Here is a 227160-nt window from a genome sequence, read left to right on the forward strand (position 1 = left end):
TGTCCTGGGTATACTCGAGTTTATTGGACTTGCTGGAATCATCGGTCTAATTGCTTACATTAATTGGACCAAGATTGCCCTTGGGGCTGTGATGGCCGCCATTGGCGCTTTTTTCCCTGATTTTCGACGACTTGAAGTGGGCGAAGAACAAGAACATGGTGCCGCGAAGCTAATTATGCTTGGAGCAAAGTTTACAATTAATGGAACAGCACGGTTTGGGGTTGTACTCGTTGGAATAATTCTTGTAATTGGTGGCGCAACAGAAGGGGTAAATCCACGTGAAATTGAACAGGACATACGAATCAAGGTCCATAAACAGTTGGGAGGTTCTAGCCACATTAATCCGTTCGAACTTATGAGCGCTGAAGGCATACCAAACATGGAAGCATTTGACACTGACGTTAAATCTGTCATGCAGGCTTGTCGAAAAAATATTCAGTTAAAACGATATTTCGGTGCATCATTTTTTTTAGATGATGTATACAGGCTTTACTCGTTTGGCTGTGGTCTTGATGATGTTGAACCAAGCTTTAGAAGGAAACTAATAAGAGAAGATGCTAAATTAAGTTTCGGCTCAAATGAAAGAGAGAGTCAGTAATTGACCTGCACCCAGCTTTCTGTTCCAACCCATCGCAATTCGATAGTGCTTTTGCCCAGAGTCCGGCCCGCTTTTCACCTCTAGACAACTCTTGGAGGACTTGCTCATACAATTGCTCCTCTTGCAGTCTAGCCGCGGCAGATTTCCTTCTGAACTTTTCAAACAAATCAAACTCTCCTTTGCGACCTAACGAGACTGTAGAAAAACCCGATTCCGAGTCATTCCCAACGCCTGATTCCTGTCATTTTTATCGCGGCCATCAACTGGCAGATTCCCGTGATTTCGATGTTCAGCCATCCACTTCGGCCTTTTGGGGCCCCTGAAGCCGGCATTGCTGGTTTCCCTCAGGTACTTTTCCGGGACTTCCACTCTCGGCATTACGCCGCCATCCGCCCGTAATTCGCCAGCTTCTCAATATTGTGCACCAGGCAGTATAGCTGTCACTGGCCCTGCACCTTCTTCTTGCCCCGCAAGCTGAAGCGATTCAGGCCCTTATTCGTGCCAATGTTGCCGAACACCGGTTCCACCACCGACATGCGGTGACTGTAGATCTCTTTACCCTGCGGGCTGTCCACCCGGTGCTTCATCCAGTCGGTGTAGTTGGGTAGGCGCTTGTGCTCAAGGGTGAACGACACTTGTCGGCCTTTGCCTTTGCGATGGTCGGCGGCCTCTGGATTGTGCATGCACTGGTGCTTCTTTGGGCCGTGACGGCATTGCAGCAAACGACCCTGGAAGTAGGCTCGGCTCTGGCCATTCTGGTCTGCCCGGGTACCCTGGTACTTGAGGCGCTCGCCCGCCGGGCAAATACACGTCAGGTTCACCGGATCGAACTGGAATTCACGGGCCGGGATGATCTCTTTCCAGCCGGTGGTTGGCTGGTTCTGATGGCGTTTGCCGTATTTGTCTTTCTGGTTCTGGAACTTCGGGTCACGGCTGCGGAATTTGTTGTCCGGCACGTAGCCATTGATCTGCCGTTCGTGCAGGTAGTTCATGTTCGCTTCGTTGGCGAAGCCGGTGTCGGCGGTAACGATGGTGCCTTGCCGGTAGATGTTGTCGGCAATGCCCAATTTCCTGAAGCGGACTTCAACACTCTCCAGAACCGGTTGCAGGGTGTGGTGTTCCTGGCCTTCGCCAAAGGCCTGAGCATCGATGATGATCTGGTGTTTCCTGTCCACCGTGGCCACGCCGTTATAGCCCTGGATCGTGCCTTTGCTGGTGGTCATCTTGGCGCTTTCGTTATCGGTGAGGTTGCTCTTCACTTCCTTGTTCCGTTTCCCCCGGCCCATCCTTGGGCGGTTCGTCTTTAGGAAGCGGTCCACTTTCTTCGCGGCCTCATCCAGGGACAGGATGGTCTTGGCTCGTCGGATGTCCCGGTCCAGTTCAGCTTCAGTCTCTGCCTCGTCCCGCTCGTAATGGACCTTGAGGTGATGGCGAACCAGGCGTCTCAACTTGGTGCGCTTCTCGTCCAGTTCCTTGAAGGTACCGGACCATTCTTTGGCCGCATTCGATGACATCTTGCAGCCGTCGATGGCGAAGAGTTCGTTGCCCAGAAGACCCTGTTCATGGCACACCAGCAGCACTTGCTCGAACAACTCTTCAATCTCATCCGCGTGGCTGCTGACAAACTTGGCCAATGTGGTGAAGTGCGGAACTGTATCGCAGGACAGCGCCTTGAAGATGATGTTGGTCTCGCAGCACCACTGCATCTCGCGGCTGGAGGTGATTCCCTTGGAGTAGGCGAACAGAATGATCTTCAGGAGGATGGCCGGATCATAGGCTAGACGGCCGGTGTCTTCGTTGCGGTATTTGGGGTGGAATACCGACAGGTCCAGCTTGTGCTCAATCAGGTAGTGCACTGCGTGTTCGAAGGTGCCGGGCTGAAGCTGTTCCTGGTAATTGATCACGACCATAGCATCCTGGTCGTAGTTGTAATGCTTGAAGCGGGGCATCTGACCACTCCTTGTCCGTTTGCCTGATGCTATCAAAACCGAGGGGGATTTCGGGTTTTTTCTACAGCCTCAACGCGGAGCGAAGCGGCGCTGAGCGCCGTCCACTGAGTGCTGCTGTTGGGCGAGCAGGTCCATTAGTTATGTCGCTGCTGATACTGACAAAATACGCGTAAGGGTTCTGCGCTGCTCTTCCAATAGGAAAGAAAAGGTAATTTCTTTATCTAGATCCCTTAATGCAGCCTCGATCTGCGGCGTGCGCGCTGCCTCCTTTGCTGCTTCAATATTCCGTTTAACCTCCATAAATACGACATCCGCATCATTCGGCAATATAAGGTTAAGGATGCCCGTCTTAACGGCGAGTGAGCGGGCTATGTCGTAGTAAATATCAAAGCAATATGAGGTACGGAGCTCGGAATGCTCTAAAAGCGCGGCGGCTTCGCGCAGCTGGGCAAGTGAATCGATATCAAGCTCTGCCCGCAGCTGTCGCCCGATCGACTGCCGCTCGCTTTTCGGCGAGTCATTCCACTCTCTTGCCACAGTCTCGAGTGTGATGACCCCCAACACATGCAAAGGCGAGAGTCTATCGGCTACAGTTCGCAAATCGTCGCTGTTTGCGTCCCAGGCCTGCTTGAACGCATTCTTTGCGTCACGAAGGCGCTTAGTCCATTCTGGCTCTCGATCCTGTGGTGGGTTCTTGGACGCTTTTATTACTACCCGCGCTAGCTGATTCGCATTTCTGAGGCTAGCAGAATCGAATTCTTTGGCCTGTACTGCCTTCTCATAAGCAAGCAATAGGTAGTTGTTGTCCCAAGCATCCGATAGACGGAAACTTTGCGGCCGGGCTAAATTATAATAGAAGCGAGAGGCCATCCGAAGAACTTCTGATTTTTGAGCCAGCGTCGCTGTTTGGTAGGCACGCGTCACCAGAGAGTCTCCGACCTTCGCGATTTGCTCGAACTTTGTCTTGTCGGTATGCCCAAGCTGCGCCAAGTCGAGGTAGATTGCTGCCTTGTCGACGAGTGCATCCGTCAATAGCTCAGGATTTTGGATCTCTTCCGCAAAAACAATTGCCTCATTAGACCACGACTGTGCGTTTGTCTGCGTGGGGCTATCACTCTCTTCCAGTCGGTAGAGCCGCGTGAGATAGGCCAGGCCTGTGGCAGCGCGAACGGGGTCTAGTTGCTTTTTTGCGTGGAGTGAGGCTTCGCGCCACTTGGAACCGAAGGCAGTTCGAGCTACGGTCAGCTCAGTAGGAAGAGGGCTTCCCCAAGATACCGTCTTTGCAGCGCGCGCTGTCTCTGCTTCTTCGAGCCATCGCTCAAGCGCATCCCTCAGCGAAACATCGATGTTCGAGTTTTGGTTATCCGGGTTTGGTACCGTGCTCCTAGCTTCACGATACGCGGCGAATCCGAAACCAAGACACCCAACGAAGAATAGGGCTAATGAGCCGAACCTCCATACTTCGGGCGAGTGCCGAAAGAAGAGATACGCTACCGTCGCAAAAACAATGACCATGAGCGAGATCACGCCGCGGGAACTTCTGGCTGCCGCATTGATTATATCCGGGAGCCTATCTATGAGATGTTTCATCTGTCAATCCTTGAAGACTGGTAAAATTCCGCCAGCATACGACTCTAGCAGAGGCGCTGTTCCGCGCGTCGCTCTGACTTAACTTGATACATGATTTGAACACTCCATTGGTCGAAAAGCGAACGCTCACATATAAGCCAAGCTTGGGGAAATGTAATTGCCCATGCGCCGAGTTCCAGGGATGGTTATATTAGTTGCAGCCTGCCCAGTACCCTTACGGGGTATCAGACACCCCTGGAGTTTGCCTCCGCTCTCCGACTTGGGAAAACTGATTCAAAAGTAACGGACATTACTAGGGAGCAGTTGGATTAAAGACTGGGGCCAGGTCAAGGAGTGTCTAGTGGACCGGGGTAAGTCCGAAATTCCGGATATAATTTTACGCAGCCTTGCCACCAAGCAGCCCCAGAATTCCACCGATCCCCGCCTTCCAGCCGAAGTCACAAATAGCTTGAAAATTGGCTTGGTTTACCGGAACTTGACCTGGCTCGTTCGCGACGCTGCCAGCAAATGCCAATGTTGCTTGTCCTAAAAAGCTTAAAACAGTTAAACCTACCACCACCCAGAACACAATTTTAAAGTGCGCACTAATCTCCATTGGCCCCACCCTCTGCGACAGAGTCAACTATCGCTCCCTTCAGCCAGTTTTCACCATCATCATGAAGCGCATTTGTCAGGTCGGCTCCCGAAAGGTCGGCTCCTGAAAGGTCAGCTTTAAATAATTGAACCCCCCTCAAATTCGCTCCTTTTAAGCGTACGTTTTCCAAGTTAGCACTAGTAAGATTTGCTCCCTCAAAATCAGCATTCTCTAAATTTGCCCCCCTCAGGTCGGCCCCGCTCAAATTGAGACCGCGATAACTTCCCCCTTCGCGAAGCGTGACACGCCTCCCATTTACCATGGTTACAAACGAATCTTTGGTCGGAGAGGAAATGGTTTCGGCAAGTACAATTTTAGCTTTATCAAAGAGTTTCATGACACCTCCCGAATAAAAACACTGAATTTCACCGATGACGTCAAAAGCCGCGGAAAAAGAACTTTTACCAAAAACAAAAGCCAGAATCGGTTGAGCCATACTGGCATTTTGGTTTTGCTTTATACTCGAGCAAATACCTGCTAATGACAAAATAAAATATAGTTCAGCCTTAGGAAATGAACAAGAGGGCCAGTACTCGACCTCGGAATTGGCAAACCCCGGACTTTCTAGAGGACTGATAGCTAAATTAAATCCTGCTTTTGACGTCCTCCAGGGACATTCTACTATTGCGAACCGATTAAAAAACATCTTTAAAGATAAGTTACCAAGCCCAGGCCTATTGGAAGTAGGATGTTTCGAATCCAAGAAAAAATACGCCATCCACGATTTGACCGTAAACTAGAATGATGATTGTTTTCGGCGGATATCCCATCCGCCGCCGCAGTATGTTTCTATGCCTTTTTTTAGATACTAAAGAATTGAAATGCTTTTTGGACTTCAAGATAACCGATTTTTTTACACCTGGAAAAACCATCTCCAACTATCCCGCTTTTCCCATCTAGAGGGGATAGAATCATCTGATAAGTAATTAGCTTCCTTGTGAAATAGTACCCAACGATTTTCCACCACGTCATTTCATGCTTCTTATACCGCTCACCAAATATTAGTTTCAATTCTTATTAAATTGCAACGCCACTACCCGTCCAAATCTTGAACACAGCGCCATTCTCGAGAAGACCCGATTAGCTTTCCTTAAGTGATGAGCGCAATCCGATCGATCAAGGTCAATCCTTCAAACGATGAACGATGAGTCGTATGATTCCGTCGTTGTTTTCATACCTTGCCCAGATATCATTTGCAAAGGTATACAGGTATCCCGGGTGTTTCACTTCTAGAGGTTTTTTGCCCCGCGTATGCTCAGTCAAGTCAATGTATTGGTGCTTCTCTGGTGAGCCGTCATGGGCCACGACCTTATCTTTGTCAGTACCATTATCATTAGCAATACAGCCCACCATTCGGAACCAGTCTACATTTTCGCATCGTTTGGTAAACGCGAAATCGGCCTTTTCGTCATTAGTAACTGTCTTCCAGACCGATTCCAACTTTCCGAATAAGCCTGCGGCCCATCGAATACCATCTCCGAAAGTGTGCTGGTCATTTTCTGTTCCTTTCCAATCACAAACGTCTTTACCGTCCATCCATAATCCAGAGCCTTCGAAGTAATATTTCCCTTTTCGGAGATAGATTCCGGTGTCGTTCCAACGTTGCTCGGCGAAAACGTCCACCGGTTCCGACGATTCTCCGGGTGCCAGTTCGACCGCGTGACGATAAGACGGAAATTTCGGGCAAACCATCTCTTGTCGAAGGAAAACGGCGTCCGAGACGCTGACAGTCGATTTAGTTGGGGTAGAAGGTTTCGCCAGAAACGGAACATTACGCGGGCGAGAAGGAAGCAAGGCAAATAGGCCTTTAAAGGAGTTATGGATCTCGCCAAGGGGGTCGTAGCATTCCTTTACTGAGTCCAGAGCGCCCTCTTTGAACACCAGTCCCTTTTTCTGAGCTTGTTCCATCATCCACAACAGGGTTCCTGATGACAGCGAGTCATCAGAATACCCGCCTCCGATGTCGCTGTGGACCCCAGGGAACCAGGACTCCAGTATATCCGGATGTTTGGGATAAGCTCTGGTGCTCCGTGTATTCGACCAGTGGGTAACGGTAAAGCAGGCGCGCATTTCATCAAGACCCATTGCGTGCCGACCGGTTTCGACATGGTAGCCAAGATTCCTGTCATGAAACTCCCAGCGTTCCTTTTTTTCAAGAAGCATATCGACCAGTTCAAGGTCATCTGGGATTCCCAGCGACCCGACGGTGTCCCAAACCCCGACAAATTTGACCTTGATCGCTCGTTCTGGGAGGCGGATGGGCACTTGGCTATCGCCCCAGTCGCTGGGGTCAAAAAGCTTGACCCCTTTTATCCCATTCCACGGATCATCCGACCGATCTTTATAAACCTTTTCGTAGCACATCTTTAACGTCTTTCTCACCTTATCGACGGACATTGTTCGGAAATCGATAAGGCCCTTTCCCAAGTAACCGGCCAGACAGCGCGCAACAAAGGCCCCCCGACTGAAACCTACAATGTAGATTTCATCACCTGGTTCATAATTGAGACCAAGCCAGAGAAAGGCGTCATTGACCTTTTCATCCAAGCCAATGCCTAATGCACCGCCTAGTTTTCGGTCCACCAATCCATCTGTTCCGACACCCGGCTGGTAGTATCGTCTCTGCTCAATACCATCACCGTCGCGCCTGGTCAGCAGGTTATAGAACTTAAAAACGTTCGTGGGAGAGGTAACCCCGTTGTCTTCCATGTCTGGGGTATTCCAGGTGCCATCGCAGCACAGGATGAGTCGTTTCATGATTCCCTCACGCAGTTAGTTAATGGCGGGGGTCACCGAAACCTATACAGCGTGATTAGGTAAATCTCAGCTCTATTCCCTGACCTGAAATCTGCATCTTGAAAAATTACCAGTAAAACCAGCTAAGCAAAGCATGCAGGAATGCGCAAGAATTTATTGAGTGAGGTAAGCAACGATGACCTGTTCCTCCTCAGCTAAACCGCTTTCTGCTTAGGTAGGGCCATCTTGGTCGCAAAGCGAACATTTCGGTCTGTCGACAAATGTCTGTTCAACGACCCCAGTTTGACGCCCCAGGTGTCTTAATAAGTAGGGACCGTCCAGTTCTCCTCGGTTACCGCGTAATGCAGTTTCACCAGTTGTTCCTTGGATGTCAGATGAGAACATGGTGAGTTCATTGCCAACTCATTTGTTCATGTTTTAACCGAATTAGGGGCCAACGACATCGAAGGCGAGTCTCTGCAACCTCTTGACCGCGTATTGCCTCACGGACGTGGGATGATAATGGCACATCAGCCCCTGAACTCCGGCGCGTAAAAATGCGAGTACGAACGCTGCATCATCGATTTGACCTGTGGCTGTTCTGGCGAGGTAGGCCATTAATTTGTCCCTTAAAAAATGTCGGTATCGCTTGCCGTCGCTAAAGTTAGGCGGATAAATAACAGTGGGTTGTGAGTTTGTCACGACCGATTCCGTTGGCGGCTGCAAAACATCAGTCACTGCAACAACAGTTTTTACGTAATGGATCTGCCCGGTCTCGACGAGTAAATCAACGGATACATCGACCAATGATTTGAATGCCAGAACCAGCGAATTTGTATCACTGAGGGTGTCCGGCAGCCTGGCACTTGCTGCCTCTTTCGATACGAACTCGCGCAGCTGATCTGATAGGTTTTCGATTAACACGCCGTCGACCGGCTCATTCGTGCTCAACGTAATTTCTCGCTATATATCTCGATTGCGTCAGCCATTTATTTTTTGATGCTCTTCGCTTCGTTAACTCGTGTTGCCCACTTTGCTAGGAGTTTGGGGTGCGCCTCCAGTTCTTTCCGCATAAAAGCATCTAGGTGGTTTATGAAATCGTCCTTCTCACCTCGATAAAGGATTGCCCCTTCAAATGGGAATTCCTTCTTAACTTTTTCTGAGAAAGACGATTGCGACAAAAGATCGTCAAATTTGGGCGATTTCAGGTTTTCCTCAGACTTTTGATCTTTGCTCGCAGCTTGAACCTGAGTACCTTCAAGGCTGCACTTGATGTTCGACAGTGAGTTGCTGAGGGCCGAGTAGTGTTTCAGTTCCTTTTTGAGCGCATTTCTCTCGGGCCGGTTTTTTTGAACCCAGATCTCGTATGCATCACGTGTCAGCTCCAGGCGCACGTCAGCTGCGGTCCTCTTGCTTTCAGCTATCCATCGATCATGTCGACGCTTTTTGTTCCCGCTGACTTCATCAAAAACTGTTTCGGTTAACGCTGCCGCGAAGTCAAATAAACGCATGAGCATTTCCTTGTGTCAGGTCCTTTACAGTGATCGCCATCGATCGGCGATCACTGCATCCTGTAGCCTATTGAGCCTTGAGTTTCGTTTTGACGTTGCTGAGCGTGTCATCCACTTGAGCGAGTTCAGTAGCATCAAAGCCAGTTTTCGCGTCAGCGTACAAGCGTTCTATGTGCTTCTCTGCTTCTGTAGTCAGACCTTCAACCGCTTTTGAAAAAGCAATTTCGGTATTGTCCCAGTAAGCCCCAATATCACGGGCGACCTTGGAGGCTATACCTTCATCCTTTAGCTCTTTTACGACCGTCCTCGCCATGGATTTCGACCAGCTGGAGAAAAGACGATACACCACAAGGCCCAGAAGCGCTGAAATTGCTACACCCCATACCAGAGGCCCACCGGTAGCTCCTACAAGCCAGGGTAATGTAGTTGGGGTGGCAATAATGCCCAGCGAGGTAAGCACGCCCCCAGCTTTACCAACCAAGATATAGGCACCTAAGTTAGAAGTAATGGTAGACACGTAAGCTCCCATTGCTCCGAACGCTGCCAGCCCTGACATGCCTCCGATGAAGGCAGACTGCCCGTCGAAAGAACTCAACAAGGCTGATCGGTTTGTATCAAACTCAAACTCGTTGTCTGCCACGTTTGCATAAGTTCCGGGTACGAGGGCGGTGAACTCATTCACCAGAGCCTCGGTTTCTTTGGCGAAGAGTTTGCTTGAGGTGTTCATGATGCGGTTTGTTTTAGCCTGAAAATACTGACCAATCGCTACAGAAACGCCAGCTTTTGCTGCGTCTTTGTCGTCAAAACGCTCTTCGATAAAACGAGTGACAAACGACTCAGAAGTGATTTCCTTCACAACGTCCGAAACCTGATCGATCGTGTCGTTCTTGTAGGCCTTAATGGATGCCTTCTGATCCTCAAACTTATCTAAAACGCGAGCATTGTCTCTACGAAATCGCGCTTCCATTTGCTGGACCTCCGAGAGTCGTTCGTCGGCGCTGCGCTTCCGGTCATTATTCTCGTATTGAGCCAAGTCCACTTGAGCCAGCAGTTGTTTTTTGATGGCGTGAGTCTTGTTCTGGCGAATAGCATCAAGATTCTCTGTAACATTCGTTACTAACTCCTGAAAGCGATCCTTGAACCTCTGTACGTGCTCTTTATTACCATCCCAGAACGGAATGATGCGTTGCTCCCAATCTTCAGCCGTTGGCCGTTTATACCCTTCCACGGCTGCTTCCAGATCCTCGTAAAGAGAATGACTTAGCGCTCTGTCGAGATGGATTGATGCACGTTTTCTTCCGTCCAAGAAGCTCTCAAGAGAATCAACTCCCGCCGCCTGAGTAGCCAAGATCGTCAAATTTTGAATCGGGTTTGACGGATCAAGTGGGGCATTTCCTGGGGCGCGAAGAATGTTGGCAAAGAATTCGGTTTCACCGGCATCCCGCAGAAATTTAGTGACGCTCGAGGTATAGAGAAACCCGTCTGCCAGATGCATCGCTTCATAGGCTTTCTGAACATCGAGACTGTCAACCTCCTCACCACTTTCTTTCCGAATATAGTCGGGGTCAAACAATTGGCCAGGCGTGTCCAGTAGCGAGACATTCTCCAGTGCAGGAGCATCCACATAGACAATGGCTAGATAGGCTTCGGGGAAAGGAATGCTATCGTTCTCATCTCGCGCAGCGAATTTTTTGAGTATAGAGTAATCCCCCGTATCAAGCACAAAGCTCTCATGATCACCTTCTAATTTGTTCAGATTGAAAGTGGTTGACCCATCAAAGTATCTGACTACAGATACGTTCTCGTCCTCTCCCAGCGAGGGGTGCTTCAATTTTGAGTGCCGAAAAAGGGTGCAGGCCGCGGTCATTGGCTGAAAGCCTTCTGGGGCGATCTGCTGCGCCAACACCATATTTGTTATATGGGACTTACCGGAGTCGCTCGGTCCAACGATGCCAATGATCGGTTCATTGGAGCCAGCCTGTAAGTCTTTTTTCGCCTGCTCAAATTTCTCGATCAACGCTGTTTGCTGTACATGCTCGGGAAGCGCCTTAAGTTCATCTACACTCTTATCAATTGACTCGAGTAGTTCTGAGACCTCTTTTTCTACTTCGGAATTCGACATCTCATTCTCTCCTTGAAATAGGGATTCTGGTTTTGAGGCGATCTTCATGTACTCTTCTAGGTTTGCACCAATAGCGCGGATGTAATCCTGCACAACGTTCAGTGGGTATTCAGTTGGATTCGCTTCAACGCGTGAAGCCATCTTCTGACTCGTGACCAATGAGCAGCGCTCAATGGCCGCTTGTTGAGAGAGTCCCGCTCTCTTCCGAGTTGCGACCAAGTACTCACTCAGTTCCTGATTTTTCGATTCTGAGGACATTTTTTACTCGCTATGCGACTGATTTCTAGCCAACAATAACTCGGGCTTTCTGGCACTGCAAGAAAGAATCGATTTTTTACTCGTCAAGCGAGTAAAAACCGCACTCCTTGAGCAATTGGCTTCGCCAGCAAAGATGCTCACAAGGCACAATGCGTTGCTACACTAAACGCCTATTCGCCAAATCTGCCTGCATAGACCGGAGATCACTTATCTAACGCGGTGCTTGAGAGAAAGTCATGGTCTGTCGAGGTTTTTCGGAGCCGCACCAGATTTGTTTTGCGCCACAGGCTGAGCGATAGCGAATGACACTTATGTTGAAGGGTAGCTTTTGTTGCCTGGGATGCGGGACGGTCGCAAAGCGAACATTCAGATGGTTCGATAACGCTTGGCGTTGCGGCGTGCCGGAGCGCAGCGTAGGCGCGTCCGCCAATAGCTACTGGTTATACGGACTTTGCCACCAACATCTCAGTAGCACCTTTTTGAAACCGGTAACTAACAGGCTGCAATGAGACATCAATCCCATCGGCAGATAATGCGGTCATTACCTGATCCAAATGCTTCGAGACCTCTCCGTCTAAGGATACAACAGGAAAGACACGGACTTCGGTCGCCACTCTGCATAGCTCCCGCATTGATTTAAGGTGAGTTGCCCCATCCACATGGTCACTGTAGAGAAAAAGATAGTGGGAGCAGAGTGCCAAATCGAACTCGGAATCGGAAAACGGCAGCGACGGCAAAGACACTGATAGATACCGCCCTTGCTGAAATCCCGCCTCAAAGTCGGCCAGGAATCTCGACATGGCATTCATACGGATCTCGCCAAGATGCTCGACGCTACTCAATGACCCCCAAATATACTTGTCTGCGTCCTGCCGCATCTTAGTCATGATGTCCGGGTACACTTCATCAATCCGGCGACGTATTTCGTTGACCTGAAACTCGTAAACCGGATCACAGGAAGTGACTTGGCAGCCACGGTCTGTTGCCTCTACATTGAAGCTTGCGGGGCCATCACCGCAACCAAGGATACGCTTGTTCAGGTCATTCTCGGATAATCCGAACATCGCCTGATACTCTTCAAAAGATCGGCCCCACGGGACTACATTGGCTAACTTCAAATCTGACTCTCCTTAGTCTGTATAACGCCAGCGCACAACGGCGCCCTTGAAATGGAGGCGCCGCCGCAATGTAAAGGGCGGCCGCAGGCCGTGAATTGCTGCGCCTTGTTAAATTTGGTTGCGACCGACGCCATGAATTACCCCCGCAGCAATGAGCGCGATGATGGCGACAATGTCTGCGATGACGACCTTGCGAACGGACTCATTGTACCCGCCAACTGACCACGCAATCGCGATGAAGGACACAACGCTGACGAGGCCAGCGATAATTGCCAATGTTTGCAACGATGGCTGGAAAGCTGCATACACCAAGAACAGACCGAGAAGTCCAAACAGGATAGCCCGGTGGCGCATCAGGATTTCGATATTGGGCTCCCCCAAGGAAATGCCATATAAAGCGGCCAGCCGCTCCACGCCCAGCACCCCGGAAACGGGCAGAAGATGAATGATGCCTACGAGCACCAACAGGCCTGTGACAACTTTCTCCATGTTCGCGTTTCCTCCCTGAATTTAACGCCGAAGGCAGCGGCGCGTTTTAGCGCGTCCGCTGGCCTGACTTGTTACAAGTTTTTATCGAAGACTAGCTGGGTCTTCACAGTCGAAAAACCCTGCTTCCTATAGAACTCGTGAGTGTCCTCACGCACCGAGCTACAACGGACACGGAGCTTCAAGCCCTTTTCGGCGGCCCAGTTCGACGCATGAGACGTAAGTGCCGCTCCGATCCCCTGTCGCTGGTGCTCTGGATGCACTGCCATACCGCAGATTTCGACAAAGGCGGTCGATGCTGCCCGTATTGAGAGGTAAGCGTGCAGCCAGCCCACAACGGCGGCGTCAACTGTGAACACCCACAGACGGTCACGTTCCGAACGAATGAGCTCAGCCAGGTCGCTCTCTACATCAGTGATTCCGCGCCCGGGATAACCAAGACTCCTCGAGGTTTCCACTATGCTATTTAGATCGGATTTTACCGCCTCCCGGATAGGACTCACGAAGTCTCCCTGTACTTGTAACGCCCGCAATAAGCAGCGCGAGGAACGAGCGTCCGGCGACCGCAGGGAGTGGACTTGATTGCTTGGTTATGTGTTGACCCCACGCACCACCACTTTAGTTTGACAGATTGAGCTGCCAAGATACCCCATACCTATCATTCAGCCACCCAAACTTTTGGCTAAACCCATAGTTATCCAAGGGCATTAACTCAGCTCCCCCTTTCGCTAGAGCTCGAAACGCTTCCTCAATTTCGTCTAATGAGTCACATTCAACATACAGTGACATGGAAGGGGTAAAAGAGAATTTGTGGTCTAGATGGCTATCCAGAGCCATAAACTCGATACCATTGATCGAAAATCTAGCCATCTTGGCGGAACCTTCTGGTTCATGCTCACCGGCTTCGTAGTGCTGGATTTCGATCACCTCTGAATTTGGAAACAGCGAGGTATAAAACCTGATGGCTTCTTCGGCTTTTCCAGCTTGCTCTCCAACAAACATGAGCGAGGTCGTAATAGACTTCATCTGTGCCTCCGTTCTGATTAATACACATAACGCTGAAAGTAACCGGCGCCGGAGCGCAGCGGAGGGCACCAAAAGCGACACGCTTTTGGCGTCCGGTTGACTGCCTTGTTAAGGCTCAGGGTCAATTCCAAATTCCTTGGCAAACTCTGGATCGATCCAAGCCGAGAGAACTTTGCCACGATCTAATTCCACTTCCGATGGCGCAACGCAGCGATCGACAAATTCCTCCATCGATTCGGCAATGATTGAAGCCTGCCCTGTTTCATGATCCCAAAAGGAGACTCCTGCTGCCGACTTGAGGAAATAATTGCCGCACCCATCTTCTGCAATCACATCTGCTTTGGGAACATCATCAGGGTATGGCCCGCTGGCTTTTCGAAGCACACCATATTCAGTGCCATCCGTTGCTTGATATACCTTCCCGTAGATCTTATTCACGATGCTTTTGCCTTAACGCCCGGCTCACGCGCCGGTTTGGAGCCGCGAAGCGGCGAAAAATCGGTCGCTGTGCAGCCGATTGTTAAACCAAGACTTCGATGAACCACTTTGGTTTGATTCGACCGAAATCTGTTCGAATGTTTGTTTTTAGGCCGTTTTTGGAATCAAAAACGGCCTCTTTGCCACCTTGCCGACAGAAAACAACCCAATGCCAGAAAGGGATTCCATCGACCTTTCTCCATTTAATAGCCAACAGCGCTTTATCTGGCAGAGACTGCCAACCAGTAAATGGCTTTTCTTCTGGGTCACATTCAATGCCGTATTCCGCGAGAAGCTTCCTTACATAGCTAGTATCTGACCAAAGGCTCTCGTCGTCGGCGTAGATTCCCTTTGAATTAGCAACCTGCTTGACCTCTTGATATTCAGCGCCGGCCAAAACAGCTGTGGCCGCTATGCCGCAGCCCGTTACCTCTCCCTGAATTACCGATTTTAGCATTTGACTCAATTGTTAACCCCGCTCATCGATTCCACGAAACTGTGCTCAATAACCTCATAGTGTTGAACCGTAAGATCCGGCTCTAAATCATATTTGTCATCTTCAGGATAGAGCCTTGCCACGCCTATATTGTCCCCGGCAAACGCCTTGATAGATTCCAAGTCTCGCCAATAGGTAATCAACGTAAACTCGACCAATCCATCGGCTTCTCTTTTGTAGATCTGTGCGCCCAGAAATCCGTCAGTCTGAGAGGTGTCTTTTACACCCGTGGCATACAAATATTCGAGAAAGCCTTCACTCTTATCTTGCGGGACTCGGCATTTCCATTCCCTTGCCTGCATCATGCTCTCCATGGTTTAACGCTGAGCACAGCGGCGACCTTGGAATGGCAACGAAGGAGCCATGGAAAGGGCGTCCGGCGGCCATCGGCCGCGTACTGCTGCGCCTTGTTAAACGGAGTCTGGCACATCCACCCGCTCCATAAGAAGAAATGTAGGAACGGGAGGTAAGCCAAGTCCTTTTTCTACGATAGACACAATTTCCTCAAGATCAGAAATTACGCGACTCAAGTTCAATGATGAAACGACCCGTTGCCATTTGGGTTTCGGCCAGTCTTTGGGATCAGCATGGGTCACGGGGTCATATGGAACATACTCTGTTTCGGCATGAGCGAGTTGATTGCGTAGCTCCATGACTTTTTTGAACGACTGAAATGGGCTGCGGGAATAGTCGATATCGATTTTGCCTACCTCGCAGAGAAACTCCATTTTCCCCTGCGGGGATAGTTTTGGCTTCAAGTGTTCATCCCAGGATTTCAGAATGTGATGCCCTGCATGATTAAGGAACGACTCGTAAGTAAATGCAGCAAAGGTTAGCAAAGCCAGTCTCTCGGACAGCTTGATATCCTCAAAATCAACGTCCTTTTTCAATGACTCAAGCGAGGTAAACATATACCTGAAGCCATAGTAGGCTAGCTTCTCAGCCAAAAGTTTCTCCTATCGTTTAACGCTTGCAGCATGCGCGCCCATGAAATGGAGCCAAAGGCGCAATGTAATGGGCGTCGCCGTGCCTGCACTGGTTAGGACTTTGTCCCATTTAAGTCCTCAATCTTATCGTGTAGCTCTTCGATTCTTGCTGGCAGCACGAAAAAGTATTCGATCAATTCCTCTGCCAAATCCAGCATCAATTGAGAGACCTCCTGTGTGGGCTCGGCTTCCAAATCGAAATGTGCACCCAGGTTCCCTCCCTTGCGGATAGCATCTGCAATCTTCAGTATCGGTTCCGAAAGATCCTTTGTTTCGGGAAGCTTTGCTACTTGCTTGGCTAGCGGAAGCGACTGGTATTCCGGTGGGAGTAAGGATTTGGTTACACCCTCCAGAAGCCTGCGTGTTAGTACAGCTGTCGCTCCCCACTCTTGGGTATTGAATACATTTACCGCTGAGACATAAGCTCGCTTGAGTGGGTCATCCAAGCCCTCACCATCAACAATTTCGGGGAGAGCTTCTCTTCCTGGTGGTTTAGCATGTATGTAAAGCTGCTCGCCACTGCCAAGGGTTCCCGCTTCCCCTTTATGATTTAGCAAGAAGAACATGGCAGGTGTTTGGCAGGCCGGGCATCGAACTACCGCTATTCTTGTGTTCTGAGGCGCAGGACTCCATTTGGCTGTCGCGAATGAGACTAGACGCCCGCACTCTGGACACTGAGAGTCGATTGACGACGGCAGAAAAACGGAAGCTTCCTTTTTCCACCTCGGGATTTGATCATTCGACAGCCGATACATAGATAGTCCTAACAGCTTATTAGCGTGAATTCTCATTAAACCGCAACGAAACCACCCCGTCAAAAACCACTTCACACACCGAATACTCATTTTTTTCAGAGTCTTATTGGCCTGCTTCGGGCCGTTGTCGGGCCTTTAGATTTGTGAAAAGCGTGCACGCGGTTTATCCGTGCGCGGTTTTGCACGTTAAAACCAAAGCATTAAAAAACTACCGTTTTAAATCAGACATCTACAGAGGCGCCCTGTGAAAAACGTGCACAGCCACGCACGTTAAACCGCAGAAAATTTGGCGTTTTTGCGGCCTTTTCATTATAACTGTACATCCATACAGCTTTAGCCAAGGAGGGCGACTGTGGCTAAATCACCGTTTCTGGAATCGGTTCGCACAGAGATCAGAACCAAGCAGTACAGCTACCGCACCGAGCAGTCTTATCTCTACTGGATCCGCCAATTCATCCTCTTTAACGACAAGAAACACCCAGAGGTGATGGGTAATCACGAGATTGAGCGCTTTCTGAATCACCTCGCCGTCAATCGTGGAGTCAGCCCATGTAGTAGCCCCCATTTAAACCGGACACCTTGGTAGAAGCAAAGGCCTAGGCATAGACCTAGTGCAAAGGAGTGTCCAAGGTGGAGAGAATCGAAGTCATAACCGGAGTGCAGCGCCGTCGCCGGTATTCCGCGCAGGAGAAAGCATTCATGGTTGCAGAGTGTGAGCAGCCAGGCATGTCGGTATCGCTTGTAGCCCGGCGTCATGGTATATCAGCAAGTCTGTTGTTCCGTTGGAAGAAGCTGATGAAAGACGGTGGCATGTCCGCGATTGAATCCGGTGATGAGGTTGTAAGCGCATCCGAGGTGAAAGCCCTGAACAAGAAGGTTCGGGAGCTGGAGCGGATGTTGGGCCGCAAGACGATGGAAGCTGAAATACTCCGGGAAGCCCTGGAGGTGGTTCAGTCAAAAAAGTTGATCTCGCGCATGCCGTTGCTGCCACCGGACGATACCCTCTGAAGCGGGTTGCGGAAGTGCTGAAGGTGTCGCGCTCCAATCTTTTGGATCGCCTTCATGGTCGCCAGAAAGGCCGAAGCCCGAGATACAGCAAACAGGACGATGACCGGCATTTACCGTTTATCCGTGAGCTGTGCGAGGCCCGTGCTGCCAATGGCTATCGAAGGATCACGGCTCGACTGAATCGGTTGCTCGCAGCCAACGATGAGCGAGTAAACCACAAGCGCGTGTACCGACTGATGAAGCAGAATGGGCTGCTGTTACCCCGGTATACAGGGCGACCTCAAGAGCGCTGCCACAATGGCCAGGTTATTACGTTGAAGCCGGACCTTCGCTGGTGCTCAGATGGCTTGGAGATCCGCTGCTGGAACAAGGAGGTTGTCCGTGTAGCCTTCAGCCTGGACTGCTGTGATCGTGAGCTGATGCGCTATGTAGCGACCACTGGTGGCATCACCGGTGAGATGGTTCAGGACCTGCTGCTGGAAAGCTTGGAATACCGGTTCGGCCAGTCAGAGCGAGTGCCTCATCCACTGGAGTGGCTGACTGACAATGGCAGTTGCTACATTGCCAAAGAAACGCGAGCCTTCGCGTCCTCTCTGGGCTTTGTCGTGTGTACCACACCGGTGAGAAGCCCTCAGAGCAATGGCATGGCTGAGGCCTTCGTGAAGACGTTCAAGCGGGACTATGTGTACCTGAACGATCTTCCTGATGCCGCCACAGTGATGGCCAGGTTGCCGGAATGGATCGAGGACTATAACCGCAGCCACCCGCACAAGGGGCTGAAAATGAAATCGCCCTGGGAGTACCGGGCGGAACTGGCATCAAACGAATGAGGTGGTGTCCGGTTTAGCGGGGGCAACTACAGCCCAGGTACTCAGAATCAGGCTCTGTGCGCGATTATTTTTGTCTACAAGCATGTGCTTAGACGGGAGATTGAGAATCTCCAGTACAAGATGACGAAGACCCCTCGTCGCATGCCGACCGTTCTTAATCCCGATGAAGTAGCTTCGATTCTCCACCGCATGGAAGGCGAGTATTGCTCATTACCGCTCTGCTCTATGGATGCGGTTTGAGAATCAACGAAGCGCTATCACTTCGCATCAAAGACATTGATTTGAAGAGCCGCAATCTGCTCGTATTCAACGGCAAAGGGCGGAAAGACCGATACACACTGATTCCAGGAAATCTCAGAGATAACCTTGAACGACAAATCGCCCACGCAAGGTCCGTGCACGAGTCTGATCTAGCCGATGGATTTGGCCTTACTTCGGTGCCCGCCTCACTGCATAAGAAGTACGGGCCGGTTATGAAGGACTTGGGATGGCAATACCTATTCCCATCTTCGACAAGATGCGTTCACCCCATCGCTGGCTATGTGTGCCGGCACCATCTTCATCGTTCTTCTTATTCGCGGCAACTGAGGCAGGCGGTTCTGGATAGCGGCACCACCAAACGAGTGTCAGCACACACCTTTAGGCATGCTTTCGCGACGGAGTTATTGAGATCAGGGAGTGATATTCGAACAGTTCAGGAAATCCTCGGCCACAGCGATATTCGGACGACTGAAATCTACACCCACATTATTGGCGATCGACGAGCTGGAACAGTTAGTCCATTTGATCGCTTGCCAGGTTCTTGAGAAGCGACCAAGCGCTTAACTGGGGCAGATAACGCCAAGGATATGAGGTACTCCGAATGTTCGCTTTTGTTTAGGTGCTGGTCGCAAAGCGAACATTCTGGGGTCAGTTCACGAAACGGAAAAAATTGTACGCTAAGCCTTTGGCATCAATGATATCGACACCATTTTTTCCACAATTCATAAAGTTGCGCAGTAATTAGTCGACGACTGGCCCTTGCTAAATAATTTTCATTTCAGCATGAGTTGTGCTTTAAAAATTCAATTCTGCAACTACACTCATTGGGCGAACAGAGCGAGAAATCCGCCGTTAATTCCAATAGCGGGTACGCGAATGAATATCAGCTCTTAGGGGAATATTATGTTAAATTGTCTATTCACCGCTGAAGAACTAACCCCCCAATAACCCCTGCGCAAAATGCCCAGTAGCAAACGCCAGCCCCGCTGCGGCCGTACCCATGATCAAAGTCCGGAGTCCTGATCGCATTGCTGGTAAGCCATAGACGATACTTTTAAGCATTCCGATACCCAAGAAGACGACGCCTGCCAAACCAAGACTCGTCAGGAACTGAATCTGACTCTCCATACCCGGGATGGCATAAGGCAGTAAAGGTAAAGCACCAACCGACAAAAATGCGGCGAAGGTAGTCAACGCGGCTCGGCGTGGGCTGAGTCCGGCACCCGAGAGTCCGTACTCTTCTCGCAACATGGTTGCTACCCACACATCGGGATTACGACTGATAGCCTCCACTACTTGCTCCAGCAATTCGCCGTCGAATCCCTTCGCCTGAAACAGCTGGCGAATTTCCTCACGTTCACCTTCTGGCACAGCACGGATATGTTCACGTTCTGTGCGTTCAGCAAATTTGATCTGATTCAACTGCGCCTGGCCCGCTTCGTAATTACTTACCGCCATGCTGAAGCCGTCTGCAATCAGGTTTGCAAAGCCGAGTACCAACGCAACCTGTGGCGAGAAACCTGCGCCGAACGCACCCGATACAACCGCAAACGTTGTAACGCAGCCATCGATGCCGCCAAGCACAGCATCTGGTAGCGTCGAGGCCTTAACGGGACCAGCAAGCCGTGCACGAACGGCATTAGGCTGGTGCTCGCTGAGCAGTCTTTCATTTTCTGTGGATGGCATCTTTCAGCTTCCTGTTCAGGACGCGATTTGGTGCTTTGGGATTATAGGCTCAGTTCGACCTTGTCACTTTATCTGTCAATATACATCTTCAAGATAACGTCCCTGGCCTCTCAGAGTTTCAATATCGATGTGCAAGGGTTTGATAATGTCTTCTATAACCTGCCGCACAGCCGCCGCCATATCCCGGCCACCACAGACCAGTATCTGCGCACCGGTGTTAACCATCTGTCGCACGGCTAATTCATCCTGTTTGAGCTTATCCTGCACGTAGGCGCGCTCGTCTGTTCTTGAGAAGGCTGTGTTCAGCCCGCTCAGTCGATGATCCTCAAGATAGCGCCCAAGCTCAGGTTGGTAGAGAAAATCTGACCTGGCATCGCGACCGCCCCAGTACAGATACATAGGGTTGCAACTGGTATTGTTTCTGATGAAACCGGTTAACGGACCAATCCCGGCACCTGCACCGACAAGAATCACTGGTCGGTTACCGGTAGCTGGCCGAAAGCCTGGATTGGGGCGGATGAAGCCATCGATACAATCACCCGGCTTGAGGTCATGCAAATAACCGGAGCAAAGACCGCCGGCCTGCTTACGGACGCATATCTCAACAATTTCGTCATTTGCCGAGGACGCGAGCGAGTAGAACCGCGGGGGTTGACCGTGTGGGGGAATAACCCCCAAAAGGTCTCCCGCCTCGAACGGTGGCAGCGCTTTAAATCTTCTTGGAGAAGCCGTTAGCCATCCGCCCTGCTCCGCCGGTTTGAACCGGAAGATACTGGTGGGCGCCTGAACCGCAATCCCGTAATCCGCCCTTTCTACCAGTTCCAGTTTGACCGTTGCTGGCTGCAATGCACAGTAGTTCAAGAAAAGCGGAGTACCGATAACCTCACCAACCCGGTTTCCCCACTCACTGAATTGCGAGGCAGAACACCGATCAATCAGTTCAATGGCGTGCAAACGGCTGACGCCTTTACCGGCGAGCGCAGCATCCACCGACAAGGCAAACTGACAGAAGTTCGGAAACTGCCGGTCACCAAAACCCAGTACCGTGTATCGCAGGTTCTTCTCAGCCCGGAATTCTTTGAGCCTGGCCATAAACTGCCGGGCCGATGCGGGTGCATCACCATCACCGTATGTCGAAGTCAGCACGAACAGCCTGGAAGCCTGCGGATACTGCTTAGCCAGGGCATTCATCTCGCTGCAATGCACGCGGAAACCGGCCTTATTCAGGCTGCTATGGAGTTCCTGGGCAAATCCCCAGGTGGCATTACCTTCGGAGCCGACCAGAATAATTGTATCCGCCTGAGCGGCATCGGCGTTGTCAGGAAGCTGCCCTGAAGACCGGCGACGCTGCCACCAGATGGTTGCACCTGTTATCGAGAGAGCTGGCACAGTCAGTGCCGCAGCGCCAAGAATCAGGCCAAGCCACCATAGGCCTTCACCGGTGTGCAAACGTACAATCCAGTCCTGCAATACGCCGCTGTCAGAGCGCGGCTGGAACTGCAGCAACTCGCCCGTAGCCTGGTCCACGAATCCGGAGCCGCCGGCGGTTGACAGCGAATAGACGTCCTGCGGATCACCGGGATAGGGAAACACCAGTTCCCGGAGTTCGCCAAGATCGAAATTGCCTAGCGCTTTTAAGGTGCCCACAGGCGATGGTTGCCCGCCCGAGACCTCAGCCGGAAACCCTGGCCCTGTGTCAGGCGCTTCCGGCAGCAAACCAAAGCGCTGTGCCGACATATAGCTACCGGTCAGTGCGGATAACAGTAGGCCGAGCACGGCAAACCGGGCCAGCTCGGCATGGATTCGTTTCCCGCCTGAGCCGGAAAGCGGTCTTAGTATATTCTTCCAACCCCCGGTACGCCGGGCTATCAACAATATTCCCGAAAGACACAGAAGTACCATCAAAGCAGCTAATACGCCGGCCAGCGCTCTACCGGCATCATCCAGCATAAACGCACGGTGCAGGTCCTTGACCCAGCCAAAAAATGCGGAAGGTTCGTAGGGTGCGGTGCCCTCACCTGTTACCGGATTCACCAGATCCGCACCGGCCTGGCCGTCACGGCTGTAATAGACAATGACCTTGCCAGAAGGCTCTCGCACGATCTGCTCAGTCCCGGGATAGTGAGCAACGACCCGGTCTGCCAGCTCGGCAATACTGACTTCACCGGAAGCCGGAATGACCGCTGACACTCTATCCAGCGTCGGAGCCAAAGCCAACACAGCTCCCGTGACCGAGAGAACGATCAGGAACACGCCTGCAAGCAAACCCGGTAAACTGTGGAACTTGCGCAACATAATAGTCGATGCTCCTGGTGAATTATTGAAGCTCGTAGGTCAGAGCGCGCACGTAACCACGTCCTGAAACCGGCTTTCCGGACCCTTCGGTGGTCAGGGGGGCTATCACATCGGCTCTGATATCGCGCATATCTTCAACAGCAGAGTCGACTCGAACCTCATAGCCGTTGTCGATCAGCGAATCATCGAGGTTCAGAGTCACTTTCAGCGTGCGGCCACTGGTAACACTGGCGCCAGTCAAGCCGTCATACTCTGCAGGATCAAGCCCACTGCCCCGGGCCCAGCCTCCCAGGTGTTTGTAGTATTTAGATTTCTTCCCGGAAACCCAAAGGGTACCCTGATACTCTCCGGCGGCATCGGTAAGATACAGCGCCAGATAGGCTCCATCGCCGCCGTAATTCTGTAGTTCCGTAGTGAAGGTCACGTCACGGGCCTGGGCGAATACCGGTAAAGCCAAGGCGGCGAAAAGGCTGCAAGTGAGAACAAACGTTTTCATAAATGGTCTCCAAAAACCTGATGAACGTTAAAGGAACAGGGCAAATTCGCTGAGTTACTCAACGGTAACCGTGGGACGCCCCTTGACGATGCCGTTGCGTGGCGCCTGACTTTTGGGATTGTCCTGTCCATTTTTCCTGTTGCCGCGGTCCCTCTCCTCATCGTCACTGTCTTCACGCTCCCATTTCATCATGGTCAATGAAGCGGGCGCGAAAGAGGCTTCTGCCCTGACCCCATCGGCATCGAGGCCCCGGACTTCATAACAACCGTCGTCAACCTTTATTCGGTGAACTGTCCAGCCTTCGGCTTCCAGCTTTTCACGCAGATTTTCACGGGGCTGCCAACTCGCCACCGGATCATCGCAGTCGTCATCGGCCACTGCGGTACCGCTCAGAAGTAACAAAGACAGGCTCAGAATAATGGGTTTGGTCTTCATGGTGTCTCTCCTGCTGGTTGTGTTAAATCCACTCTAAGGCGCTAACCTGACAACGACCTGAACAAACGAGGCCATTTCAGCGGAACTGAAAAGCTTCTTTATGGAAGCGAGTCAGGCGGAAGGGTGCTGCCCGCAAGCCGTTTCTAATGGCTTCCCCCAGCCCTGCCGGGCCGCAGAACCAGACCTCTGCGCCTGCTGCCGAGCGTCCGTTGGTAGACAACGTCTCGGCAGACAACCTCTGCCCCTTGCTGCTGTCATGAATCTCGAGGTGTATCCCGGGAAAGCCATCGCAAAGCGCCCGAAGTCGATCCACCATGGGATCCTGGCCGGCGTTGCGCGTGCAGTAATGCAGATCGGCTTCAGGCACGGTGGCGTCGGTGGCGCTGCTTAGAGCTTCGAGCCAGGCCAGAAACGGCGTGATCCCGATGCCACCGGCTATCCAGATCTGGTGGGATTTGCGGTTGCGGCGATCGAAGTTAAAACAGCCGTAAGGGCCTTCTATATTTACGGTTTGCCCCACGCTGATTTTTTGGCTCAGATTGCGGGTGAAGTCGCCGAGCGATTTAATGATGAACGTAACCGTGCCATTTTCCCTATCGGCACTGGCAATCGTGAACGGGTGCGCGCCCTCTAGTCGGTCGAAGGTCACAAAGGCGAATTGCCCCGCACGGTGACCGGGCCATGCCGGCCCCATGTGGCAGGTAACTTCGGTGACGTCCCGGTCTGGTGTTTTGATCGCGGTGACCATGCCGCGAACCTGGCGACGACGACCAACTCTGCCGGTCAGGGATAGCCCGCTGGCGATGCTGCCGCCAAAGAGCAAAATGGCCATCAGCACACCGATTGGCTGCTGCCACCATTGCAGCGGAGTAAGCCACGCCGCGTGGAAAGCGAGCAACAGATAAAGCACCGGCATGCCGCGATGCAAATAGCGCCAGTATTTGTAGGGGAACTTGCGCAACAAGGTGATCAGCAGCATGGCGAACAGCAGATAGATGGCGAACTCCCCTACCTCTTCCGCCGCATCGCGCATGGTGTCGATGAACCCGGAATAATCCTGATCGTGCAGCTTGCCGGCTTTTCCGAACACCGACTCTATTACATCGTCACCCATTTCAATCAGCCAATGGGCGGCGGCGAATACCACTGCCAGAATGCCCGCCCATTTGTGGGTGCGATAGATCTGATCCAACCCGCCCAGCGGTCTCTCCAACCAGGCTGGGCGCAGTGCCAACATCATGGCTAGTGACATCAGAGCAATGGATAACAGCCCACTGAGCAGCAGGCTCTGGTCATAGACTGCCCAGGGAGAACCGGCCCCAGGACCTGCAAAGAGGTTCCAGGCCCATAGGCCCAAAACCAACACAACGAAAGGAAAAATCATCCGCATCATCACATCTCCTGCGATCGGTACCTGGAATATTCCCCCGAAGGCTAGCGCCCAAACCTGACAGCCAGCTGAAGGTCGGTGAAGAGAGATCGAAGCGTTATTGACCATTCAGGCTGTTGTCAGGTTCGAGCTGTAGTATCTTGATTTCAGGGCTGGGTCAGAGGTGAACAATGCGGGTTCTTTTGGTGGAGGATACGGCGGGATTGGGCGAGGCGGTCCGGGATCAGATTGCGGACGACGGCCACGCCGTGGACTGGGTGCAAACTCTGCGCTTTGCTGAGGCGAGTATCAGGACCACAGCCTACGACCTGATTCTGCTGGACCTGATGCTGCCCGACGGCCATGGCTTCGGCTTTTTGCGAACGATCCGGGCTACCGGAATAACAACACCGGTGATCATTCTGACCGCCAGGGATCAGGTGTCTGACCGGATTGAAGGATTGAATGCCGGTGCTGACGACTACCTGGTCAAACCCTTTGATCTTTCGGAGTTGTCGGCCCGCGTGGCCGCGGTGGCTCGCCGATATCGCGGCAATCCAAGCCCGATCATACAAGTGGGCGAGCTGATGATTGATCTTGGCGATCACCGCATCAGTCGCAACGGCCTGCCGGTAGAACTTACGGCACGGGAGTGGGCATTGTTTGAGGGCTTTATCCAGCGACCCGGAATGCTGTTATCGCGATCGCAACTGGAGGATCGTCTATACGCTTTCGGGGCCGAAATCGAAAGTAACACCATCGAAGTTTATGTCAGCCGTCTGCGTAAAAAGCTGGGGCGGGACGCTATCGTAACCGTCAGGGGAATGGGCTATCGCCTGGAAACACATGACCACTAGAACCAGCCTGCAAAAAACACTCGGTATCGGCCTGACACTCGGTGTCACCCTACTCTGGCTGTTGGGCGTGACCGCTTCGGGACTGGTGGCACAGCATGAAATGAACGAGGTCTTCGACAGTGCCCTGGAAGAAACCGCCCAGCGCATACTGCCACTGGCGGTCACCGACATCCTGAACCGTGAGAACGGCGCGGGCAATCAAAAGGCCCCAGCCCTGAAAGACCATGACGAATACCTGACCTATCTGGTACGGGACGAAGCTGGAAATATTCTGCTCCAGTCCCACGATGCCGACCCTGGCGTGTTTAGCAGGACCCCCGCGGAAGGGTTTTCAGATACTCTGACCCACCGGCTATATGGCGTATCTGCAGTCAGCTATACCATCTATCTTGAAGTGGCCGAACCCTTGGCGCACCGGCGTGAATCCGCTCTGGAGGCGGGATTAGCCTTACTGTTGCCTTTACTGGTGCTGATTCCGGTCAGCCTGTTGGGTGTCTGGTGGATTGTCCGGCTTTCCCTTCGTAATGTGGTCGATTTTCAGCAAGACATTGAATCCCGCGGCGCGGGAGATCTGTCCCCTGTTGTAGAAGAGCAGTTACCCCGTGAATTTGAACCAATCGCCGGTGCCATCAACCGGCTGCTTGAGCGTTTGCATCGTGCTCTCGAATCAGAACGCAGCTTTACCGCCAACAGTGCCCATGAACTGCGAACTCCCCTGGCAACAGCGCTTGCCAAAGTGCAGCGACTGAAAACCAGAATGCCCGATGATTATCTCAAGAATGATGTTGCAGAAATTGAAGAAGCGTTACGCAGTCTCTCGGTGCTGTCCGGAAAACTGCTCGAGTTGGCAAAAGCAGAAGGTGGCGGTGCACTCTCACAAAGTCAGCAGGATCTTGTGCCCATCCTCGCGATGATTGCCCGGGATTTTGAGGCCCAGGCACCCGGGCGAGTTGTTTTATCCCTGCCGGAGCGCGAAGTGAACTCCTTTCTTGATCCCGATGCCTTCGCCATCCTGGTGCGTAACCTGATCGAGAATGCCCTTAAGCATGGTTCCCGTAGCGAGCCGGTGAAGATCAACCTGAACGATAATGGGGTTTTAAGGGTCTGCAATGGCGGTGCAAGAGTGCCACCGGAACAGCTCGCTCTTTTAAGAAACCGGTTTGCACGCGCCAAAACGGACGCTGCAGGTTCTGGCCTGGGCCTCGCGATTGCCGATGCGATTGCTAAAGGTGCCGGCATGACCCTGCATCTCAGATCGCCGGCAACAGGACGGCAGGATGGTTTTGAAGCGGAGCTGAATCTGGCATGTATCTGACACTCACCGACATTGTGCTGCTGACGAGCATCATTCAATCGCTGGCTCTTGCCGTTTTTCTCCTACTTCCATCCAACAGTGGGCTCATATCTAACCGACTCCTGGTTGCCACTCTGGTGTTCTTCGCCGCCGGGCTGGGAGAGATCTTCCTCTATGGCAGCGGGCTTGCGCTCCAGTACCCAAACTTCGCCTACCTCGGAACACTCATCGGACTTCTACAAGCCGGCTCGCTCTATCTATATGCGCAATCGCTGATGTATCAGAATTTCCAGTTACGCGGGAAGCATCTCGTGCACACGTTGCTCTTCTGGGTGGTCGGCGCAATTTTTCTGATTGAATATTATTTACAGCCAAGCGAGACCAAAGTTCAGATTCTGCTTGAACGGGACCACCCGGGCGTACTTACCTCTCCCCTTCTTGCAGTCGCTATTCACGCGGTCTTTCTGGGCTACCTGTACGCGACGATTCGTGCGATTAACCGTTTCGGCCTTGGTATTCGACAGATTTTCTCGAGTATTGAAAACAAACAACTTGCGTGGTTACGGACGCTTCTGATCGGCTATGCAGTGGCTTGGACCGTGAGCATGATGTACTGCCTTACAGCGCATGTGTTTAGAAGCGTGCCTGGAACCGAGTGGGTGGCCGGCGCTGGCGCTGTAACGGGCTTCATTTTCATCAATTTTCTGATGATAAACTCTCTTCGCCAACCCGTTGTTTTCTCTGGATTGGCAGCAGACCAGGCCGCCTTGCTGGAAGAAGAGCCCACGCCGCAGTTTGATCAAACTTTAAAGGTCAGGCTCCAACAGTTAATGCACCAGGAAAAGCCCCACTTGCACCCCAACCTGACCCTGGAACAACTTTCACGGAAATTGGGCGCCCCTTCAAGAGAGGTTTCACGGGCCATTAACCAAGGCTTTGGCTGCAATTTCTTTGAGTTCGTCAGTCGCTATCGCATCGACGAGGCGAAATCGCGCCTGGCCGATGCAGCCAATCAGGCAAATATTCTGCAAACTATGTATGACTCTGGCTTCAACTCGAAGTCCGTATTCAACACTGCTTTCAAGAAAGAGACAGGATTTACCCCCAGTGAATATCGCCGACGAGCCCTGCAGGGCGATATCCGACCCTAGCCACGATCCTGAACCTGGCTACCCGGCGTTCGAGTACGCTCTCACCCGATACTGAAACCTCTATCCTTTTGAATTATATATTTTATTTCCAAACCATGGAATCGGTTCGGTTTCGTACCTGAGAACGCTTCTTTGACCTCCCTTCCGTACTCTGATTGCCAAGCGACACCAAACCCGGTGCTCGTGAAGCTCAACGCAATATGAAGAGGTCATGTATGAAAACCAAATTACGCAAAACCGCTGTTCCCGCAGTGGCCGCAGCAATCTTCAGCCTGATGTTTGCCGGTAGCGCCCAAGCTCATTGTGATGCTCTGGACGGTCCCGTGATTACCGAAGCCCGTGCGGCACTGGAGTCAGGCAATGTTAAGCCCTTGCTCAAATGGGTGCCGGCAAAGGATGAGGCCGAAATCAAAAGGGTATTCGCCGATGTGCGCCAAGTCCGCGGGCAAAGCGAAACTGCGAAAAACATTGCCGATCAGCATCTGTTCTCGACGCTCGTTGAGGTTCATCGTGCCTCCGAAGGCGCACCCTTTACCGGCATCAAGCCTTCCGGACAGATTGATCCGGGTTTAATGGCGGCGGATGCGGCGTTGGAAAACGGGCAAATTGATCGCCTCGTGGCAAATATAACCCGCAAGATCGAGAACGGTATTCGTGAGCGTTATCATGAGGCTCAGCGTGCAAGGGCCATGGCTGATCAAAGCAGCGATAAGGGGCGTGCCTTTGTCGCTGACTACGTCAATTACATTCACTATATAGAGGGCGTGCATGGCGCTGCTGGAGGGCAGGGGCACTAATTCCTATCTTCACGCAGACGCAAAGCAGGCTGACGGCCTGCTTTGCCGTTGTATTCATTTCCAGTTTCGCCTTCGGCTGAATTGGTACCATCATTCTATTAAGGCGCATCAAAAAACATAAATGAAGCCAACACCAATCTCCGCTTCATAATCATTCCGGGATATCGGGCAGCCATATTACTAACTGAGGGGCGTGCTGTGTTTTATCTAATTTCGGTATTTCCGCAATTAGAGAAAAAAATTCCAAGCGCCAGGTATGGAAGGCGTATCAGCGCGTTAAATCAAATCGAGGTGCGGCCGGTGTAGATGGCCAGACGATTCAGGACTTTGATCGAGACTTGAGTAAGAACCTCTATCTAATTTGGAATCGGATGTCCTCCGGCAGCTATTTCCCACCGTCCGTCAAAGCAGTTCCAATTCCGAAGAAAAGTGGAGGAGAAAGATTGCTCGGGGTACCCACGGTTAGCGATCGTATAGCGTAAACTGTGGTTACTATGACGCTGGAACCTATCCTGGAACCTGTCTTTCATGTGGACTCGTACGGGTATCGGTGCGGGAAATCCGCGCATGATGCGCTTGTGATCACGCGAAAGCGGTGCTGGGAAAGGGACTGGGTGCTGGAGTATGACATCCGTGGCTTGTTTGATCATATTGATCATGAGCTATTGCTCAAGGCTCTTGACCACCATTGCTCTGAATCCTGGGTGCTGCTGTATGTGAGGCGCTGGCTAACGGCACCGATGCAGACGAAAGATGGTAAGCAGGAACGACGGAACGTTGGCACACCACAAGGTGGCCCGTTATCGCCAGTTCTGGCAAACCTGTTTCTGCATTATGCATTGGATCGTTGGCTGACCGTTCGTCATCCGGATATCCCATTCTGCCGATATGCAGATGACGGAATACTGCGTTGTCGAAGTGAGCGTGAGGCTCAGTATCTGCATTCCCAGCTAGATATGCGTGAGGTGGACCCAATAGCTATTCACAGAGATGCCCAACAAACGAGTATACTGGCCTGTGTTTGTCCAGGCTGCTCGGATAAATCACCATCAGCTCCTTGCTAAGGCCAGGCTCACTCACGGGAATAGCCACCAGACTTCCATTTTGGACCTCCTCCCGTACAGAACTTTCAAGCACCAACGATGCGCCAAGTCCGACCTTAACCGCTTGCTTGACGGCTTCGGTGCTACCCAGCTGCATAGATACCGTCGGAAATGGCCCATGCTCACCGAAGTAGGTCGCCAAAAGCCGGCCAGTGCCGGTGCCGGGTTCGCCGCCGATCAGAGCCATGTTAGACAGCGTATCGCGGTCGATATCGGTTCGACGGGCTAACGGGTGACCAGGCGGAACGATTAGAACAACGGGCTCGTTACGCCACGCCTGAGCATGGAATCCGGGTAGATCATGCCACCACTCCATAATCGCCACGTCCAGCTCACCGTCCGATAAATGCCGTGCAATAGTCGGATTGGAATCTATTACCACATCCACCTCGGGCCCTACGCCCAGCTCCTTGTAACGACGGATGTAGGGCTGGAGCATATAAATCCCAATATTGGAGCTCGCCCCAACGCGAAGTCGAGCCTCCATAATGGAAGATCTCGCCTGCTCCTCCAGCCGGAGCAGACTTCGGGCAAAAGGCAACAAGGTTAAGGCAGCCCGGGTTGGCTCACAGCCAGAGCGCCCCCTGTGGACCAATAAAACGCCAAGTTGGTTTTCGAGTTTTTGAAGGTGCTGGGACAGTGTGGGTTGTGCGATGTCCAACTGGCGGGCTGCGGCCTGAAACCCGTTGTGGTCCAGCACCGCCACGAAACTCTTCAGCCAGACAAGATTCAGCATGGGCCGCTCTCGCGGCCACTGGGATCATTGATCGCATCACCCGGCCGCTCACCCCGAAGCACTTGCAGAATGTTCCGAGCAGCGCGTTGCTCGATAGCCAGACGCACCTGGCTGACTGCCGATCCGATGTGAGCAGTAAACAGCGTGTTGGGGTGGGCCCTGAGCCCCTGGGCGATCTCCCTCGGACGATCTTCTCTCGCCCAATCTTCCATCTCAAACACATCAGCGGCGTACCCCCCCAACTGACCGGATTGAAGCGCTTGCAGAACACTACCCTCATCCACCACAGATCCACGGCAGGGATTGATAAGGAATGCGCCCGGTTTCATTCCTGTTAGCGTTTCGCGATTAATGGTGTGGAGGGTTTGCTCATTGAGCGCCAGTGCCAGGATCACAATATCTGACTGGGCCAGCAGCATCTTGAGGGGAGTATGGGACAAACCCAGTGCCTGCTCATGCTGCACGGGTAAACGTTCCGGCTGGGAATAGATTAAATCCGCTCCCCATCCGTTCAGGCGCTGCGCCACCGCTTGGCCGATGGCCCCCATACCCACAATACCAATCCGTGAGCCTTCGATCCCCTGCCCATAGAAGCGTGGTGTCCAGCCAGTAAATTCACCGGATCGAACGAAGTGGTCCGCCGCCTTGACTTGTCGGGTGAGACTGATCGTCAGCCCGACCGTTAGCTCTGCAGTAGGCACGGTTAGCAAATCCGGTACAAATGTCAGCCAAACCCCATGACGCGTGCAGGCATCCACATCAAAGTTGTCATAGCCTTTCAGGGCTGCACCAATCACCTTCAAGCGCGGACACCCCTGTAGGAACTCCACTCCAACTCGGTCTGGCATGAACGCCATCATCGCATCAGCGTCTGCAACGCGCGCAGCCACTTCCTCCTGGGGCAACGTGGCGCCGGATTGGTTGGTGACCAGCTCGCAATCTTGGGCAAGTTCATCCAGAACACTGTCATGGATCTTATGGGTTATCACAACCTTGGGTTTCATCGACGTTCCTTATTTGAATTTCTTACGAAGGCGGCCACTGAGACTGTCCACGACGGTGACCATCAACAAGATGACAATGAGAATGGCGCTGACTTCCTGATACTGCATGATTCTCAGCGAGCCCATCAATTCGAAGCCAATACCACCGGCACCCACCATGCCCATTACGGTCGAGGCACGGAAATTGTATTCCCAGCGATAAATGGACACGTCCGCGAATTGAGGAAGTGCTTGTGGCAGCACGGCGTGATAGAGCACCTGCAAGCGAGTAGCGCCGGCAGCATCGGCCGCTTCCACTGGCGCCTCATCTACATGCTCAATCGCTTCGGCAAAAAACTTTCCAACCATGCCAATGGAGTGAAGACCGAGCGCCAGTACGCCAGGCAACGCCCCAAAACCAACAGCAGCCACGAAGATGATGCCCATGATCAGTTCCGGGACTGAACGCAAACCGTTTAAAAGGGTTCGAGTTACTTGGAACACCACCGGATGTGGAGAGGTGTTGCGCGCAGCCAGGAATGCCAGTGGCACAGACAAGGTTACTGCAATGGCAGTACCGGCAATGCTCATCGCAAGCGTGTCGATTAACGGCGACACCCAGCTGGCCACATTGGTGAAGTCAGGTGGAAGAGATTCGCCAATGAGTGTGCCTATGGCTGGCACGCCATTGGCAAGTGTATTGAAATTGAGCAGCCCTACGTACCAACTTGCGACAAAAATGATGAGCAGCACTAACAGCGACTGTCCGAGTTTTTTCCGCCAGCCTTTCGCGTGCTCATCCAGCACGGAGGCCGACGGGGCCGGCGACAGAGTCGCCGGTTCCGTCGTTGTATAGTTCATGGGGCACTCCTCACATTTTTGCGAAATCAAGATTGAGCAGGCCACCCATAGCGCGGATGACATCGTAATCTTCGTCGGTAATTGCCGCGAATCCCTCAGCCTTCAGGTTGTCGAGAATCTCCGGGTCATCGATCTGCAGAAAGGCTTTCTGAATGTTGCTCTTCAGCTCAGGGGCCAGGTTCGAACGCATGGCCCAGGGGTATTGAGGAAAGTCACCGCTGTAGCCCAGCACTTTGACCTTGCTCCGATCAATCAAACCGCGGTCCATCACATGCTCGAAGATAACTTCGGACAACCCTCCGGCGTCGGCATTGCCATTGGCGACGTTAACCGCAACAGCGTCATGGCTACCGACGAAATGAGCCTCATAGTCCTTTCCGGCTTCGAGCTCTGCCTTCTCAAGGAGTACGGTCTTGGGGATCAGGTGGCTGGAAGTGGATGCGCGGTCACCGTAGGCCATTTTCTTGCCTTTGATATCCGCGAAGGAGCCAACGCCAGAGTCCGCATTGGCAATAATGATGGAGCGATAAGTCGGCTTCCCGTCTACCACCATGGCGGCAAAGGGTTCAATGTCACTCTTACTCTTGGCCATCACATAGGACAACGGACCAAAGTAAGCCAGGTCAATTCGGCCAAAACGCATGGCTTCGATCATGGAGGAGTAATCGGTGGTAACAATCAGTTCTACTTCCTTACCAAGAGTGGTTTCCAGGTAATCCTTCAAAGGTTGGTTTCGCTTGATCAGTTCTGACGCGTTCTCATCCGGCAGCAAGGCAACTTTCAAAAGATCAGGGTCTGTATCTGCGGCATGGGCTGACCAATGGATGCCGAGCATCATTATCAGAGCCAGCAAAGAGTGAATCATTGTCTTCATTGTGCTATCTCCAGTACGTCTGTCGTTATCGGGGTGGTCTTAGGTTTATGGATGGCTGGTTTGCCTTCCGCAGCTACCACGCTGGGTGAACGGTGGTAAATCTCGTCCAGGTGTTTCGATTTCAGGTTTTCAGGAGCATCGTCAAAAACGATATGAGCGTTCGAAAGGCCGATGATCCGGTCTGCAAAACGCTGGGCGTATTCCAATTGGTGCAAGGAAATAACCGCGGTGATTCCATCTTCCTGACAAATATCGCGCAGTAGGCCGAGTACCTTTTCAGAAGTGGCCGGATCCAGGCTGGCAACGGGCTCATCGGCAAGAATCATGGATGGTTGCTGCACCAATGCTCTGGCGATTCCAACCCGCTGCTGCTGGCCGCCGGACAACTGATCTACTCGGGAAAGCGCTTTGTCAGCCAGACCTACGCGGTCGAGGCATTGCAGAGCCAACTCCAGGTCCTGCCGGGGCAGGGGAAGCAGGCTTCGCCAAGTACCGTGATACGCAAGTCTGCCTGTCAGCACATTCTGTAACGCGGTGTATCGTTCGATCAGCTGGTGATGCTGGAACACCATGGCGGTGCGGCTGCGGTGCTGTCGCAGGATTCTACGGTTGGTCAGTTCACCAAACTCGCCAGACACAACCTTCCCGGTTGTGGGCTTAACCAGGTGATTCAGTGAACGAAGCAGAGTGGATTTACCCGCGCCTGAAAGTCCCAGTAGCACGGTGAATTCGCCCTTGTGAAAGTGAACGTTGGTGGGTTTGAGCGCGAGGACGTTTCCCGGGTAGGTTACGCCCATACTCTCGACTCGAAGCATCACATTGGTTGATTGAGTTGGCGCCACAGGATCACCTTTTGCAATAAATAAGCTCGCCGTATTGCGAGTTACAATTGAACGGTAAAGCTGAGAGATGACACTGTCGTGTCACTGACGTGACAGGTTGATGAAGTGCTTTTGGTTCGCAAGGATTTTCCGAAGGGCTCTGTGAAATACATGGAGCTCAGCCAAAGTGGAACGAGCCACCCAGGAGCTTAAGCAACAAAAATTGCGTTCCACCGTCAGTCGGCGAATCTCACGGTACAGTTCGTCCGTGCTGAGTTCATCGAATTGCTTACCGACTATACTCTTGCCTTCGAGGAGGTCGGACGCGCTCTCCAATAGGTCGCGCTTCCAGGTGCTGACTATGGTGGGGTGGATCTGGAAACGGGCAGCAATTCAAGGTGTGGCCTTAAGGGTGGGCAAGGACAGCCTTGCACTTACTAATTCGAAATAAAGTAAGCGAACATTACCCGGAGATATAAGCCAAATCCGGATGGCCAAAAAACGATTTCAATAGTCGTGGCAATTTTTGCAAACGTCGAACTGCGTCGCCGCGTGCAGGTTGGTTTGAATAAGGGCGAGGCTAAGAACGCGCTGGCTCGTGCCGTCTTCCTGAACCGGCTCGGTGAACTCCGCGATCGCAGTTACGAGAATCAACGCTACCGTGCAAGCGGACTCAATCTCGTCGTCAGCGCTATTATCCTTTGGAATACGGTTTATATGGAGCGGGCGGTTCAAGCACTGCGCGAAGACGGCCGGGATATCGACGAGACGCTTCTGCGGCATCTTTCTCCCTTGGGCTGGGAGCACATCAACCTGACCGGCGACTATATCTGGCAGCAGGACAAACAGGTCGAACAAGGAAAGTACCGATCGTTACGAACACTGCAGAGGTCTTAGCGTACGATTTTTTCCGTTTCGTGAGCTGACCCCATTCTGTCCCCCATCCCTTCAACCACGCGTAATCCTTCGTCGAGCCTTTGAATGTCTGCGAGATGACACTCCGTCGTATTCGCCCGATTAGCCAAACGCCACTGTTGCCAGTCCTCCTCCGCGCCAAAATAAGACGTTCAGCTAGTCATCGGAAAGTCCACTCCCTTTCCGACCGGGCGAGTGTGTTTTGGGAATAGAAAAGTGCTAAGATCTTCGGAACTGACAGAGTAATTGCATGTCAGAGCTCATGTCCTCAAAGCTTGGTGCTAAAGATCAGGATGTCCGCAAAGAACCGCCCAATCATCTCCCTATTGCTATCACTGCTTCTTGTGATCAGCGCGCCGGCGTTTGCTTTGTCAAAAGTAGCAGGCGGCCAGGCGGAGCCAGCGATGGCGGATTGCGGCACCATGATGATGGACCAGACTGAAGACACCGCTTACTCCTCAGACACAGAACCGGATTGTGTTTCCGCCCCGGAAATGGCCTGTCCAAGCGCCACTGGGCCGGTCAAATGCGGCGTCAACGTAAGCTTTGCCCTACTACCGGGGCATTCTATCGGTTTTACCGACACCGGTTCCCAAACGGTGTTGATCGGCCGAGCGGCCCTTTACCAGAATCCGTTCCTGGCCTCTATTACACCCCCTCCAGAACATCACTCCTGAGTTTTAACCCGGGTTTTTGCCCATCGCGGCAAGCTCTTTGAAGTTAATTCTTGCAACAAAGTCTCGTACTTCCGTTCATCCGTAACGAGGCTTTAACTGGAGTGAATCAAATGCGTAATTCAAATCTCAAGCTCACCGTAACCGCCGCCGTTCTGGCCGGCAGCGTCGCCCTTTTCTCTGCCCTTGCCCATGGCGAAGGCGCCGGCATGATGGCTGGTCATTCCGAACACAGCCGCATGATGTCCTCGCACGGTATGGAGGGTATGGGCGGCATGATGGGGATGATGAACATGATGTCAGATATGTCCCCGGAAGACCGTAAAGCCATGACCGAGGCTTGCATGAAGATGATGCAGGCTCATAGCGACGATGGCATGCCTGGTGGCATGAAAGACAAAGACACCGGCGCCAAATAACCATTTGGGCACCCTCATGAACTGAAGCTCTGGGCCGGGGATGCATGTGCACCCCCGAGCCCTGCACTGCCCATAAGCGATTACAAACGAGGATTTCCCATGAAGACCAAGAAACTCGCCCTGTATACGGGTATAGCCGCTATCGTTATCGGCGCTGGCGCCACCACATTGGCCCTCCAGGCCGACGAATCCGCCCAGCCGTCGGCTTCTCTAACCGAGAGTGAAGAGGCAGGCCAAACCATCACCATCTACAAGAGCCCCAATTGCGGTTGCTGCCAGTCCTGGGCCGAGCACCTCGCGACCAATGGCTTTGACACCCGAATCGTTGAAACCGACAACCTTAATGAAATTAAACAGCAGCATGGCGTGCCACGCGATATGGCGTCCTGCCACACCGCACTGGTTGATGATCTGGTGATTGAGGGGCATGTGCCGGCCAATGACATCCTGGCCTACCTTGAGGATCCGCAATTCAACACGGCCGGCTTGTCTGTACCCGGAATGCCCCATGGCACCCCTGGCATGGAAACCGGCCGGAAGGACGATTACCAGGTCATTGCCTTTAACGCCAATGGCCAGCAACAGGTTTTCCGTGAGCACAAGGATTACTGAGGTCAGCCCTATGAGAGCAATGGTTTCCCGCCTGAATTCAGCAGTCTCCAGACTTTTTCTGTTCGCGTTCGTGGCTGTCATGCCGACCCTGGTTCAAGCCCAGTCTGTGAATGAGGGCCAAGCAGTGAGAGCGCTGACGACGGACTCATCTGGCGCTTTGCTGGTGCTTCGGCAGAGCGGTCTGTTTGCCCTGGATAGCCAGAACACTACCGAGATCCCCCTGCCACCGTCCGATTCCGGCGCCCAGCCCCGGTCCATGGCAAAGGGCGGAGACGAAAGCCTGTACCTGGCAGGGCCTGGCCTTGGCATCTGGCGCTATGACGAGGCCAGCAAGCGTTGGCAATCCCTCAATGACACCCTGCCGGACCTGGGTGTCACGGCGATTGCCGCCCACGCCACCCAACCGGATACGCTCTACGCCTATCTCGGTGACGGCGGCATGTTCCGATCCAGGGACGACGGTGCCGAATGGGTGAAGGTAGACAATGGCCCTCGGGAGCCGGTGCAGGCCTTCCTGCACTCCGATATGCCAGGCAGCATGGAAAGTGGCTGGCTGTTCGCCGGCACCACCCGCGGTGTGGCCCGATCCATGGACTGTTTCTGCTTCTGGGGCGATGCCGGCGAATTGCGAGGAACTGTTTCCGCCATTGATTACGATCCTTGGGCCCCGGAAAACGTCTACGCCGTGATCGAGGGGGAACTTCACCGCAGTTCTGACGGTGGCGAAACCTGGGCTGGCCTTGAGATACCCCAAGCGGTGACCGCTCTGACGTTCTCGCCCACGGAAAGACTCGTGGTCGGCACTGAAAACGGAGAGTTGCTTTCGCAGAACGCCTCTGGCGAATGGGTTCCTGTTTATGAATAAGTGGTCTTTCCCGCTGGTCTTGCTCGTTGCCCCGGCCCTTGTGATGGCGGGGGGCGCGCCAACAGACAGTGGCAGCGTGCCGGCCGGAGTAACCGAGGGCCGCCAGATTTATGAGCAATACTGCGCCGCTTGCCACGGATGGCAGGGTGAAGGTGCGGCCGACTGGAACAAACCGGATGAGAAAGGCGAAATGCCGCCACCGCCTCACGATGAGACAGGCCACACCTGGCGCCACAGTGATGCCATGCTGTTCAGGATGATTGCCGAGGGATGGCGGCATCCCTTCAACAAAACAGACCGCCTGACCATGCCAGCATTTGAGGACACCCTCACCGACCAGGAAATTCAGTCGGTGATCAACTACCTGAAAACACTCTGGACCGAGGACCAGCGCCGCTATCAACCTAACGAAAGTCAGGAATAACGAACAACCCTCCCTCAAGTCTTTGGTAACTGGAAAATGGCATTGAAACAGCTTTTTAAGAAGTGGTCATGGTTATTCGGCCTCATCGGTTTCAGCATTGTGGTCACAGCAATCTTCGTGCTGCCACAGTACCTGAAGCCTGATCTGGATGCCGGTGTTACCTTTTACGCCACCGAGGGATGCGCACCTTTCAAAGGTCAGTGTATCGGGCGAAAGGGCGATCAAACCATCACAGTCGGCTTAGGTAATGAAGCCATCGAATCGATGACAGAGATTCCCATCCGTGTGTATCTCGGCAACGTGACAGCCGACTCCCTGATCGTGGATTTCGAAGGGCTTGAAATGTACATGGGCGTGGTCCGCACCCAGCTGTTACCGCATACCCAGGGTGTTTACCAGGGAACCATTACCCTGCCGGAATGCGGTACCGGCAAAATGCTATGGCGCGCACGGGCCATCATCGACAACGGCACGTCCAAGGAAGGCATCAAATTTGATTTCTGGGCGGTTTAACGAACTAACAAAACTTAGGGGGCTGAATGCCTGATCTTGCAACCTGGGGAATTGCCGCCGCGTTTGCCGGAGGTCTCGTGTCGTTTTTCTCACCCTGTACTTTACCCTTGGTTCCCGGCTACCTGTCGGTTGTTACCGGAGGCGCTCTGACTGAGGCTTCAAATCGGTTGAAGGCGTTCTGGCTGAGTCTTTGTTTCGTGATGGGGTTCAGTCTCGTATTCGTTGCCCTGGGAGCAAGCGCCAGTGTTCTTGGGCAATGGCTGATGGCTTATCGTGAAGAGGCCAACCTGGTGGCTGGCGTGCTCATCGTGTTAATGGGCCTGTTTATGTTGGGTTGGTGGAGCATGCCGGCGTTACAGCGGGACTGGCGCATTGGGCAGTCTCTTGAAGGCGGGCGCCCCACTGCCGCCTTCCTCCTGGGCATCGCGTTTGCCATCGGCTGGACACCCTGTATAGGCCCCATACTCGGGGCCATATTGGCGCTCAGCTCCACCCATGCCAATGCTGAGGCTGGCATGCTGTATCTGGCGGCGTATTCGTTCGGGTTAGCTCTCCCTTTTCTCGGAACTGCCCTGTTTATTGAACACTTTCGGCAACGAGTACGCTGGCTCAGTCGCTGGAGTAGACTACTGAGAGCGCTTGCTGGCTTGGTGCTCGTTGTAATGGGAGTAATGGTGCTCACCGGTCGGATGACACTCTTTGCGTCGTGGATGTTGTCGACGTTTCCGGTTCTCGGAAGGCTTGGTTGAGCTTCCTACAGCCAAACTACAGGGAGCGGTCCATGGCTTCATACTCAAATACTGCGTATAAACAGGTTTCATGAACAAATGGGGCTGCCATTTCGTTAACTAATGGTTTTGCATTGCCGAACGATTGAAGCGGCTCATTGTTCTTCAGGACTAGATTAAAAACCGCTTCGCAGTGGAGGATGGTGAACGTTCGCTTTTGTTCAGAGCCCGGAATGTGACCAGGGGTCGCAAAGCGAACGTTCAAATTTTGGACAGTGCTCGCGTTGACCAGAGCCGGAGCGATTAACCGGCACAGCAGGACAACTGCTTTACATCCTTGGTGAACGTTTGCGCACAGAGTTTGAGTCCTTCAACCATGGTCAGATAAGGGAACAAGTCATCGCCGATTTCCTGAACGGTCAAACCTGCTCGTAACGCCATCACTGCCGTTTGGATAATTTCACCGCCTTCCGCTGCGACAACCTGCACCCCGAGCAAACGGCCTGTGCTGCGCTCTGCTACCATTTTAATAAATCCATGGGTGTCAAAGTTTACTAGCGCACGCGGCACGTTTTCCAAGTCGAGCAGCCTGGTGTCCACGCTATAACCCCGAGCAACTGCTTCGGCTTCAGTGAGGCCAACGGTGGCGACTTGAGGATCGGTGAACATGACCCCGGGCATGGCACTGAGGTCGAGTTTGGCCTCGCCTCCCGTCATGTTGACGGCGGCTCGGCTGCCTGCGGCAGCTGCGACATAGACAAACTGCGGTTGATTGGTGCAGTCACCAGCAGCGTATATTCCGGTGACCGTGGTTTGCAGATGCTCATCCACCTGAATTGCGCCGCGTGAAGTTTCCACGCCAATGCTCGCCAGGTTCAGGGCCTCGGTATTGGGCGTTCGACCGGTCGCCACCAGTAGTTGGTCGGCTCGCAAGGTGCCGGCAGGCGTCTCGACGATAAACTCGTTGTCGCTATAGTCCACGTTGCTGGGCGTGGTCTGGCGAAGCACCTCAATCCCTTCCCGTTTAAAAGCCGCCTCTATGGCCTCTCCGATCGTAGGATCTTCGCTGGACAACACACGGCTCCGGGCTAAAACGGTAACCTTGCTGCCGAGTCTGTCGAATGCCTGAGCCAATTCCAAGGAAACGAAACCGGCACCAATCACGATCAGCCGTTTGGGAACGGTATCCAGCGCCAAGGCACTGGTTGATGTCAGGTAAGGAGTGTCTGCCAGCCCCGTTATTGGCGGCTCTGCCGGTCTGGCTCCGGTTCCAATAAAGGCGCGATCAAAATGAACCGGTTTTTCACCACCCTCAGCCAGCGTGACTACCAGGCTATTGGTATCGACAAACCGGGCCTCACCGTTCAGGACTGTGATGTCCTTGTGTTCTCGAAGTATCTTTTCGTACTTGGTGTCACGCAGCTCCTCCACTCGTGCCTGCTGTTGCTGAAGCAGTTTTGCTCGGTCTACCTGAGGAGCCTCAGCACTGATGCCCGCGTCAAACGGGCTTTCTTTTCGCAGGTGCGCGATATGTGCTGCACGAATCATAATCTTCGAGGGCACGCAGCCAACATTTACGCAGGTGCCGCCGACAGTCCCACGTTCAATCAGGGTGACGCGGGCACCGCGCTCTGTTGCCTTCAGGGCAGCCGCCATGGCGGCACCACCACTGCCGATTACCGCAATATGCAGTTTGTTGTCATTTTTCACTCGGGAAACTCCTTGGAGCTTTGAAGTTGCTCTCGTAGCTGGCGTCATAGTGCTTTTTCCGCCAGAACGCATAAACCGTCAGGCCGATGAATACCGCCAGTGCCGGAAGAAGCACATAGTCGAGATAGCCCGTCAGGGCGGCCAGTCCCACGGTGGCCATCAAAATGACCAGAATCGGTGTGAAGCAGCATAGTGCAACCAGAATAGTCCCTACTATGCCGACCCTGAGCAGGTTCTTCGGATTCTTCATTGCCCCTCCGGAGTCGCCTCTGAGGCCGTGGGAGTGGAGGGGTAACCAGCGTCGCTCGTGGCCTCGGTGAGCGCCTCTATGGAAGTGAGCGCATCGTTAAAGGTGACGACGGCTTCTCGATCAGGGTAGCTCACGGAAACTTGCGACACCCCTTCCACCTTACTTAAGGCCAACTTGACGGTGATCGGACACGCGGCACAGGTCATGTCAGGCACCGAGAGAGTTACTGTTTGAGACGCAGCCCAGGAGGACATGCTGAGCAAAGTGAGGAACATGGCAAGTACAAACTGTTTACGCATGAGAAAAATCTCCGTTTAGTAGAATAGAGGCAAAATGTAAGGGAACACTAATGCGACCAGTACCAGAGCCGTAACTACCCAAAAGATCACCTTATAGGTCTTTCGGACTTGAGGGATCGCACACGTTTCACCGGGTGAGCATTGCTCTACAGGGCGATAGATTCGTCGCCAGGCAAAGAACATGGCGAAGGTGGCCGCGCCAATGAACAGCGGTCGATAGGGCTCCAAAGCTGTCAGGTTGCCGATCCAGGCACCGGAAACGCCCAGAGTGATAAGTACCAATGGCCCGAGACAGCACGCCGAGGCGAGAAGTCCAGCCATGCCCCCGACAGCGAGAGAAGCACCTCCGGATTTAGATTTGAATTTCGACATGACGTTGACACCTGTTGCCCATGGACTCGATGCGATAAGGTTACTTCCGTAGTCAAGTACGGAGTCAAGCAGTATGTCGGTTAAAGCCAGTTCACTGACTATTGGCGGCTTGGCCAAGGCGGCCAATGTAAATGTCGAGACGATCCGCTATTACCAGCGGCGAGGTCTGTTGTCGGAACCCAAACGACCTCTAGGTGGTATTCGACGCTACGGTTCCGCCGATATTGATCGGCTGACATTTGTTAAAACGGCGCAGCAGCTGGGTTTCAGTCTCGACGAGGTCGGCGACCTTTTAAGGTTGGAAGATGGCACTCACTGTCAGGAAGCCAGTGCGCTCGCCGAGCACAAGCTGAAGGATGTGCGTGAAAAGATCGAAAGGCTGGTCAAAATTGAGAAGGCTCTGAGCGACATGGTCAGTCAATGCCACGCACAGCCGGACAGCATCGCGTGCCCGCTCATTGCATCTCTACATGAGGGAGACATTGGAACAAAAAGCCAAAGGGATTAGCTTCTGAACCAATCGACCTCTTGAGGCTCTACCCCGTCACTGCGGACACTACGAAAAGATAGGCAGATTTATCGAACCGAGGTGCGCGAACGTTCGCTTTTGTTTAAGATTGCGCCCCCTGCTAAAAGGGTTTGTGGCTGGCCCACAACCTTTCCGTTCCAGTGTGACTATTCCGAACTCTGAGCCGGACGCCAAATTTAGCACTTTGCGTGGAAACTGGAATGAGCGCCCTATTCTCGAATCTGCTTGAAGTCTGTTTAGCACTTTGTGTGGATTCTGGAGGGTAAGTCACTGAATTACGGTGGCGGAGGTTTAGTACTTTCTGTGGTCGTCCAACCATTAAGTTGAAATCTTCCGCCTCATCAGGCGGCTCAAAGTAGCCAGTCACGAGCCTGAAAACCTCCTCCGTATCGAACTGTGCTCGTTCAGGTTGTTCTTTTTGTCGCTGTTTCAGCCGCTTTAAACAAACCTCATCGTCTACCGACAAATAATGCAGTTCATGAGGTATCCCGCGCTGCGAGTATATATCTTTGAACCAGGCTCTCTGCTTCCGGGTATTGCCGGGAAAATCCAGTACCACAGAAACCCCAGTCATGAGCAGTTGCTCGACATGTGACCTCAGGACCGGCTTTAGACGAGATGAATAACTGATGTAGTCATTGAATTCGTTGATCTCACCCGGATATAAAGCGGCAAGCCACTCATCCTCTGAAATAAGCACGGCTCCCCGGCGTCGAGCGATCTTGCGAGACAAAGTACTTTTACCGGCGCCCATCTTTCCACAGAAAAAGATTAACGTGCCTAATGGATTCATTGCCTAACCCTGAAATCAAACGTGGAATTCGATGGCTCGAGACTTTACTTACATCGGGTTTCAAAGCCACAGCAGAACAAACATCAATAAAACACTAACCACGGAGGCGAACACAGTCCTGATCAGGTTCCATCGTACCCAGCGATATTCGAAAGATCAGCCGCGCTGAGTCGAGCATGAGTTCATCCATGTCGTCTACATTCAACGTTTGTAAGGCGTTATTTAGCGGAACATTGATTCGAAATGTTGGGAGTTGTACGCCGATAATATAGGCGATAGCACTGGCAACAACCAAGGTTGGCACTATGCCGTCGTGTTGCAGGACCGCCAGAATGGCCGCCGCCACTAGAGCAAAGACTGATCCTACCCACACAAGACCAAAAACAGGATTACCGGCCTGGATCACACCGTCGATAGCCTGAAATGCGCGGATGAATTCCTTGTCCGTCAAGTTTCCAATTCCTGGCATAACAACCGATGCAAAGGAGAAGACAAACCCAGCCATCACGGCACACAGCAATGTCGCCACGATCAGTGCGAGTTCAAGCAAATTCATAATATGGCTCCTGTAAGACTGGCAATGAACTTTAGTTGGTTTAGGGACAAGCCAATTTTCGTAGAACCATGTCGGATGTTATTGCCGCAACATGCCAAAGTTTGTGCAGAGGGTGCCAACTTCAAGCACAGCCTCAACCCTTCTCCGCCTATTGCGGCCTCACAGCTAATGGCAGCCGCTCTCGAATGAACTCGGCTAAAGCTTTTGTATGCGGCGGTACACCCACCCGTGATGGCATCAACAGACTGAGGCTTGCGTACTGGGATACCCAGTCTGGCAATACCCGAACGAGCTGGCCGGCTTCAACGGGTGCTCTGCAGACATAATCAGGCAATGCAGTAACGCCCAGGCCCTCGATTGCGGCTTGCCTAATTGTCGACATATCCTCTGAACAAAGAACGATATGGGTATTCTGGTGGGTTCGAAGACCATCTTTGTGCTGCAAGGGAATCGCCTCTTTCGCGCCGGCTCTCCCCACCTTTAAGAAACTACAACTGGCTAAATCATAGGGTGTCTGCAGTTGTTCTAGTTGCTCCAGATAACCAGGCGAGCAATAAAACTGCCATTCCACATTGGCGATTAACCGCTGTATCAAGCTCGAATCAGGCAATTCGCCACTGTGGCCACGAATAGCGATGTCTACTCCTTCGGTAATCAAGTCGACCATGGAGTTAGTGACGCGTTGTTCGATAAGCACTTTCGGGTGCAGCCTGGCGAAATCAGTCACGATATCGAACAGAACAAATTGCGCCACACCCAGCGAACAACTGATCACAACCTTTCCTGAAAGGCTTCCACCTCTATTGTCCATTGCTGCTTCAGCCATTTCGAATTGGTCAACAAGCTTTCGAGCATGCTGGTAGAAGCTCTTCCCTTCTTCGGTAACGACGACATTGCGGGAACTTCTCTGAAGCAGCCTCACACCAAGGCGTTCTTCCAACTGAGCAACATGTCGGCTCAATCGCGACTTGGGCATGTCCAATGCTTTTGCCGCCGCGGTGTACCCCTTCTTTTCAACGACATGCACGAAATAGAAGTAGTCGTTCAGGTCAATGCTCATATTTTCGTCCTAAATATGGAACGAATAGTTCAGATTTTAGCCGTTTTTAATCAAATACCAAGCTGCTAGATTATTTTTAGATCATATATGGAACGGAGAAAGACAATGACCTATCAGGTTGCTCAACAACATGACTCGATGACAGCTTTTGCTCCGGTAAAGGGAAGTCCACTAAGCGTAGGCTCAGGGTTCACGGGTATGGGTTTTCGTCACGGGCAGTTCTTTGGTGCGATGGACCCAATCATCATGGTGGATCACTACACCATGACGGTCCCGACCTTTGGCGCCCACCCTCACGCAGGCCTCTCGGCGGTCACCGTTTTGTTTGAAGATACGGAAGGCAAATTCAACAACCGCGATTCGCTGGGGAATGACTTCGACATTAACCCTGGCGACCTCTACTGGCTGAATGCGGGCAGCGGTGCCATTCACGACGAGGCACCGCGAAAAGGCGCCACGATTCATGGACTGCAGATTTTCGTGAATTTGCCCGCCCGCCTGAAGCACCAATCACCGAGCTCTCTGCATGTGAAGCGAGAGGACATGCCGACCTTGAAGGGCCAGGGCTACCGTGTGCGGCTGGTTCTTGGGCAAAGCAATGGCATCGAGACGGCTGCGGCGTCGGTGTGGCCCGTCACCATTCTTGATGGGTTTGCAGACAAAACATCGGTATTCGAACACCGCATTCAAACGGGCTTTAATGCCTGGATCTATTCGGTTGAAGGCGACATCGAATATAAGGTGCGTGGCAACTGGTTCACTCTCCACCAGGGAGAGTCCAGCGCGATTGATGATGCAGAGAACGAAGCAATCACCATACGCGGAAAGTCTTCATCAAGCAGCCATTTTGCGGTGCTTTCCGGTGAGACGATCCATGAACATTTTGTTCAACACGGTCCGTTTGCAATGAGCACTCAACAGGAAATCGACGAGGTGGTTGCTCGTTATAACGCGGGAGAATTGGGGAGCCTTGATTCACAACCCTGAATCCAATCCCGCGGGAGTTACTGAGCCCTTCAGGTACGCATGGCAATTCTGAACAAAACTGAGCTGCTTCTTACCCATCACTTGGGAGATCATCTGCTCATCAACGTCCAGCAGCGCCACAATGCTCAACGCGTTCTTATTTCGGAGGTCGCCGGCGGTTGCCATCAATTCAACGGTGCTCTTTTTCTGAACGAACTTCAGATAAAACCACCGGCGCAAAAGCACCTTCATACTCTCTGAAAGCAAGTTGTCTTGTTGCGATGCCCGCATCAAACGTGCCATGGCGTCCCCCCGGCCCCTGATCAACGATAGTCATTCCTTAGACGATCAGAGCAGCCATAACGTTACAGGACTGCATTTACAGCGCATTTGACGCCAAGCCAAGAACTCTCCGTTCAGATTATAGGTTTAAGATATCTTCGATCCATTCCAGAAACCTGACTGCACCGCGAGTCTCGAAGCTGTTCTTGTTTGGTACGTAATAGCAAAGGTTTGATGCGACCGGCTGAGTTTCAAACTGCTGTAAAAGTTTGGTCTTTGACAACCTTGCAGCCAGCGTTGTCGAGCAAAAAACCAGTCCGTTCTCCGCCAATGCCTGCTGGATCCCGAAAAGCTCTTGATCAAATTTCTTAAGTCTTATGTCGGCCCCATCCAGTTCATTTTTTTTCAACCAGGCGCCGAATGGAGGATCCGGTAGCGATCTGTTTTTCCACTCGGTTGTAAACACGGTAATGGTCTCATTTGCCCACGCGGGAGGTGCCTTGCCATAAGCGCCAAACACGTTGAACGACTCGTATTTGACGACATCACCTGCCTGAACTGTTGAGGCATCGCCGAGCCGGATTGGAATAGTGTAGGGCTGGTTTTCGACAGACTCCCCTGTCGAAATTTCGACAGAAATATCCGGGTTGGCTTGCTCAAATTCGTGCTGGGACGGAATCAGCGCCATAGCCGCCAGAGAGGATGTTGTCGTTACCCGGACCCCACTACCCGCCTTCATCACCTCCTCCAGAGCACTGTCAATTCTCCGGAACCCTTCCGAGGTGGCTCTTGCCAATCTTGAACCTGTTCCCGTAAGGCATATCCGTCTCCCCTGCCGGTGAAACAAGCTCACGTTTAACCGATTCTCCAGGTTGCCGATGTGGTGCGAAATAGCGGTTGGCGTCAGCGAGAGTTCCTCTGCAGCCAACTTGAAGCTTCCTAGGCGGGCAGCCGACTCAAAGGCTTTCAGTGCCTGTAACGATACCTGCACGCGTAATCTCCGAAGTTACCACCAGGTCACAGCTATTCTAGATGACTTTAACTCATCTGTAAGTGTGTTCTTTTCGTTTGTCCCGGGCTCCAGAGGCCCAGAAAATGGTCCCTGTTATTCACCAACCGAGGTAAACAGAATGAGCACACTATTACACATCGATTCCAGCGTTAGAGCCGCAACTAACCAGAACCCGAATCACGATTCAATATCGAAGAACATCGCTCGTCGATTTATTGAGACCTGGCAAGAGAATCGGCCCGAAGATGACTATATCTATCGTGACGTTGGGATGAATCCACCTGATTTCATTTCACAGGAATGGATTGGCGCGGTATTCACCCCTGAGGAAAATAGGACCCCGGCGCAGAGGGAGAGACTCTCGCTTTCCGATACGCTAATTGCGGAGGTGGCCAAAGCCGACGTTATCCTGATTTCCTCACCAATGTATAACTATGGCATGCCCGCTCATCTGAAGGCCTGGTTCGATCAGATCGTGCGCATCGACAAGACGTTTGATTTTGATCTCTCACGAGGAGACTTCCCCTTACAGCCCCTGCTCTCAGGTAAAACGCTGATCATAGTCACTTCCAGCGGAGAGTTCGGCTTTGAAAAGGGCGGAATACGCGAGGACTCCGGTCACCTGGCACCACACCTGCGTACGCTGAGTAAGTACCTGGGGGTAGACACAGTCTACGAAATCGCCGCTGAGTACCAGGAATTCGGAGACGAGAGGCATCGGATGTCAGTCGCCAATGCCAGGCAGCGAGCCGAAAGCCTTGCCATCGAACTAAGCAATTCAAATCTGGCTCAATCGTCGAATCATGAGAGTGCCGATGTGTGAGTTCATTGCGAAAGAACGCCTCACGGAGTCTGCCGATATCGCCATTGATTTGGCTGTCAGCAGTGTCAAAGCCAATGACTTACCGTTTTCGGCAATTATTCTCGATCGAAATGGAGACCTGATTGGCCAAGGGATCAATCAGGTCGCCGAGCACCTCGACTGCACCGCACACGCTGAAATCCAGGCGATCAGAGAAGCTTCAAGGACTGCAAAGGAGGTTTCTCTCCGCGGGACAACACTGATCGCTTCAGGAGAGCCTTGCGCCCTCTGCTACATGGCAATTCGTATGGCGGGGATTGAGAAAGTTGTTGTGTTGTCGAATCGATATGAGGCGCAACAACACGGGTTTAATTATCTGTGGACATATCAGTACCTCAACGAGAGCCTCTTTCAGGATATTGAGGTTCTTCCGCTTGATCACGAGAGGAAGTTGCTCCCATTTCAGTTGGCCCAAATGAATTAGAGCGATTCAGAGCCTACTTCGCCAGTAATCCACGATACAAATGCGCGAACTTTGTCCGTGCGAAATTTCGCTTCTGGCGCAACCAGGTAATACTGGTATTGCGCCGGGACCGAAATTTCAATCGGGCTCTGAAGCAAGCCGGCTTTCAGAAGATCGGCCACGAGGCTGTACCGCATCAATGCTATCCCCCTGCCAGCCAGCACAGCCTCTACGAGCGTTGTTCCCTCTGTTACCCGAAGCGTTATTGAGCTGTCGGGTATTTCGATGCCGAGTTCTTGCTGAAACGCTCGCCACGAGCTCTCGAGGTCGCCTGACTCATCGATGAGCCACGGAAGCTTTGCCAGACTCCCAGGCGTCACGGTGTCGTTACCAATGAGCATGCTGTGACACACTGGCAGCAGTTTTTCTTCGAGCAATAGCCTGGACTCCAGCCCGGGGTAATCACCGCTGCCAAAACGGATCGCGAGATCCACGCCATCACCCTGGAAACCGACCAACTGCAGATTGGGTTGAAGACTCAGCTGGAGCTCAGGGTGAGCTTTCTGAAACGAGTTGATTCTTGGTACAAGCCACCGACTGGCGAAGGATGGCACCGTTGCCACGGTCAGGCGTCCGGGATCGGAGTTTGGTGCAAACAGGGCTATCCCCCGCTCCAGTTCCTGGAAGCCCGTTTCCACATAGCCGGAGAGTGCCCGGCCCTCATGAGTTAATTGCACTTCGCGGGTCAGGCGCACAAAAAGCTTTAAACCAAGAAATTCCTCAAGACCGCGGATATGGGTGCTCACTGCCGCCTGAGAAATGTTCAGAGCCTCTGCGGCCGATTTGAAGCTCAGCTCTCTGGCAGCGTACCGAAATGCCTGCAATGCCCTTAGCGGAGGTAGTTTCTGCATTGGCTCCACTCTACCTACGGTTAATTTTTAATTAAGCATATACCAGTTTTACCCGTTTGTTATCCGAACCGTTCATTGAAAACATTCAGTGACTAAACCCACTGAAGGAACACGCATCATGAAAATTGAAGTCCCAATCATCAGTGCCTTTGTCGACGGCGATTCAGGCGGCAACCCTGCCGGTGTTGTGCTGCACGCCGAACGTTTTAGCTCTGCGGAAAAACAGAAGATCGCCGCTGCTGTCGGGCTCTCGGAAACGGCTTTTGTCTCCCCATCTGACTCAGCAGACATAAAGCTGGAATTCTTCACACCAACCCAGCAAATCGCACATTGCGGCCACGCGACCATCGCAACCTTCAGCTTTCTGAGGCAAAAAGGTCTGCTAGCGAATGATCGTTCGTCGAAAGAGACCATAGATGGCCTGCGAACAGTCAACATGGAGGGCGAAGCCGCTTATATGGAACAGAAAGGTCCTCGCTTCGAGCCGCTGGACGAGAATGATCTACAGACCGCCCTGCTCTCACTTGGAATAACTGCTGAGGATCTGATCGAGGGTGCCGAGCCGATGCTGGTTAATACCGGGAACAGCTTTGTGATGCTGGGCATTCGCGACAGCGAAACGATTAAAAGTCTTGAGCCGGATTTCAGCCTCATCGAGAAACTCAGCGAAGCTCTGGATCTAATCGGGCTCTACGTGTTCTCCCTCGATGGCGTTGGCGCCGGCAGAGACGCAGGCGCCCGCATGTTTGCACCCCGCTACGGCATCCTGGAGGAGTCTGCGACGGGAATGGCTGCAGGGCCGCTGGCGTGCTATCTGCGTGAGCAACTGGGTATGCAAAGGCAGGAATTTACCATCGAACAGGGTCGCTTGATGGCCACACCTTCACCAAGTGTGATCAACGTAAGGCTGACCATTGGTTCCGACGACAGAATCGAAAACCTGTTCGCGGGTGGCCGGGGCACGATTCGAGACGTTGTCGAAGTAGAGATAACCCATCACCTGACCTGATGTGCTGTATACCGCAAAGCAATTTTTTCTGAAGACGGGAAAGCAAGAGAATAACCATCAAGCTAATACGGCGATGCTGTTTAACTTAACTTTCTTAAAAGGTGGAATATCACATGAACGCAATTAACAAGTTCTTTCTCGTTTTCTCCGTAATCGCTTTCTCTGCATTCGCACAGGCCGAAGGTGTTAGCCAGGAAGATATCGAGCGTGGCAACAACCCGGCGATTGAAACAGTCGATCTTGGTATCAGCAACTAAGCTGAGCACATCGAAAAGGGGCGGTCACCATGACCGCCCCTTTTTTTGTCTGCGCAAAAGCATGAGCGGCTAAATACCGCTCTTCAACTGAAAGACACCAGCACCAGGAGCCCGAAGAACACACTGATCACAGTCGCAAGTCCGGACATATCTCCCGAGCCAGCGTCGCCTGTCACCCAATGCCTTAACGCCTTCAGAAAACGCTTGGACGTGTAGATGTTTTTGCGGTAATTGCTCTGGTAATAGTGTTGAAGAAACAGCGGCATGGATTCACTATCGAACCGATGCCAGAGCTTAAGGACGCCCAGGATATCCTTGCGACAGGCCCAACTCTGAACAGACGATGGCAGCCAACTCAAGGGGATGGCGGAGCCAAAATCGATGATTGCGGGGGCGCCGCCGCGACCCGAAACCAGAATGTTGCCTGAATTGCCAAGGTCCATGTGGGCAACGCCGTGCTGGTGCAAGGTTTTCACATCACTGAAAAGCTGTGAGAAGAAGTTGTCCGGTAGCGCGTTGCCGGCGGCAATGTCTTTTACCGGCCTACCCTCAATCAAGCGATAATGAATGGTAGGCGACCTGTCCGATGGCCGAGAGGCTTGATCCGGCGTGAAATCCAGGTGCTCTACTTTCTTCAACATCCTGAATTCGTGAGACGCGAGAAACCTGAAGTAATTTCCGAGCAGGCCCCGGGAGAATCTGAAAGCCTTGTATACATGCCTGTTGCCGCTGCTGTCGGCGTTTAAAGTAATGATGGGCTTGTACCATTTCTGGTCCGAAGCATCCGTGATTGCAGCAGGCTGCCAGCTGGCCCCTATCGACGGGCAGTTCGTTTGGCCGTTCATTTCCCCTCCCAACTCCAGAATATGTAGATTTTTGGGCAAGCTGTCCGGATCCGTGGTTTGACCAAGCCATTGCCGATGCCGCAACCCGCGGCATCTGGGAGGGATTATTGGAAGTTTTCGGAAGGCTGAATAATTCTGTTGCATTATCTTTGTCATCACGGAAAATGATGACTGGAATTTCAAGCACTTCAGGCGATGGCTTTCACGGCCGAATGGCCACACGGCGAATTGGTCATGATGTCATGCCAGCGCTCACGAAGGAGCCGTTCAACATGGTTTCGCAACCAGACGATACCGGGGTCGCGGTCGTGGCGCGTGTGCCAGATTAGGTAGAGGCTGGTCGGATCTACTTCGAAAGGCAGCTGACCCATCCAGAGCCCGTCTACGAACCCGCAGTCCTGGCTTATCAACTCCGGAACCGAAGCGATGAGGTTCGACTCCCTGAGAACCTGGGGAACAATCGAAAAATGGTTAACAGTGGCCGCAATGCGCCTGCTATGTCCCTTCTGATCCAGGTAACTATCCACGAAACCATGGGCATCACCCGACATGGTCACGAGCAGGTGGCGGGCTTCAAGGAATTCCTCCATGGTGATCTGCCGGCCAGCCAGCGGATGGTCGGCGCGCATTGCCAGAACATACCCGCCCTCGAATAACCAGGTGCTCCGCAAGCTGTGATCGTGCTGGGTAAGCATACCGACCGCCAGATCCACATGGGCCTCGCGCAGGTCGTCGTAGGTACCCTCGGGCGTGTAGGGTACAGCGTGAACGTCCACTCCTGGCGCCTCACGCTCCAGCAGCTCAATCAGCTGACGCCAGATCATTTCGACCGTCACATCCGTTACTGCGATGCGAAACTTTCGCTTTGACGTGGCCGGATCGAACTGAGTTGCACTGACCGCATTGGTCAGCGCATACATATGATCGCCAACCTGGTCCCAGAGACTGAGCGCATAGGATGTCGGTTCAATGTTTCGGCCCTTACGAACGAACAGCGGGTCGTTCCAGATCTGGCGCATCCTTGAAATCGCATTGGACACGGCGGGCTGAGTCATGGCGAGCCGGTCTGCTGCACGGGTCACTGAGCGCTCAGTCATAATGGCATCGAAGATGTACAGCAGCTGGAGTTCTTGAGTTTTCATTCAACGATCCTGATCGTGACAACCGGATAAGTCTGGCTGGCAAATGGTTCCACCGCAATCGCGGGAAAGGCGGGGTTGACGACCTTTATACGAAGAAGCCCCCCTTTCGGGAGGCTTTGAACAGGCGTTAAAGGTGTCCTTTCACAAATGCCCTCAACTCGCCCAGGCTGCCAGCCCCGGTTTTCTGGGCAACAACGCCGCCGTCCTGGAACAGGGACAGTGTCGGAATGCCCCGGATGCGCATTTTTGCAGTAATGTCCGGGCTGTCATCCACGTTTACTTTGACAATCGTCAGTTGCTCACCAAACTCATCTGCAATTTCCTCAAGCATAGGAGCAACCGTCTTGCAGGGGCCGCACCAAGGCGCCCAAAAATCCACCAGCACGGGGCGATCGCTCTTCACAACCTGCTGTTCAAAATTTACATCTGTTACTTCTATTATGTTGCTCATCGGCAAACCTCCTCTACGTATAAATCTGTTTCGAACATTGAAGCCTTCTGGCAGTGAAAACCAATTGCAGGACTGTATAAGTTCCATTTCCTGCAATGATGATTCGGTACCTGACCCTCACAGTCGCTTGCTAAATACCAGCCCACCCCACGCAAGCGTACGGTTCCCTGTGCCGGATTTGATTTCGGAACTCTGAACGCGCAGCACATAACTCAGTTCGGTGCCCGCCAGGAAGCTGTGGGTGTAACCAGCCCACACCTCGGCCAGGAGAATGTTCAGCTCATTGGCATCCAGCTCATGGTCCGAATCCCGGAATTGACCCTGCAAGAAAGCATTGTAGGCACGAGCTTTGACTGACATTCCGCCCCAGAAGTAGTTTTCCCGTCCACCCGGGGCTGACACACCGGGGGCGCGTTCACCGTAAGCCATCAATTCGGGGTTAAAGCGGTTATCCGGTGATGAGATCAAACCATCCCTGAAAACCAGGGCCGCACCGAATTCAGTCAAGTAGCCGGCTGAACCGAAATACGTCACTTTGAACTGCTGATTTGGCTGACTGGCATCCAGGTATTGATGGTATGCAGCGGAATACCGGAAGGTCAGCTCTCCGCCATTGGAAATCTGGTGGCCCCAGCCATTTGCCCGGTCGCTACCGACTACCTTGTGAACCGCATTCTGGCCGGATTTGAAAACATCCAGCCCCAGCACGCCCACGGTCATTGATGTCGTCCAGCCCGATTTCGCGCCCAGGGCCTGATAGCTCTGGCTCGACGACAGGTAAACCAGACTGCTGTATGGACGATCGTCCCGGTCAATGGCTGACTCTTTGATCTCCTCGGGCGTGAAGCCATACACCCCAAACTCGAGCGCCGCGCTCTCTGGCTCCGCCACCTTTCCTCCGAGGAATGGCAGCACATACCCATCCAGTCTCTGACTGATGCTCGAAACCGGGTTCTTAATGAATTCCTCGGAATTCGATGAATACGTAATGGCCACCCCGGCGGTGTAATCCCGATCTGTCTGCGTTGGGGCAAAGAGATCGTTGTCCGTAGACAGGGCCATCACCGAGTCTGAGGACTCGGCATGGGCGGTAAAGGCCAACAGGGAAACCGCAAACATCGGTACCAGAAAACGAGAATTCATAGCCAACTCCGAAAAGTGTGTCGGTAAAGTTGGCGCTATTCTTCGATTGACTGGCGCTCAGGACTAATAAAGCGTTGGCATTCAAAACATCACCCATGCTTATGGGTAAGTAGTTCTACGTGCATTATTTGAGCTCTTCTGCCAAGTTCCCATCACCCAAAATGATGTATTGCATACCGTTTGGGAATTATTCGTTACGACTCTTCAACTCCATACTTCGCTCCATCTGATATCGAGTCCATTGGCGACTCCGGTATGAGCATCAACCCATCGAACTTTGGAGAACATGTTATGCGTAAATTTGTACTGATCACCCTGGCTTCACTTTTTGCCGCCGCCGCCCTGCCCGCTAACGCTACCCTGGCTGACCGTAAATCCGATGAGCCGCGCTCCGAGCAGGCTCAGCCCGCTCCCTACAGCGGCCATATTGTGATTCGCGGTGAAATTCAGGATCGCGACGCTAAGAACCATTCGGCCAAACCGGCTCCATACAGCGGTCAGATTGTTATCCGCGGCCAGGTTCAGCCCGAAAGCCACGGTTGAGATTTAGCTGTTTCCTTTGCGTCTTGGCACCACGGACGGTGCGTTTTTAATCTCGAATTAAGGCCGGAATGGCGAATTGGTAAACTCGACAATTTCGCGAGCCACTTCTGGATTCTGCAACAGCCGGCTATGGCCATATCCCGTTGTATGGATCATACGACTTCTCGGAAAAGCCTCTTGGAGGGCCCGGGATTCGGCAACCGGGACTTCTGAATCCAGATCATCGTGGATGAGCAACACAGGTGTCTTGATCGCAGGCGCAAGCGCAAGCATATCCAGGCGATCAACACTCAGCCCCACCGTTTCTTCCATATCGCGCACGAAAACACGTTCACTCCGCTGGCCAAGGTTCACAAACCGGGCGAACCGGCTGAGAACCCCCTTAATCGTTGCCGGGCCTGAGACCAATACCAGGCGATCAAAGCACCCCTTGTTGGCTTGGGCATAAACAAGCGCCGCGGCACCCAGTGAGTGACCGACCCCAACATCAAACGAACCACCCACATATTCATGGGCTTCCAGAACCGACTCAATAAAGCGACCCGGATGTGATTCGGTGGCTTGCGATTCGCCATGCCCGGCCGGATGGACGGCATAAACGGTGTATTCATCAGCATCTATCACACTCAATAGATGCTTGAATTGTCCTATCCAGCCCGACCACCCATGCAGGAGCAGAATTTTCTTCGGGCCACTTCCATAAATCGACAGAAAGCCTTTGTTACGAAGGGGCACGACCGTGTGGAATAGCTCTCGGGATGAAGCACGCCGTTCAGCCTTGATTCGTGGGCTGGTCATAAGCTCCACGGCTTTAGACGCAGCCCGCGATGGCAGCAATCGGCTGTAAACACCAAACGCAGCCTGGAATAGATTCAAAGAAAGATTCATTTCCGTTTTCCTCAACCTGAAAAAAGCCTCTGATTCCGAGCAACCTCTTCCCATATCGAATCAGCCTATTTAAAGTGTATCTACACCTTTTAATGCAATGCAAGTGAAATTGTTCATTTCTTGAACATTTGGTTCACCAGCAGCGGCCGCTCAAACAGATGGACAACTATTCCAACCTTCCTGCCGCCTCCATTTCGGCCAAAGAGCAGAGAATGGCAGGCACATTCACGAAGAAGGAGACAACCAATGTCCGTCAGTTCGCAAACCACATCTTTCTCTCTGTACCACTATCGCTCATGCCCTTTTTGCGCATACACGCGCTCCGCGATGAAGCACATCGACATCAAAGTGGAAGAACGAGATATCGCCCGAAACCCGGCCTATCGGGCTGAGTTGATCAAAGGTGGCGGCAGAGCGCAGGTTCCCTGCCTCAGAATCGAATCGAACGAAGAGGTGCGTTGGCTTTACGAATCCCAGGACATCGTCCGCTTCCTTCAGCGCCATGCTGCCCAGGCAGCTGATCACGAACAAACCGTGTGAAAGATCCCAGAGATATAGAGGACAGCAAGCATGCTCAAACGAAAAGTTGATGTTGCCATCATTGGCACGGGCACAGCGGGTATGGGTGCCTACCGGGAAGCTCGCAAACATACCGACAGCATCGCGCTGATAGAGGGTGGCCACTATGGCACCACGTGCGCCCGTGTAGGCTGTATGCCCAGTAAACTTTTGATTGCCGCTGCAGAGGCCGCCCACGGCGCAAAGCATGCGGGGGTATTCGGACTCAATGTGCCGACCGTCGAGACCGACGGTTCAGCGGTACTTGACCGGGTAAAGAGAGAACGCGACCGCTTCGTCGGGTTTGTTGTCGAAGACGTCGACGACTTTGATGATAGCCATAAGGTCCGTGGTTACGCACGCTTCCTGGACGCCCATCGTTTGCAGATCGATAACGGTCTCGAAATCACTGCCGACCGGATTGTTATTGCAACAGGGTCCAGACCATTTATCCCCGAAGTACTAAAGGGCGCGGGTAACCGACTGCTCGTTAATGACGATGTATTCGAACTGGAGCAACTTCCGGCATCCGTACTGGTTGTCGGGACAGGTGTTATCGGTCTGGAACTGGGGCAGGCTCTAAGCCGGCTCAACGTCAAGGTTACGATGCTGTCGCGCAAAGAATCGATCGGTGGCATTGCCGACTCGGAAATCCGGAAAATTGCGGCGGATACTTTCCAGTCCGAATTTGATCTCGTCCTTCATGCCGAGGTCCTTGCAGCAAAAGAAACCCTGAACGGTGTTCAGGTCACCTACCGCACGCAAGGAGGCATCGTTCATACGGTTGTGGTTGACTATGTTCTGTCGGCAACCGGCCGCATACCAAACACTGACAAGCTCGGCCTGGAAAGTACCGGCATTACTCTGGACGCCCGCGGCGTTCCCGTATCCGATCGATTCACCATGCAAACCAGTGCACCGCATATCTTTATTGCCGGTGACGCTAACAACGAGCTGCCCCTGTTGCATGAGGCCTCCGATGAGGGGCGTATCGCGGGAAGCAACGCGGGAACCTTTCCAACTGTGGAACCCGGCCATCGACGTGCCGGGCTCGGCGTTGTCTTCTCCGACCCCCAAATTGCCAGTGTGGGCAAGCGAGCCCACGAACTGGTGCCACACACCTTCATTACCGGGAAGGTTAGCTTCCACAATCAGGGAAGAAGCCGGGTAATGGCCAAAAACCAGGGAATGCTGAAGGTCTACGCAGACCAGCACAACGGCACTCTAATGGGCGCAGAAATGTTTGGACCGGCTGCGGAGCATATTGGCCACCTGCTGGCCTGGGCCGTGCAGCAGTCTCTTACGGTACACGAGATACTCGGGATGCCTTTCTATCACCCGGTTATTGAAGAGGGTGTCCGCACCGCCTTCCGGGATGCCGCAGAACAGCTGAAAAAGATAGAACGTGAGGAGGTATCCCATGCAGTTGCTTGAACTGTTCAGGCGTTACCACAAACAGGCGGCCAAGGTTGCCCTCGTAGTAGGTTCGATTCTGTTGCTGATCAACCAGCATGATGCGTTGTTCGGATACGAGAAGATTCAGTGGCTGCCGGCAGCCTTGACCTACTGCGTTCCATTCTGCGTTTTCATGCTCGGCAAGCTGTCCAGCGAGCGGGATTGCCAGAAATCCTCCGGGCTGAATGTGCCCGTTCCCAGGTATCGTTAACTACCCTGATTTCGCCGCGCTACTCTCAGTGCGGCGAAATCATCCTTGAGGCAATCGCTTTTGCCTTCAGCGCAGCATCCAGATCACCTTCAACGTGGGCCTTAACAATAGCGCCCTCTTTCAGTAAAAACAGAGCGTTAGCCAACTCTTCTGCATCAGTTTCTGAACTGTAGATTTCCAGAGCATGCTGCTTCAGGAGTTCAAAAATCCTGCTTTTGTGAGCCGCACATCGTTTGTGTACCGGATGCTCGGGATCACTGTACTCACCACAGGTGTTGATAAAAAAGCACCCGTAGAAACGATGCAGTGTCGGTACGCGGTTATTGAACCAATCGTGAACGGCATCGAACATTTCCATGAGAGCCTCCCTTCCTGCCGATCGACTGTTCATTCGCGACTCCAGCCATTGGAAAAACAGCTTGTCTCGATGTTCGACAGCCGCCTCTACCAGGCTGTCCTTGCTCTCGAAGTGGTTGTAGAGCGTTTGCTTTGCGACACCCGACTCCTGAAGCACCTGGTTGATACCGATAGCATGAATCCCGTGCTCGTAGAACAGTCGCAATGCCGTATCAATCAAATCCTGTCTTCGTCCCATCTCCAGACCTCTATTTTTTTCACTGAATATATCTTGACCAAATTAGACAGATCTGTCTAGAATTAAAAATAGACCGACCTGTCTACTTCAGGAAATGCCACGGGCGTTATGAACAAGGTGTTTTTTGACTGGTGTTGTTGTCGGCTCCATTTACGAACCACCAGCGAATACGACACGGAGAAGAGCACGATGGACATACAAATCAAAACCACGCGGAAAGCGCCCGTGTTTGGGCTTGAAGCTGATTTGATAGATGGCCTACAGGCCGAGCAACCAAAAGCCTTTACGGAAGCTTACCGGAGATATCATCCAGTAATGCTGAGAGTTGCGGCCAGATACACCTCTGCAGCGGTTGCCGAGGATATCGCTCAGGAGGCCTGGATGGCAGCCATTGGAGCCATTGCTTCTTTCGAGGGCCGTTCGTCGCTGAAAACCTGGCTGTGCCGGATCGTGACCAATAAAGCGTTTAATACCTACCGGGAAAAACGTAAAGAATTCCCTGCGACGCCCAGCCTTGCCCTGTTGTCCGATAACTCACCGGATAACCAATTTAATGGCGCCGCCGGGCATCTCAGCGAACCTGAGTTAGCTACCCAGACTGCAAAGGTTCAGGAACGCATTCGCGTTGAAATGAAGAATATGAACCGGGATCACGCCAACGCAATTCTGCTAAAGGGGATGAGCCCGCTCACCGGTTCGCAGGTATCTGACGTGCTGCAGATTTCCCACGGAAACCTGCGGGTCATCCTGCACCGTGCACGAAACGAGCTGGCCGCTCTGCTCTGAGCCAGGCGGCTTTTTATCTGTGATTTGCTAAAACTGGAGAAACTATATGGGCACCCAACGTCCACCACTACCTCCCTTTACCCGTGAAAGCGCCATTGAAAAAGTCCGCCTTGCAGAAGATGGCTGGAACAGCCGTGACCCTGCGAAGGTCGCCCTCGCCTACACGGAAGACACCCGTTGGCGTAACCGGGCCGAGTTCGCCAATGGCCGTGAGGAGGTTGAAGAATTCCTTACCCGCAAATGGAATCGTGAACTGGATTACCGTCTGATCAAAGAGCTCTGGGCTTATACCGACAACCGCATCGCCGTGCGCTATGCCTACGAATGGCATGACGACAGCGGGAACTGGTTCCGTTCCTATGGCAATGAAAACTGGGAATTCGATGCGGACGGTCTCATGCAGCGCCGTTTTGCATGCATCAACGACAGTCCCATCAAAGAGTCAGATCGTCTTTTCCGTTGGCCCCTGGGGCGCAGACCGGATGATCACCCCGGCTTGAGCGATCTGGGGCTCTGATACCTTATCGAGCTGGCGGACTATTAACTTTAAGAGCGCGGTCGCTACCCTTATGCCTGGAGGACGGCCGCTAGCTCGTTTCTCGCTCGATGCAGAATGACCCGGAGGTTTCCATGGGAAATCTGCAGAACGTCAGATACCTGCGAGCCCGTCAGTTGGGTCATACCTTTCAACAGAATCGCGTGGGCGTGCTCCCGGTTCATATTCTTCATTTCAATCTGAATGCGCTCCCGGTCTCTGGACGTCTGCACAGCGAGTTCCGGTTCGCTGAGATGACAGGAAGCACTGGCACCCTGGTTCTCGGCTGATTGGTCTGACAGCATTGCAAGGCTGGGCGTCGCAGGGAATTCCGGCCGCTTTTCCCGATAGGTATTAAACGCTTTATTGGTCACGATCCGGCACAGCCAGGTTTTCAGCGACGAACGGCCCTCGAAAGACGCGATAGCCCCAATTGCAGCCAACCAGGCCTCCTGGGCAATATCTTCGGCAACCGCTGTAGAGGCGTATTTAGCTGCCACCCTCAGCATCACTGGGTGGTATTTCCGATACGCTTCATCGAAAGCGATCCGATGCCCGGTTTGCAAGCCTTCTATTAAATCAGCCTCCCGCTCAAAGGCGGTTAATTTCCGAATGTTTTTTGGTTGGATATTCATGCTGCACTCCTCCAGCTCCGCCTTGGGGACACATCTCGATAGATCAGTTATGCATCCACATTAGGGGGATTCAGAGATGGCAGCATGCTTCTGGGTGAATCTTCTTTGAACTGTCCGTGCAGGCTTGTTCACTCGGTCTTGGCAAAGTCAATCGGCATTCGAGGCATGCCGAAATTCGTAGGGGGTCAAGCCAAACTCGGACTTAAAACGTCTGCTGAAGTGAGTGGGATGCTGGAAACCCCAGCCAAGCGCTATTTCCGTGATCGTTCGGCCCGTCATCGCAGGATTCGAAAGATCCCGCCGACAGCGCAGCAGGCGCTGGCTTATCAGATATTGCAATGCAGTTTGCCCTTCCGATTGGAAAAGAGAATGCAGGTGCCTCAAGGAAATTTGGTGCGCAGAAGCAATACCCTGGAGGGATAAGTCCGGATTATTCAAATGTGTATCGATGAAACGCTTGATCCGAATTAGTTGATGACGTTCAAAAAACTCGCCGCGACTAGTCGGCGATCCGAGAGTACTGACCAGTGTACCCATCAGCGCATCCGTTAAAGCGTCGCTGTTCTCCAGCCTGCCGGCTAGAAATTGCGGCGCCATTGACTGTATCAACGCGCATAACAAAGATGCTGTGGTGGAGTCTCTGGCGAATTTATTATCAATCAGATGCCAAGAGCCTGGCAGCCAGTTCCTTAAACGCGCCAGTGGCATCAGCACCGAGATCTTGTGCAGCTTTTCCGTAACATCGAATGTCATTGGGCGCGTTGTATTCCATAAAATAATATCCCCGGCCATAAGTTCGAAGCGTTTCGAATCAATCGTGAACCTCTCTTGCCCCGAAAGAACCAGTTGCAAGATGACTGTCTCCAGGTCATCGCCGGATATCTCTTTAGCCTGGCGAGCACCACCACAGGGGTCGCAAACGCAGTTGACGATCCCGAAGTTACCAACGGAACGATGAACGACTCCTGCCGTAAAGTCATCAGACGGGGCTTTCCTCGGCTTCCAAAGCCCATAAGCAGTGCCCAGTTTTTCAGTCCACTCATCATACGGAATGGCACTGCCCTCGGAGATGGGCCCTGTTACATCCTGCGTCTGTAACATCTCAGATGTCCTTTAGTTGTTATTTGCAACTACCTTTAGATTAAAACGTAGCCAGAGTGAAAGGCAATAGTTAAATTCAGACTCGCCGGGGTTCGAGTACTTAAAACCTTCTGCAGATTTTTCGGCATAATCTGCCGCCTTTCCAACCATGATTCGAAATACATTACCCCATCAACCAATTGATCCAATTGTGAAAATGGGTAGCAATCATGGAAAAATAAATCTCCGGGCTGTCTGTTTTAATCAGCGCAGCCTTTCTTTTCTCGGCAACAGCCCACGCTTCCGGCGGCCACTCAGAAATCATTAGACAGGTGACAGATCGAGGCCTGAAAGTTGTGTCGTCTTTCAAAGCTGTCGACGGAATGACCGGATATGTACTGGATTCAAAAGGCTCCCCGGTCACGATCTATGTTACGCGCGATGGCGAACACGCATTCGTTGGAACATTGATTGATAAGAATGGCGCCAACCTCTCAGCGCCAAAGGTGCAGGAGTTGTTCATCGATGCCCAGAATAAGCAAGCGTGGAGCAAGCTCGAGAATAGCCATTGGATTCAGGACGGCAACCCAAACGCCGAAACCGTCATTTACGCCTTCGTCGATCCCAATTGCCCTTATTGCCACAGGTTTCGCACAGCCGCTTTGCCCTGGCTTAATGCCGGTACCGTTCAAATCCGACATATCGTGGTAGGCGTGTTGGCCCACGACAGCATTGCAAAAGCTGCAACAATCCTTGGTTCGAAGAAGCCCCTCGGAGCCTACATCAAGAACTTTGAGACCTTCCGAAGCGGCGGCATTGTGCCGGTAGACGATGCGTCCGAGCGTGGCCAGGCCAAAGTAGAAGCTAATAACCGGCTGATGTCGGAGCTTGGTGTCAGTGCCACTCCCGGAATTTATTACAAAGACGGCACCGGGACTGTTGGAATGCGGCTTGGGCTGCCGCCAGAAAATGAATTCAAGCGCATTATGAATCCGTAGGCTTCATTCGGGGCGGCCTTTCGATCAAAAGCCGGCCCCGATTTGCGATGCCAATCGGGTTAGGTCCCAACACTGGTCGGACGAATCCATGCATGCCGCACATCCGATGCACCTAATCTGCGAATCGTCGCTAATATTAATCCCCGTTGGGCACACCTGCGCACACATCTAGGTACAGGCTGGGGAGCCCCAAGACTGGCATTTCGGTATGTTGCCTGTCATCGTCTGATCTATTTCTTAAACACGTGCATGGGTTTCGTCGGGATGGAGGATGAGTGGACATCTTACCCGGTTTGCAAAAAAAAGCCGGGCTTAAGCCCAGCAAACTGAGTGTACTCTTAAAACCGGCAACAACTCACGCCAACTGCGATACCTTATGTTTCAGGCCGTCGATCCACTTGTTCAGATCCTTCAGGGATTTCGACCCGGTTTCCTGGCCCATGAACTGGTCTCGTCTCAACAGAACCAGTGTCGGAATGGCCCTGACGCCAAATTTGGCAGCGATTTCATGCTTCTGATCCACATCCACCTTGATGATGGCATTATCAGGATTCAGTTCACTGAACTGTTCAAGCACGGGATTCATGACCTTGCATGGCGCACACCAGGGTGCCCAGAAATCCAGGAGCAACCATTCGTGTTTATTGGCGAGATCGCCCAATTCGTCAAACGTATTCAGATTTACAATCGGCACAACGAGGTTCCTCCGGGAACTTTCTGAAGAATAAAAAGGGCGTACTCGGTGAACAATATCGATGCGAGGGTAAATGCCGAATACGCCAAGGGGTGAACGATTATGGATCAGGGTTTTCTCAACCGGTCGCCAATCAACTTGTCCAGGGAGAACACACCCGGACCACACATAGCCAGAGCCATCAGGATCAAGCCCCAGACCACGTGATACAGTTCCGCTGCTGGCGCAATCGCTTCAAGACTGATTACCGCAACAATGTTGATGACGAACAGACCCAGCGAAGACACCAGGGAAAACAGGCCAATGACCAGCAACACCGGAAAAACCAGTTCACCAAAGGTCGCCAGGAAGGCCGCAAACTCGGGGCTCAACAGCGGAACACTGTATTCTTCCTCAAACAGAAACAGCGTTGTTCCCCAGTCATCAATCTTTGTGAGACCAGCTTTGAAAAAGACCCAGGCCACATAAAGCCGCCCGAGAAGCAGTGCAATGGGTAGCAGGCTGCCAACCAATCGCTGAACCGAATCGTTCAAACCGTAGAAACTGTATGCCAATGTTTTCATGTCAATCTCCTCTTAATGAATAGCTTTGGCGCCAACGATGACGCCTTTTGCGATCATGTCTTGCAGCCAATGGGTAAAGTTGGTGTCGTTCAGAACATCCTCGCCAAAGACTTCGGCAATACTCCGCTGGTTTCTGACTGCCTCCAGCAACATCACATCTTTCTCAGGAATGACTTCAGCCATCCCTTTCCAGCCCGCGCGATAGATCAGCGCATTCTGGCCTCTGCCTTTGGCGATCATTCTCTTTGCCTGGGCGAAACTGAGTGTGTCCCTGGGCGTTTCGCTTTTGTGCGCCTCCCAGATACTGACCACCGGGTACATGGAGCGGAAAAACTGGAGCCCCTTGTTGAGAATCAGAGAGCAAGACGCCAGGTCCTCTCCAATTGCGGTAAAGCTCTCGACCTTTACCTCTTCGTACTGGCTCCTCTCGACGCGTGCTACGTGATTGTCGAGTCGCGCTACATCGGAGAGATAAGGAACGCGGTCTGAGATCCGATGCGAGATAATCCAGCTCGGGAAGCCCCAGCCGAAATCGCCCCAGTCTCCGCTCTGTTTGCGGATCATCCTGAAATAATCGAGGGCCAGCCCTTCAAAGTCGGCAGGGCCTACCAGCGCCCTCACGGTTGGATAACCTTGCTCGAGGGCTCGAACTGCCTTTGCCTCAACCCCAAATCGATACACCTCTGAATTGGGCCGCACCGGATTGCTCGTGCCGCCGAACAGGAATTCGAGGAAATGAGCCTGGTAATCAGAGAGATTCATGGCTGTGCTCCCTCCCCAGTACCCGGCGCTGAGCCTTTCTGGCCTTGGTAGCCTCCCCAAGAAGCTCGCGCCAGGATGGGAGGTTGTTATCCCACTCAATCAAGGTGGGCTTTGGGCCGATCGCATTGAGTGCGCGTTCGTAGGTTTGCCAGCCAGCCTCAGATACCGGGCAGGCGTGGTCGTCGATCAGCAGCTCTTCTTCACCCACGGGCGTCGAGCCCGCAAGATGAATCTCGGTGATCGCAGAGTGGTCGAGTGATCCGACGTAGCGATCAACAAAGTTCTCCAGATTTGAGACGTGCCCATTTCGGGCGTTCACCATCAGATTGTTGATATCGAGGATCAAGCCACACTGCGTGCGAGCTACGATTTCACTGAGAAAACTCGCCTCGTCGAAATCACTCTGGTCAAACTCGATGTAGGCACAGACATTCTCGATAGCGATCTGACGGCCAAGGTACTGTTGCATGCGGTCAATATTGTTCACTGCATGCTGCAAACTGTCTTTGGTGTAGGGAATGGGTAGCAGATCACCACCGTGAAAGAGCCTTCCACCGATCCTCGCCCAGGTAAAACACAGGTGGTCCGACACGAGCACCGGATCCACCCGTTCCACGAGGCGTTTCAGTTTTTTGAGGTAATCGTCAGGAACAGACTCAAGAGACCCTAGACCTGCCGAGGTGCCATGCAGACTGATCGGCGTGCTGGCCGAGATCTCTTGTAGCAGATCGACAGCGATGCCGGCGTCTCCGAAGAAGTTCTCCGAATGAACCTCAAGAAAATCGAGCGCGGGTGCCTGTTCCAGTACGTCCTGATAGTGCTCGGATCGCAGCCCTACCCCAACGGCGGTCTTCTTGAGTTCCGGCTTGCTCTGGACTGTGGCCTGACGATTACTCATGGCGCTTAACCCTTGCTTTTCTCAGCAATGATTTTCAGGGCCGTTTCCTTGTCAAAACCACCCAGATCCTCGCAGGTGCCTTTCTCGACAATCTTGTACTCACCCGGGTCGTTGGCGACTTTGGACTGCCCTGCACAGGAGTGGGTTCCGGCAAGGTTCGCACAATCGTTACCACCTACAGGCGAAATGCCGTAACACTTTTCTTTGCCACCTGCGTGAGCCAGGGGCGCGGACATGGCGCCGGCCAATGCCGCCGCCAGTGCCGCGCTGAAAAGAAGTTTCTGGTTCATATCTATCACCTTCACAGTTTGTTTCAGGGTCCCCGAGCAATAACGCCAAGGACCCCGGGACGTGCTCATATCATTGGCAGGGAATTACAGCTCGGCTGCTTCCACAGTTTTGATCTCCGGCCAGATGTCGTTGGCATTGGCGATGAAACCGGGCACATCGGTGAGCCAACGCTTCTGCACGTCTTTGTTCAGGTTCAGGTAGAGCTTGTTATCGACAATCCGCCAGGCTTCGGGATCAACGTCGAACTTCTTCTCCATGGTTACGCCAAACGCGCAGTAACCACCGTACTGAGGCGCATAGGCACTGGGGTCGGCACGGAACAGATCACGATTCTCGGCGCTGGAGAAATGGTAGATCGCGTTCTTGTAGGTGGCGGTGTATTCCGCAGAACCCTTGGTAGCTTCTGAATCGGAAAAGTAAGCCACAGGATCGTAGCCGCTGATGGCAACATCATTGGCGTCGGCATTCATGTCGATATCAGCAGCAAAAGCAACAGAGGCAGCGCTCATGGCAGCAACAGCAACGAAGGCACGAAGTTTGTTGAAACGAGTCATTGGGTATCTCCTTTGAATGAATGATGACTACGTTTGAAACATTAAGACCTCGGGCGGTACTGAATGAGTACGATCGTTCAAACTTCTATGCCAATTATCTGGAGTGGCTTATGGACAGGCTTTCTTACATTCTCGACCAGCTCAACGTAAACGCCGGCGTGTTCTTTCGGGGTCAGCTTTGTGGTCTCGCTTCCTTTGAAGAAGAAGGAACCGGTTACATCCATGTACTCCGTTCGGGGGTGCTCGACATCATGGAAGGCAACCGGGAGAAGGTTACGCTCACAGAACCAACCATGATTTTCTCAGTGCGGCCCCAGCCCCATCAGCTTTTCGGTGCCAACAAGGAAGGCGCCGAGATGATTTGCGCGTCAATCAAGTTTCAGACTGGGTCGCGCAACCCGGTCCTTGGTGCGCTACCTCCAACAGTCGTACTTCCACTCTCTTCGGTTCAGGGCCTCGGATCATTCGTGGATGTGCTGTTCGCTGAAGCCGAAGCTGCCCAGGAGGGGCGGGACGCGGTTATGAACCGACTGGTCGAGGTGATTTTCGTGAATGTGCTCCGGCACATTGTCTCCGAAGGGGAAACACCCAAGGGAATGCTATCCGCGCTTGCGGATCGACAGCTCAGCAAGGTCTTGAATCGCATTGACAGCAACCTGAACGGGGACCTTTCCGTGGAGAAGCTTGCTGAAGTTGCGATGATGTCCCGCTCGACCTTTATTCAGCACTTCAAGAACGTGCTCGGTCTGGCACCTGGCGAATATGTTCAGAACGCACGGATATCCGCGGCGAAAAAACTCATCCTGAAGGACAAGCCTATGTCGATTATCTGCTTTGAGGTGGGCTATGAGGACGCCTCTGGATTCTCCAGGGCCTTCAAAAAGAATACAGGCATGACGCCGAGGGAGTGGAAAAAACTGAACGCGACAGCCGCCGAAGCTGAGAAAAACGTAGTTGAGGAAAACGCAAACGTGGCCTGATAGAGCTGCAACAGTCAAGGGGCAAGGATTCTGAATCCTTGCCCCTTTATAGTTGGTATTGCGCTTTACTTCAGAATAACCTGGCCGCGGATTACTTTTTGACCGCTGTACGGGCTAATCACGGAGTGACTGTAATCTTCGATGTCTGATTTTCGGTCCGCCAGGGTTGCGCTGGCGGAAGCGGAGATCAGGGCGATGGAAACAAGAAGCAAGGCTTTGGCAGTGATGTTTTTCATGTTGGTTTCTCCAGTGGTTGATGTCTACGAGAGAAATAGTAACCACCGGAGCACCGCCACAAAGGGACAAGCGTTCTAGTTAATGGGCCGATTGTCCAAGCCGGGTTTAATCACGGTTAGCGGACCGCAATCGAGCGCTCTGGCCGCCATCGCGTTTGCCCAACGCTCTTTTGCGACCCGTTCGATCACGCTCCGAATCCAGATAATGCCCGGATCCCGGTCGTGGCGAGTGTGCCATGCGAGGTACAGGCTGGTGGGCTCCACCTCAATTGGCAGACTCGTGATGGAAATACCTGCGCAGAATTCGCAGTCTCCGGTAATAACTTCCGGGATGGTGGCAACCAGGTCGGAATTCCTGAGCAGATTCGGAACCGCGGAAAAGTGGTTTACCGTCACCGCCACGCGTCTCTCCAGACCACGCCGGTTGAGTGTATCGTCGACAACGCCATGAGCCTCGCCAGACATGGTTGCCAGCAGATGTTGAGCGCTGAGAAAGGAATCAAGATCAACTGCCCGGCCGCTCAGTTCATGGCCACTTCTCATGGCCAATACATAACCCGTATCGAACAGCCAGAGGCTTCTCAGACTGTGATCGTGCTGCTCGAAAAACCCGATCACGAAATCGACACTTGCTTCGCGCAGATGGTTCACTGCGGTGGCAGGCGAGAAAGGAACCGCGTGGAGATCAATCCCCGGCGCACTTCTCTGCAGCTCGGAGACCAGCGGTTGCCAGACCATCTCGAGAATCAGATCGGTAACAGCTACCCTGAACGTCCTGCGGGATTCACTGGGCGTGAAGCGTGTGGAGTTTACCGCATTGGACAGTTCGTACAGCGGATTGCGGATCTGTTCCCAAAGGCTTTGCGCATACGAGGTCGGTTCTACCTGCCGCCCCCGCTTCACAAACAAAGGATCTTTCCAGGCCGTCCGCATTCGGGACACCACGTTCGAAACCGCTGGCTGGGTCATACCTAGGCGGTCCGCCGCTCGTGTGATTGAACCTTCCGTCATGATGGCGCTGAACACGTGTAACAGGTTAAGTTCCTGGTTTTTCATGGTGCCTCCCTCGTGTTTGATGAGGACGTTATAGAGTGATCCTTACTGCACAGACGTCCAGCGGGCCTATCTGTTACTGGAACTACGCTAGATTCGCAGCAAATCCATTTATCCGATTGTCTGGACAATGCATGTACTACGACCTAGGATCATGCATATACACTTCAAGGGCAGGAGCCCAACATGTCTGAGCAGTCTGTCGATCAGGAAACAACGCCGCTTGATGTTGCCAGAACCTGCGCTGCGCTCTACTCCCGCGTTTTTTCCCGGCTGGTAACCCGGCACTACAACCATCACCTTTCCGATACCGGTCTCAGGATTACCCAGTTCTCAATTCTGAACGCCATCAAACTGTCACCCCCAAACTCTATCAACGAGCTGGCGGAGCTACTCGGCATGGAGCGGACATCACTCCAGCGCACGGTTGAAAAACTGATTGCCAAGGGTTTGCTGCAGTCCCAGCCAACTGGCCATAAGCGTTCACTAGGCCTGGCTCTGACGGCGGAGGGCGAGAAAATATATCAGCAAGCACTGGTACGATGGGAAGAAGCTCACGGAGAGTTTACCGATATGGTAGGGGCAGATGACTGGTCGGTAACCGTAGGCAAACTCCGGCACTACAGCGGTAAGCTTCAGTCTTCCCTGTGATATTGGTTCAGACCTCGTCGCGCATGAACTCGAGCAGGGCTTCGACCTCTGCTTGAGTGTAGCGAGGGGTTATGTGTTGCGGACAATTCCAGTCGAAGGCTTCGACGTGAATGAGCATGCCCTTCTCTACCTTCGCGTCATAACTGTCGTCCTGCAGATCGTCGAGAGTCGACGGCTGGTCGGGACCCACAAGCGCCATCCGGCCGAGCAGTTTTAGCCTCCTACGGTTCGGATAGTCCATCAGGAACAACGCCACGCGATCATTGTTCAGGACGTTTCCCGTTGTGACGTACTGACGGTTGCCCGAGTAATCGGCGAAACCGATGGTCGACTGGTCTATTACCTTCAAGAACCCGGCCGGCCCACCCCGATGCTGGATGTAAGGCCAGCCTGTCTCACTGACGCTGGCAATATAAAAGCTGTCACGAGCTTCAATGAAGGTGCGCTCCCGCTCTTTGAGCAGGTTGTTTCGGTCGGGGCCGGTCTCAATGGATGCGTACCCCGACCGGCTGCCCATGTCCTCCTGAACCTGCTTAACGGTCCGGGTAAAAGCGATTTCCGCAAACTTGTGGGCCATGCTGGGCTCCTGAAGGTCTTTAGGGTCTGTGCTCCTGTTACCTATCAGTAACCCAGCCGGCTCAAGTGTTACATCGCGTCGCCACTATTTTTAAACAGCTTCAATTTTTCTCTGTCGCTTCCTGGCGCCCTGCTCTAAAGAGCGTAAAAATGGAGCTCAGAAATACCCAGCCGAACCCAATCACGCCGACATTGACGCCAAACAAGGTCTTTTCAGTGCCATCCGGATGCACCATTTATCCGCCGTAGGCCCCCTGTAAGGCATAGGCTGCGAGGAAACCGCCGGTGATCAAGAGCGCAATTACACTGGCTTTCCCCCGGCCATCCGCAGACATCCAGGTAAGCCACAGGGCAATCGCACCCAGGGAAGAGGTGGTGATCAACTGCCACACTTCGTGCAATCTTGCGTGGGCTACCCAGTCTGGGTTAAAGACGTGGGTGTCGTTGATTTCCAAATACGGAACAGCAATTGCGTAGAGAGCGATTGATATAGTTAACAGTATCTTATCAAGCATTTTTTATGTTCTCTGTAAGGTAATATTGGGAGAGCATAAGGTTTGACTACTGCTGAAAACTGCTACCAAACCTGTATGTTTGCCCTGGCGCAGCCCGTTACCGCCCTTGCCAAACACCGGTCTCTGCCACTTCCTCGGCATACACAGCGAAGTCTTTCGGTGGTCGGCCAAGTGCCTGTTGAACGCCATCCGTCAAATGGGCATTACGGCCATCAAGGACCGTTGCGAACAGATAGTCCAGCATCCAGACCACATCCTCTGGCGCTCCAGAGTTCTCCATCTCAGCGATAAAGCCGTCGTGAGGTACGTCGATGAACGAAATCTCGCGGCCCGTCGCGCGGGAAAGATCGTTGGCCACGTCCGCGAACGTCATCAGCCTTGGTCCCGTCACCTCGTAGATATGGCCGTTGTGGTGGTCCTGAGTGAGTGCAGCAACAGCCACATCCGCGATGTCATCGACATCCACGAAAGGCTCGACCTGATCGCCTGCTGGCAGTGTGATAGCACCATTCAACACCATGTCGATGAATGCACCTTCAGAAAAGTTCTGGTTGAACCAGCTTGCGCGCACGATGGTCCACTCAAGTCCGGACTCCTGAACAATGTCTTCGCAGGCTTGTGCCTCGGCTTCGCCGCGGCCGGATAACAAGACGAGCCGCTTCACTCCGCGTCGTTTGGCCAGGCTGGCAAACGCCTGGATAGCGTCGGTTGCGCCCGGCATGGCCAGGTCTGGTGAGTAGGTGATATAGGCTGAAGTGACGCCATTGAGGCAAGGATCCCAGCTTTTCTCGTTGTCCCAATCGAAAGATGGGATGGCTGAGCGGGATCCAACTCGAACCTCATAACCGGTGGCTTTCAGCTGCTCAACAACGCGTTTGCCGGTTTTTCCGGTACCGCCCAAGACGAGAATTGTTTGATGTGCCTGGTTGGATGGTTTCATTTACTTGCTCCTTTTGATTTAAGTGCAAGTCGATTTTCATGAAACCGCGTTGCTTGTTATTGCCTCGGCATGCCAGAGTTTGTGCAGACGGCGCCAACTTCAAACTTAACGGGTCGAAAGCCGATAGGATCGTGGAGTCTGCCCTGCCCAACACTTGAAAGCCCGCGTGAACCCGCTCTGCTCGGCAAACCCCGTCAGGAAGGCGACTTCGGCTAGGCTGTAGTCTGTCTCACGAAGAAGTCTCTGTGCGAGCTCCTTTTGCGCCATGTCGACGACGTTTTGAAAAGAATACCCCTGCTCCGACAACCTTCTTTGCAATGTCCGTGCGCCCATATTCAGTTCGGACGCAATCCGTGACAGCTTCGGTACTCCCTCGCTAAGCACGTTACCGACGGCACGCCGAACCTGTTGTTGCAAGTCAATATCGCCCTTCAGCGAATTCAGTTGCTGTTCGAGATGTCGGTCAAAAAACCGGGCGATGGATTCGTCCCTCAGTTTATTGGGCGTATCAATGCTTTCGTTACTCACAAGCACCGCATCTCGTCCCGACTCGAAATGAACCGGGCAACCAAAATGCGACTCGTACACTCCGATATCGCCTCTTGATGAATGCTTGAAATAAATGCCGGTTGGAACGAAGTCTGAGGAGCTGACTTCTTTGCTGATGGTATGCACCGCCGACATGCTGGCCTCGTTGGAGAGCACCATGCCAGGAGAACCATCCCCGGAGAACCATCCCCGGCTTTTTCAAGGTTGAAGAGTGTCCCCTGCGCCGTTTCCTCAAGCGAATAGGTTTCTGCACTGCCCAGAACATGCCCGTACCGCTCTGCCCTTGTGAATGAACCGCGCAAGTTCGGCGCGGATTTCCAGGCCAGACCGAAGGCGCCGTACTCGTCGCTTCGCATGGCAGCACCGATTTTCAGCGGTAATAAGAGGCCGTTGGGATCTCGATCGACCAAAGCAGCAAAGAAATCATAATACTCGGATGAAGATACCATCTGAGTTGGATCGATGGGGCCGTCTACGGGAAGGCCAAGTCTGGGGTTCTACCCCGTTTCCACGGACGGTTTTAAAACGGCGAACAACTTCCTGTCCTGAGCAGCAACTCTACGTCGCATCCTGGGATTATGGAACCGCTCAATGTAATCGAAGACATCAGCTCGTGCTTCATTCTGAGTTCGGTAGCGCCGGTGGTGAATTCGCTCCCGCTTGAGCATTCCGAAGAATCCCTCGCAGGCAGCGTTATCGCCACAGTGGCCGACCGCACTCATGCTGCTCACCAGACGGTTGCCGCCGAGATATCGCTGGTAGTCACCACTGGTAAATTGACGGCCTCGATCTGAATGCAATATCACCGGGACTTTTCCCTGGCGCTGCCAAACGGCCATCTCAACCGCTCTGATCACCATATGCCGATCCTGCCGGTGATGCATGGACCAACCAACGATCAGCTTGCTTTAAAGGTCGAGAACCACGCATAGAAAGAGCTTTCCTTCCTGCGTGGGTATCTCCGTAATATCCGTCACCCACTTGGTGTCTGGCTCCAGAGCGGAGAAATTTCGCTCCAGATGATTCCGGATTCCCGGTGGCCGATGAGATCGACGTCCCAAGCGTCCGCGCTTCTTGCGTGGTCAACCCTGAATGCCCTGTTTGGCCATCAACCGAGCAACACGGTTCAGACTGGTTGACGTGCCTTCGGCAACCAGGTCCTCGTGCATTCGGGGTGAGCCAATCATGCCACCGCTGTCGTCATGAATCTCTCTGATGCGTGACAGCAAGTGCTGATTCGCCTTTGCCCTGGCGGACTGAGGGCGAGATACCCAAGCGTAATAACCGCTGGCCGACACCTTCAGGCATCGGCACATAAGACGTATTGGGAAATGACTGCGACAACGTTGAATCGCCTGATACCTCAGGACGACTCCTTTGCGAAGAACACTGCCGCTTCGCGCAAAAAATCACGCTCCTTCTTCACTCGGGCCAACTCGAGCTTGAGGCGGGCAACCTCCTCGTCTCGGGGAGAACCAGAGCCCTTGAAGGCCTTGTCTGTCTCCTCATCCGCTTCTCTGCGCCAACGAGACAACAGGTTGACGGGTTAAAGCGATGGCATCGCGTTTGAACTCTGGGCTATATTTTCTGCGTCTGGACATGAACACTCCTTTGGCACAGTGTGCCTCTTTTTAGGAATGTCCGCAGTAACGGGGTAGAACCCGATCGGCCTGGCATTAATGGAGCTCGCCCCTCTAAAAAATGCGCTCTGTCGAACGTAGGCGCCTAATCTTGAACGGCGGCTCCCCCCCCCAACCGGCTCGATCAGCCTGTCGATATTGGCACTGACCGCCTGGCGCGTGATCGGAAAGATTCGCTCGTCCTTCCGAAACTTTCCCATCCACAGTTAGCTCTGAATCCGGGTCTCAAAGTCTCTATCCAGAATCGGGATCGACCCACGACTATCTTGAATACTAATACTAGGCCGGACTACGAATTTAGCACCTTGTGTGATCGTCCAGCATACCCGGGGGTTCCGGTTCCGGAACAGCACCTGTGAGTAGTGCAGCCCTCTACTTTGTTTGCCTTGGGCCCGCTAAACTCAACAGATGGCCATTCATTCGACGACCGCGCGGCATCTCATGCCTGATCGTGATGACGTTGATCGGCTCGTTATCGGCAGTTTCTGTTCCATCGGCTCCGGTGCATCGTTCATCATGGCGGGCAATCAGGGCCACCGGCACGACTGGGTTTCCGCGATTCCGTCTTGGATATGGTAGATGAAGCCGCCTTAACCGGTACCTTAAATGGCTTTCATCGGGCTGATGGCTTGGTGGGACTGGCCGCTGGACGACATTCAGGCTGCGATGCCATTAACCTGCTCTGGTAACATCCGGGATCTGTATCACTATTGGCAGGAGCCCGTCCGTTCATGAATCCCCTTCTAGCGCTGCTATTTCTGCTCTGGAGCGGCTTTGCTCTGGCAGACCCTGCCTCCCTGCCAGACGAGCTTGCCGAGGAGGCGGGCATGTTGGGAAGCATACTCAGTGATGGGCGAGCGGTTTTCTATCCCGAAAGTGCCTCTTACCTCCCCCTCTCATCGCTGAGTGGCCCCGGGTACAGCAACGGTGTTGCCGTGCTCATGACTCTGGGGGGCTGGGGAGGCGGAGCAACCAACAATCAGTACCTTGCCTTGTACGCCATCAACGACAGCATTGCTGGCGTGTCGCCGGTCAAGACCTATCGCCTACTCTCTGTTCGTCACGTTGGGGGCAAAGGTGACCGTCTGTTCACTGGCGTTCGCGAAACCAGAAAAGGCCTCGTCCTGTCCGGGTTTGGCTATGCGGCTGAACACCCACTCTGCTGCCCGGCCAAACCAATGGAGATCACCTTCACCTTCGGGGCGCGCGGTGAGCTTGTCCCGGCAGCCTCTCCAACACTCGGTAAAGAGAGTGCCCGATAACCGGGCCTCTCAGCTCCAGCCAAACTCAAAAAATTCATACCAATCAGACACCTCTCTCCGGTATTCTACCCCGGCGCATCAGGGTAGGTTCCTGGTGGCAATATGACTGACAAGGCCTTCCGTCAGTCTCATCGCCTTATAATGAAGATCCATAAAGGGAGTTTTGTGTGAAGTATTCATTGTCCTTGCTGTCTGCCACCGTTGTGGCTCTGGGGCTGGCGGGGTGTTCCACCCCAAAAGTGGTTGATAATACGCCGCTGGTAGATACAAGCGTTGTCAAAGCCAAGTACATCATTGGTGGTTACATCCTTCCGGATTCCCACGGAGAGCAGGTTACTTATACCCTGGCCGACCGTCGCACCATCGAAAATACCGTCGAGTTTGATTCCTGGATTTCCCGGCAGATCTTTGGAGAAACCCACGAAGCGGATATCGCTCGCCTGGACAAAAACCTCCAGTGGCAGGTCGATCACACCCGAAAGAACTATGTCGAATGCCCCCTCAAGGGCTGCAGCGACCTCAGCATCTGGGAACAGCTGGAAGACGGCGAAGCCAGTGAAGAAGAGGAAGTGTACGATCCCTCGGGCGGCGATGCCTGCCAGATGACCACGTCTGAGTTCAGCTTCTCGGTGACGCCGAAGGATAAAGGCCGGGTCGTCAACGGCTTTTCAGCCGACCAGTTTGTTGCCCAGTGGAAGATGGTGTCACAGGATGAACTGGGGCGTGAAGATAAGCATGTCATGACCATGGATTTCTGGATGACCCAGACCGATCCCGCCATGCAAGACGTGTGGGGCATCAATGGCCAGTTTCAGGATAATTACCTGAGGGCCGTAGCCGACGCAAACAATCCCTTGTCGAAGTTCTTCACCAACAACGTGTATAAAGTCGTCGCCATGATTTCAGGTGACATTGAAAAGCAGGAACTGGACTCAGATTCCGAAGTTCTCAAAGGGCTGAGCCAGCTGGAAGGTTACCCAGTATCCATTAAGCTGGAATGGTTCGCCGACAACCAGGCCTGTCAGCAACAGAAACAGGCCACGTCTGGCACTGGCGGATTTGACGTGAGCGATCCGGTCGGCTCCCTTGGCAAACTGGCCGGGAACATGCTGCAAAACGCGGCTGAAGACAAAGCCAAAGACTACATGGGATACGGCAAAGATAAGCCGGTTTTCACCTACATCTATGATGTCACCAGCGCACAGGTTCAGCCTGAGCGGGCAAGCCGCTTTGAGGTACCCGCCAACTACAAGCTGGAGAACCGCCGTTAAGGCCACCCTCGCTGCGCACCCTGAAATCAAGAGCTGCCTTCGGGCAGCTTTTTTATCTATCTGCAAAGAGACCCTCTATCCTGCTAGGCTCCAACAAACATGAAAAACGTTGAGGGCTGACTTGTGCGACTGAGAATCCTTTCCGACCTCCACCTTGAGCATTTCTATGAAGGGCGAGGGCTACCGGATGTGCCGGCCGATGTGGTCATCCTTGCCGGAGACATCCACTCCGGCAGTCAGGGGTTGGCCTGGGCGGCCGCACAATTCCGCGATGTGCCGGTTATTTATGTGCCGGGCAATCATGAGTACTACGGCCACTCCATGCCCCAGCTACGAAAAGCGCTTCAGGCTGAAGCTCGGCAGCTTGGAATCTACCTGCTAGACAATACCCATGTGGATATCGACGGTATCCGTTTTCTTGGCACCACCCTCTGGACCGACTTTGCGTTGTATTCGGCATCATCTGAGCACGATCCCGCCGCAACCCACGAGAAAGCCCTTTCGTTTATGCCGGATTTCAGGATCATTGAACAACCAGAGGATGCCATTTTCACTCCGGAAGCCAGCCAGCAGCTGCACCACGAAGCCGTGCGCTGGCTCGAAGCAGAACTGGCCGCCCCTTTCAGCGGCCCCAAAGTGATCGTCAGTCACCATGCCCCGTTGGCCGATTGCATCCCTTCCCGGTATACCGGCGACGCCCTATCGCCCGCCTTTGCGTCGGACCTGTCGCGACTGATGGGCAAAGCTGCGCTGTGGGCTCACGGACATGTACATGAAGCGGTGGACATCAAATGCAGCGGCACCCGCATCGTCGCAAATCCGGGCGGCTACCCCAACGAGTTTGAATCACCCAGCTTCAGACCAGATCTCACAATTGAGGTTCCGGGAACAAGCTGATTATTTACGGAGGGGCTGAACTACAAGTTCTGATTAACCCCTGGTGTTAAACGACTGCTCTGGAGATGCCCATCTTGCGACCAACAACGACTGACAGGAGTGCCTCCCCTCGCCTCGATGGCCTGGATCTTGCGCGCTTTGTCGCGTTTTTTGGGATGGTGATCGTTAATTTCAAAATTGCTATGGGTGCCGAAAGCGACACTGGCGTGCTCAGTTTTCTGACTCGCGCTCTCGAAGGGCGCGCTGCAGCAACTTTTGTCGTTTTAGCGGGCATCGGCCTGGGGTTGGCAGCATTACGCAGCGATCTGGGACAAACGGTATCTGTGACAATCAAGCGAGCGATATTCCTGTTCGTTATCGGGCTGTTGAATTCTCTTGTTTTCGATGCGGACATCCTTCACTACTACGCCTTTTACTTTCTCTTCGGTGTGTTGCTGCTATCGCTCAGCAATCGCTGGCTGGTCACCAGTATTGTGCTATTGAGTACTCTGTTCGTGGTCATGGTGTTGTCGCTCGATTACGACAAAGGCTGGAACTGGGACGACTATACCTATTCCGACTTCTGGTCGCCGGCGGGATTTATCCGTAACTTGTTTTTCAACGGCTGGCACCCGGTGATTCCGTGGCTAGGTTTTCTGCTACTCGGTATTGTACTCAGCAGGCTCAAACTTGCGGAACGCGGTGTCCAGCATCGTCTGATCCTGTTCGGGGTCGCAGCCTTCGTTGTCGCTGAAGCATTGAGCCTGGCGTTAACGGGCGCTCTCAACGCAATTGATCCAGAGCTTGGTATACTCGCCACCACCGAGCCCGTACCGCCAATGCCGCTCTATCTGCTGGCAGGTTCAGGAGCCGCGAGTGCAGTGATTGGTCTTTGTCTTCGGTTTTCAGGCCAGTTGGAAAAACTCGGTTTGCTGCATGTCGTGACGCCGGCGGGGCGCCAGACTTTATCGCTCTACATCGCCCACATTTTGGTGGGGATGGGAACGCTGGAGGGACTCGGTATGCTAGGTGGTCAAAGCCTTGTAACCGCGCTTTTCGCGTCCGCATTGTTCTGTGTGATCGCAACAATCTATGCCTTGATATGGCATCGATTCTTCAAGCGCGGGCCAATCGAAGCGCTCATGCGAAGGGTTGCCGGGTAAATGGATCACTGCCAAAGTACTCCTTGAGTCGGCCCTGATTCCCTCAATGAAAAACCACCCCTAATCCAGACCCCGAGAAAGAAACCAGGACTGAAGAAACTCAATGCAGCTAAGCAGTTTTGGCTGCGTATACTGCCGGTTCGGATAAAGCGCGTACAACGTGAGGTCCGGGCGGTTCACCTTCGGCAGAACTTCCAGCAACCTGCCCTGCTCTATACCTTCTCTTGCCGCTCTTCAGGTGAATGAAACCAACACCAGCAGGCTGAAAAACACACTGATCACAATCGTCAACCCGGAAACACCATCCGAGTCGGCGCCCCCCGATAGCCACCGCCTTAACGCTTTCAGAAAACGCTTTGGCGTGTAGATGTTCTTGCGATAATTGCTCTCGTAATAGTGCTGAAGGAACAGAGGCATGGACCCCCTATCGAAGCGATACCAGAGCTTAAGAACGCCAACGATATCCTTTCGACAGGCCCAGGCTCGAACAGACGATGGAAGCCAGCTCAAGGGTATAGCGGAACCAAAATCAATGATCGCAGGGTCGCCGTGCTCCGAAACCAGAATGTTTCCGGAATTGCCGAGGTCCAAGTGCGCCACCCCATGTTGATGAAGGGTTTTCACATCATTGAAAAGCCGCGAGAAAAAGCCACTAGGGACACCGCCGCCTTCCGTAACATTCTTGATAGCCCGCCCCTCTATCAGGCGATAATGGACGGTCGGCGAGACGTCTGATGGCCGAGAGACTTGATCAGGCGTGAAATCGAGGTGCTCTACTCTTCTCAACATCCTGAATTCATAGGATGCGAGAAATCTGAAGTAATTCCCGAGAAGCCCCCGGGAGAATCTGAACGCCTTGTAAATGTGCCTCTTGCCGCTGTTATCGACGTTTACAGAGACGATTGGCTTGTACCATTTCTGGTTACCGGAATCTTCGAGTGCTGCCGAATTCCAGCGTGAGTCCACAGATGGGCAGTTTGTTTGGCCGCTCATTCCCCCTCCAAATTGCAGGATATGCAGGTTGTTGGGCAAGCCGACCGCATAAACTGCGGTTTAACCAACCCTTTGCCAATGCCGCGACTTGCGACACCTGCACAGGATTATTGGAGGTTTTCGGGAGGCTGAATAATTCTGTTGCGGTATCTTTGTCATCACGAAAAGTGATGACTCAGCTTCTACACGTTTCAGGCAATCGCTTTTACGGTCGAATGGCCACATGGCGAGCTGGTCATAATGTCATGCCAGCGTTCGCGAAGGAGCCGTTCAACGTGGTTCCGCAGCCAGACAATTCCGGGATCGCGGTCGTGGCGGGTGTGCCAAATGAGGTAAAGACTGGTCGGATCTACTTCGAAAGGTAATTGCCCCATCCACAGGCCGTCCACGAAGCCGCAGTCCTGGCTGATCAACTCCGGAACTGCAGTAATGAGGTTCGACTCCCTGAGAATCTGGGGAACAATCGAAAAGTGGTTAACTGTGGCAGCAATGCGCCTGCTATACCCCTTCTGGTCAAGGTAACTGTCTACGAAACCATGGGCATCCCCTGACATTGTCACAAGCAGGTGTCGGGCCTCGAGGAATTCCTCCATGGTGATCTGCCGGCCAGCAAGCGGATGGTCGGCACGCATTGCCAGAACGTATCCACCTTCAAACAACCAGGTGCTTCGCAAGCTGTGATCGTGCTGGGTAAGCATACCTACCGCCAGATCCACATGGGCTTCGCGCAGATCGTCGTACGTACCTTCCGGCGTGTACGGCACAGCGTGGACGTCCACTCCCGGCGCGTCACGTTCCAGCAACTCAATCAACTGGCGCCAGATCATTTCAACAGTCACATCCGTTACGGCGATGCGAAACTTTCGCTTCGATGTGGCCGGATCGAATTGAGTCGCACTCACCGCATTGGTTAGCGCATACATGTGATCGCCAACCTGGTGCCACAGACTGAGCGCATAGGATGTCGGTTCGATGTTTCGGCCTTTTCGCACGAACAGCGGGTCGTTCCAGATCTGGCGCATCCTTGAGATCGCATTGGATACGGCAGGCTGGGTCATGGCAAGCCGGTCTGCAGCGCGGGTCACCGAGCGCTCAGTCATAATGGCGTCAAATATGTACAACAGCTGGAGTTCTTGTGTCTTCATTTAAAGTTCCTGATCCTGAGCACCGGTCAATTCTGGCTGGCAAATGACTCGACCGCAATTGCGGCATTCCGTCAAAGGCGATGTTCACCACTTAAACGAAGAAGCCCCCGTTCAGGAGGCTTTTATGTACATCAAAGGTGACCTTTTACAAATGCCCGTAGCTCACTGAGACTGCCAGCCCCAGTCTTCTGGGCAACAACACCACCGCCCTGGAACAGGGACAGTGTCGGAATGCCCCGGATACGCATTTTGGCAGTAATGTCCGGGCTGTCATCCACATTTACTTTGGCAATCGTCAGTTGTTCACCAAACTCGTCTGCGATTTCCTCAAGCATTGGTGCAACCGTCTTGCAGGGTCCACACCAGGGCGCCCAAAAGTCCACGAGCACGGGGCGATCGCTCTTCACAACCTCCTGCTCAAAATTCACATCGGTTACTTCTATTATGCTGGTCATCGGCAAATCTCCTCCATTTGAACCTGATTCAAACATTGAAGCTTTCTGCCCGTGAAAACCAATTCCAGGACTGTATAAGTTCCATTTCCTGCAATGATGATTTCCAGCCTGCCCCTTACAACCGCTTGCTACGTGCCACCCCAACCGGCACCAGACAGCGGGAAATCACAGCCAACTCCGAAAAGTGTGCCGAGAAACCTGGTCAATTTCCCGTTTGCGCTCGGGGCTGATCAAGCGCGCTCACTCAAAATATTATTCATGCTTATGGATAAGTAGTTATACGTGCACTCCATGACCTGAAAGCATCAACACTCATCACCAAGCATGATGTATTGCATACCGTTTGGGAATTATTTGTTTCGACTTTACAGCTCCATACTTCGCTCCATCTGATATCGAGTCCATTGGCGACACCGGTATGAGCACTAACCCATCGAACTTTGGAGAACGTGTTATGCGTAAATTTGTACTCATCACTCTGGTTTCACTCTTTGCAGCCGCAGCCCTGCCCGCCAACGCAACCCTGGCAGACCGCAAATCCGATGAGGGCCGCTCGGAGCAGGCTCAGCCCGCCCCCTATAGCGGACAGATCGTGATTCGCGGTGAAATTCAGGATCGCGACGCGGAGAGCCATGCAGCCAAACCGGCCCCATACAGTGGTCAGATTGTTATCCGCGGCCAGGTTCAGCCCGAAAGCCACGGTTGAGCTTTAGCTGCTTCATTTGCGTCTTGGCACCAGGGACGGTGCGTTTTTGGTTTCGAAGCAACGTATAAGCCTCCCGAGCGATCTCTTCAACATCAAGACTCAGAGCGAGGTCGCTTGAGCCCAGGGTCGCCATCGGAACGAACGCCGCATCCAGTGCATCGTCGGCGGCTATCGGCTCACCCTCCTCCCAATGACAGAGAACGGCGATCAGGACGAAGTGGGAACGAAGATGCCCTTCATCCCCGACGTCGTAGGCATCCACGGCATTGAATACCCTGCCGGCGGTCGCCCGAATGCCGGTCTCCTCGAACAGTTCCCTGACAGCGGCGGCTTCGATCGTCTCTCCCAGTTCCATTTTTCCACCCGGAAACCCCCAGCGACCCGCGTCCGGCGGGTTAGCACGGCGCACCAGCAACACTTCATCGTTCCTGAAAAGCACCGCAATCGTCGCCACCACCGGGTGCATATATCTGTTACTCCGAAGCTCACTTTCGGTTGCCGCAGCCATAAAATGCTCATCTCGTCGTTGTTCGTCAGGTATGCGGGGCAAATGTCAGCGCGGTACCTGTGAGCAGCTTGCACTTCGCTGATCAGAATTTTCGTGGGGTGCGCACTCAGTTTTCACGCAACAAACGCGCGGCTGGCGGACCCGACAGCGCAACAAAACCCGGCGAAACACACGCCAGGCACCGCCAAACAGTTCGGCGAAAAATTTGGCACGTAGTCGGGCGTTGTCACGTTCGATTTCTCGGATTTTCGGATCCGGGTTATGGAAGGCCATTGCATCTTCTCCCTGCTCCCTGAAAGCTTAGCAAAATCGAGGCAATGGTGGCGATTTCGGCATGCGCCACATTCGGGCAAATGAAAGCCACTACAGAGACTGATGCAAAAGGTCTAGCTGGGAATCGCCCACCAGCGTTCGTTCGCGCTCAAAGATCAGCCAGGTTCGGACCCGGCTCTCTATCTGATTTCTGTTGCGACAAATCCAGGTATAGCGGCCGGCAGGATCAGAGACACATTCCATCTGTGCGCCGTGTTTGCGGGCAATCGCCATGTGTCGCTTAAATGTCCGGTCAGGCATGTTGGCATAACGTCTTCGGATCTCATCTGAAGTCAGATCAGCGTTATCCAGCACAGTGGTAATGAGCTCAAGGGTGGTCTTGAAATCGCGGTACATAGACTCTCTGGAGGCGTCATGCCAACAAGTGGCACAAGCTTCTGCCAGTGCCAGTTTCTGGCGTAGCCGGGGCCGAGCGGTAAAATCGCAGCCTGGGCACGCCGAAGCGGGCGCCAATTATAGCGATGCCAGCTGCTGGCACAAGTGACGCGCCATGCCGGTAACTGGCACACCCTCTCGGGCATGCCAACATTTGGCATGTAGTGACGGCAAGAGAGAGGATGCTCGCCGCGGCCAGACACTACCTGGGCCCGAGGAAGGTTGATCGGGAGGTTACAGGCGCACCCTTACTGTCCATTGAGATGACTTCAAACTGAATATTCACATTGGCACTGGAAAGATATTCGGGCGGATAGGTAACGGATACGGGAATCTCGGCTTTTTCCCCGGGTTCCAGCGCCAGACTGCCTGGCCCCTGATATTCGCCATGCTCAAGTCCTACTGCGTCAAGTATAAAAAACCTCGCCTCGCTGTCCTTGTTTCTTACTTTCAACAGATAGCTGTTTTCAATCTGACCGTCTGCAGTAAACCGGTACATCCCTCGATCCCGCTCTACATCAAGGGTCACCAGCGGCCGGGACGCGACGCCCCAGGAGAACAAGGCGATCGTCGAAACCAGCAGGAGGAAATAGCCGATCAGACGGGGTCGCAGCACACGGGTAAGGCCACCGGCCAGTTCCCGCTCGCTCGCATAGCGAACCAGTCCCCGGTCGTACCCCATCTTGTCCATGATGGAATCGCAGGCATCAATGCAGGCCGCGCAACCAATGCATTCCATTTGCAGTCCGTCGCGAATGTCGATACCTGTCGGGCAGACCTGAATGCACAACTGGCAATTAATGCAGTCTCCGAGGCCGTCGTCCGGGGCGCGCTGCTCACCCTTTCGACGAGAACCCCGGGGCTCTCCCCTCGCCGCGTCATAGCTCACTACCATCGAATCGGCATCGACCATGGAAGATTGAAAGCGGCCATAAGGGCACATGTGAAAGCAGACCTTCTCCCTGAGCCAGCCCGCATTCAAATAGGTGGCTGCGGTAAAAAAGAAGACCCAGAACGCAGCCCAGCCAGACGCCTCCAGGCTCACCAAATCTCCAACCAGGGCCCGGATCGGGGTGAAATATCCAACAAACGTAATCGCGGTAATCAGGCTGATTATGAGCCAGAGGCCATGTTTGCAGGCTCTTCGGGCTGCTTTATTTACGCTTAGCCCGGCCCTGTCCAGCTTGATTCTTCGGGAGCGATCGCCCTCGGCTAAGCGCTCTGCCCACAGGAATACCCAGGTCCAGACACTTTGTGGGCAGGCATAGCCACACCACACACGGCCGGCCCACATCGTGATGAAGAACAGTCCGAATGCGCATATCAGAAGAATTGCCGATAACAGAATGAGATCCTCTGGCCAGAACGTGGCTGAAAAGATATGGAACTCTTTCTCCGCCAGATCCCAAAGCACGGCCTGACGGTCATTCCAGTTCAGCCAGACGACCCCAAAGTACAGGGCGAACAGTACGGCTCCTCCGCAGAGCCTCAAGCGTCGATAAAGGCCTGTAAAGGATCGTGGCTGTATTTTCTGGTGTCCTCTGGCGCCAGGCGCCTGGTCGAGCTGTTTTACGGAAATGAACTGGGTCACGGCTGCACCCCTTACCTGTCATCGGATGTGATCGAGTGGCGGCAGGATAGAGGTATCGGTGTATTAGGGGCAGGACCACATTTTTAGAAATTGATAGGGACAGATGATTGTTTGTGTCAGGCCATCAGACTGGGGAGCCGCATTAAAGCCTCAGCTCTGGCGCTCGTCCAGGGGTGCGCAAAACTGAGCCGTAAACAGTTTGAGAATTTCCCGGACATCGAAAAGAGCTCACCGGGAGTGATCACGACACCCTCGTCCAAGGCGCGGTTATATAGCTTTATGGTGTCAACCTGCTCTGGCAATTCCAGCCACAGAGCCAACCCTCCTGCCGGAGAAGTTGCCCGAATCGGGACAGACCATGTACCCAGCAAATCGAGCAACTGGTCTCGCTGGCGCTGCAGTTGCTGGCGGTATCGCCGCAGGTAGGCCGCATACCCGCCATCCGCGAAAAAATCTGCAACACCGCGCTGAATGAACCGGCTACTGGCAAGCTGTGATGTAAGCTTCAGCCGAACGATGTCGTCGTGCCATCGCCCTCCGGATATCCAGCCCAAACGCAGGTCCCGGGAAAGCACTTTGGAAAGTGAGCTACAGTGGATGACCCTGTTCGGGTGGTCGACGGCTTTCAATGTATCCGGCACGACCAGCCAGCCAGACTCGCCGTATATGTCGTCTTCTATGATCGCCAGGTCATGGCGTTCTGCGAGCTCTATCAGATGTACTCGGGAATGCAGTGGCATTGAAGCGCCAGTGGGGGTAGCAAACGACGGAGAGACCACGCAGGCTTTGATGTCCCAACGCTGCAATGTTTGCTCAAAAGCACCGACATCCAGTCCCGTTTCCGCCGATGCCGGAATCTCTACTACTTGAAGCCCCAGTTGCTCCAGCAACTGAAGAACACCATAGAAACCGGGTGCTTCAACCGCAACGACATCACCCTTTTGGCATACCGCCATCAGCGCAAGGAACAGTGACTGCTGACAACCAGACGTGATGCAAAGCTCATCTACTTCTGCCTGCCAACCACGTTTTGCCGCCCGCAGCGCTATCTGTTGCCGTAACGAAGGGTCTCCTGCCGGCTCATCATAGTATTGAAAGTCTCCGCGCTGGCGCCTCAATGCCCGGGAAATAGAACGATTCAGCTGCACGATGCCCGCAGGTACGTCGTTCTTATCGGAGCCCGGTAGCAGATCGAAAGCCGCACTTCGGCTCATAATGTCTTGAAAAACCTGACTGACGGATACGGGCTGAGGCGCTTCCAGCGTTACAGGATGACTTGGGCTCTCAAATCGGTTTTGCGCCATAGACACAAAAAAGCCACTGCGTTCACGAGCCTCGACCAACCCCTGTGCTTCCAGACGTTGCAGTGCGTGTTGAACGGTGATCTTTGCAAGACTATGGCTCTGGCACAGCGTTCGAATCGACGGCAAGCGTTCGCCAGGCTGCCAACGACCTTGCTGGATGCCTTCTCGCAGTTTTTCTTCCAGGATCTGGTATCTCGGAGGCTCGGCTTTCATAGAGGTCTCATGCTCAACGATTGAGCTGTCTTGGTCTCATAGCATTCACGGCACCCCGCAACCTGGAGGTAGTCCGGCGGGGGCGCCATTTGACACCTGTTCAGGCTGGTACGAAGCTTTAAAAACACCACACCTTTCAATCGCGCCCGGAGTTTATCATGAGCAATCTCGCGCCCGATACTGAACTGGATTGCCCCATCACCGATGAATGTGGCGCTATAGTCCAGCTTCTTCAGCCCAGAAACCGTGACCTCGGGGGCTTTTCGGTAAGGCGGGTTCTGCCGGTAATTGGCCGGAAAATGATCGGACCATGGATCTTTTTTGATCATATGGGGCCGGCCCATTTTGCGGCCGGGGATGGCATTAACGTGCGACCTCACCCTCATATTGGCATTGCGACCGTTACCTACCTGTTTGAAGGTGAAATCCTGCACCGTGATTCGCTGGGCAGTCAGCAACCGATCCGCCCCGGGGATATCAACCTGATGGTGGCCGGGCGCGGAATTGTCCATTCGGAGCGGGAGCGCCCGGAAATCAAAGCCTCCGACCACACGCTCCACGGATTGCAATTGTGGCTGGCGCTGCCCGAGACATACGAAGAAACAGAACCGGCGTTCTATCATTATCCCGGCGACACAGTGCCATCAGTTTCCGTGGATGGCGTTCAGGTACGGGTAATGATGGGAACCGCTTTCGGTGCCGCGTCGCCGGTCAAGACCTTTGCCGGTACCCTGTACATAGAGGCGTGGCTGAAACCGGGGCAGAAACTGACTCTGCCTGATGCCGAGGAACGAGGATTGTACGTTGCCAAAGGGAAGCTGCGGGCAGGCGGAACGGAGGTGCCTGAATATTCCATGGCGGTTTTGGCGGCTCACGAAGGCGTTACGGTTGAAGCGATCGAAGACACCCGGCTCGCCCTTGTTGGCGGCGAACCACTGGGGCGACGGTTTATTGAATGGAATTTTGTGTCCAGCCGTAAGGAGCGTATCGAACAGGCCAAGGATGACTGGCAGAACCGGCGTTTTCCCATCGTGCCTGGCGATGAAGAAGACTATATCCCGTTACCTGGCTAGAACCATCGCCCAACACGTGAGGTGTACTGGGTGTAATCGTCCCCGAATAATGCCCGCATATGACGTTCCTCGGGTTTAATCTGGAAGCGATTCATGTACAGCATGAACAGCGGGAGTAACAACGCGGCAAATACGCTGCCCAGATACAGGCTCCACGCAATAAGCATCAGCAGAAATCCGAGGTACATGGGATTGCGGGTGTAACGGTAAATCCCGTCAACCACCAGGCTGGCAGACTGATGAGGCGTACGAGGGTCCACGGTGGTGCCTGCTGCACGAAATGCCAGAACGCCGGCCAGGGCAATACCTACGCCAGCCAGGACCATGAGGGTACAAAGAATCAGCCTGCCCGGAACCGTAAAGTAGCCAGACGGCAACAGCCTCGAAATAGCCCACATGGCCGCCCCGAAAAGGATAACCAGAACAACGGGTGGAACCTTGAGTTCAAGTGCTTTCACTATTTGTGTTCGTCCCTGAGAACGCCTGGCTACGCTGGTATCTCTGACTGGATGCCCAAGGCTGAGTTTACGGCGTCCCGAATCTCGCGATACCGCTCCGGATTGCTGATCAGTGTATCCAGATTGTCCTCAGGGAACATCTCTTTCAGCTTGGATCTGGCGGATTCCCCAGCAAATACCGCCGGGAACAATTGCTCCAGGGCACGCAACATCACCTCAGGTGACACCGAGGCGCCAGGCGACGCCCCAAGTATTGTGCCGTAGGTTTTATCCTTCGACACGATAATCTCTGTGCCCATCTGCAGATCCCCATCCTTGATAATCTGAACCCGCTGGCCAGCCTCAACAGGCTTCCAGTCAAACCTGGAGCTCAGGCCCGGAGCGAATTTATCCAGCGACTCCAGCATGCTTTTTTCACCTTTGAAGGTCTCAGAAACCAGGTATTTCACGAGAGGGAAATGCTCTATCGCGACGCTCAGCAACCCGGGGATATCGTGCAGGCGCATGGCCTTCAGATAATCAATGAATCCGCGCCCTTTTTCCAGAACGGGCTTGAATGAGGCAAATGGGCCGAACAGCAAATAATGCCTGCCATCAGCCACCCGCAGGTCCAGATGCGGCACAGACATTGGAGGTGCGCCAACTTCCGCCTTGCCGTAGGTTTTTGCGCGGTATTGACGGGCCTGCTCTTCGGTAATTTCCGCCTGCAGAAAACGCCCGCCCACCGGAAAACCGGTGAACCTCCGGGCAAACGGTAAATGACTTTTCTTCAGAATGGGGAAGGCACCCCCGCCCGCGCCAACAAACAGTATGTCGGCCCGATGCTGAACGGCAGCGCCCCGGGTTTGCGTTTCTACCAACCAGCTCCCCGCTGGGTTTCGGTGCACCCGCTTTACATGGACGCCATACTCGACTTTTACGCCCAACTGCTTCGTCGCGTATTCCGCCATCTGTTCAGTCAGGGAACCAAAATTCACATCGGTTCCCGTTTCCACAACGGTCGCTGCCATTTTCTCGTGATGGGGGCGGCCGTCCATGGTGTAGGGAATCCAGCTCTTGATCTCGTCAAATTCCTCGGAAAAGCGCATGCGCTCAAAAAAGTGGTGGGCGGACATTTCCTTGAAGCGTAGCTTGAGTTCCTCGATGGACGGCTCGGAGACCAGGGTGCAATGGCGGGTCTGGTTGATGAAGCTAGTGGGCTCTTTTATCGCACCTTTTCGAACAAGGTAGGCCCAGAACTGCTTGGCAACGTTGAACTGGGCATGGATTTTCAAGGCTTTCTCCACCGAGATTACCTCGCCATCCACCGGCGTATAGTTAAGCTCGCAGTTGGCCTCGTGGCCCGTGCCGGCATTGTTGAAAGACCAGGAGTTGCCTGCGCCCGGGCTGTCCAGTCGCTCCAGAATGGTGATATCCAGTTCGGGCGCCAGTTCCTTCGCCAGGGTGGCAAAAGTGGTTCCCATTATTCCTGCGCCGATCACGATCACATTCATATGCCTGCCCACCAGAGTCCGTTTAATGAAGCTATTCAATAGAGTACCTGTATTGACGTTAGCATGCTTGCGGCCAACACGGGAAATTCATCGGTGTGGCACAGTTAAATAAAAATCCGCATTCTGGGTCTACCCGACGGATGCAGTTTACGTTAAGGTAAAGGCAAGCCTGGAATGATCCACACCAGATTTCCCCAGGTTGTCTACAATGACATTAACGACACGCCCACAAGGCGTGTTTTGTTTCCTCAGGCCAACACCCCAGGAAGAGGACTATGACAACAACAAAATCGAAAGTTGTGTATTCCCCCTCGTTCACCGATGGTGCGGAATTCCGTATTCCCACGTTCAAGCTCCTGAAGCAGGACGGCAAGCTCTATAAGAGCGCCAAAGCGCCGGATCTTGAAAAAGAGAAAGCCCTTCGCATCTACCGGGCCATGGTCACCACCCGGATTCTCGATGAGCGTATGCTTGCTGCCCAGCGCCAGGGGCGTCTGAGCTTCTACATGCAGTGTACCGGTGAAGAAGCCGCCGTGATCGGCAGCGCCGCCGCGCTGGATGATAACGACATGATCATGGCGCAGTACCGGGAGCAAGGCGCCCTCGCCTACCGCGGTTTTTCCATCGACGAATTCATGAACCAGCTTTTTGGCAATGAGCTTGATTACGGTAAGGGCCGGCAAATGCCCGTGCACTACGGCTCGAAAAAGCTGAATTACATGACCATCTCTTCGCCCCTGGCCACCCAGATTCCCCAGGCCACCGGCTATGCCTATGGCCAGAAGCTGGCGGGAGACGGCCACTGCACCATCACCTATTTTGGCGAAGGCGCCGCGTCCGAGGGTGACTTTCACGCGGCCCTGAACATGGCTGCAGTCCATCGCGTACCCGTCATCTTCCTGTGCCGGAACAACGGTTATGCCATTTCCACCCCCGCAGCCGAACAGTTCGCAGCCGACGGCGTAGCACCCAGAGCCTATGGCTACAAGATGGACGTTATCCGGGTAGACGGTAACGACGTACTGGCCATGTATGAAGCCACCAGAGCCGCCCGGGAGCTGGCCGTCAAACACAATCGACCGGTATTGATCGAGGCCATGAGCTACCGCCTTGCGGCCCACTCCTCCTCCGACGACCCGTCCGGTTATCGCAGCAAAGACGAGGAAGCGGTATGGCGCGAGAAAGACCCGATCCTGCGCATGCGCCTGTGGCTGGAAAGCAAGAAATGGTGGAGTGAGGACGACGAAAAACAGTTCCAGGAAAACATGCGCCGGGAAGTGCTGGAAACCATGAAGCGGGCCCAGAAGCGTCCGCCACCAGCCCTCGAAACTCTGGTTACCGATGTCTACGACGAAGTACCTCCCATGCTGGCCGAGCAGTTTGAGAAACTGAAGGCTCACATACGTCGATATCCGGATGAGTACCCAAAGAGCGCCGAACACGTTAAGGGAGGAGCGTGAGATGACCAAGATGAATATGCTCCAGGCCATCAACAATGCCCTGGATACCGCCATGGCGGCCGATGACAAAGTGTTGTGTTTCGGCGAGGACGTGGGCGTTTTTGGCGGCGTGTTCCGCGCTACCAGTAATCTTCAACAGAAATACGGCAAGTCCCGCTGTTTCAACACACCGCTGGTGGAACAGGGCATCATCGGTTTTGCCAACGGTCTGGCCGCCCAGGGCTCTGTGCCGGTGGCGGAAATCCAGTTTGCCGACTACATCTTCCCGGCCTTCGATCAGATCGTGAACGAATCGGCAAAATACCGCTATCGCTCCGGCAACCTCTTTAACGTCGGTGGCCTGACCATTCGTGCACCCTACGGTGGTGGCATTGCCGGCGGCCTTTATCATTCGCAATCCCCGGAAGCCTATTTCGCACACACCCCGGGGCTCAAGATTGTGGTACCCCGCAACCCGCACCAGGCCAAGGGCTTGCTGTTGGCTGCCATCCACGACCCCAACCCGGTACTGTTCTTTGAACCGAAGCGCCTGTACCGGGCGTCTGTGGGCGAGGTGCCAGATGAAGATTATCGCCTGCCTCTGGGTGAAGCCGAGATCACCAAGGAAGGCATTGACGTGACCATTCTTGGCTGGGGCGCCCAGATGGACGTTATTGATCAGGCGGTTGAGCGCGCTGAAAAGGAAGGCATTTCCTGTGAGGTGATTGACCTTCGTTCCATCCTGCCCTGGGATGTGGAAACCGTGGCCAATTCCGTGCTCAAAACCGGGCGCCTGGTGATTACCCACGAAGCTCCTCTCACTGGCGGCTTTGCCGGCGAAATTGCAGCGACCATTCAGGAGCGCTGCTTCCTGTACCTGGAATCTCCCATTGCGCGGGTAACCGGGATAGACACCCCCTTCCCGCTGGTGCTTGAGAAGGAGCACTTGCCGAATCACCTGAAGGTCTACGAGGCCATCAGGGAAAGCGTGGAATTCTAGGCGGATATCAGGACAGGAGAACAAGCATGAGTGATTTTATTCTGCCCGATATCGGCGAAGGTATCGTGGAATGTGAACTGGTCAAATGGCTGGTAGCCGAAGGCGACGTCATCGAGGAAGACCAGCCGGTGGCTGAAGTAATGACCGATAAGGCACTGGTTGAAATACCAGCACCCTACAAGGGCCGGGTTACCCGTCTCTATTACCAGGAAGGCGATATCGCGAAGGTGCATGCGCCACTGTTCGAGTTGGTGGATGAGAATGGTGAGGCCGGGGCGCCGGCACCAGCAAGCGCTGAAGAGTCGTCGCAGGTAGACGCTGCCCCGGAAGCTGTAGCCAAAGCGGAACCCGCACAAGGCGGGGACGATAACGCGACTGAAGACTTTATTTTGCCCGACATCGGTGAAGGAATTGTCGAGTGCGAGGTGGTTGAATGGCGCGTCGCCGAGGGCGACGAAATCGAAGAAGATCAGCCGGTGGTGGACGTGATGACCGATAAGGCCATGGTTGAGATCACCGCCCCCAAGGCCGGCCGAATCACCAAGCTCTACCACGAGCAGCAATCCATGGCGCGGGTGCATTCACCGCTGTTTGCCTTCATCCCGCGGGATCGTGAAGAGGCTCCTCAGCCAAAGAGTGAATCCAGGCCGTCGGCGGACGCCGCGCCCACAAAAGCGACACCGGTGGCAACCGGCACCCGGGCCCGGATTCCAGCAAGCCCGGCGGTCCGTCGGTTGGTGCGCGAGCACGAGCTGAACCTGGGCGACATTGCCGGTTCCGGCAAGGATGGCCGGGTGCTTAAGGCAGATGTTCTGGCGCATTTGGAACAGCCCAAATCAGAGCCCAGCGCCACCGAACGTCAGGTTGACCCCGGCACGGCGCCTCGCCGCCACGCCGAAGGTGATCAGCAAGTCCGCGTGGAACCGATCAAAGGCATGAAAGCGGCCATGGCCAAGGCGATGGTTCAGTCGGCAACCACCATCCCTCACTTTATCTACAGTGAGGATATTGATGTAACCGACTTGCTCAGGCTTCGGGAACAGCTGAAGCCGGAGGCTGAAGCCAAAGGCACCCGGCTAACGCTCATGCCATTCTTCATGAAGGCCATGGCCCTGGCTGTTCAGGAATACCCGGTATTGAACAGTCAGTTAAACGAGGACGTGACCGAAATCCACTACCTGCCCCACTGCAACATTGGCATGGCGGTAGATGGCAAAGCTGGCCTGGTGGTGCCCAACGTCAAGCACGTTGAACAGCTCACCCTGCTGGGTATCGCCGAGGAAATCGCCCGGTTGACTGAGGCCGCCCGTTCCGGACGTGTCAGCCAGGATGATCTCAAAGGCGGCACCATCACCATTTCCAATATCGGCGCATTGGGCGGCACCTACGCAGCGCCCATCATCAACGCACCGGAAGTGGCGATTGTGGCGCTGGGCCGCACCCAGAAGCTACCGCGTTTCGATGCCAATGGTCAGGTGGTTGAGCGGGCGATCATGACGATCAGCTGGGCCGGCGATCACCGCATTATTGACGGCGGTACCATCGCGCGGTTCTGCAACCTCTGGAAGAGCTACCTGGAGTCGCCCCAGACCATGCTGTTACATATGGGCTGACGGGCAGTGATGGAGCAGGAAAAGCATCTTCAGCAATTCTATATACCGGAAGAGCAGTCGATCTACCTGCTCAGCCACGATGATGCCAAGAAGCTCAAGGACTGGGTGGCGCTTTGCGTTGCCCAGCTCCGGCAACTGGGTTACCGGGACGTTGAACTGATTGGCAAGGGCGCCTATGGCTTTGTGTTTGCCGGCCGGTTTCCCGGCCTGGATACGCCGGGGCCGGAACATGTGTTCAAGTTTACCCGCATCAACCTGCCCCAGCACCTGCAGGATCGTCTGGAAGACGAAGCCTTCATTCTGGAGCAGGTGCATCACCCCAGAGTACCGCGACTAATCGCTTTCCAGCGCGCCAACAACCAACCTATCCTGGTCATGGAACGAGCCGCAGGGCTCAATCTGGAGGAAGTCTCGCTGCAGGAAGGCCGTCTGAAGCCCCGGCTTATTATTCGGATAGCGGACCAGTTGGCGGATATTCTGCGCTGCCTGCGCCGGGAAACCGGGCCCGCCGGCCGTCCGATTGTTCATGGTGACATCAAACCGTCCAACCTGGTGTTTGACGCCCGCACCGAGAACATTGCCTTGATTGACTGGGGGTCCTCGGTGTTCGCCCAGCTGGATGCCAATCAACAGTTCGTCACCGCCAATGTGATGGAACTGATGTCGGATAACCTGCAGCAAACCAATGCCAGACTGGGCGATGTCTATTTTATCGGCGAGGAGCAGCTGAACGGCGGGCTCTCCTCGCCCCGCTTTGACGAACAGGGGGCTGCCGGAACCCTGTATGCCCTCGCCTCTTCCCAATCCTGTCGGTTTGGGCACCGGGCGATTCCAGCTGCGTCTCTGGGGCTTCCCATGGAATTTGCCCGAATGCTTGATGGCATGCTGTCGCCTGACCCGGAGACTCGCCGCAAGGCTGGTGATTACTACTTGCGGGAAATGCCCCGAATGGCCCGCACGGTGATGATTGACCTGCCGGCACGGCCGACCACTCCGCAGGTGCCGGTATGGGTGCGGGCGTCCGGGCAGGAAATTGATACCGTGGTATACAGTTCCCGGAAGTCGTTTTTGCGGGAGGAAGGTGCCCCGGAGACCCTGAGTGATGTGAACGACGTCCAACTCGACCGCTACTACAAGAACTTCATGCAAGGCATGGGGGAAACCGAGAAAGCGTTTCTGGCGGCGGTCAGTCGGCTCGGGCGCTACCCTGTGGAAGGAGGCCTGGCGGTACGCTGGGAAACCGACGGTATCTATATCGATACCTCTCTGAACCTGCATGATCCGACGTTGAAATCGGCCTTTGTCCAGGCCGTCAATAACATGGTGTACCTGGCCCAGGCCATCTACCGCAAAGGTATCTTCAAAAGCTGCCTGTTCAACGCCCGTAACACCCTGCACATTGATCGTGAAGATCCGGGCAAGCCGTTTCTCGTCTCCCCCGGCATGAATCTGCACTACGAAGTGAGCGCAGCACCGGAAGTGGAAGATGAAAGCCGCGTGCATTCCTATTTTGAGGATGGACCAGACCCGGAAGAATTCCTGGTATTGCCCGAGACGATTATCCGGGCACTGGAACGTCTGAACGACATCCACCACACCGGCATGATCATCTTCGAAGCCCTGCCCCGGCACCTGAAGATCCACAGCCATTACCGGCTGCTGGACCCCGAGCGGGAACCGGAATTCCGGGAACTGCTGGACGAGATCCTGTCTGCGGTGGAGCAGATCGCCGGGCTTGGCGTGTCCGGGTATATGAAAATGCCCTACAAAGACACCCGGTTCTTTCCGCACATCGAGCGGCTGCCCGACCGGTACTACCCTCGAAACCCGCGAGCCGAGAGCGTTAACTGACCGCCCGGAAAAGCTGGCGCCGGGCACGAACCACATCTGCCATAATCGACAAGGCAATCTCGGCCGGTGTCTTGCTGCCGATATCCAGCCCCACCGGCATATGAATACGCTGAATCTCGGCCTCAGTGAGCCCGCCACTGCGTTTCAACCGTTCCGCCCGGGCTTTTGAAGTGCGCATTGAGCCCATGACACCAATATAGCCCGCTGGCGTTTTGACCGCGGCCATCATCGCCAGGTCATCAATCTTTGGATCGTGCGTAGTGGCCACTACGGCCGTCGAGGGGGCACAGGCACCGTCTTTGCCGAGGTATACGGAGGGCAGTTGAGCAATAAACTCGACACCTTCGGGCAAATTGTGGGTGCCTGCAATGTCTTCCCGTGGATCGCAAAGCACCACCTCATAACCCAGGCCCAGAGCAAACCGGGCGCAGGCATCCGCTACCGTTGAATATCCGGCCAGAATCAATCGTGCGACGGGTGCGACAACAATCTTTATGGTCTCGCTTCCCTGCTCCCAAATGACCCGGCTACCGTGATCATCGACAGGGTGGAGACTGACGTTGCCACCAGCTAGGCCTACTTCCCGCTCCAGGGCTTCACCACTTGAAAGCCCTTGCAGCAGCGTCCGCAGCTGATCGACAAAATGTGACTCCGGAGATCGCTTTTCCACCAGTACTTCCAATGCGCCCCCGCAGGGCAGCTTCACCTTTGGATTGCGGTTTTCCTCGCTGTCGCCACCATATCTCATGACAACGGATGGCAAGGTATATTCCCCCTGCACCAGTCGATCCAGGAAATCCTCTTCAACACAGCCGCCGGACAATGACCCCACATGCGCTCCGTCGGCTTTCGCTACCATCATCGCTCCGGGTTCCCGGGGGGAAGAGCCGAACGTGGACAGCACGGTGCACAGCCAGATCGTCTGCCCTTGCTCCAGCCAGTCAATGGCCTGCTGTATAACGCGATAATCGAGATTCTGCATGCTTGGCCTGCCAAAACTACCGGGGGCGCTCTGCCCGTTCTGTGTCTGATGGATTGTGACAATACCAGCAACCTCCACAACATCCTACGGGCACCTTGCGCCAACTTGTTAACCACTTCATAGGCGCAACTATTAATCCCTGATACGGTGAAGATACTCAGTAACAATATGTAAACAACAATACCAATGAGCCATTGGAGGGATTCGCCATGAAACGCTCACCGTTGCAGGGACGCTGCAAGACTACCGCGCAAGGCATGGCCCTTTTCTCAAGCATAGCCATCTGTGGCTGGGCCCAGGCTAATTCTCCAGTTCACATCGTCTTTGCTGCTGAAAATGCGCTCTATGGGTCCGGCTACGATATCGGTACGGCTGACGGTTGGATAGACGACAAACTGCGCACGGCCATTCGTCAGTACCAGTCCGATCGCCCAGAACTTTCAGCAAGTGGAAATCTGGATTCAGCCACCCTCAAATCCCTTGGTGTGGCGGCGGCTCCGACCCTGACGATCCAGAGCAATTCTGTGGCTTCCCGGTCTGCCGCTCGCGATCAGCTCGGTCTTGCCGCAAAGGTCCCGTCACCCGCCCGTTCCGTTGCCGCTATTGCACCAAAGCCCAAGCCGGAACCGGCCCCCGAAGTTCAGGAGCCTGAACCGGAAACAGTCGAGCCGGAGGTCGTGGATACTACGGAACCGCGAGAAAATCAGGTGGCGGCCGTGGAGCCGGCAGTGCAATCCGTCCCAGCAGAAGACTCTGAACTCGGCCCAAATGAAAACCTGAAAGAACAGCGTGTTACAGACCTTTCTTCATCCGTTTCCGAAAGTGGTCAAACGCCAGTCACCGAAGACCAGGAGCCGGCAGAAGTTGTCGAGGTGGTCACTGGCGATAACGAAGAACTGATCGCCCAACTGCCCACCGAGCCCACCGCAGCGGGCCCGGACGAGCCGCTCGTTGTTGAAGAAGAACCGGAACCCGTGATTGTTGATGCGCCAGTGGCAAACGCCAGCAAGCCGGTTGCTAACCAGGAAGCAAAGGCCGAACCGCGCCCACAGAGCAGCGGCGGCTTCTTCTCCTGGCTGTTTGATTTCTTCTTCGGCTGGATAGCCTGATATTGAAGGCGGCAGGCTCAGTCCTGCCGCTTCATGCGCTCCACATCGGCTTTCGCATCTCTCAGGAAGGATTCAACCGTCTCGCCGGGCAGCAGCAACTGCTGTTCAATCATTGAATCCCGCCAGTCTGATTCTTCAAAGATGCAACGATACTCGTTGGGAAATTCTACATACAGGCGCTTGAAGTACTCCCGCGCGAGCACCTTGTTGGGTTCCTTGCGGCGCGACTGCAACACCGCCATGTTGTACAGGGCACCGGCCCGGATATGATCCGGCTGACTTTCATCCTGATAGATCTTGTCCAGTCGGCCCAGCACTTCGTTCAAACCGGTTAACCGGTATTCCTTGAGAATCTCTGCCGCAGACTCCATTACCCGGTCTTCCCCGTGCCTGCACGGAGAGTTGGCGTGGTCTTCGACGTACTGATCCACCGCCCGCTCCACTTCATGGCGGTGCTTGTGGTCCTGTTTCTGCTCATACACAAAACCGGTGCCAACGCCGGTGGCAATGGTACCCGGCATACAACCGCTGACCAGGCCCGCGCCCAGCGCGATTGCGCCCGCCAGCCACACAGCTTTGAGAGATTGCGTGTTTGTCATCTGGTCATCCCTGATGGTGTGGAATACGTAGGTTACAATTGAAATGTACTGAGTAACACAAGGTAACTGTCCTGCTGCGACAGAACCGTGATCCTTGTTCTAAAACTGAAAAGGAGTGAACGAATGGCCACTACCAAAGCATACGCCGCCACTGCCCCGGATTCCGGCCTGGCCCCCTACGCCATTGATCGCCGGGAGCTCCGTGCAGACGATGTAGCGATCGAGATCGACTACTGCGGTGTCTGCCACAGTGACCTCCACACCGTTGAAAATGATTGGGGGGGATCAAAATATCCGGTTATTCCGGGCCACGAAATTGTTGGACGGGTCACCGCCGTTGGGCCAGAGGTCAGTCACTTCAAAGCCGGCGACCTGGTGGGCGTGGGCTGCATGGTAGACAGCTGTCGCAGTTGCTCCGCCTGTGACTCCGGACTGGAGCAGTACTGCATTGAAGGCTCCACCATGACCTACGGCAGCCTGGACCGCCACGATGGCTCGGTCACCCACGGCGGCTATTCCGAGCGCATTGTTGTCAGCGAACGCTTTGTGGTCCGGGTTCCGGAAAAACTCGACCCCGCCAGTGCGGCTCCCATTCTGTGCGCGGGCATCACCACCTATTCTCCACTCAAGCACTTCAAGGTCGGCAAAGGCCACAAGGTTGGCGTGCTAGGTATGGGTGGCCTCGGCCACATGGGCGTAAAATTTGCCAAAGCGCTGGGCGCCGAAGTCACTATTTTCACTCGCTCAGAAGCGAAGGTGGCGGAAGCGAAGAAGCAGGGTGCGGACCACGTTATCATCTCCACCGACAAGGAGCAGATGAAAGGCGCCGCAGATTCCTTCGATTTTCTGCTCGACACCATTCCTGTAGCCCACGACCTCAACCCGTACCTGAAGTGTCTGAAGTACGACGGCACACATATTCTCGTGGGTTTGCTCACCCCAATTGAACCCGCCCTTCAGGCTGGCCTGCTGGTGACCAAGCGCCGCGTGGTAGCCGGCTCTCTCATTGGCGGAATGCCGGAAACGCAGGAGGTTCTGGATTTCTGTGCGGAGCACGACATCACCTGTGATATCGAGATGCTGGATATCCGGAACATCAACGAAGCCTACGTGCGCATGAAGAAAGGCGATGTGAAGTACCGCTTCGTCATTGATATGAAAACGTTGAAAGAAGGCTAATATCCCACCCCTTGCCCGGGCGCCCAATGTGTCGCCCGGGCAGTCTTTGACAATCCGCTAATAACCAATCCGGTTGCAAAGGTTTAGCATGGGTCTATCGTTACCCTATAAACCCCTGGAAATTGTCCATGACCTTTGCACGCATTGCCGGAACCGGTTCCTATCTGCCGGATAACATCGTTACCAATCGCGACCTGGAACAGAAGGTGGAGACCTCTGATCAGTGGATCCGCGAACGCACTGGTATCGAACAGCGGCATATTGCCCTGCCCGGACAAAGCACGGTAGATCTTGCTGAACAAGCGGCCCTGAACGCCATTGAGGCCGCCGGCATTGAAACCACCGATATTGATCTGATTGTTTTTGCCACCACCACGCCGGACAAGGTGTTCCCCAGTTGCGCCTGTATCCTGCAGGCCCGGCTCGGCATTCAGGGCTGCCCCGCCTTTGATATTCAGGCCGTGTGCAGCGGTTTCGTCTATGCGCTGGCCACTGCCGAGAAGTTCATCCGTACCGGTTCGAGCAAAAAAGCGCTGGTGATCGGCGCGGAGGTATTCTCCCGCATCCTTAACTGGGAAGATCGTACCACCTGCGTGCTTTTTGGCGACGGCGCCGGCGCCGTCGTGCTGGAGGCCAGTGAGGAGACCGGCATTCTGTCTACACACCTGCACGCCGATGGACGGTATGAAGAGTTGCTGCACGTCCCCTGTGGCATCGCCAACGATTTTGAGGCTGTAAAAGCCGGCCAGGCGTTTGTGGAGATGAAAGGCAACGAAGTCTTCAAGGTGGCAGTGAATACCCTCGGCCGGATTGTCGATGAAACCCTGGAAGCGAACCAGATGCAGAAATCCGATATCGACTGGCTGGTTCCGCATCAGGCCAACCTGCGAATTATCGCAGCCACGGCCCGCAAACTGGACATGCCGATGGATCAGGTGGTGGTAACCGTCAACCGCCACGGCAACACCTCGGCGGCCTCCATCCCGTTGGCGCTTGATGAAGCTGTCCGCGATGGGCGAATCCAGCGTGGGCAGGTTGTTCTGCTGGAGGCCTTTGGCGGCGGCTTCACCTGGGGCTCGGCACTGCTACGCTATTAATTGCTGACGCTTATATGCCAAACAAGCCTTTCAATATTTATTTTTAATATTTTTCGTTCTTAAAACCTTTTGTTAGATTGCTCCTCAGATTAGAACCATCATTCTGAGGAGCTCGTTATGAAGCAACTGTTCAAGGGAATCGCGCTCGGCGCCGCCCTGCTCTCCGCCCAACCGGTACTGGCTGCAGACCGGGAGCTGCTCAACACCTCTTACGACATCGCCCGCGAACTGTTCGCTGCCTACAACGAAGAGTTTAAAAAGCACTGGAAGGAAAAGACCGGTGAAACGGTCGAAATCAAACAGTCCCACGCAGGTTCATCCAAGCAGGCGCAGGCCATTATCCAGGGCCTGAAAGCCGATGTTGCAACGTTTAACCAGGTGACCGACATCGACATCCTGCACCAGCGCGGTCGTCTGATTCCTGAAGACTGGGCCGATCGCCTGCCGAACAACAGCTCGCCTTATTACTCAACCATGGCGTTCCTGGTACGCGAGGGTAACCCAAAGAATATCGAGAACTGGGACGATCTTGTTCGCGAAGACGTTCAACTGGTGATGCCGAACCCTAAGACCTCTGGAAACGGCCGTTACACCTACCTTGCCGCTCTGGGCTACGCCCAGGACCAGTTTGGCGACGATCAGGAAAAAATTGATCAGTTCATGGCGGACCTGCTCGGTCAGGTACGCGTTTTTGACAGCGGCGGTCGTGGTGCCACCACCACATTCGTTGAGCGCGGCATTGGCGATGTCCTGCTGACCTTCGAGTCGGAGGTTCTGAACATTGCAGACCGTTTCGAGAACGGTGAATACGTGGCTGTCACGCCGAAGGTAAGCTTCTTGGCTGAATTCCCGGTGACGTGGATTGACGACTACGTTGAACAGAATGGCACCGCCGAGCTGGCCAAGGAGTACCTGGAGCACCTCTATACCGAAGACTCCCAGCGCCTGCTGGCAGGCTTCAACTACCGTGTTCACAACGACGCCGTGAAAGCCGAGAATGCCGATCGCTTCCCGGAACTGAAACTGCTGTCCATCGAAGAGATTGCCGGTGGCTGGGAAAACGCCATGAGTACCCATTTCAGCAGTGGCGGCAAACTGGACCAGTTGCAGCGGCGCCGGTAAGAACAAGCCATGCCCACCTCCGCTCAAGCAGGCGTCGCCCCCGTGCGGCGCCTTGGTCGTCGTAACAAACGGGTATTGCCGGGGTTCGGTCTGAGCCTCGGCATTTCGCTGTTTTTTGTCAGCCTGGTTTTGCTGCTGCCGATGACCGGCCTGGTCGTCGAGACCTCCGGTATGACCTGGGACCAATTCTGGTTCACCATCACCGATCCGCGCGTGGTGGAGTCCTACAAGGTTACCTTATGGACGGCCCTTGCAGCGTCACTGTTCAATGGCCTGTTCGGGTTGCTGTTGGCCTGGGTGCTGGTGCGCTATGAGTTTCCGGGCAAGCGTATTGTCGACGCCGTGGTCGACCTGCCCTTTGCCTTGCCGACTGCTGTCGCCGGCATCACCCTGGCAACGTTGTTTTCCCAGAATGGCTGGTACGGCCAATGGCTGGCCAAAATCGGTGTAGAGGTTGCGTTTACGCCGCTGGGCATCGTGGTGGCCATGGCTTTCACCAGTATCCCGTTTGTGGTGCGTACAGTGCAGCCGGTGCTTGAAGAGCTGTCGCCAGCCGATGAAGAAGCCGCCGTTAGTTTGGGAGCGTCTGACGGGCGCGTGTTCCGCAAGGTTATATTCCCATCACTCTGGCCCGCCCTGGTAACTGGAATCGCGTTGTCCTTCACGCGGAGCCTGGGCGAATTTGGTGCGATTATCTTTATCGCCGGCAACACGCCCTACGTCAGCGAAGTCACCAGCCTGATGATCTTCATCCGTCTGCAGGAGTATGACTACGCGGCCGCCAGTGCCATTGCCTCGCTGGTATTGCTGGCGTCGCTGATTCTGCTGTTCTCCATCAACCTCTGGCAGGGTCGCTACCTGCGCAGGCTGGAGGGTCGATAGATGGCTGCGCAAAACCGCCGTATTGGTGACCAACCCTGGGTGCGCCGCAGCCTGATCGGGCTGGCCCTCGCAATTACTCTGATCATGCTGGTGATTCCCGTAGTGGTGATCTTTACGCAGGCGCTGAGCACAGGCTGGAGCGCTTTTGCCGGCAATGTCCTGGATGAATACACCCTGGATGCCATCGGCCTGACTCTGTTTGTGGCCGCACTCACGGTGCCGCTTAACCTGGTTTTCGGGACAGCCCTCGCCTGGTCGGTTACTCGGTTCCGTTTTCCCGGGCGCAAGCTGTTGATCACCCTGATCGATATTCCATTTGCGGTATCACCGGTTGTTGCCGGTCTGCTGTACCTGCTGCTCTATGGCCGGAACGGCTGGCTGGGCAGTTGGCTGAGCAACTACGACGTTCAGTTGATGTTCTCCTGGCCCGGCATCGTGATGGTCACCGTATTCGTAACCTGTCCGTTTGTGGCCAGGGAGCTGATCCCCTTGATGCAGCAACAAGGCAGCGAGGAGGAAGAAGCCGGCGTGGTGCTGGGCGCTTCCGGCTGGCGGATTTTTCGCAAAATCACACTGCCTAATATCAAGTGGGCATTGATCTACGGTGTGGTGCTGACCAACGCCCGGGCTGTAGGTGAGTTCGGTGCGGTCTCGGTGGTATCCGGCAATGTTCGCGGAGAAACCAATACCTTACCGCTGCATGTTGAACTGCTTTATCAGGATTACAACATTGTCGGGGCCTTTGCCAGTGCTTCACTGCTGGCCGGTATCGCCATCCTGACACTGATTGCAAAAGCATTTGTCGAATGGCGTCAGTCCCGAGCTGAACACGCGACGCCCGAAGAAGGAGGTGCGTGACATGAGTATCACCATTGACCAGATCAACAAGCACTTCGGCGGCTTTCAAGCGCTGAAGAATGTCTCTCTGGATATTCCCGAAGGCCAGCTCACCGCCCTTCTCGGCCCCTCTGGCTCCGGCAAAACCACCTTACTCCGGATTATTGCCGGACTGGAGTCTTCGGATTCCGGCCGCATCCTGTTCGGTGGTGACGATGTCAGCCAGTTACACGTTCGCGACCGCAACATCGGGTTTGTGTTTCAGCATTACGCCCTGTTCCGGCACCTGACCGTTGCCGAGAACATCGCGTTCGGCCTGGAGTCGCTCCCCAAAAAGCAGCGCCCCTCAAAGCCGGAAATCCGCCAACGGGTGGCCAAGCTGCTGGAGATGATTCAGTTGCCCGAACTGGCCAAACGCTATCCGGCACAGCTGTCTGGTGGGCAGAAACAGCGTGTTGCTCTGGCTCGCGCGCTGGCAACTCAGCCTCGTATTCTGCTGCTGGATGAGCCCTTCGGCGCCCTGGATGCCAAAGTCCGAAAGGATTTGCGCCGCTGGCTTCGCGCGTTACACGACGAGTACCACTTCACCAGCATTTTCGTGACCCACGATCAGGAAGAAGCGCTGGAGCTGTCAGACCAGGTGGTGGTTATGAGCCAGGGTCAGGTGGAACAGGTGAATTCACCGACTGGACTGTATGCCCGGCCAGAAAGCCGGTTCGTCTTCGACTTCCTGGGCCACGTCAACGTGTTGTCGGGTTTGGTGAAAGGTCAGAAACTGGTTCAGGGCGATGCCTGGGTATCCCTGCCGGGGATTCGCCAGGATCAGGAAGCCCAGCTCTACCTGCGCCCCCACGAAGTTCAGCTGTCCCGATCCCCCGCGGCCAAGGCCCGCCTGCCCCTGCGCATTGAAGCCATCAGCCTGATCGGCTCGGAAGTGCGTATTGAACTTGCCCCGGAAGGCTGGCAGAGCGATGAAATCTGGGAAATCGGCATGAGCCATGCGGAGTTTGCGCGCCAGAACCCCACCCGCGGTGAACTCTGGTACGCGGTACCCGACGTTGGCCACCTCTTTGTCGCCGACAGCGTTCAACCGAGAACGATCGACTGGCAATACACCGAGGCAGCCAACGCCAGCAATATGTGATCGGCGGTCAGGTGGTTACCCACCTGCCGTCTTCGTAACGCAGCGTTTGGTCGCCCTCCACTCGGTGCAGCCAGAGCCAGCGGTTTTCCACCAGAGCCCGGACATCCGCGTTACCCCGGATCACCGCTTCAATGCGTTCCGCCGGTGCATCGATCACCACCGCAAGGCGCATTGGCTCGTGGCGCCAGTGCTCACCGTCGAATACTGACTGCAACGGAAGTCCGATCTTGAGATCGACACCATTGCCCTCGATGACACCCAGGTTGCCGCCAACCACCGAGTGCAGCAGTTTGTTGCCGGCGCCGAAGATATCCGGCCTCGCAACGGAACCGAAATACTGCAGATTAATCCAGTTTGCCACCACCATGGGCGCAGACATCAGCAGGGTCAGAACCTCTCCGGACGGGTCCTGCGACGGATCATAGTCGTGCAGGAAGCAACGCCCTCCGAGATCCAGTGAGCGAGTAAGTGAACGCGGGCCGATCACCATCCCGGCATTGTTGGCCAGGCCCCACTCAGGCCGCACTTCCGCCCAGTTGCGAGTCCGGCGTTTGAGTTCGGCAAGCAGGTCATCATCGCTCTTGCCATTAAGCCCAAGACTGGTGGCTCTTTCTCTGCGACAGGCCTGGCCAGCAGCCTCAAGCTTCTCAACCAGCGTATTAAATACCCGCTGATGGCTGTCGGGCACCTGGTCCCGCCCGTAAATGGTTATTCTGTCCGTGATCGTGCAATGCTCAGCCGCCAGGGCAATGGTGCTCTCGGGCATAACAATGCCACGCTCTGCCAGGCCCGCCCTCACCTGCCGGTCATTCAGCAGCTCGGCAGCCACTCTGGCATTTACCCCTCCATTTTTGCCGCCACAGGCTCCGCAGGCCAGACCAGCTTCGTTGGGGTTGTTGTCCGTATGGGCACCATGGCCCACCAGCAACAACACGCTGGCGAAGCCTTTGGTCAGGGACATCGCCCGCAAAAGCCCTTCCGCCAGATTTACCCGCTCAGGATCTGACAAAGGATAGCCGTCCACGCAGTGGTGGAGCCTGCCGGGTTCCACCGCCTCTGCTTTTGCAGAGTTTCTGTTCAGGCTGTCGCGAACCAGCTTCCAGGCCCAGGCAAGGCCAGTGGTTTCCACCAGTGTGAATGTAGACAGGCTGGAGTATTTGGCCCGGCGTACGGACTCCCGAACCTGTTCGCGGCTGTCCAGTTTCCGGTCCAGCTCCCGGTCTTCTGACGGACTGCCCAGGGTTTCCGAGTACCGATACACCGGCGCCAGCAGACCTGGCAGCCGGGCGTCGTCATCGGTTGGACCATGCCTGTGGTGAACAATGGGCATGCCGAAAAAACCCGCCACTCCCAGCGTTCTGATTTCAGGGTATACCTTCTCCAGCTGTCGACGAATGACTTCAGACCTTACGTCTATGCAGAAGGCGGCCTGCACTTCAGCCACAGTATCCGGTTCCGCCACTGGGCTCCGCTCACCGGAGCGGATATCGTCGAGGAAACGGGACTGCCAGGCCAGCTCATAGGCGCGATGCCATATCCAGAGCGCCTGTTCATTAGCGGACGCCGGCGCCAGATCGAACGCATTGACGTAACGATTCTGCCAGCTCTCTCGCTCTGCCTCAGTCATATTGATCAGCGCATGGGCCTCATGAATGAGCCAGATGGTCGCCAATTGCGCGCAGAAGTGTTCGGTACCGCTTTCATGAGGATCGCCCAGTGCTGCTCGCCAGTCCACACCTCTGCACCAGGATGCCCAGCCCAGCAAATGGCCGAGCAGGTGGTGGATCACCAGGGGCAGTTGGCGCCTGCTGTAAGGCAGCTCACGAGCTACCGTTGCAGCGGCTTCCTGCCAGTCAGGCTTCAGCAACATTTCCATGCTGGCTTTCCGGGCCAGTGAGCGTCCGGACTGACTAAGCCAGAACTGATACAGATCCTGTTTTGTACCAGAAACCCGCCAGCGATTCTGACGCAGGTCGAAGTAGCGCGCACAGGCGCGTCCGATCTCTTCCCGGACCTCCTCGAGGGACGGTTCCTGTTGACCACGGCGGGTGTAACCAAGAGCCGACACAAACCCGGGCTGATTTGATGCCGCCCCGGAAAGCTGGGCCAGGAGCGCCTGGCTATCATCTTTCAAGCCCGCTTCGCGGGCAGCTTCCTCAAGGTGCGGACGCTGAATACGACCGCCATCCCAGGCTTCCCGGTAGAAAGCCGGAGGCATCAACAACCCTGCCCCGAACAGGTTGTCCAGTTCCCGGGAAACCTTTTCGACAGGTCCAGTCCTGCTGCCCCACCAGGGGTTAACTGCGATCCAGCGATCTAACGGCCAGATGGGCGCAATTCGTTCGCAGGCTTCATTAACAAGCTCCGGAATAACCTGTTCACAGGAAGCAGAATACGTAACAGGTGCGTTCATGATCTTTCTCCAGTCAGAGCCCTGTGCCGCAGTCGCATGTCGGCCGGTTTACCGTGAGCATTGAGCCAGGTTTGTGCCCATCGGCGGGTAAGCTTTTCGAAAGGCTTGTCGAGATAGAGTCCTTGGCTGAAGTGCCAGTGGAGCTTCTGCGCCACCACGCCCTGCGGGCGGGCGAATAGCAACAGCGACAACACAAACAGCACGGCCAGAACTACCCAGGCGAACCACTCCGCGCCAACCGGCAAGGCTGTGTGCGCGATCTGAGGCAAAGCGGTGCTCAGCAGCCAGTTAAGCACCCCGTACAGGGGGACCAGAGCAACGGCCAGCAGCAACACGACGACACGGGCGCCTTTTTGGCTTGCTCCCGGTGTACCCAGAACGGCAGCGCCAACCGCGAACACCAGCAAGGCCGCCAGTACCGGCTTGTGGGCCACCAGTTGTGGGGCCTGCCACAGCAGGGCGGTGGCCAGGCCAGAGGCCAGCAGAGCGAGACCGGCTTGCGACTTGCTGATTTGCTCTGAAAACGCAATCCGGGAGACTTTGACGGTACGGCCAACGGCCAGGAACGAGTGCGCCTTGTACAGGGAGTGAGCCAGCAGGTGCAGTAGTGCCAGCGTGTAGGCGCCCAGCGCAATCTCGAACAGCATGAAGCCCATCTGGGCATTGGTGGACCAGACCAGGCCATGTTTCGCTGAATTCTGGGTCATCATGGTGAACACGGCGACGATGGCGGTTGCCCCGCCAACAACCAGCAGGATCATGTGCCCTGCCGTGAAGCCTTCAAACACCGGGAACAGTCGCAGCCAAAGGAAACCGCCCAGGTTAACTACGCCCGCATGCAGAAGTGCTGACACAGGGGTGGGAGCTTCCATCACCCGGATCAGCCAACCGTGGAACGGGAGCTGGGCACATTTAAGCGCAGCAGCCACCGCCAGCAACACAGAAGCGATGGTCAGCGACTGCGATTCACGGCCCAGGTGTTCGCCCAAAGCATAGATTTCAGGGATGCGGAAGCTGCCGTAGTGATTCCAGATTAACAGTACGGCTGCCAGAATGGCGGCATCACCAAGCCGGCTGGCAATAAATTTCTGAGCTGCCGCGAGGCGAGCCTGTGGCCGTTCTGCGTACAACGTCAGCAGCTGGTGCAATGAGAGGCTTACCCCCACCCAGGCACCGGCCAGCACCAGCAAGTGATCGGTAAACACCAGCACCAGTACACTGACCACTGTAGTGAGGAACCAGGGCAAAAACGAATTATAAGCCGGGTCGCCACGCAGGTAGTCCCGGGTATAGCGAAGAATGACCCAGGCAATGAAACAGACCATCATCGCCATCCATACCGCCAATCCGTCCGGGTACAGCCCCAGTCGAATGCCGAGCTCCGGCAGACCGGTATCGAACACCAGCCGGTCAAACAACAGGACTGCACCAATCGTGGCGGTTGCCAGCAGCAACAGCCTGAAACCGCTTTCCGCCAGGCGCCAGCAATGAGCCAGTTTGAGAGGGTTTTTCGTCCAGTTGGCGAATCCAGCCAGCGCCAGCAGGGCAACAGGCAGGGCCAGCCAGGCCATCAACAGCACGAGCGAAGCAGTCGTGGTAAGTGTTGTCATGTTCGGCTCCTTCAGGTTCACGCCTACTTTGCCGTTAATGCACTCATACATAAAATGGTTTATAAAGATTAAATCGTTCACTTTTAAAGAACAGACAAGAGACCACCATGCGTCTGAACTACCATCACCTCTTCTATTTCTGGACTGTAGCTCGAACCGGACACCTCACCCGGGCAGCCGAATCACTGCATATCTCACAGTCCGCATTGTCCGGCCAGATACGAAAGCTGGAGGAAAGCCTTGGCTACGATCTTTTTGTCCGGGAGGGGCGGCGACTGCGACTATCGGAGGCCGGGCGGGTAGCCTTTACCTACGCTGAGGAGATTTTCCGCCAGGGGGAGGAACTGGAGGCGCTGTTTCGTACCGGGCGTCAGGCCAACCGGGAAACTCTGAAAGTCGGTGCGGTCGCAACCCTCTCCAGAAACTTTCAGGAAGGCTTCCTGCGGCCCCTGCTGGGACGAAAAGATCTGGAGCTCAAGCTGCAAAGCGGGAGCCTTGACGACCTTCTTCGCCGTTTATCAGCGCACCGACTCGATCTCATTCTGTCGAATCAGCCAGTACAAGGTGACGAAGAAACGCCCTGGCGCTCACGCCGTATAGCCCGCCAGTCGGTCAGCGTAATCGGGCCACCGGGCAGCCAGGATGCCCCCGGGTTTCCCGATATTCTGCGCGACCGACCTCTGATTCTGCCCGGGCCTGACAACAACATCCGGCAGGCCTTCGATCAGCTCTGTGATCACCACCACATTCACCCTGTAATCATCGCTGAAGTTGACGACATGGCCATGATGCGTTTGCTGACCCGGGACAGCGGCCACTACGCCATACTGCCGCCGGTGGTGGTCCGGGATGAGTTGAGAAACGGCGAGTTGAAAGACTACGGCGCCCTGCCCGGCGTATTCGAGGAGTTTTACGCCATTCGTATCCGGCGCCAGTTTGAGTCGCCGGTATTGCGGGAGTTGATGGCTCAGAAAGCCGAGGAGTTACTGACCTTTTCGGACAATCAATCTGGTTGATTCGGCCTATGTATTACACAAACGGGCCGTTATAGTCGTTGGTGTACAACAATAACAAGGATTATCCATGGTCCACGCTCGCACCCGAAAACCCTCTGTTCTCATTATCGGTACCGGATTCGGCGGAATCGGTATGGCCATCAAACTCAAACAGGCAGGATTTACGGACCTGACTCTGCTGGAAAAGGCCGGCGGTGTGGGCGGAACCTGGCGTGACAACACATACCCCGGCGCAGCCTGCGATGTTCAGTCCCACCTCTACTCCTACTCGTTCGAGCCCAAACACGACTGGAGCCGGAAATTCGGAGCTCAGCCTGAAATCCTCGAATACATGGAAGCCTGTGTTACCAAATACCAACTGGAGCCTCACATCCAGTTCAATCAGGCGGTAACGTCCGCAGCATTTGACGATCACAGCAACCAGTGGCGCGTGGTGACCGAAACCGGCGACACATTCAACGCCGACGTGTTAATCACCGCCACTGGCCAGTTGAACCGGCCAGCCATGCCGAACATTCCGGGGCTCGAGACCTTCCGGGGCGCCTGCTTTCATTCCGCCCGATGGCAGCACCACACCGAGCTTCGCAACAAGCGCGTTGCGGTAATAGGAACCGGCGCCAGCGCGATTCAGTTTGTGCCGGAAATTACGCCACTGGTCGGGCAACTGGACCTTTACCAGCGCTCAGCCGCCTGGGTATTGCCCAAGCCGGACCGGCCGTTTCACCAGTTTGAGCAAGCACTGTTTAAAAAGCTGCCACTGTGGGACCGCCTCTACCGGGGCCTCATCTACTGGAAGAACGAATCCCGGGCTCTGGCATTTACCCGTTTCTCGTGGATTCTGGATCTGTTCGCCCACCAGGCCCGGAAAGAAGCCCGCCGCTGGGTAACAGACCCGGATAAGCTCCACCATTTGATTCCCGATTACCGCATTGGCTGCAAGCGAATCCTTATATCCAATGATTGGTACCGAGCGGTCAATCAGCCCCACGTGAACTTGCTCACAGACGGCATCGCCCGAATAGACGAGACCGGGATTGTGTCTGAAACAGGCGAGCACCGGCCTGCCGACATCATCATCTTCGGTACTGGCTTCCGGGCCAGCGAGTTTCTCTCGCCCATCCACATTGCCGGCCGTGAGGGTCTGACGCTGAATGACGCATGGTCCAACGGCAGCAAAGCTTTCAAAGGCATCTCAGTCAGTGGATTCCCCAATCTCTTCATGCTCTATGGCCCGAATACCAACCTGGCACACAATTCGATTCTGTTCATGCTCGAATCTCAGTACCGGTACGTGTTAAGTGCCCTGGACGCCCTCTCCCGCTATCCCGGCGCGGCCATGGATGTACGGGAGGATCGCCAGAGCCGATACTGCCAGGTGGTCCAGCGCGGGCTGGAAGGCAGTGTATGGGATGCTGGTTGCAGCTCCTGGTACCTGGACGAGCATGGGCGAAACACCGTGAACTGGCCCGGCTTCACCTTCAGTTACCGGTTTGCGACCCGGTCAGTGGATACCGCGGACTACCAGTTTCTTGACCCGGTGAAAGGCTAAGCCCAGCAGCACGGAACCGCCCCGCCGAGGTCTCTCATGAGTTTTCTAAGCCAGGGTTGAATCAGGCACTTAAACATAGGATGATTGGATCACCATATAGAGGGATGATCCATTATGCTGACACCAATCCGCAAAGGTTCGCTGGTCGAAACCGCCATTGAAAGTCTCCGGAAAACGATTGAGAGCGGGGAATGGCCGGTAGGTACTCGCTTACCCGTTGAGGCAGAGCTCTCCGAGGCTTTAGGGATCAGTCGCAATACAATCCGCGAAGCCGTAAGGGTTCTGGTGCACGTTGGCATGCTGGAAACCCGACAGGGAGACGGGACCTACGTGCGCGCAAACAGGGACGCCGGAGAAACACTTAGGAGAATTGCCCGAAGCCGACTGGCAGAACAGATTGAGGTCCGGATTACGCTGGAGACGGAAGCGGCGCGCCTGGCAGCGAGGCGCCGCAACGAAGCGGATCTTAAAGCCATGACCGAGGCCCTGGATGCGCGAGCGGCGGCCGGAGAGGTCATTGCCGAACGTATACGGCACGACGAGCGGTTTCATCACTCGTTGGTACGAGCATCTCACAATTCTGCGCTGATTGAGCTCTACGACTATTTCTCTCACGCGGTTAGCCAGACCATCGAGCGAACCGAAATGGATTCAGATCTCCCTGAACCCAGCCAGGAAGACCACGAACTGCTGTTGGCAGCCATTCGCCGGAAAGATTCCGATAAAGCGGAGGCACTATCGAGGGCGCTTCTGACACCAAGCCTCAATGCCCTCAGTGGTAAGGAGTAAGTTGTGAAATTCCGGATAGACACCTTTACCCTGCTGTTACTTGGCGCCATTGTTCTCGCCTCGTTCCTGCCGGTAACGGGACAGGCGGCAGAAGCGCTCGGCACCGCAGGTACCATCGCGGTGGCCTTACTGTTTTTCTTTCATGGCGCAGCCCTGTCCAGACAGCAGATCATCGACGGCGCCACCCATTGGCGGCTGCACATCCTGATTACCGCCCTCACCTTCGTGTTTTTCCCCCTTGCCGTACTGCCGGTCAATGAACTGAGCACTATTGCGCCCAAGTGGATGCCCAAAGACCTGGGGCTGGGTTTTCTGTATCTGGGCGTGCTTCCATCCGCTGTATCTTCTTCGATTGCCTACACCGCCATGGCCCGGGGCAACGTACCGGCTGCCATCTGCAGTGCGGCCGCATCCAATGTGTTCGGCATGATGCTGACACCGTTTTTGTTGCTGCTCCTGGTATCCACCTCGGGCGCCGGAGAGTTCTCGGTTGCCGAGGCACTGAAAGACATCGTACTTCAGCTACTGCTGCCATTTGCGATTGGCCATGCCCTGCGCCCCTGGCTCGGCGGCTACCTGTCACGCAATGAGTCACTGATGGCGCGCTATGACCAGTGTGTGATCTGGGTCATCGTATACTCCGCCTTCTCTCACTCCGTGGTTAGCGGGTTGTGGCAGAACCTTCCGGTACAGGCCATCGTCCTGGCGATTCTGATCTGCTTCGGCTTGTTGGGGCTGTTTATGCTGATCGCTCGATTGATGGTGCGAAAGCTGGGGTTCAGTCTGGAGGATGAAGCCGCGGTGGTTTTCTGTGGTTCCAAGAAGAGCCTGGCATCTGGCTTGCCGATGGCCAAAGTGCTTTTCTCTGGCCATCCGGGGTTTGGCATGATCGTGTTGCCGATTATGTGCTACAACCAGATCCAGGTGATTGTCGGGGCCATTCTTGCGCAGAAGTATCGTGAGAAAATTCAACAGGCAAAATCAGCCCCCGCCCATGCCTCCGAAAATGGTTGCCAGAATCGCTAAACCCACAATCCAGCCAATAACCGCCGGCCAGAAATTGACCATCTGTGGAGGCTGGTCGGCGGAATCGCTTTCCCCCTCCCCCATGCCTCGGCCAGATAGCATATCCGACTCCGGGTAAGTCCGTGGATCCGGTTCTTCAACAACATCTTTCAGGCTGAACCACTCGAACCAGTCCCCCAGAAAGCGCGCGACCGGAGCCGGAAGCGCGCCGTTTTCTGCCAGCGGGCGAACCTGGGGCTCCAACTGGCGACCAATCTCCCGGCGAACATCAACACGATCTGCCGGGGGTTCACACAGGATGGCCTTCCAGATAGCAACGTCCTGCTGGCGGTAATTGTCGTTCATCAACGCCCTGATCTGGATAATGACTTCCCGGGTAACCTGGGCCTCTTCGGACGTCAGCGCCCGGGAATCAGCGTCTTCATAGCGGAGTTGTCCGGAATCATTGTCTGTCGGGCTTGATGACGGGACTCCGTCCGGCGCATTGGCCGTCGATTGGGGCTCCGCGCCACCGGTCGCTTCACGGTAGGCCCGCTCCAGGGCCTGGGCCTCATCGCCTGACGCAAACTTCAACTGACGCTCGTAGGCCTGGCGTATCCGATCCTGGTCGCCAGTCGGCTCGATTCCGAGAAGATCCCAACAGTTCATACAACAGCAACTCCGATAATGGAAAATCTGTATTCTTTATGGAGACAAACGGGGCTCTCTCACTTAGGATTAGTTGAGAACCATAACAATATTTTCATCTCGGCAAATTATAGAACGACACACATGGCCATTACGAATTACCGGTTTGCAAAGCAACGCTCTCTTCATCGCTTGCAAGGACGCATATGGCTGTCGGTTTCCCTCTCTGCAGCGCTGAGCGGCACGGCATTACCCGGCACCGCACAAACTCTCGATTCCGGTTTCGAGGACAGTATTCCCGGCTTGAACGCCACGATACCGGAAGTGCTGACCACCACCAGACTGCGGCAGCCCAAAACCCGAGTACCCGGCAGTACGACGGTGATTGCCGGAGACCTGATTCGGGATCTGGGTATCAGAAGCCTGTATGAAGTCTTCCGCCTGGTGCCAGGCATGGTGGTGAACTTTGTTGGCAGCCATCAACCCGTAGTTACCTACCACGGCACAGTCCACTACGAACAGCGGAGAATGCAGGTTCTGGTAGACGGCCGGACGGCTCACCGGGCCACTCTGTCCGACATGGACTGGGAAACCATGCCTGTGCCCCTCGAGCTGATCGAGCGCATTGAGGTAGCCAGAGGACCGAATTCGGCCGCCTATGGTATCAACGCATTTCTGGGCACTATCAACATCATTACTCGGGATCCTGCGGACAGCGCCAACCTGGAAACGACGGTCACCAGTGGCTCCAGGGGCTACCTGCGCACTTTTGCCTCCACCGGCAATGCGGATTCGAGCTACGACTGGCGCCTGAGTTTCGAGAAACGCAAGTTCGACGGATTTGATTATCAGATCGATGACGATGAACGTTTCCCGTTCAATGATGGCCACGACATCAACTCTTTTATCTACGATTCTCGACTGACATTTACGCCGGGGACTAACCTGGAACTTCAGGGCGGCGTGGTCGATGGCACCAAATACCAGGACAAGGACAAAAGCGGCGAACTCAATCCGCTGGACCATCCGGACATCGACGTGCGGGACTACTATCTGCAAAGCAAGCTCAACCATAGTTTCTCAAGCGAGCATTTCATCCACTTGCAGGCCAGCGTTGAGAACTTTGACCGGCGCCAGGAATATGCCATCAGTTTCCCGGACAGCACGGTGGAATGCCTCCGAAACAACATTCCATTGTACGAGTACACGTACACGGCCGGCGGGCGGGAACGGCGCTGTTTCATATCCCAGGGCGGTCCCGACGCTTTTGCAGTAGTGGATGCAGATTCCGAAGATACCCGGATTGAACTGGAAGCTCAGGATACGCTGATTGTCAGCGACAGCCTGAAACTGGTTTCCGGCGCGGGTTTCCGTAAAGATATCTTCCGTTCAGAAACCTACTTCAACGGGCGCGGAAACAACTATCAGTCCCGCTTGTTCGGCAATCTGGAATACAGTCCCTGGCAATGGGTCACCTTTAATGCCGGCGGCAACTGGGAGCGAACCAGCACCACAGGCGACAGCTATTTCTCTCCCCGCGCAGCCGCGAACTTCGTGGTGAACAATAACCACGCCCTGAGGTTTGTGTTCTCCCAGGCTGTCAGAACGCCTGATGGATTTGAGCAAAGCCCTGACTGGGGATACACCCTGCGTAATGTCAGACCGGCAATCTATTCTGACCTTGAAGGTCGCCGCGTCACCATTGAGGACGCCGCCCAGGAAACAGGTATCCTCACACTGGGGAACGATCTTGAGGAGGAGACCATTACCTCTCACGAAATCAGCTACTTCGGGCAGTTTCCTCTGGATCAAGCGCTGTTCTCGCTGGAAGTCAGAGGCTTTCGCGATGAGCTCAGAGACATGATCAGTGGCGTTATCCAGCTCAAGGAATGGACGCTGGAAAACAACGTGGCCGTTGACCAGAAGGGTTTTGAGATAGAGGCCAGCCTCGATTTTCCCGGCACCCTGCTTCGAGCAAGCTACGGCTATCTTGATCAGGAGACCTGGTATACCGGCGCGCCGATTCTGGAATCTGACGGCACGGTAAACGAAAACGAGCAGCGCTACATGACCGAACTGCTGGAGCGGATGTCTGTCCGGCACTCGGGCAGCCTGGCGGTTATTCAGGATCTTCCCGCAGGCTTTAAGTGGTCTGGTGCATTTTACTGGGCCGACGAATTCAACACCCGGTTTGAACGCTTTGATACCCGGTTGGTGAAACAGATATTCCAGCCCCGTTATACGGCTGAAATCGCGCTATCCATGCAACATTACCTGAACCGGGAACCTGAGCTAAGCTCAGACAACAACATCGAAGATCATAATCAGTTTTTTGTTGAAGCCGGTATTCGCTTTTGACGGTGTGCAGGGCAGGAAACTAAACAGTCAATGGAATGGACCAGCTGTCAGACGATGCTCAACCCTAACGGTAACGTTACAACGGGCCGTACATCCAGACTTGCCAGAGTCACCTCTATGTTGGTCTGGCTGATGGCTTTGTTGTTCGTTGATTCTGGTCTCGCCCTGGGCCAGGAATCGGGGACCAGATCAGCCTATATCGCCGGATCTGGAAACGCCGCTCTGGATGACCATGTTGCCCGCCTGCTGACAGAACAGCTTGGCGACCAGGTCACACTGGAGCCACTGATCGAAAGCCAGCTCGCTGTTCTCGAGAATAAACCTGTGATCGCAATAGGGCCTGCCGCATTCTCACGGGTGCGCCAGGCCAACAGGGATCTTCCGGTTCTGGCATTACTGGTTGATAAGGATTTCATCGAGGGGTATACCACACGATTTTCCGGCCAGGTTTCTGCCGTCTATTACGATGCGCCCTTATTACGGCAAGCCTTGACGGGCAAGGTCATCCTGCCCCAGGCAACCCGCGTCGCCTTGCTTGCCACAACCGAAAGCGTAGAACTTTACGAACCCCTCATCGATCAACTGGCACCCTACGGCCTGGAAGCCAAGGTCTTTATTGCCGATACCGAGGATCAACTTATCCCAAGCCTGATTCGAGCCCTCAGCTTCGGTGATTTTCTGCTTGCCGGGCAGGATGATGCCATTTACAACCCACGCAATATCAAACACATTCTGCTGACCGCCTATCGCAGGAACAAGATCCTGATCGGCCCGAGCCAGGCCTATGTCAAGGCCGGCGCCCTCGCCTCCAGTTATGCGCCATTCACTGAGATGGCTGAGCTTGCAGCCAGTCACCTGATAACCTATTTCGACTCAGGCGCCTTCCCGGCGCCAACCTACCCTGACGAATACCGGGTTGAAGTAAACCAGCAGGTTGCGCGATCCCTGAACATCCCGCTGCCAGAACGGGAGTGGATTGCCCAGGCGGTACAAAACATGATTAGCGAGAACAACCAGGAGGCAGGCCAATGAGCAGCACAGCCAATACTCCCGGCATGTCACTCTCGCGGCGTCTTCTCCTGCTTGGCGCCCTGCCCGCGGTTGTGATTTTTGTGGCATTGATGGTTTTCTTTACCTCAGCCCGTCTCGAAGATGCCCGTCTGGACCTGGCCCAAAGCAGTCAGATGCTCGCAGACAGCCTCGCCCCAGCACTTGAGTATGCCGTGGTCTCCGGTAACTCAACGGCTCTGGAGCAGGTCCTCGGGCAGTCCCTGAAACGCAGCAAAGCAGACTGGATTCGCGTGACCGACGTCGTTGGCGAAGAGCTCGGTTTTGTCAGCCGAGGTATCGAATCGGAACATACAGCAGACGGAATCTTCGACATCTATGAGGCCGAGATTCTGCAGGAACCACTGGAGATCGGTTCTGGTGGAGCGGGTGACTGGTTTACCGGCGGCTGGAACTTCAATTCCGGATCGCTTCGGGTAGGACTGGTGCAAGTCGGGGTGAACCCCGACGTTCTGGAAACCCGAAGGCAGGATATTCTCTGGAGCTCCCTGACCGTGGGCTTTGCCTTGCTGGTGTTCAGCCTGCTGCTGGCAAACCATTTCCTGAACAATATCCTTCAGCCCATGCGACAACTGTCCAGCCGCGTTGGCAAGCTGATTGTTGGTGACTACACCACGCAACCGGTCTCCAGCAAGGGCAGTGCCCGGGAAATTGCGGAGATACAGCAACAGTTGAACGAACTCGCAGTTCATCTGGAACAACTTCGGTCTGCCCGGGACCAGACACTGGCGATTTCTGAAAGTGCCCGGGAGAAAGCTGAACACGCCAGCCAGGCCAAGTCAGAGTTTCTCGCTACCATGAGTCACGAACTTCGGACTCCTCTGAACGGCGTGCTCGGCATGGTTGACCTGATTCATGAAGAGCCGTTGACCAAGCGCCAGAGCGACTATTTGACCACGGCCCGGCAATCCACGGAAGACCTGCTGACCGTGATCTCCGATATCCTGGACTACGCCAGAATGGACAATGGCAATCTGGTATTGGACCAACGGGCCTTCGATCTTCAGAGCCTGTTCACCAATTGCGTCGCCTCATACCGTCACGCCGCAGAAAAGCAGGGGCTGAGCCTGGATCTCCAATTCCTCGGTGAATGGCCACGGCATCCTGCCGTGCTGGGGGATGCGCCGCGAGTGAGACAGATCCTTGCCGGGCTGATCGACAACTCACTGAAGTTCACCAGCGAAGGGTTCGTCGGTATCCGGGTGAACTGGCTTGAGCTTGAAAACCACTGCGTACTCGTCCAATGCTCGGTTAAGGATTCAGGCTCTGGTATTCCTGCGGAACGACTGCAAAGTGTCTTCAACAGCTTTGAGCAGCTCGACACCGGCGATAACCGGGCTCACGGTGGCACAGGGCTCGGGCTGTCGCTGGTCCAACGCCTGGTCGAATTGATGGGCGGGCATGTGCAGGTGGAGTCCGACATCGGCCAGGGGTCCTCATTCCGGTTCGAGCTGCCTTTCGAGCTAGCCTATCAGAATCCTCCAACCGATGAGCCACGGGAACAGGTGACCGGTACCGCCCGGGCCCTCGTGGTCGAGGATAATCTGGTGAACCAGAAAGTAACGGAAGCGCTGTTGCGGAAGTTCGGATTCCAGACCGAATGCGTGACCAATGGTACCGATGCTGTTAGACGAATCAAAAATGACCACGAAGGTTATGATGTCATTCTGATGGACTGCCAGATGCCAGTAATGGATGGCTATGATGCCACCCGTATGATCCGCGACTGGGAACAGGGAAATGGTCAGAGCGGCGTACCCATTATCGCACTGACCGCAGATGTGTCTGAGGATACTGAGAAAGCCTGCAAAGAAGCAGGTATGAACGACTATCTGACCAAGCCCGTGCGAAGGGATACGTTGCGGGAGGTACTCTCTCGCTGGATTCGCGTGTAAAAACGAGCGCCGGAGTTGGCAGGTTTTTCACTCCGGCGCTATCCACCCTGTCAGGCCACCGGCTCTCGCATGGTGACAAACTCTTCAGCGGATGTCGGGTGAATGCCCATCGTAGCGTCAAACTGGGCCTTGGTGGCACCGGCTTTAATAGCCACCGCCAGTCCCTGGATGATTTCACCGGCATCCGGCCCAACCATATGGGCGCCCAGAACCTTGTCTGAACTATCGTCCACAATCAGCTTCATCAGACAACGCTCATCACGGCCGCTCAGGGTGTACTTCATGGGGCGAAACTCGGAACGGTAAAGCCGCAGCGAATGCCCCGCGTCCCGCGCTTCTTTCTCGGTTAACCCGACCGTTCCTATATTAGGCTGACAGAAGACAGCCGTGGGTATGGCGCTGTAGTCCATATCACCCTGGCCATCACCAAACAGCCGCCGGGACAGCACCATGGCCTGCGCCAGCGCAACCGGCGTTAGCTGCGGCGTTCCGATGACATCACCAAGGGCGGAGATGGCCGGTACCGCCGTCTGGAAATGATCGTTCACCTCAACATGACCCGAAGCATTGAGTTCCACTCCCAGATCGGTCAGCCCGAGTCCGTCTACAAGCGCGCGGCGACCTGTTGCAGCCATAACCAGCCCGGTTTCCATGCTGCTGCCATCGCTCAGATTCACCTGGTAGTGAGCATTCAACTGCTCGACAGATTCAATCGTGACATTGAACCGGAGATCCACGCCTTTCTTGCGCATCTCCTGTTCCGTGAACTTGCGGATATCCTCGTCAAACCCTCGCAGGAACAGCTCGCCCCGGTACAGCAGCGTGGTCTCCACACCAAGCCCCGCCAGAATGCCGGCGAACTCGACGGCAATGTAACCACCGCCCCAGACCACGGCGTGGCGCGGTAACTGTGGCAGGTAAAACATCTCATTGGAGGTGAGCAGAAATTCCTTGCCGGGAATATCCGGAACCACTGGCCAGCTGCCAGTGGCAACCGTGATGTGCGCTGCCGAATAAGCTTTATCACCAACGATCACCGTGTGAGGGTCGCGGAGACTGGCCGTACCCTCAATGATGGTGACGCCGGCATTCTCGAGCAATCGGCCATAAATGCCATTCAAGCGCTCTATCTCGGCATTCTTGTTGGCGACCAGCGTTGGCCAGTCAAACGAGACATCGTCTGTTGGCACAGACCAGCCATATCCATGTGCATCTTCGAGCTCTTCCCTGACGTGTGCTCCGTAGACAAAGAGTTTTTTCGGAACACATCCCACGTTAACACAGGTGCCCCCCAGATAACGGGATTCCACCACCGCCACCCGGGCACCGCGCTGGGCCGACATGCGGGCAAGCCGAACACCGCCGGACCCGGCGCCGATAACGATCAGATCAAAATCATGGCTCTCAGACACTGTTTCTCCTGTTTACCTCAAGATTGCTGTTGCAGCGGCTCGCTCGAATGATCATCGGCCGCAAGAACTTCCCGGAACAACACGTGATCTTCAAAATCACCAAGCCGGATCTTGCCCAGGCTGCGGAATCCCTCGGATTCATAAAACGGCAGGTAGCGGCTGTTCCCGGTATCGAGTACCAGCCCGCTGCCCCGGGGATTTTCCTCACACAGGCGCTCGACCGCCTGCAGCAACATCCGACCATACCCCTTGTGCTGGTATTTTGGGTTGACCCCCATCAACGGCAACTGATGCGCCTGCCTCTGCGGCAAAAGGTCGCGAATCCTGCGATGATACTCAAGATACCGGCGCGTGGATGAGAAGCCCGCCGTCAGTACCATACGCACCCGCCAGCCGAGCTGGTCTGCCAGGTTCAGCCTGAGTTCCGGCTCACCCACAAACGCAACCGCGACCAGGGTTTCGTCCACCATCACACCGATGGCATCCTGATTCAGCTCCAGATACAGGTCGATCAGTTCCCGGATGGTCGCCCTCACCCGCTGGCTGTAACCGGGTTTCCGGTGATCGAACAGATACTGGAACGTAGGTTCTTCCCGGTAGGCATGAAACAGCACCGATTGGGCCTCGTTTCGTGCGGTCTCGTCCAGGCGTACCAGAACAGCTTCAGCATTATTGTTGTTGTCTGCCATTGTGTTGCTCCCTCACTAGTGTGGGTCCACGCTTGTAGGTCAGATTGCCAGCGTAAGCCTCACAGATACCTGCCCGGGCCCATTGCCCCGATCCAGTGCGGCCTGGTCAATCACCACGCCATGATTACTGTGCAAACGCTCAAGCCAGGCTGCCACATCAGCGTAGGCGGCGTTTTCAAGCCAGACCCGGATAGCATCCTCTCCGCTGGGCTCGAACCGTTGCAAGGAAAGTCCGGCCTCCCCGGCTGAGCGAGTCACCAGGGCCATCAGCGCACGCCCGTCTTCCGGCTTGTCAGCCCCTGCCGCGGTTGTCGCTGCGCCACCGGTCGTGCCCAGACGCTGAATGGTCGTTTCATTGGCCTGCATCCAGGCCAGGAGTTCTGCGGCATTCTCACGACTCGAGGCAGCCCGGTCATGAAACTGAGTCACCGGCTGCCAGATCAGCAGATAAATCAATGCCAGCAACAGGGCTATACCCAGAGCAGTCAATGCCTGACGGTCGCGGGTGGGTAACTGATCATAGCGAGCAATCAGTTTGCCCACGGCCGGTTGATCCTTGATGCGTGACCACATGGGCTTATCCTCCTGAAACCGTGAGGCGGCCTCGGGCGCCGCTGGATTCGTTGACCACGGAACCGATCTGGGCCTGCAGCCCTTCGCTGGCGAGTCCGTTACGCAGACGGCTTAACCGATCATAACTGTCGGCCCGGATATCCACCACGAGTTCGCCCCGGCTCCGGCTGTAGTTAATCGAGTTAAAGGTAACAGCTCCGGGATTCTGCAGGCGGCCGTACTGATCGCCGGTGTATTTCATCAGGGTGATAAAATCCACGTCAGGGCCCTGGGAGCCAGCAACCCGTAACTGGCCTTCGATAACACGTCGTACGTTTCCGGCATGGGTTCGGCGGTCCGAGGGAAAGGCATTCCGGTAAACCGCCATAGCCTGGCTTTCAAGCTGCTCCGCCTGCTGCTGCTGGTAGATTCCCATACCGATCTCCAGCCCCATCTGGATCACGAACCAGAGTGATGCCACGGCGATAAGCGGCTTCCAGGGTTTCAGGGGGCTGCTGCCCTCCGCCTTGAACGCGAACGCCCCCTGGCACAGATTAATGGGCTGGCTCAGGTGATGGTGGTACGACCAGGCCAGGAACTCGGTTACCGAAAATTCCAACGGCTTCTTTTCGATACGAAGAAGCCCGGTGGTTCCCGAAAGCTCACTCACCAGGGCCTGGCTCGCGTCCAGATCTGCCTCGGTGCCATATAGCTGCACCGGAATTTCGGCCACCACTTCGTCAGACGAAGGCGCAGCAAGTGTCACTGCAAGCAGCGGAAGATTATCTGCCTGCATGCGCAGCCACTCTCCCCGCTGGCTCTGCAGAAGTGCCGACTCTGCATCCAGGCAGATGACCCATCCGGATTCCGCCGCTGGCAACAGTGAAGCGTCTGGATAGACGGCCTCCAGACGGGCGTGGTACCAGCCAGAAAACAGTTGGCGCCAGCGAGCCATCTGCTCGCGATCGATGGCAGCAACCCGGTAGCCCTCAGGCGTGTGCGGCCCCAGCGCGAGATGAACCGAGTCAATGTCCTGGGCTATCTGCTCCTCAACGGCATACGGCAAGGCCTGCTGAATAAAACGGGTCTGTTTCGCCGGTATATCCGCCAGACAGAAAACTGCCTCATCACCGGGAATCAGTCCGATCAGCAGCACTTTCTCCAGCGCATTCTGTGCCAGCGTTTGCTCGATATGCTCCCGTGTATCAGCCGTGCCTCTGGCCTGAGCATCGCCACTGGCATCCTGGAGCACCCAGCTGAACAGCTGGGCATCGGGGCTCTGGTCCGGGTCCGCATACGGAGGCACCGGCCGGACAAAAAGGCGGTAAGACATGGTTATCCTTCTGAGAAAGTGTAAGGTTCCTTGGTAATGCGATTCTTCTGCCCGGTATCCCTGTGAACCGTCCGGACTTCGCCCTCCGGGTTTCTATACACGGTGCTGACCATATTGACGACACGATTATCGTAGGTAATCCGTGAGACAACTTCAAAAAAACGGGTCTGAAGCGTTAACCCGTTGGCTTTCAGCCCCATCCCCGAGAACTCCGGCAGTGCCAGGAAATCCTGAAGGTTTTCGAATCGTTCTTCTTCGCGCTTGGCAATAATCGATTCCGCCTGAGCCTCATTCATATCCTCGTGCAGACTCATCAGAACCTGGGCCGTCGCGGTATTCACGTTAATGCCGACGCCGGAGACTGGCAGCGCCACCAGATGAGGCCGCAGCGCAGCATAGATTTCCTCGGTCATGCCCTCAATCAGACGCAACTCGGTAATGGAAACAAAGGGCTGGTTGCCGGTGCGATACGGAGGGTCTGCCATCAGATACTGGCCGTCTTCGGCACCATAAGCGCTGATGGCCTGGTCGTCGGCGTCCATCCAGTCAATGAGCGGGTCTACGGTGAGGCCAGTGATACCCAGAGCACGAAATAACCGGGTGAGCCGGTCTTTGGTGATGGGGTCCACTTCTCCGCTCGCGGTAACCAGATCGTTCAGGTTGATTCTGCCTCCAAGATCATCGATCTGGACCTCGGCAACACCACTGTCGTCCAGAGGCAGAATGGCAGCGTGCATGGCCCAGAACTCATCCGGACTGTCGACCATCACACTGTTTTCCTTATCCTCTTCGTAGTCCCGAACCAGAATACGCTTGGCAAATTCCTCGGCACCCAGAGCAATACTCTGGCCTTGTTGCTGGGCCAGGTAATGGCCAGCCTTGAACACCCGCAGGCTTTGCTGGCGGGTCATGCCCGATGCCATCAACACCACCAGGGCCATCGCCAACAGCACCATGATCAGGGCGACGCCCTGCTGCCTGCTCCCGGCAAACTTAATCATTGCCGGTCACCCCGCCCGCGGCCTGGCCAGATCCGTCTTCAGCCGCGTCATCTTCCGACTCGGTCTGAGTCTCCTGTTGCTGATTGATCACCGCCTGGGCCTGCGACGGTTCAAAATCCGGCAAGCTGAATGTGCGGACCAACTCACCAAAGCGTTCATGTTCCAGTGTAATCTCAATCCCACGAGGCAAGGAGATGTCGGGTCGGGTACCCGGCGTCATCTGCGCCAAAGCGTCATCTTCCGGCCATTGCTCCTGCCAGTTACCGTTCTCATCCAGAAACCGGATTTCAAACTCCAGAACCTCGTCCAGCATCAGAATGTCCAGGCTTTCGTCTTCCTGCCCCTGATCCACCACAGGCCAATACCGACGGCGCAGTTCAGTTCCGGTATATTCCCAGCCGACGCGCTGCAGACCGCTACGCCGGAGACCAAGCGGATTGCGCCAACCCTGGCGGGTCAGCATCAACGCAAACGCATCATCCCTTGAGGTTAAGGACGGTGAATAATCACCATAAACATCCCGGGCGGGCCGGTTGATGATCTGGGTGATGTCACGTTCCAGCAGCAACATGGTTTTCTGCAAGCCGTCGAACGCCTGGGCAACCTCATCCACCCGGTCCCGGGAGTTCATTACACTGCTCACCACCTGCCAAACACCCAGCCCGATCACGGCTGTGATAGTGACGGCAATCAGTACCTCCATCAGCGTAAAACCGGACTCCCCGGCTAACCTGACCTTGCGCGCGGGCATGCCCATCAGGTTTCTCCCAGGAAGGCAGCCAGGGTATGGACGGCAAACGGTTCTGATTGCGCCCCGGAGTATTTGGCTACGGTTACCTCAATCCGCCGCATCGTGGGCTCTGCCGTAGCCTCAACAACGGTGGTGACCCGCCAGCGGAAATTTCCGAAGTCGGTATCTTCCGAATTCTCCGAAATCCCTGGCAGCTCATCCTGAAGCCGTAGTTCGTTAATCCGGTTTTCCGCCACCCAGCCTGCCAGCGTCTTGTCACGTATGCGCTCAAAACTGGTGATGTAATTCCCGCCCACTTCGGCGGCGGCCGTTGCAATCAGACCGAACACAAGCAATGCGACGAGGACTTCAATCAGGGTGAAACCACGCTGAGGCCGACTCATGACTCATCCCCGGAACCAGGTTTGCGCCATTCCAACGGCGAGACGCCATCTGAAGCAACAACGTGCATCAGGTCAGTGTCCCGGCCCAGGGTGAATTCGATTTCAAACGGTGTGGTTTCACCACTGGAGAAGAACACCACGTCTGGCCTGAGCCGATCCTCGGCCGAGGCCAGTCGCGGAGCGTCACTTTCGATATACTGGGTAACGGTCAACCATTCCGGGAGGGTTCGCTTGTGGAATATGCGCTCACCTGAGGATTTCCACTCGCCTGTCTTATCCTGAAACGCCACGAACCGATAACCGTCTTCTTCCAGCAGCAAGCCCATTTCCAGGTTATTGAGAACCGCCTGTTCCTGTGCCGTTTGCATCAGGAGGTAGAGCTCCCGAACCTGGCTTTCCAGCTCGCGCTGCTGGGAGCTGCCGGCCATATTGAACACCGCCAGAGCCGCCAGCAGTCCGACGATGATCAGGACTACCAGAATCTCGATCAGCGTAAAGCCGTTTTGGTCAGCCCTGCGGCCCACAATCAATCAGTTCCCGCTGTCCCAGACACTGATATCAGCGGCATCGCCATCCCCGCCTTCCTGGCCGTCAGAACCATAGGAATACAGATCGTACGGCCCGTCTACACCAGGGCTGACATACTGGTAGTTGTTACCCCAGGGGTCTTCGGGAACATTTTTCAGGTAGCCATCCGGGTTCCAGTTCTTCGGCTCAGGGCTGCCGCTGGGCTTGTTGACCAGTGCTTCAAGGCCCTGCTGGGTAGAGGGATAATGGCTGTTGTCCAGGCGATACAGGTCCAGTGCGTTGGCGATGTTACTGATCTGGGTTTCGGCCACCGTTACTTTGGCCTGATCACTGCGCCCCATGATGTTGGGCGCCACAATTGCCACCAACAGGCCGAGAATGACCATCACTACCATGATTTCGATCAGGGTGAAGCCCTTGGTCCGGGCCAGCGCTTTCGGTTGGTTCATGCTCATAGTTTCACTCATCTTGGGTCCGTTGTTTCTCGTCGCTTTCAGAAAAGTTTTCTGGCTTCCTTGCTGGCCCGACGGCGGGCCATCATCCCACCAGGTTGCTCATGTTCAGAATCGGCAGCATGATCGCCAGAACAATAATCAGCACCACCGCCCCCATGAACAGCAGCATCATGGGTTCAAACAATCCCACAATAGCGGCGATCTTGGATTGCAGGGTGTTTTCCTGCATGCGGGCCGTGCGTTCAAGCATACTGTCCAGCTCGCCACTGGCCTCGCCACTGGCAATCATATGCAGCATCATTGGCGGGAAGTAACCGGTCTGGTCCAGTGAACGGTGCAACGATCCCCCTTCACTGACCTTCCGGGCAGCCTCCCGCAGTTCCTGCCGGAGGTAATCGTTGGAAAGCACCTCCCCTGCAATGCGCATGGCTTCAACCAGTGGTACACCACTGGTGGTCAGAATGCTCAGGGTACTGGCGTAGCGAGCCGTATTCACGCCTCGTACCATGCCTGCAAACAGCGGCAGGTGAAGTAGCCGCTTGTGAAACTTCAGACGCACCGCCGGCTTGGTCAACGCGAAACGGAACCCGATGATCGCCACCACCAGCAACACTAGAAGGTAGACTCCGAAACTGCCGAGAAATTCCGACACCGAGAGCATAGCTACCGTCAGCGCGGGCAGCTCCTGCCCCTGCTTGAGAAAGACTTCGATAATGTCGGGCACCACATAGGTGAGCAGGAACACCACAATGGCAATAGCTACGACACTCAGGATAATCGGGTAAATCGCAGCCAACTGAATCTTCTGGCGGGCTTCTTGGCGGCTTTCCGTGTAGTCCGCCAGCCGGTTCAGCACCAGGTCCAGATGCCCGGCATGTTCACCGGCCGCGACCGTGGAGCGGTAGAGCCGGGGAAAGGCCTTGGGGAATTCACCGAAGCTGTCCGCCAGTGTGTAGCCTTCCATCACCTTGGCGCGGATAGCAATCAGCATGCTGCGAATCCGCGGCTTGGTGGATTGCTGGGCGGCCGCACTCAGTGCCTGCTCGACCGGAATCCCGGACTGGATGAGCGTGGCCAGCTGCCGGGTGACCAGGGCGAGATCGGCTGCGCTCAGAGAACCGCGGCTGCTCAGTGGGTTGCTACGGGCCTGTTTTTCTACGGCCGCTTCCACTGCCAGCGGGGTCAGCCCCTTTTCCCTGAGTTGCTGGCGCACCGCTCTGGGCGCGTCGGCTTCCAGCACGCCCTGTTTCTGCTTGCCTCTGGCATCCAGTGCTTTGTATTCGTAGGCCGGCATGGATTACTGGCTCCGGTGGGTCACACGCAGTACTTCTTCCACCGTGGTTACGCCATCCAGAATCTTCTGAACGCCATCGGCATGAATACTCGGGCTGTGCAGGCGGGCCTCCCGTTCCAGATCCAGCTCCCCTGCGCGTTTATGAATAAGGGTGCTGATTTCTTCCGTGATCTCGACCACTTCGTAGATACCAATCCGGCCCCGATAGCCCAACTGGTTACAATGCTCACAGCCTTTGGCGCGGAAGATGGTGGGCGGGTTGGCCGGGTCCTGCTGGAGGAACTCACAATGCTCTTCGGTAGGAATATAGGGCTCGCGGCAGTGGGTACAGAGCACCCGCACCAGCCGTTGCGCAACGATACCGACAAGACTGGAGGAGATCAGGAAAGGCTCGATACCCATGTCCATCAAACGGGTAATGGCACCCACGGCGGTATTGGTGTGCAGGGTGGACAGCACCAGGTGCCCGGTCAGACTTGCCTGAACGGCAATCTCCGCAGTTTCCAGATCCCGGATTTCCCCGATCATCACCACATCCGGATCCTGGCGCAGAATGGCTCGCAGGCCCCGAGCAAAGGTCATATCCACTTTCGGGTTCACCTGGGTCTGCCCAATCCCCGGCAGGTTGTACTCGATCGGATCCTCGACCGTCAGTATGTTGCGGCTGCGATCATTGATTTCCTGCAGAGAGGCGTAAAGCGTGGTGGATTTACCGGAACCTGTGGGACCGGTCACCAGCAGAATACCGTACGGACGATAGATCAGCTTGCGCAGGGTTTTCAGATCCTGCCCGGCCATGCCGAGTGACTCCAGCCGAATGGTGCCCGCCTGTTTGTCGAGCAGGCGCAGTACCACCCGTTCACCACTGGACGAAGGCATGGTCGACACCCGGATATCAACTTCCCGGCCGGCCACCCTCAAAGCAATGCGGCCGTCCTGGGGTACCCGCTTTTCTGCAATATCGAGTTTTGCCATAACCTTGATCCGCGAGACCAATAATGGTGCCAGCGCCCGCTTGGGCTGGACCACTTCCCGCAACACGCCGTCAATCCGGAACCGGACAATCAGCTGTTTCTCATAGGTTTCGATGTGAACGTCCGAGGCATTGGTTTTGACCGCCTCGGTAAGAATGGCGTTAATGAGGCGGATAATGGGAGCGTCGTCCTCCTGCTCCAGCAGATCCTCCGTTTCCGGAACCGAATCGGCCAGAGAGGCCAGATCCATGTCGTCACCGATCCCCTCCACCATTTGCATGGCTTCCGCCGAATCGTTCTGATAGGCGGCATTCAGGGCCTGGTCGAAGCGGTCCGGCTCAACGGTAGAGAACTTCGCCCGGCCACCGCTCACGCGGTTTGCCTCGGCCAGTGCGGTGTGGGAAGCCCCCGGGCGCACGAGAATGACCGGCTCGCCCTCTTCGTTGCGGGTAAGGATGACTCCGTTACGCTTGGCGAAGGTAAAGGGAAGTCTGCCCAGCGGCGCATCCTGCGGCTGAATGTCGGTTTGGGTGGTCAAGCTCGTCCTCGTTAAATCCGTCTGGTCACTGATTGTTCTTATGGGGCCACCCGTTGCGACGGCCCTCCACGTTGTCAGCGTAAGCAAAAAGGCTACCACAGGAATGGGAACCACTGAACAACTCTATACACTATACTGCCACTAATTCATTGCAGTCTGATAACCTGTGAGCTTTTTACGATTTCCCAATGCATTCAGGAACGACAATGCTTGCAATTGATCGAAGGACTCCGCTGCTTCTGGCCATAGCAGCAGCAACGGCCATGCTGGCGCTGACCGGCTGGCAAGGCTATCAGTTCTGGCAGAATGAAACCCAACGTACCCTGCCGCAACCGACCCGGGAAGCTTCAACAGGTGCAGATCAGGCCAGAACCGTGCCTGATGTTCAGTTGTCGGATTTGGAAGTGTTCGGCTCGGCGACTGCCACCCCGCAAAATGAAGACACCAACACAGAGAACCTGCCGGAAACCAATCTTCGCCTGTCCCTGCGAGGTGTGCTGGCAGCAGACGGCGACTTCCCCGGCAGCGCCCTGATTGAAGATGACAAAGGCAAAACCGAGGCCTTTCTGGTGGGTGATGAACTGCCCGGAAATGCCAGGCTTCGTACTGTGTTTGCCAATCGGGTCATCATTGAACGATCCGGCAAACTGGAAAACCTCTACTTCCCGGAGACCGAAGATCGCTCCGGGGTCGATTTCGCAAGCAATGACGAGCCTGCCTACGAAGCTCCCCCACAGCAAGAGGTTCAGGTGCAAAGAGCACGCCCCCAAACCAGCGCCTCGTCGGCCGACCAGCAACAGCGGCGAGAGGAAATCCGTCAACGGCTGGAACAGTTACGCCAGCGGCTTCAGAACAACAACTGAGGCCCGCCATGGAAGCGGCAAGCAGACTTACACGTCGCCAGTCCCTGTTGCTTCCCCTCATCCTTACCGTGTCTGTTGTCAGCGCACTTGAATTAAGCAGCCGCCTGATGACCTATGTGCTGGAAGAGTTCGGCGAGGCCGCGCACCAGCGGCTTGAGAACTGGCAACGCCTGCACGCGCTGGCTGCCAACGCTCCGACAGATCGCCAGCTTCGGCTAGTTAATTCCTTCTTCAACCGGGTGACGTTTGTCAGCGACATCCGCCACTGGGGCCAGGAAGACTACTGGGCCACGCCGGTGGAGTTGCTAACCACCAACGGCGGTGACTGTGAAGACTTCTCCATCGCCAAGTACCTCACCTTGAGGGCCATGGGCGTCCCGGATGACCAACTCCGGATTATCTACGTCAAGGCACTGGAGTTGAACCAGGCCCATATGGTCTTGGCCTGGTATAAAACGCCGGGCTCCGACCCGTTGATTCTCGACAACCTGATCAATGACATCAAACCGGCGTCCCAGAGAAACGATCTGGAACCGGTTTACAGCTTCAACGGTGAAGGCCTGTGGCTGAACCGCACATCCGGCGACAATGCCAGAATTGGCGATGCCCGGAAGCTGGAGCATTGGCGGGATCTTAACGACAGGCTGACCGAAGCCCTCCGCCCTTAAAAAAAGCGCGCGGTGAATACCGATTGTCGGTAAATGACAGCGAGCTTGTCGCTCTCTGACACTGGTAACGGCCGGCCAGCCGTTAGAATGCCCGCAATTCGATAAACGATGGAGCAGCACAGAATGCGACGCTGGAATGGATGGGGTGACGAACAGTTCTCACTGGAATTACCGGAGCAAGGTCAGGCCTTTCTCGCTGACCGTGTGGGCGGCGGCTCCCCGCTGGCGGATATCACCCTGCATGCAGCCTGTGAGCAGGTTCCGGAATCCCGGTTGCCCTCAGACCCACAGGTTGATGACCTGATCGACCGAAGCCCGGAAACCCGGGTCCGACACGCCCGGGGCCAAAGCCTGCCAGACTGGCTGGCCATGCGCAGCGGTGATATTGGCGAGTTCCCGGACGGCGTGGCCTTCCCGAACACCAGTACCGATGTACGCGCCCTGCTCCATTACGCCAACGACAAGGATATTCACCTGATCCCCTACGGGGGTGGCACCAGCGTGGCTGGGCACATCAACCCGGTAGACCAGGGCAAACCGGTTCTGACCGTCAGCCTTGCGAATCTTAACCGCCTGATGGATCTGGATCGGGAGAGCCAGATCGCCACCTTCGGAGCAGGCACCCCCGGCCCGCTGGTGGAATCCCAGTTAAGAGCCCATGGCTATACCCTGGGACACTTCCCTCAGTCGTTCGAGCTCTCCACGATTGGCGGCTGGGTGGCATCCCGCTCCAGTGGCCAGCAGTCACTGCGTTACGGCCGCATAGAACAGCTGTTTGCCGGCGGCCGGATTGAAACCCTGCAAGGCACCCTGACAATCCCCACCATTCCGGCCTCCAGCGCCGGCCCGGATGTCAGGGAAATGATCCTCGGTTCCGAGGGCCGGCTGGGCCTGATTACCGAGGTCAAAGCCCGGATCAGCCGTCTGCCTGAACAGGAAAGCTTTCATGTGGTGTTCTTCCCGGACTGGGACAAGGCCCGAACCGCCGCTCGCAAGCTGGTTCAGAACCGGGTTCAGCTTTCCATGCTACGACTGAGCAACGCCATTGAAACCGAAACCCAGCTGGCACTGGCCGGGCATCCGAAACTGATCGGGCTACTGGAACGTTTTCTGGCTTTCCGCGGTGCGGAAGACGGCAAATGCATGATGACCTTTGGCGTAACCGGCAGCAAAGCCCAGTGCCGGGGAGCACTTGCGGAGGCCCGCAAACTCTGCAGTGACCACAAAGGGGTCTATACCGGCACAAAACTTGGCGCCAAGTGGGCGGAGAAACGCTTCACCATGCCCTACCTGCGCGAAGCCCTGTGGCAAATGGGCTACGCCGTGGACACCCTGGAAACCGCCACCGACTGGGACAACGTTGATACCCTGATGAACCGGATTGAAACCAATCTCAGGGAAGGTCTGGCAGACAGGAACGAGCGAACCCACGTATTTACCCACCTGTCTCACTTTTACGGCCAGGGTTGTTCCATCTACACAACCTATGTTTTCCGGGTTGCGGATAGCTATGACGAGACCCTGAGCCGCTGGCGACTTCTGAAGAACACCACCTCAGACCTGATCGTGCGGAACAGGGGCACCATCAGCCATCAGCATGGCGTAGGCAAGGACCATGCCCCCTTCCTCCCTGTCGAAAAGGGAGAGCTGGGTATGCGTGCAATTCGTTCGCTGACCCAGAGCTTTGATCCGGACCAGCGCCTGAATCCCAAAACTCTGCTGGATTGAAGTGATCATGGATCGACAACAGATACTGGAAAACCTGAAGGGCGAAACGCAGACCTTCGATGTGGTAGTGGTGGGCGGCGGCATTACCGGCGCCGGAGTTGCCCGCGAAGCCGCGGGCAGCGGATTGAAGACGTTGCTGGTGGAGCAGAAAGATTTCGCCTGGGGCACCTCCAGCCGCTCTTCCAAGATGGTCCATGGCGGACTTCGCTATCTGGCCAGTGGACACATCGGGTTAACCCGCGATGCTGTCCGGGAACGCGAACGCATGTTGCTGGAAGCGCCTGGACTGGTCGATCCACTGCCTTTCCTGATGCCCCACTACAAAGGCAGTTTCCCGGGCCCCGGGCTGTTCCAGATGCTGCTGGCCATGTACGACCGCCTGGCCGGCACCCGCAGCCATCAGAAATATACGCCAGAGGAAACCCTGAACTGGGCCCCGGGGCTCGATACTACCAACCTGCGCGCCACCAGTCGTTTTACCGATGCGGTGACAGACGATGCCCGCCTGGTCCAAAGGCTGATTGCCGAAGCCTCCCACGACGGCGCCATGTGCCTGAACTACGTCGCCGCGACCGCCGTCGACCGGGATGATAACGGAACTGTCTGCGGATTAAGACTGACTGCCGAAGAAAATGCAGAGCAGAGCGCCATCACGGTCAATACCCGATGCGTTATTAACGCTACCGGCGCCTGGGCCGATCGGTTGCAGAAACAATCAGCGACAGATCACCCGCTCACCATCCGACCGCTGAGAGGCAGTCACCTGGTCATTCCGTGGCACAAGCTGCCGGTGACCTGCGCTGTATCCCTGATGCACCCGGATGACCGAAGGCCTGTATTTGCCTTCCCCTGGGCAGGTGCCACGGTTCTGGGAACTACCGATCTCGAACACGCCAAAGATCTGAACGAGGAGCCGGCCATCACCGGTGGGGAAGTAAATTATCTGCTGCAAATTGCCACCCGTTTATTCCCCGGTGCGACCATTGAACGGGCCGACGTGCTGTCCACCTGGGCGGGCGTTCGACCTGTGGTCACCGACGGCGGAGGTAGAGCTCCGTCCCGGGAGAATCGGGAACACGCCATTCGGCACGACAAGGGCCTGATCAGCATCGCCGGCGGGAAGCTCACCACCTTCCGCCAGATGGCACGACAGGCGTTGGCCATGGCCCTGGGTGATCAGCATGAAGATCGGCTTCGTAGCGACGAGCAACGGGTATTCACGGCCACGCCAAACGACCGTAAACCCGATGATATTCCGGCGCTGGCCTGGCATCGGCTGGGCGGCTATTACGGCCCGCACCGCCAGTCTATCCTGAAAAACGGTGACGCCACCGGAATCCCGGACACCGGTGTGCTCTGGGCCGAACTGGAATGGGCCTGCCGCCATGAACAGGTTCAGCATCTGGATGATCTGATGCTGCGGCGTACCCGCCTGGGGCTGATCCTGCCTGACGGGGCGGCCAGTTTGCTTCCTGAAATCCGTAACCGATGCCAGAGCCTGCTTGGCTGGGATGATGCCCGCTGGCATCAGGAGCAAGAGCGATATCTGGCAACCTACCGTAAGGGCTATCAACTGCCGATGGGCGAGGATGCCCGGGATGCCTGAGACCCCACTGATACTGGCGATCGACAACGGCACCCAGAGCATCCGCGCCCTGCTGTTTGACACCCAGGGTAACTTGTTGGGTAAGGGCAAGCAGGAAATCGAGCCTTACTTTTCCGAGCAACCCGGCTGGGCAGAACAGCACCCGGAGTACTTCTGGGACAACCTTGGCATTGCTTGCCAGCAACTCTGGCAAACCACCAGCGCCCGCCCGGAGCAGGTGGTGGGCGTGACCGTCACCACGCAACGCGGCACGGTGGTCAACCTCGATCGTGGGGGCAAGCCCCTGCGGCCCGCCATCATCTGGCTGGATCAGCGGCATGCACGGGTAGACGGGGCGGTGAAAGGCCCCTGGGGCTGGCTGTTCAAGCTTGCCCGCCTGGAGGAGACCATTGGCCGCTTCCGGGAAAAAACCCAGGCGAACTGGATCGCGCAGAATCAGCCGGACATCTGGGCGAAAACCCACAAGTACCTGCTGTTATCAGGCTATCTGAATTACCGATTGACCGGTGAATACCGCGATTCCACCGGCAGTCAGGTGGGCTACCTGCCCTTTGATTATAAACGCCAGCGTTGGGCGGGGCCCCGGGATTTCAAATGGCAGGTGATGCCGGTGACCCCGGGTATGCTGCCTGAACTGATACCGCCTGGTGAACAGATCGGAACCCTGCTGCCTGAGGCGGCGGCGCACCTTGGCCTGCCGGGTGGACTGCCCGTCATCGCCGCGGCATCGGACAAAGCCTGCGAAATTCTCGGCTCCGGCGGCCTGTCTCCGGAGACCGGCTGCATGAGCTATGGCACCACGGCCACCATCAACACCACCAATGCCCGCTATGTGGAACCCACCCGGTTCATGCCGCCGTATCCGTCTGCCCTGCCCGGCCACTACTCCACTGAAGTCATGATCTATCGGGGTTTCTGGATGGTGAGCTGGTTCAAGCGGGAATTCGGGCTGCGTGAGCAAAAGCTGGCAGAACAGAAAGGCATTGAACCCGAAGCCCTGTTTGACGAACTGGTGAACGCCGTACCGCCAGGCTCCATGGGTTTGATGCTACAGCCCTACTGGAGCCCCGGCGTGCGCCAACCTGGCCCGGAAGCCAAGGGGTCCATTATCGGCTTTGGCGACGTACACACCCGAGCTCACGTTTACCGGGCCATTCTTGAGGGGTTGGCCTACGCCTTGAAGGAAGGCAAGGAACGCATCGAGAAGCGCAGCGGCCAGGCTATCAAGCGGCTTCGAGTGGCAGGCGGCGGGTCCCAGAGTGATGCGGCCATGCAATTGACGGCTGATATATTTGGATTGCCGGCGGAACGCCCGCATACCTATGAAACCTCCGGACTGGGAGCGGCTATTGATGCCGCCGTGGGGCTGGGATTACACCCGGATTTCGACACGGCGGTACGGGCTATGACCAGGACCGGCCGGGTATTCGAGCCCAACCCGGAAGCATCTGCGCTTTATCAACGTCTCTACCGGGAGGTTTATCAGGATATGTATCCCCGCCTGCAACCACTGTACAAAAAGATCCGGGAGATTACTGGCTACCCGCGCTAACCCCGATGGTGACATTTTATTCAATATAACCTATACTGATGAAAATTCATCACGGGAGGTCGAGGCATGTCAGAAGCGGTTCGCGTAGCACCGGAATCCAGCGATAAAGCTCTGCTGTCCAAGGCTCTGCTGAACGCGGCGAAAGCCTTTGGTCTGCCACAAGCGGAAATCGCAGCCGTGGTTGGCCGAAACCGCACAGGTCTGACCCGCGACGGCATCGATCCGGCCAGCAAGTCCGGTGAACTGGCATTGTTGTTTATCCGGCTTTACCGCAGCGTCTATGCATTGACCGGCGGTGAAAGGGAGGCCATGACCCATTGGCTGAACACGCCCAACCACTATTTTGAGGATACACCCAGAGAGATGATCCAGAGCACGGAAGGCCTGGTTCGGGTGGTTCACTACCTGGACGCCATGCGGGGGCGGATTTGAATTATCGGGAACGGATTGCCCAGTCCATCGCACCGCTGCAAGGCAGCCTGTTCCGGGTAGTGGAAAGCCAGGAAGACATCGCGACGGCGCGCATTGTCGACAGTATGCAGGAACAGAATCGACTGGAGGAACTGCTGGAAAGCAACAAGCCACCGGTACCCGGCACGGCACGAAAACGCCATTACCTGCTGACCACACCGTTCCGCTATCCGCCCCTGAAATACGGCTCACGTTTTGGCCGCAATTTCGAGCCAAGCCTGTTCTACGGAGCCATGGCCATTCCCGCTGCCCTGGCGGAAACCGCGTTTTACCGGTTTGTGTTCATGAGCCACCTGAAAACCCCGTTCAAGCGCCCGTTAACCACCTTGCACACGGTGTTCAGCGCGCGATTCCGAACGGAACGAGGTGTTCGGCTGCAGTCTGAACGCTGGCAGGATCTTCATCATACGCTGACAGATCCAGTCAGCTACCGGGAAAGCCAGGCTGTGGGTACCGACATGCGTAGCCTGCAAGTGGGCGCCTTCCAGTTTCTCTCAGCCCGCGCCCTGCAAGCCGGCCTTTACGCTCTTCCGTACCATCCAGACAACGGCGTTGAGGGCGTCAATGTGGCCTTGTTTAACGCCAGCGTGTTCCGGGACGCCGCACCCAGAAGTTATCAAAAACTGATTGCCGTGACGTCGCCCAGCCAGGTGTCCATGAGCCTGTCGGAACCGGATGGCAGTAAACAGGTTTACGAATTCAGCCTGGACCAGTTTCTGATCGAAGGCGAACTACCTCAGCCGGCGCCATAGCACGCCCTTGAGGCTCTGCCTGCCAGCCGCCTCCCAGCGCCTTGTAAAGATCCACCGCTGCAATCAGTCGGTTCAGTCGTACCTGACTGAGCTGCTGCCGGGCATCAAATACGGTTCGCTGGCTTTCCAGCAAGGTGAGCAGGTCATCTGCCCCTTCCCGATAGCGCACTTCGGTCAACCGTAAGGTCTCTTCCGCCTGGGCGAGAATACTCTGTAACCGCTGCTCCTGATCCAGGTACAGCGCTTCTCTGTCGAGTGCATCCCCTACTTCCTGGAATGCCAAGAGCAGGCTGGCACGGTAACTCGCCAACAAAGCCACCCGCCGGGATTCCGAAATGGCCACATTGTTTTGACGCTGGCCTCCGTCAAACAAAGTCTGGCTGAGGGCAAGCAGGCCATTGGCGGTTTGCAATGGGTCGGCCAGGCTTACAAAGCTGTTGGTAGAGAAGCGAACCGCGCCGCTGAGCGACACCGATGGCATCAAGGCTGACCTGGCCTGCTCGACGTCCGCACTGGCGGCCAACAGCCGAGCCTCCTCAGCCGCCAGGTCCGGTCTTCGGGTAACCAGGCTGGCCGGTGTTTCAGGGTTGATCTCCGGCACTTGAACCGCAAGTAGCCCAGCCTCCGGAATCTCTTCCGTAAACGGATAATCCCCGGTCAGTAGCCGCAAGGCCGCTAACCGTTGCCGGGCCTGATACTCCAGTGGCGGCACCGCATTCTTCAGGTTCAGTACGGAGGTTTGCTGGCGGGACAATTCCGAGCGATCGGCCACACCGTTACGATACCGGGCCTCGACGAGGGCCAGTGTTTTTTCGCCCAGTTCCAGATTCCGACGCGCAATATCCACGCGCTGCTGCAACTCCTGCCATTCGAACCAGGTACTGGCTACCGAGGCCACCAGCGTCATTCGGGCGGCGTCATAGTCATACTCCGAAGCCTGGAAACCAGCGAGAGCCCCGGCTTCCGCGGCGGACAGGCGACCCCAGAGATCCAGCTCGTAGTCAACCGACAGCCCGAGGCTACTAGAACCACTCGTGACACGATCCTGGCCGGAGGCCTCGCTTGCCTGTTTACCCGTGCTTCCCGATGCACCAAGGGTCGGCAGCAAGGCAGCTCCGGCGTTGCGCAACTGCAAATCTGCCTGAATCACTGCCTGAGCGGTGGCAGCAAGATCCGGATTATTCGAAAGTGCGCGGTCTATTAAACGGTTGAGTTCTTCATCATCGAAGGAATACCACCAACGCGCACTAACCGCTTCGCTGGCGCCAGCCCCGATGTGCCATTGGGCCGGCGGATTCACCGGCCGCTCGATGGGTTGTGGCTGAAAGCCGGCACACCCGGTCAACAACACCGACACCAGTGCGATATGGCGAACGCTCATAACATTACTCCGAGGCCAGTGCATGAACAGGGTCCAGATGGGCGGCCTTACGGGCGGGCAGAAACCCGAACAGCAGGCCTGTGGCAAAAGCGCAACCAAAGGCCAGAGCCATGGGTAGCAGCGTCATGTGAATGGGTGTGCCCAGAGAGCCAATAATCCGGGTTGCGGCAATGCCGATGACAACACCAATCAACCCGCCTATGGCCGATACCAGCCAGGCCTCGGTCAGAAACTGCTGCAGGATATTCCACGCCCGGGCACCGGTGGCCATGCGAATACCGATTTCGCGGGTACGTTCAGTGACGCTCACCAGCATGATATTCATCACCCCGATGCCACCCACAAGGAGGGAAATTGCAGCAATAGAGCCCAGCAGCCAGGTGAGTGTATTCTGGGTTTCCGAAATGGTTTCAATCAATGAAGCCATGTTGCGGATAGTAAAGTCCTCAATGCCATGGCGGGCCATCAGAGTGTCGTGAATGAGGGCTTCGATCTCATCCATACGGTCGATGTCGGCCACAGCCACGGTGATGTTGCGCAGGTGCGTTTGCCCGAAAATGCGCAGGCTGCCCGTGGTGTAGGGAACAAACACCACATCGTCCTGGTCCTGTCCCATGGGAGAGGCGCCTTTTTCATCCATCACGCCAATCACCTGAAACAGCACGTTGTTAACCATCAGGTGTTTACCAAGGGGGCTTTCGTCAGGAAACAGAGCGTTGGCGGTGGTTTTGCCCAATACTGCTACGGCTGCGTAACTGGCTTCATCCTGGGCGCTGAAGAAGGTGCCCTCAACAACAGGCCACTGGCGGGCCACCGGGAACCGGAAGGAGGTGGCATTGATCTCAGCCGAGTGATCCCGGTTGGAATATCGCAGCGTCTGTCCGCCAGTCAGTTCAGGTATTGCTGCAAGAACACCCTCTATCTCATTGATTGCTTTGAAGTCAGATGGTACCAGCGTGGTCACGCTCCAGCGCCCACCCCGCTGATCGGGCCCACCGGGGCGCACCAGCAGCAGATCACTGCCCATGGTGCTGATTCTGTCGACCACATCCTTTCGGGCCCCCTCCCCGATCGCCAGCATGGTGATCACTGAGGCAACCCCGATTACGATGCCAAGCAGGGTCAACGCCGTCCGAAACAGGTTACTGTGCAGGGAACGCACCGCGCTTTTCAGGGCTTCCTGCCAGTCGCCAAGGCGGGAACGGCGACGGCCATTCTGGTCGGTTGCTGGCATCGGGACCGAGGGCACTTCTGCGCCGGTGTCCTCAACAATCTCACCATCGGCAATGCGAATTTGCCGACGAGCCACTGTTGCCACATCGGGGTCGTGGGTGATCAGGATAATGGTGTGGCCCTGCTCAGAAAGATCGGTTAACAGCCGGATCACTTCCTGGCTGCTTTTGCTGTCCAAAGCACCGGTCGGTTCGTCTGCGAAGATCAACTGGCCGCCGTTCATCAGGGCCCGGGCAATAGACACTCGCTGTTGCTGACCACCCGATAGCTGTGCCGGCCTGTGCGACAGGCGCTCGCCCAGCCCGAGCCCGGTGAGTAACCGTTCCGCCCTTGCATGCCGCTCGGCCGGCGCCATACCGGCATAAATTGCCGGAATCTCAACATTCTCCCGGGCAGTCATTCCAGGCAACAGGTTATAGCTCTGGAACACAAAACCAAAGGCATCGCGCCGAAGCCGTGCCAGTTCGTCCCGGTCCAGGGAAGACACGTCCCTGCCATTGAACCGGTACTGGCCAGCGCTGGGCTGATCCAGACAGCCGAGGATGTTCATCAGGGTAGATTTGCCGGAGCCCGATGGCCCCATGATGGCCACAAACTCACCGGGCCAGATTTTCAGATCAATGCCCTTGAGCACAGGAACCGCCAGTTCGCCCTCGCCAAAGGATCGGGTAATGTCTTGAAGCTCAATCAACGGTCGCGGGCTCATCTCAGCATACCCCGAAAGGCAGCCCGGCTCTCACCCTGCCCGGCCCGCGGATCCCGGTTTGCAAGAACCACCTGATCACCCTCATTCAATCCGGACCGAACCTCCACGTATACGCGGTTGCTGATGCCGGTTTCGATGGCCCGAATCTGTGGCTGCCCCTTCGCATCCAGGACCTTGACCTGGTTTCTCACCACCGCACTGACTGGCACCCGCAATACATTCAGCGCCTCATCCTGAATAAAGAACACCTGGGCGGTCATCTGGGGCAACAGCCGCCCCTCCTGGTTATCCACCGTAAACAGCGCGTTGTAGAGCACCACGTTGTTGGTTACTTCGGGGGTTGGCTCAATGTACTGCAACTCGCCGTAGAGCTTATGCTCCGAATCGCCAAGTGTGGTGAAGTACACCCGCATGCCCGGTTGCAGCTTGCCGACGTCGGCCTCAGACACCTGGGCCCGCACCCGCATGGTGCTCAGATTGGCAATGCGCATAAGCAACGGCGCGGTCTGGCTCGCGTTCAGGGTTTGCCCCTGGCGGGCTTCGATGGATACCACAGTGCCATCCATCGGCGCATAGATGCGGGCATAACCCAGATTGGCTTCTTCAGCCCTCAGGGTGGAGGAGGTCTGTTCTATCTGTGCCTCAAGCATGGCCAACTGCGCCCGGGCGGACGCTAAAGATGCTTCGGCAGTCTGCAGGGATTCCCGTGTGGTCGCATCTTCACGCCACAGGTTCTGCTGGCGCTGGAACTGGATCTCGGCGAGCCGCAGCTGGGCCTTGCGATCGGCTAGCTGGGCCTGCTGGTTCTTCAACTGGGCGCGGGTGGCATCCACTTTCGCCACATACACGGTAGGGTCGATTTCCGCCAGCAGATCGCCGGTGCTAACGGGTTGGCCCACTCGTACGTGAATCAGCTCCAGCTGGCCGGAAACCTGTGCACCCACATCCACATAATCACTCGGCTCAAGCACGCCGGTGGCCGAAACCAGGTTCTGGATGTCGCCTCGGCTCACCGCCACGGTATTCAAAGCCGGTTCATTGCCGTTAGCATTGCGGGCGTACCAAACGACAGCGAAGGCTATCGCGCACAGCACACACAGAAATCCAACCCACTTCAGCCAGCGATGCCCGGCACGGGTAGCAGAGGCCATTCAGATATCTCCAAGAGTTCAAATCAGACCGAACCATAGAGAACTGATACGGGAAAAAGAAGCCGGGGATCAGGGTTTTGCGAAACCTTTACACGAACGATGTCAGGCGCAAAGAGGCTATAGGGTTACAGCCCTCCTGAAGCGAGCTGGATAGCAATCGCAGCCATCATCAGGCCGATAACACCGTCAATCACACGCCACGCCGCAGGCCTGGCCAACCAGGGCGCCAGCCGGGAACCGGCCCAGGCCAGCGCGCCGAACCAAAGCACCGACGCGCTACTGGCACCCGCCACAAACGTGGCCGGATCCGATTGCTGGGCCCCCACTGCTGGAATTAACAGTAACGTATCCAGGTAAACCTGGGGGTTCAGCAAGGTGACCGCCAAGGTTGTCAGGATCACGCCTTTGACGGTGCTGCGCCGAGCTTCCCCTGCCGCCAGCGACGCTCTCCCCTTGAGAACCCGATAGAACGCCTGTCCTGCCAGCAAACCAAGAAACCCAACGCCCAGCCATCTGAGCACATCCAGCGCCTCGGGCATGGCCATCAGTGCCGCACTCACGCCAAACATGCCCAGGGTGAACAGCAGGATATCCGAGGTCATACACAAACCTGCTGACCACCAATGGTGTTCACGACGAATCGCCTGGCTGAGAACGTAGGCATTCTGGGCACCAATAGCCACGATAATTCCACCACACACAACCAGGCCTGTCAGATAACTCTCAAACACCACTGCACTCCTTATGATTAATGGCGAAAGCCTACCCCGTTACCGCTATACTTGAAATTCATCCTGTTAATGCCTGATAAGTTTTTCTTATGCTTGACTACAAATTGCTGGAAGCCCTTGCCGCCGTGGTCGACGCCGGTGGTTTTGATAAAGCCGGCGACATGCTGGGCATCAGCCAGTCCGCCATTTCTCAGCGAATTCGTACGCTTGAAGTCAGGCTTGGCCAACCTGTGCTGGTGCGTAGCCAGAACCCAAGAGCAACGCCCGCAGGCCAGAGATTGCTCAATCATGTTCATCAGGTGCGCCTGCTGGAACGCGACCTGACCAGTTCCATTCCCTCTCTGGCCGAACCAGCCACTCGATTTCGCGTCGCGCTCAATGCGGACAGCCTCGCAACCTGGTGGGCCTCTGCCGTCGGCGACTTCTGTACCGAAGAAGGAATACTTCTGGACATGGTGGTAGAAGACCAGGACGTAGGACTGCGGCGCATGCGCGAGGGCGACGTAGCCGCCTGCCTTTGCAGCAGCCCTCAGCCGGTTGCCGGCGCCCGGTGCATACCGCTGGGAGTGATGACGTATCTGCCATTGGCCACACCGGAGTATACCCGCCGCTATTTTCCAGACGGGCTGAACAACGGGAGCCTGCAATCCGCGCCCGCCATTGTGTTTGGGCCCAACGATCAACTCCAGCATCGGTTCCTGGCCCGGGTGGGCTATCAGGGCAAATTTCCGCACCACCTGTGCCCTTCATCCGAGGGCTTCGTAAAGCTTGCGCTGACCGGCATGGGTTATGGAATGATTCCGGAAATTCAGGCCCGGGAGCATATCGAGGCAAATCGACTGGTTAGTATCGCCCCCGGCAGCGGCCTGGAAGTTCCTCTTTACTGGCACTTCTGGCGGCACGGTGGTGAGTTGATGTCCCGGTTAACGCGCAAACTGCAGGATTCGAGCGAGTTGGTTTGAGCGGTTTCCGGTGATCAGGGTATCTGCCTAGAAAAAATAGCTATGCAAACCATCCAGACAGGAGTACAGTGGCGGTCGTTGGAAAGATTTAGCAAAGCATTCATCAATAAGACGCATCCCTGTTGTTATAAGTAGTGTTCGTCCTGTTTTTGATCACGCCAGTTTTTATGTTTCCGCACACCGCTGACCTGCCCTCACAACGAGACCAGGCAGCACATTAAATGATTGAATTCAGGATAGTAAAATATGTCTACTGTTACCGGTACTGTTAAGTTCTTCAACGAATCCAAAGGCTTCGGCTTTATCACTCGTGAAGGCGGCCCGGACGTTTTCGTTCACTACAGCGCCATTCAGGGCGGCGGCTTCAAGACTCTGGCAGAAGGCCAGCAGGTTGAATTCACCGTGACTCAGGGCCAGAAAGGTCCTCAGGCGGAAAACGTAGTTGGTCTGTAATTAACAGCCCAGTACGATCAAAAAGGCAGCTTCGGCTGCCTTTTTTGTTGCCTGAATTTCCCTGTTCGTCCGTATTCGTCCTTATTAGTACCATGGTCGGGCTCACCTTGAGCCACGCTAAGGCCTATAATGCCTGCTCGGGTGAATTCACTCCCCAGGCCCTCGAGGCTCAGCAAACCAGAAAAGGCCCACCATGTTTTCTGAACAGTTCTATTCCGTCCAGGACGGACGTATTGTGATTTCCGCACCCCAGGCCAGCTACTTTGCCAAAGAGATCGCCGGGGACTTCAATCCGATCCACGATCCGGACGCCCGTCGTTTTTGCGTGCCCGGCGACCTGCTGTTCACCATTGTGGTGTCCCGTTTCGGGCTCTCAGAAAATATGACCTTCAAGTTCCGTAACCTGCTTGGTGCCGAGGTTCCGCTTGAGTTCCGCGAAAGCGAAAATGGCGAAGCCATCAACGTTGTCGACGAAGCCGGTAAGGTCTACCTGGAAGTTACCCGTAAAGGCGCGGTAACCCGGGATGAAAAAGTGATTGAAGAGTTCAGTCGGTGCTATGTTGCGGCGTCCGGGAAAAACTTTCCGCACACGCTCAAGCCCTTGATGGAATCACACGGGGTGATGTTCAATCCCGACCGGCCAATGGTGATGTATGAGAGCATGAGCCTGGCTCTCACACAGCTGGAGAACCCTCACCCAGACCTCGAACTGAACAACGCAGATCTGGAAGTTGCGGGTAAACGCGGCAACGTAACGCTTGAATACAACCTGCAGTCTTCCGGCAAAACCGTTGGCGAGGTTGCCAAGCGGCTGGTACTGGGCGGCCTTCGGGAGTACTGCCCTGAGGCCATGGCCGGCATCATCGAGGAATTTTACCGGCTCAAGGCGAGAGGCACCCGCTGGGGGATGGAAAGCGCTGATCAGCCGGCAGGATTATAACGCTCAAACGTTTGCAGGCAGACATCCACGGTTACCGATAACGCTTTCAGCGCCGCAGCCCGTGCCCTGCCTTCCGCACTCGCCCGGTAGAGGTGCGGGGTCATTGCCAATAAATCGGCAATAGGCTCAGCGCCTTCGAGATGCACTGTGAAGCGTAAATCCTGGGTGCCGATTCGCCGAAATCCTTCTGGCACCAGAGCCACTTTACGAGAGTCTGCGCGAACTTCCGGATAGACAATCTCCCGCAACTCCCTCAGATGATCCTGGCCGGCGTCTACCTGTACCAGTCGCCCGCCTGGCCGTAAAACCCGCGCGAACTCCGGATACACCGGGAACCCGAAAAGGCAAAGCACACGGTCGACTGAAGCTGGTAACACCGGCAGATTGGCATTGCTGCCAACCACCCAACCTGCGCGTTTTTCCATGCGCGCCGCCGCCAGCACCGCCCACTTGGAAATGTCCAGTCCGAGCAACGATAGTGAGATTTCGTCCTCCTGGGACGCTAGTTGGCGCAGATAATAGCCCTCACCACAGCCGGCATCCAGACAACTGAGCTCGCTGCCCGTCGCAGCGCCGTTCAGGATTGCAGCCGACACGGCATCCGCAATCGGGCGATAGTATCCCGCCTCCAGAAAGCGCTGGCGCGCGGCCACCATGGCTTTGCTGTCACCAGGTTCTTTCGAGCGCTTTTTCTGAACTGGCAGCAAATTTACGTAGCCCTGGCGGGCAATATCGAAGCTATGGCCCTGCGGACAGCGCCAGACTTTGTTTTCCCGCTGTAGCGGATTGCCGTCGAGCGGACAGGCGAAGGATTCAAAGGAAGTGGTGTTCACTGAGCGTCCAAACGTTGGAAATGCCGGCGTATTCTAACAAGGAATATCCCATCAGGCTCGCAAACGGAGGAATGGCTTCCTATTCTTGTTGTGAACGACTGGAAAGCGCATAGATGCGTTCTCACCCAACCGGGAGGAGTCTCGTCCGTCATGGATAAGAAGAAGGACAGATCGTCGTCATCGTCACAATCGGAGCAAAGTGAACAAAAGTTCCATGAGTTGATTGAGAGCCTTCCGATGGTTGCCGTTCAGGGCTACGACCGGAATCGGAGGGTCATCTACTGGAATGAAGCCAGCACAAGACTATACGGGTACTCCAGAAATGAGGCTCAGGGAAAACGGCTGGAGGACCTGATTATTCCGGAAGCCATGCGCGAAGCCGTCATTGAGGCCCACACCAACTGGCTCGATCACAACATCAGCATTCCCGCAGAAGAACTGGCACTGAAACACAAGGATGGCCACCTGGTTCCCGTTTACTCCAGTCATGTCATGATCAAACAGGATACCGGCGAGTGCGAAATGTTCTGTATCGACATCAGCCTGGAAGAACAAACGCAAGCCAAGGCAGAACTGGTTCGCCGCGCCAGTTTTGATGATCTTACCGGGTTACCCAACCGACGCCTGATGGAGTCTGAACTTGAAAGCCGGCTGGCCGAGGCAGATCGTTGCAATCGCGAAGTTGCGGTGATCTTCATGGATCTGGACAACTTCAAACTGATTAACGATACCCTCGGCCACTATCAGGGCGACTCCCTCCTCAAATCGGTTGCCGACACCTTAAAGCAGGAATTGCGACACAGCGATCTGCTCTGCCGTTTCGGAGGAGACGAATTCGTTCTGTTACTGTTCGATTTCCATGGCCCTGAAGGCATTCATGAATTACTTCAACGGCTGGTCAAGGCACTCGAAAGCAAGGTGCAGCTTCACGGTGATTGCTATCAGGTATCGGCAAGTTTTGGCGTCAGCCTGTACCCACACAATGGCGGCACCGCAGCGGAACTCATGGGCAACGCAGACGCGGCCATGTACCGCGCCAAGGAGATCGGAAAGAATACGGTCTGCTTCTACACCTCTGATATCAACGACCGGCTCGTCAAATACCAACAGATTACCGCCCTGCTCCGACAAGCCCTGACGAATGGCGGATTGGAACTTTACTACCAGCCACAGATAGATCTGAGAACTGGCGGGACCACCTCATGCGAGGCGCTGTTGCGGTGTTTCGACAAGGCATCAAACCTTGTCTCTCCGGCGACATTTATCCCGGTCGCTGAAAAATCCGGACTTATAAACCGTATCGGTGACTGGGTGATCGATGCCGCATGCAAACAGCTCAAAGCCTGGCAGGGAACTGAGCTCGCGGGCGTACGCATTGACGTCAATCTGTCCGGTCGCCAACTGACCAATCCACACCTGGCTGACCAGATCCTGGAAACCATCGAACACTATGGTTTGAAACCTGAGCAACTCGGGGTAGAACTCACGGAAAACGAGGTGTTTGGCAGCGAAGAAGACCAAACCAGGCAACTGGAGCGCCTCAAGGCTGCCGGGCTCCATATATCCATTGACGACTTCGGCACCGGATACTCCTCCCTGGTTTATCTTCGGAAGCTGCCAGTATGCAGCATCAAGATCGATCGAAGCTTCCTTCACTATGCCATGGAAAACGAAAGCGACATGGCCATCATGAAAGCCATGGTTACGGTCGGCCAGAGTCTTGGGTTGAGCATACTTGTAGAAGGTGTAGAGACGGAACAACAGGCAAAGCTGATACGGGATCTCGGATGCGATTTCGCCCAGGGCTTTCTTTACGCCAAACCGATGCCGGCGAAAGCGGCAGAGGCATTTATGAAGCCCCTGGCTTCACGCAGTTAATGAGCAACAAACTTAGCCTGGCGTCCTTGAGGTCAGCCCCTTTGAAGGGATAGGTTTAACACCACCGGAGTATTCTCAGGCATATAACGTTCGTTGCAGGTACTGGCATTAATGAGACGGGTTTCGCCCTGCAGGTACTCACCATAGCCCTCATGAATATGCCCGAAGACATGAGCCTTCAGTATCAGCCGAGGACTACTGCCCAAGATCACAAGCCTTTGATATAAGGGGGTAAAAATGGAGGCGCGGGTCGGAATCGAACCGGCGTACACGGAGTTGCAGTCCGCTGCATAACCACTCTGCCACCGCGCCGGGGAAGCCTGGATTCTGGCTTTTGCTCTCAGGAGGCATTGAGAGACTTGGAGAAATTGGAGCGGGAAACGAGATTCGAACTCGCGACCCCAACCTTGGCAAGGTTGTGCTCTACCAACTGAGCTATTCCCGCTCTAATGTTTCAGAAGCATTGCCTCGTCAACGGCTGCGTATTCTACGGATTCCGCCTTCGCCGTCAACACCTTTTTTTCAACTTTCTGTTTTTACTGAAAATCTGCACAAAGTTTAGCCAGCAACGATTCAGGATCGATCTCCAGCCACCGCTGTGGTATTTCGCGCACGGGCCAGCTGCCCGCCGGAATCGCAGTTCAGGTAACTGGAGGACTGGAGCCACTCCTGGTCAGGATAGTATTTAAACACCAGCTGTCCGCCCTTGAGCTCGTCTACCACGGTTTTGATGATTTGATTGTCTACTGCCGGGCAGCCGTGACTACGGCCGATTCTGCCGTACTTTGTTACCCAGCTGTCCTGAACGTAGTCTGCACCATGGATAACAATTGCCCGCTGACGAGCAAGATCATTGAACCCTGGTTCCAGTCCGTCAAGGCGCAACGAATAGCCATGGGAACCCCGATAGGATTCGGCGGCTTTGAACAGGCCGATACTGGACTGGTGACTGCCCTCGATATTGGAAAATGCGGTTGCCTCAGCATTACCGGAGTTTTTACCGTGAGCCACGAGGTCACGAAGGATTAATTCTCCTTCGTTCAGATCGAACAGCCACAGTCTTTCTTTCGAGGACGGCAAAGAGAAGTCGATCACAGCCAGCCGCTCTGGCATGGCTGTGCCATTGCTGATGGCACAACGGGTTGCCTTGAGTGCAGCTTCGAGAACCTGCGGGCTGAGCTTGGGAGCCGCGGAGGCCAAACGTCCAAACATATCATCGTTCGCGGTTTGGGCGTGGCCTGCGGCCGACAACCCAAGGGTAAAAAGCGCGCCTGCAACCAGGGCAGAAATCTTTCGTCGTTTGTGATGCTTTGGCATCAAACTTACCTCTCAACCAGATAGAAGCTGCATAAATCCGCAGATCAAAAAATGCCCCATTCTATCAATAAAAAATGAGACACCCGTCATCGCCGTACAAAAAATAAACAAGCAGTAATCAAACATACGAATTCCGGGGTGTGGCTCCGGCGTGATAGCATTGACTCAACTCAACGGGGTGCCTGGAAGGGCTGAGACCATACCCGCGGAACCTGACCCGGTTAATACCGGCGTAGGGATTGAGTCACCACCTTTCGTGGTGTTCGCGGCATGGCACCCCCGCTACTGAACAAGGTGCCAATGTATGATTTCACGCTTGATTCCCGCGTTGTTCGCCGTGTCGCTGCCGCTGATGGTTGCCGCCGATGAACCGACCGCCCTGAATGTGTATACCCATCCCTCCTTTGCCGCCGAATGGGGCCCGGGGCCCGCGGTTAAAGAGGCGTTTGAAGCCCAATGCGGGTGCTCCCTGAACTACACCGTATTGGACAGCGGCGGAGACATTCTGCAAAGGCTCCGGCTGGAAGGAAGCTCCACTCCGGCAGATGTGGTTCTGGGGCTGGATACCGGCACCATGGAGACCGCTCGGCAAACCGGCCTTCTGGGCCGCCACGGTCAATCACTGGAACGCCTGGCATTGCCTGTTAACTGGGACGACGACACTTTCGTGCCCTACGACTGGGGCTATTTTGCCTTTGTCTACGATACCGAGCAGTTGTCGGAGCCGCCCTCAAGCCTTGAAGAACTGGTCAACGCGCCAGAGGATCTCAAGATCATTATTCAGGACCCGCGCACCAGCACCCCGGGACTCGGCCTGTTGCTCTGGATGCATGCCGTCTATGGTGATGAAGCGCCCGCAAAGTGGCAGCAGCTCAGCGACAAGATTCTCGCAACCACCCAAAGCTGGAGTGACGGTTATTTCTCGCTATTCATGAATGGCGAAGCGCCTATGATCCTCTCTTACAGCACCTCTCCTGCGTATCACATGGCTATCGACAAAACTGACCGTTATCAGGCGGCGCGTTTCAATGAAGGACATTACCTGCAGGTCGAAGTCGCCGCCCTGGTGGAAAGCTCCGATAACAAGACACTTGCCAGAGAGTTTCTGGACTTCATGCTGACCGCGAACTTCCAGCGTCATATTCCACTGAAGAATGTGATGTATCCGGCCGTTGATCTTGGGGATGAATTGCCAGAGGTTTTCGACAAGCTGATTACACCATCCGAAGCCCTGTATATAAACCCCGCGAAAGTTGCCACCATCCGCCGACAGTTGGTGAACGACTGGCTTGATGCACTGACCGACTGATGTGATGCCAACACACGCGAGTGCCGCCCCCTTCAGCCATCCTGGCTGGCAAATCTGGCCCGGCCTGTTACTCGGCACCGGGCTATTGCTGCTCGTGGCACTTGGCTTGGGGAGCATACTACAGGAGGCCGGTGAGCTGGATCCGGGGCGCACGCTAGCAAGCTCCTATTTCCAGAGCGTGGTCCGATTTACCCTTTGGCAGGCCTTTTTATCTGTCCTGTTAAGCCTGGCGCTGGCGCTCCCGGTGGCGACCGCCCTCGCCCGCTACAAAGGCTTCCCTGGTCGCACATTGATTCTGCGGCTGATGGAGTTGAGTCTGGTTTTACCCACTATCGTGGCAGTCTCAGGCATCATAGCGGTGTTTGGTCGGCAGGGCTGGTTCACCGGCCTGCTCAATATCTGGCTTCCTGGAAATGGTTGGAATCTTTATGGGCTGAACGGCATTCTGCTCGCCCACGTGTTCTTCAATGCGCCACTGGCGGCCCGAATCCTGTTGCAGGCTCTGGATTCCATACCCGCGCCACGAATGAGAACAGCTTCTCAGCTTGGGCTCGGCGGCTGGTGGCTGTGGCGTGCGGTACACTGGCCCGCCATCAAACCGGTACTGCCCGGCGTGGCGGCACTGGTGTTCACGCTGTGCTTCACCAGTTTTGCCATCATCATGACGCTGGGCGGAGGGCCAGGAACAACGACCCTGGAAGTCGCCATCTACCAGGCCCTGCGCTTTGAATTCGATTTCGCCCGTGCCGCACTGTTTGCCATTCTGCAGCTGTTGATCTGTGGCAGCCTCTGGTGGCTGGTTTTCCGGAAACGCCTGGACACCGCGGTACTGCCAAACCGACGGCTATCGCGTCAGGTCCCTCTGTTCGCACGGCGCTGGCAAGGGTTTTCAGCAAGTCTGCTCCTGGCGATTTTCACGGCCTTTCTGGTCGCGCCACTACTGGCTATTATTCTGCGCGGTTTACCGGCCTTGTGGCCAACGGCGGATGCTACTTCTATTTATCAACAGCTATTGCCGGCCACCGCTCGCAGCCTGTTAATCGCCATTCCAGCCGGGCTCGGTTCGGTGGTCGTTGCCTTGCTAACCCTGGCGGCAACCAACAGGGCTCGTCTGCGCTGGCTGGCCATAGTGCCGGCCGTCACTGGCTATCTCCCATTGATCGTACCGCCTCTGGTACTGGGGACCGGGCTTTTTATTCTGTTAAGGCCGCAATTGGGGAACACCATGCAGGGCTGGTTCCTGGTGGCACTGATCAACGGGCTGATGGCCGTGCCGTTTGTGCTACAGATACTGCGCGGACCTCTCGCAAGCCTGGACTCCGGATCACTCAAACAGGCAGACCAACTGGGCCTCCTGGGCTGGTATCGATGGCGATGGCTGTATTGGCCGTATCTGCGCCGTCCAGTTGCTCTGGCCCTGGCGTATGGTGTGGCATTATCTCTGGGTGACTTCGGTGTTATCGCCCTGTTCGGCAGTCCCGGCAAACCCACTCTCCCCGTTTTGCTATATCAGCAACTGGGTAGTTACCGCTTAGGGGAGGCCGCAGGTACCGGACTCTGGCTGTTGGGGCTACTGATACTGATTTTTGTATCGCTCTCCCGTGTTCCCGGCATTAAGTCCAGAACAACTTCCGCTGCGAGCCAACCACTGCCGGAGCCTGAACATGCTTGAGATCAAAGATCTGGCCTTCGAGTATGGCCCTGACGGCCATCTCTGGCGATTCGATTTTTCCGTGCCTGCTGGTGAATGTCTGGCCATCCAGGGCCCCAGCGGTTCCGGCAAATCAACCCTGCTCAGTCTGGTTGCAGGTTTTCTCCCGCCAGCCAGCGGCCGGATTCTCTGGCAGGACAAGCCGATCCACTTGCTAAAACCCTGGCAGCGCCCGGTAACGAGCGTGTTCCAGGAACACAACCTGTTCGAGCACCTGGATGTCTTTACCAATATTGGCCTTGGCATTCAACCCGGTCTCAAGCTGGATGAATCTCAACGCCACGCCATTGAAACCGGGCTGGAACGCACCGGGTTAGCAGGTTTCGGTCCCAGAATGCCTGGCGAGCTTTCCGGTGGCCAACGCCAGCGCGTTGCCTTGCTGCGAGCCATCCTGCGGCGCCAACCATTGCTCTTGCTGGATGAGCCGATGACGGGCCTGGACACCGAAACCCGGAAGATTCTGTACGCCATGCTGCTAGAAGAGAAAGCCCGGGGCATCACCATGCTACTGGCCAGTCACGATGAAGAAGAACGCAGAATACTGGCAGACAGCCACTGGAATCTTTAAGCTTTCAGAGAACTCAAACAGGGACTCCGTGACTCCGTGGCAAATGAACCAGGCCTATCTCAGCCACTTGGCGCCCACACTCCCGGTAACGCCGACTTCGGTGGCCATACGCTGAAGTTTTCCGGCGACTGGACTCTGTCCCACTATTCCGCCCTGAATCGGCAAACAACTGCCCTGAAACCTCGCGCAGCAGGCTGCAATCCGGATTTTTCCGGCCTGGGCCGCCTGGACACCGCCGGCGCCTCGTTGATGGTGAAATTGCTTGGCAGCGACGCTCTGATCAGCGCTCTGCAACGAGCTGAATTACCGGATGAACAGCGTGCCCTGATACAGGCGGTTGCTGAAGCCATGAACCAGCCGTCGGCGGCGGTCGCAACCGTTAACCCGGTCGTGGCGTTCCTGGCGGAGATCGGGAAGAAGGTGACCACACTGGGGCAACTTGTCTGGTTGCTGGCCGGGTTTATTGGCCAGACGCTGGGCACGCTGTTCTACATCCTGCCCCGGCCTACTCGCTGGCGTATAACACCCTTTGTGGCGGCACTACACGACACCGGCCTGAACGCCCTGCCCATTGTTGCCCTGCTTACCTTTCTGGTTGGCGCCGTGGTTGCGTTTCTTGGCGCGACAGTTCTTGAAGACTTTGGCGCGACCATTTACACAGTGGATCTGGTGGCGTTCTCGTTCCTGCGGGAGTTCGGCGTACTTCTGGCAGCCATCCTGCTGGCCGGCCGAACCGCCAGTGCCTTCACCGCACAGATTGGCGCTATGAAAGTCAATGAAGAACTCGACGCTATTCGCACCCTGGGGCTCAATCCGGTGGAACTGCTGGTCGTTCCCCGGGTTTTGGCGATGATGTTCAGCCTACCCATTCTCACGTTTATCGGCATGATCTCGGGCATGGTCGGTGGGGCTGTGGTCTGCGCGGTGGCTCTGGACATTCCGCCCAGCCAGTTCATTGCCATTGTCGAACGGGATATTGCCCTGAAGCACTTCCTGGTCGGCCTTGGCAAGGCGCCGGTGTTCGCATTTCTGATCGCCGTCATTGGTTGCCTGGAAGGCTTCAAAGTGGCCGGCAGTGCTCAGTCTGTCGGGGAACACACCACCTCCAGCGTGGTGCAGTCTATCTTTATGGTGATACTGCTGGATTCCGTGGCAGCGCTGTTTTTCATGGAAATGGGTTGGTAAGGCATGGCGGATCATCCGGTCATACAGGTACGCGCACTCGACAACCGGTTCGGCAGCCACATCGTTCATGAGAGACTCGATCTGGATCTGTATCCCCGGGAGATTCTGGGTGTGGTCGGAGGTTCCGGCACCGGCAAGTCCGTTCTTTTGCGCAGTATAGTTGGCCTGAATCCACCGTCCGGCGGGCATATCACCGTTTTTGGTGAAGATTTGACGGAACTATCCGCCACCGAACGATCTCGCTATGAGCAACGTTTCGGGGTTCTGTTTCAGGGCGGTGCCTTGTTCACCTCACTGAACCTTGAGCAGAACATCGCGCTGCCGCTGATTGAACACGCCCGGCTGTCGCGGGCCGAAGCGGAGGAACTGGCCCGAATGAAACTGGCCTTGACCGGCCTGCCACCAGAAGCCGCCACGAAATACCCGGCCGAACTCTCCGGCGGTATGGTCAAGCGGGCGGCCCTGGCCCGGGCGCTGGCGCTGGACCCGGAAATCCTGTTTCTGGATGAACCAACCGCCGGTCTGGACCCGATCGGCGCTGCCGCCTTTGATGAGCTGATCGTCACCCTTCGCAACGCACTGGGCCTTACGGTGTTTCTTGTTACCCACGATCTGGATACCCTGTACACCACCTGTGACCGTGTTGCGGTTCTGTCTCAACGCAGGGTGCTGGTTGCCGATACTCTGGAAAAGGTGGCACAAACCGACGATCGCTGGATTCAGGACTACTTCCATGGCCCCCGTGGCCGCGCGGCGATTACAGCCCACAACAGGCTAACCAAACAGGAGCCCGGTTAATGGAGCCCAAGGCCCATCACGTTATTATCGGATTCTTCACGCTTGCGGCAGTCAGCGCTGCCTTGCTGTTTGCCCTGTGGCTTGGAAAATCATCTACCGACACCAACTGGGCCTATTACCGGATCGGGTTTGATCACCCGGTTGGCGGGCTGGCCAAGGGTAACCCGGTCCTCTATACCGGCGTCCCGGTGGGCGACGTGCTGGATCTTACCCTGGCGCCGGACAACCCCGCCCATGTGCGGGTACTGGTGAGGGTGAACCAGGATATTCCGGTACGGGAGAATACCCGCGCGGGCCTGGTCCTGGCCAACATAACCGGCAGCATGAGCATACAGTTTACCGGAGGCACACCAGACAGCCCCATTCTGGAAGGCCACAAAGACAATCCACCGCTGATAGCCGCCGAGCCTTCGGCCTTCAGTAACCTGCTGACCAACGGCGAGGCCATGCTCGGCAAAGCAGAGCAGTTGCTGGAGAATGCCAACCGACTAATGTCCGAAGACAACCTGAGCAACATTGCCGAAATTCTTCAAAACACCCGCGAGGCCAGTGAATCCATGCTGGCGAGCCGGGACGAGCTTGAGGCGCTGATGACCCGGTTCGATGACGCCGGCATCCGTGCCGAAGAAGCTGCCATCAAGGTGTCTGCCGCAGCAGACAGGTCCCGAGAGGTACTGGATGAGCGGGTGGAACCGGTTCTCCTGGCCATGTCCAGGGCGCTGACCACCCTTCAACCTACCCTGGATCGACTGGACACCCTCACCGGCGACAACGAACTGGCGCTGGACGCCGGGCTTCAGGGTCTGGGAGAAATAACCCCTGCATTGCGGGAGCTGCGTAGCACCTTGCGCAACCTGAACTCATTTACCCGCAGGCTGGAACAGGACCCCACCGGAACCTTGTGGGGCGGCACCGGCATCAAGGAGTACGAACAATGAAAGTGCTATCCGCTCTCGCCTTGGGCCTGGTTCTGGCTGGCTGCACGGTCTTCCCGGTGCCCGAGTCCCCTCGCCTGATGGAGCTGGCACCAGCGAGCGACTTGCCAGCATTTGACCAGTCGCTGCCGGCCAGCCTTCGGGTAGATACGCCACTGGCTTCTGACCCGCTGGACAGCGCTCGTATTCTGATTAAACCATCGGCATACGAATACCGGGCCCTGGCAGGCGCCCGATGGCGAGAGAGTATTCCCGTGGTCGTTCGCGATCACCTGTTGGAAACCTTCCGGGCAAGCGGCGCGTTCGCGAATGTGATGACCGACACCAGCCCCGCAACGTCGCAGTTAACCCTGGTCTCCGAGCTGACTGGATTTCAGGCTGAAAACGGTGAGAACGGCACCCGGGTGGTGATCAGGCAACATCAGCAACTCATGGATAATCGCACCAGACGGAGCTTGTGTGTGAGGAGTTATGAAGCCAGGGCGAACGCAAAAAGCACCGAGCTGGGGGAGTTGATGAAAGCCTTCAGTAACGCCAGTGCACATTCATCCGTGACCACCGTCACCTGGGCACATCAGTGTGTGGCCCAGGAACCTCCAGCCAATTAACCTGCCTCTTTCGGAAACAGGTCAGCCCAGGCGGCGCGAAGGTAAAGAATCATGGACCACAGAGTCAGCACTGCTGCGATGTATAGCAGACCGATGGCCACATAAGCCCAGAAATTACCCGGCGGAAACGCCAGCAATCCGACAATGGCCGCCATCTGAGCGGTGGTCTTGATCTTACCAATATAGGACACGGCAACACTGGCCCGGCTGCCCATTTCGGCCATCCATTCACGCAACGCCGAGATCACAATCTCGCGACCGATAATCACGGTGGCGGGAATAGTCAGTAGTACCGCCGAATACTCTTCAATCAAGACGGCCAGCGCCACTGCCACCATGAGTTTGTCGGCCACCGGATCCAGGAAAGCGCCGAACGGCGTGCTCTGGTTCAATTTGCGGGCCAGGTACCCGTCCAGCCAGTCCGTCAGACCTGCCAGAGCAAATAGGATGGCGCTGACCAGGTAACTCCATTGCATGGGCAGGTAAAAGATCACCACGAATACCGGAATCATCACGATACGGGACATGGTCAGTATGTTCGGTAAATTCATGGTGTTCCTATTGGTCATGCAATGCTGCGTAAATGGTCTCTGCCAATGATTTGCTGATGCCCTGCACTTTGGCCATTTCATCAACACTGGCTTTTCTGAGTTCCTGGATGCCACCGAAATAGCGAATCAGTTCGCGCCGGCGCTTCGGCCCAACCCCTTCGATACCTTCCAGGGTCGACTGGCGCCGCTTTTTATCTCGCCCGGCCCGGTGTCCGGATATGGCAAAGCGATGGGATTCATCCCGAATATGCTGTATCAGGTGCAGCGCCGGAGAATCCGCCGGTACTCGGAATACGGCCCCAGTTAAGGCGTCAATCAGCTGCTCCATCCCTGCGCGCCGGGTCACACCCTTGGCGACACCAATCATAGGGATATCGGAAATTCCAAGCTCTTCAAACACTTCACGAGCAATATTCAACTGGCCCTTACCACCGTCGATAAACACCAGATCTGGCCGCTTGCCCTCGCCGTTCACCATCCGCCGGTAACGCCGGGTGAGTACCTGTCGCATAGCGGCATAGTCATCGCCGGCGGTTATGTCCTGGATGTTATACAACCGGTAATCGCTTTTCAGTGGCCCATTCTCGTCGAAAACCACACAGGATGCGACGGTATTTTCCCCATGACTGTGGCTGATATCGAAGCATTCCATACGGGAAGGTGTTTCCGTCAGCTCCAGCAGGTCGCGCAGGGCCAGCAATCGACGATACACGGTTTCTTTGCTGGCGAGGTGTGTCAGCAGGGTTTGCCGGGCGTTGGTCATCGCCAGCTCCAGCCAGCGCCGACGCTCGCCCCGCACATTGCCGCGGATGCGGGTTTCCCGGCGCGCCGCTTCCGACAGGGCCTGCGATAACAATTCCTGCCCGTCTACCGCCACCGGCACCAGGATGTCGCGCGGAATCTCCCGCCGGGTGTCGCCACCGAAATAGTACTGGCCCAGAAACGAGGCCAGCAATTCGCCTTCGGTCTGTTCCAGGGAATAGCGAGGAAAATAATCCTTGGTGCCCAGCACCCGCCCGCCACGAACAATAATCACAACGATGCAGACCACACCGGCATCCTGGGCAATGGCGATGACATCTGCATCCCCTCCCTCACCGTCTACGGATTGCTGTTCCTGAACATGGCGAAGATTGTTGATCTGATCTCTGTACGCCGCGGCTTTCTCAAACTCCAGCGCCCGTGATGCATCCTCCATGGACTGCATCAGGTCCTGAATAATCGCCGGGTTCTTGCCCTCCAGAAACATGCTGGCGTGCCGGATATCCTCCTGGTATTCCTCAGGGCTGATAAAGCCGACGCACGGCGCCGTGCAGCGGTTGATCTGGTACTGCAGGCATGGCCGGGTTCTGTTTCTAAAATAGCTTTCACTACAGGATCTTATGCGGAAAACCTTTTGTAGAATATTAAGACTTTCCTTGACCGCTCCCGAGCTTGGAAAGGGCCCGAACCAGGTGCCACCACCCTTTTTGGTGCGGCCCCGCCGAAAGGTCAGCGAGGGATAATCCGAATGCGAGGAGAGATAGATATAGGGATAGGACTTGTCGTCCCTCAACAGAATATTGTAGGGCGGCCGCAGCGATTTGATCAGATTCTGTTCCAGCAGCAATGCTTCTGTTTCACTGCCGGTAATGGTGACTTCAATGGCCGCAATCTTGCCCACCAGGGCTTCGGTTTTAGGGGCCAGGCCTGATTTACGGAAATAACTGCTGACGCGCTTACGAAGGTTGCGGGCTTTACCCACGTAGAGGATGCCACCGGTATCGTCATACATGCGATAGACACCGGGGCGTTCTGTCAGTTGTTTCAGGAAATTCTGGCTGTCGAACTTCCCGGGAGATTGCTCGGGGTCAGACCTTGTCGGCATCCAGCAATCCAAGCCTTACTGCCATCAGCGCCAGCTCCACATCACTGGAAATCTCCAGCTTTTCGAAAATCCGGTAACGGTAACTGTTTACGGTTTTCGGGCTCAGGCACAGTTTGTCGGAGATATCCTGAACCTTCTGGCAATCCACCACCATCATGGCAATCTGCATTTCGCGCTCAGACAGGCGCTCGAACAACGACAGCTCGCCGTCTTCATCCCGCTCACCCCCGAGCTGTTTCAGTGCCATTTTCTGGGCAATTTCGGGGCTGATGTAGCGCTGGCCGGAATGGGCTTTACGAATGGCCCGCACCATTTCCTGAATATCAGCACCTTTGGTGACATACGCGGTGGCGCCGCTCTGCATCACTCGGGCCGGATAGGGGTCGTCTGCACAGGCGGTAACCACGATAACGCGAATGGAATCATCAATACGAAGAATGCGCCGGGTCGCCTCCAGGCCGCCAATACCGGGCATGCGAATATCCATCAGGACAATATCCGGACGGTTTTCACGCACACAGTCAATCGCCTCTTCGCCAGACGAAGCCTGGCCAATGACGTCTATATCGGGATTGTCAGCCAGCATGCGAGTGATACCCGAGCGTACGAGCTCGTGGTCATCAACAACCAATACCCTGATCAAAACTCACCTCGCCGTCAGGTATGAGGAAACAGGCCGATTGTAACGGTTAGCAGCGTCAGCCGGTAGGCGGCATGAAAAAAACTGCCAAAATGGGCACCTTGATCACAGACTATTGCCGGAAGGGGAGCCCAGGCCGGCGGTGTTCTCAACCGGATCGAACCAGACCACCAGTTCTCCCCTACGCACAGCTTCAAGTACGCGCTCCCGCTCTGCCAGAGGACTTTCGGTGTCATTCAACCCGTGATAACGGGTGCAGTATTCCTCGGCCAGGCCCTCGAGCTGATCAGCCGTAAGCAAACCCGTGTCTACTACAAATTTTTCTTCTCGCGGGTCCGGATCGGAAGGCTGCACTGCATCGTTACTCATAGAACCTCCAGTCAGTCGCTGTATGTTACGGTTTTATGAGCCAGACAAGAACCCCCGCAGATGAAGACACATCATCACGTTTCTGGAGAGCGGGTGCGGAAACGGGCAATGAGCTGCTTCATGCCCACCGATTCCTGCCTAAGCGCTTCACTGACAAGGCGGGTATCCTCCACATTCAGAGTCAGGGTCTCAGCACTCTCACCGAGAGCCTCCGCACGACGCCCCACTCTCGCGATTTCACCCCGCTGCAAGGCAACCGCACCCTGCACACTCTCACTCTGACGCTGCAGCTCATGAAACTGAGCCGCCAGACCTTCCAGGTGCGCTCTCAGGGCATGCAGATTAGCGCGATTCATTTCGCCAGCGCCCGCCATATCTTCCAACAGTGAGTCTGCGTTTTTTGCACCCACGACAAGATCCTGCACCCACTGGCGAATATTGGCGGTGGATTCCGAGGTCCGACGCGAAAGCGTGCGTACCTCGTCTGCCACCACGGCAAATCCCTGGCCGTGTTCGCCCGCCCTGGCTGCTTCAATCGCCGCATTCAGGGCCAGAAGGTTGGTCTGCTCGGCAATATCGGCGATCACGCCGGTGACTTGCTCGATTTTTCCGGTTGCGTCTATCAACGCGGTGATCGACTCAGAAACCCGTCCAATCACCTCAACCGTGTGGTCAGCGCCTTTCTCACTGTTAGCCAGCCCCTCACGGACTTCGCTGTTGGCATTGACTGCATGCATCACCGTTGCTGCAGAGTGCTCGGTGGCCTGTTCGATCTGTGACGCCTGATCCGCGATGGAAGCCATAGACTGAGCCACATCGGAAATCTGGCGACGAGTGCTTTCGGAGGTTTGCTGCAGTGCTTCCGCTCCGTTATCCAGGCTGGCAGAGCGTGCATCAAGGCCTGAAGCCGCTGACCGAACATCCTCAACAAACACCTCAAAGCGCCGGACCAGTTGTTCAATAGCTCCGGCCACGCCGGCAACCTCGTCACGACCTTTTACCGCGAGGATCTTGGTTAGATCAGCGTTCTGCTCCATGGCCGACACATCCCGGGCCATGGCCTGCAAGCGAAGGATCACCGAAGTCCGTAGCCAGAGCGTCATCGCCACGACCAACGCAAGAAAGACCAGGGCGCCACCAAGCAGGAACCTCTGCTGGTCTGCCAGATAATGCAACAGTTCCGATGCGCTCGCAGTAACGCCATCGCGACTGGCTCTCTGGCGCTCAGTTATCGCCGTCAGCATGGGCTCCAACGCTTGGAACAGTTGAAAATCGACGATTTTTCCCACTTCATAGTAGCTGCGCTGGCCTATTCCCTGTTTCATGTCCGCCATCAGCGCCACGACCCGGTCATATTGCTCGCGATTGTCCCGTGACCAGGTGCCTAACCCGGGATTCTCCTGAATCCTCTGCCAGTGCCGGGGAATTGAGCGCTCCAACTCGGTGAACAAAGGATCGATTTCGTCCCACAGTAAAAGCTGTGCCTTGATCTTGTAAGCCAGATCCTGCAGCAGTCGATGGTCCTGCTCCAGATCAACCAGCATCCAGGATTGCTCGAGACTCTCTCCAACCAGTGCCTGCGAGGTATGCTCGGCTTTCGCTATGATCATCCAGGCAATGAACGTGAGGCCGGCAACAGCAGCCACCGACAGCAACGCAAACGCCAGGATTCTGGCGCGAACAGTGGTCAGCATAAAAACTCCGATCAGATGTACCCGGTCGGAGGGTATGCCCGTTTTATGACACTTTTATGTATTTGCTTGCGTCATTTTTTCGATACTACGTTTGGCGATCTTCAAAAATAACTGCTAAATCACTATCATCGCTCTTTTATTTCCGTTCGGATGCTAATGAATCACCACGCTTTCAAACTCACTCTGCCGATTTTATTTGGCTACATCCCCCTTGGTATGGCCTTTGGTGTGCTGTTTACCACGCAACTGGATTATCCCTGGTGGATTGCCCCCCTGATGGGCCTGGTTATCTACGCCGGTGCCGGCCAGATTCTGGCGGTCAGCCTGCTGGCTGCCAACGCCGGACTGGTTGAGGTGGCCGTTGCCATGTTCGTACTGAACGCTCGACATCTCTTCTATGGGTTGTCGCTGCTGGGGCAATTCCGTGGCGTCGGCTGGCGTAAGGCGTATCTGATTTTCGGTTTGACCGATGAAACCTATTCCCTGCTCACCAGCCGCCCCCGTTCGGCCAATCGCGAACAGGAACAGCATGTGGACTTCCGGATCACGGCCATGAACCAGGGCTACTGGATTGTCGGATGCACCTTGGGTGCGGTACTCGGCAAGACTGTCGCCTTCAACAGTACCGGCATTGAGTTTGCACTCGTGGCGCTGTTTATTGTGCTCACCATCGAACAATTGAAAGCATTGGGGGATTCGTTTCCGGTGTGGGCGGGGGCGGCGGCAGCTGCGTTTGCCATGATGCTGGTGCCGGCAACCCATCAACTGATAGCAGGCATTGTACTGGTTACTGCAGTGCTTCTTCTGCACTACCGGAAGTATCGAACAGACACCATGGCAGGAGACGCAAATCGTGGGTGAAAGTAGCTACCTGGCGGCGTTTATTGCCATCTCCGCCCTGGCCACATTTGCGACCCGGGTGGTGCCTTTCCTGTTCTTTGAAAAGCACACGGAACACCCTCTGGTCAAACACATCGGGCGCTTCCTGCCCGCAGCCGTGATGGCATTACTGGCCACAGTATTTTTGCAGAGGTCTGCGGACTGGCAGGCACAGGCACCTGGCGCAGATGCGCTGATACCCGCATTACTGGTGGTTGCCGTTCACCTGTGGCGCAGAAACGCGCTGCTTTCTATCGCGGCCGGCACTGCAGCCTACATGGCCATTCAGCAATCAGGCATTCTGTAAGGCACCCGAAAATCAGGGGGTGCCCTCAACATTGGCCACCAGCCGGGAATCTTCCAGCGCGGCCGTGCGGTGCTTCACCACGCCCTTGTATTCCGGGCTTTCAATCATCGCCAGAAACGCGTTAATGGAGGGGTAGCGGACCAGCAGCACCTGATCCCAGGATTCATCCGGCGGCGCAATCAGCGAACCGACGGAACGGCCAGACCAGATCACCTCGGCACCAACTTCCGAGACACTGCGGGCAGCCTCTGTCATATAACGCTTGTAAGCATCCCTTCCGGAACAGTCTTCGCTGTCATCCTTGTATGCAGCCTTGTCCCTGAACCGAAGCAGATTCAGCATCACAACAGGCTGATCTTTGGGGATTTCATCAAGAATCTTCTGTAACTCTTCCTGAGATGGATTGACGGTCGCCATAGTTGTCCCTGTTCATTCGTTTGCAGGATGGCTCTTTGATGCCATTCTTTGAATAGGACAGTAAACGAAAATCCCGAAATGTGCATCTCCATCTTCGCCTTTCGGAGGGGTTCCCTTGCATTATTGACCTTCGTCAAGCAAGAATTGAGGCCACACTACGGCTATAAGCACATAACCATCAGTGCTATAGCGTGCTTATTCAGAACAAGAGAGAGACAATCGACCGTGAGCAAACTCCCAGTGATACTGGCCGCAATCGGGCTGGCCACCACGGCAGGTATTGCATCTGCTGCGTTATCTGGCGACCCAGAAAACGGCAAGGAGGTCGCCAACCTCTGCGTAGCGTGCCACCAGGCCGATGGCAGCGGCAAACACATCGAAGGTGGAGAATCCTGGCCCAGGCTGGCCGGGCTGAATGCCACCTATTTGGCCAAACAGTTGCATGACATCAAAGATGGCTCCCGGACCAGCCCCACCATGATGCCTTTCGTCAACATGCTGGACGATCAAAAGATTGCCGACGTTGCGGCCTACTACAGCCAGCTTGAACCCACCGCTGGTGAAGGCGGCCAAAAAGCCGATGAAGCACTTCTGACCAGGGGCGAACAATTGGCTCAGCGTGGCGACTGGTCCCAATACGTTGTTTCCTGCAAAAGCTGCCACGGCCCCGGGAACCAGGGTGCTGGCGACGTATTTCCCGGCATTGCAGGCCAGCACGCGGGTTACATCGAGGCACAACTGAAAGCCTGGAAGGAAGGGACCCGCAAGAACGATCCCCAGGATCTTATGGGCTCCATTGCACGCCGCATGAGCGATACCGACATTCACGCGGTCGCCGTCTGGCTTGCCAACCAGAACACCGCCAGCAACTGAGGGACAAAGATCATGATGCGCACACTGCTAACCGTCGCCCTCTCCGGCTGCGTAATACTTCCGGTAACCGCTGCGGCCAATGACGACAGAACCCAGGCCTACATCGATCAGCTCACCGCCATGGGCTTTGCTGCCCCGAACGAAAACCAGCTGGTGCACATTCCGCCGTCCATGGCAGACCTGGAGGAAGCCGACATCCATCCGGAACTGAAAAACGTTATCCGCAGGGGCTACGACCTGTTCACCAACACCCAGCAACTGCGTGGCAAGAACGTGTTCAACAACATGAACTGTTCCAGCTGCCATCTGGGCGAAGGCCGGATGCCTTTCAGCGCGCCTATCTGGCCGGCTGCCGTGACTCTGCCCGGCTATCGCGGCAAGAACGGCCATGTAAACAATCTGGAGGAACGGATTGCGGGCTGCTTCACCTATTCCATGAACGGCAAGCCGCTGGAGTACGGCAGTGACGATATGCTGGCACTGTCTGCCTACCATCAGTGGTTGGCGACAGGTGTGGAGATGTACCCCAAACAGCCCATCTACGGCCGCGGTTTCCCGGCGCCCGAGCGGCCGGCTGAACTGAGCTACACCAACGGTGAAAAGCTGTATCAGGAAAACTGCGCGGTGTGCCACGCTGAAGATGGGACAGGCCTGCGTATCGACGGCCACACAGTATTCCCGGCCCCCTGGGGAGATATGTCCAACAACTGGGGGGCTGGTATTGTGCGCCTGCATACCGCAGCTGGCTTTATCAAGAACAACATGCCATTAGGGCAGCCCAACTCCCTGACCGATCAGGAAGCCTGGGATATCGCCTTCTACATGGACAGCCAGGAGCGACCACAAGATCCGCGCTACACGGGCGATGTGAAGGAAACCGCTGAAAAATTCGGGCCTACCTTCCACAAACATTCCATGTATGGTCAGGTTCGGGAATCCGATGGCAAGTTACTGGGTGACCACGACAACACCGGAGACAAGCCTTTCCTTAAACCAGACACCGTGCGGTCGAGAACATTCGACTGACAGACGTTATAATTCGGTGTCACAGGCCTCCCTTGCGGAGGCCTTTTTACTTGCAATCAGCGCAAGGAGGAACACGATGACCATCAATCGCTGGCACTTGCTGGTAAGCGGCAAAGTACAGGGCGTTTACTACCGGGCATCCACCGAACAGAAAGCCCGGGAACTGGGCCTCACAGGTTGGGTACGAAATTTACCGGACGGCCGGGTCGAAATCGTGGCAGAGGGCGAGCCACTCCAGCTCAAGGCACTGCATGAATGGTGTCACGAAGGCCCGGAACGTGCGGTGGTCGATGAAGTGGCGGCTCAGGAACTGCCGGCTACTCAGGAATTCACTGACTTCAGGACCACACATTGAGCAGCCTTCTTGGTACCTTTCTGTACACGCTGGAGACCACGCTGCCGGTCTTTGCCATGGTCTTTATCGGCATCGGTCTTCGGCGCATTGGCTGGATTGACCAGGGCTTCATCGCCACCGCCTCTGCTCTGGTTTTCAAGGCCACACTCCCCACCCTGGTTTTCCTGAGCATTATCAGAGCCGACCTGGATACCACCCTCAGCATCAGCATGCTGATCTTTTACTTCCTGGCGACCCTGGCCAGTTTTGCCCTTGTCTGGTTCTGGGCAACAAAGCGGGTCCGGCAAGAGGATCGCGGGGTTTATGTCCAGGGAGCGTTTCGGGGCAATTGTGGCATCGTTGGACTGGCGTTGGCAGCCAACCTCTATGGGGATTACGGGCTCTCGGCCGGGGGGCTGCTCCTGGCTTTGGTGATCGTGGTCTACAACTCATTATCGGTGATCGTGTTGCTGGCGTATCAGCCCGGTAAAACCATGAGCCTGACCAACACCCTTCGAGACATTGCCCGAAACCCTCTGATCATCGGCGTAGTGCTGGCTATTCCTTTTGCAGCCCTTGAAATCAGGCTTCCCGGATGGGTAATGACCAGCGGCGACTACTTTGCTTCGCTAACGCTGCCCCTCGCCCTGCTCTGTATCGGCGCAACGGTCTCACTGAAATCCATCCGCAGTGACAGCGGCCCGGCCGTGGGATCATCCATCTGGAAGATGGTGACTTTGCCGGCACTGTGCACTCTTGCAGCCTGGCTGGCAGGCTTTGAAGGGCGCGAACTCGGGCTCATGTTCCTGTTTTTTGCCAGCCCAACAGCAGCGGCCAGCTTCGTGATGGTGAAGGCGCTTGGCGGCAACGATCGCATGGCAGCGAACATTATCGCGCTGACGACACTGCTTGCGAGTGTGACCGTTACTCTCGGAGTATTCGCTATACAGCTGACAGCAATCGGCTGAACGGCCAAGGCCTACCTTAAACCGCACAACGCTCCCTGGCTGTGCGGCTTTCAGTCTGGGCTGTCATGACGCAGGCCACATGGTCAGGCCTGCTCTCTCCGGGCAATCCAGTAACGCCGGAAAGCGAAGGCTACCGAGGCAACTGTGAGCATAATGAAAACCCAGGCGATAGGCCCCCTGAAGAAGATAGTCGGGTCACCTTTACTGATCAGCAGAGTACGCCTGAGGTTATCCTCGAACATTGGCCCGAGTATAAACCCGATCAGGAACGGAGCGGCAGCAACCCCAGTTCGGTTAAACAGAAAACCGAGAACACCGAACGCCAGCATCAGCCCAATATCGAAGGTGCTGTTGTTCACGGCGTAAGCACCATAAATACAGAACATCAGCACAATAGGTAGCAGGATGGTTTTGGGAATATCCGCGATAATCGAAAAATACCGGATAGCGGCGTTGCCGACAAAAACCAGCACAAACGAGCTGACCAGAATACCGCAGAACAGCGCGTAGACCAGGGGCAGGTTTTCCTGAAACAGCACGGGGCCCGGTGTCAGGCCATGAATCATGAATGCACCCAGAATAATCGCCGTTATCACATCACCGGGAATGCCCAGCGATAGCAGCGGAATCAGCGTTGCTCCGGCGACCCCGTTATTTCCGGCTTCAGCCGCGGCCACGCCTTCAACCTCACCTTTGCCAAAGTTATCCTTTCGGGGAGAGGTTCGCTTCGCCTCACTGTAGGAGATAAAGGCTGCAGATGTTGCCCCGGTGCCCGGGATGGCTCCAATAATGACCCCAATGACACTGCCGCGAATGACGGTTTTCAGGGAGCCTTTGAACTCCTTCCACGTCAGAGAGGCGCCAGATACCGCTGTACGAATATGGGGCGCGACCCTGGAGGTATAGAAATCGATGACTTCGGGAATGGCAAACAAACCGATCAGTAGCGGTATAAAGGAGACTCGATCCATCAGGTTGTAATTGTCGAAGGTCAGACGCTGCGTACCATAAACCGCGTCCAGTCCGATTGTGGAAATGATGATGCCCAACCCGGCAGCAATTAGCCCTTTAATCGCAGAGTTGCCGGACACCGAGACAATGATGGTCAGAGAGAAGCAGATCAACCAGAAGTATTCAGGCGGCCCGAAATTCAGTGCGATTTTCGCCAGGTAAGCCGCGAAGAAGATCAGCGCAACATTGGAGATAAGATCGGCAACAACCGAGGAATACAAGGCGGTTTTCAGGGCTTTCTTAGCCTGGCCCTGTTGCGCCATCGGGTAGCCGTCAAGCAATGTACAAGCGGCTGCTGGAGATCCCGGAGTTCTTATAAGAATGGCGGTAATAGAGCCTCCATACATGCCCCCTTTGTATATCCCAACCAACAAAAGGATCGCGGTAACTGGCTCCATCGAGAAGGTGAAAGGCAGGGCCAACGCAACCGCCATGGTCGCTGTTAATCCTGGAATCGCGCCTACCACAACGCCAATCAGCACACCGGCCGCTATGGCCATAAAATTATCAATACTCAGAAAGAGCGTCAGAACTTCTGATATGTTTTCCATTGCTATTAACCTAAAACGTTCTGTCTGACCTCAGACAAATAGCTTTATGCTGACACCGGATGGTCAAATCACCCGGCGAACAGCCCTTAAAATTGAAGGAGAGCTTCCCAGAGCGTTCCTACGGGCAGGGGCACATTCAGGACGTGAATAAAGAGAAGCGAGACAACAACAGGAAACAGCACTGCCAATACATAGATCCAGGCGCTTTTCAGACCGCTGGCCATGAAAAGCAGAACACTTGCGAATATTCCGCTTCCGATGGCCCCAAATTGTTCGAAGAAAACCGCGTAAATAGCGCCGGCCGCCAGCATCAAAACCTGACGAAGAACGGGCACACCCTGCCGCAGTTCATCGGCCTCCTCACGCTTTGGCGGGTACAACAAACCGTTAACCATCAGGACAAACGCCAGAATCAAAACCAGCCAGCCCGCCAATTGCGGCAAAAACCGGGGGGACAGCAATGGATGCTGCATATAGGGTGGCAAGTTGATGTAATTCGGAATTACATAAAACAGAAAAACCAGCGACACCACGAAAAACAGCCCACCCAGTAACGAGTTGGGATTCAACCGACCGTATTCGTCGTTAGCAGTGTGGGTGGATTGATCGTCTGACAGTTCCATGATGACCTCTGCAGTTCAGCCTCAAAGAAAAAGGCGGGACGACCAAATGGCACTGTCCCGCCCGATACGGCAATTCTTTTTTAACGTTTCAGGTTCGCCTGTTCAGCGACTTCGGACCACTTAGCAAGCTCGCTCTTTACCATCGCGCGGAAGTCTTCTCCGACCTCTTCACCCGCTACCGCTCCAAACTGAGGCAGGAAGTTCTGGAAGTCATCACCAGACATAATCTTCTCCAGCGCCAACTCCAACTTTTCAAGGCCGGACTCGGGGAAGGATTTGTGAGCAATCAGACCGAACCAGGCAGACGTTTCGTAATCCTCAAGACCATACCCGGCGCCAGCCTGCTGCATGGTGGGAACTCCCGGTAGAAACTCAGACTCCTGTGGTGTGGTAACCGCCAGGGCTTTGAGTTTTCCAGACTGAATATGCGGATAAACGGTCGGCATATTCTCAAACGCAACGTCAACATCACCCGCCAGCAGGGCGGGCAGCGCTTCACCGGAACCTCGGAAAGGCACATGAACCAGTTGCGTCTTCGTCAGGTTCTTGAACAGCTCACCAGACATGTGAATAGAGCTTCCAATGCCCGGAGAGCTGAAAGAAAGCTGCTGTTCCCGCGCGGCTTCAACAAATTCCGCAACGGTGTTGTACGGACTACTCGCAGGGACAACCATCACATTCGGAATATTGATTACGTTGCGAATGAACGCAAAGTCAGCAACTGGATCGTATCGCAGATTCGGATAGAGAGACGCGCCGATGGTGTGCCCCGGGGATGCCATTAGAAGCATATGGTCGGAACCGCGCCCACCACGAGCCAACTGGCCGGTAGCAACCGTCGAGCCAGCACCAGGACGGTTCTCAACCACCACCGTGCTCAACTCACGCTGAAGCAGGTCTGCCACTTTTCTCGAAAGCAGGTCCGTCGTACCACCAGCAGAGTAAGGTACGACCAATCGAATGTTATCGTCAGGCCACTCTTCGGCCTGAGCCAGACCACCACAAGCCAGAGATACAGCAGTTACCGCGCCGAGCACACTACGTTTCAGACGAAGCCCAAATAATTCGATCATTTTTGTGATTATCCTCGTTGGTCATTTCGTTGTTCGCATATCGAACTTATGTTCGAATAATGTTCGCGGGAGTAATCTCACATATTCATCACAGGCGTGCAAGAATTTTTTATGTGCAAGTCAGTAATAACCACCGACGGCAGGTTCGGGAAACCTGAAGAAGCAACAGCTCAGGCGAGGATATGACGAGGGCCAGATCAGGCCCTCGCGGTGATAACCAGAAACAGGAGCGGTAGCAGAGGTGTGTCAGAATGGCCCAAAAGCCACTCTATCAGGGCAGAACTTCAGTGATTTTTCGAGATGCGCTTTGCATGATTGGCACATACTCGTCGATGATTCGGTCAATTGAGACCGTGCTGACGTGGCTGCTGGAGTTAAGCGCAAACCGTGCCCTGCCCCTTCGATCAAAAACCGGAACAGCTAATGCTCGCATGCCGAGTTCCAGTTCCTGATCAACAACGGCGTAGCCGTTCATCCGAATCTTCTCGAGTTCGGCGCGAAGCTCATCAGGGCCTTTCGTATAGGCTGTCAGTTTTTCGAAACGGGTATCCCGAATCACCTGGTCAAGTTCCTGGGCCGGCAGCGAGGCAAGCAGTACCCGGCCTCCAGAGGTCGCATAGGCTGGCAGACGCGCACCAATCTGCAAATTAATGGGAATGAGTCCCCGGCGTGGAATCCGCGCAACGTAAACAATATCTACGCCATCAAGTACCAGTGCAGAACAGGACTCACCCAACTGGTAGGAGACCTCTTCCATGAAAGGCGTGATCGTTTCCGAAAAATCCAGCGAAGCAAGAAAGGAATAGCCCAACTCCAGAACCTTGGCGGTCAGCCTGAACTTCTTGTCGTCCTGGGTGACATAACCAAGTTTCTGTAACGTGAGCAAAAATCGGCGAGCGGCGGCCCGGGACAGATTGTTCTTTTCTGCCACGGCAGACAGCGACATTGACGGGGTGTCCGTGTCGAAAGAACGAATAACCTCCAGACCGCGTGCAAAGGTCGTCAGGAACTCTTTGTCTACAGACACACTACCCTCGCTATCGCGACCCACCGAATCCATCCCTTTGAATAGTACAAGCACCAACCGATCGTTCGATAATCGGTCACAATCAGGTGCGGGATGATGCCAGCCCCAATAGGGCTATGCAAGCGGCTCTAGCAGGAACAGCGGGACAACATCATCATCCCGCTTTCGTGTCTGTCGTCTACATGTCTCAGGTTCTGCTGGCCATCCATTCCTCCAGGGTCTGACCTTGCTCCACCAGACGTTTTAAAAAAGGCGCAGGCTTCCAATAGAGCTCTCCCGAGCTTGCGGCCAATGCCTCAAGGCGATCAAAGACCGAGCCCAATCCTCTTTGGCTGGCATAGAACATCGGGCCACCGCGATATGATGGGAAGCCGTAGCCATGAACATAGACCAGATCGATGTCCCCCGGACGCTGAGCAATGCCTTCCTCAAGGATTCGAAAGCCCTCATTAACCAGAGACAGAATATGTCGATCCTGGATTTCCTCTTTGGTAAACAGGCGTTGCGACACACCATATCGTGAAGCCTCACGCTTGATTACTTCCGACACTTGCGGATCCGAATACCTTGCCCGTGTGTCCGGATCGTAGCGATAGTATCCCGCGCCGGTCTTCTGTCCCAGGCGACCGGATTCGACCAGCGCATCAGCAATACAGTAGGTACGAGGATCACCTTTTTGCTCGCTGGTCAGAGCCTGCCGCGCCTTGTAGCCGATATCCAGCCCCGCCAGATCGCCGACTGCGAGCGGCCCCATTGCCATCCCGAAATCCGTCAGGGCTCCGTCAATCTGTTCCGGCGTAGCCCCCTCAATCATGCACAACTGAGCCTCTTTGGCGTATTGCCTCAGCATCCGGTTGCCAATGAATCCGTAACACACACGTGACAACACTGGCACCTTGCGGAGTCGTTTACCCAGAGCCATCGCGGTCGCAATAACATCATCCGCGGTTTGTTCTGCCCTGACCACCTCCAGCAGTTTCATTATGTTTGCCGGACTGAAGAAATGAAGACCCACCACATCTCCAGGCCGCGAAGTCGCAGACGCAATCTCATTGACGTCGAGGTAGGAAGTATTGGTCGCCAGAATGGTCCCGGGGCGACAGACCTCATCCAGTCGCTGGAACACCTGCTTCTTCACATCCATGCTTTCGAAAACGGCCTCTATCACCAGGTCGACCTTGGCAAGGTCCTCATAATTTATGCTTCCGGTGATGAGCGCCTTCCGGGATGCCGCTTCGCTGGTTGACAGTTTTCCTCGACTGACCGAGCGCCCATAGTTCTCGGAAATCAGAGTCAGCCCCCGATCAAGCCCTTCCTGATTGAGTTCCAGGAGCATCACCGGAATACCAGCATTGGCGAAGGCCATGGCAATGCCGCCCCCCATTGTGCCCGCACCAATGATACCTACTCGGGATATGTCACGGGCGTGGGCCTCCGGGTCCAGATCAGGTACTTTCAGTGCCTTACGCTCTGCAAAAAACAAATGCCTTAGCGCCGCTGACTGGTCGGACTGGGTGCATTCCACAAACTGCGAACGCTCAAAGGCAAGCCCCTCATCAAACGGCCGGTTAAGAGCAATTTCGACGCAGTCGACAATACGTTGAGGCGCTTCCTGTCCTCGCTTCCTTTTAGCCAGTTGGTTTCGGTAAGCGTCCAGGGTCTGTTGGTCTCCGCTATCCACGGGTATCTGCATATCACGAATTCTGCGGACGCCCAGGCCGCCAGCCAGGCAATCGCGGGCATAGTTCAGCGCGCCTTCTCTCAAGTCGCCCTCAAGAACCCGGTCAATCAGCCCCAGCTCCCGCGCCTGTTCGGCTGGCACTTTTTCGCCACTGGTCATCAGGTCAAGTGCTGCCTTTATACCTATCAAGCGTGGAACACGCTGCGTACCGCCCGCCCCGGGTAACAATCCAAGGGTAACCTCCGGTAAACCGACAAACGCTGAGGGCAATGCACAGCGGTAGTGGCAACTCAGCGTAAGCTCAAACCCACCACCGAGCGCTGTACCGTGGATCGCGGCAATCACCGGCTTGTTTGACGCCTCAATCGCCGCATTCACCTTCGGCAACGACGGCTCCTGAATGGGCTTGCCAAATTCACTGATGTCCGCGCCCGCCACAAAGGTACGCCCCTCACAAAGAATGAGGATTGCCCTGGAATCATCAGCCTGAGCCTGATTGACCGCCTCGAGAATACCGCTGCGGACACCGTGGGACAGTGCATTAACCGGGGGGTTACTGATAGTAATAACACCCAGTTCATCGATACGTTCGTATTTCACCAACATGAAATTGTGTCTCCTCGGAAAAAGAGCCGGCACCCGAATCAAAGCGCAGGAACCGGCTCTGGAGAAAACCGGACCACTGGCATCAAAGAATGCCGCTGGATCGGAGTTTCTGAATATCTTCGGCGTTTTTTCCCAATACCCGGGCAAGCACCGCATCTGTGTCCTCGCCGAGCAGCGGAGGCGCTTTACGATAGTTCTGGGGCGTTTTGGAGAACTTTATCGGGTTGGCAATGCCTGGCACCTTGCCCACAACCGGATGCTCCAGCTCAAGCTTCATCTCCCTGGCCAGGACCTGTGGGTCCTCGAAGACTTCAGCAATGTTCTGGATTGGCCCACAAGGCACGTGGACGTTTACCAGCGAATCCATCCACTCCCGGCTCGTTCGTGTACGGGTGATTTCACACAACTTGCCAACCAGCTCCGGCCGGTGAAGCACCCGCTGAGGATTGCTTGAGAAACGTTCATCCTCCGCCAGCTCAGGGCGCCCCATGGCCTGACACAAGCGCTGGAACTGACCATCATTCCCAACGGCAATAATGACCTGACCATCTTTCGTCGGAAACGGTTGATAAGGGGCCAGATTAGGGTGGTATTCGCCCGTGCGCCCGGGAACATCCCCACTGCAGAAATAGTTCAATGCCTGATTCGCAAGCCAACTGACCTGCACATCCAGCAATGCCATATCAATGTGCTGGCCCTCACCGGTTTTCGTTCGATGGTGCAAGGCAGACAGGATGGCGATGACCGCATTCATCCCCGTAGTCAGGTCGGCTACAGCCATGCCCACGCGCTGAGGTCCGGCCCCGGGTTGGCCATCGGCCGCACCGGTAATGCTCATGAGCCCGGATTGTGCCTGAATCAGGTAGTCGTACCCTGCGTAACTTGCCATAGGTCCGGTATGACCAAAGCCGGTGACAGAGCAATAGATAAGGCCCGGATTCGTCTCACAAAGGGATTCGTAGCCCAGCCCCTTTCTGGCAAGCCCGCCAGTCTTGAAGTTTTCAACCAACACATCGCATTCAGCCGCCAGCTCCCGGATCAGCTTCTGACCTTCGGGCTGTCCCAGATCAACGGTTACCGAATGCTTGCCGCGATTGGCCGACAAATAGTAAGCCGACTGTCTGGTTGGATTACCCTCTTTGTCTTTCAACCAGGGAGGGCCCCAGTGCCGGGTATCGTCGCCCAACCCCGGGCGCTCAATCTTGATGACCTCCGCGCCAAGATCCGCAAGGATCTGAGTACACCAGGGACCCGCCATCACGCGTGACAGATCGAGAACGCGAATACCTGCTAAAGGACCGGACATAGCTGACTCGCGACTCATAGTGAACCCGTCGCGTTGCGAAGCATCTGCTTGGCAATCACCAACTGCTGTATCTGGGAGGTTCCCTCATACAGGCGGAACAACCGGACATCGCGATAGAAACGCTCAACGCAATACTCGCTGATGTAGCCCGCACCACCGTGAATCTGTACGGCGCGGTCCGCAACGCGGCCAACCATTTCCGTACAGAACAGCTTGCAGCTTGCAGCGTTCATAGACACAGGTTGCCCCGCGTCATAGGAACGTGCGGTTTCTTCAACCATGCATTTGCCCGCGTAATATTCGGTCTGGCTATCCGCAAGCATGGCCTGGACAAGCTGGAAGTTCGCGATTTCGGTACCAAATTGCTTGCGCTGTGATGAATAGGCGAGACTCTCATCAATCAGGCGTTTGGCGGTACCAACACTCAGTGCACTGATGTGCAGACGCCCACGATCAAGTACCTTCATGGCGGTCTTGAACCCCTGCCCTTCGACACCGCCGATCAGGGCTGAGGCTGGCACCCGCACGTTGTCAAACATCACATCGCAGGTATGGGCTCCCTTCTGCCCCATTTTCTTATCGGGTTTGCCCAGGCTGATGCCCGGAAGATCCGCGTCCACCAGGAACGCTGAGACACCTCGCCCGCCGTCCTCTTTACGGCCCGTCCGGGCCATCACAGTGAACACACCCGCACGGGGTGCGTTGGTAATGTAGCGTTTGGCGCCATTGATGATGTAGTCGTCGCCTTCCCGCCGCGCCGAAGTCATCACGGACCCTGCGTCGGAACCAGCGTCTGCTTCAGTCAGGGCGAAGGAACCGATCAATTCACCCGTCGCAAGCTTCGGCAGGTAGCGGGCTTTTTGCTCCGCCGTTCCATCAATAATGATGCCTTGAGAACCAATACCCACGTTGGTACCAAACATGGAACGAAAGACCGGCGAGGTATAGCCCATCTCCTGAATAATGGCCGCCTCTTCCGCCATGTTTAGTCCCAGCCCGCCGAACTCCTCCGGAATGGAGAGGCCAAAGAGTCCCAACTCCTTCAGCTCGTCAATGACATCATCGGGAATCCGGTCTTCTTCCGCGACCTGCATCTCCAGTGGAACCAATCGATCCCGGACATAGCGACGCACACTGTCGACAAACTGATTCAGGGTTTCTTGATCTAGTGCCATTCCGGCCTCCCATGTTCCTAACAACGTATGAAAACCGCGCTATCGAAGCGCACTGTAAACGAGAGCTGCGCATAGACAGCCGCTTAGCCCGAGAAATAGTAACGAGTACCGCAGGTTCCATCCGTACGCGGCGCGACGAGCACCGTATGCGGTGAACCGCTCCAACAGAAGCGCATTGGCGGAATAAGGTGTACCCGCGATGGTGATGCCCCAACCGGTCACCATCGCCAAGCCAAGTCCGACAATCGCATCAAAAGGCCAGATTGGCCCCAGAATTCCGCCAACGACCGTGGCCGACACGATTGGATTTACCCCTACGGTGCCGCCGAGATAAAAAAGCCAGGGAACACATAGCGCAATCAGGGGGTAGGCCGCGCCGGGCAGGAAGACGTCGTTCCCCAGAGAGTTCATGGCGGTTGCCACCAATGCCCCCCCAAGGAACGACGCGCCTCCCATGATGGCCAGCTCATTTGAAACATTGGCCATCGAAGGCAGTGCGTCGCCCGGCTGCAGTACTCGTTGGGTGATCAGAATCACGACCGCAACAGCAAGACAACTGACCGTGACCGCCTGCGAATACCGGTATCCAAACCAGGCGTTCAACACGAAAGAAGAACCCGAAATCAGAAGGGCGAGCCCCAAAAACCGGAGCCAGGATCCGACAACCTTTGCCTGCGGTTCCGGCCTGTCTTGTGGCGAAAAAGACTCAGGTTCATCCGAGATTTCTTTCTCCCGAAAACAGGCGCCGACGGTGAGGTAAAGCAATGCAAAAGGCACACTCCACGCCAATAGATCCCAGCTCTCGAGGCCGGGAAGAAGCGTAACCGTCATGACCACGGCCACGGACAATGGGGAGCCCATGGGCGAGGCTCCGAACCCTCGAATAACGGCGCGGGCGGCGTTCCGGGTTGCCATCGACTCTCCCCCGTTGCGAATCCGGCTACCAATCATTGGCGCTACCAGGCCGATAGAACCAAAGTTTAAGGGAACAGAAAGCGTGCTTGTCCCGATACTCAGCCCCAGATAGCGGACCAGCGACTGCCCCCGGAAAAGGCTTCGTGATATCACCTCAAGATCCCGGGATTTACCAAGCACGGAGGACAAAAACATAACCGAGAGGACCAGCCCGGTAATGGCGGCCATCCCGTCGAAGGCACTGCTCAGAACCTGGCCATTGTAGAGTCCGGCCAAAAGCAGAACACAGACAACCAACGACGCAATCACCCGCGCAATCGGGCGTAAGGTTTGCCACCCCAGCGCTATGACCAGGATCGCGAGACCCGCAGTTAACTGGCTATGTCCGGGAAGGAATACCGCCGCCGCTGACGCCAGAGCGGTATACCCGAGTACAGAGCGCAGTGAGGCGAACAACGGAACCTCAACCACAGTTCCTGTCCTTTGGTTGCCTCGATTTCATTGTGCCGGAACACCCTGTGGGTGTTCGCCTCCGAGGATGTAACGAAAGGATCCCTGGGCGGTTGCAATCAAAACGCCATCGCAGGTTACCGACGCTTCAACAAAGAAGATTTTTCTACCGCGACTTAGCTGGCGGGCGGAGGCGACCATAACGCCACTCTGGACGGGCGCCATGAACTGCGTATTCAGGGAAATCGTACTGCAACGACGAATATGGCCGTCGATTTCGCAATATGTCCCGGCCAACCCCGCGGCACAGTCAAGAAGTGAGCTGACAACGCCTCCGTGCACGTAACCATTCCGATTCATATGCTGACTGGAGACGGGTGCTTCGATGACCGCGCTGCCCTGACGCCACTCCACAAGAGAAAAGCCAAGGACGTCTCTGAAACCACTCAGTCCTTCGTTCTCTGTTTGTCGATTCACGTCGCTCATGATGCCTGGGCCTCGCCGGAACTCATTCTATGGGCAGCACCTTAACATCGGCCAATGAATACCACTATTATATGCTTTTTATATGATCTATCTAATTCGGTTATACTTCCGGAAGCCACTCATTACGACCTTCAAGGGCAAGCCATGGCGCTTCAGATAAAGATCGATTTTCGACAGCTGAACACGTTTCTCACCATTGCCAATACCGGCAGTTTCAGCCGGGCGTCTGAAAAGCTTTTCATTGCTCAGCCAGCCCTGAGCCGCCAGATACGCCTGATGGAAGAAGCACTGAACGTCCAGGTTTTTGTGCGACACGGTCGCGGCGTTGTCCTGACGCCTGCCGGGGAACTTCTATATCAGAAAGCTCAAGCCATTCTTCAGGATCTTGAGCGAACCCAGGCCTCCGTCTCGGCCATCGCCGGCGAGGTGACTGGTCAGGTGGTTCTCGGCATTCTTCCAACGGCAGCTTATAGCTTCTCCGGAGGCATCATTGAGGCGTTCCGCCAGTCTTATCCGCAGGTTTCGCTGGCTGTAAAATCAGCAATGAGTGGCACCTTGCAGCAACTTGTTGCCCAGCACCGGGTCGACCTTGCAATTACGTACAGCTACGGCAAGCAGAAACACCTCCACTACACACCGCTTATGGAGGAACGGTTCTACCTGATTGCCAACCCCACAAGCCCCCTGTCCGGTCGCGACAGTGTGTCGCTGAGCGAAGTGCTGGATTTGCCTCTTATCATGCCGGAGGAAAAGCACGGTCTTCGGGAACTCATGGAGCGCGAGGCGATGAAGCTTCAGCAAAAGCTGAGCCTGGCGATGGAGGTTAACGCCTGGCCGCTGATGACAGACCTTGTAAGGCGTGGCCTCGGGTACACTGTTCTGTCCTATGCCTCCGTCCACGAAATGCTGGAGCGCGACGAGGTTATCGCAATTCCAATTACCAACCCGACACTCTTCCGCTCGCTGTCAATCGTCACTCCCAGAGATCTGCCTCCGACTCTTGCCACGCTAAAACTCGCCGAAACGATCATGAAACAGGTGACGCTGCAGGTGAAGCAGGGAATATGGAAAGGTCGCGCGCTGTTTGACGAGAACAGCCTTGATGGGCTGAACGCACCAAGCCACTTCGGGGTTGCCGAGGAATAGACTCGAGGCCATACAATCTGGATATATTATTTATTCAAATTAGATAATTGTGCGAACAGTTTGTCATTGATAGCTTGCCGGCCCAGGTGAGACTGGGCCACCAGGATGCCCTTTCCTGACCCAGCCCCCCTGAAAAACAGCAAAAACAACACAGAAAAGGCATAAGCGATGACAAAGAACAAGCTCTCCGTCTCGATCACAGTACTGTCCGGGGCATTAATGATGGGCATGGCCAACCCCGCCTCTTCGATTGAATTCAAGACTGAAGACGCCACCGTCGACATCTACGGTTATGCGCGCCTGAATGCGTCGTATGACATTGATGAAGACATCAGCAAAAACACCGGAACTCGTTCTGGTGACTTCAGCCAGGTCAACACCGGTGCTGCCGAAGACAGCGAAGCCAGTGGCTATTTTGGCGCTGACGCCGTTCAGTCCCGCCTGGGCATCACCACGAAGCTCACCAGTGGCCTGAAGATTAACCTTGAAGGCGATTTCCGCGGTGGCGCCAGCGGCGGTCAGCTGCGTCTCCGTCACGCCTACGGTCAGTACAAAAACTGGACTCTCGGGCGCACCTGGTCTAACTACAACAGCTTTGTGGGCAACACATCAGTCCTGGAGATGGACGGGGTCGCAGGCAATGCCGGACTCTATAACCGGACCGCACAGGTTCGCTATACCACCGGCGGTTTTTCCGTTGCTTTAGAAGACCCGAAGTCCAAGATTCTGGACGAATCCTCTAAAAACGGCCTGCCAACACTGACCACGCGTTACGAATCCGGTGCCGGAGCACTGAAGTATTCCACTGCCGCCCTCATCCAGGAAGTCGGCTATGATGATGGAGATACAGACGATTCGGCGCTCGGCTTCGCGGTCTTCGGTGCGGCCAGATATCAGTTGACCGACGATCTGAGTATTCAGGGCAACCTTAACTACACTGAAGGGGCCAACGGCTACCTGTGGCGCTCTGGCACCAACTACTACGGTGAGGATGCCTACCTGAATGGGGACTCCGTTGAGACCATTGCAGGATACGGGGCGAACCTGGGCGCAACGTTCAAAGTCGGACCCGGGGCGCTAAGCGTGGTCTATGGCCTGACGTCAATGGATTGGGATGACGCCAAGGAAGACGGGCTGAATGTGGCAGATAAGCACGAGCGCAACACCAACGCTTTCATCACCTATAAGTGGAGTCCATTGAAGAGCGTAACACTGGGTGCGGAGTACGGACGCTATGAAGTCAAGAAGGTAAACGGTGACGAAGGTGACGCCAATCGTCTGATGTTCGCGGCCCAGTATAATTTCTGAGCAGCTGTCACTTAATCCACCCGATAAGACACGATAGCCCCGACTCGCCAGGGCTATCGTCTTGCCATTCAGGCAACAAAAAACCCCAGCATTTCTGCTGGGGTTTTGTATTGGCGGAGAGGGAGGGATTCGAACCCTCGATACGCTATTAACGTATACACACTTTCCAGGCGTGCGCCTTCAGCCACTCGGCCACCTCTCCAATAAACTGTTTCAAATCAGCGATGTCGTCGCTCATTTGAGGGCGCAAACTTTAATGGTTTTGACGGCGTTTGGCAACTCCATGTTTTGAATTCATCAAAAATTTTTTCAGAACGACCTTACGACGGCCTCGGGCATAACAAACCCCGGGTCCATGGCGTATCCTTTCAGGAAACCCGCTCAACACGTTCCGGAGAATGACCATGCTGATGAAAGCCGACCAATCCACCCTGTTGCTCATTGACGTCCAGGAACGGCTGATGCCCGCCATCAGCGAGAGCGACGCGGTTGCTGAGCGTTGCATTACACTGGCAACCATTGCGGGACTGCTTGGCGTACCTGCAATTGCAACTGAGCAGATACCTGAAAAACTTGGGCCGAATCTGGAAGGCGTTAAGGAGCTGTGCAACAAAACTCTGGAGAAAACCCATTTCGACGCCTGCCCGGACGGACTCATCGACGAATTGCCCGAAGGCCGGCAACACATTGTCATCGGGGGCTGCGAAACCCACGTATGTATGCTGCAGACCGCCCTGAGCCTCCTGGATGCAGGCTATAAGGTGTGGGTGGTGGCAGACGCCACCGGATCCCGTAGCGAACTTGACCGGGACGTTGCCCTGGATCGACTGCACCAGAGCGGCGCCCGCATTGTTACCACGGAAATGGTGGCCTTCGAGTGGATGGTTCACTGCAAGCATCCACACTTCCGGGACATTCAGGCCCTGATAAAGTGAATGACAGAAGGTAGATACACTATGCTCAACATGGACTTTTCCCGGCGCGTTGTTATTCGCACCCACGAACAGCACTGGGTGCCCAGCCCCGCCGCTGGCGTTGAGCGCAAACCACTGGCCCGAGAGGAAGCGGAGCGGGGCCACGCCACCAGCGTTGTACGCTATAAGCCCGGTTCCTCCTTCTCTACCCACGAACACCCTCTGGGCGAAGAAATTCTGGTGCTTGAAGGCGTTTTTTCCGACGAGACCGGCCACTATCCGGCCGGCACCTACATCCGGAACCCTCCGGGCAGCAGTCACGCACCGTTCAGTGAAGAGGGCTGCACCCTGCTGGTCAAACTCCATCAGTTCGACCCGAGAGATACCGCGACGGTCAGAATCGATACCAATGCCAGCCACTGGCTACCCGGCATTGGCGGCTTACAGGTTATGCCTTTGCACGAATTCGAACATGAACACGTTGCCCTGGTGAAGTGGCCGCCAAACGAAACCTTTCAGCCGCATCGTCACTTTGGTGGAGAAGAGATCTTTGTGCTGTCGGGCGAATTCTGTGATGAACACGGCCGGTATCCCGCAGGAAGCTGGATTCGCAGCCCGCATATGAGCGAACATCATCCGTTTGTTGAACAGGAGACGGTCATCTGGGTAAAAACCGGCCACTTACCGGTAAACCACTCCCCTGAAACGTAAAAAGGGCCCCAGATGGGGCCCAAGAGCGCGTGCAACGCTGCTTGCTAGCGATCATATTCAGGACGCGTAACGCCCTTGCCACCCAGCGCCACCCAGCATTTCATCGCCGGCCCGCTCGTGGCCATTACCAGTGAGGTGTAATTCACCTGCCGGCACCGCGAAGACGTGATAGGCCTCAGGGCCGAACGGGTCAAGCGCGGTATCAATGTACTGGAACCGATCGGGAACCGGCTCACCCGACATTGCCACCCGGAACTGCCGTTCCACAGTAGGCGTGGTTACATTCAAAGGCTGCTGTACCCAAAGGAAGACCGCTTTGTGCGGCACCAGATACTCGCAGCGCACCACTTCATAACCCTCTCTCAAGGTCAGGGTGGTAGGCTCTTTACCAGGCTCAAGTCTGAACTTGTGAATCGTTTTCATAGCTGCGCTCCTCTGGATACTGCGGAATACGATTCCATAATGGAGCAGTGCAGGCTTCGATAAAATAAGTTTTATTAAGCATAAACCATCGTATTTTTCGATGCTTTAACAGCGAAAAGCCTAGCGCTCAAAGATCCCCTGACGAGCCTCGCAAATTGCCCTTACCCCCTCATGGGCGAGCTTTCGGCTTCGGGAGACCGCAAACAGCTGATCCGTCACCTCATCGAGCGAAGCAATCAGAGCCACCTGATACTGACGGCACACTTCATCCTGAATCATCGTAGGCGCCGCGAACACACCAAGTCCCTCCCGACCAAACACCTTGATAAGGGCGCTGTCATCGACTCGGGCAACCAGGTTCATTCGGACATTATTGAGATTGAACCAGTGCATCAGTTTCTCGAAATACGGCGCATCGGTAGCGTTCGCCAGTAACGGCTGGTGATTGAGCGAGTGAGGAAAGCCGGTCTTGAGTTGCTCCGCCAGTTCGGGTGCAGCAAACAGGCTGATGGTAGACCGGGATAATGGATGAACCGCAAAACGCTCAGGAGATTCTGCCTGGGGCATTCTATCGGTCAGTACCACGTCCAGCTCCTTCCGCTTGAGGCTGAGAAGAAGGTCTTCCGTCCGGCCGGTCCGGCATTCCAGTTGCACGGGCCGGTTCAGCTTCATCGCCGGATGAAGGAGGTAATAGGCGATCAGTTTGTGGATAGACGCCGATATGCCCGCAGACAAGGAAAGCGGCCGATGTTCAGGCCCCGCCCTCAGGGTTTCAGACAACTGACCGGTCAGCTCGAAGATCTCATCGGCATAACTGCGAACCATATGGCCGAGTTCTGTGAGTACCAGTTGCCGGCGCTCGCGGCTGAATAACCGGCCGCCCACCGCGCCTTCAAAGGTCGCAAGCTGGCCACTGAGGGTCTGGGGTGCCAGGTCGAGTACCTCGCTCGCCCGGGCAATAGAGCCTTCGCGACTGATTACCCAGAAATAATAGAGATGTCGGAGGTTCAGATTCTCCACATCGGTCCCCTACTCCGCATTGAACAGTTCCGGGCTATTTTTTGCGATAGATGATGCCAGGGTGACACTGGACCATTTCGTAGAGATTGGGAAGCCCGTTCAAAGACTCAGAAGCACCAAGAATCAGATAGCCTCCGGGGTTCAGAGCACCATGCAGCCGGGTAAGAATGTCCTTTTTCAGTTCCGCTGAGAAATAGATCAGCACATTCCGGCACATGATGATGTCGAACTTGCCAAGCATGTATCGATCCAGCAGGTTCAATTCCTTGAATTCCACCATGGATTTGATTTGCGGTCGAATCTGCCAACCACCGTTGGCCGAGGGGGTAAAAAAGTGCTTTTGACGCTCCGGGGACAGCCCGCGGCCAATGGCGATCATTTCATACTCGCCTCTGCGGGCAACCTCCAGCACGCTTTTGGAAATGTCCGTTGCCGTGACTTTTACATCCCGCAGCTTACCCGGCCGGGAGCGGCGGAATTCGTCAATCACCATGGCTACGGAGTATGGCTCCTGGCCAGTAGAACAGGCAGAAGACCAGATTCTTAACGGCTGGAGTGAACTGCGCTCGGCAAACTCTGGCAAGAGCTTTTCCTGCAGAATCCGGAACGGATGGTTGTCCCTGAACCAAAGTGTCTCGTTGGTCGTCATCGCGTCGATGACCACCTCGCGCAAGCCTGCCCTTCCAGGCCTCTTTAATCGTTCCAGAAGCTCTCCAAGGGAATTCAGGCTATTTTCTTCGAGAATGCGCCGAAGCCTGCTCTTTACAAGATACTGTTTGTTATCACCCAGCAGGATGCCGCACGCATCCTGCAGGAACTTTTTAAAGGCTTCGTATTCCTGGGGCGTTATGTCCGCTTTCATTGGATCTCTTCGTGGGTGAAACCATCAGCCGAGCATCAGTGCTGATCAATAATTTCCATTACTCGCTCGGCCAGCTCATCCGGGCTGAATTTCGCCATGAAATCGTCTGCGCCCACCTTCTGCACCATCGCCCGGTTGAAGACACCGCTCAGCGAGGTGTGCAGCATTACGTACATATCTTTCAGAGCCGGATCTTCTTTGATTCTGGTAACCAGGGTGTAGCCGTCCATTTCCGGCATCTCAACGTCAGAGATAATCAGAGACAGGTGATCATTTGCGCGCGATCCATCCTGAGTTATCTCTTTGAGATAGTGCAGTGCTTGCTTGCCATCGTTTTTGGTAACCACTTCCATTCCTATAGCGGTCAGGCAACGCTCGATCTGCCGACGAGCCACCGAAGAGTCATCCACCACCAGCACAGGCAAGTGGCCCGGCACACGTTCGGCACTCCTGGCAACCAACTCCTCCGTAACATCTTCCCTGAGCGGAGAAACTTCTGCAAGAATCTTTTCTACATCTATGATTTCTACCAGCTTATCATCAATCTTCGTCACCGCAGTCAGGTAAACATCCTTTCCCGCACCCTTGGGTGGCGGAAGAATATCCTCCCAATTCATATTCATGATTCTCTCGACACCGGCCACGAGAAAACCCTGCGTCTTACGATTGTATTCCGTAATGATCACAAAGCTTGTGGCTAACTGCTCCTGCGGTATGCCCGCGAGCCCTATCGCCATGCTCAGATCAATAATGGGAATGGTCTCCCCCCGAACATGAGAAACGCCTCTCACCACCGTTTTACTGTTGGGAATCGAGGATAATTTCGGGCATTGCAGCACCTCTTTAATCTTGAAGACGTTGATACCGTAAAGCTGCTGCCCCCGGAGCCGAAAAAGTAATAATTCCAGCCTGTTCTTACCGACCAGTTGCGTTCGCTGATTAACGCTGTCGAGTACCCCTGTCATGATGCTTTACTCCTGGCGCGCCTTTACCGGCATCAATATTGCTTTGACCTTTGTAAGGTGTTTTCAGGCCTGTCCAAGACAAATCTTTGACGCCTGCAAACCTGTTAACGGTTAACGGCCCGAAAACCCGAATCCTTAGCGGATTTCGACAATACACACAGATACAGACAGCATAGGACAAACCGGTGCGTATGCGAATCATCTTTTTGGCTGCATTGTGTCTATCACTGAGCCCAATCACTCTGTCTTCAGAGAGAACCAGTGCTGAAGCCATCCGTGACGCTGCCCAGACGTTCCTGGCAGAGTGGTCCAGAACCCTTGCTGCCGATGGCTACACGAGCCGCTACGAAGTTGGCGCTATCGACAGCCGCATCGCCCTTGCTGCCTGCAACCAGGGGCTGAACGCCGAGTTTGCGGGCGATCCGCTACAGACCACCAGCCCGTCGGTCCTGGTTTCCTGCAGTGGTGAGCGACCCTGGAGAATGTACGTTACCACCAGCGTCGAGGTTCATGGCCCCGCCCTGATAGCAGCCCGTCCCCTGGCGCGCGGAGAGCGCCTGACGCCGGATCTGGTCACCGTAAATTCGGTGCAGATCAATGCCAGTCGTCGCGGCGTACTCACCCGCAAAGAGTCCGTTTCAGGCATGATGATGCGCCGCCCGGTGAACGCCGGCACGGTAATGACCCCGGATCTCCTTGAAGCTCCCAACGCGATTGAGCGGGGTGACCATGTTATTATCACCGCACGCTCAGGCTCATTTTCGGTATCATCTCGCGGTAAGGCGCTGGCGAGCGCGGGCGTTGGAGAACAGGTACTGGTGGAAAACCTCCGCTCGTCCCGGACAGTCAAAGCTCGTGCCGTCGGCCCCGGGCGGGTCGAAATTCCGATGTAAGGCGGCAAACAGCAAGAGCGGCAAATGTTTTCCGTTTTGTAACTAAAGTATGGCGCGGATTTGCCGTTAAGCAGATATAAACCCGAATACGCCACTTTCTTGTGGCCCCAGGCAAGCAGGTATTGATATGTCAGTTGACTTAAATGGAATTGGCCCCGGCCAGGTCAACACCACGCGCACCACGGCCGACAAAGCCTCAGGCAATCAAACGTCACAGGCGCCCACAGGCGAGCAAGCCAAGGCCCAGAGCCCCGCTGCCCGTGGCGAAAACGTGAACCTGAGCAATCAGGCGAAAAACCTGAAGCAACTTGAGCAGAAGCTGGGGGACTACCCCGAAATGGACGATGATCGCATCGAACAGATTCGTTCTGCTCTTGAGAACGGCACCTACAAGGTAGATGCCCAGAAACTGGCCCAGAAAATGCTTGAGATGGATAAAAGCATTTTCGGGTGAGTAAAGCATGACTGCACATGAACAGTTGAAAGCGATTCTTCAGGAAGATATCCGCCAGCTTGAGTCGCTGGCGGAAGTACTCCACCAGGAAAAATCCGTGCTCTCCTCTGCGGATATCCAACCCCTCCAGGAAATGACCAGCCGGAAAAACCAGATTCTTGAGGGCATACGCGAACGCGCCAAAAAGAAGATTCACCTGCTGGTGAATATGGGCTACAAGCCCAATGCCGGAGAGCCATCACGCTTCATTCGCGCCGCTGGTATGGATGAGCTGTACCAACTCTGGAAAGAAGCCGACACCCGTTTGCGCGAATGCCAGGCCGTGAATCAGAACAACGGCCGAATTCTTGGCCACCTGCAAAAGCGCCTGTCACGCCTTACCGACATCTTCCGAGGTGCTTCCGCCCAGCAGAAGCTCTATGGTGCCAAAGGCCAGCAGACCAACGTCTCAAGCACCAACATTCTGGCCAGCGCCTGATACGCCCATCGCTCACAGACAACGAAATGCCCGGAGATCTTCCGGGCATTTTTCGTTTCAGGGCAAGATTTTCAACGCGTATAGATGGTCATCTGGGAATCCGGGTGAAAGCGGATATCGCGAATGCTGACATTGCCCATGGGTGGAGTCTGGCCGCCCATCACGCGAATATTATCCATCCGGATTTCCTCGATACGCTCCGGAAATGCCAGCCTCAGGCCTCCGTCTTCCTGTAGCGAGTAGCGAGGCTCTGAGTCCCGGTAATGCACACCCGTAATTGTAAGGTCTGAATCCAGAAAACTGAGCACCGGCACGAATACATTTGCCGCCAGTCTGATCCCTTCCACCACATCGACATCGGGAGATTCTCCTGAGAGATCGTCCCGGGCGCTGGCGGGCATGGAAGACACGGCCTCCAGACGCTCCATCAGGCCAATACCGCTTTGTGCAGACACCCCTGACATTTCCTCTTCCGAGAGGGGGGTGAGTCCGCTCCGCTCGTAGAGTTCGCCCGCTCCGGCGCCTATCTGCGCTGCATTGGTGTTGCTGGACGCCAGTGACACCAGGGGCTGAAATGGCAAGGTGACCATGGTAACCAGCGCTGCTGCATTCCGGTAGCGCGACTGATGCTTGAGTACGCGGTGGAGCTCCCTCTCTGAGATCCAGCCGGCAGCGATTAACACCTCACCGAGGCGCTGCCCGGTCTCCCGTTGAGCCCTAAGCCCCTCCTCCAGCTGACCCTCAGACAGGTAGCCACGATTGATCAAAAGCCGGCCAAGCCGGGATTTCTCTTCAAAACCCTGACGGATTCTCACCAGATTCCTCCTGCAGTATCAGTGATCACCGTACAACCCGGCCCGGTATTCAACAGTCAAGTGAAGCGTAGCCCACAACCTCTGAGCGTGCTGTTCTGATTTACCCTTAATGGCGTAATGATCTGTTAAGATCTGCACAAACTACGTAATAACCGGATTATCTCAGTATTCTGGTCACCACCTGTAACAGAGAGCTGCCTTGAAATGACAAATCCCGTAAAACTCGTCCCGATTGTGATGTCTGTCCTGTTTGCCTTCGTTGCCACTCTGCTGTCCACCTCACCAGCCATGGCCCAGAACGAGGAACCGGCACTTCCTGAGGTCCGTTTTGTCACGACAGAGGGCTCTTTCGTGCTTCAGCTTCGGCCCGATGTTGCGCCCAAAACCGTGGAAAACTTTCTGGCTTACGTAAACAGCGGTTTTTACGATGGCACCATCTTTCACCGAGTGATTCCCGGCTTCATGGTTCAGGCCGGCGGATTCGATGAGAACCTGGGGCGTAAACAGACCCGAGCTCCCATCGTGAACGAAGCTACCAGCACTCTGCCCAATCTCCGAGGCACCATCGCCATGGCCCGAACCAATGCACCGGATTCTGCCACCAGCCAGTTTTTCATCAATGTGGCCAACAATGATTTCCTGAACGCCGGAGTTCGGGGCCCGGGCTATGCGGTTTTCGGAAAGGTGACCGAGGGCATGGGTGTGATTGATCGTATCGCAGGAGTCCAGACCGGCTACCAGCGCGGAATGGCCGATGTTCCCGTGAGCCCGGTCATTATCGAGTCCGCCGAAGAAATCACAAAAGACAACTGAGTTCCATGATCACCGACCTTCGTCCGCCGGCAATGGAACCGGCGGAGCTGATATGGCAAGACGGAGTGCCTGAATCAGCCCGCTTTGGCGACGTCTACTTCAGCAGAGATGACGGCCTGGCCGAGACCCGTTACGTGTTCATCGAAAGAAATGGACTACCCGGGCGCTTTGCCGAACTCGACAGGAACAGCCACTTTGTGATCGCCGAGACAGGGTTCGGCACCGGGCTCAACTTCCTGGCGACCTGGGCGGAGTGGCTGGCTCAACGGCCTGACGATCAAGACCACGCGATTCTTCACTTCATCTCGGTGGAGCGCTACCCCCTGGCTCTGGCTGATCTGGAAAAGGCCCTGGAGAGCTGGCCGGGGCTGCAGCCCCTGGCACGGGAGCTGATTGACAACTACCCACCACTGATCAAAGGAACGCACCGCCTGGTACTTGGCGGCGGCGCTATCAGGCTTACCCTCTGTTTTGGCGATGTACTGGACGCCTGGAACGAACTGGAATTCGTGGCCGACGCCTGGTTCCTTGATGGGTTTGCGCCGTCGCTGAACCCGGACATGTGGCTCGAAAAAGCCATTCATCAGATTCGGGCTCACAGCCAACCAGGCACCACCCTGGCCACCTTCACCTCGGTCGGCAGGGTTCGTCGTGCGCTGGCAGATGAAGGCTTCGAGATGGCGAAAGTTCCCGGCTTCGGGCGCAAGCGGGAAATGCTGACCGGCAGACTGCCAACCTCGGAAGAGGTCTCTGCCCCCACTGTCGGAACTGACCCCATCGTCATCATTGGTGCCGGGATCGCCGGTGCCGCTCTGGCCCGCAACCTGGCGGAACGGGGCGTTCCGGTGGTGCTTGCCGACCAGGCCAGTGGCCCCGGAGCAGGAGCTTCCGGTAACGACCAGGGGGCCCTGTACGTAAAACTCGGTGTCGAGTACAACGACCAGACAGAGCTCGCAGCCACCGCGCTTTGCTTCAGTCAGCGCTTCTACCAACGCTGGCAGGGCGAGTTCTGGCACCCAAGCGGGTTGCTGCAGCTTGCAGCCACAGACCAGGAGCAGGATCGCCAAAAGCGGTTTCTGGAACGCAGCAGCTACCCCGAAAACCTGCTGGGTGCCGTATCACCCACCGAAGCTAGTCGTATTGCCGGCATACCGGTCCAGCGCGAAGGGCTATGGTTTCCGGGTTCCGGGTGGCTACAACCGGCCCGAGCGTGCAAAACGCTGATTGAGCACCCACTCATCCACACGATTTTCGGGTTCAAGGCCGGTACGCTGAGGTGGGCAGACAACCACTGGGTCATTCAGGCCAGTGACGGAAGATCTCTCAGAGCCGCAAAGGTTGTGGTTGCTGCCGGCCATGAAAGCACTGCCCTCGCTCCAGTACCTGAGGGCCAGTCGCTGCGCCTCAAGCCCATTCGCGGACAGGTCACGCGCATACCCGCAGACGACTGCCAACTTCCAGACGTGGTCATTTGTGGCACCAAATACCTGAACCCCGCTTATGACGGCAGTGCCATAACCGGCGCCACATTTGATCTGCGCGACGATAACCCCGAACCAACGCCCAAGGGACATCAGGAAAACCTGGACCAACTTCGGGAACTGCTGCCCTCCGTAAACATCTCAGAACACATACAGGCAGAACATCTTCAGGGGCGCGTGGGATTTCGCTGTACCACACACGACTATCAGCCGGTGGCTGGTCCGTGCCCCGGTAACGATGAGACAGCCGGGCCCGGCGTGTATCTGCTCACCGGTTTTGGCAGCAAAGGCCTGGTATGGGCTCCCCTGCTGGCGGAATATCTGGCCGACCGGATCTGCCAGCAACCGGCCTGCCTGAATACCCGGCTCGCCCGTCGTGTGGAAACGGGACGCCTTTACCGGAACCAACTAACCGTATAGTAATAAACTCGAGCTATAGCGAACGGTCCGGCGGCCGATAAACCTTTATAAGGTGGCAGTAGAGGGGGAAATCCCCGGAGAGGTGGAACCATGTCCATTTTCGTCAGTGAACCCGGACGTCCGATCGGAACCCGGTTACCCGAGGCGTTCCGAAGTCGCCGGGTGGGCGATGTCACCGAGCTGTCGGAGTCTGCGTCCATTTCTGCCGAACACAGCGAGGCTACCGACGCCGAGTTCCAGCAGGCGGTGCACAGCGGCGGTGGTGGTAGCAGCTTCCGCGCACTTCAGGAGTATGGTGCCGCTGCTGCGGGCGAACGTCGGGAGGAAAGGGTTTACCTGCCAGTCGCCGACATCAGCTCGCCAGCGCAGTTTTCGGTTCCTGCTTCTGCCACCGTCGCAGAGGCGCTGGAGACCATGGAAGAACACGGCGTTCACCATCTGGTCGTGCTCTCGGATAACAATGTCGCAGGCCTGATCGACCTGCGCTGGCTTCTTTCGTGGATTCACGAGAACAGTTCGGAAGCTTTGAACCAAAGCCTGATTCACATCGAACTACCGGCTTTTCTGACTGCATCTCCCGAAACCGATGCCCATCAACTGGCACGCCTGATGCTCGCTCACCGGCTGAATGCGGCCCTGGTCATCAATGCTGCCGGACAACCCGCCGGCGTGGTCACCAGCACCGACTACCTGAAGCTCTATGCCAATGCGGGCCGACAGGAAGGGGCGGTCTGACCCACCCCGGACCTACAACCCGGAGGATTACGGCGTTATCGGTGTCAGTAACTCACCTTCCGGGCTGAAAACAAGCAGCATCCTTTCGCCATTTAGGTTCACCAACGCCACCACTTCATCGTCGCGGTAATTCTCCAGATCGAGAATGTCCAGACCTTCGAATGCCAGTTGCCTACGCCAGTTGCGGAAGGCTACGTCAGATTCGGAGGTATCCACTCTCGCCAGGATACTCTCTGTGCCCGCCACCGGCGCCGCCTGGCCTTCAACAAAGCTCCCGTTGGTGTTGCCCGACACCACAATATCACCGTCAAACCGGACACCACGGGTCAGAAATTCGTTGGATAGATCACCCGCATCATCAACGGTGTACGCGCTCAGAGGTTCGCCTGAAGTATTGAATCCCAAAACAAAGCCGGCCCGATTATCCAGCCGCGTGCGAATAATCTCATCCTCCGCATTTTCGGTACCGGCATCCTCTGGCTGCGCTTCACGGAATCGGTAGCTATAGGGCGCGTCGCCGACCAGCACCACCCCGGCACCACCATACAGACCGTCCCCGAGCGATTCAGAGCTGTCTTCACCCACCTGATACACGGTCGGTGACTCTCCGGTGTTGCCATTGAAGAAATACGGGCCAACATTTCCGAGGCCATCAAGCGTCATTGGCGACGCCCCGAACAGCAGAGCCAGCGAGCCTTGTGAGCTACCACCGACCACGGTCTCATCACCTGATGAGCCAACCTGCCGTGTCCAGGCCAGGGTCGGCTCCAGAGCCCCTGCGTTCTCCGCCGTATCAATGCGGGCCAGGAAACTGTCGGTGCCGCCCTGGTAGGCATCGGTATTCCAGGCACCGCGGGTTTCGCCGCCCACCAACACATAGCCAGTGGTGCCGTTAATGCCCACCCATCGCACCGAATCGTCCGCCGGCGTGCCAATTCTGAAGATATTGTTTCCGATCCAGCTCGGAAGATAGTTCCCCGAAGCACCGTCATAATGAAACAGGGCCGTTACCGCATCAGACCCGCCAACGGGAGCACCCGGTTCTGCCTGGTCAGAGCTGAAAGCAACGGCAATTTCATAACGATTCACACGGTTATTGTTTTCAGTGACCGTTCGTACACCAACGTCCAGGAATACGTCTGAAGGTTGCAGCGTTATCGCCGGGTCTGTCACCTCAACAATCTGCAGCTCCGTACCCGCCTGGTCATAAATGCGGACCTGGACCTGATTGTTCCCGGGAAGGTAACCAGCAACAAACACCCGGCCCTCATGGCCCAGCGACACATCCGTTGCCATAAAGCCATCACTCCAGACCAGCGGTTCAATCAGACGGTTCAGGTTCAACCTCAGCAGTGTTTCAGACTCGCCCCTCGCATATCCGGCCCGGCCAGCCTGGTAATTTACATCGACGCCAATAGGCGCAGCGTTGTCGTCCAACTCATCCTGAAGATTGTTATAAACAAGCGCACGCACACCAAAGGTGATTTCATCCTGCTCCAGCGGGAATACCAGCTCGTCAATTGGGGCATAGGTACCCTGAGCATTCTTCTCAACAATCTCGAAAGTTTCGTCCTCGACAACACCCGTCAGCTCGCCAATTCTTGCCAGCTTGGCTCTGAACAGGGTTTTACGGTCACCCGTGAGAATGGCGCGATACTCACGAGTGGTCTCGGTATTGATCGTATCGCGACTACCGCCATTGACGGTTTCTATGCTGAGTAGCGGCTCGTTATCCTCAATTGAAAGGTTGGCTTTGACCTCAACACTACCATTGCCCAGCGAGGCAATGCCCTGGCGTACTTCGGTCAGAACCATGGTCGCCACTTCTGTTGGCTCGGGAATCAGGTCGTCAACCACTTCAAAGGGAATGTAGCACTCGGTGAGACCGGGCTTCAGTGTCACAACACCGCTGGTTACCGTATTGCCAGTCGTATCATATTCGACGTACTCGAGGGGGTTACCCTCTTTATCAACGGGGTGATTCAGTTCGTCGCTGAGCGCAACGAGGTCTTCGCCGATAATAATCGCACCGGTGTTGGCGCGGCTATATTTGCAGTCCTGATGGGCGGGATCAGTTTCGTCATTGTCACAAGCAGTTGGGTCGAAATCAGAACGTAGCTCAAAGGCGATTTTGACTTCGGTAACCGAGGGTTGATCCAGATTTACTTTTACATACGCGCGCTTGGTTGGGTAGGTGACTGACTCAGTTCCATCCGGCGCGCCCTCATCCGTGAACTTCTGGAGCTCATAAGAATAGGAGCCGGCATCAAGCTCAGGCACCGCACACCGCTCTTCCGACTCGTCTTCGCTCTCCTGGCTTTCACCTTCTTTCAGATTGGCTCCGGCTAAGGTGATAACGTTCCGCTTGACGTCGATATCAAACGGCTGAAAACCCGCCATGCGGCCATCCGTGGTGACTATCTCGATATTCTCGGTCTGGCCAAGATCAGCTTCACCCCGGTTGCCTCCAGATAGCCCAGGCACACCGCGCATGATAATACCCTGACGCGCCTTATTGCTGGTGTCTTCCAGCGCAAGCCAGGATGGCGCATTGGTCAGGGAGTAATCGAGTATGCTTTCACCGCCATAGGCACCCCAGTTGTAGTAATACTCCACCCCCAGATAGGCGGTGGTGGGTGGCGCCCCCAACAACGTGGGCTGGTCAGGATCTTTTTCGGTCTTGCAGCCGGTTGCTGCCAGGGCAATCAAGGCAACACCAAGGAGGCGGCCCGAGGCGGTTGAGCGGGAGAACAAATCGGCGCGCATGCAAAAATCCGTTTCATGACGTTATTGTTATGGCCGTGCCCGGATGCCTGGCATCCGGTTTACACACCGTTACAGATCAACGCCATGGTAGCCAATTTGAATCCGGAGCGATCTGCGCGAGTTCTCAGATTCTTTGGCCAGCAGCCCTCAGACCTCGATACCATGTTTCCGCAGCAGGTCGGCCAGCCCTGCCTCATCCAACACAGGCACCCCCAACTGCTCAGCCTTGGCCAGTTTAGAGCCGGCGGCCTCGCCTGCGACAACGCAGGCGGTTTTTTTGGAGACACTACCAGCAACCTTGGCACCGAGCTGCTCAAGCTTTTCCTTGGCCTGATCCCGTGTCATGCCTGAGAGAGTGCCAGTCAATACCCAGGTCTGACCACTGAGAGGCTGTTCATCGACCGACAGCACATGCTCTTCCTGCCAGGTGACGCCGGCCTTTTTCAGCGCCGCAAGTGTTTCCTGATTATGGGGCTGATCAAAGAAGCTCCGGATATGACCGGCCACAATAGGCCCGACATCAGGCACCGTCTGGAGAGACTCTTCATCCGCTTCGGAAATCGCTTCCAGCGTGCCGAAATGGGCTGCCAGCCCCTTGGCGGTCGCCTCACCCACTTCACGAATACCAAGTGCATAAAGGAACCGCCAAAGCACCGGTTCACGGGAGCGATCGATGGCGGCAGTAAGATTTGCCGCAGATTTGTCGCCCATACGCTCCAGACTGGCGATCTGGAATTTCGTCAGCCGGTAAAGATCCGCCACGGTGCTGACCATACCTTCGTCCACCAACATCTCGATCAGCCGGTCCCCAAGGCCCTCAATATCCATGGCCTTCCGGGAGGCATAATGCCGGATCGCTTCCTTGCGCTGAGCCGGGCAATACAGGCCGCCCGAACACCGCGCAACGGCCTCTCCCTCAATCTGGACAATATCCGAGCCGCAGACCGGGCAGTGCTCGGGCATTTCAACCATCGGCGCCATGGCCGGGCGCTTTTCCGGCACCACCTTCACTACCTGCGGGATAACATCCCCGGCCCGGCGAATGAACACCGTATCGCCGATATGAACGTCCAGGCGTCGGATCTCATCCATATTGTGCAGGGTTGCATTTGACACAGTCACACCGCCGACAAACACCGGCTTCAGGCGGGCTACCGGTGTCACTGCTCCGGTTCGACCCACCTGGAATTCCACATCTTCAATGATCGTCAGCTCTTCCTGGGCCGGAAACTTGTGGGCGATCGCCCAACGCGGGGCGCGGGAAACAAAACCCAGCTCCTGCTGAAGATCGAGACGGTTTACCTTGAACACAATGCCATCGATTTCATAGGGCAAGCTGTCGCGCTTGGCCATCAATTCGTTGTAGGCATCCAGACAGGCTTCCACACCCTCGGCCTTGCGCATTTCCGGATTGATCCGGAACCCCCAGTCCCTGACAAGCTGCAAACTGTCCCAATGAGTTTCAGGCAGTACACTTTCATCAGTTACCGCCATACTGTAGGCACACAGTTCCAACGGGCGCCTGGCGGTTACCGTCGATTTCTTCTGGCGCAGGCTTCCGGCAGCAGCGTTGCGGGGATTTACAAAGGTCTTCTCGCCCTGCTCTGCCAGGCGCTCATTCAGCTTCTCGAAACCGGCACGGGGCATGTACACCTCGCCGCGGACCTCAACAAGATCCGGATATCCCGAGCCACGCAGCTTGAGAGGTACCGACGGAATGGTACGAATATTGGCGGTGATATCTTCGCCGGTATAGCCGTCACCCCGGGTCGCGGCACGGGTTAAGGTGCCGTTTTCGTAGTGCAGGCTGACGGCGAGACCGTCCAGCTTGGGCTCACAGACATACTCAATGGCCCCGTCCTCTCCCAACCGGTCACGAACCCGACGGTCAAAATCCCGTAGCTCGTCCTCACTGAAGGCATTATCCAGCGACAGCATCGGCAGGCGGTGGGTGACTTCCTCGAAACTGGTCTCAGCGCTGCTGCCTACCCGGCGGGTCGGCGAATCCTCTGTCGCCAGTTCCGGGTGTTCGGCTTCCAGCTTCTGCAACTCCCGAAACAACCGATCGTACTCGGCGTCGGGGATCCTGGGGTCGTCCTGAACGTAGTAGTAATAATTGTGGTCTTCGAGGGTAGCGCGCAGAGAGTCCACGCGCTTCCGGATAGTTTCGGGAACGTTGGTCATCGGGTCTGGGGTCCGGACGGGCTGCTAGGCTCGCTGGGAGCGTTGTTTGCGTTCAAACTCACGAATGCGCTGGCGACAGTGCTCAATGGTTTGCGGCGTCATTACGCTTCGGCGCTCATCTTTCAGTTCGCCACCAAGGTTTCGGACTACGCACTGGGCGGTTTCAAGCATAAATTCGAAGGCCTGCAACGCATTGGTGGGCCCCGGCAGGCTCATGAAGAAACTGATACCAGGGGTGCTGAGGCCGGCCATGTCCTGCGGGCGGAAGGTACCCGGCTCCACGGCATTGGCGACACTGAATTGCACAGGCGTGGTAGTGTCCTCGGATTCATGGCGGTGGTAAATGTCCATATCGCCATGCTCCAGGCCGCAGGCCTCAAACAGGCTCTTGAGCTTACTGCCCTGGAACTGCTCGCCGCTGCGGGCCAACACGTTGATCACCAGCACTTCCCTGGCCTCGGGGCGATTGGCTCCGGCCAGGGGCTGATTCTTGCGCGGCTTGTTGGGCGTTCGCCTGGCGGTATCTTCCTCAACTTCGGTGGTAACCACCGGCGGCTCTTCCGCTCTGGGTTCGGGTTCGGCTTTGGCCTTTTCAGGACGGGAGGGCCTGGTTTTCGATCTATCCACCGCCGGTGCCGGAGTGCTGACCGCCTCGCGCTCAACGGGCTCGGATTCTTCTGTTTCCGGTTTCACGACCCTGGGAGGGCTCAGGATGCCGTCATCCTCATCGTCGTCCCGGGCGCTCCAGCCGGATTCCGGGGTTACATCGTCTTCTTGATCAGCACTTACGGGCGCGGACATATCGCGCTTCAGATAGCCCCTGTCTTCCAGTGTCGAGCGGGAAACCGTGCGAGCACCACCGTTTGGCAATTCCGGGTTGAAGTCATCATCCAGCGGGGAATCCTTGAGTTCGTCGGCCCCCATACCGGACGAAATGGCCATGGATTCCTTCCGGGCACGCCGCATACGGCGCACACCGTCAATCACAATTCCAATAATAACCAGGGTACCTATGGCAATTAACCATTCCCTAAGTGACATAATGCTGCTGTCCTGTTTGCAGTTTGGAACGTTGCTACTCTAAGAAAAGCCCGTAATGAATACAACGCACACCGGGCCCAGATGGCGTTATTGTCATGGTTGGCGAGCATTTCACCAACCACTGCGCCTATCAGGCCTCAGCCAGCGCGGCGGCCTCATCCACATCAACAGATACCAGGCGCGAGCAGCCGGGTTCGTGCATGGTGACCCCCATTAACTGATCCGCCATCTCCATGGCGATCTTGTTATGGGTAATGTAGATGAACTGAACCTGTTTCGACATCTCCTTAACCATATTCGCGTAGCGACCCACGTTGGCGTCGTCCAGCGGCGCGTCCACTTCGTCCAGCATACAGAACGGAGCGGGATTGAGCTGGAAAATCGAGAACACAAGCGCGATGGCTGTCAGCGCCTTCTCACCCCCCGACAACAGGTGGATGGTGCTGTTCTTCTTGCCCGGCGGCCTCGCCATGATGGCCACGCCAGTCTCCAGCAAGTCTTCCCCGGTCAACTCGAGATAGGCATTGCCACCACCGAATACTTTCGGGAAAAGGGCCTGCAGGCCGCCATTCACCTGATCAAACGTCTCTTTGAAGCGCTGCCGGGTTTCCCGGTCAATCTTCCGGATAGCATTGTCCAGGGTTTCCAGCGCTTCCATCAGGTCGTTGTGCTGCTCGTCCAGGTAGGTCTTTCGCTCGCTTTGTACCTGATACTCTTCAATGGCCGCGAGGTTAATTGCTCCCAGGCGCTGGATGCGGTTACCGATTTTCTCCAGCTCTTCGGCCCAGACCTTTTCTTCAGCATCCTCTGGCAGCTGTTCGAGCACTTCCTGAAGTTTTACGTTCAGCTCTTTGAGCTGCTCAATATGGTTGCCGGAGCGAATTTCCAGGGCCTGGGATTCCATCTTCAGTTTTTCCAGCCGCGCCCGGATTTCCTGAACCTGATGCTCGGTTCGGCTCCGCCCCTGTTCGCGATCACGAACCTGTCGATCAATCTCTTCCAGGGCATCCCGGGCGGCACTGAGCTTTTCTTCTTCGGCCAGTCGTCGTTCCAGCAACCCTTCAAGTTGCAACTGGAGATCCTCAATAGGCTCCTCGGCACTTTCGCGGGATTCCCTGAGTACATCCAGCCGCTCTTGCAGGCGCTCTTTCTGCATCTGCATCCGGTCGATGGTTTGCTGCAGTCCGTCGCGCTGGCTCTGGAGTGTCTGCAACTGTAGTTGCAGTTGATGAGCGTGATCACGGTCATGCCGGGCTTCCTGGCGCAGGCGGTCCAGTGTTTCCCTCAGAGAATCCCGTTGCTCCAGCAACTGCTCTTTCTCTTCCTCACTATCCTCGCTGGATGCGAGTGCAATATCCCACTCCTCGCGGGCTTCCTGAAGGTTGGCGTTCTGCTCTTCCAACGCCAGGCCCACATCCGCAATGTCTTCCCTGATCCGGGACAGCCGGGCTTCAATCTGCTCTGCCCTGGCTTTCAGACCACTGGCACGTGAGGCCAGAGCCCCAAGCTCCCGCTCAACGTCGCTGTGGCGGGCTTGAGCCTCGTCCCGTTCGGTTTCGGCACGCTCCGCCTTCTCCTGGAGATGCTCGAGTTGCTCGGTTGCCTGCTCCAGCCTGGCTTCTGCTTCCGCCAGCTTTGCCTGCAATTCCGTTACCTTTTTCTGACGCTCAATCACACCAACCTGAGCAGCATCGGAGTCAGGCATCAGCAACCAGTCACGAGAGAGCCAGACACCGTCCCGGGTGATGATGCTCTCGCCAGGCGCCAGACCAGATCGGTTGGCCATGGCTTCAGAAAGGGTATCCGCAGCCTGAACCGAAGAAAGCAGCTGGCTGATCGCCCCGACACCACTGACCTTGGCCGCCAGGCCACGGGTTTCGGAGGCAACGGCACGGTCACTGACCACCGCAAAACCTTTGGGGGCCGATTCCAGCGCCGTAGCCAGTTGATCGAATTCCGGCAATGTCAGGCCCTGAGTGAAGCGGCCAATGACCTGCTCGACGGCAAACTCCCAGCCGTCCTCAATCGACAATTTCGCAGCAAGTCGCGGCGCGTCGGTCAGCCCATGATCGGCCAGCCACGATTGCAGGGCATCGTCGCCTGCACCCATTTGTTCGTCCAGCAGTGCCTGCTGGGACTCCATCGTGGCTTTGAGGCTTTGTACCGTCTGGCGATATTCAGATGAACTCTGTTCGGCGTCGCGCAAAGCCTGTCGGCTCGAATACACCTGATCCTGCAGTTGCTGAATACGCTCCGCGGTTTCTTCCCTTTTCAGTTCCAGGGTTTCCTGTTCTTCCAGAAGCTGCTCGAGCTCCGAGCGATCCAATTGTCCGTCCAGCAGCGCCTGCTCATCGCGCAATTTCTGTTGTCGGGTTTTCAGCTGTTCGATGGCGTCTTCAAGAGAGCGAATTCGGGATTGCGCCAGTTCGGCCTGCCGGCGGGCATCCGATGAACGGGTACTGAACTCATCCCAGCGGTGCTGCCAGTCACTCATGGCCTCTTCTGCCTGCTGGAGCTTCTCGGCCGACTCCTCTGAACGTACCGCCAATGCCTCCTGCTCAGGCTCGATCATGTCGAGCTCTTCCCGGAGCGTGGCCAGCTTTTCTTCATCCTGTTCCAGTTCGCGGCCTAATTCGCGCTCGTTGGCCATGGCCTGATCCAGCTCTGCCGCAGTCTGTCGGCTGCGCTCGCGCTGGTGCTCCAGACTTTGCTCAATACGGGCAATGTCGGCCCCGGCCTCATAGTACCGGGCCTGAGCCCGGTTAAAGTGCTCGGTCCGTTCATGGTGGTCTTCCCGGAGCGATTCCAGCGAAGTTTCGAGGTTCACCCTTTCGGTCAGGAACTTCTCAAGTTCCAGCTCGGTATCGCGGATTTTTCCGCGCCAGGTCTGAAGATCGTCATCAAGGGCTTTCCAGCGCAACACCGTTAGCTCGGCTTTCTTTTCGCGCTCTTCCTGTTTATAGGCTTTGTATTTTTCCGCGGCTGCAGCCTGACGTTCCAGGTGCTGCAGTTGACGTCCAAGCTCTTCGCGGAGGTCTGTCAGCCGCTCCAGGTTCTCCTGGGTGCGGCGAATACGGTTCTCCGTTTCCCGCCTCCGTTCCTTGTACTTGGAAATGCCCGCAGCTTCCTCGATGTATACCCGCAATTCTTCGGGTTTCGCTTCAATCAGCCGGGAAATCATGCCCTGCTCGATAATGGCGTAACTGCGCGGCCCGAGACCGGTGCCAAGGAACAGATCGGTAATGTCACGACGACGGCATTTGGAGCCATTCAGGAAATACTCGGATTGCCCTTCCCGGGATACCCGGCGTTTTACCGAAATCTCGTTGAACTTCACAAACTCGCCGGGCGCCGATCCGTCACTGTTGTCAAAAACAAGTTCAATCGACGCCTGTCCCACCGGCTTGCGGGCACTGGAACCGTTGAAGATAACGTCGGTCATCGATTCGCCACGCAGGTACTTCGCGGAACTTTCACCCATTACCCAGCGAACGGCATCGATAATATTGGACTTGCCACAGCCGTTAGGGCCCACCACCGCGGTCATGTTGGAGGGGAAAGGCACCGTAGTGGGATCAACGAAGGATTTGAATCCCGCGAGCTTGATGGACTTCAGCCGCATATCAGGCGGTCTCCTCCGTGAGAATACTCAGAACCTGGTGGCGCTGATGCTCGCCAAAGTCCTGAATAACCCGTTGCAGACGCTCGGAATCACCCTCAACGGCAGCATCGGCCAGACGACGGAAGAAGGTACCGGTTTCTGCGATCTCACTCCGGAAATGATCCAGCGCCACGTAATAGGTCCGGCTGATGGCGGGACGGAAGTTTTCCAGGGTTTCCTCAAGAAAGGGATTCTCGACCAGGCGGTAGGCATACTGCATGACCCCGAACCCCGCTTCAATGACCCGCTCAGCGGCATCGGGCGCATTGGAGTTGAGGGCATCAATAACCGCCTGCATTTCATTAACCTGACCCATCACACCGCCGAGCTGTTCACCTGGCCAACGCTCCAGCACCTTGCGAGCCAACATGCACAGCAGATCAATGTAAATATCGTAAAGGGCATTCACCGAGTCTATCGTCAGCTCCGACACCACCGCCCCGCGCCGGGGATAGATCTCAACCAGATGACGCCGCTCGAGAATCAGCAGAGCCTCACGCACGGAGCCGCGGCTGACATTCAGATCGCCGGAGACCTTGAGCTCCTGAATTCGCTCTCCCGGCTTGAGATCGCGAACAACAATGCGCTGCCCCAGATGCTGGGCAATCTGTTCGGATAGGCTTTCCGGTGCCTGAAATCTCATAAATCGACAGCTCACTTGGTACATTCAAGCGCAGGAGTTTATCACAGGCTTTTGGCAGCCCCACCCCTTTGTCCGACATTTCGATTGCACGTCTTCAGAACCGGCAACCCGCTGCCGGAATTTTGACAACCAGGCAAATATTATCTGCCAGTTTATGGAATCGACTTTAAAAAGAGACATTTCCCTGTTGTTTTTATTGGTTTTTTATCTTATGGCATTTTTTCTGCTTATTGGTACAGCAAATCACTTTGTCACCAGCAGAGCGTCCTACTGTGAAAAACCTGACATCGATCCGGCCAAACACTTCCCGCCCCGCGCGGCTTGCGGCTTTGAAGCAGTCGTTTCAGGACTGGAACAACACCTCCGATGTCATGGCCCGGCTGGCCAGACGCCTGAGCACCACTCTCTCCCTCGAGGCGCAACTGTCGATTCTGGCGGAGGAGATGACAGACATGGTGCCTTTCGACTCACTCAATTACAGGCACCGCATCGCCCGTCAGGACTTCGTTTTTTCCACTGGCATGGGTGGCCCCCATCGCTGCGAGTACCGTCTCTCTCTGGAAGGTCACCAGTATGGCACTCTGACGTTACACCGTCGCCAGCGATTCAGCGAAGAGGAACTGACGGGTATCGAGATGATGCTCTCCGGTGCGATCTGCCATATTCGCAATGCCTGCCAGTTCATTGCCATCGAACAGACCGCACTGACGGATTCCCTGACAGGCATTGGCAACAAACGGGCACTGGATGAGGCGCTCCAGCGCGCCAGCGCCATGGCGGACAGACATGGCGCCCCCTGGAGCCTGATCCTGTGCGATCTGGATCACTTCAAACTGATTAACGACAACCACGGCCACGTGGTTGGCGACCACATTCTCGCTCGCACCGCAGAAAAGCTTGAGCAGGCCCTGCGTAATTCCGACACGGTCTATCGCTTTGGTGGCGAGGAGTTTGCCATTCTCCTGCCTCACACCAACGAGCAGGAAGCCCGTGACGTAGCAGATCGAATTCGGGCTGCCATTGAAAGCATTCGAGTGGACGGCGGTGAAACACCTCTGACGGTTACCGCCAGTTGCGGTGTGGCGATGCACCTGACGGATGAACAGCCCGAGCAATGGCTTGCCCGGGCCGACGAAGCACTCTACCGGGCCAAGGCGGCCGGCAGAAACTGCACGCGGGTATTCGCAAGTATTTCCTGAAGAGAGTCCTCAGCGTGCGGGCTTTCTGCCCTTGCCTGCAGATGGCTTCCCGCGGGATTCTGACCGGGCTTTTGACGGCGCACCATCGGCGACTTGCCAGCTTCCACCTTTACGCGTCCGTTGCAGTGATTTACCAGGACTCTTGCGGCGCTTGCGATCATGGGCAGCCTGCTCTCCCGGAGTTTTCTGGGGTACAGCAACGCTGCCGAGCCCCACGGCACGGCTCAGCGCATCAACACCCTTCTGATCCAGCTCTTCCCAACGGCCCATGGTCAACCGGCTGGGCAGGAAGATCGGTCCATACCGTACCCGCTTGAGACGGCTCACCCGAACGCCCTGAGATTCCCAAAGGCGACGCACCTCCCGGTTACGACCTTCCAGCAAGGTTACGTGGAACCACTGGTTCATACCTTTGCCACCCGCCGGGCTGATATCTGTAAACTTGGCCATGCCGTCTTCAAGCAGCACACCTTCCTTCAGGCGCTCAATCATGGCGTCATCCACTTCACCGAATACCCGAACCGCGTATTCCCGGTCAATCTGACTGGAGGGATGCATCAAGCGATTCGCCAACTCACCGTCGGTGGTAAACAACACCAGACCGGTAGTGTTGATATCCAGACGCCCAATGGAGATCCAGCGCTGGTCCTTGAGCCGCGGCAGGCGGTCAAACACCGTGGGCCGCCCTTCCGGGTCTTTCCGGCTGGTTACTTCGCCCTCTGGCTTGTTGTAAATCAGCACCCGACGCACAACTTCGGCAGCTGAACTCACGTCCAGCAGCTTGCCATCAAGCTCAAAACGATCAGAAGTGGAAGCCTTCTGGCCAGGCTGAACCGGAACACCATTGACCAGCAGTCGACCGGCCTCTATCCAGCCTTCCACTTCCCGCCGGGAGCCAACGCCGGCGCGAGCAAGCAGCTTCTGCACCCGCTCCGGACCTGCACTTAGAGACTGATCGCTACGGGCTGTTTTGTTTTCGGGGCCTTTTGCCGCCATAAGGGTAAATATCCTTGATATACGGGGCTGAAACCTGGGTTTCAGTGAAGTGTCTGATCCGGTTCAGGCGCCTGGGACTCCGCGTCGGAGTCCGGACTGGCACCGGAACCATCAGGAGAGTCGAATTTGATCTCTCCCTGCATGTTCTGCTCTATTTCCCGACCGATCTCCTCAAGGTCACGTACCTCAGAAAGCGGAGGCAGTTCATCCAGCCCGGTCAGGTTGAAATAATCGAGGAACTGGCGTGTGGTGGCATACATGGCAGGCCGCCCAGGGACATCCCGATGACCGACCACGCGCACCCACTCTCGCTCAAGCAGTGTTCGAATGATATTGCTGCTTACCGTAACCCCACGAATATCCTCGATCTCGCCACGGGTGATGGGTTGACGATAGGCAATCAGGGCCAGAGTTTCCAGAAGCGCCCGGGAATAACGCTGGGGCTTTTCCTCATACAGTCGACCAACCCATGGCGCAAACTCTTCCCTGACCTGCAATCGGTACCCGCTGGCAACCTTGCGAAGCTCAAAGCCGCGACCTTCGCAGGATTGCTCCAGCATCATCAGCGCATGCTCCATCACCTGCCTGGCCGGGCGCTCATCTTCGCCAAACAGCTCGCGCAGCTGCTCCAGAGACAACGGCTTGCCGGCCGCCAACAGTGCCGCCTCAGCAATAGCCTGAATACGGGCCAGATGTTCTTCGTTCATAGTGTCACTCGATCCTTCAGCTTGCCGCCCGCGCCCTGACATGAATGGGGCCGAGCACTTCCGCCTGAACGATTTCAATCAGCTGTTCTTTCACCAGTTCCAGTGTGGCAAGAAAGGTCACCACCACGCCAAGCCGGCCCTCTTCAAGGGTAAACAGGCTCTCGAATGTTACGAACCGGTCGCCCTGCAGCACAGAGAGAATGTGGGACATCCGCTCCCTTGTCGATAACCGCTCTTTCTCGACATGGTGGCTGGTAAACAGATCCGCCCTCTGCAAAACACCCTGCAACGCCAGCAACAGCTCCTTCATATCAACGTCCGGATGGGGTTGCGATGACGGAAGCTTGGGTAAAGCAGCGGAAGCCGGATAGGTATCCCGTTCCATGCGCGGGATTTCATCGATATCCTCCGCAGCCTTCTTGAAGCGTTCGTACTGCTGCAGCCGGCGAATCAGCTCTGCCCGGGGGTCAATATCGTCTTCATCGTCACTCTCCTGGCGGGGTAGCAACATACGGGATTTAATCTCCGCCAGGGTCGCAGCCATCACCAGGTACTCGGCTGCCAGCTCAAACCGCATCGCTTCCACCGCACCAATGTAATCCATGTACTGGCGTGTGATTTCACTGACATCAATATCGAGGATATTCATGTTCTGGCGGCGAATGAGGTAGAGCAGCAAATCCAGCGGCCCCTCAAAGGCCTCCAGAAAAACCGCGAGGGCATCCGGCGGAATATAAAGATCCTTGGGGATATCCACCAGGGGTTTGCCGGATACGAGCGCCAGCGGCACCTGTTCCGGTGTCGTTGCCTGCGCTTCTTCCGGCTCCCTGGTGTCTTCGGTCATGCCTTTGCCAGCCTTTGACGTTATTGGCGGTCAGGAATCAGCGGTAGCTGAGCCCCATCGCTGCACGGACTTCTTCCAGGGTATCACGGGCGGCATCGCGCGCATGCTCTCGCCCTTCCTGCAGAATGGAATGCACCAGATCCGGATTGCTCTCGTATTCCCGGGCACGCTCATGCAACGGCTTCTGTTCCTCGATGATGGCATCGATCAGCGGCTTTTTGCAGTCCAGGCAGCCAATACCGGCGCTGCGGCAGCCTTCCTGTACCCACTGGCAGGTCTGCTCGTCCGAGTAGACTTTGTGCATACCCCAGACCGGGCACTTCTCCGGCTCGCCCGGGTCTGTCCGTCGCACCCGCTGCGGGTCGGTTTGCATGGTCCGGATCTTTTGCGCAACACTGTCCGGATCTTCACGCAAGCCAATGTAATTGTTGTAGGACTTGGACATCTTCTGTCCGTCCAGCCCCGGCATCTTGGATTCCGGCGTCAGCAACGGCTGCGGCTCCGGCAGTATCACCTTGCCTCCGCCTTCAATGAAACCGTATAACCGCTCGCGGTCACCCAGCGAAATGTTCTGCTGTTCTTTCAGCAGGGCCCGTGCGGTCTCAAGCGCCTCAAAATCGCCTTCTTCCTGATACCGTTTTTTCAGGTTGCGATAGAGTTTCGCGTTCTTTTTGCCCATCTTGACGATAGCGGCCTCGGCCTGCTCTTCAAAACCGGGCTCGCGACCATAGATGTGGTTAAACCGGCGGGCGATTTCACGGGTAATCTCAACGTGGGATACCTGATCAGCACCAACCGGCACCTTGCCGGCACGATACATCAGGATATCCGCAGTCTGGAGCAACGGGTAACCGAGGAAGCCGTAGGTGGCCAGATCCTTTTCCCGCAGCTTTTCCTGCTGATCCTTGTAGGTAGGAATACGTTCCAGCCAGCCCAGGGGCGTGATCATAGACAACAACAGGTGCAGCTCGGCGTGTTCCGGAACCTGGGACTGGATAAACATGGTGGACGAGCCCGGATTAACTCCGGCCGCCAGCCAGTCGATGACCATATCCCATACGCTTTGCTCAATGCCTGAGGGATCATCGTATTGCGTGGTCAGGGCGTGCCAGTCCGCCACAAAGAAGAAGCACTCATACTCGTGCTGGAGCTTGACCCAGTTTTTCAGCACACCATGGTAGTGGCCGAGGTGCAGCTTGCCGGTCGGACGCATGCCGGACAACACTCTTTGCTGGGAATCGACAGAACTCAAAGCACGAACTCCTTCTTTCTGTTTATAGAGCGCCGGAGATCAGCGCCTAAACCGGCCGCTGAAATCAGGCTGACCGGGCATTATAGTCTTTACACTCGCCGGCGTTAAGCAATGCGGCACAAAACCGGAGCCCTATAACGCAAAACCCCCGGAATTCTCGCGAATCCGAGGGTTTTGGTGAAGCTCAGGGCTGCTTTACCAGCCAGTCACTTCCTTCAGGGCCTTGCCGATTTCGGCCAGGCTGCGCACGGTTTTAACACCGGCGTCTTCCAGGGCAGCAAACTTCTCGTCCGCCGTACCCTTACCACCAGAGATGATGGCGCCAGCATGGCCCATACGCTTGCCCGGAGGTGCAGTGACACCGGCAATGTAGGAAACCACCGGCTTGGTGACGTTCTCTTTGATGAACGCAGCCGCTTCTTCCTCAGCGGTACCACCGATCTCACCAATCATGACGATGGCTTCGGTTTCCGGATCTTCCTGCAGCAGCTTCAGAATGTCGATGAAGTTGGAGCCAGGAATCGGGTCGCCACCGATACCGATACAGGTGGACTGACCGTAGCCGAAGTCCGTGGTCTGCTTGACCGCTTCGTAGGTCAGGGTGCCGGAACGGGACACGATACCAACCTTACCCTTCTTGTGGATATGGCCAGGCATGATACCGATCTTGCACTCGTCCGGAGTGATCACGCCCGGGCAGTTCGGGCCGATCATGCGAACGCCTTTACGATCAACGTATTCTTTGGCGTACAGCATGTCGATGGTCGGAATACCTTCAGTGATACAAACGATCAGCTGAATACCAGCGTCGGCCGCTTCGATGATGGCGTCTTTACAGAACGGAGCCGGAACGTAAATGACGGTCGCTTCAGCGCCGGTCTTTTCTACCGCTTCACGTACGGTGTTGAACACCGGCAGACCCAGATGCTCAGTGCCGCCCTTACCGGGGCTGACACCACCTACCATCTTGGTGCCATAAGCGATGGCCTGCTCAGAGTGGAAGGTACCCTGTGCGCCGGTAAAGCCCTGGCAGATAACCTTGGTGTCTTTGTTGATCAGGATGCTCATTATTTACCCCCTGCGGCTTTAACGACTTGCTCTGCGGCGTCCGCCAGGCTGGTGGCGGCGATGATGTTCAGGCCACTTTCGGCGAGTACCTTGGTACCCAGCTCCGCGTTGTTGCCTTCCAGACGAACCACAACAGGCACTTTAACGCCGACTTCTTTAACCGCACCGATGATGCCCTCTGCGATCATGTCGCAGCGAACAATACCACCGAAGATGTTAACCAGAACGGCCTGTACCGCGTCGTCAGACAGGATGATCTTGAACGCTTCGGATACGCGCTCTTTGGTTGCGCCGCCGCCTACGTCCAGGAAGTTGGCAGGCTGGCCACCGGACAGCTTGATGATGTCCATGGTGCCCATGGCCAGGCCAGCACCGTTAACCATGCAGCCGATGTTGCCTTCCAGCGCAACATAGTTGAGCTCCCACTTGGCCGCTTCCGCTTCCCGGGAGTCTTCCTGGGAGGGATCGTGCATCTCGTGGATTTTCTTCTGACGGTACAGTGCGTTGCCGTCTACACCTACTTTGGCGTCGAGGCAGTGCAGGTCACCAGCCGGGGTGATCACCAGCGGGTTGATCTCAACCAGAGCCAGGTCGCACTCTTCAAACAGTTTGGCCAGGCCCAGGAAAATCTTGGTGAACTGACCGATCTGCTTGCCTTCCAGGCCAAGCTTGAATGCCAGTTCACGACCCTGGTACGGCTGCGCGCCGACCAGCGGATCAATTTCGGCTTTCAGGATCTTTTCCGGAGTTTCTTCGGCAACCTTCTCGATTTCCACGCCACCTTCAGTGGAGGCCATGAAAACGATACGACGGGAACCACGGTCTACCACAGCGCCCAGATAAAGTTCCTGATCGATGTCGGTGAGGGATTCAACCAGAATCTTGCTGACTGGCTGGCCGTTTTCGTCGGTCTGGTAGGTAACCAGGTTCTTACCCAGCCACTTTTCGGCGAATTCACGGATCTCTTCTTTGCTCTTGACCAGCTTTACACCGCCGGCCTTGCCGCGACCACCGGCGTGAACCTGGGCTTTCACTACCCAGCCGTCACCGCCGATTTCGTCTGCCGCTGCTACGGCTTCCTTGGGAGTATCGCAGGCAATGCCTTTGGATACGGGCAGGCCGTACTCAGCGAACAGCTGCTTGCCCTGATATTCGTGCAAATTCATAGTTAATGTCCCGTCTATTGATGGAGGATAACCACGTACGGAAATGAACCCGTCAGTGCACCGCCATTGGTGCAGCTGGAACGAATTCGTTCTGGCAGGCCAGGGATCGCCTCGGCCTGCCGGTCACGCATGCGAAAAGCCGCCGTTATGATGGCAGCGGGGCGCCCCAGTTGGCGCCCCGTATTCCGACAATGCGTTACTTCTTCTTGCGACGGTTGGCGACGTGAATCGCACCGCCAGCAACGGCCAGGGCCGCTTCGTGCACAGACTCGGACAGAGTCGGGTGCGCGAAACAGGTCAGAGCCAGATCTTCTGCACTGGAACCGAATTCCATGGCGATCACGCCCTGGGCAACGATTTCAGACGCCTGCGGACCCACCACGTGGAAGCCAAGAATACGGTCGGTCTTCGCATCTGCGATGATCTTGACCATACCGGAAGCGGCATTGGCAGCCATGGCACGACCATTCGCCGCAAACGGGAAGGTTCCCACGTTGTATTCTTCGCCTTCAGCTTTCAGCTGCTCTTCGGTCTTGCCGACCCAGGCAACCTCAGGGAAGGTATAGATGACATTCGGGATGCAGTCGTAATTGACTTGGGGCTTATGCCCGGCAATACGCTCAGCAACCATCACGCCCTCTTCAGACGCTTTGTGGGCCAGCATTGGACCACGAACCACATCACCGATGGCCCAGACACCCGGTGCTTCGGTCTTGCAGTTGTCGTCTACGAAAATAAAGCCCCGCTCATCCATGGTCACGCCGGAGTCTTCAGCCAGTGCACCATCGGTGTACGGACGACGGCCAACAGCCACGATCAGCTTGTCAAACTTGGCGTCTTGCTTACCCTTGGAGTCTTCGTAGCTGACGTTAACCAGCTTGCGCTTGACTTCCGCGCCAGTCATGCGGGCGCCCATCACGATGTTCAGGCCCTGCTTCTGGAACTGCTTCAACGCATCCTTGGCACACTGCTGGTCAACCGCCGGCAGGAAACTGTCCTGCGCTTCGATCACGGTTACTTCTGAACCCAGTCGGGCCCAGACGCTACCCAGCTCCAGACCAATAACACCGGCACCGATCACACCAAGACGCTTGGGAACTTCGGTAAACTCCAGCGCACCCTCGGAATCGACGATGTACTCACCGTCGAACGGCGCCGGCGGAATCTCGATCGGCCGGGAACCGGTGGCGATGATCACGTTGTCGGCTTCGTAGGTCTTGGTTTTGCCATCCTTGTCGGTGACTTCCACCTTACGACCGGCCAACAGCTTGCCGTGGCCGTGGATCGAGGTGACGCCATTGGCCTTGAACAGGCCAGCAATGCCACCGGTCAGCTGCTTAACGATACCAGCCTTGCGCTCCATCATCTTGGCAACGTCGATTTTCACGTCCTTGGCCAGGATGCCCATGGAATCGTAATCGTGGCTGGCTTCTTCAAACTTGTGAGTCACTTCCAGCAGGGCCTTGGACGGGATACAGCCTACGTTCAGACAGGTGCCACCGAGCACCTGGCTCTTGCCGTCTTTACCAGTCCAGGACTCAACACAGGCGGTCTTAAGACCCAACTGAGCGGCTTTAATGGCAGCAACGTAACCACCGGGGCCTGCACCAATGACAATAACGTCGAACTTATCGGACATAATCTTTCCTGTTATCGAATTCGTTGAGTGTCAGATTACACATCCAGCAGGATACGTGCCGGGTCTTCCAGCATTTCCTTGATGGCCACCAGGAACTGCACCGCTTCCTTGCCATCGATCATACGGTGATCGTATGACAGCGCCAGGTACATCATCGGCAGAATCTCAACCTTGCCATTTACCGCCATCGGGCGCTCCTGGATCTTGTGCATACCCAGAATGGCAGTCTGGGGCGGATTCAGGATCGGCGTGGAAATCAGAGACCCGAAAATACCACCGTTGGTGATGGTGAAGGTGCCACCGGTCATATCTTCAATGGCCAGTTTGCCTTCCTTCGCCTTGGTACCGTACTCGACGATCTTCTTCTCGATGTCGGCCAGACCCATAGCGTCGGTATCACGCAGAACCGGTACCACCAGGCCACGGTCGGTGGATACCGCCACACCTACGTCCTGGTAACCGTGGTACACCATGTCGTTGCCATCAATGGAGGCGTTTACTGCCGGGAAGCGCTTCAAAGCTTCGGTAGCCGCTTTGGTGAAAAACGACATGAAGCCCAGCTTGATGCCGTGGCGCTTCACGAAGCTGTCCTGGTACTGCTTGCGCAGTTCCATGATCGGCGCCATGTTCACCTCGTTAAAGGTGGTCAGCATGGCTGCTGTCTGCTGGGCATCAACCAGACGCTTGGCGATGCTGGCACGCAGGCGGGTCATCGGAACCCGCTTCTCTGCGCGCTCGCCCTGGGCAACGTTCACCTCAGGCATCGCTGCCGGCTTGGAGGCAGCCGCTCCACCGGAAGACTTGTTGCTGTCCACGTAGTTCTGAACGTCTTCCTTGGTAACACGGCCGTCTTTACCGGTGCCCTTTACCGCGCTCGGGTCCACGTTGTTTTCCTCGGCCAGCTTGCGGGCAGCCGGGCTCAGAATGGCATCACCGGAAGCAGCTTCGGATTTCTCTTCGGCTTTCGGTGCTTCGGCTTTCGCTTCGGACTTGCTCTCGGCTGGCTTGGATTCACCTGCCGCGCCTTCTTTGAACTTGCCGATCACCTCACCGCTTTCCACGGTGTCGCCTTCGTTCTTGAGAACTTCTTCGATCACACCATCCGCCGGCGCAACCACTTCGAGCACAACCTTGTCGGTTTCGATATCGACAATCAGCTCGTCACGGGAACAGGCCTCACCCGGCTGCTTGTGCCAGGTCGCGACGGTGCCTTCGGCAACCGACTCAGGGAAAACGGGGGCTTTAATCTCTGTTGACATTACGGATCCTTAGTTCGGTAGCTCGTCAGATTTCAAACGCGTCGTTAACCAGTTTCTTCTGCTCTTCAATGTGAACAGACATGTGTCCACAGGCAGGAGCAGCAGAAGCCTCACGACCGGCATACTGGAGATATAGCTTGGGATTCAGGCGCTGCAGTGCGTTCCGCATGTGATGCTGACTGCAATACCAGGCTCCCTGGTTCATCGGCTCTTCCTGACACCAGACCACATGCTTGAGCTTGCTGTACTGGCTCAGCAGTTCGTCCAGGTCATCGCTCGGGAACGGGTACAATTGTTCGATACGAACAATCGCGACATCGTCCCGCTCATCCGCCTTCTTCTTCTCCAGAAGATCATAGTAGACCTTGCCACTGCAGAGGATCAGGCGAGTCACTTTTTTCGGATCGGACGGCTCTTTCTCCGGCAGAATTGTCTGAAATGTGCCGGATGTCAGGTCGTCCAGACCCGAAATGGCTTCCTTATGGCGCAGCAGGCTCTTGGGCGTAATGGCAACCAACGGCTTGCGCAACGGACGCTTCACCTGCCGACGCAACATGTGGAATACCTGAGACGGTGTAGTCGGCACACAGACCTGAATATTGTGTTCGGCACACAGCTGCAGGAAACGCTCCAGACGGGCGGAACTGTGTTCCGGCCCCTGCCCTTCATAACCGTGTGGCAGCAGCAGTGTCAGGCCACACAGTCGACCCCACTTATGCTCACCACTGGTCAGGAACTGATCAATCACCACCTGGGCACCGTTGGCGAAGTCACCAAACTGGGCTTCCCAGACAATCAGCGCGTTCGGCGTCGTGGTGGAATAACCGTATTCGAACGCCATCACCGCTTCTTCAGACAGCAGTGAGTCATAGATGTCGAACTTCGGCTGATCGTCTTTCAGATTCTGCAGGGAAATATGAGTAGACCCATCTTTCTGGTTATGCAGAACAGCATGACGGTGCGAGAAGGTGCCCCGGCCCACGTCCTGACCAGTCAGGCGGATCGGGTGGCCTTCGTTCAGCAAAGTGGCATAGGCCATCATTTCGCCGTAGCCCCAGTTCAGGGACAGCGCGCCAGCCGTCATCTTCTCGCGATCATTAACAATCTTGGAAACCTGGCGCTGTATGCTGAACCCTTCCGGCACTTCAGTCAGCTTCTTGCCCAGTTTCTGGACGGTTTTCAGCGCAACGCTGGTCTTGCACTTCGCTGTCCACTCATGGCCCAGATACGGAGCCCAGTCCACGTAAAGCTCTTTGTTAGGCTCTTTAACCAGGGACTTGACCACGTGATCACCCTTGTCCAGGGCGTCCCGGTAATCAGTCTCCATCTGCTTGGCTTCATCTTCGGTGATCACACCGGCTTCAACCAGCTGATCCGCGTAGATCGCACGAGTGGTCTTCAGCTTGCGGATCTTGTCGTACATCAGCGGCTGGGTCGCTGCCGGCTCATCCGCCTCGTTGTGGCCACGACGACGGTAGCAAACCAGATCAATCACTACATCGCGCTTGAATTCGTTGCGGTAGTCCATCGCCATCTGGGTGGCAAACATCACCGCTTCAGGATCGTCGGCGTTCACATGCAGAATCGGCGCCTGAACCATCTTGGCAACGTCGGTGCAATACTCGGTGGAACGAGCATCTTCCTGTTTGCTGGTGGTGAAGCCAACCTGGTTGTTGATCACGATGTGGATGGTACCGCCAACACCAAAGCCCCGGGTCTGGGACATCTGGAAGGTTTCCATCACTACGCCCTGCCCGGCAAACGCAGCGTCGCCGTGCATCACAATGGGTACCACGGTACTGCCATCGGTATCGCCACGACGGTCCTGACGGGCGCGTACCGAGCCTTCCACTACCGGGGATACGATTTCCAGGTGAGACGGGTTGAAGGCCATGGCCAGGTGAACCTCGCCACCTGGCGTCATCACGTTTGAGGAGAAGCCCTGGTGGTATTTCACGTCGCCGGAGCCGGAATCCGCGAGCTTCTTGCCCTCGAATTCATCAAACAGTTCTTTCGGATTTTTGCCCAGGGTGTTGACCAGCACGTTCAGTCGACCGCGGTGGGCCATGCCCAGCACGATCTCTTTGGCGCCATAGGAGCCCGCACGCTGAATCAGCTCGTCCAGGCAGGGGATCAGACTTTCACCGCCCTCGAGACCAAAACGCTTGACGCCCGGATAACGTGAACCCAGGTATTTTTCCAGCCCTTCAGCAGCCGTCAGGCGCTCAAGGATATGCTTGCGGGTTTCGGTCTCGTATTCCGGACGGGAACGAACCGGCTCCATACGTTGCTGGAACCAACGCTTGATGCGCGTGTCTACCACATGCATGTATTCAGCGCCGATGCTCTCGCAGTAAGTCTGGCGCAGGCCCTGAACAATATCGCCGAGTTTCATGCTCTCGGAACCAAAGTTCAGAGAGCCGGTCTGGAACTCCAGATCAAGATCGGATTCGCCCAATTCGTGGAATCGCGGGTCCAGATCTTCTACCTGAGGACGTTGCCAGACACCCAGAGGATCAAGCTTTGCTTCCTGGTGACCGCGGAAACGAAAAGCGTTGATCAGCTGCAGAACACGGATCTGCTTTTTATCAGCGTCGGACGTAGCACTGGCAGGCACGCCATTGGTCGCCAGAAAACGCTGATTGCGGGAGATGTGCTCAAACTGCTCGCGGATGGTGGAGTGAACGATGTCGCGGCCCTGATAGCCATCGACGCTCGGGAGTTTATCGAAGTAACTCCGCCACTCTTCTGGAACTGCGTTGGGGTCTGTCAGGTAGGTTTCAAAAAGCTGTTCAACATAGGCAAGATTGCCACCCTGCAGGTGGGAAGTCTGCCATAACTGCTCCATGATGCTTTCGTGCATTTTGAATAGCTCACCTTGGGCTGGTGCGGGGGAGCCAGTATGGTCGGCCAGGGGTAATTCTCAGTCAATACGGGTTATTACGGCATGACTTTGGCCACCACACCCGGCAAGGATGTTTTCCGTCCCCAGTGATTTTTATACTCAGCAATACTGTCCGGCGACTGGATAAGCGCACCGAAACAGCGTGCATAAGTTTGCACCCCGGTAAGACTTTTGACTATAAGCCTTTGGTTGAAGGCCCCGCATATAGCGAGGCCTTCAGGGGTACTAACTGGTGTCAGAACACCAGTATAGCTGGTGCTGCGAATTTTGCCGGTCAGGTGGCTCTTTGCAGCAACAGGTTCCGGATATGGCCAATTGCCTTTGTGGGGTTCAGGCCCTTCGGACACACACTGACACAGTTCATGATGCCACGGCAGCGGAACACGCTGAACGGATCGTCCAGGTTCGCCAAACGCTCTGCCTGGGCGGTATCACGGCTGTCGGCCAGGAAACGATAGGCTTGCAACAGACCAGACGGACCGATGAACTTGTCCGGATTCCACCAGAAAGACGGGCAAGCGGTAGAGCAGCAGGCACAGAGAATACACTCGTACAGGCCGTCCAGCTTCTCACGATCTTCCGGAGACTGCAGACGCTCGATGGCTGGCGCAGGGTTGTCATTCACAAGGTACGGCATCACTTTTTCGTACTGCTTGTAGAACAGACCCATATCAACCACCAGATCACGAATGACCGGAAGACCAGGCAGCGGGCGCAAAACCAGCTTGTTGTTCTTGACCACATCGGAAACCGGTGTGATGCAAGCCAGGCCGTTCTTGCCATTCATGTTCATACCATCTGAGCCGCAAACGCCCTCACGACAGGAACGGCGAAATGCGACAGTCGGGTCCTTTTCCTTGGCCAGCGCCAAAACATCCAGAACCATCAGATCTTTGCCTTCCGGCAACTCAATCTCAACGTCCTGCATGTAAGGGGCGTTGTCAGTTTCCGGGTTATAACGGTACAGACTTACCAACATTTTCAGGATACCCCCTTAGTAGGTCCGGATCTTCGGCTCGAAGGTCGGAACCGTTTTCGGTGCAAAGTTCACGTCACGCTTACCAACGCGCTTGTCCAGCGGGAAGTACATGGAGTGCTTCAGCCAGTTCTCGTCGTCACGCTCGGTGAAATCGTTACGGGCATGGGCACCGCGACTTTCTTTACGCTCAATCGCAGACTTGGCGGTCGCATAGGCAACTTCGTACAGGTTGTCCAGTTCCAGCGCTTCGATACGGGCGGTGTTGAATGCCTTGCTGGTATCAGTCAGCTTGGTCTTGCGAACCCGCTCACCGATTTCTTCCAGCAGCTTCAGCCCCTTCTCCATGCTTTCGCCGTCACGGAAAACGCCGAAGTAGAGCTGCATGCAGTTCTGCAGGTCTTTACGAACCTGAGCCACATCCTCACCCTCACTTGCACTGTCCAGACGCTCCAGACGAGCCATGGCACGCTTGATGTCTTCGTCGCTTGCGCCGTCGACCTCGAAACCACCACGCAGCTGCTCCTCAATGTGCAGGCCAGCCGCACGACCAAAGACCACCAGATCCAGCAGAGAGTTGCCTCCCAGACGGTTAGCACCGTGTACAGACACACAAGCGGCTTCACCGCAGGCAAACAGGCCCGGAATCGGCTTGTCATTGCCGTTTTCATCCTGAGTCAACGCCTGACCACCAACGTTGGTCGGAATGCCGCCCATCATGTAGTGACAGGTCGGAACCACAGGCACGGGCTCTTTGACCGGATCAACGTGAGCAAAGGTACGTGACAGCTCACAGATACCCGGCAGACGCAGGTTCAGGGTTTCTTCGCCCAGGTGATCCAGCTTCAGCAGTACGTGATCCTTGTCGGGACCACAGCCGCGGCCTTCCAGAATTTCCAGAACCATGGAGCGGGCAACAACGTCACGACCAGCGAGATCTTTGGCGTTCGGAGCATAACGCTCCATGAAACGCTCACCTTCGGAGTTGATCAGGTAACCACCCTCACCCCGGCAACCCTCAGTTACCAGCACACCGGCACCGTGGATACCGGTCGGGTGGAACTGCCACATTTCCATGTCCTGAACCGGGAAGCCGGCACGCAGGGCCATACCGATACCGTCACCGGTGTTGATCAGGGCATTGGTGGTTGACGCATAGATACGACCGGCGCCACCGGTTGCCAGAACGGTCGCCTTGGCCTTGATGTAGCAGACTTCACCGGTCTCAATTTCGATACCGACAACGCCGACCACTTCATCTTTACTGTTCTTGACCAGGTCCACGGCGTACCACTCGTTCAGGAACGAAGTGCCGCCTTTGAGGTTAGCCTGGTATAGCGTGTGCAGCAGAGCATGACCGGTACGGTCGGCTGCGGCACAGGTACGGGCAGCCTGACCGCCCTTACCGTAGTCCTTGGACTGACCACCGAACGGACGCTGATAGATACGACCCTGCTCGGTACGGGAAAACGGGAGGCCCATGTGCTCGAGCTCGAACACTGCCTGCGGACCGACGGAGCACATATACTCAATCGCGTCCTGGTCACCGATGTAGTCAGAACCTTTCACAGTGTCGTACATGTGCCAGCGCCAATCGTCGTTGGGATCAGCGCTTGCGATCGCACAGGTAATACCGCCCTGGGCGGATACCGTGTGCGAACGGGTCGGAAATACTTTCGTGATACACGCGGTATCGAGACCGGATTCGGTCAGCTGGAGGGCGGCTCGCATACCGGCACCGCCACCACCGATAACAATCGCGTCGAACGACATGGTCTTGATGTTAGCCATCGATTAAAGCCCCCAAAGAATCTGAATGCCCCACACGACATATACAAACATTACGAGCACACAGGCTGCCTGAAGCAGAAAACGCGGCATCGCGGATTTGATGTAGTCGGTAGAAACTGTCCACAAGCCAACCCACGCGTGCCCGGCAATGGACAGCAGCGCAAGCAGACTGAAGATCTTGAACCATCCCTGAGCAAACAATGCAGACCACGCCTGGTAGTCAACATCGGTGGTCACAAAGAAGCCAAGCAGGAACAGCGTGTACAGAGCTAATACGTAGGCTGTTACACGCTGGATGATCCAGTCCTGAATACCGTTACGACCAATATTCGTTACACTGTTCATGCCCATACCCAGACTCCTGCCAGAACGATGAGAACAACGGAAACCGCAATCGTGGCTTTCGCGGCGAGGCGCCCGCTTTCAAGCTCTTCGCCAATACCAGCGTCCATCAACAGGTGTTTGATACCTGCAACCAGGTGGTACAGCAGAGCAGACAGGATGCCCCAGATGATCAGCTTCGCCAGGAAGCTGTCCAGCAGCTCATTCACCCGGTTAAAGCCATCTTCTCCGGAAAGGGAGAGATCCAGGCCGTACATCAGGAAGGCAACACCTACGAAGATGATGATGCCGCTGATGCGATGCAGGATCGAAGTAATGGCTGGCAGCGGGAAATGAAACTTGCCGAGATCGAGATTTACTGGTCGTTTGCTATTCACAGCGCTCTCACACTCTCTCTTGGTTCCGCGGGACCGCAAAACGGTGGCGGATGGTTGGTATGTTGGGACCGGAGAATCGGTACGATACCGATAACCGATTGGTTCAGGAGGGCGGATGACTACCCGGTAGCTTGCTATACTCAAGCCCATAAGCCGGTGCATCCCCGATTCCGGGCTACGGATTATAAGGAGACACCCCGGTAATTACAAACTTGCAATCGCCCTCCAGGCCTTGCAGCTTGCAGCCTCCACCCATCTATAAGGCTTATTGACAAAACCAATTTCCGCCCCAGGGGCCCGATATTCCGGATATCCCTCATTTACAAACGGGAAGAAATTTGCCGTTTTCTCCGCCAGTGCATTGACAAAAAAAGCTGACGCCCTATATTTTGCCGCCAGTTTTGCGATAATACGCGCTTTCTGGCGCATCTACACATGCAGAAAAGCTGTTATAGCTAATCAGACAGGAGAGCACCATGACCGACAGGAAAGCCACGCTCTCGGTGGGAGATAAGTCCATTGAGCTACCGGTTTATTCCGGCACCGTCGGCCCTGACGTTATTGACGTACGCGGCCTGGTACAGGAAGGCGTTTTCACTTACGACCCCGGATTTGTATCCACCGCAGCCTGCGAATCGGCCATCACATACATCGATGGCGCCAACGGTGTGCTGCTGCACCGCGGCTACCCCATTGACCAGCTGGCCGAGCACTCCGACTTCCTGGAAGTCTGCTACCTGCTGCTGAACGGCGAACTGCCCAGCGAAGAAGAAAACAAGCGGTTCCACGACACCATCAAAAACCACACCATGCTGCACGACCAGATGCGCAACTTCTTCAACGGCTTCCGCCGTGACGCGCATCCAATGGCCATCATGTGTGGCGTTGTGGGCGCGCTGTCTGCGTTCTATCACGACCAGATGGACGTTTCCGATCCCAAGCAACGTGAAATTACCGGCCATCGCCTGATCGCGAAAATGCCGACCATTGCGGCATGGTGCTACAAGTATTCCATGGGACAGCCGTTCATGTATCCACGGAACGACCTGTCCTACGCAGAGAACTTCCTGCACATGATGTTTGGCACTCCGTGCGAAGAGTACAAGCCAAATCCTGTTCTGGCCAACGCCATGGACAAGATCTTCATTCTGCACGCTGACCACGAACAGAACGCGTCCACCTCCACCGTTCGCCTTGCAGGCTCTACCGGCGCCAACCCATACGCCTGTATTGCGTCCGGCATTGCCGCGCTCTGGGGCCCGGCTCACGGCGGTGCGAACGAAGCGGTACTGGACATGCTGGCCGAGATCGGCGACGAGTCCAACATCGAGAAGTTCATTGCCAAGGCAAAAGACAAGGACGACCCGTTCCGCCTGATGGGCTTCGGCCACCGGGTTTACAAAAACTTCGATCCACGCGCCAAGGTCATGGCTCAGACTGCACACGAAGTATTGAGCGAACTCGGCCTGGAAAACGATCCGCTGCTGAAAATTGCCCAGCGCCTGGAAAAGATCGCCCTGGAAGACGAATACTTCGTTCAGCGCCAGCTGTATCCGAACGTCGACTTCTACTCCGGCATCATCCTGAAGGCCATCGGTATTCCGACCTCCATGTTTACCGTTATCTTCGCCATGTCCCGTACCATCGGCTGGTTCTCCCACTGGAACGAAATGGTCAGCGGTGCCAACCGTATCGGCCGCCCGCGCCAGCTGTACACCGGCTCGCCGAAGCGGGATTACCCGAAGAAGTAAGCAAACCGCTTGCCTTCAAACAGAAAAAAGCCGCTGACTTCAGCGGCTTTTTTTATTTCCCGGTCAGTGTTTCGCCATGCTAACGACAGTCCGCCGGCAGTAGTTTTTCAACAGCGTTCTGACCATAGCAACTCCAGAATAACCCGTTATCGGTGACCTCCGGTTCCAGAACGATGTATTCCGACTCTCCAGTTTCATCAACCCCCATCTCAATGCCGATCACACCACCGTCATAGACATCGATAGCATAGTCTTCGCCAGAGCCCCCGAAGGTACCGCCATAACCAAGCTCCGCCATCGAGCCGGGCCAGGCCTGGTGTTCACTGACATAGGCATCGACAGAATCCGTAACCCCCAAGCCTTCCAGGTAGGCATCCTGATAGCGACTTCTCTCTACGTATTCCTGATACTGAGGAATCGCAACAGCGGCCAGTATGCCGACAATGGCCACCATCACGAGCAAGGACGCAGCCCCTCCCCCAACCCCGAGCCTCGGGACGAACAGAGCGAAAAACCAGGCTAACTTGCTCCGCCCCGGGTGAGATACTTCACGCCCTTCCGACAGGGCAATGGCCGCTGCCATCCGCTTGGTGAGCCAGGGATAATCTCCCGTTATTTCGTTGAAGGACATCCAGAAGCCGTTGGTCACAGCCACTTGCCCTACAAATGCGTCCACGTTGATGGTTTGCCAGCGGGTATCGCCTGCAGCGATTGCTGCCAGCGCTGCCTTGATGTCGTCCGGTGACTGACAGCAGGCTACACCGTAGCGATCACACGTGTATTCTTCGGCACGCCGCAACGCCGGCCCGATGACAGGCAGCCAGGCCGCGGGTGCCAGCACCGGCCCCCAGGAAAGATGGCGCCGGTGAATATGACCCAACTCATGACCTATGTAGAAATCAATGGCGTCCGGGCGCGCCTCCAATGCATCAACGACATCAGTGAACAGCACAACAAAATGCCGTCCAAGAAACTTGGTCGCAAGTGCATTGAAAAAGTCCGTCCGCAGCAGGTAGGCTTCCGGTACCTCCTTTACCCCAACCTTTTCGCAACAACGAATAAGCCGGTCATAGAGATCCGGATATTGCTCGCGACTGATTCGCACCCCAGACCCCTTCAGGTGTGAGATGAAAGCCGAATGGGCAAAGAGAAAGAACACGTACCCCACCAACAGATACAGCAATACAATACCGAGCGTCCCCAGTATCAGAGCCAGCCAGATGGCCACAGCAAGCACCGCCGTCACCAGCAGCAACGGTTTTTCATGTTTGTATACCAGATTCATTTACTTCCCTCACGAATAAACTACAGGCGGCATCACGGCCTCCCCCATTCGCTGAACAACAAGGATAAGAAGCACCGGGAGACCCAAAAACTGGTTTCTCACGGCCTGTAAGCATCCATGCGGCTAGCCTGCTAAGTATAAGAAGGCCTGGAAGCGCCTGCTATCGTATGCGCCTGAAATAGGCAGATAGTTTACCGGTCTGTGATTAGCGTCATGCCTGAGTTGACCATTCTGTGAGCCCAGACCAATGGATACCCCGCGAACGGTCGAAAAGGGTTTCAATCCTTTCGGCTCGATTTCATAATCAAAGCACACTGACACTCACCGACTGGAGTAAATCAATGACAACAACGGTAGCGTTTATTGGCCTGGGCGTAATGGGTTATCCCATGGCGGGGCATTTGGCAAACGCAGGACTTTCTGTCCGTGTCTGGAACCGGTCTGGCGAGAAGGCAACACAATGGGCGTCAGAACATTCAGGCGCCGCCTGTGATTCGATCGCGCTCGCTGTCAGAGACGCAGATTTTGTCATAACCTGTGTTGGCGCTGACAAAGATCTGATCGAAGTATTTGAAGGCGACGAGGGAATCATCGCAAACGCTCCAGAGGGCGCCATCCTGATTGACCACACGACGGCATCTGCGGGGATTGCCGAACGCCTGGCCGAGTCCGCTGGCGCCCGCAAACAGGCTTTTATCGATGCGCCGGTTTCGGGTGGTCAGCAAGGCGCCCAGAATGGCGCACTCACCATCATGTGTGGCGGCGCCGAGCAGGCGTTCGAAAAAGCCAGGCCGGTCATGGCGCACTACGCTCGTGCGCTCAACCTGATGGGCCCGGCGGGCAGCGGGCAGAAAACCAAGATGGTGAACCAGATTGCCATTGCCGGGTTGGTTCAGGGGCTTTCAGAGGCGCTGCACTTTGCCGAACAGGCAGAGCTGGATGTACGCAAAGTGGTAGATGTGATTTCCAAAGGTGCGGCCCAGTCCTGGCAGATGGAAAACCGTTCGGGAACCATGATTGACGGTGAGTTCGATCACGGGTTCGCGGTTGACTGGATGCGAAAGGATCTGGGAATCTGCCTGGAGGAAGCGAGAAAAGTGAATGCATCGCTGCCGGTTACCGCACTGGTAGACCAGTTCTACGCGGATTTGCAATCCATGGGCGGACGACGCTGGGACACATCGTCTCTCATACAGCGACTACGCAAGTTCCGTTAACGCGCCAGCGTATACGAGAATAACGCCCCCTCGCCTTCTCAAAGGCGATGGGGCGCCACCGACCATCTTACTTTTTCTTGTCGCGCGGGACCCAGCGACCATTTTCAAACCACGCTGACCACCCCGTCGCCTTGCCGTCTTTCTCCGACATGACGTACTGCTCTTTTGATTTTCGGCTGTAACGGATCACCGTCGGATTGCCTTCAGGGTCCTTTTCAGGGGCATCCATCAGGTAATCATATTTCGGATCGATTTCCTTACGGTGTGGCTTGATTTCCATCACTAATGGCGGCCGCGTTTCCCGATTTTTCGGGAATTTACTGGCTGCCAAAAACAGGCCGGACGCCCCATCACGCAGTACGTAGGTATCGTCCACCTTATCGCACTTGAGCTCTGGCATCGGCACCGGGTCCATTTTAGGGGGTGCCGGCTCACCATTTTTCAGCAACTTACGGGTGTTCTTGCATTCACTGTTGGTGCAACCGAAGTACTTGCCGAATCGGCCGGTCTTGAGCTGCATCTCGGAGCCACACTTGTCACATTCCAGCGTCGGCCCATCGTAACCTTTGATACGGAACGTACCCTCTTCAACCTCGTATCCTGAGCAGTCCGGATTGTTACCACACACGTGTAGCTTGCGCTTCTCGTCGATCAGGTAGCTGTCCATGGCCGTTCCGCATTTCGGACAGCGGCGCTTTTTCCGGAGCAGTCGGGTTTCGCCTTCCCCTTCCACGTCGTCGTCAGCGCTCACCACTTCGTCACCAGACACCAGGTTAATGGTGGTCTTACAGCGCTCCTTGGGTGGCAGCGAATAGCCGGAGCAGCCCAGGAACACCCCGGTACTGGCCACCCGGATCTGCATATTCCGGCCACAGCTCGGGCACGGTATATCGGTTTCCGTGGGAGTATTCGCGCGCATACCGCCATCCGTCTTTTCAGCGCTTTCCAGCTGATTACGGAATTTGGCATAGAAGTCGTTCAGCACTTTTTTCCACTGAACCTCACCCTCGGCGATCTCGTCCAGCTCATCTTCGAGGCGCGCGGTAAAATCGTAATCCATCAGATTCGGGAAGGATTCCGCCAGTCGCTCGGTCACTATCTCCCCCATCTTCTCCGCGTAGAAGCGGCGATTCTGAAGCTTTACGTAGCCCCGATCCTGAATAGTAGAAATGATGGAGGCATAGGTGGACGGCCGGCCGATCCCCTGCTTTTCGAGCTCTTTGACCAGGCTGGCTTCGGTGTACCGGGGCGCCGGCTTGGTAAAATGCTGGGTTGGATCCAGTTTCTTGAGATCCAGGGGCTGATCCACCTTGATATCTGGCAATGCCACGTCTTCATCTTTCTTGGTGGACTGCGGCGCAGCCTTCAGGAAGCCGTCAAACTTGACGATTCGACCCCGGGTGCGCAGCTCGTAGTCGCCGTTGGCCACCACAATAGACGTACTCAGGAATTCGGCATCTGCCATCTGACAGGCAATAAACTGGCGCCAGATCAGGTCGTAGAGCTTCTCTGCGTCTTTTTCCAGGCCGGTAATATCCGTTGGCCTGCGAGCAACATCGGTCGGGCGAATCGCTTCGTGAGCTTCCTGGGCGCCCTCCTTGCTGCCATAGACCCGCGGCTTCTCAGGCAGATAACGTTCGCCAAACTGCTTCTGGACGAAGTCACGACAGCTGGATACGGCATCCTGGCTCAGATTGGTGGAATCCGTACGCATGTAGGTAATGAAACCGGCCTCGTACAATCGCTGGGCCAGCATCATCGTTTTCTTGACGCTGAAACCCATGCGGTTACTGGCCGCCTGCTGCAGCGTGGAGGTAATAAAGGGTGCAGACGGACGGGATCGGGTCGGCTTGTCTTCGCGCTTGGCCACCTTGAAGCCGCCAGCCTTAAGCCGCTCAACGTGCTCCTTGCTCTGAACTTCGTTGACAGGGCGGTAGGGCTTGTCGTTATAGCGGGTTACTTCGAACCGGACCGGGTCTTTGGTGCCTTCTGCAGCCAGGTCTGCATGCAATTGCCAGAACTCTTCCGGCACAAACTTACGGATCTCCCGCTCCCGTTCCACAATCAGTCTTACTGCGACGGATTGCACACGGCCCGCAGACAGACCGCGGGCAATCTTTGCCCACAACAGCGGCGAGACCATATAACCCACAACGCGGTCCAGGAACCGGCGGGCTTGCTGAGCGTTCACCCGGTTGTTATCCAGGTTGCCCGGATCCTTGAAGGCTTCCTGAATCGCCCGCTTGGTAATCTCATTAAATACCACACGACGGTATTTGTCCGGCTCGCCGCCAATGGTCTCCTGAAGGTGCCAGGCAATCGCCTCCCCCTCTCTATCCAAATCCGTTGCCAGATAGATGTGGTCGGCAGACTTGGCCAAACGCTTGAGCTCGCTGACCACCTTTTCCTTGCCGGGCAGAATCTCGTAACGGGCGCTCCAGTCATGGTCGGGATCAACACCCATGCGGGCTACCAATTGCTCCCGTGCCTTACGCTTCTTGTGCTCGGCTTTCTCGTCCGGGCTCATCTTGCGCGTGGCCGCCGCCTGTTTCGCCCGTTCTTTCGGGTCTGACTGGCTGCCGCTGCCACTTACGGGCAGGTCACGGATGTGGCCAACACTGGACTTCACGATAAAATCCGAGCCCAGGTACTTGTTGATGGTCTTCGCTTTCGCTGGCGACTCGACAATAACGAGACTTTTACCCATATCGGAGATCTGTATCCTTGGCGATCAATCGGTCAATATCTGAACAGAACCGTAAACTCGCATAAAAATCAGGCAACTGGAAAACACAAAGGCTGCCATTCTGTATAGGCTCACTGTTTTACAGGGTCAAGATTGGCAAGACAACCCATTCTTTGATTTCAATCAGCCTTTTTTCCGGGTTCCGTCGCATTTTGCGCGTCCGGAAACAGGAAGGCCCGGCATATGCCGGGCCTCCTGACTGAGCTCACTAATCAGATACTCCTGATCAGATACGCTCCCACACAGTGGCAATGCCCTGACCAAGACCGATACACATGGTGGATACACCAAGCTTACCGCCTTTGGCCTGCATGATATTCAGCAGTGTGGTGGAGATACGGGCACCAGAGCAGCCCAGCGGATGGCCAAGAGCAATCGCGCCGCCGTTCAGGTTCACCTTCTCTTCCATGACGCCCAGCAGTTTCAGGTCTTTCAGAACTGGCAGGGACTGACCAGCGAAGGCTTCGTTCAGTTCCCAGAAGTCGATATCTTCAACTTTCAGGCCTGCACGCTTCAGCGCCTTCTTGGTGGCCGGTACCGGACCGTAACCCATGATCGCGGGATCGCAACCAGCCACTGCCATGCTGCGGATCTTGGCAATCGGGGTCAGACCCAGAGCTTCTGCCCGCTCAGCGGACATCAGCACCATGGCAGACGCACCATCGGTCAGCTGGGAAGAGGTACCGGCAGTCACCGTACCATTTTTCGGATCAAATGCCGGGCGCAGCTGGCCAAGGGACTCAGCTGTGGTTTCCGGACGAATGGTCTCGTCTTCTTCGATCAGCTTCACAAAGCCGTTTTCGTCGTGGCCTTCAATCGGAACGATTTCGTTCTTGAAGCGGCCTTCCTGGGTGGCCTCGTGGGCCAGGCGATGGGAACGGGCGCCGAACTCGTCCTGCTGCTCACGGGTGATACCGTGCATCTTGGCCAGCATTTCCGCGGTCAGGCCCATCATGTTGGACGCCTTGGCGGAGTACTTGGAAGCAGCCGGGTTGTGGTCGAAACCTTCGGTCATGGGTACATGGCCCATGTGCTCAACACCACCGACCAGGAACACATCACCGTTACCAGTCTGGATAGCCTGCGCCGCGGTGTGGATAGCGCTCATGGCGGAACCACACAGACGGTTTACGGTCTGGGCAGCAGACTCGTGCGGGATACGGGTCAGCAGGGAAATCTGCCGCGCCACGTTAAAGCCCTGCTCCTTGGTCTGGTTTACACAGCCCCAGATCACATCTTCTACTTCTTTCGGGTCGAGCTTCGGGTTGCGCTCAAACAGTGCTTCAATCAGCGCAGCCGACAAAGTCTCGGCACGTACGTTGCGGAAACAGCCGTTTTTGGCACGACCCATCGGAGTCCGCACGCAATCGACGACGACAACGTCTCTCGGATTAAGGCTCATAGATCTTTCTCCGTTCGGAAATCTCGTTAGGGTTAGCCAAAGAACTTCTTGCCAGTCTTGGCCATTTCACGCAGCTTCTCGGTCGGCGCGTACAGCGGGCCAAGATCTGCGTACTTGTCTGCCAGTTCGACGAACTTGTCGACGCCCATGTCGTCGATGTAGCGCAATGCACCACCACGGAACGGAGGGAAGCCGATACCGTAGATCAGGCCCATGTCTGCATCGGCCGGGTCTTCAACAATGTTGTCTTCCAGGCAGCGAACGGTTTCCAGGCACAGAGGAATCATCATGCGGGCGATGATTTCTTCTTCATCGAAGTCTTTGCTGCCGTCAACCACAGGCTCGATCAGCTTGTAGGTTTCTTCGTCGACAACCTTCTTCGGCTTGCCCTTCTTGTCTTCTTCGTATTTGTAGAAGCCCTTGTCGTTCTTCTGGCCGTAACGGTTGTTCTCGAACATCACGTCAATGGCAGACTTGAAGTCGGCCTTCATGCGCTCGGGGAAACCGTCAGCCATAACTTCGTTGGCGTGCTTGGCGGTATCCATGCCGACAACGTCCAGCAGGTAAGCCGGGCCCATGGGCCAGCCGAACTTTTCCATCACCTTGTCGATCTTCTGGAAATCGGCGCCGTCACGTACCAGCGCGGCAAAACCACCGAAGTACGGGAACAGAACACGGTTAACCAGGAAGCCCGGGCAGTCGTTGACGACGATCGGGGTCTTGCCCATCGCTTTGGCGTAGGCAACCGTAGTCGCGATAGCCCGGTCACTGGTCTTCTCGCCACGGATAACCTCAACCAGCGGCATCATGTGCACCGGGTTGAAGAAGTGCATGCCACAGAAGTTCTCCGGACGCTTCAGGTTTTTGGCCAGAAGGTTGATGGAGATAGTGGAGGTGTTGGAGGTAAGAATGGTGTCTTCGCGAACTGCATCTTCAGTTTCACGCAGAACAGCATCTTTGACCTTCGGATTCTCAACAACCGCTTCAACCACCAGGTCGACGTTCTTGAAGTCGCCGTAGTTGAGGGTCGGAGTGATCGCGTTCAGCACGTCGCCCATCTGGCCGGCGTCCATCTTGCCTTTGGCAACACGCTTGGACAGCAGCTTCTTGGCTTCATTCAGACCCAGCTTGATGCCGTCCTGATTGATGTCCTTCATAATGATCGGTGTGCCCTTCAGTGCAGACTGGAACGCAACACCGCCACCCATGATTCCGGCACCCAGTACGGCGGCCAGATTCACATCAGAAGCTTCTTTTTCCCAGGCACTGGCTTTCTTCTTCAGGGCCTGGTCGTTCAGGAACAGACCAACCAGACACGCGGCAACGTTGGTCTTGGCCATCTTGGCAAAGCCTTTGGCCTCTACCTCAATCGCCTTGTCGCGGGTCATGCCGGCATGCTTCTGCATGGTCTTGATCGCTTCCACCGGCGCCGGGTAGTTCTTGCCAGCCTTGCCGGCCACGAACGCCTTGGAAATCTCGAATGCCATCATGCTTTCCATGGCATTGAGCTTGATCTTGCCTTTCTTTTCTTCACGGCGAGCCATGTGGTCCAGCTTGCCTTCATTGCACTGCTTGATGATCGCAACGGCAGCTTCAACCAACTTGTCAGCGCCAACAACAGCGTCAACAGCACCGGTTTTCAGAGCGGCATCAGCGCGGTTTTCAGTACCACCAGCAATCCACTCAACCGCATTGTCCACACCGACCAGGCGGGACAGGCGAACAGTACCGCCAAAGCCCGGGAAAATACCCAGCTTCACTTCCGGCAGACCTACCTTGGCCTTGGGAGCCATGACACGATAGTCGGTCGCCAGGCACATTTCGAAACCACCACCCAAAGCGATACCGTTGATAGCGGTAACCGTCGGGAACGGCAGGTCTTCGATGGCGTTGAATACTTCGTTGGCCCTGAGGTTGTTGGCCACGAGGTCTTCTTCGGAACCGGCAAACAGCTCGGTGAACTCGGTGATATCGGCACCGACAATGAAGCTGTCCTTGGAGCTGGTAACTACCAGACCTTTCAGGTTCTTCTGGGATTTGAGTGCTTCAGCTGCGGCGCCCAGCTCTTCGATGGTGAGACGGTTGAACTTGTTGACTGACTCGCCTTGCAAGTCGAAGTCCAACTGAGCGATCCCGCCTTCGATCTCTTTAACCGTGATGGCTTTACCTTCGTAAATCATCAACTGATCTCCAGTCTGTGTTTGGAACTGCTGACAACCGGCGGGCGTTGGTCACCATGCCGGCTGTTTGTGCAGCGAGATTTCGGTCACTGCCCGATCTTCCGATCCAAAAATTCATACAGTCGTTTGAATCGTGAGGGCACACGATGAAAAAAAAAGACGCGTTTGTCAATTTGTTTCTGAATGAAACCTGCAGAAAAAAGGGAGCTGACTCTGTAAGCGCCGGAAACTACTTGATTAGCCGGCAGACTTACTTTAACTTCGGGTTACGACTTTAGTCCACAATAATAAAACTGCATTACGGAGACTCATCCGATGAAAGACGCCCGCCTGCGGATCCAGTCGTTGATTGCCGCGTTCATTCTACTCGCCCTGACGGCTTTGAGCGCAAAGGCCCAGGAGACCGGGGCAGAGTTTCTGTCTGACCTCCACGACTTCCGGGTCAATAACTACCTTGCTCTCGATGCCTTCTACAGCTTCAGTGCGACCGGCGATACCGACACACTGAACCGGATCGTTGTCGGAATCAACAACTCCAACGACGCCATGAATTCCGTGGTGGCGAGCACCAGCGGCGTTCTTTCTGAACAGCAGATTGAGGAACTGAACCAGGCCTTCGACCAGTTCAAGAATCTGATGCGCGGTAACATCAACGAGGTACGCGACCGGGGCTATCCGGATCTTCGCCTGATGGCCGACCTGGCAAACCAGGCCCTGAGTATGAATAACCTGGCCACCGAGCTTTATTCGGTAGCACAGGAAAGCAGCGGAATTAAGGCCAATACCCGTATTGAATCGGCTCGTTCAGCCGCTGTTGTCATGGCCCAGATGATGGCGCGTTATGCCGCCAGAACGCACTCGTCCGTCGCCCAGACCTTCCAGGGCGCCTCCAGCGAAGTTCCGCTCGACGAGCAGGCGAAGACATTCGATCAACTCCTGTCCTCACTCAGGGCCGGCTCAACAAACGGCGAACTCAAGACTGCCCTGGACGATGTCGCTTCCAAATGGCAATTCATCCGTGGCTCGTACATCAACT

Annotated in this window: 223 protein-coding genes, 3 tRNA genes, 6 pseudogenes and 1 riboswitch (2 of these 233 cut by a window edge); of the genes and pseudogenes, 95 read left to right on the plus strand and 137 right to left on the minus strand. The window is 55.5% G+C overall.

Annotated elements, in window-relative coordinates; all coding sequences use genetic code 11:
- Window positions 1-598, plus strand: partial view of a hypothetical protein gene (locus MARHY_RS09000; protein ID WP_041654715.1) — the 3' portion only. 11 nt of this gene lie to the left of the window's left edge; 598 of the gene's 609 nt are visible here — the last part of the coding sequence; its start codon lies beyond the left edge, outside the window; it ends in the stop codon at window positions 596-598.
- A 377-nt stretch (window positions 599-975) separates the two neighbouring features.
- Here MARHY_RS09000 and MARHY_RS09005 read toward each other — a convergent pair.
- The 17 genes and pseudogenes from MARHY_RS09005 to MARHY_RS18745 form a co-directional block, all read right to left on the minus strand.
- Window positions 976-2547: pseudogene (locus MARHY_RS09005) on the minus strand (transposase).
- A 138-nt stretch (window positions 2548-2685) separates the two neighbouring features.
- Window positions 2686-4137 (minus strand): hypothetical protein, encoded by a 1452-nt coding sequence (locus tag MARHY_RS09010; RefSeq protein WP_014421521.1) that lies wholly within the window; start codon window positions 4135-4137, stop codon window positions 2686-2688.
- 376 nt (window positions 4138-4513) lie between these two features.
- On the minus strand, window positions 4514-4732 hold the full coding sequence (locus tag MARHY_RS09015; RefSeq protein WP_014421522.1) for a hypothetical protein: 219 nt from the start codon (window positions 4730-4732) through the stop codon (window positions 4514-4516).
- The gene (locus MARHY_RS18880; RefSeq protein WP_197535993.1) at window positions 4722-5489 is read right to left on the minus strand and encodes a pentapeptide repeat-containing protein; all 768 of its coding nucleotides are present in this window, start codon (window positions 5487-5489) and stop codon (window positions 4722-4724) included. The genes MARHY_RS09015 and MARHY_RS18880 overlap by 11 nt, the downstream gene beginning before the upstream one ends.
- Window positions 5490-5893: 404 nt before the next feature.
- Window positions 5894-7528: a T6SS phospholipase effector Tle1-like catalytic domain-containing protein gene (locus MARHY_RS09025; protein WP_041654716.1), complete on the minus strand. Its 1635-nt coding sequence runs from the start codon at window positions 7526-7528 to the stop codon at window positions 5894-5896.
- A gap of 426 nt (window positions 7529-7954) precedes the next feature.
- The gene (locus MARHY_RS09030; RefSeq protein WP_014421527.1) at window positions 7955-8458 is read right to left on the minus strand and encodes a hypothetical protein; all 504 of its coding nucleotides are present in this window, start codon (window positions 8456-8458) and stop codon (window positions 7955-7957) included.
- Window positions 8459-8496: 38 nt separating this feature from the next.
- On the minus strand, window positions 8497-9018 hold the full coding sequence (locus MARHY_RS09035; protein WP_014421528.1) for a hypothetical protein: 522 nt from the start codon (window positions 9016-9018) through the stop codon (window positions 8497-8499).
- A gap of 67 nt (window positions 9019-9085) precedes the next feature.
- Window positions 9086-11281 (minus strand): dynamin family protein, encoded by a 2196-nt coding sequence (locus tag MARHY_RS09040; RefSeq protein WP_158011883.1) that lies wholly within the window; start codon window positions 11279-11281, stop codon window positions 9086-9088.
- Between the two features lie 557 nt (window positions 11282-11838).
- Window positions 11839-12516, minus strand: coding sequence for an SAM-dependent methyltransferase (locus MARHY_RS09045; RefSeq protein ID WP_014421531.1), 678 nt, complete (start codon window positions 12514-12516; stop codon window positions 11839-11841).
- A gap of 108 nt (window positions 12517-12624) precedes the next feature.
- Entirely contained in the window at window positions 12625-13005 is a 381-nt protein-coding gene (locus MARHY_RS09050) for a hypothetical protein (protein ID WP_014421532.1), read from the minus strand.
- A gap of 71 nt (window positions 13006-13076) precedes the next feature.
- Window positions 13077-13505, minus strand: coding sequence for a GNAT family N-acetyltransferase (locus MARHY_RS19085; RefSeq protein ID WP_014421533.1), 429 nt, complete (start codon window positions 13503-13505; stop codon window positions 13077-13079).
- 115 nt (window positions 13506-13620) lie between these two features.
- Complete coding sequence (locus MARHY_RS09060; protein WP_014421534.1) at window positions 13621-14028, minus strand: VOC family protein; 408 nt, start codon at window positions 14026-14028, stop codon at window positions 13621-13623.
- A 108-nt stretch (window positions 14029-14136) separates the two neighbouring features.
- Complete coding sequence (locus tag MARHY_RS09065) at window positions 14137-14466, minus strand: SMI1/KNR4 family protein (RefSeq protein WP_014421536.1); 330 nt, start codon at window positions 14464-14466, stop codon at window positions 14137-14139.
- Window positions 14467-14548: 82 nt separating this feature from the next.
- Entirely contained in the window at window positions 14549-14962 is a 414-nt protein-coding gene (locus MARHY_RS09070; protein ID WP_014421537.1) for a hypothetical protein, read from the minus strand.
- A 5-nt stretch (window positions 14963-14967) separates the two neighbouring features.
- Window positions 14968-15315, minus strand: coding sequence for an antibiotic biosynthesis monooxygenase family protein (locus MARHY_RS09075; protein WP_226374439.1), 348 nt, complete (start codon window positions 15313-15315; stop codon window positions 14968-14970).
- Between the two features lie 96 nt (window positions 15316-15411).
- A complete protein-coding gene (locus tag MARHY_RS09080; protein ID WP_014421539.1) occupies window positions 15412-15948 on the minus strand; it encodes a hypothetical protein in 537 nt (178 codons plus the stop codon).
- Window positions 15949-16040: 92 nt separating this feature from the next.
- Window positions 16041-16742, minus strand: coding sequence for a DUF4145 domain-containing protein (locus tag MARHY_RS18745; protein ID WP_081698934.1), 702 nt, complete (start codon window positions 16740-16742; stop codon window positions 16041-16043).
- Between the two features lie 352 nt (window positions 16743-17094).
- Here MARHY_RS18745 and MARHY_RS18545 point away from each other — a divergent pair, with 352 nt between their 5' ends.
- The 3 genes from MARHY_RS18545 (at window position 17095) to MARHY_RS18550 (ending at window position 19386) form a co-directional block, all read left to right on the plus strand.
- The gene (locus MARHY_RS18545) at window positions 17095-17328 is read left to right on the plus strand and encodes a site-specific integrase (RefSeq protein WP_014421542.1); all 234 of its coding nucleotides are present in this window, start codon (window positions 17095-17097) and stop codon (window positions 17326-17328) included.
- Window positions 17329-17372: 44 nt separating this feature from the next.
- Window positions 17373-18580, plus strand: a protein-coding gene (locus MARHY_RS09100; protein WP_158011872.1) for an IS3-like element ISMaq2 family transposase whose coding sequence is annotated in 2 segments (ribosomal slippage) — window positions 17373-17700 and window positions 17700-18580 — 1209 coding nt in all. Because the reading frame shifts where the segments join, the coding sequence is not laid out codon by codon here.
- Between the two features lie 236 nt (window positions 18581-18816).
- Window positions 18817-19386: a tyrosine-type recombinase/integrase gene (locus MARHY_RS18550; RefSeq protein WP_228703059.1), complete on the plus strand. Its 570-nt coding sequence runs from the start codon at window positions 18817-18819 to the stop codon at window positions 19384-19386.
- A 388-nt stretch (window positions 19387-19774) separates the two neighbouring features.
- On the opposite strand, the gene MARHY_RS09105 is transcribed toward MARHY_RS18550, so the two are convergent.
- From MARHY_RS09105 to MARHY_RS09125, 5 genes are all read right to left on the minus strand, one after another.
- Entirely contained in the window at window positions 19775-20527 is a 753-nt protein-coding gene (locus tag MARHY_RS09105) for a VIT1/CCC1 transporter family protein (protein ID WP_011784790.1), read from the minus strand.
- Between the two features lie 75 nt (window positions 20528-20602).
- Window positions 20603-22822 (minus strand): PepSY domain-containing protein, encoded by a 2220-nt coding sequence (locus MARHY_RS09110; protein WP_011784789.1) that lies wholly within the window; start codon window positions 22820-22822, stop codon window positions 20603-20605.
- Window positions 22823-22844: 22 nt separating this feature from the next.
- Window positions 22845-23318, minus strand: coding sequence for a DUF2271 domain-containing protein (locus MARHY_RS09115; RefSeq protein ID WP_011784788.1), 474 nt, complete (start codon window positions 23316-23318; stop codon window positions 22845-22847).
- 54 nt (window positions 23319-23372) lie between these two features.
- Window positions 23373-23753, minus strand: a complete 381-nt coding sequence (locus MARHY_RS09120; protein WP_011784787.1) for a PepSY domain-containing protein — start codon at window positions 23751-23753, stop codon at window positions 23373-23375.
- 76 nt (window positions 23754-23829) lie between these two features.
- The gene (locus tag MARHY_RS09125) at window positions 23830-25146 is read right to left on the minus strand and encodes a ferredoxin reductase family protein (protein WP_011784786.1); all 1317 of its coding nucleotides are present in this window, start codon (window positions 25144-25146) and stop codon (window positions 23830-23832) included.
- Window positions 25147-25313: 167 nt separating this feature from the next.
- Here MARHY_RS09125 and MARHY_RS09130 point away from each other — a divergent pair, with 167 nt between their 5' ends.
- The 5 genes from MARHY_RS09130 (at window position 25314) to MARHY_RS18560 (ending at window position 30285) form a co-directional block, all read left to right on the plus strand.
- Window positions 25314-25979, plus strand: coding sequence for a response regulator (locus MARHY_RS09130; RefSeq protein ID WP_011786648.1), 666 nt, complete (start codon window positions 25314-25316; stop codon window positions 25977-25979).
- Window positions 25969-27294, plus strand: coding sequence for a sensor histidine kinase (locus MARHY_RS09135; protein ID WP_014421544.1), 1326 nt, complete (start codon window positions 25969-25971; stop codon window positions 27292-27294). Before MARHY_RS09130 ends, MARHY_RS09135 begins: the two co-directional genes overlap by 11 nt.
- Window positions 27285-28424, plus strand: coding sequence for a helix-turn-helix domain-containing protein (locus MARHY_RS09140; protein ID WP_011784783.1), 1140 nt, complete (start codon window positions 27285-27287; stop codon window positions 28422-28424). Before MARHY_RS09135 ends, MARHY_RS09140 begins: the two co-directional genes overlap by 10 nt.
- Window positions 28425-28639: 215 nt before the next feature.
- Window positions 28640-29221 carry a DUF6448 family protein gene (locus MARHY_RS09145; RefSeq protein WP_011784782.1) on the plus strand — a complete coding sequence of 194 codons (582 nt, stop codon included), beginning with the start codon at window positions 28640-28642 and terminating at the stop codon, window positions 29219-29221.
- Window positions 29222-29715: 494 nt separating this feature from the next.
- Window positions 29716-30285 carry a reverse transcriptase domain-containing protein gene (locus MARHY_RS18560; protein ID WP_081432065.1) on the plus strand — a complete coding sequence of 190 codons (570 nt, stop codon included), beginning with the start codon at window positions 29716-29718 and terminating at the stop codon, window positions 30283-30285.
- Here MARHY_RS18560 and MARHY_RS09150 read toward each other — a convergent pair.
- The 5 genes from MARHY_RS09150 to phnC are packed head-to-tail and all read right to left on the minus strand — an operon-like array spanning window position 30200 to window position 34620.
- On the minus strand, window positions 30200-31060 hold the full coding sequence (locus tag MARHY_RS09150) for a LysR family transcriptional regulator (protein ID WP_011783503.1): 861 nt from the start codon (window positions 31058-31060) through the stop codon (window positions 30200-30202). The two genes, MARHY_RS18560 and MARHY_RS09150, sit on opposite strands and share 86 nt — an antisense overlap.
- Window positions 31054-32064, minus strand: a complete 1011-nt coding sequence (locus tag MARHY_RS09155) for a phosphonate dehydrogenase (protein WP_011783502.1) — start codon at window positions 32062-32064, stop codon at window positions 31054-31056. The genes MARHY_RS09150 and MARHY_RS09155 overlap by 7 nt, the downstream gene beginning before the upstream one ends.
- 9 nt (window positions 32065-32073) lie before the next feature.
- Window positions 32074-32904 carry a phosphonate ABC transporter, permease protein PhnE gene (phnE, locus tag MARHY_RS09160; RefSeq protein ID WP_011784781.1) on the minus strand — a complete coding sequence of 277 codons (831 nt, stop codon included), beginning with the start codon at window positions 32902-32904 and terminating at the stop codon, window positions 32074-32076.
- A 10-nt stretch (window positions 32905-32914) separates the two neighbouring features.
- Window positions 32915-33778, minus strand: coding sequence for a phosphate/phosphite/phosphonate ABC transporter substrate-binding protein (phnD, locus tag MARHY_RS09165; RefSeq protein WP_011784780.1), 864 nt, complete (start codon window positions 33776-33778; stop codon window positions 32915-32917).
- On the minus strand, window positions 33775-34620 hold the full coding sequence (phnC, locus tag MARHY_RS09170) for a phosphonate ABC transporter ATP-binding protein (protein ID WP_011784779.1): 846 nt from the start codon (window positions 34618-34620) through the stop codon (window positions 33775-33777). Before phnC ends, phnD begins: the two co-directional genes overlap by 4 nt.
- A 510-nt stretch (window positions 34621-35130) precedes the next feature.
- On the opposite strand from phnC, the pseudogene MARHY_RS18570 reads away from it, so the two are divergent.
- The 8 genes and pseudogenes from MARHY_RS18570 to MARHY_RS09210 form a co-directional block, all read left to right on the plus strand.
- A pseudogene (locus MARHY_RS18570) lies at window positions 35131-35496 on the plus strand (Tn3 family transposase); the annotation flags it as partial.
- 386 nt (window positions 35497-35882) lie between these two features.
- Window positions 35883-36191: a hypothetical protein gene (locus tag MARHY_RS18575; RefSeq protein WP_223268882.1), complete on the plus strand. Its 309-nt coding sequence runs from the start codon at window positions 35883-35885 to the stop codon at window positions 36189-36191.
- A 110-nt stretch (window positions 36192-36301) separates the two neighbouring features.
- Window positions 36302-36607 (plus strand): hypothetical protein, encoded by a 306-nt coding sequence (locus MARHY_RS09185; RefSeq protein WP_011784777.1) that lies wholly within the window; start codon window positions 36302-36304, stop codon window positions 36605-36607.
- 99 nt (window positions 36608-36706) lie between these two features.
- Window positions 36707-37219, plus strand: coding sequence for a DUF411 domain-containing protein (locus tag MARHY_RS09190; protein WP_011786663.1), 513 nt, complete (start codon window positions 36707-36709; stop codon window positions 37217-37219).
- Between the two features lie 10 nt (window positions 37220-37229).
- Complete coding sequence (locus tag MARHY_RS09195) at window positions 37230-38084, plus strand: WD40/YVTN/BNR-like repeat-containing protein (protein ID WP_011786664.1); 855 nt, start codon at window positions 37230-37232, stop codon at window positions 38082-38084.
- On the plus strand, window positions 38077-38508 hold the full coding sequence (locus MARHY_RS09200) for a c-type cytochrome (protein WP_011784774.1): 432 nt from the start codon (window positions 38077-38079) through the stop codon (window positions 38506-38508). The genes MARHY_RS09195 and MARHY_RS09200 overlap by 8 nt, the downstream gene beginning before the upstream one ends.
- 36 nt (window positions 38509-38544) lie before the next feature.
- Complete coding sequence (locus MARHY_RS09205) at window positions 38545-39021, plus strand: hypothetical protein (protein WP_011784773.1); 477 nt, start codon at window positions 38545-38547, stop codon at window positions 39019-39021.
- 26 nt (window positions 39022-39047) lie between these two features.
- Complete coding sequence (locus tag MARHY_RS09210; RefSeq protein WP_011784772.1) at window positions 39048-39770, plus strand: cytochrome c biogenesis CcdA family protein; 723 nt, start codon at window positions 39048-39050, stop codon at window positions 39768-39770.
- Between the two features lie 282 nt (window positions 39771-40052).
- Here MARHY_RS09210 and merA read toward each other — a convergent pair whose 3' ends face one another.
- The 4 genes from merA to merT are packed head-to-tail and all read right to left on the minus strand — an operon-like array spanning window position 40053 to window position 42380.
- Window positions 40053-41507, minus strand: a complete 1455-nt coding sequence (merA, locus tag MARHY_RS09215; RefSeq protein ID WP_206769573.1) for a mercury(II) reductase — start codon at window positions 41505-41507, stop codon at window positions 40053-40055.
- Window positions 41449-41709, minus strand: coding sequence for a mercury resistance system transport protein MerF (gene merF, locus MARHY_RS09220; protein ID WP_014421551.1), 261 nt, complete (start codon window positions 41707-41709; stop codon window positions 41449-41451). The genes merA and merF overlap by 59 nt, the downstream gene beginning before the upstream one ends.
- Window positions 41706-42008 (minus strand): mercury resistance system periplasmic binding protein MerP, encoded by a 303-nt coding sequence (merP, locus tag MARHY_RS09225; protein ID WP_011783481.1) that lies wholly within the window; start codon window positions 42006-42008, stop codon window positions 41706-41708. Before merP ends, merF begins: the two co-directional genes overlap by 4 nt.
- A gap of 15 nt (window positions 42009-42023) precedes the next feature.
- Window positions 42024-42380, minus strand: coding sequence for a mercuric ion transporter MerT (gene merT / locus MARHY_RS09230; RefSeq protein WP_014421552.1), 357 nt, complete (start codon window positions 42378-42380; stop codon window positions 42024-42026).
- Window positions 42381-42453: 73 nt separating this feature from the next.
- Here merT and merR point away from each other — a divergent pair, with 73 nt between their 5' ends.
- Window positions 42454-42888 carry a mercury resistance transcriptional regulator MerR gene (gene merR, locus MARHY_RS09235; RefSeq protein WP_014421553.1) on the plus strand — a complete coding sequence of 145 codons (435 nt, stop codon included), beginning with the start codon at window positions 42454-42456 and terminating at the stop codon, window positions 42886-42888.
- Window positions 42889-43009: 121 nt separating this feature from the next.
- Here the strand turns inward: merR and MARHY_RS09240 are convergent, their stop codons facing one another.
- The 3 genes from MARHY_RS09240 to MARHY_RS09250 form a co-directional block, all read right to left on the minus strand.
- A complete protein-coding gene (locus MARHY_RS09240) occupies window positions 43010-43702 on the minus strand; it encodes a P-loop nucleotide/nucleoside kinase family protein (protein WP_014421555.1) in 693 nt (230 codons plus the stop codon).
- 94 nt (window positions 43703-43796) lie between these two features.
- Entirely contained in the window at window positions 43797-44258 is a 462-nt protein-coding gene (locus MARHY_RS09245; RefSeq protein ID WP_014421556.1) for an anthrone oxygenase family protein, read from the minus strand.
- 148 nt (window positions 44259-44406) lie between these two features.
- Window positions 44407-45318, minus strand: coding sequence for a LysR substrate-binding domain-containing protein (locus MARHY_RS09250; RefSeq protein WP_014421557.1), 912 nt, complete (start codon window positions 45316-45318; stop codon window positions 44407-44409).
- Window positions 45319-45423: 105 nt separating this feature from the next.
- On the opposite strand from MARHY_RS09250, the gene MARHY_RS09255 reads away from it, so the two are divergent.
- A complete protein-coding gene (locus MARHY_RS09255) occupies window positions 45424-46305 on the plus strand; it encodes a pirin family protein (RefSeq protein WP_014421558.1) in 882 nt (293 codons plus the stop codon).
- Here MARHY_RS09255 and MARHY_RS09260 read toward each other — a convergent pair.
- On the minus strand, window positions 46294-46587 hold the full coding sequence (locus MARHY_RS09260; protein ID WP_226374314.1) for a hypothetical protein: 294 nt from the start codon (window positions 46585-46587) through the stop codon (window positions 46294-46296). The genes MARHY_RS09255 and MARHY_RS09260 overlap by 12 nt on opposite strands.
- A gap of 118 nt (window positions 46588-46705) precedes the next feature.
- Window positions 46706-47557 carry a LysR family transcriptional regulator gene (locus MARHY_RS09265; protein ID WP_014421560.1) on the minus strand — a complete coding sequence of 284 codons (852 nt, stop codon included), beginning with the start codon at window positions 47555-47557 and terminating at the stop codon, window positions 46706-46708.
- A 139-nt stretch (window positions 47558-47696) separates the two neighbouring features.
- Here MARHY_RS09265 and MARHY_RS09270 point away from each other — a divergent pair, with 139 nt between their 5' ends.
- Both MARHY_RS09270 and MARHY_RS09275 read left to right on the plus strand, forming a co-directional pair.
- Window positions 47697-48401, plus strand: coding sequence for an FMN-dependent NADH-azoreductase (locus MARHY_RS09270; protein WP_014421561.1), 705 nt, complete (start codon window positions 47697-47699; stop codon window positions 48399-48401).
- Window positions 48394-48864 (plus strand): nucleoside deaminase, encoded by a 471-nt coding sequence (locus MARHY_RS09275; protein ID WP_014421562.1) that lies wholly within the window; start codon window positions 48394-48396, stop codon window positions 48862-48864. The genes MARHY_RS09270 and MARHY_RS09275 overlap by 8 nt, the downstream gene beginning before the upstream one ends.
- On the opposite strand, the gene MARHY_RS09280 is transcribed toward MARHY_RS09275, so the two are convergent.
- The gene (locus tag MARHY_RS09280; protein ID WP_014421563.1) at window positions 48861-49754 is read right to left on the minus strand and encodes a LysR substrate-binding domain-containing protein; all 894 of its coding nucleotides are present in this window, start codon (window positions 49752-49754) and stop codon (window positions 48861-48863) included. The two genes, MARHY_RS09275 and MARHY_RS09280, sit on opposite strands and share 4 nt — an antisense overlap.
- Window positions 49755-49872: 118 nt before the next feature.
- On the opposite strand from MARHY_RS09280, the gene MARHY_RS09285 reads away from it, so the two are divergent.
- The gene (locus MARHY_RS09285; RefSeq protein ID WP_014421564.1) at window positions 49873-50763 is read left to right on the plus strand and encodes a PhzF family phenazine biosynthesis protein; all 891 of its coding nucleotides are present in this window, start codon (window positions 49873-49875) and stop codon (window positions 50761-50763) included.
- A 113-nt stretch (window positions 50764-50876) separates the two neighbouring features.
- Window positions 50877-51020 carry a hypothetical protein gene (locus MARHY_RS18835; protein ID WP_167539881.1) on the plus strand — a complete coding sequence of 48 codons (144 nt, stop codon included), beginning with the start codon at window positions 50877-50879 and terminating at the stop codon, window positions 51018-51020.
- Between the two features lie 83 nt (window positions 51021-51103).
- On the opposite strand, the gene MARHY_RS09290 is transcribed toward MARHY_RS18835, so the two are convergent.
- From MARHY_RS09290 to MARHY_RS09305, 4 genes are all read right to left on the minus strand, one after another.
- On the minus strand, window positions 51104-51661 hold the full coding sequence (locus MARHY_RS09290) for a BUD32 family EKC/KEOPS complex subunit (protein WP_226374315.1): 558 nt from the start codon (window positions 51659-51661) through the stop codon (window positions 51104-51106).
- A gap of 392 nt (window positions 51662-52053) precedes the next feature.
- Complete coding sequence (locus MARHY_RS09295; protein ID WP_014421567.1) at window positions 52054-53007, minus strand: LysR family transcriptional regulator; 954 nt, start codon at window positions 53005-53007, stop codon at window positions 52054-52056.
- A 127-nt stretch (window positions 53008-53134) separates the two neighbouring features.
- Window positions 53135-53458 (minus strand): thioredoxin, encoded by a 324-nt coding sequence (gene trxA / locus MARHY_RS09300; RefSeq protein ID WP_014421568.1) that lies wholly within the window; start codon window positions 53456-53458, stop codon window positions 53135-53137.
- Window positions 53459-53575: 117 nt separating this feature from the next.
- On the minus strand, window positions 53576-54601 hold the full coding sequence (locus MARHY_RS09305) for a lipid A deacylase LpxR family protein (protein ID WP_014421569.1): 1026 nt from the start codon (window positions 54599-54601) through the stop codon (window positions 53576-53578).
- 291 nt (window positions 54602-54892) lie between these two features.
- On the opposite strand from MARHY_RS09305, the gene MARHY_RS09310 reads away from it, so the two are divergent.
- The gene (locus tag MARHY_RS09310) at window positions 54893-55144 is read left to right on the plus strand and encodes a hypothetical protein (RefSeq protein WP_014421570.1); all 252 of its coding nucleotides are present in this window, start codon (window positions 54893-54895) and stop codon (window positions 55142-55144) included.
- A gap of 57 nt (window positions 55145-55201) precedes the next feature.
- On the opposite strand, the gene MARHY_RS09315 is transcribed toward MARHY_RS09310, so the two are convergent.
- Window positions 55202-56032 carry an alpha/beta fold hydrolase gene (locus tag MARHY_RS09315; protein ID WP_014421571.1) on the minus strand — a complete coding sequence of 277 codons (831 nt, stop codon included), beginning with the start codon at window positions 56030-56032 and terminating at the stop codon, window positions 55202-55204.
- A gap of 246 nt (window positions 56033-56278) precedes the next feature.
- Here MARHY_RS09315 and MARHY_RS09320 point away from each other — a divergent pair, with 246 nt between their 5' ends.
- The 3 genes from MARHY_RS09320 to nrtS are packed head-to-tail and all read left to right on the plus strand — an operon-like array spanning window position 56279 to window position 58256.
- Entirely contained in the window at window positions 56279-56572 is a 294-nt protein-coding gene (locus MARHY_RS09320) for a glutaredoxin family protein (RefSeq protein WP_081496564.1), read from the plus strand.
- Window positions 56573-56602: 30 nt separating this feature from the next.
- A complete protein-coding gene (locus tag MARHY_RS09325; protein WP_014421574.1) occupies window positions 56603-58024 on the plus strand; it encodes a dihydrolipoyl dehydrogenase in 1422 nt (473 codons plus the stop codon).
- Entirely contained in the window at window positions 58011-58256 is a 246-nt protein-coding gene (nrtS, locus tag MARHY_RS09330) for a nitrate/nitrite transporter NrtS (RefSeq protein ID WP_014421575.1), read from the plus strand. The genes MARHY_RS09325 and nrtS overlap by 14 nt, the downstream gene beginning before the upstream one ends.
- A 25-nt stretch (window positions 58257-58281) precedes the next feature.
- Here nrtS and MARHY_RS09335 read toward each other — a convergent pair whose 3' ends face one another.
- The gene (locus MARHY_RS09335) at window positions 58282-58851 is read right to left on the minus strand and encodes a TetR/AcrR family transcriptional regulator (RefSeq protein ID WP_014421576.1); all 570 of its coding nucleotides are present in this window, start codon (window positions 58849-58851) and stop codon (window positions 58282-58284) included.
- 108 nt (window positions 58852-58959) lie between these two features.
- Between MARHY_RS09335 and MARHY_RS09340 the strand changes: the two genes are divergently transcribed.
- On the plus strand, window positions 58960-59637 hold the full coding sequence (locus MARHY_RS09340; RefSeq protein ID WP_226374317.1) for an RNA polymerase sigma factor: 678 nt from the start codon (window positions 58960-58962) through the stop codon (window positions 59635-59637).
- A 46-nt stretch (window positions 59638-59683) separates the two neighbouring features.
- On the plus strand, window positions 59684-60154 hold the full coding sequence (locus tag MARHY_RS09345) for a nuclear transport factor 2 family protein (protein WP_014421578.1): 471 nt from the start codon (window positions 59684-59686) through the stop codon (window positions 60152-60154).
- Between the two features lie 50 nt (window positions 60155-60204).
- Here the strand turns inward: MARHY_RS09345 and MARHY_RS09350 are convergent, their stop codons facing one another.
- Entirely contained in the window at window positions 60205-60807 is a 603-nt protein-coding gene (locus MARHY_RS09350; protein ID WP_014421579.1) for an RNA polymerase sigma factor, read from the minus strand.
- Between the two features lie 147 nt (window positions 60808-60954).
- Window positions 60955-61908, minus strand: a complete 954-nt coding sequence (locus tag MARHY_RS09355; RefSeq protein ID WP_014421580.1) for a helix-turn-helix domain-containing protein — start codon at window positions 61906-61908, stop codon at window positions 60955-60957.
- Window positions 61909-62150: 242 nt separating this feature from the next.
- Between MARHY_RS09355 and dsbG the strand changes: the two genes are divergently transcribed.
- Window positions 62151-62885 (plus strand): thiol:disulfide interchange protein DsbG, encoded by a 735-nt coding sequence (gene dsbG / locus MARHY_RS09360; protein ID WP_081496565.1) that lies wholly within the window; start codon window positions 62151-62153, stop codon window positions 62883-62885.
- A 63-nt stretch (window positions 62886-62948) separates the two neighbouring features.
- Here dsbG and MARHY_RS19010 read toward each other — a convergent pair.
- The 7 genes and pseudogenes from MARHY_RS19010 to MARHY_RS09390 all read right to left on the minus strand — a co-directional run.
- Window positions 62949-63053 (minus strand): annotated as a pseudogene (locus tag MARHY_RS19010) (4Fe-4S dicluster domain-containing protein); the annotation flags it as partial.
- A gap of 187 nt (window positions 63054-63240) precedes the next feature.
- Window positions 63241-63579: a thioredoxin family protein gene (locus MARHY_RS09365; protein ID WP_014421583.1), complete on the minus strand. Its 339-nt coding sequence runs from the start codon at window positions 63577-63579 to the stop codon at window positions 63241-63243.
- A 107-nt stretch (window positions 63580-63686) separates the two neighbouring features.
- Window positions 63687-64142 carry a DoxX family protein gene (locus tag MARHY_RS09370; protein ID WP_014421584.1) on the minus strand — a complete coding sequence of 152 codons (456 nt, stop codon included), beginning with the start codon at window positions 64140-64142 and terminating at the stop codon, window positions 63687-63689.
- 12 nt (window positions 64143-64154) lie between these two features.
- Window positions 64155-64904: an HvfC/BufC N-terminal domain-containing protein gene (locus MARHY_RS09375; RefSeq protein WP_014421585.1), complete on the minus strand. Its 750-nt coding sequence runs from the start codon at window positions 64902-64904 to the stop codon at window positions 64155-64157.
- A complete protein-coding gene (locus MARHY_RS09380) occupies window positions 64891-65802 on the minus strand; it encodes an MbnB/TglH/ChrH family RiPP precursor modification enzyme (protein ID WP_014421586.1) in 912 nt (303 codons plus the stop codon). The genes MARHY_RS09375 and MARHY_RS09380 overlap by 14 nt, the downstream gene beginning before the upstream one ends.
- Before the next feature lie 5 nt (window positions 65803-65807).
- A complete protein-coding gene (locus MARHY_RS09385; protein ID WP_014421587.1) occupies window positions 65808-66092 on the minus strand; it encodes a BufA1 family periplasmic bufferin-type metallophore in 285 nt (94 codons plus the stop codon).
- Window positions 66093-66176: 84 nt separating this feature from the next.
- Window positions 66177-66647 (minus strand): YHS domain-containing (seleno)protein, encoded by a 471-nt coding sequence (locus MARHY_RS09390; RefSeq protein WP_014421588.1) that lies wholly within the window; start codon window positions 66645-66647, stop codon window positions 66177-66179.
- A 110-nt stretch (window positions 66648-66757) separates the two neighbouring features.
- On the opposite strand from MARHY_RS09390, the gene MARHY_RS09395 reads away from it, so the two are divergent.
- On the plus strand, window positions 66758-67627 hold the full coding sequence (locus MARHY_RS09395; RefSeq protein ID WP_014421589.1) for an AraC family transcriptional regulator: 870 nt from the start codon (window positions 66758-66760) through the stop codon (window positions 67625-67627).
- Between the two features lie 65 nt (window positions 67628-67692).
- Here MARHY_RS09395 and MARHY_RS18840 read toward each other — a convergent pair whose 3' ends face one another.
- Together MARHY_RS18840 and MARHY_RS09400 are read right to left on the minus strand one after the other, a co-directional pair.
- Window positions 67693-67863, minus strand: a complete 171-nt coding sequence (locus tag MARHY_RS18840; protein ID WP_014421590.1) for a hypothetical protein — start codon at window positions 67861-67863, stop codon at window positions 67693-67695.
- Window positions 67864-67938: 75 nt separating this feature from the next.
- Window positions 67939-68919, minus strand: a complete 981-nt coding sequence (locus MARHY_RS09400; protein WP_014421591.1) for a LysR family transcriptional regulator — start codon at window positions 68917-68919, stop codon at window positions 67939-67941.
- Between the two features lie 183 nt (window positions 68920-69102).
- Here MARHY_RS09400 and MARHY_RS09405 point away from each other — a divergent pair, with 183 nt between their 5' ends.
- Complete coding sequence (locus MARHY_RS09405; RefSeq protein ID WP_014421592.1) at window positions 69103-69567, plus strand: MarR family winged helix-turn-helix transcriptional regulator; 465 nt, start codon at window positions 69103-69105, stop codon at window positions 69565-69567.
- A 7-nt stretch (window positions 69568-69574) separates the two neighbouring features.
- On the opposite strand, the gene MARHY_RS09410 is transcribed toward MARHY_RS09405, so the two are convergent.
- The 6 genes and pseudogenes from MARHY_RS09410 to MARHY_RS18590 form a co-directional block, all read right to left on the minus strand.
- On the minus strand, window positions 69575-70144 hold the full coding sequence (locus MARHY_RS09410) for a pyridoxamine 5'-phosphate oxidase family protein (protein ID WP_014421593.1): 570 nt from the start codon (window positions 70142-70144) through the stop codon (window positions 69575-69577).
- A 235-nt stretch (window positions 70145-70379) separates the two neighbouring features.
- Window positions 70380-70658 (minus strand): hypothetical protein, encoded by a 279-nt coding sequence (locus MARHY_RS09415; protein ID WP_014421594.1) that lies wholly within the window; start codon window positions 70656-70658, stop codon window positions 70380-70382.
- A gap of 97 nt (window positions 70659-70755) precedes the next feature.
- On the minus strand, window positions 70756-71598 hold the full coding sequence (locus MARHY_RS09420) for an NAD(P)H-binding protein (RefSeq protein WP_014421595.1): 843 nt from the start codon (window positions 71596-71598) through the stop codon (window positions 70756-70758).
- A gap of 105 nt (window positions 71599-71703) precedes the next feature.
- On the minus strand, window positions 71704-72306 hold the full coding sequence (locus MARHY_RS19015) for a helix-turn-helix transcriptional regulator (RefSeq protein WP_014421597.1): 603 nt from the start codon (window positions 72304-72306) through the stop codon (window positions 71704-71706).
- Window positions 72307-72404: 98 nt separating this feature from the next.
- Window positions 72405-72596, minus strand: a pseudogene (locus tag MARHY_RS19090) (AraC family transcriptional regulator); the annotation flags it as partial.
- A gap of 48 nt (window positions 72597-72644) precedes the next feature.
- Window positions 72645-73748 (minus strand): annotated as a pseudogene (locus MARHY_RS18590) (IS3 family transposase).
- A 449-nt stretch (window positions 73749-74197) separates the two neighbouring features.
- Between MARHY_RS18590 and MARHY_RS18990 the strand changes: the two are divergent.
- From MARHY_RS18990 to MARHY_RS09460, 5 genes and pseudogenes are all read left to right on the plus strand, one after another.
- Window positions 74198-74351 (plus strand): annotated as a pseudogene (locus MARHY_RS18990) (type B chloramphenicol O-acetyltransferase); the annotation flags it as partial.
- A gap of 167 nt (window positions 74352-74518) precedes the next feature.
- Complete coding sequence (locus tag MARHY_RS09445; RefSeq protein ID WP_014421603.1) at window positions 74519-75049, plus strand: hypothetical protein; 531 nt, start codon at window positions 74519-74521, stop codon at window positions 75047-75049.
- Window positions 75050-75216: 167 nt separating this feature from the next.
- Window positions 75217-76320 (plus strand): hypothetical protein, encoded by a 1104-nt coding sequence (locus tag MARHY_RS09450; protein ID WP_014421604.1) that lies wholly within the window; start codon window positions 75217-75219, stop codon window positions 76318-76320.
- Between the two features lie 123 nt (window positions 76321-76443).
- Window positions 76444-77217 (plus strand): metallophosphoesterase, encoded by a 774-nt coding sequence (locus tag MARHY_RS09455; RefSeq protein ID WP_014421605.1) that lies wholly within the window; start codon window positions 76444-76446, stop codon window positions 77215-77217.
- Between the two features lie 65 nt (window positions 77218-77282).
- Window positions 77283-78359, plus strand: coding sequence for a DUF418 domain-containing protein (locus MARHY_RS09460; RefSeq protein ID WP_050999006.1), 1077 nt, complete (start codon window positions 77283-77285; stop codon window positions 78357-78359).
- A 234-nt stretch (window positions 78360-78593) separates the two neighbouring features.
- Here the strand turns inward: MARHY_RS09460 and MARHY_RS09465 are convergent, their stop codons facing one another.
- From MARHY_RS09465 to trxA (MARHY_RS09475), 3 genes are all read right to left on the minus strand, one after another.
- Window positions 78594-79352 carry a BUD32 family EKC/KEOPS complex subunit gene (locus MARHY_RS09465; protein ID WP_014421607.1) on the minus strand — a complete coding sequence of 253 codons (759 nt, stop codon included), beginning with the start codon at window positions 79350-79352 and terminating at the stop codon, window positions 78594-78596.
- Window positions 79353-79543: 191 nt separating this feature from the next.
- Window positions 79544-80497 carry a LysR family transcriptional regulator gene (locus tag MARHY_RS09470; RefSeq protein WP_014421608.1) on the minus strand — a complete coding sequence of 318 codons (954 nt, stop codon included), beginning with the start codon at window positions 80495-80497 and terminating at the stop codon, window positions 79544-79546.
- Between the two features lie 131 nt (window positions 80498-80628).
- A complete protein-coding gene (gene trxA / locus MARHY_RS09475; RefSeq protein ID WP_014421609.1) occupies window positions 80629-80952 on the minus strand; it encodes a thioredoxin in 324 nt (107 codons plus the stop codon).
- A 454-nt stretch (window positions 80953-81406) separates the two neighbouring features.
- On the opposite strand from trxA (MARHY_RS09475), the gene MARHY_RS09480 reads away from it, so the two are divergent.
- A complete protein-coding gene (locus MARHY_RS09480; protein ID WP_014421610.1) occupies window positions 81407-81658 on the plus strand; it encodes a hypothetical protein in 252 nt (83 codons plus the stop codon).
- Here MARHY_RS09480 and MARHY_RS09485 read toward each other — a convergent pair.
- The 4 genes from MARHY_RS09485 to MARHY_RS09505 form a co-directional block, all read right to left on the minus strand.
- The gene (locus tag MARHY_RS09485; protein WP_014421611.1) at window positions 81621-82166 is read right to left on the minus strand and encodes an NUDIX hydrolase; all 546 of its coding nucleotides are present in this window, start codon (window positions 82164-82166) and stop codon (window positions 81621-81623) included. The genes MARHY_RS09480 and MARHY_RS09485 overlap by 38 nt on opposite strands.
- A gap of 363 nt (window positions 82167-82529) precedes the next feature.
- Window positions 82530-82835, minus strand: a complete 306-nt coding sequence (locus tag MARHY_RS09495; RefSeq protein WP_014421613.1) for a hypothetical protein — start codon at window positions 82833-82835, stop codon at window positions 82530-82532.
- A gap of 241 nt (window positions 82836-83076) precedes the next feature.
- Window positions 83077-84465 carry a cytochrome c oxidase accessory protein CcoG gene (ccoG, locus tag MARHY_RS09500; RefSeq protein WP_014421614.1) on the minus strand — a complete coding sequence of 463 codons (1389 nt, stop codon included), beginning with the start codon at window positions 84463-84465 and terminating at the stop codon, window positions 83077-83079.
- Window positions 84466-84581: 116 nt separating this feature from the next.
- Window positions 84582-85982, minus strand: coding sequence for an aminotransferase-like domain-containing protein (locus MARHY_RS09505; protein ID WP_014421615.1), 1401 nt, complete (start codon window positions 85980-85982; stop codon window positions 84582-84584).
- Window positions 85983-86140: 158 nt separating this feature from the next.
- On the opposite strand from MARHY_RS09505, the gene MARHY_RS09510 reads away from it, so the two are divergent.
- Window positions 86141-87055: a pirin family protein gene (locus MARHY_RS09510; RefSeq protein WP_014421616.1), complete on the plus strand. Its 915-nt coding sequence runs from the start codon at window positions 86141-86143 to the stop codon at window positions 87053-87055.
- Here MARHY_RS09510 and MARHY_RS09515 read toward each other — a convergent pair.
- On the minus strand, window positions 87052-87513 hold the full coding sequence (locus MARHY_RS09515) for a methyltransferase family protein (protein WP_014421617.1): 462 nt from the start codon (window positions 87511-87513) through the stop codon (window positions 87052-87054). The two genes, MARHY_RS09510 and MARHY_RS09515, sit on opposite strands and share 4 nt — an antisense overlap.
- 29 nt (window positions 87514-87542) lie before the next feature.
- Window positions 87543-89006, minus strand: coding sequence for a malate:quinone oxidoreductase (locus tag MARHY_RS09520; protein WP_041654741.1), 1464 nt, complete (start codon window positions 89004-89006; stop codon window positions 87543-87545).
- Between the two features lie 275 nt (window positions 89007-89281).
- Between MARHY_RS09520 and MARHY_RS09525 the strand changes: the two genes are divergently transcribed.
- The 4 genes from MARHY_RS09525 to MARHY_RS09540 are packed head-to-tail and all read left to right on the plus strand — an operon-like array spanning window position 89282 to window position 94909.
- Entirely contained in the window at window positions 89282-90466 is a 1185-nt protein-coding gene (locus MARHY_RS09525) for a thiamine pyrophosphate-dependent dehydrogenase E1 component subunit alpha (RefSeq protein ID WP_011784874.1), read from the plus strand.
- 1 nt (window position 90467) lies between these two features.
- Complete coding sequence (locus MARHY_RS09530; protein WP_041654744.1) at window positions 90468-91445, plus strand: alpha-ketoacid dehydrogenase subunit beta; 978 nt, start codon at window positions 90468-90470, stop codon at window positions 91443-91445.
- 26 nt (window positions 91446-91471) lie between these two features.
- Window positions 91472-93058 (plus strand): dihydrolipoyllysine-residue acetyltransferase, encoded by a 1587-nt coding sequence (locus MARHY_RS09535; protein ID WP_014421620.1) that lies wholly within the window; start codon window positions 91472-91474, stop codon window positions 93056-93058.
- 9 nt (window positions 93059-93067) lie between these two features.
- A complete protein-coding gene (locus MARHY_RS09540) occupies window positions 93068-94909 on the plus strand; it encodes a protein kinase domain-containing protein (RefSeq protein ID WP_014421621.1) in 1842 nt (613 codons plus the stop codon).
- On the opposite strand, the gene MARHY_RS09545 is transcribed toward MARHY_RS09540, so the two are convergent.
- Window positions 94902-95891, minus strand: a complete 990-nt coding sequence (locus tag MARHY_RS09545) for an XdhC family protein (protein ID WP_014421622.1) — start codon at window positions 95889-95891, stop codon at window positions 94902-94904. The two genes, MARHY_RS09540 and MARHY_RS09545, sit on opposite strands and share 8 nt — an antisense overlap.
- A gap of 209 nt (window positions 95892-96100) precedes the next feature.
- On the opposite strand from MARHY_RS09545, the gene MARHY_RS09550 reads away from it, so the two are divergent.
- Window positions 96101-97000, plus strand: coding sequence for a peptidoglycan-binding domain-containing protein (locus tag MARHY_RS09550; RefSeq protein WP_014421624.1), 900 nt, complete (start codon window positions 96101-96103; stop codon window positions 96998-97000).
- Window positions 97001-97017: 17 nt separating this feature from the next.
- Here MARHY_RS09550 and MARHY_RS09555 read toward each other — a convergent pair whose 3' ends face one another.
- Window positions 97018-97599 (minus strand): hypothetical protein, encoded by a 582-nt coding sequence (locus MARHY_RS09555; RefSeq protein ID WP_014421625.1) that lies wholly within the window; start codon window positions 97597-97599, stop codon window positions 97018-97020.
- 123 nt (window positions 97600-97722) lie between these two features.
- Here MARHY_RS09555 and MARHY_RS09560 point away from each other — a divergent pair, with 123 nt between their 5' ends.
- The 6 genes from MARHY_RS09560 (at window position 97723) to MARHY_RS09585 (ending at window position 103860) form a co-directional block, all read left to right on the plus strand.
- Window positions 97723-98778 carry an NAD(P)-dependent alcohol dehydrogenase gene (locus MARHY_RS09560; protein WP_014421626.1) on the plus strand — a complete coding sequence of 352 codons (1056 nt, stop codon included), beginning with the start codon at window positions 97723-97725 and terminating at the stop codon, window positions 98776-98778.
- 128 nt (window positions 98779-98906) lie between these two features.
- Window positions 98907-99875, plus strand: coding sequence for a beta-ketoacyl-ACP synthase III (locus MARHY_RS09565; RefSeq protein WP_014421627.1), 969 nt, complete (start codon window positions 98907-98909; stop codon window positions 99873-99875).
- Between the two features lie 117 nt (window positions 99876-99992).
- Window positions 99993-100997, plus strand: a complete 1005-nt coding sequence (gene cysP / locus MARHY_RS09570; RefSeq protein WP_014421628.1) for a thiosulfate ABC transporter substrate-binding protein CysP — start codon at window positions 99993-99995, stop codon at window positions 100995-100997.
- Window positions 100998-101006: 9 nt separating this feature from the next.
- The gene (cysT, locus tag MARHY_RS09575) at window positions 101007-101879 is read left to right on the plus strand and encodes a sulfate/thiosulfate ABC transporter permease CysT (protein ID WP_011784864.1); all 873 of its coding nucleotides are present in this window, start codon (window positions 101007-101009) and stop codon (window positions 101877-101879) included.
- Complete coding sequence (gene cysW, locus MARHY_RS09580) at window positions 101880-102737, plus strand: sulfate ABC transporter permease subunit CysW (RefSeq protein WP_011784863.1); 858 nt, start codon at window positions 101880-101882, stop codon at window positions 102735-102737.
- 1 nt (window position 102738) lies between these two features.
- Window positions 102739-103860, plus strand: a complete 1122-nt coding sequence (locus MARHY_RS09585; protein ID WP_014421629.1) for a sulfate/molybdate ABC transporter ATP-binding protein — start codon at window positions 102739-102741, stop codon at window positions 103858-103860.
- A 7-nt stretch (window positions 103861-103867) separates the two neighbouring features.
- On the opposite strand, the gene MARHY_RS09590 is transcribed toward MARHY_RS09585, so the two are convergent.
- Window positions 103868-106273: a YbcC family protein gene (locus MARHY_RS09590; RefSeq protein ID WP_014421630.1), complete on the minus strand. Its 2406-nt coding sequence runs from the start codon at window positions 106271-106273 to the stop codon at window positions 103868-103870.
- Window positions 106270-107883, minus strand: a complete 1614-nt coding sequence (locus MARHY_RS09595) for an NADH-quinone oxidoreductase subunit L (RefSeq protein WP_014421631.1) — start codon at window positions 107881-107883, stop codon at window positions 106270-106272. The genes MARHY_RS09590 and MARHY_RS09595 overlap by 4 nt, the downstream gene beginning before the upstream one ends.
- Window positions 107884-107990: 107 nt before the next feature.
- On the opposite strand from MARHY_RS09595, the gene MARHY_RS09600 reads away from it, so the two are divergent.
- From MARHY_RS09600 to MARHY_RS09615, 4 genes are all read left to right on the plus strand, one after another.
- Window positions 107991-108899, plus strand: a complete 909-nt coding sequence (locus tag MARHY_RS09600; RefSeq protein WP_014421632.1) for a LysR family transcriptional regulator — start codon at window positions 107991-107993, stop codon at window positions 108897-108899.
- A gap of 67 nt (window positions 108900-108966) precedes the next feature.
- A complete protein-coding gene (locus MARHY_RS09605; RefSeq protein ID WP_014421633.1) occupies window positions 108967-110448 on the plus strand; it encodes a flavin-containing monooxygenase in 1482 nt (493 codons plus the stop codon).
- A gap of 114 nt (window positions 110449-110562) precedes the next feature.
- The gene (locus tag MARHY_RS09610; RefSeq protein WP_014421634.1) at window positions 110563-111237 is read left to right on the plus strand and encodes a FadR/GntR family transcriptional regulator; all 675 of its coding nucleotides are present in this window, start codon (window positions 110563-110565) and stop codon (window positions 111235-111237) included.
- Between the two features lie 3 nt (window positions 111238-111240).
- Window positions 111241-112263: a bile acid:sodium symporter family protein gene (locus MARHY_RS09615; RefSeq protein WP_014421635.1), complete on the plus strand. Its 1023-nt coding sequence runs from the start codon at window positions 111241-111243 to the stop codon at window positions 112261-112263.
- Here the strand turns inward: MARHY_RS09615 and MARHY_RS09620 are convergent.
- Window positions 112219-112911, minus strand: a complete 693-nt coding sequence (locus MARHY_RS09620) for a J domain-containing protein (protein ID WP_014421636.1) — start codon at window positions 112909-112911, stop codon at window positions 112219-112221. The two genes, MARHY_RS09615 and MARHY_RS09620, sit on opposite strands and share 45 nt — an antisense overlap.
- 123 nt (window positions 112912-113034) lie before the next feature.
- Here MARHY_RS09620 and MARHY_RS09625 point away from each other — a divergent pair, with 123 nt between their 5' ends.
- The 3 genes from MARHY_RS09625 (at window position 113035) to MARHY_RS09635 (ending at window position 118211) form a co-directional block, all read left to right on the plus strand.
- Window positions 113035-115248, plus strand: a complete 2214-nt coding sequence (locus tag MARHY_RS09625; RefSeq protein WP_014421637.1) for a TonB-dependent receptor plug domain-containing protein — start codon at window positions 113035-113037, stop codon at window positions 115246-115248.
- A 117-nt stretch (window positions 115249-115365) separates the two neighbouring features.
- Window positions 115366-116280 carry an ABC transporter substrate-binding protein gene (locus MARHY_RS09630; protein WP_014421638.1) on the plus strand — a complete coding sequence of 305 codons (915 nt, stop codon included), beginning with the start codon at window positions 115366-115368 and terminating at the stop codon, window positions 116278-116280.
- Entirely contained in the window at window positions 116277-118211 is a 1935-nt protein-coding gene (locus tag MARHY_RS09635; RefSeq protein WP_014421639.1) for an ATP-binding protein, read from the plus strand. The genes MARHY_RS09630 and MARHY_RS09635 overlap by 4 nt, the downstream gene beginning before the upstream one ends.
- 50 nt (window positions 118212-118261) lie before the next feature.
- On the opposite strand, the gene gorA is transcribed toward MARHY_RS09635, so the two are convergent.
- The 11 genes from gorA to gspE all read right to left on the minus strand — a co-directional run bounded on the left by gorA (window position 118262) and on the right by gspE (window position 128121).
- The gene (gene gorA / locus MARHY_RS09640; RefSeq protein ID WP_014421640.1) at window positions 118262-119623 is read right to left on the minus strand and encodes a glutathione-disulfide reductase; all 1362 of its coding nucleotides are present in this window, start codon (window positions 119621-119623) and stop codon (window positions 118262-118264) included.
- Between the two features lie 17 nt (window positions 119624-119640).
- On the minus strand, window positions 119641-120312 hold the full coding sequence (locus MARHY_RS09645; protein ID WP_014421641.1) for a GNAT family N-acetyltransferase: 672 nt from the start codon (window positions 120310-120312) through the stop codon (window positions 119641-119643).
- Between the two features lie 39 nt (window positions 120313-120351).
- Window positions 120352-120885: a type II secretion system protein M gene (locus MARHY_RS09650; RefSeq protein ID WP_014421642.1), complete on the minus strand. Its 534-nt coding sequence runs from the start codon at window positions 120883-120885 to the stop codon at window positions 120352-120354.
- A gap of 4 nt (window positions 120886-120889) precedes the next feature.
- Entirely contained in the window at window positions 120890-122197 is a 1308-nt protein-coding gene (gene gspL / locus MARHY_RS09655) for a type II secretion system protein GspL (RefSeq protein WP_014421643.1), read from the minus strand.
- 2 nt (window positions 122198-122199) lie between these two features.
- Window positions 122200-123198, minus strand: coding sequence for a type II secretion system minor pseudopilin GspK (gene gspK / locus MARHY_RS09660; protein ID WP_014421644.1), 999 nt, complete (start codon window positions 123196-123198; stop codon window positions 122200-122202).
- Window positions 123191-123955, minus strand: a complete 765-nt coding sequence (gspJ, locus tag MARHY_RS09665) for a type II secretion system minor pseudopilin GspJ (protein ID WP_014421645.1) — start codon at window positions 123953-123955, stop codon at window positions 123191-123193. Before gspJ ends, gspK begins: the two co-directional genes overlap by 8 nt.
- On the minus strand, window positions 123955-124332 hold the full coding sequence (gspI, locus tag MARHY_RS09670) for a type II secretion system minor pseudopilin GspI (protein ID WP_011784845.1): 378 nt from the start codon (window positions 124330-124332) through the stop codon (window positions 123955-123957). The genes gspJ and gspI overlap by 1 nt, the downstream gene beginning before the upstream one ends.
- A complete protein-coding gene (gene gspH / locus MARHY_RS09675; protein WP_014421646.1) occupies window positions 124329-124856 on the minus strand; it encodes a type II secretion system minor pseudopilin GspH in 528 nt (175 codons plus the stop codon). Before gspH ends, gspI begins: the two co-directional genes overlap by 4 nt.
- A 6-nt stretch (window positions 124857-124862) precedes the next feature.
- On the minus strand, window positions 124863-125309 hold the full coding sequence (gene gspG / locus MARHY_RS09680; protein ID WP_031210904.1) for a type II secretion system major pseudopilin GspG: 447 nt from the start codon (window positions 125307-125309) through the stop codon (window positions 124863-124865).
- Between the two features lie 88 nt (window positions 125310-125397).
- Complete coding sequence (gene gspF / locus MARHY_RS09685) at window positions 125398-126609, minus strand: type II secretion system inner membrane protein GspF (protein ID WP_014421648.1); 1212 nt, start codon at window positions 126607-126609, stop codon at window positions 125398-125400.
- 3 nt (window positions 126610-126612) lie between these two features.
- The gene (gene gspE / locus MARHY_RS09690; RefSeq protein WP_014421649.1) at window positions 126613-128121 is read right to left on the minus strand and encodes a type II secretion system ATPase GspE; all 1509 of its coding nucleotides are present in this window, start codon (window positions 128119-128121) and stop codon (window positions 126613-126615) included.
- Window positions 128122-128327: 206 nt separating this feature from the next.
- Here gspE and MARHY_RS09695 point away from each other — a divergent pair, with 206 nt between their 5' ends.
- The 7 genes from MARHY_RS09695 (at window position 128328) to MARHY_RS09725 (ending at window position 135761) form a co-directional block, all read left to right on the plus strand.
- A complete protein-coding gene (locus tag MARHY_RS09695; RefSeq protein ID WP_014421650.1) occupies window positions 128328-128984 on the plus strand; it encodes a type II secretion system protein N in 657 nt (218 codons plus the stop codon).
- Window positions 128985-128992: 8 nt separating this feature from the next.
- Entirely contained in the window at window positions 128993-129652 is a 660-nt protein-coding gene (locus MARHY_RS09700; RefSeq protein WP_014421651.1) for a transglutaminase-like cysteine peptidase, read from the plus strand.
- Window positions 129653-129775: 123 nt separating this feature from the next.
- Window positions 129776-131380, plus strand: coding sequence for an FAD-binding oxidoreductase (locus tag MARHY_RS09705; protein ID WP_014421652.1), 1605 nt, complete (start codon window positions 129776-129778; stop codon window positions 131378-131380).
- A gap of 7 nt (window positions 131381-131387) precedes the next feature.
- Window positions 131388-132986, plus strand: coding sequence for a glycerol-3-phosphate dehydrogenase/oxidase (locus MARHY_RS09710; RefSeq protein WP_014421653.1), 1599 nt, complete (start codon window positions 131388-131390; stop codon window positions 132984-132986).
- Entirely contained in the window at window positions 132979-134538 is a 1560-nt protein-coding gene (locus MARHY_RS09715) for an FGGY-family carbohydrate kinase (RefSeq protein WP_014421654.1), read from the plus strand. The genes MARHY_RS09710 and MARHY_RS09715 overlap by 8 nt, the downstream gene beginning before the upstream one ends.
- Window positions 134539-134604: 66 nt before the next feature.
- Window positions 134605-134970 (plus strand): MbcA/ParS/Xre antitoxin family protein, encoded by a 366-nt coding sequence (locus MARHY_RS09720; protein WP_014421655.1) that lies wholly within the window; start codon window positions 134605-134607, stop codon window positions 134968-134970.
- Window positions 134967-135761, plus strand: coding sequence for an RES family NAD+ phosphorylase (locus tag MARHY_RS09725; RefSeq protein WP_014421656.1), 795 nt, complete (start codon window positions 134967-134969; stop codon window positions 135759-135761). Before MARHY_RS09720 ends, MARHY_RS09725 begins: the two co-directional genes overlap by 4 nt.
- Here MARHY_RS09725 and MARHY_RS09730 read toward each other — a convergent pair.
- The 4 genes from MARHY_RS09730 to MARHY_RS09745 form a co-directional block, all read right to left on the minus strand.
- Entirely contained in the window at window positions 135709-137142 is a 1434-nt protein-coding gene (locus MARHY_RS09730) for an efflux transporter outer membrane subunit (protein WP_014421657.1), read from the minus strand. The two genes, MARHY_RS09725 and MARHY_RS09730, sit on opposite strands and share 53 nt — an antisense overlap.
- 4 nt (window positions 137143-137146) lie before the next feature.
- A complete protein-coding gene (locus MARHY_RS09735) occupies window positions 137147-139081 on the minus strand; it encodes a MacB family efflux pump subunit (protein WP_014421658.1) in 1935 nt (644 codons plus the stop codon).
- Window positions 139078-140232: an efflux RND transporter periplasmic adaptor subunit gene (locus tag MARHY_RS09740; RefSeq protein WP_014421659.1), complete on the minus strand. Its 1155-nt coding sequence runs from the start codon at window positions 140230-140232 to the stop codon at window positions 139078-139080. The genes MARHY_RS09735 and MARHY_RS09740 overlap by 4 nt, the downstream gene beginning before the upstream one ends.
- A 125-nt stretch (window positions 140233-140357) precedes the next feature.
- Window positions 140358-140963, minus strand: coding sequence for a LysE/ArgO family amino acid transporter (locus MARHY_RS09745; RefSeq protein WP_014421660.1), 606 nt, complete (start codon window positions 140961-140963; stop codon window positions 140358-140360).
- 89 nt (window positions 140964-141052) lie between these two features.
- On the opposite strand from MARHY_RS09745, the gene MARHY_RS09750 reads away from it, so the two are divergent.
- The 3 genes from MARHY_RS09750 to MARHY_RS09760 all read left to right on the plus strand — a co-directional run bounded on the left by MARHY_RS09750 (window position 141053) and on the right by MARHY_RS09760 (window position 143318).
- On the plus strand, window positions 141053-141925 hold the full coding sequence (locus MARHY_RS09750; RefSeq protein WP_014421661.1) for a LysR family transcriptional regulator ArgP: 873 nt from the start codon (window positions 141053-141055) through the stop codon (window positions 141923-141925).
- Window positions 141926-142171: 246 nt separating this feature from the next.
- Window positions 142172-142378, plus strand: coding sequence for a cold-shock protein (locus MARHY_RS09755; RefSeq protein WP_011784828.1), 207 nt, complete (start codon window positions 142172-142174; stop codon window positions 142376-142378).
- A gap of 193 nt (window positions 142379-142571) precedes the next feature.
- Window positions 142572-143318 (plus strand): DUF3581 family protein, encoded by a 747-nt coding sequence (locus MARHY_RS09760; RefSeq protein WP_014421662.1) that lies wholly within the window; start codon window positions 142572-142574, stop codon window positions 143316-143318.
- Here the strand turns inward: MARHY_RS09760 and MARHY_RS09765 are convergent.
- Window positions 143300-144151, minus strand: a complete 852-nt coding sequence (locus MARHY_RS09765; RefSeq protein ID WP_014421663.1) for a putative RNA methyltransferase — start codon at window positions 144149-144151, stop codon at window positions 143300-143302. The two genes, MARHY_RS09760 and MARHY_RS09765, sit on opposite strands and share 19 nt — an antisense overlap.
- A gap of 150 nt (window positions 144152-144301) precedes the next feature.
- Between MARHY_RS09765 and MARHY_RS09770 the strand changes: the two genes are divergently transcribed.
- Window positions 144302-146029, plus strand: coding sequence for a putative bifunctional diguanylate cyclase/phosphodiesterase (locus tag MARHY_RS09770; protein WP_014421664.1), 1728 nt, complete (start codon window positions 144302-144304; stop codon window positions 146027-146029).
- Between the two features lie 238 nt (window positions 146030-146267).
- Here the strand turns inward: MARHY_RS09770 and MARHY_RS09775 are convergent.
- From MARHY_RS09775 to MARHY_RS09785, 3 genes are all read right to left on the minus strand, one after another.
- A tRNA-Cys gene (locus tag MARHY_RS09775) sits at window positions 146268-146341 on the minus strand.
- A 57-nt stretch (window positions 146342-146398) separates the two neighbouring features.
- Window positions 146399-146474 (minus strand) — tRNA-Gly (locus tag MARHY_RS09780).
- A 128-nt stretch (window positions 146475-146602) separates the two neighbouring features.
- On the minus strand, window positions 146603-147346 hold the full coding sequence (locus MARHY_RS09785; protein ID WP_014421665.1) for a murein L,D-transpeptidase catalytic domain family protein: 744 nt from the start codon (window positions 147344-147346) through the stop codon (window positions 146603-146605).
- Window positions 147347-147510: 164 nt separating this feature from the next.
- A riboswitch (TPP riboswitch) is annotated at window positions 147511-147602 on the plus strand.
- A gap of 48 nt (window positions 147603-147650) precedes the next feature.
- Here MARHY_RS09785 and thiB point away from each other — a divergent pair.
- The 7 genes from thiB to MARHY_RS09820 are packed head-to-tail and all read left to right on the plus strand — an operon-like array spanning window position 147651 to window position 154460.
- Window positions 147651-148655, plus strand: coding sequence for a thiamine ABC transporter substrate binding subunit (gene thiB, locus MARHY_RS09790; RefSeq protein WP_014421666.1), 1005 nt, complete (start codon window positions 147651-147653; stop codon window positions 148653-148655).
- Between the two features lie 4 nt (window positions 148656-148659).
- Window positions 148660-150327, plus strand: coding sequence for an ABC transporter permease subunit (locus tag MARHY_RS09795; protein WP_014421667.1), 1668 nt, complete (start codon window positions 148660-148662; stop codon window positions 150325-150327).
- Window positions 150320-150934 carry a thiamine ABC transporter ATP-binding protein gene (locus tag MARHY_RS09800; protein ID WP_041654750.1) on the plus strand — a complete coding sequence of 205 codons (615 nt, stop codon included), beginning with the start codon at window positions 150320-150322 and terminating at the stop codon, window positions 150932-150934. Before MARHY_RS09795 ends, MARHY_RS09800 begins: the two co-directional genes overlap by 8 nt.
- Before the next feature lie 36 nt (window positions 150935-150970).
- A complete protein-coding gene (locus MARHY_RS09805) occupies window positions 150971-152119 on the plus strand; it encodes an ABC transporter permease (RefSeq protein WP_014421669.1) in 1149 nt (382 codons plus the stop codon).
- 3 nt (window positions 152120-152122) lie between these two features.
- Window positions 152123-152917, plus strand: a complete 795-nt coding sequence (locus MARHY_RS09810; RefSeq protein WP_014421670.1) for an ABC transporter ATP-binding protein — start codon at window positions 152123-152125, stop codon at window positions 152915-152917.
- Window positions 152917-153855 carry an MlaD family protein gene (locus MARHY_RS09815; protein ID WP_014421671.1) on the plus strand — a complete coding sequence of 313 codons (939 nt, stop codon included), beginning with the start codon at window positions 152917-152919 and terminating at the stop codon, window positions 153853-153855. The genes MARHY_RS09810 and MARHY_RS09815 overlap by 1 nt, the downstream gene beginning before the upstream one ends.
- Window positions 153852-154460 (plus strand): ABC-type transport auxiliary lipoprotein family protein, encoded by a 609-nt coding sequence (locus tag MARHY_RS09820; RefSeq protein WP_014421672.1) that lies wholly within the window; start codon window positions 153852-153854, stop codon window positions 154458-154460. Before MARHY_RS09815 ends, MARHY_RS09820 begins: the two co-directional genes overlap by 4 nt.
- On the opposite strand, the gene pgsA is transcribed toward MARHY_RS09820, so the two are convergent.
- From pgsA to MARHY_RS09845, 5 genes are all read right to left on the minus strand, one after another.
- Entirely contained in the window at window positions 154457-155011 is a 555-nt protein-coding gene (gene pgsA / locus MARHY_RS09825) for a CDP-diacylglycerol--glycerol-3-phosphate 3-phosphatidyltransferase (RefSeq protein ID WP_041654754.1), read from the minus strand. The genes MARHY_RS09820 and pgsA overlap by 4 nt on opposite strands.
- 7 nt (window positions 155012-155018) lie before the next feature.
- A complete protein-coding gene (gene uvrC / locus MARHY_RS09830; RefSeq protein WP_041654755.1) occupies window positions 155019-156878 on the minus strand; it encodes an excinuclease ABC subunit UvrC in 1860 nt (619 codons plus the stop codon).
- Window positions 156862-157521 carry a UvrY/SirA/GacA family response regulator transcription factor gene (uvrY, locus tag MARHY_RS09835; RefSeq protein ID WP_011784699.1) on the minus strand — a complete coding sequence of 220 codons (660 nt, stop codon included), beginning with the start codon at window positions 157519-157521 and terminating at the stop codon, window positions 156862-156864. Before uvrY ends, uvrC begins: the two co-directional genes overlap by 17 nt.
- Window positions 157522-157623: 102 nt before the next feature.
- Window positions 157624-157887 (minus strand): YheU family protein, encoded by a 264-nt coding sequence (locus tag MARHY_RS09840; RefSeq protein WP_014421676.1) that lies wholly within the window; start codon window positions 157885-157887, stop codon window positions 157624-157626.
- A gap of 74 nt (window positions 157888-157961) precedes the next feature.
- Window positions 157962-159581 (minus strand): methyl-accepting chemotaxis protein, encoded by a 1620-nt coding sequence (locus tag MARHY_RS09845; RefSeq protein WP_014421677.1) that lies wholly within the window; start codon window positions 159579-159581, stop codon window positions 157962-157964.
- Between the two features lie 156 nt (window positions 159582-159737).
- Between MARHY_RS09845 and MARHY_RS09850 the strand changes: the two genes are divergently transcribed.
- Both MARHY_RS09850 and MARHY_RS09855 read left to right on the plus strand, forming a co-directional pair.
- Entirely contained in the window at window positions 159738-160442 is a 705-nt protein-coding gene (locus MARHY_RS09850; protein WP_014421678.1) for an AzlC family ABC transporter permease, read from the plus strand.
- Window positions 160435-160767, plus strand: a complete 333-nt coding sequence (locus MARHY_RS09855; protein ID WP_014421679.1) for a branched-chain amino acid transporter permease — start codon at window positions 160435-160437, stop codon at window positions 160765-160767. Before MARHY_RS09850 ends, MARHY_RS09855 begins: the two co-directional genes overlap by 8 nt.
- Window positions 160768-160779: 12 nt before the next feature.
- Here the strand turns inward: MARHY_RS09855 and MARHY_RS09860 are convergent, their stop codons facing one another.
- On the minus strand, window positions 160780-161184 hold the full coding sequence (locus MARHY_RS09860) for a DUF1330 domain-containing protein (protein WP_011784694.1): 405 nt from the start codon (window positions 161182-161184) through the stop codon (window positions 160780-160782).
- A gap of 225 nt (window positions 161185-161409) precedes the next feature.
- On the opposite strand from MARHY_RS09860, the gene MARHY_RS09865 reads away from it, so the two are divergent.
- From MARHY_RS09865 to MARHY_RS09880, 4 genes are all read left to right on the plus strand, one after another.
- Complete coding sequence (locus MARHY_RS09865; protein ID WP_014421680.1) at window positions 161410-162057, plus strand: c-type cytochrome; 648 nt, start codon at window positions 161410-161412, stop codon at window positions 162055-162057.
- A 12-nt stretch (window positions 162058-162069) separates the two neighbouring features.
- Entirely contained in the window at window positions 162070-163083 is a 1014-nt protein-coding gene (locus MARHY_RS09870) for a c-type cytochrome (protein WP_014421682.1), read from the plus strand.
- A gap of 76 nt (window positions 163084-163159) precedes the next feature.
- Window positions 163160-163438, plus strand: coding sequence for an acylphosphatase (locus MARHY_RS09875; protein WP_011784691.1), 279 nt, complete (start codon window positions 163160-163162; stop codon window positions 163436-163438).
- Window positions 163435-164385 (plus strand): AEC family transporter, encoded by a 951-nt coding sequence (locus tag MARHY_RS09880; protein WP_014421683.1) that lies wholly within the window; start codon window positions 163435-163437, stop codon window positions 164383-164385. The genes MARHY_RS09875 and MARHY_RS09880 overlap by 4 nt, the downstream gene beginning before the upstream one ends.
- Window positions 164386-164468: 83 nt before the next feature.
- Here MARHY_RS09880 and MARHY_RS09885 read toward each other — a convergent pair whose 3' ends face one another.
- The 9 genes from MARHY_RS09885 to MARHY_RS09925 form a co-directional block, all read right to left on the minus strand.
- On the minus strand, window positions 164469-165947 hold the full coding sequence (locus MARHY_RS09885) for a tripartite tricarboxylate transporter permease (RefSeq protein WP_014421684.1): 1479 nt from the start codon (window positions 165945-165947) through the stop codon (window positions 164469-164471).
- Window positions 165948-166033: 86 nt separating this feature from the next.
- Entirely contained in the window at window positions 166034-166570 is a 537-nt protein-coding gene (locus tag MARHY_RS09890) for a tripartite tricarboxylate transporter TctB family protein (RefSeq protein ID WP_014421685.1), read from the minus strand.
- Between the two features lie 80 nt (window positions 166571-166650).
- Window positions 166651-167643, minus strand: coding sequence for a Bug family tripartite tricarboxylate transporter substrate binding protein (locus MARHY_RS09895; RefSeq protein ID WP_014421686.1), 993 nt, complete (start codon window positions 167641-167643; stop codon window positions 166651-166653).
- A 271-nt stretch (window positions 167644-167914) separates the two neighbouring features.
- On the minus strand, window positions 167915-168670 hold the full coding sequence (locus MARHY_RS09900) for an IclR family transcriptional regulator domain-containing protein (RefSeq protein ID WP_023008243.1): 756 nt from the start codon (window positions 168668-168670) through the stop codon (window positions 167915-167917).
- 187 nt (window positions 168671-168857) lie between these two features.
- Window positions 168858-170957, minus strand: coding sequence for a 3-hydroxyacyl-CoA dehydrogenase NAD-binding domain-containing protein (locus MARHY_RS09905; protein WP_014421688.1), 2100 nt, complete (start codon window positions 170955-170957; stop codon window positions 168858-168860).
- Between the two features lie 82 nt (window positions 170958-171039).
- On the minus strand, window positions 171040-172263 hold the full coding sequence (locus MARHY_RS09910) for a CaiB/BaiF CoA transferase family protein (RefSeq protein WP_041655529.1): 1224 nt from the start codon (window positions 172261-172263) through the stop codon (window positions 171040-171042).
- Between the two features lie 14 nt (window positions 172264-172277).
- Entirely contained in the window at window positions 172278-173438 is a 1161-nt protein-coding gene (locus tag MARHY_RS09915) for an acyl-CoA dehydrogenase family protein (protein WP_014421690.1), read from the minus strand.
- Window positions 173439-173477: 39 nt separating this feature from the next.
- A complete protein-coding gene (locus MARHY_RS09920; RefSeq protein WP_014421691.1) occupies window positions 173478-174824 on the minus strand; it encodes a hypothetical protein in 1347 nt (448 codons plus the stop codon).
- Window positions 174825-174851: 27 nt separating this feature from the next.
- A complete protein-coding gene (locus MARHY_RS09925) occupies window positions 174852-175289 on the minus strand; it encodes a PaaI family thioesterase (RefSeq protein ID WP_014421692.1) in 438 nt (145 codons plus the stop codon).
- A gap of 144 nt (window positions 175290-175433) precedes the next feature.
- On the opposite strand from MARHY_RS09925, the gene MARHY_RS09930 reads away from it, so the two are divergent.
- A complete protein-coding gene (locus MARHY_RS09930) occupies window positions 175434-176435 on the plus strand; it encodes a LysR family transcriptional regulator (RefSeq protein WP_014421693.1) in 1002 nt (333 codons plus the stop codon).
- A gap of 168 nt (window positions 176436-176603) precedes the next feature.
- Window positions 176604-177743: a DcaP family trimeric outer membrane transporter gene (locus MARHY_RS09935; protein ID WP_041654759.1), complete on the plus strand. Its 1140-nt coding sequence runs from the start codon at window positions 176604-176606 to the stop codon at window positions 177741-177743.
- Between the two features lie 111 nt (window positions 177744-177854).
- Here the strand turns inward: MARHY_RS09935 and MARHY_RS09940 are convergent.
- A tRNA-Ser gene (locus MARHY_RS09940) sits at window positions 177855-177945 on the minus strand.
- Between the two features lie 202 nt (window positions 177946-178147).
- On the opposite strand from MARHY_RS09940, the gene MARHY_RS09945 reads away from it, so the two are divergent.
- Entirely contained in the window at window positions 178148-178678 is a 531-nt protein-coding gene (locus tag MARHY_RS09945; protein WP_014421696.1) for an isochorismatase family protein, read from the plus strand.
- 21 nt (window positions 178679-178699) lie between these two features.
- Window positions 178700-179368 (plus strand): cupin domain-containing protein, encoded by a 669-nt coding sequence (locus MARHY_RS09950; protein ID WP_014421697.1) that lies wholly within the window; start codon window positions 178700-178702, stop codon window positions 179366-179368.
- Window positions 179369-179425: 57 nt separating this feature from the next.
- Here MARHY_RS09950 and MARHY_RS09955 read toward each other — a convergent pair whose 3' ends face one another.
- The 4 genes from MARHY_RS09955 to MARHY_RS09970 form a co-directional block, all read right to left on the minus strand.
- Entirely contained in the window at window positions 179426-179791 is a 366-nt protein-coding gene (locus tag MARHY_RS09955) for a DUF7352 domain-containing protein (protein WP_014421698.1), read from the minus strand.
- Between the two features lie 120 nt (window positions 179792-179911).
- A complete protein-coding gene (locus MARHY_RS09960; RefSeq protein WP_014421700.1) occupies window positions 179912-180811 on the minus strand; it encodes a LysR family transcriptional regulator in 900 nt (299 codons plus the stop codon).
- Between the two features lie 34 nt (window positions 180812-180845).
- The gene (locus tag MARHY_RS09965; protein WP_014421701.1) at window positions 180846-181673 is read right to left on the minus strand and encodes a CheR family methyltransferase; all 828 of its coding nucleotides are present in this window, start codon (window positions 181671-181673) and stop codon (window positions 180846-180848) included.
- A gap of 35 nt (window positions 181674-181708) precedes the next feature.
- Window positions 181709-182638, minus strand: a complete 930-nt coding sequence (locus MARHY_RS09970; RefSeq protein WP_011784684.1) for a chemotaxis protein CheV — start codon at window positions 182636-182638, stop codon at window positions 181709-181711.
- 185 nt (window positions 182639-182823) lie between these two features.
- Between MARHY_RS09970 and flgA the strand changes: the two genes are divergently transcribed.
- The 3 genes from flgA (at window position 182824) to MARHY_RS09985 (ending at window position 184463) form a co-directional block, all read left to right on the plus strand.
- Window positions 182824-183531, plus strand: a complete 708-nt coding sequence (gene flgA / locus MARHY_RS09975; protein WP_014421702.1) for a flagellar basal body P-ring formation chaperone FlgA — start codon at window positions 182824-182826, stop codon at window positions 183529-183531.
- A 127-nt stretch (window positions 183532-183658) separates the two neighbouring features.
- Window positions 183659-183985, plus strand: a complete 327-nt coding sequence (gene flgM / locus MARHY_RS09980; protein ID WP_011784682.1) for a flagellar biosynthesis anti-sigma factor FlgM — start codon at window positions 183659-183661, stop codon at window positions 183983-183985.
- A gap of 7 nt (window positions 183986-183992) precedes the next feature.
- Entirely contained in the window at window positions 183993-184463 is a 471-nt protein-coding gene (locus MARHY_RS09985; RefSeq protein ID WP_014421703.1) for a flagella synthesis protein FlgN, read from the plus strand.
- A 71-nt stretch (window positions 184464-184534) separates the two neighbouring features.
- Here the strand turns inward: MARHY_RS09985 and MARHY_RS09990 are convergent, their stop codons facing one another.
- A complete protein-coding gene (locus MARHY_RS09990) occupies window positions 184535-185278 on the minus strand; it encodes a cyclic di-GMP-binding domain-containing protein, MshE-related (RefSeq protein WP_014421704.1) in 744 nt (247 codons plus the stop codon).
- 204 nt (window positions 185279-185482) lie between these two features.
- Between MARHY_RS09990 and MARHY_RS09995 the strand changes: the two genes are divergently transcribed.
- The 3 genes from MARHY_RS09995 to MARHY_RS10005 all read left to right on the plus strand — a co-directional run bounded on the left by MARHY_RS09995 (window position 185483) and on the right by MARHY_RS10005 (window position 188727).
- Window positions 185483-186091: a peptidylprolyl isomerase gene (locus MARHY_RS09995; RefSeq protein ID WP_014421705.1), complete on the plus strand. Its 609-nt coding sequence runs from the start codon at window positions 185483-185485 to the stop codon at window positions 186089-186091.
- 5 nt (window positions 186092-186096) lie between these two features.
- Entirely contained in the window at window positions 186097-187992 is a 1896-nt protein-coding gene (mnmC, locus tag MARHY_RS10000; RefSeq protein ID WP_014421706.1) for a bifunctional tRNA (5-methylaminomethyl-2-thiouridine)(34)-methyltransferase MnmC2/FAD-dependent 5-carboxymethylaminomethyl-2-thiouridine(34) oxidoreductase MnmC1, read from the plus strand.
- 90 nt (window positions 187993-188082) lie between these two features.
- Window positions 188083-188727 carry a CBS domain-containing protein gene (locus MARHY_RS10005; protein ID WP_014421707.1) on the plus strand — a complete coding sequence of 215 codons (645 nt, stop codon included), beginning with the start codon at window positions 188083-188085 and terminating at the stop codon, window positions 188725-188727.
- Between the two features lie 27 nt (window positions 188728-188754).
- Here MARHY_RS10005 and MARHY_RS10010 read toward each other — a convergent pair whose 3' ends face one another.
- The 5 genes from MARHY_RS10010 to MARHY_RS10030 form a co-directional block, all read right to left on the minus strand.
- A complete protein-coding gene (locus MARHY_RS10010) occupies window positions 188755-191493 on the minus strand; it encodes a hypothetical protein (protein ID WP_014421708.1) in 2739 nt (912 codons plus the stop codon).
- Window positions 191494-191640: 147 nt separating this feature from the next.
- Window positions 191641-193677 carry an NAD-dependent DNA ligase LigA gene (gene ligA / locus MARHY_RS10015; RefSeq protein ID WP_014421709.1) on the minus strand — a complete coding sequence of 679 codons (2037 nt, stop codon included), beginning with the start codon at window positions 193675-193677 and terminating at the stop codon, window positions 191641-191643.
- Window positions 193678-193701: 24 nt separating this feature from the next.
- Window positions 193702-194718: a cell division protein ZipA gene (zipA, locus tag MARHY_RS10020; RefSeq protein WP_014421710.1), complete on the minus strand. Its 1017-nt coding sequence runs from the start codon at window positions 194716-194718 to the stop codon at window positions 193702-193704.
- Window positions 194719-194848: 130 nt separating this feature from the next.
- Window positions 194849-198340 (minus strand): chromosome segregation protein SMC, encoded by a 3492-nt coding sequence (smc, locus tag MARHY_RS10025; RefSeq protein WP_014421711.1) that lies wholly within the window; start codon window positions 198338-198340, stop codon window positions 194849-194851.
- A gap of 1 nt (window position 198341) precedes the next feature.
- Complete coding sequence (locus tag MARHY_RS10030) at window positions 198342-199022, minus strand: GntR family transcriptional regulator (RefSeq protein WP_014421712.1); 681 nt, start codon at window positions 199020-199022, stop codon at window positions 198342-198344.
- Window positions 199023-199294: 272 nt separating this feature from the next.
- Between MARHY_RS10030 and MARHY_RS10035 the strand changes: the two genes are divergently transcribed.
- Window positions 199295-200221 carry a GGDEF domain-containing protein gene (locus MARHY_RS10035; RefSeq protein ID WP_022992465.1) on the plus strand — a complete coding sequence of 309 codons (927 nt, stop codon included), beginning with the start codon at window positions 199295-199297 and terminating at the stop codon, window positions 200219-200221.
- 9 nt (window positions 200222-200230) lie between these two features.
- Here the strand turns inward: MARHY_RS10035 and rluB are convergent, their stop codons facing one another.
- The 14 genes from rluB to MARHY_RS18755 form a co-directional block, all read right to left on the minus strand.
- Window positions 200231-201217 carry a 23S rRNA pseudouridine(2605) synthase RluB gene (gene rluB / locus MARHY_RS10040; protein ID WP_014421714.1) on the minus strand — a complete coding sequence of 329 codons (987 nt, stop codon included), beginning with the start codon at window positions 201215-201217 and terminating at the stop codon, window positions 200231-200233.
- A 41-nt stretch (window positions 201218-201258) separates the two neighbouring features.
- Window positions 201259-201924: an SMC-Scp complex subunit ScpB gene (scpB, locus tag MARHY_RS10045; RefSeq protein WP_014421715.1), complete on the minus strand. Its 666-nt coding sequence runs from the start codon at window positions 201922-201924 to the stop codon at window positions 201259-201261.
- A gap of 16 nt (window positions 201925-201940) precedes the next feature.
- A complete protein-coding gene (locus MARHY_RS10050; protein ID WP_011784668.1) occupies window positions 201941-202768 on the minus strand; it encodes a segregation and condensation protein A in 828 nt (275 codons plus the stop codon).
- 37 nt (window positions 202769-202805) lie between these two features.
- Window positions 202806-204020 (minus strand): tryptophan--tRNA ligase, encoded by a 1215-nt coding sequence (locus MARHY_RS10055; RefSeq protein WP_011784667.1) that lies wholly within the window; start codon window positions 204018-204020, stop codon window positions 202806-202808.
- Between the two features lie 195 nt (window positions 204021-204215).
- Entirely contained in the window at window positions 204216-205088 is an 873-nt protein-coding gene (gene sucD / locus MARHY_RS10060; RefSeq protein ID WP_011784666.1) for a succinate--CoA ligase subunit alpha, read from the minus strand.
- A complete protein-coding gene (sucC, locus tag MARHY_RS10065; protein WP_011784665.1) occupies window positions 205088-206254 on the minus strand; it encodes an ADP-forming succinate--CoA ligase subunit beta in 1167 nt (388 codons plus the stop codon). Before sucC ends, sucD begins: the two co-directional genes overlap by 1 nt.
- A 196-nt stretch (window positions 206255-206450) precedes the next feature.
- Window positions 206451-207893, minus strand: a complete 1443-nt coding sequence (lpdA, locus tag MARHY_RS10070; protein WP_011784664.1) for a dihydrolipoyl dehydrogenase — start codon at window positions 207891-207893, stop codon at window positions 206451-206453.
- Between the two features lie 35 nt (window positions 207894-207928).
- Entirely contained in the window at window positions 207929-209152 is a 1224-nt protein-coding gene (gene odhB / locus MARHY_RS10075) for a 2-oxoglutarate dehydrogenase complex dihydrolipoyllysine-residue succinyltransferase (RefSeq protein WP_014421717.1), read from the minus strand.
- 25 nt (window positions 209153-209177) lie between these two features.
- Window positions 209178-212015, minus strand: a complete 2838-nt coding sequence (locus tag MARHY_RS10080) for a 2-oxoglutarate dehydrogenase E1 component (protein ID WP_011784662.1) — start codon at window positions 212013-212015, stop codon at window positions 209178-209180.
- Between the two features lie 316 nt (window positions 212016-212331).
- A complete protein-coding gene (locus MARHY_RS10085) occupies window positions 212332-213036 on the minus strand; it encodes a succinate dehydrogenase iron-sulfur subunit (protein ID WP_011784661.1) in 705 nt (234 codons plus the stop codon).
- Between the two features lie 15 nt (window positions 213037-213051).
- The gene (sdhA, locus tag MARHY_RS10090) at window positions 213052-214824 is read right to left on the minus strand and encodes a succinate dehydrogenase flavoprotein subunit (RefSeq protein WP_011784660.1); all 1773 of its coding nucleotides are present in this window, start codon (window positions 214822-214824) and stop codon (window positions 213052-213054) included.
- Window positions 214825-214827: 3 nt separating this feature from the next.
- Window positions 214828-215169 (minus strand): succinate dehydrogenase, hydrophobic membrane anchor protein, encoded by a 342-nt coding sequence (gene sdhD / locus MARHY_RS10095; protein ID WP_011784659.1) that lies wholly within the window; start codon window positions 215167-215169, stop codon window positions 214828-214830.
- Window positions 215166-215543, minus strand: a complete 378-nt coding sequence (gene sdhC, locus MARHY_RS10100) for a succinate dehydrogenase, cytochrome b556 subunit (RefSeq protein ID WP_011784658.1) — start codon at window positions 215541-215543, stop codon at window positions 215166-215168. The genes sdhD and sdhC overlap by 4 nt, the downstream gene beginning before the upstream one ends.
- A gap of 204 nt (window positions 215544-215747) precedes the next feature.
- Entirely contained in the window at window positions 215748-215972 is a 225-nt protein-coding gene (locus MARHY_RS18755) for a hypothetical protein (RefSeq protein ID WP_014421719.1), read from the minus strand.
- A gap of 47 nt (window positions 215973-216019) precedes the next feature.
- Between MARHY_RS18755 and gltA the strand changes: the two genes are divergently transcribed.
- Window positions 216020-217294: a citrate synthase gene (gltA, locus tag MARHY_RS10105; RefSeq protein WP_011784657.1), complete on the plus strand. Its 1275-nt coding sequence runs from the start codon at window positions 216020-216022 to the stop codon at window positions 217292-217294.
- Between the two features lie 79 nt (window positions 217295-217373).
- Here the strand turns inward: gltA and MARHY_RS10110 are convergent, their stop codons facing one another.
- A complete protein-coding gene (locus MARHY_RS10110; RefSeq protein ID WP_014421720.1) occupies window positions 217374-218579 on the minus strand; it encodes a M48 family metalloprotease in 1206 nt (401 codons plus the stop codon).
- Between the two features lie 341 nt (window positions 218580-218920).
- Here MARHY_RS10110 and MARHY_RS10115 point away from each other — a divergent pair, with 341 nt between their 5' ends.
- On the plus strand, window positions 218921-219796 hold the full coding sequence (locus tag MARHY_RS10115; RefSeq protein ID WP_014421721.1) for an NAD(P)-dependent oxidoreductase: 876 nt from the start codon (window positions 218921-218923) through the stop codon (window positions 219794-219796).
- A gap of 67 nt (window positions 219797-219863) precedes the next feature.
- Here MARHY_RS10115 and topA read toward each other — a convergent pair whose 3' ends face one another.
- From topA to fadB, 3 genes are all read right to left on the minus strand, one after another.
- Window positions 219864-222503, minus strand: coding sequence for a type I DNA topoisomerase (gene topA, locus MARHY_RS10120; RefSeq protein ID WP_014421722.1), 2640 nt, complete (start codon window positions 222501-222503; stop codon window positions 219864-219866).
- 265 nt (window positions 222504-222768) lie between these two features.
- Window positions 222769-223944 (minus strand): acetyl-CoA C-acyltransferase FadA, encoded by a 1176-nt coding sequence (gene fadA / locus MARHY_RS10125; protein WP_011784654.1) that lies wholly within the window; start codon window positions 223942-223944, stop codon window positions 222769-222771.
- Window positions 223945-223976: 32 nt separating this feature from the next.
- A complete protein-coding gene (gene fadB, locus MARHY_RS10130; RefSeq protein ID WP_014421724.1) occupies window positions 223977-226124 on the minus strand; it encodes a fatty acid oxidation complex subunit alpha FadB in 2148 nt (715 codons plus the stop codon).
- A gap of 315 nt (window positions 226125-226439) precedes the next feature.
- On the opposite strand from fadB, the gene MARHY_RS10135 reads away from it, so the two are divergent.
- A protein-coding gene (locus MARHY_RS10135; protein WP_014421725.1) for a hypothetical protein crosses the window boundary here: on the plus strand, window positions 226440-227160 show its 5' portion. It continues 98 nt past the right edge of the window; the window shows 721 of its 819 coding nt (coding positions 1-721); the start codon lies at window positions 226440-226442; the stop codon falls past the right edge of the window.

The sequence above is a fragment of the Marinobacter nauticus ATCC 49840 genome, assembly GCF_000284615.1.
In the GTDB taxonomy this organism is placed as follows: Bacteria; Pseudomonadota; Gammaproteobacteria; order Pseudomonadales; family Oleiphilaceae; genus Marinobacter; species Marinobacter nauticus.

Excerpts from the sequence above, each read along its gene's own strand:
- MARHY_RS10005 (WP_014421707.1), top strand. The coding sequence starts at position 188,083 with ATGTCCATTTTCGTCAGTGAACCCGGACGTCCGATCGGAACCCGGTTA.
- MARHY_RS09285 (WP_014421564.1), top strand. The coding sequence starts at position 49,873 with ATGAAAATTGAAGTCCCAATCATCAGTGCCTTTGTCGACGGCGATTCA.
- MARHY_RS09730 (WP_014421657.1), bottom strand. The coding sequence starts at position 137,142 with ATGAGCGTTCGCCATATCGCACTGGTGTCGGTGTTGTTGACCGGGTGT.
- MARHY_RS09955 (WP_014421698.1), bottom strand. The coding sequence starts at position 179,791 with ATGAAAACGATTCACAAGTTCAGACTTGAGCCTGGTAAAGAGCCTACC.
- MARHY_RS19015 (WP_014421597.1), bottom strand. The coding sequence starts at position 72,306 with ATGGTGCTCTCCAACGAGGCCAGCATGTCGGCGGTGCATACCATCAGC.
- uvrC (WP_041654755.1), bottom strand. The coding sequence starts at position 156,878 with ATGCCGACAAGGTCTGACCCCGAGCAATCTCCCGGGAAGTTCGACAGC.
- phnD (WP_011784780.1), bottom strand. The coding sequence starts at position 33,778 with ATGAAGACAATGATTCACTCTTTGCTGGCTCTGATAATGATGCTCGGC.
- MARHY_RS09910 (WP_041655529.1), bottom strand. The coding sequence starts at position 172,263 with ATGTCCGGTCCTTTAGCAGGTATTCGCGTTCTCGATCTGTCACGCGTG.
- lpdA (WP_011784664.1), bottom strand. The coding sequence starts at position 207,893 with ATGTCCGATAAGTTCGACGTTATTGTCATTGGTGCAGGCCCCGGTGGT.
- MARHY_RS09895 (WP_014421686.1), bottom strand. The coding sequence starts at position 167,643 with ATGATCGAATTATTTGGGCTTCGTCTGAAACGTAGTGTGCTCGGCGCG.
- MARHY_RS09770 (WP_014421664.1), top strand. The coding sequence starts at position 144,302 with ATGGATAAGAAGAAGGACAGATCGTCGTCATCGTCACAATCGGAGCAA.
- MARHY_RS09125 (WP_011784786.1), bottom strand. The coding sequence starts at position 25,146 with ATGATGCGGATGATTTTTCCTTTCGTTGTGTTGGTTTTGGGCCTATGG.
- MARHY_RS09395 (WP_014421589.1), top strand. The coding sequence starts at position 66,758 with ATGGACAGGCTTTCTTACATTCTCGACCAGCTCAACGTAAACGCCGGC.
- odhB (WP_014421717.1), bottom strand. The coding sequence starts at position 209,152 with ATGTCAACAGAGATTAAAGCCCCCGTTTTCCCTGAGTCGGTTGCCGAA.
- MARHY_RS09480 (WP_014421610.1), top strand. The coding sequence starts at position 81,407 with ATGCGTAAATTTGTACTCATCACTCTGGTTTCACTCTTTGCAGCCGCA.
- fadB (WP_014421724.1), bottom strand. The coding sequence starts at position 226,124 with ATGATTTACGAAGGTAAAGCCATCACGGTTAAAGAGATCGAAGGCGGG.
- gspG (WP_031210904.1), bottom strand. The coding sequence starts at position 125,309 with ATGAACCAACCGAAAGCGCTGGCCCGGACCAAGGGCTTCACCCTGATC.
- MARHY_RS09445 (WP_014421603.1), top strand. The coding sequence starts at position 74,519 with ATGAATCCCCTTCTAGCGCTGCTATTTCTGCTCTGGAGCGGCTTTGCT.
- MARHY_RS09530 (WP_041654744.1), top strand. The coding sequence starts at position 90,468 with ATGACCAAGATGAATATGCTCCAGGCCATCAACAATGCCCTGGATACC.
- MARHY_RS09520 (WP_041654741.1), bottom strand. The coding sequence starts at position 89,006 with ATGAATGTGATCGTGATCGGCGCAGGAATAATGGGAACCACTTTTGCC.
- MARHY_RS09415 (WP_014421594.1), bottom strand. The coding sequence starts at position 70,658 with ATGCTTGATAAGATACTGTTAACTATATCAATCGCTCTCTACGCAATT.
- MARHY_RS09155 (WP_011783502.1), bottom strand. The coding sequence starts at position 32,064 with ATGAAACCCAAGGTTGTGATAACCCATAAGATCCATGACAGTGTTCTG.
- MARHY_RS09240 (WP_014421555.1), bottom strand. The coding sequence starts at position 43,702 with ATGAATCCATTAGGCACGTTAATCTTTTTCTGTGGAAAGATGGGCGCC.
- MARHY_RS09890 (WP_014421685.1), bottom strand. The coding sequence starts at position 166,570 with ATGGAACTGTCAGACGATCAATCCACCCACACTGCTAACGACGAATAC.
- gltA (WP_011784657.1), top strand. The coding sequence starts at position 216,020 with ATGACCGACAGGAAAGCCACGCTCTCGGTGGGAGATAAGTCCATTGAG.
- MARHY_RS09260 (WP_226374314.1), bottom strand. The coding sequence starts at position 46,587 with ATGGCACGTTTGATGCGGGCATCGCAACAAGACAACTTGCTTTCAGAG.
- MARHY_RS09550 (WP_014421624.1), top strand. The coding sequence starts at position 96,101 with ATGAAACGCTCACCGTTGCAGGGACGCTGCAAGACTACCGCGCAAGGC.
- MARHY_RS09560 (WP_014421626.1), top strand. The coding sequence starts at position 97,723 with ATGGCCACTACCAAAGCATACGCCGCCACTGCCCCGGATTCCGGCCTG.
- MARHY_RS09305 (WP_014421569.1), bottom strand. The coding sequence starts at position 54,601 with ATGAATTCTCGTTTTCTGGTACCGATGTTTGCGGTTTCCCTGTTGGCC.
- MARHY_RS09565 (WP_014421627.1), top strand. The coding sequence starts at position 98,907 with ATGACCTTTGCACGCATTGCCGGAACCGGTTCCTATCTGCCGGATAAC.
- MARHY_RS09585 (WP_014421629.1), top strand. The coding sequence starts at position 102,739 with ATGAGTATCACCATTGACCAGATCAACAAGCACTTCGGCGGCTTTCAA.
- MARHY_RS09495 (WP_014421613.1), bottom strand. The coding sequence starts at position 82,835 with ATGTACCGCGATTTCAAGACCACCCTTGAGCTCATTACCACTGTGCTG.
- cysW (WP_011784863.1), top strand. The coding sequence starts at position 101,880 with ATGGCTGCGCAAAACCGCCGTATTGGTGACCAACCCTGGGTGCGCCGC.
- MARHY_RS09310 (WP_014421570.1), top strand. The coding sequence starts at position 54,893 with ATGCGTAAATTTGTACTGATCACCCTGGCTTCACTTTTTGCCGCCGCC.
- MARHY_RS09850 (WP_014421678.1), top strand. The coding sequence starts at position 159,738 with ATGAATCACCACGCTTTCAAACTCACTCTGCCGATTTTATTTGGCTAC.
- MARHY_RS09605 (WP_014421633.1), top strand. The coding sequence starts at position 108,967 with ATGGTCCACGCTCGCACCCGAAAACCCTCTGTTCTCATTATCGGTACC.
- MARHY_RS09405 (WP_014421592.1), top strand. The coding sequence starts at position 69,103 with ATGTCTGAGCAGTCTGTCGATCAGGAAACAACGCCGCTTGATGTTGCC.
- MARHY_RS10115 (WP_014421721.1), top strand. The coding sequence starts at position 218,921 with ATGACAACAACGGTAGCGTTTATTGGCCTGGGCGTAATGGGTTATCCC.
- fadA (WP_011784654.1), bottom strand. The coding sequence starts at position 223,944 with ATGAGCCTTAATCCGAGAGACGTTGTCGTCGTCGATTGCGTGCGGACT.
- MARHY_RS09590 (WP_014421630.1), bottom strand. The coding sequence starts at position 106,273 with ATGAACGCACCTGTTACGTATTCTGCTTCCTGTGAACAGGTTATTCCG.
- MARHY_RS09505 (WP_014421615.1), bottom strand. The coding sequence starts at position 85,982 with ATGAAAGCCGAGCCTCCGAGATACCAGATCCTGGAAGAAAAACTGCGA.
- MARHY_RS09915 (WP_014421690.1), bottom strand. The coding sequence starts at position 173,438 with ATGGCACTAGATCAAGAAACCCTGAATCAGTTTGTCGACAGTGTGCGT.
- MARHY_RS09270 (WP_014421561.1), top strand. The coding sequence starts at position 47,697 with ATGAGCACACTATTACACATCGATTCCAGCGTTAGAGCCGCAACTAAC.
- MARHY_RS09705 (WP_014421652.1), top strand. The coding sequence starts at position 129,776 with ATGCGACGCTGGAATGGATGGGGTGACGAACAGTTCTCACTGGAATTA.
- gspF (WP_014421648.1), bottom strand. The coding sequence starts at position 126,609 with ATGCCGGCCTACGAATACAAAGCACTGGATGCCAGAGGCAAGCAGAAA.
- MARHY_RS09645 (WP_014421641.1), bottom strand. The coding sequence starts at position 120,312 with ATGGCAGACAACAACAATAATGCTGAAGCTGTTCTGGTACGCCTGGAC.
- cysP (WP_014421628.1), top strand. The coding sequence starts at position 99,993 with ATGAAGCAACTGTTCAAGGGAATCGCGCTCGGCGCCGCCCTGCTCTCC.
- MARHY_RS09390 (WP_014421588.1), bottom strand. The coding sequence starts at position 66,647 with ATGACTCGTTTCAACAAACTTCGTGCCTTCGTTGCTGTTGCTGCCATG.
- merR (WP_014421553.1), top strand. The coding sequence starts at position 42,454 with ATGTCGGTTAAAGCCAGTTCACTGACTATTGGCGGCTTGGCCAAGGCG.
- MARHY_RS10010 (WP_014421708.1), bottom strand. The coding sequence starts at position 191,493 with ATGCGCGCCGATTTGTTCTCCCGCTCAACCGCCTCGGGCCGCCTCCTT.
- MARHY_RS09930 (WP_014421693.1), top strand. The coding sequence starts at position 175,434 with ATGGCGCTTCAGATAAAGATCGATTTTCGACAGCTGAACACGTTTCTC.
- MARHY_RS09810 (WP_014421670.1), top strand. The coding sequence starts at position 152,123 with ATGGCGGATCATCCGGTCATACAGGTACGCGCACTCGACAACCGGTTC.
- MARHY_RS09815 (WP_014421671.1), top strand. The coding sequence starts at position 152,917 with ATGGAGCCCAAGGCCCATCACGTTATTATCGGATTCTTCACGCTTGCG.
- MARHY_RS09200 (WP_011784774.1), top strand. The coding sequence starts at position 38,077 with ATGAATAAGTGGTCTTTCCCGCTGGTCTTGCTCGTTGCCCCGGCCCTT.
- MARHY_RS09925 (WP_014421692.1), bottom strand. The coding sequence starts at position 175,289 with ATGAGCGACGTGAATCGACAAACAGAGAACGAAGGACTGAGTGGTTTC.
- MARHY_RS09050 (WP_014421532.1), bottom strand. The coding sequence starts at position 13,005 with ATGGAGAAAGTTGTCACAGGCCTGTTGGTGCTCGTAGGCATCATTCAT.
- MARHY_RS09535 (WP_014421620.1), top strand. The coding sequence starts at position 91,472 with ATGAGTGATTTTATTCTGCCCGATATCGGCGAAGGTATCGTGGAATGT.
- MARHY_RS09470 (WP_014421608.1), bottom strand. The coding sequence starts at position 80,497 with ATGAAGACACAAGAACTCCAGCTGTTGTACATATTTGACGCCATTATG.
- MARHY_RS09150 (WP_011783503.1), bottom strand. The coding sequence starts at position 31,060 with ATGCTGAATCTTGTCTGGCTGAAGAGTTTCGTGGCGGTGCTGGACCAC.
- merP (WP_011783481.1), bottom strand. The coding sequence starts at position 42,008 with ATGCGTAAACAGTTTGTACTTGCCATGTTCCTCACTTTGCTCAGCATG.
- MARHY_RS09715 (WP_014421654.1), top strand. The coding sequence starts at position 132,979 with ATGCCTGAGACCCCACTGATACTGGCGATCGACAACGGCACCCAGAGC.
- MARHY_RS09555 (WP_014421625.1), bottom strand. The coding sequence starts at position 97,599 with ATGACAAACACGCAATCTCTCAAAGCTGTGTGGCTGGCGGGCGCAATC.
- MARHY_RS09075 (WP_226374439.1), bottom strand. The coding sequence starts at position 15,315 with ATGGAGAGCATGATGCAGGCAAGGGAATGGAAATGCCGAGTCCCGCAA.
- MARHY_RS09190 (WP_011786663.1), top strand. The coding sequence starts at position 36,707 with ATGAAGACCAAGAAACTCGCCCTGTATACGGGTATAGCCGCTATCGTT.
- MARHY_RS09620 (WP_014421636.1), bottom strand. The coding sequence starts at position 112,911 with ATGAACTGTTGGGATCTTCTCGGAATCGAGCCGACTGGCGACCAGGAT.
- MARHY_RS09275 (WP_014421562.1), top strand. The coding sequence starts at position 48,394 with ATGTGTGAGTTCATTGCGAAAGAACGCCTCACGGAGTCTGCCGATATC.
- cysT (WP_011784864.1), top strand. The coding sequence starts at position 101,007 with ATGCCCACCTCCGCTCAAGCAGGCGTCGCCCCCGTGCGGCGCCTTGGT.
- MARHY_RS09035 (WP_014421528.1), bottom strand. The coding sequence starts at position 9,018 with ATGCGTTTATTTGACTTCGCGGCAGCGTTAACCGAAACAGTTTTTGAT.
- MARHY_RS09070 (WP_014421537.1), bottom strand. The coding sequence starts at position 14,962 with ATGCTAAAATCGGTAATTCAGGGAGAGGTAACGGGCTGCGGCATAGCG.
- MARHY_RS09595 (WP_014421631.1), bottom strand. The coding sequence starts at position 107,883 with ATGACAACACTTACCACGACTGCTTCGCTCGTGCTGTTGATGGCCTGG.
- MARHY_RS09735 (WP_014421658.1), bottom strand. The coding sequence starts at position 139,081 with ATGAGCCCGCGACCGTTGATTGAGCTTCAAGACATTACCCGATCCTTT.
- trxA (WP_014421609.1), bottom strand. The coding sequence starts at position 80,952 with ATGACCAGCATAATAGAAGTAACCGATGTGAATTTTGAGCAGGAGGTT.
- MARHY_RS10085 (WP_011784661.1), bottom strand. The coding sequence starts at position 213,036 with ATGTTGGTAAGTCTGTACCGTTATAACCCGGAAACTGACAACGCCCCT.
- MARHY_RS09195 (WP_011786664.1), top strand. The coding sequence starts at position 37,230 with ATGAGAGCAATGGTTTCCCGCCTGAATTCAGCAGTCTCCAGACTTTTT.
- trxA (WP_014421568.1), bottom strand. The coding sequence starts at position 53,458 with ATGAGCAACATAATAGAAGTAACAGATGTAAATTTTGAACAGCAGGTT.
- MARHY_RS09060 (WP_014421534.1), bottom strand. The coding sequence starts at position 14,028 with ATGAAGTCTATTACGACCTCGCTCATGTTTGTTGGAGAGCAAGCTGGA.
- MARHY_RS09120 (WP_011784787.1), bottom strand. The coding sequence starts at position 23,753 with ATGAAGACCAAACCCATTATTCTGAGCCTGTCTTTGTTACTTCTGAGC.
- MARHY_RS18840 (WP_014421590.1), bottom strand. The coding sequence starts at position 67,863 with ATGAAAAACATCACTGCCAAAGCCTTGCTTCTTGTTTCCATCGCCCTG.
- MARHY_RS09635 (WP_014421639.1), top strand. The coding sequence starts at position 116,277 with ATGAGCAGCACAGCCAATACTCCCGGCATGTCACTCTCGCGGCGTCTT.
- MARHY_RS09185 (WP_011784777.1), top strand. The coding sequence starts at position 36,302 with ATGCGTAATTCAAATCTCAAGCTCACCGTAACCGCCGCCGTTCTGGCC.
- MARHY_RS09610 (WP_014421634.1), top strand. The coding sequence starts at position 110,563 with ATGCTGACACCAATCCGCAAAGGTTCGCTGGTCGAAACCGCCATTGAA.
- MARHY_RS18745 (WP_081698934.1), bottom strand. The coding sequence starts at position 16,742 with ATGTATCGGCTGTCGAATGATCAAATCCCGAGGTGGAAAAAGGAAGCT.
- MARHY_RS09625 (WP_014421637.1), top strand. The coding sequence starts at position 113,035 with ATGGCCATTACGAATTACCGGTTTGCAAAGCAACGCTCTCTTCATCGC.
- MARHY_RS09820 (WP_014421672.1), top strand. The coding sequence starts at position 153,852 with ATGAAAGTGCTATCCGCTCTCGCCTTGGGCCTGGTTCTGGCTGGCTGC.
- pgsA (WP_041654754.1), bottom strand. The coding sequence starts at position 155,011 with ATGAATTTACCGAACATACTGACCATGTCCCGTATCGTGATGATTCCG.
- rluB (WP_014421714.1), bottom strand. The coding sequence starts at position 201,217 with ATGGCGGCAAAAGGCCCCGAAAACAAAACAGCCCGTAGCGATCAGTCT.
- MARHY_RS09985 (WP_014421703.1), top strand. The coding sequence starts at position 183,993 with ATGACTGCACATGAACAGTTGAAAGCGATTCTTCAGGAAGATATCCGC.
- MARHY_RS09945 (WP_014421696.1), top strand. The coding sequence starts at position 178,148 with ATGCTGATGAAAGCCGACCAATCCACCCTGTTGCTCATTGACGTCCAG.
- MARHY_RS09025 (WP_041654716.1), bottom strand. The coding sequence starts at position 7,528 with ATGAAACGACTCATCCTGTGCTGCGATGGCACCTGGAATACCCCAGAC.
- sucD (WP_011784666.1), bottom strand. The coding sequence starts at position 205,088 with ATGAGCATCCTGATCAACAAAGACACCAAGGTTATCTGCCAGGGCTTT.
- MARHY_RS18755 (WP_014421719.1), bottom strand. The coding sequence starts at position 215,972 with ATGCGCCAGAAAGCGCGTATTATCGCAAAACTGGCGGCAAAATATAGG.
- MARHY_RS09210 (WP_011784772.1), top strand. The coding sequence starts at position 39,048 with ATGCCTGATCTTGCAACCTGGGGAATTGCCGCCGCGTTTGCCGGAGGT.
- gspJ (WP_014421645.1), bottom strand. The coding sequence starts at position 123,955 with ATGGGCATGCCCGCGCGCAAGGTCAGGTTAGCCGGGGAGTCCGGTTTT.
- topA (WP_014421722.1), bottom strand. The coding sequence starts at position 222,503 with ATGGGTAAAAGTCTCGTTATTGTCGAGTCGCCAGCGAAAGCGAAGACC.
- MARHY_RS09140 (WP_011784783.1), top strand. The coding sequence starts at position 27,285 with ATGTATCTGACACTCACCGACATTGTGCTGCTGACGAGCATCATTCAA.
- MARHY_RS09420 (WP_014421595.1), bottom strand. The coding sequence starts at position 71,598 with ATGAAACCATCCAACCAGGCACATCAAACAATTCTCGTCTTGGGCGGT.
- MARHY_RS09875 (WP_011784691.1), top strand. The coding sequence starts at position 163,160 with ATGACCATCAATCGCTGGCACTTGCTGGTAAGCGGCAAAGTACAGGGC.
- scpB (WP_014421715.1), bottom strand. The coding sequence starts at position 201,924 with ATGAACGAAGAACATCTGGCCCGTATTCAGGCTATTGCTGAGGCGGCA.
- MARHY_RS09845 (WP_014421677.1), bottom strand. The coding sequence starts at position 159,581 with ATGCTGACCACTGTTCGCGCCAGAATCCTGGCGTTTGCGTTGCTGTCG.
- MARHY_RS09700 (WP_014421651.1), top strand. The coding sequence starts at position 128,993 with ATGGAAGCGGCAAGCAGACTTACACGTCGCCAGTCCCTGTTGCTTCCC.
- MARHY_RS09410 (WP_014421593.1), bottom strand. The coding sequence starts at position 70,144 with ATGGCCCACAAGTTTGCGGAAATCGCTTTTACCCGGACCGTTAAGCAG.
- MARHY_RS09935 (WP_041654759.1), top strand. The coding sequence starts at position 176,604 with ATGACAAAGAACAAGCTCTCCGTCTCGATCACAGTACTGTCCGGGGCA.
- MARHY_RS09630 (WP_014421638.1), top strand. The coding sequence starts at position 115,366 with ATGTTGGTCTGGCTGATGGCTTTGTTGTTCGTTGATTCTGGTCTCGCC.
- MARHY_RS09110 (WP_011784789.1), bottom strand. The coding sequence starts at position 22,822 with ATGTTGCGCAAGTTCCACAGTTTACCGGGTTTGCTTGCAGGCGTGTTC.
- MARHY_RS18835 (WP_167539881.1), top strand. The coding sequence starts at position 50,877 with ATGAACGCAATTAACAAGTTCTTTCTCGTTTTCTCCGTAATCGCTTTC.
- MARHY_RS09345 (WP_014421578.1), top strand. The coding sequence starts at position 59,684 with ATGGGCACCCAACGTCCACCACTACCTCCCTTTACCCGTGAAAGCGCC.
- merA (WP_206769573.1), bottom strand. The coding sequence starts at position 41,507 with ATGACGCCAGCTACGAGAGCAACTTCAAAGCTCCAAGGAGTTTCCCGA.
- MARHY_RS09320 (WP_081496564.1), top strand. The coding sequence starts at position 56,279 with ATGTCCGTCAGTTCGCAAACCACATCTTTCTCTCTGTACCACTATCGC.
- MARHY_RS09870 (WP_014421682.1), top strand. The coding sequence starts at position 162,070 with ATGATGCGCACACTGCTAACCGTCGCCCTCTCCGGCTGCGTAATACTT.
- MARHY_RS09755 (WP_011784828.1), top strand. The coding sequence starts at position 142,172 with ATGTCTACTGTTACCGGTACTGTTAAGTTCTTCAACGAATCCAAAGGC.
- ligA (WP_014421709.1), bottom strand. The coding sequence starts at position 193,677 with ATGACCAACGTTCCCGAAACTATCCGGAAGCGCGTGGACTCTCTGCGC.
- MARHY_RS09525 (WP_011784874.1), top strand. The coding sequence starts at position 89,282 with ATGACAACAACAAAATCGAAAGTTGTGTATTCCCCCTCGTTCACCGAT.
- MARHY_RS09350 (WP_014421579.1), bottom strand. The coding sequence starts at position 60,807 with ATGAATATCCAACCAAAAAACATTCGGAAATTAACCGCCTTTGAGCGG.
- MARHY_RS09015 (WP_014421522.1), bottom strand. The coding sequence starts at position 4,732 with ATGGAGATTAGTGCGCACTTTAAAATTGTGTTCTGGGTGGTGGTAGGT.
- MARHY_RS09400 (WP_014421591.1), bottom strand. The coding sequence starts at position 68,919 with ATGAAAAACCAGGAACTTAACCTGTTACACGTGTTCAGCGCCATCATG.
- MARHY_RS09600 (WP_014421632.1), top strand. The coding sequence starts at position 107,991 with ATGCGTCTGAACTACCATCACCTCTTCTATTTCTGGACTGTAGCTCGA.
- MARHY_RS18880 (WP_197535993.1), bottom strand. The coding sequence starts at position 5,489 with ATGGCGTATTTTTTCTTGGATTCGAAACATCCTACTTCCAATAGGCCT.
- MARHY_RS09695 (WP_014421650.1), top strand. The coding sequence starts at position 128,328 with ATGCTTGCAATTGATCGAAGGACTCCGCTGCTTCTGGCCATAGCAGCA.
- phnE (WP_011784781.1), bottom strand. The coding sequence starts at position 32,904 with ATGAACTATACAACGACGGAACCGGCGACTCTGTCGCCGGCCCCGTCG.
- MARHY_RS09385 (WP_014421587.1), bottom strand. The coding sequence starts at position 66,092 with ATGAACCAGAAACTTCTTTTCAGCGCGGCACTGGCGGCGGCATTGGCC.
- MARHY_RS09105 (WP_011784790.1), bottom strand. The coding sequence starts at position 20,527 with ATGCCATCCACAGAAAATGAAAGACTGCTCAGCGAGCACCAGCCTAAT.
- gspL (WP_014421643.1), bottom strand. The coding sequence starts at position 122,197 with ATGTCTTACCGCCTTTTTGTCCGGCCGGTGCCTCCGTATGCGGACCCG.
- MARHY_RS09250 (WP_014421557.1), bottom strand. The coding sequence starts at position 45,318 with ATGAGCATTGACCTGAACGACTACTTCTATTTCGTGCATGTCGTTGAA.
- thiB (WP_014421666.1), top strand. The coding sequence starts at position 147,651 with ATGATTTCACGCTTGATTCCCGCGTTGTTCGCCGTGTCGCTGCCGCTG.
- MARHY_RS09905 (WP_014421688.1), bottom strand. The coding sequence starts at position 170,957 with ATGTTGGTGAAATACGAACGTATCGATGAACTGGGTGTTATTACTATC.
- MARHY_RS10110 (WP_014421720.1), bottom strand. The coding sequence starts at position 218,579 with ATGAATCTGGTATACAAACATGAAAAACCGTTGCTGCTGGTGACGGCG.
- MARHY_RS10030 (WP_014421712.1), bottom strand. The coding sequence starts at position 199,022 with ATGAGATTTCAGGCACCGGAAAGCCTATCCGAACAGATTGCCCAGCAT.
- sdhD (WP_011784659.1), bottom strand. The coding sequence starts at position 215,169 with ATGAACAGTGTAACGAATATTGGTCGTAACGGTATTCAGGACTGGATC.
- zipA (WP_014421710.1), bottom strand. The coding sequence starts at position 194,718 with ATGTCACTTAGGGAATGGTTAATTGCCATAGGTACCCTGGTTATTATT.
- merT (WP_014421552.1), bottom strand. The coding sequence starts at position 42,380 with ATGTCGAAATTCAAATCTAAATCCGGAGGTGCTTCTCTCGCTGTCGGG.
- MARHY_RS09315 (WP_014421571.1), bottom strand. The coding sequence starts at position 56,032 with ATGAATCTTTCTTTGAATCTATTCCAGGCTGCGTTTGGTGTTTACAGC.
- MARHY_RS09545 (WP_014421622.1), bottom strand. The coding sequence starts at position 95,891 with ATGCAGAATCTCGATTATCGCGTTATACAGCAGGCCATTGACTGGCTG.
- gspI (WP_011784845.1), bottom strand. The coding sequence starts at position 124,332 with ATGAGTCGGCCTCAGCGTGGTTTCACCCTGATTGAAGTCCTCGTCGCA.
- sdhA (WP_011784660.1), bottom strand. The coding sequence starts at position 214,824 with ATGGCTAACATCAAGACCATGTCGTTCGACGCGATTGTTATCGGTGGT.
- MARHY_RS09720 (WP_014421655.1), top strand. The coding sequence starts at position 134,605 with ATGTCAGAAGCGGTTCGCGTAGCACCGGAATCCAGCGATAAAGCTCTG.
- MARHY_RS09840 (WP_014421676.1), bottom strand. The coding sequence starts at position 157,887 with ATGAGTAACGATGCAGTGCAGCCTTCCGATCCGGACCCGCGAGAAGAA.
- MARHY_RS09355 (WP_014421580.1), bottom strand. The coding sequence starts at position 61,908 with ATGTTACAGACGCAGGATGTAACAGGGCCCATCTCCGAGGGCAGTGCC.
- MARHY_RS18560 (WP_081432065.1), top strand. The coding sequence starts at position 29,716 with ATGACGCTGGAACCTATCCTGGAACCTGTCTTTCATGTGGACTCGTAC.
- MARHY_RS09145 (WP_011784782.1), top strand. The coding sequence starts at position 28,640 with ATGAAAACCAAATTACGCAAAACCGCTGTTCCCGCAGTGGCCGCAGCA.
- MARHY_RS09860 (WP_011784694.1), bottom strand. The coding sequence starts at position 161,184 with ATGGCGACCGTCAATCCATCTCAGGAAGAGTTACAGAAGATTCTTGAT.
- MARHY_RS09370 (WP_014421584.1), bottom strand. The coding sequence starts at position 64,142 with ATGAAAACATTGGCATACAGTTTCTACGGTTTGAACGATTCGGTTCAG.
- MARHY_RS09325 (WP_014421574.1), top strand. The coding sequence starts at position 56,603 with ATGCTCAAACGAAAAGTTGATGTTGCCATCATTGGCACGGGCACAGCG.
- MARHY_RS09130 (WP_011786648.1), top strand. The coding sequence starts at position 25,314 with ATGCGGGTTCTTTTGGTGGAGGATACGGCGGGATTGGGCGAGGCGGTC.
- MARHY_RS09255 (WP_014421558.1), top strand. The coding sequence starts at position 45,424 with ATGACCTATCAGGTTGCTCAACAACATGACTCGATGACAGCTTTTGCT.
- MARHY_RS09290 (WP_226374315.1), bottom strand. The coding sequence starts at position 51,661 with ATGTTGAAGAAAGTAGAGCACCTGGATTTCACGCCGGATCAAGCCTCT.
- MARHY_RS09280 (WP_014421563.1), bottom strand. The coding sequence starts at position 49,754 with ATGCAGAAACTACCTCCGCTAAGGGCATTGCAGGCATTTCGGTACGCT.
- MARHY_RS10080 (WP_011784662.1), bottom strand. The coding sequence starts at position 212,015 with ATGCACGAAAGCATCATGGAGCAGTTATGGCAGACTTCCCACCTGCAG.
- MARHY_RS09970 (WP_011784684.1), bottom strand. The coding sequence starts at position 182,638 with ATGACAGGGGTACTCGACAGCGTTAATCAGCGAACGCAACTGGTCGGT.
- MARHY_RS09710 (WP_014421653.1), top strand. The coding sequence starts at position 131,388 with ATGGATCGACAACAGATACTGGAAAACCTGAAGGGCGAAACGCAGACC.
- MARHY_RS09965 (WP_014421701.1), bottom strand. The coding sequence starts at position 181,673 with ATGAAAGCGGACATAACGCCCCAGGAATACGAAGCCTTTAAAAAGTTC.
- MARHY_RS09010 (WP_014421521.1), bottom strand. The coding sequence starts at position 4,137 with ATGAAACATCTCATAGATAGGCTCCCGGATATAATCAATGCGGCAGCC.
- MARHY_RS09335 (WP_014421576.1), bottom strand. The coding sequence starts at position 58,851 with ATGGGACGAAGACAGGATTTGATTGATACGGCATTGCGACTGTTCTAC.
- MARHY_RS09040 (WP_158011883.1), bottom strand. The coding sequence starts at position 11,281 with ATGGCTTCACGCGTTGAAGCGAATCCAACTGAATACCCACTGAACGTT.
- MARHY_RS09465 (WP_014421607.1), bottom strand. The coding sequence starts at position 79,352 with ATGAGCGGCCAAACAAACTGCCCATCTGTGGACTCACGCTGGAATTCG.
- MARHY_RS09340 (WP_226374317.1), top strand. The coding sequence starts at position 58,960 with ATGAACAAGGTGTTTTTTGACTGGTGTTGTTGTCGGCTCCATTTACGA.
- mnmC (WP_014421706.1), top strand. The coding sequence starts at position 186,097 with ATGATCACCGACCTTCGTCCGCCGGCAATGGAACCGGCGGAGCTGATA.
- MARHY_RS09740 (WP_014421659.1), bottom strand. The coding sequence starts at position 140,232 with ATGGCCTCTGCTACCCGTGCCGGGCATCGCTGGCTGAAGTGGGTTGGA.
- MARHY_RS09995 (WP_014421705.1), top strand. The coding sequence starts at position 185,483 with ATGACAAATCCCGTAAAACTCGTCCCGATTGTGATGTCTGTCCTGTTT.
- MARHY_RS09245 (WP_014421556.1), bottom strand. The coding sequence starts at position 44,258 with ATGAATTTGCTTGAACTCGCACTGATCGTGGCGACATTGCTGTGTGCC.
- MARHY_RS09115 (WP_011784788.1), bottom strand. The coding sequence starts at position 23,318 with ATGAAAACGTTTGTTCTCACTTGCAGCCTTTTCGCCGCCTTGGCTTTA.
- nrtS (WP_014421575.1), top strand. The coding sequence starts at position 58,011 with ATGCAGTTGCTTGAACTGTTCAGGCGTTACCACAAACAGGCGGCCAAG.
- MARHY_RS09380 (WP_014421586.1), bottom strand. The coding sequence starts at position 65,802 with ATGAGTAATCGTCAGGCCACAGTCCAGAGCAAGCCGGAACTCAAGAAG.
- MARHY_RS09950 (WP_014421697.1), top strand. The coding sequence starts at position 178,700 with ATGCTCAACATGGACTTTTCCCGGCGCGTTGTTATTCGCACCCACGAA.
- MARHY_RS09460 (WP_050999006.1), top strand. The coding sequence starts at position 77,283 with ATGCCCATCTTGCGACCAACAACGACTGACAGGAGTGCCTCCCCTCGC.
- MARHY_RS09485 (WP_014421611.1), bottom strand. The coding sequence starts at position 82,166 with ATGGCTGCGGCAACCGAAAGTGAGCTTCGGAGTAACAGATATATGCAC.
- merF (WP_014421551.1), bottom strand. The coding sequence starts at position 41,709 with ATGAAGAATCCGAAGAACCTGCTCAGGGTCGGCATAGTAGGGACTATT.
- MARHY_RS09650 (WP_014421642.1), bottom strand. The coding sequence starts at position 120,885 with ATGTGGTCACGCATCAAGGATCAACCGGCCGTGGGCAAACTGATTGCT.
- MARHY_RS09760 (WP_014421662.1), top strand. The coding sequence starts at position 142,572 with ATGTTTTCTGAACAGTTCTATTCCGTCCAGGACGGACGTATTGTGATT.
- MARHY_RS09295 (WP_014421567.1), bottom strand. The coding sequence starts at position 53,007 with ATGAAAACTCAAGAACTCCAGCTGCTGTACATCTTCGATGCCATTATG.
- MARHY_RS09785 (WP_014421665.1), bottom strand. The coding sequence starts at position 147,346 with ATGCCAAAGCATCACAAACGACGAAAGATTTCTGCCCTGGTTGCAGGC.
- sucC (WP_011784665.1), bottom strand. The coding sequence starts at position 206,254 with ATGAATTTGCACGAATATCAGGGCAAGCAGCTGTTCGCTGAGTACGGC.
- MARHY_RS09795 (WP_014421667.1), top strand. The coding sequence starts at position 148,660 with ATGCCAACACACGCGAGTGCCGCCCCCTTCAGCCATCCTGGCTGGCAA.
- MARHY_RS09375 (WP_014421585.1), bottom strand. The coding sequence starts at position 64,904 with ATGAATCTCTCTGATTACCAGGCTCATTTCCTCGAATTCCTGTTCGGC.
- MARHY_RS09510 (WP_014421616.1), top strand. The coding sequence starts at position 86,141 with ATGAGCAATCTCGCGCCCGATACTGAACTGGATTGCCCCATCACCGAT.
- MARHY_RS09540 (WP_014421621.1), top strand. The coding sequence starts at position 93,068 with ATGGAGCAGGAAAAGCATCTTCAGCAATTCTATATACCGGAAGAGCAG.
- MARHY_RS09800 (WP_041654750.1), top strand. The coding sequence starts at position 150,320 with ATGCTTGAGATCAAAGATCTGGCCTTCGAGTATGGCCCTGACGGCCAT.
- MARHY_RS10050 (WP_011784668.1), bottom strand. The coding sequence starts at position 202,768 with ATGACCGAAGACACCAGGGAGCCGGAAGAAGCGCAGGCAACGACACCG.
- flgM (WP_011784682.1), top strand. The coding sequence starts at position 183,659 with ATGTCAGTTGACTTAAATGGAATTGGCCCCGGCCAGGTCAACACCACG.
- gspK (WP_014421644.1), bottom strand. The coding sequence starts at position 123,198 with ATGATTAAGTTTGCCGGGAGCAGGCAGCAGGGCGTCGCCCTGATCATG.
- MARHY_RS09135 (WP_014421544.1), top strand. The coding sequence starts at position 25,969 with ATGACCACTAGAACCAGCCTGCAAAAAACACTCGGTATCGGCCTGACA.
- MARHY_RS09205 (WP_011784773.1), top strand. The coding sequence starts at position 38,545 with ATGGCATTGAAACAGCTTTTTAAGAAGTGGTCATGGTTATTCGGCCTC.
- MARHY_RS09750 (WP_014421661.1), top strand. The coding sequence starts at position 141,053 with ATGCTTGACTACAAATTGCTGGAAGCCCTTGCCGCCGTGGTCGACGCC.
- MARHY_RS09885 (WP_014421684.1), bottom strand. The coding sequence starts at position 165,947 with ATGGAAAACATATCAGAAGTTCTGACGCTCTTTCTGAGTATTGATAAT.
- smc (WP_014421711.1), bottom strand. The coding sequence starts at position 198,340 with ATGCGGCTGAAGTCCATCAAGCTCGCGGGATTCAAATCCTTCGTTGAT.